At 70.2% G+C, this 228,887-nt stretch carries 212 protein-coding genes, 1 tRNA gene and 1 riboswitch (2 of these 214 running past the window's edge); of the genes, 90 read left to right on the top strand and 123 right to left on the bottom strand.

The features are described from left to right. Positions 1-213 carry the final stretch of a nitroreductase/quinone reductase family protein gene (locus AB0J87_RS06425; RefSeq protein ID WP_363962870.1) on the top strand. 576 nt of this gene lie to the left of the window's left edge, so the window shows 213 of its 789 coding nt (coding positions 577-789); its start codon lies off the left edge, out of view; its stop codon occupies positions 211-213. Here the strand turns inward: AB0J87_RS06425 and AB0J87_RS06420 are convergent. The 7 genes from AB0J87_RS06420 to AB0J87_RS06390 form a co-directional block, all read right to left on the bottom strand. Next, the gene (locus AB0J87_RS06420) at positions 210-788 is read right to left on the bottom strand and encodes an ATP/GTP-binding protein (RefSeq protein WP_185071485.1); all 579 of its coding nucleotides are present in this window, start codon (positions 786-788) and stop codon (positions 210-212) included. The genes AB0J87_RS06425 and AB0J87_RS06420 overlap by 4 nt on opposite strands. After that, positions 769-1,131, bottom strand: a complete 363-nt coding sequence (locus AB0J87_RS06415; RefSeq protein WP_185071484.1) for a DUF742 domain-containing protein — start codon at positions 1,129-1,131, stop codon at positions 769-771. The genes AB0J87_RS06420 and AB0J87_RS06415 overlap by 20 nt, the downstream gene beginning before the upstream one ends. Before the next feature lie 26 nt (positions 1,132-1,157). After that, entirely contained in the window at positions 1,158-1,580 is a 423-nt protein-coding gene (locus AB0J87_RS06410; protein WP_185071483.1) for a roadblock/LC7 domain-containing protein, read from the bottom strand. Positions 1,581-1,601: 21 nt separating this feature from the next. Then, entirely contained in the window at positions 1,602-4,412 is a 2,811-nt protein-coding gene (locus AB0J87_RS06405; RefSeq protein WP_363962869.1) for a nitrate- and nitrite sensing domain-containing protein, read from the bottom strand. 163 nt (positions 4,413-4,575) lie between these two features. Continuing rightward, positions 4,576-6,801: a [protein-PII] uridylyltransferase gene (locus AB0J87_RS06400; protein ID WP_350730202.1), complete on the bottom strand. Its 2,226-nt coding sequence runs from the start codon at positions 6,799-6,801 to the stop codon at positions 4,576-4,578. 97 nt (positions 6,802-6,898) lie between these two features. Then, positions 6,899-7,237 (bottom strand): P-II family nitrogen regulator, encoded by a 339-nt coding sequence (locus AB0J87_RS06395; RefSeq protein WP_185071480.1) that lies wholly within the window; start codon positions 7,235-7,237, stop codon positions 6,899-6,901. Further along, positions 7,234-8,544 carry an ammonium transporter gene (locus AB0J87_RS06390; RefSeq protein WP_363962868.1) on the bottom strand — a complete coding sequence of 437 codons (1,311 nt, stop codon included), beginning with the start codon at positions 8,542-8,544 and terminating at the stop codon, positions 7,234-7,236. Before AB0J87_RS06390 ends, AB0J87_RS06395 begins: the two co-directional genes overlap by 4 nt. Positions 8,545-8,748: 204 nt before the next feature. Here AB0J87_RS06390 and AB0J87_RS06385 point away from each other — a divergent pair, with 204 nt between their 5' ends. Further along, the gene (locus tag AB0J87_RS06385; protein WP_355207167.1) at positions 8,749-9,678 is read left to right on the top strand and encodes an iron-siderophore ABC transporter substrate-binding protein; all 930 of its coding nucleotides are present in this window, start codon (positions 8,749-8,751) and stop codon (positions 9,676-9,678) included. Here the strand turns inward: AB0J87_RS06385 and AB0J87_RS06380 are convergent. Continuing rightward, positions 9,659-10,441, bottom strand: a complete 783-nt coding sequence (locus AB0J87_RS06380) for an MOSC domain-containing protein (RefSeq protein WP_363962867.1) — start codon at positions 10,439-10,441, stop codon at positions 9,659-9,661. The genes AB0J87_RS06385 and AB0J87_RS06380 overlap by 20 nt on opposite strands. Before the next feature lie 9 nt (positions 10,442-10,450). Continuing rightward, positions 10,451-11,254, bottom strand: a complete 804-nt coding sequence (locus AB0J87_RS06375) for an alpha/beta hydrolase (RefSeq protein WP_363962866.1) — start codon at positions 11,252-11,254, stop codon at positions 10,451-10,453. An 82-nt stretch (positions 11,255-11,336) separates the two neighbouring features. Here AB0J87_RS06375 and AB0J87_RS06370 point away from each other — a divergent pair, with 82 nt between their 5' ends. Next, positions 11,337-11,903, top strand: a complete 567-nt coding sequence (locus AB0J87_RS06370; protein WP_350730190.1) for a TetR/AcrR family transcriptional regulator — start codon at positions 11,337-11,339, stop codon at positions 11,901-11,903. A gap of 302 nt (positions 11,904-12,205) precedes the next feature. On the opposite strand, the gene AB0J87_RS06365 is transcribed toward AB0J87_RS06370, so the two are convergent. The 5 genes from AB0J87_RS06365 to AB0J87_RS06345 form a co-directional block, all read right to left on the bottom strand. After that, a complete protein-coding gene (locus AB0J87_RS06365; protein ID WP_192790669.1) occupies positions 12,206-13,147 on the bottom strand; it encodes a sigma-70 family RNA polymerase sigma factor in 942 nt (313 codons plus the stop codon). 106 nt (positions 13,148-13,253) lie between these two features. Continuing rightward, entirely contained in the window at positions 13,254-14,399 is a 1,146-nt protein-coding gene (gene hutI / locus AB0J87_RS06360; RefSeq protein ID WP_363962865.1) for an imidazolonepropionase, read from the bottom strand. Beyond that, on the bottom strand, positions 14,396-15,718 hold the full coding sequence (locus tag AB0J87_RS06355) for a formimidoylglutamate deiminase (protein WP_363962864.1): 1,323 nt from the start codon (positions 15,716-15,718) through the stop codon (positions 14,396-14,398). Before AB0J87_RS06355 ends, hutI begins: the two co-directional genes overlap by 4 nt. Continuing rightward, positions 15,709-16,878 (bottom strand): allantoate amidohydrolase, encoded by a 1,170-nt coding sequence (locus AB0J87_RS06350; protein ID WP_363962863.1) that lies wholly within the window; start codon positions 16,876-16,878, stop codon positions 15,709-15,711. The genes AB0J87_RS06355 and AB0J87_RS06350 overlap by 10 nt, the downstream gene beginning before the upstream one ends. A 26-nt stretch (positions 16,879-16,904) precedes the next feature. Continuing rightward, complete coding sequence (locus AB0J87_RS06345; protein ID WP_363962862.1) at positions 16,905-17,591, bottom strand: SDR family oxidoreductase; 687 nt, start codon at positions 17,589-17,591, stop codon at positions 16,905-16,907. A 56-nt stretch (positions 17,592-17,647) separates the two neighbouring features. Between AB0J87_RS06345 and AB0J87_RS06340 the strand changes: the two genes are divergently transcribed. The 3 genes from AB0J87_RS06340 to AB0J87_RS06330 are packed head-to-tail and all read left to right on the top strand — an operon-like array spanning position 17,648 to position 19,897. Continuing rightward, the gene (locus tag AB0J87_RS06340) at positions 17,648-18,181 is read left to right on the top strand and encodes a PadR family transcriptional regulator (RefSeq protein WP_363962861.1); all 534 of its coding nucleotides are present in this window, start codon (positions 17,648-17,650) and stop codon (positions 18,179-18,181) included. A 16-nt stretch (positions 18,182-18,197) separates the two neighbouring features. Continuing rightward, positions 18,198-19,151, top strand: a complete 954-nt coding sequence (locus AB0J87_RS06335; RefSeq protein ID WP_355207188.1) for an ATP-binding cassette domain-containing protein — start codon at positions 18,198-18,200, stop codon at positions 19,149-19,151. After that, positions 19,148-19,897, top strand: a complete 750-nt coding sequence (locus AB0J87_RS06330; protein WP_363962860.1) for an ABC transporter permease — start codon at positions 19,148-19,150, stop codon at positions 19,895-19,897. Before AB0J87_RS06335 ends, AB0J87_RS06330 begins: the two co-directional genes overlap by 4 nt. Here the strand turns inward: AB0J87_RS06330 and AB0J87_RS06325 are convergent. The 3 genes from AB0J87_RS06325 to AB0J87_RS06315 form a co-directional block, all read right to left on the bottom strand. Continuing rightward, complete coding sequence (locus AB0J87_RS06325; protein WP_363962859.1) at positions 19,877-20,713, bottom strand: MurR/RpiR family transcriptional regulator; 837 nt, start codon at positions 20,711-20,713, stop codon at positions 19,877-19,879. The genes AB0J87_RS06330 and AB0J87_RS06325 overlap by 21 nt on opposite strands. Before the next feature lie 83 nt (positions 20,714-20,796). Continuing rightward, entirely contained in the window at positions 20,797-22,446 is a 1,650-nt protein-coding gene (hutU, locus tag AB0J87_RS06320; protein ID WP_350730174.1) for a urocanate hydratase, read from the bottom strand. A 53-nt stretch (positions 22,447-22,499) separates the two neighbouring features. Beyond that, positions 22,500-24,206 (bottom strand): ABC transporter ATP-binding protein, encoded by a 1,707-nt coding sequence (locus AB0J87_RS06315; RefSeq protein ID WP_363962858.1) that lies wholly within the window; start codon positions 24,204-24,206, stop codon positions 22,500-22,502. 229 nt (positions 24,207-24,435) lie between these two features. Here AB0J87_RS06315 and AB0J87_RS06310 point away from each other — a divergent pair, with 229 nt between their 5' ends. The 5 genes from AB0J87_RS06310 (at position 24,436) to AB0J87_RS06290 (ending at position 30,082) form a co-directional block, all read left to right on the top strand. Continuing rightward, positions 24,436-25,812: a DUF4331 domain-containing protein gene (locus AB0J87_RS06310; RefSeq protein WP_350730171.1), complete on the top strand. Its 1,377-nt coding sequence runs from the start codon at positions 24,436-24,438 to the stop codon at positions 25,810-25,812. A 154-nt stretch (positions 25,813-25,966) separates the two neighbouring features. Beyond that, positions 25,967-27,166 carry a tetratricopeptide repeat protein gene (locus tag AB0J87_RS06305; protein ID WP_363962857.1) on the top strand — a complete coding sequence of 400 codons (1,200 nt, stop codon included), beginning with the start codon at positions 25,967-25,969 and terminating at the stop codon, positions 27,164-27,166. Beyond that, entirely contained in the window at positions 27,163-28,650 is a 1,488-nt protein-coding gene (locus AB0J87_RS06300; protein WP_363962856.1) for a High-affinity nickel-transporter, read from the top strand. The genes AB0J87_RS06305 and AB0J87_RS06300 overlap by 4 nt, the downstream gene beginning before the upstream one ends. A gap of 59 nt (positions 28,651-28,709) precedes the next feature. Continuing rightward, on the top strand, positions 28,710-29,285 hold the full coding sequence (locus AB0J87_RS06295) for a PadR family transcriptional regulator (RefSeq protein ID WP_363962855.1): 576 nt from the start codon (positions 28,710-28,712) through the stop codon (positions 29,283-29,285). Next, on the top strand, positions 29,282-30,082 hold the full coding sequence (locus AB0J87_RS06290) for an SGNH/GDSL hydrolase family protein (RefSeq protein WP_363962854.1): 801 nt from the start codon (positions 29,282-29,284) through the stop codon (positions 30,080-30,082). The genes AB0J87_RS06295 and AB0J87_RS06290 overlap by 4 nt, the downstream gene beginning before the upstream one ends. Before the next feature lie 21 nt (positions 30,083-30,103). Here AB0J87_RS06290 and AB0J87_RS06285 read toward each other — a convergent pair whose 3' ends face one another. Further along, positions 30,104-30,859 (bottom strand): hypothetical protein, encoded by a 756-nt coding sequence (locus tag AB0J87_RS06285; protein WP_355207214.1) that lies wholly within the window; start codon positions 30,857-30,859, stop codon positions 30,104-30,106. Between the two features lie 46 nt (positions 30,860-30,905). Next, positions 30,906-31,610: an FCD domain-containing protein gene (locus tag AB0J87_RS06280; RefSeq protein WP_363962853.1), complete on the bottom strand. Its 705-nt coding sequence runs from the start codon at positions 31,608-31,610 to the stop codon at positions 30,906-30,908. A gap of 124 nt (positions 31,611-31,734) precedes the next feature. Here AB0J87_RS06280 and AB0J87_RS06275 point away from each other — a divergent pair, with 124 nt between their 5' ends. The 4 genes from AB0J87_RS06275 to AB0J87_RS06260 are packed head-to-tail and all read left to right on the top strand — an operon-like array spanning position 31,735 to position 35,949. After that, positions 31,735-33,105 (top strand): glutamine synthetase family protein, encoded by a 1,371-nt coding sequence (locus AB0J87_RS06275; RefSeq protein ID WP_363962852.1) that lies wholly within the window; start codon positions 31,735-31,737, stop codon positions 33,103-33,105. Between the two features lie 9 nt (positions 33,106-33,114). Continuing rightward, the gene (locus tag AB0J87_RS06270) at positions 33,115-34,458 is read left to right on the top strand and encodes an aldehyde dehydrogenase family protein (RefSeq protein ID WP_363962851.1); all 1,344 of its coding nucleotides are present in this window, start codon (positions 33,115-33,117) and stop codon (positions 34,456-34,458) included. A gap of 2 nt (positions 34,459-34,460) precedes the next feature. Continuing rightward, positions 34,461-35,225, top strand: coding sequence for a 3-oxoacyl-ACP reductase (locus tag AB0J87_RS06265; protein ID WP_350730157.1), 765 nt, complete (start codon positions 34,461-34,463; stop codon positions 35,223-35,225). Between the two features lie 34 nt (positions 35,226-35,259). Then, positions 35,260-35,949, top strand: a complete 690-nt coding sequence (locus AB0J87_RS06260) for a gamma-glutamyl-gamma-aminobutyrate hydrolase family protein (protein ID WP_363962850.1) — start codon at positions 35,260-35,262, stop codon at positions 35,947-35,949. Between the two features lie 11 nt (positions 35,950-35,960). Here AB0J87_RS06260 and AB0J87_RS06255 read toward each other — a convergent pair whose 3' ends face one another. Next, entirely contained in the window at positions 35,961-36,791 is an 831-nt protein-coding gene (locus AB0J87_RS06255; protein WP_363962849.1) for a hypothetical protein, read from the bottom strand. A 94-nt stretch (positions 36,792-36,885) separates the two neighbouring features. Next, positions 36,886-36,983, top strand: a riboswitch (glycine riboswitch). A 131-nt stretch (positions 36,984-37,114) separates the two neighbouring features. Here AB0J87_RS06255 and gcvT point away from each other — a divergent pair. Genes gcvT through AB0J87_RS06240 form a run of 3 tightly spaced genes read left to right on the top strand, consistent with a single transcriptional unit; the run spans position 37,115 to position 40,018 of the window. After that, on the top strand, positions 37,115-38,200 hold the full coding sequence (gcvT, locus tag AB0J87_RS06250; protein WP_363962848.1) for a glycine cleavage system aminomethyltransferase GcvT: 1,086 nt from the start codon (positions 37,115-37,117) through the stop codon (positions 38,198-38,200). Continuing rightward, positions 38,197-38,586 (top strand): glycine cleavage system protein GcvH, encoded by a 390-nt coding sequence (gene gcvH / locus AB0J87_RS06245; RefSeq protein WP_363962847.1) that lies wholly within the window; start codon positions 38,197-38,199, stop codon positions 38,584-38,586. Before gcvT ends, gcvH begins: the two co-directional genes overlap by 4 nt. A gap of 55 nt (positions 38,587-38,641) precedes the next feature. Then, positions 38,642-40,018 carry an L-serine ammonia-lyase gene (locus AB0J87_RS06240; protein WP_363962846.1) on the top strand — a complete coding sequence of 459 codons (1,377 nt, stop codon included), beginning with the start codon at positions 38,642-38,644 and terminating at the stop codon, positions 40,016-40,018. Positions 40,019-40,037: 19 nt separating this feature from the next. Here AB0J87_RS06240 and AB0J87_RS06235 read toward each other — a convergent pair whose 3' ends face one another. Together AB0J87_RS06235 and AB0J87_RS06230 are read right to left on the bottom strand one after the other, a co-directional pair. Next, positions 40,038-40,586, bottom strand: a complete 549-nt coding sequence (locus tag AB0J87_RS06235; protein WP_363962845.1) for a hypothetical protein — start codon at positions 40,584-40,586, stop codon at positions 40,038-40,040. A 46-nt stretch (positions 40,587-40,632) separates the two neighbouring features. Further along, positions 40,633-41,232 (bottom strand): DUF6286 domain-containing protein, encoded by a 600-nt coding sequence (locus AB0J87_RS06230; RefSeq protein ID WP_363962844.1) that lies wholly within the window; start codon positions 41,230-41,232, stop codon positions 40,633-40,635. 136 nt (positions 41,233-41,368) lie between these two features. Here AB0J87_RS06230 and AB0J87_RS06225 point away from each other — a divergent pair, with 136 nt between their 5' ends. Then, a complete protein-coding gene (locus AB0J87_RS06225; RefSeq protein ID WP_363962843.1) occupies positions 41,369-42,562 on the top strand; it encodes an amino acid deaminase/aldolase in 1,194 nt (397 codons plus the stop codon). A 25-nt stretch (positions 42,563-42,587) separates the two neighbouring features. Here AB0J87_RS06225 and AB0J87_RS06220 read toward each other — a convergent pair whose 3' ends face one another. Continuing rightward, positions 42,588-42,917: a DUF3618 domain-containing protein gene (locus tag AB0J87_RS06220; protein WP_357742844.1), complete on the bottom strand. Its 330-nt coding sequence runs from the start codon at positions 42,915-42,917 to the stop codon at positions 42,588-42,590. 152 nt (positions 42,918-43,069) lie between these two features. On the opposite strand from AB0J87_RS06220, the gene bcp reads away from it, so the two are divergent. Then, positions 43,070-43,543: a thioredoxin-dependent thiol peroxidase gene (gene bcp, locus AB0J87_RS06215; RefSeq protein WP_355207238.1), complete on the top strand. Its 474-nt coding sequence runs from the start codon at positions 43,070-43,072 to the stop codon at positions 43,541-43,543. A 105-nt stretch (positions 43,544-43,648) separates the two neighbouring features. Next, positions 43,649-43,731: transfer RNA gene (locus AB0J87_RS06210), tRNA-Leu, on the top strand. Between the two features lie 80 nt (positions 43,732-43,811). Here AB0J87_RS06210 and AB0J87_RS06205 read toward each other — a convergent pair. Next, entirely contained in the window at positions 43,812-44,297 is a 486-nt protein-coding gene (locus AB0J87_RS06205) for a hypothetical protein (RefSeq protein WP_363962842.1), read from the bottom strand. Between the two features lie 176 nt (positions 44,298-44,473). Here AB0J87_RS06205 and AB0J87_RS06200 point away from each other — a divergent pair, with 176 nt between their 5' ends. The 4 genes from AB0J87_RS06200 to AB0J87_RS06185 all read left to right on the top strand — a co-directional run bounded on the left by AB0J87_RS06200 (position 44,474) and on the right by AB0J87_RS06185 (position 49,682). Continuing rightward, positions 44,474-45,646, top strand: a complete 1,173-nt coding sequence (locus tag AB0J87_RS06200; protein ID WP_363962841.1) for a histidine kinase — start codon at positions 44,474-44,476, stop codon at positions 45,644-45,646. Positions 45,647-45,659: 13 nt separating this feature from the next. Next, on the top strand, positions 45,660-46,325 hold the full coding sequence (locus AB0J87_RS06195; protein ID WP_363962840.1) for a response regulator transcription factor: 666 nt from the start codon (positions 45,660-45,662) through the stop codon (positions 46,323-46,325). Positions 46,326-46,432: 107 nt separating this feature from the next. After that, the gene (locus tag AB0J87_RS06190; RefSeq protein ID WP_363962839.1) at positions 46,433-47,188 is read left to right on the top strand and encodes an ABC transporter ATP-binding protein; all 756 of its coding nucleotides are present in this window, start codon (positions 46,433-46,435) and stop codon (positions 47,186-47,188) included. 4 nt (positions 47,189-47,192) lie between these two features. Next, positions 47,193-49,682, top strand: coding sequence for an FtsX-like permease family protein (locus AB0J87_RS06185; RefSeq protein WP_363962838.1), 2,490 nt, complete (start codon positions 47,193-47,195; stop codon positions 49,680-49,682). Between the two features lie 160 nt (positions 49,683-49,842). On the opposite strand, the gene AB0J87_RS06180 is transcribed toward AB0J87_RS06185, so the two are convergent. The 5 genes from AB0J87_RS06180 to rph form a co-directional block, all read right to left on the bottom strand. Beyond that, complete coding sequence (locus tag AB0J87_RS06180) at positions 49,843-50,112, bottom strand: hypothetical protein (protein WP_363962837.1); 270 nt, start codon at positions 50,110-50,112, stop codon at positions 49,843-49,845. After that, entirely contained in the window at positions 50,109-50,759 is a 651-nt protein-coding gene (locus AB0J87_RS06175) for a toxin glutamine deamidase domain-containing protein (RefSeq protein WP_363962836.1), read from the bottom strand. Before AB0J87_RS06175 ends, AB0J87_RS06180 begins: the two co-directional genes overlap by 4 nt. Positions 50,760-51,215: 456 nt before the next feature. Next, complete coding sequence (locus AB0J87_RS06170; RefSeq protein ID WP_363962835.1) at positions 51,216-53,036, bottom strand: molybdopterin-dependent oxidoreductase; 1,821 nt, start codon at positions 53,034-53,036, stop codon at positions 51,216-51,218. 46 nt (positions 53,037-53,082) lie between these two features. Continuing rightward, the gene (gene rdgB / locus AB0J87_RS06165) at positions 53,083-53,673 is read right to left on the bottom strand and encodes an RdgB/HAM1 family non-canonical purine NTP pyrophosphatase (protein ID WP_363962834.1); all 591 of its coding nucleotides are present in this window, start codon (positions 53,671-53,673) and stop codon (positions 53,083-53,085) included. Then, a complete protein-coding gene (gene rph / locus AB0J87_RS06160; protein WP_363963111.1) occupies positions 53,670-54,389 on the bottom strand; it encodes a ribonuclease PH in 720 nt (239 codons plus the stop codon). The genes rdgB and rph overlap by 4 nt, the downstream gene beginning before the upstream one ends. Before the next feature lie 53 nt (positions 54,390-54,442). Between rph and AB0J87_RS06155 the strand changes: the two genes are divergently transcribed. Then, positions 54,443-55,696 carry an MFS transporter gene (locus AB0J87_RS06155; RefSeq protein ID WP_363962833.1) on the top strand — a complete coding sequence of 418 codons (1,254 nt, stop codon included), beginning with the start codon at positions 54,443-54,445 and terminating at the stop codon, positions 55,694-55,696. On the opposite strand, the gene AB0J87_RS06150 is transcribed toward AB0J87_RS06155, so the two are convergent. The 3 genes from AB0J87_RS06150 to AB0J87_RS06140 form a co-directional block, all read right to left on the bottom strand. After that, on the bottom strand, positions 55,681-56,433 hold the full coding sequence (locus tag AB0J87_RS06150) for an MBL fold metallo-hydrolase (RefSeq protein WP_363962832.1): 753 nt from the start codon (positions 56,431-56,433) through the stop codon (positions 55,681-55,683). The two genes, AB0J87_RS06155 and AB0J87_RS06150, sit on opposite strands and share 16 nt — an antisense overlap. Then, entirely contained in the window at positions 56,430-57,341 is a 912-nt protein-coding gene (murI, locus tag AB0J87_RS06145; protein WP_363962831.1) for a glutamate racemase, read from the bottom strand. Before murI ends, AB0J87_RS06150 begins: the two co-directional genes overlap by 4 nt. 104 nt (positions 57,342-57,445) lie before the next feature. After that, positions 57,446-58,237 carry a thioesterase family protein gene (locus AB0J87_RS06140; protein WP_363962830.1) on the bottom strand — a complete coding sequence of 264 codons (792 nt, stop codon included), beginning with the start codon at positions 58,235-58,237 and terminating at the stop codon, positions 57,446-57,448. 110 nt (positions 58,238-58,347) lie between these two features. Between AB0J87_RS06140 and AB0J87_RS06135 the strand changes: the two genes are divergently transcribed. Together AB0J87_RS06135 and AB0J87_RS06130 are read left to right on the top strand one after the other, a co-directional pair. Continuing rightward, the gene (locus AB0J87_RS06135) at positions 58,348-58,674 is read left to right on the top strand and encodes a hypothetical protein (RefSeq protein ID WP_350730114.1); all 327 of its coding nucleotides are present in this window, start codon (positions 58,348-58,350) and stop codon (positions 58,672-58,674) included. Positions 58,675-58,852: 178 nt separating this feature from the next. Continuing rightward, on the top strand, positions 58,853-60,679 hold the full coding sequence (locus AB0J87_RS06130) for a hypothetical protein (protein ID WP_363962829.1): 1,827 nt from the start codon (positions 58,853-58,855) through the stop codon (positions 60,677-60,679). Between the two features lie 58 nt (positions 60,680-60,737). On the opposite strand, the gene AB0J87_RS06125 is transcribed toward AB0J87_RS06130, so the two are convergent. The 5 genes from AB0J87_RS06125 to clpS form a co-directional block, all read right to left on the bottom strand. Further along, positions 60,738-61,685 carry a cysteine synthase gene (locus AB0J87_RS06125; protein WP_350730110.1) on the bottom strand — a complete coding sequence of 316 codons (948 nt, stop codon included), beginning with the start codon at positions 61,683-61,685 and terminating at the stop codon, positions 60,738-60,740. A 1-nt stretch (position 61,686) separates the two neighbouring features. Beyond that, positions 61,687-61,959, bottom strand: coding sequence for a MoaD/ThiS family protein (locus AB0J87_RS06120; protein ID WP_185071430.1), 273 nt, complete (start codon positions 61,957-61,959; stop codon positions 61,687-61,689). 207 nt (positions 61,960-62,166) lie between these two features. Then, the gene (locus AB0J87_RS06115) at positions 62,167-62,568 is read right to left on the bottom strand and encodes a M67 family metallopeptidase (protein ID WP_350730109.1); all 402 of its coding nucleotides are present in this window, start codon (positions 62,566-62,568) and stop codon (positions 62,167-62,169) included. Between the two features lie 9 nt (positions 62,569-62,577). Further along, on the bottom strand, positions 62,578-63,102 hold the full coding sequence (locus AB0J87_RS06110) for a DUF2017 domain-containing protein (RefSeq protein ID WP_350730108.1): 525 nt from the start codon (positions 63,100-63,102) through the stop codon (positions 62,578-62,580). A gap of 28 nt (positions 63,103-63,130) precedes the next feature. Then, the gene (gene clpS, locus AB0J87_RS06105) at positions 63,131-63,424 is read right to left on the bottom strand and encodes an ATP-dependent Clp protease adapter ClpS (protein ID WP_185071427.1); all 294 of its coding nucleotides are present in this window, start codon (positions 63,422-63,424) and stop codon (positions 63,131-63,133) included. Positions 63,425-63,464: 40 nt separating this feature from the next. On the opposite strand from clpS, the gene AB0J87_RS06100 reads away from it, so the two are divergent. From AB0J87_RS06100 to AB0J87_RS06090, 3 genes are all read left to right on the top strand, one after another. Then, a complete protein-coding gene (locus tag AB0J87_RS06100) occupies positions 63,465-64,754 on the top strand; it encodes a nicotinate phosphoribosyltransferase (RefSeq protein ID WP_363962828.1) in 1,290 nt (429 codons plus the stop codon). Between the two features lie 61 nt (positions 64,755-64,815). Further along, positions 64,816-65,385 (top strand): nicotinamidase, encoded by a 570-nt coding sequence (locus AB0J87_RS06095; RefSeq protein WP_363962827.1) that lies wholly within the window; start codon positions 64,816-64,818, stop codon positions 65,383-65,385. 133 nt (positions 65,386-65,518) lie between these two features. After that, positions 65,519-66,031 (top strand): hypothetical protein, encoded by a 513-nt coding sequence (locus AB0J87_RS06090; RefSeq protein WP_363962826.1) that lies wholly within the window; start codon positions 65,519-65,521, stop codon positions 66,029-66,031. Here AB0J87_RS06090 and AB0J87_RS06085 read toward each other — a convergent pair whose 3' ends face one another. Together AB0J87_RS06085 and AB0J87_RS06080 are read right to left on the bottom strand one after the other, a co-directional pair. Next, complete coding sequence (locus AB0J87_RS06085; RefSeq protein ID WP_363962825.1) at positions 66,032-66,409, bottom strand: STAS domain-containing protein; 378 nt, start codon at positions 66,407-66,409, stop codon at positions 66,032-66,034. 174 nt (positions 66,410-66,583) lie between these two features. After that, a complete protein-coding gene (locus AB0J87_RS06080; protein ID WP_350730099.1) occupies positions 66,584-66,724 on the bottom strand; it encodes a hypothetical protein in 141 nt (46 codons plus the stop codon). Between the two features lie 478 nt (positions 66,725-67,202). On the opposite strand from AB0J87_RS06080, the gene AB0J87_RS06075 reads away from it, so the two are divergent. The 3 genes from AB0J87_RS06075 (at position 67,203) to AB0J87_RS06065 (ending at position 69,953) form a co-directional block, all read left to right on the top strand. Beyond that, positions 67,203-68,297 (top strand): helix-turn-helix domain-containing protein, encoded by a 1,095-nt coding sequence (locus tag AB0J87_RS06075; RefSeq protein WP_363962824.1) that lies wholly within the window; start codon positions 67,203-67,205, stop codon positions 68,295-68,297. After that, complete coding sequence (locus AB0J87_RS06070; protein WP_350730097.1) at positions 68,287-69,426, top strand: hypothetical protein; 1,140 nt, start codon at positions 68,287-68,289, stop codon at positions 69,424-69,426. Before AB0J87_RS06075 ends, AB0J87_RS06070 begins: the two co-directional genes overlap by 11 nt. A 74-nt stretch (positions 69,427-69,500) precedes the next feature. Beyond that, a complete protein-coding gene (locus AB0J87_RS06065) occupies positions 69,501-69,953 on the top strand; it encodes a GNAT family N-acetyltransferase (RefSeq protein ID WP_350730095.1) in 453 nt (150 codons plus the stop codon). An 8-nt stretch (positions 69,954-69,961) separates the two neighbouring features. Here AB0J87_RS06065 and AB0J87_RS06060 read toward each other — a convergent pair whose 3' ends face one another. The 6 genes from AB0J87_RS06060 to AB0J87_RS06035 all read right to left on the bottom strand — a co-directional run bounded on the left by AB0J87_RS06060 (position 69,962) and on the right by AB0J87_RS06035 (position 77,153). Then, on the bottom strand, positions 69,962-71,713 hold the full coding sequence (locus AB0J87_RS06060) for a DEAD/DEAH box helicase (protein WP_363962823.1): 1,752 nt from the start codon (positions 71,711-71,713) through the stop codon (positions 69,962-69,964). A gap of 124 nt (positions 71,714-71,837) precedes the next feature. Next, positions 71,838-72,752 carry a hypothetical protein gene (locus AB0J87_RS06055; protein ID WP_363962822.1) on the bottom strand — a complete coding sequence of 305 codons (915 nt, stop codon included), beginning with the start codon at positions 72,750-72,752 and terminating at the stop codon, positions 71,838-71,840. Positions 72,753-72,834: 82 nt separating this feature from the next. Then, on the bottom strand, positions 72,835-74,217 hold the full coding sequence (locus tag AB0J87_RS06050; protein ID WP_363962821.1) for an MFS transporter: 1,383 nt from the start codon (positions 74,215-74,217) through the stop codon (positions 72,835-72,837). Between the two features lie 25 nt (positions 74,218-74,242). Further along, positions 74,243-75,115 carry a zinc metalloprotease gene (locus AB0J87_RS06045; RefSeq protein ID WP_363962820.1) on the bottom strand — a complete coding sequence of 291 codons (873 nt, stop codon included), beginning with the start codon at positions 75,113-75,115 and terminating at the stop codon, positions 74,243-74,245. 89 nt (positions 75,116-75,204) lie between these two features. Then, positions 75,205-75,507, bottom strand: coding sequence for a DUF3039 domain-containing protein (locus AB0J87_RS06040; RefSeq protein ID WP_350730087.1), 303 nt, complete (start codon positions 75,505-75,507; stop codon positions 75,205-75,207). 50 nt (positions 75,508-75,557) lie between these two features. Continuing rightward, positions 75,558-77,153 (bottom strand): DHA2 family efflux MFS transporter permease subunit, encoded by a 1,596-nt coding sequence (locus AB0J87_RS06035; protein WP_363962819.1) that lies wholly within the window; start codon positions 77,151-77,153, stop codon positions 75,558-75,560. A 150-nt stretch (positions 77,154-77,303) separates the two neighbouring features. On the opposite strand from AB0J87_RS06035, the gene AB0J87_RS06030 reads away from it, so the two are divergent. After that, complete coding sequence (locus AB0J87_RS06030) at positions 77,304-77,921, top strand: TetR family transcriptional regulator (protein ID WP_363962818.1); 618 nt, start codon at positions 77,304-77,306, stop codon at positions 77,919-77,921. Here AB0J87_RS06030 and AB0J87_RS06025 read toward each other — a convergent pair whose 3' ends face one another. Beyond that, entirely contained in the window at positions 77,922-78,500 is a 579-nt protein-coding gene (locus AB0J87_RS06025) for a YqgE/AlgH family protein (RefSeq protein ID WP_355207305.1), read from the bottom strand. It lies immediately after the preceding gene. Between the two features lie 111 nt (positions 78,501-78,611). Here AB0J87_RS06025 and AB0J87_RS06020 point away from each other — a divergent pair, with 111 nt between their 5' ends. Beyond that, a complete protein-coding gene (locus AB0J87_RS06020) occupies positions 78,612-79,121 on the top strand; it encodes a hypothetical protein (protein WP_363962817.1) in 510 nt (169 codons plus the stop codon). Between the two features lies 1 nt (position 79,122). On the opposite strand, the gene AB0J87_RS06015 is transcribed toward AB0J87_RS06020, so the two are convergent. Beyond that, positions 79,123-79,743, bottom strand: a complete 621-nt coding sequence (locus tag AB0J87_RS06015) for a TetR/AcrR family transcriptional regulator (RefSeq protein ID WP_350730078.1) — start codon at positions 79,741-79,743, stop codon at positions 79,123-79,125. Between the two features lie 159 nt (positions 79,744-79,902). Here AB0J87_RS06015 and AB0J87_RS06010 point away from each other — a divergent pair, with 159 nt between their 5' ends. From AB0J87_RS06010 to AB0J87_RS05995, 4 genes are read left to right on the top strand one after another with little or no spacing between them, the layout of a single operon-like run. Then, positions 79,903-80,655 (top strand): IclR family transcriptional regulator, encoded by a 753-nt coding sequence (locus AB0J87_RS06010; RefSeq protein WP_350730077.1) that lies wholly within the window; start codon positions 79,903-79,905, stop codon positions 80,653-80,655. Between the two features lie 56 nt (positions 80,656-80,711). Then, positions 80,712-82,184 (top strand): glycerol kinase GlpK, encoded by a 1,473-nt coding sequence (gene glpK, locus AB0J87_RS06005; RefSeq protein WP_363962816.1) that lies wholly within the window; start codon positions 80,712-80,714, stop codon positions 82,182-82,184. An 11-nt stretch (positions 82,185-82,195) separates the two neighbouring features. Then, on the top strand, positions 82,196-83,746 hold the full coding sequence (locus tag AB0J87_RS06000; RefSeq protein ID WP_350730073.1) for a glycerol-3-phosphate dehydrogenase/oxidase: 1,551 nt from the start codon (positions 82,196-82,198) through the stop codon (positions 83,744-83,746). Between the two features lie 36 nt (positions 83,747-83,782). Beyond that, complete coding sequence (locus AB0J87_RS05995; protein ID WP_350730072.1) at positions 83,783-84,262, top strand: hypothetical protein; 480 nt, start codon at positions 83,783-83,785, stop codon at positions 84,260-84,262. A gap of 332 nt (positions 84,263-84,594) precedes the next feature. Here the strand turns inward: AB0J87_RS05995 and AB0J87_RS05990 are convergent, their stop codons facing one another. The 4 genes from AB0J87_RS05990 to AB0J87_RS05975 are packed head-to-tail and all read right to left on the bottom strand — an operon-like array spanning position 84,595 to position 88,197. Then, positions 84,595-86,004, bottom strand: coding sequence for an NAD-dependent malic enzyme (locus AB0J87_RS05990; RefSeq protein ID WP_363962815.1), 1,410 nt, complete (start codon positions 86,002-86,004; stop codon positions 84,595-84,597). Positions 86,005-86,059: 55 nt separating this feature from the next. Beyond that, positions 86,060-86,689, bottom strand: a complete 630-nt coding sequence (locus tag AB0J87_RS05985; protein WP_363962814.1) for a cytidylate kinase-like family protein — start codon at positions 86,687-86,689, stop codon at positions 86,060-86,062. Positions 86,690-86,698: 9 nt separating this feature from the next. Further along, on the bottom strand, positions 86,699-87,640 hold the full coding sequence (locus tag AB0J87_RS05980; protein ID WP_363962813.1) for a tetratricopeptide repeat protein: 942 nt from the start codon (positions 87,638-87,640) through the stop codon (positions 86,699-86,701). A gap of 35 nt (positions 87,641-87,675) precedes the next feature. Continuing rightward, complete coding sequence (locus AB0J87_RS05975; protein WP_318787341.1) at positions 87,676-88,197, bottom strand: MarR family transcriptional regulator; 522 nt, start codon at positions 88,195-88,197, stop codon at positions 87,676-87,678. A 230-nt stretch (positions 88,198-88,427) separates the two neighbouring features. Here AB0J87_RS05975 and AB0J87_RS05970 point away from each other — a divergent pair, with 230 nt between their 5' ends. The 3 genes from AB0J87_RS05970 to AB0J87_RS05960 all read left to right on the top strand — a co-directional run bounded on the left by AB0J87_RS05970 (position 88,428) and on the right by AB0J87_RS05960 (position 90,844). Next, complete coding sequence (locus AB0J87_RS05970; protein WP_363962812.1) at positions 88,428-89,786, top strand: hypothetical protein; 1,359 nt, start codon at positions 88,428-88,430, stop codon at positions 89,784-89,786. Positions 89,787-89,860: 74 nt separating this feature from the next. Next, a complete protein-coding gene (locus AB0J87_RS05965) occupies positions 89,861-90,532 on the top strand; it encodes a DUF4230 domain-containing protein (protein WP_363962811.1) in 672 nt (223 codons plus the stop codon). A 159-nt stretch (positions 90,533-90,691) separates the two neighbouring features. Next, a complete protein-coding gene (locus AB0J87_RS05960; protein ID WP_363962810.1) occupies positions 90,692-90,844 on the top strand; it encodes a hypothetical protein in 153 nt (50 codons plus the stop codon). A gap of 161 nt (positions 90,845-91,005) precedes the next feature. Here AB0J87_RS05960 and AB0J87_RS05955 read toward each other — a convergent pair whose 3' ends face one another. The 4 genes from AB0J87_RS05955 to AB0J87_RS05940 all read right to left on the bottom strand — a co-directional run bounded on the left by AB0J87_RS05955 (position 91,006) and on the right by AB0J87_RS05940 (position 93,907). After that, the gene (locus AB0J87_RS05955; RefSeq protein ID WP_363962809.1) at positions 91,006-91,974 is read right to left on the bottom strand and encodes an NAD(P)-dependent alcohol dehydrogenase; all 969 of its coding nucleotides are present in this window, start codon (positions 91,972-91,974) and stop codon (positions 91,006-91,008) included. Positions 91,975-91,976: 2 nt separating this feature from the next. Then, positions 91,977-92,198 carry a helix-turn-helix transcriptional regulator gene (locus tag AB0J87_RS05950; RefSeq protein WP_363962808.1) on the bottom strand — a complete coding sequence of 74 codons (222 nt, stop codon included), beginning with the start codon at positions 92,196-92,198 and terminating at the stop codon, positions 91,977-91,979. Beyond that, the gene (locus AB0J87_RS05945) at positions 92,192-92,620 is read right to left on the bottom strand and encodes a hypothetical protein (protein WP_363962807.1); all 429 of its coding nucleotides are present in this window, start codon (positions 92,618-92,620) and stop codon (positions 92,192-92,194) included. Before AB0J87_RS05945 ends, AB0J87_RS05950 begins: the two co-directional genes overlap by 7 nt. 99 nt (positions 92,621-92,719) lie before the next feature. Further along, on the bottom strand, positions 92,720-93,907 hold the full coding sequence (locus AB0J87_RS05940) for an acetyl-CoA C-acetyltransferase (RefSeq protein WP_363962806.1): 1,188 nt from the start codon (positions 93,905-93,907) through the stop codon (positions 92,720-92,722). 84 nt (positions 93,908-93,991) lie between these two features. Between AB0J87_RS05940 and mce the strand changes: the two genes are divergently transcribed. The 3 genes from mce (at position 93,992) to AB0J87_RS05925 (ending at position 97,174) form a co-directional block, all read left to right on the top strand. After that, entirely contained in the window at positions 93,992-94,414 is a 423-nt protein-coding gene (mce, locus tag AB0J87_RS05935) for a methylmalonyl-CoA epimerase (protein ID WP_319712687.1), read from the top strand. Between the two features lie 206 nt (positions 94,415-94,620). After that, entirely contained in the window at positions 94,621-95,904 is a 1,284-nt protein-coding gene (locus AB0J87_RS05930; RefSeq protein ID WP_363962805.1) for a DivIVA domain-containing protein, read from the top strand. A gap of 121 nt (positions 95,905-96,025) precedes the next feature. Further along, positions 96,026-97,174 carry an AI-2E family transporter gene (locus tag AB0J87_RS05925; RefSeq protein ID WP_363962804.1) on the top strand — a complete coding sequence of 383 codons (1,149 nt, stop codon included), beginning with the start codon at positions 96,026-96,028 and terminating at the stop codon, positions 97,172-97,174. Positions 97,175-97,356: 182 nt separating this feature from the next. On the opposite strand, the gene AB0J87_RS05920 is transcribed toward AB0J87_RS05925, so the two are convergent. The 7 genes from AB0J87_RS05920 to AB0J87_RS05890 all read right to left on the bottom strand — a co-directional run bounded on the left by AB0J87_RS05920 (position 97,357) and on the right by AB0J87_RS05890 (position 111,415). Then, complete coding sequence (locus AB0J87_RS05920) at positions 97,357-98,142, bottom strand: alpha/beta fold hydrolase (RefSeq protein WP_357754800.1); 786 nt, start codon at positions 98,140-98,142, stop codon at positions 97,357-97,359. Positions 98,143-98,303: 161 nt separating this feature from the next. After that, on the bottom strand, positions 98,304-99,062 hold the full coding sequence (locus AB0J87_RS05915) for an SDR family NAD(P)-dependent oxidoreductase (protein WP_363962803.1): 759 nt from the start codon (positions 99,060-99,062) through the stop codon (positions 98,304-98,306). Between the two features lie 108 nt (positions 99,063-99,170). Next, positions 99,171-105,320, bottom strand: a complete 6,150-nt coding sequence (locus AB0J87_RS05910) for an RHS repeat-associated core domain-containing protein (protein ID WP_363962802.1) — start codon at positions 105,318-105,320, stop codon at positions 99,171-99,173. Positions 105,321-105,515: 195 nt separating this feature from the next. Next, entirely contained in the window at positions 105,516-108,728 is a 3,213-nt protein-coding gene (locus AB0J87_RS05905) for a LamG-like jellyroll fold domain-containing protein (protein WP_363962801.1), read from the bottom strand. 235 nt (positions 108,729-108,963) lie between these two features. Continuing rightward, a complete protein-coding gene (locus tag AB0J87_RS05900; protein WP_350730048.1) occupies positions 108,964-109,668 on the bottom strand; it encodes an alpha/beta fold hydrolase in 705 nt (234 codons plus the stop codon). 14 nt (positions 109,669-109,682) lie between these two features. Then, the gene (locus AB0J87_RS05895) at positions 109,683-109,973 is read right to left on the bottom strand and encodes an ATP/GTP-binding protein (RefSeq protein ID WP_319720101.1); all 291 of its coding nucleotides are present in this window, start codon (positions 109,971-109,973) and stop codon (positions 109,683-109,685) included. Then, entirely contained in the window at positions 109,970-111,415 is a 1,446-nt protein-coding gene (locus tag AB0J87_RS05890) for a 3-hydroxybutyryl-CoA dehydrogenase (protein ID WP_363962800.1), read from the bottom strand. The genes AB0J87_RS05895 and AB0J87_RS05890 overlap by 4 nt, the downstream gene beginning before the upstream one ends. A 36-nt stretch (positions 111,416-111,451) precedes the next feature. Between AB0J87_RS05890 and nucS the strand changes: the two genes are divergently transcribed. From nucS to AB0J87_RS05875, 3 genes are all read left to right on the top strand, one after another. Then, a complete protein-coding gene (gene nucS / locus AB0J87_RS05885; RefSeq protein WP_350730045.1) occupies positions 111,452-112,114 on the top strand; it encodes an endonuclease NucS in 663 nt (220 codons plus the stop codon). A gap of 345 nt (positions 112,115-112,459) precedes the next feature. Next, a complete protein-coding gene (locus tag AB0J87_RS05880) occupies positions 112,460-113,932 on the top strand; it encodes an aldehyde dehydrogenase family protein (protein ID WP_363962799.1) in 1,473 nt (490 codons plus the stop codon). A 144-nt stretch (positions 113,933-114,076) separates the two neighbouring features. Beyond that, positions 114,077-114,619, top strand: a complete 543-nt coding sequence (locus AB0J87_RS05875; RefSeq protein ID WP_363962798.1) for a TetR/AcrR family transcriptional regulator — start codon at positions 114,077-114,079, stop codon at positions 114,617-114,619. A gap of 104 nt (positions 114,620-114,723) precedes the next feature. On the opposite strand, the gene AB0J87_RS05870 is transcribed toward AB0J87_RS05875, so the two are convergent. The 4 genes from AB0J87_RS05870 to AB0J87_RS05855 form a co-directional block, all read right to left on the bottom strand. Continuing rightward, entirely contained in the window at positions 114,724-115,041 is a 318-nt protein-coding gene (locus AB0J87_RS05870) for an STAS domain-containing protein (RefSeq protein ID WP_350730039.1), read from the bottom strand. A 77-nt stretch (positions 115,042-115,118) separates the two neighbouring features. Further along, positions 115,119-116,285, bottom strand: coding sequence for a histidine kinase (locus tag AB0J87_RS05865; RefSeq protein WP_363962797.1), 1,167 nt, complete (start codon positions 116,283-116,285; stop codon positions 115,119-115,121). After that, on the bottom strand, positions 116,286-117,395 hold the full coding sequence (locus AB0J87_RS05860) for an ABC transporter permease (RefSeq protein ID WP_363962796.1): 1,110 nt from the start codon (positions 117,393-117,395) through the stop codon (positions 116,286-116,288). Next, positions 117,392-118,288 (bottom strand): ATP-binding cassette domain-containing protein, encoded by an 897-nt coding sequence (locus AB0J87_RS05855; protein WP_363962795.1) that lies wholly within the window; start codon positions 118,286-118,288, stop codon positions 117,392-117,394. The genes AB0J87_RS05860 and AB0J87_RS05855 overlap by 4 nt, the downstream gene beginning before the upstream one ends. A gap of 127 nt (positions 118,289-118,415) precedes the next feature. Here AB0J87_RS05855 and AB0J87_RS05850 point away from each other — a divergent pair, with 127 nt between their 5' ends. Further along, on the top strand, positions 118,416-119,006 hold the full coding sequence (locus AB0J87_RS05850) for a cob(I)yrinic acid a,c-diamide adenosyltransferase (protein ID WP_357727568.1): 591 nt from the start codon (positions 118,416-118,418) through the stop codon (positions 119,004-119,006). 25 nt (positions 119,007-119,031) lie between these two features. Here the strand turns inward: AB0J87_RS05850 and AB0J87_RS05845 are convergent, their stop codons facing one another. The 24 genes from AB0J87_RS05845 to thrC all read right to left on the bottom strand — a co-directional run bounded on the left by AB0J87_RS05845 (position 119,032) and on the right by thrC (position 142,148). Further along, on the bottom strand, positions 119,032-119,409 hold the full coding sequence (locus AB0J87_RS05845; protein ID WP_363962794.1) for a DUF2550 domain-containing protein: 378 nt from the start codon (positions 119,407-119,409) through the stop codon (positions 119,032-119,034). A 24-nt stretch (positions 119,410-119,433) separates the two neighbouring features. After that, positions 119,434-119,835: a F0F1 ATP synthase subunit epsilon gene (locus AB0J87_RS05840; RefSeq protein WP_350730028.1), complete on the bottom strand. Its 402-nt coding sequence runs from the start codon at positions 119,833-119,835 to the stop codon at positions 119,434-119,436. Between the two features lie 101 nt (positions 119,836-119,936). After that, positions 119,937-121,385: a F0F1 ATP synthase subunit beta gene (atpD, locus tag AB0J87_RS05835; RefSeq protein ID WP_319717043.1), complete on the bottom strand. Its 1,449-nt coding sequence runs from the start codon at positions 121,383-121,385 to the stop codon at positions 119,937-119,939. Between the two features lies 1 nt (position 121,386). Then, positions 121,387-122,289, bottom strand: coding sequence for a F0F1 ATP synthase subunit gamma (locus AB0J87_RS05830; RefSeq protein ID WP_350730025.1), 903 nt, complete (start codon positions 122,287-122,289; stop codon positions 121,387-121,389). Between the two features lie 3 nt (positions 122,290-122,292). Continuing rightward, complete coding sequence (atpA, locus tag AB0J87_RS05825) at positions 122,293-123,942, bottom strand: F0F1 ATP synthase subunit alpha (RefSeq protein WP_355191420.1); 1,650 nt, start codon at positions 123,940-123,942, stop codon at positions 122,293-122,295. A gap of 23 nt (positions 123,943-123,965) precedes the next feature. Further along, on the bottom strand, positions 123,966-124,775 hold the full coding sequence (locus tag AB0J87_RS05820) for a F0F1 ATP synthase subunit delta (RefSeq protein WP_363962793.1): 810 nt from the start codon (positions 124,773-124,775) through the stop codon (positions 123,966-123,968). Then, entirely contained in the window at positions 124,775-125,323 is a 549-nt protein-coding gene (locus AB0J87_RS05815) for a F0F1 ATP synthase subunit B (RefSeq protein WP_355191416.1), read from the bottom strand. Before AB0J87_RS05815 ends, AB0J87_RS05820 begins: the two co-directional genes overlap by 1 nt. Positions 125,324-125,357: 34 nt before the next feature. Beyond that, positions 125,358-125,588, bottom strand: a complete 231-nt coding sequence (atpE, locus tag AB0J87_RS05810; protein ID WP_344876161.1) for an ATP synthase F0 subunit C — start codon at positions 125,586-125,588, stop codon at positions 125,358-125,360. Positions 125,589-125,659: 71 nt separating this feature from the next. Then, on the bottom strand, positions 125,660-126,460 hold the full coding sequence (atpB, locus tag AB0J87_RS05805) for a F0F1 ATP synthase subunit A (RefSeq protein ID WP_350730018.1): 801 nt from the start codon (positions 126,458-126,460) through the stop codon (positions 125,660-125,662). 73 nt (positions 126,461-126,533) lie between these two features. Then, positions 126,534-126,749, bottom strand: coding sequence for an AtpZ/AtpI family protein (locus tag AB0J87_RS05800; protein ID WP_350730017.1), 216 nt, complete (start codon positions 126,747-126,749; stop codon positions 126,534-126,536). A 67-nt stretch (positions 126,750-126,816) separates the two neighbouring features. After that, positions 126,817-127,239, bottom strand: a complete 423-nt coding sequence (locus AB0J87_RS05795) for a hypothetical protein (protein ID WP_363962792.1) — start codon at positions 127,237-127,239, stop codon at positions 126,817-126,819. A gap of 130 nt (positions 127,240-127,369) precedes the next feature. Then, positions 127,370-128,650: an MraY family glycosyltransferase gene (locus AB0J87_RS05790; protein ID WP_350730014.1), complete on the bottom strand. Its 1,281-nt coding sequence runs from the start codon at positions 128,648-128,650 to the stop codon at positions 127,370-127,372. Between the two features lie 57 nt (positions 128,651-128,707). Beyond that, entirely contained in the window at positions 128,708-129,973 is a 1,266-nt protein-coding gene (glyA, locus tag AB0J87_RS05785) for a serine hydroxymethyltransferase (protein WP_363962791.1), read from the bottom strand. A gap of 448 nt (positions 129,974-130,421) precedes the next feature. Continuing rightward, positions 130,422-130,796, bottom strand: a complete 375-nt coding sequence (locus AB0J87_RS05780) for a hypothetical protein (RefSeq protein WP_350730010.1) — start codon at positions 130,794-130,796, stop codon at positions 130,422-130,424. Further along, complete coding sequence (locus AB0J87_RS05775; RefSeq protein ID WP_363962790.1) at positions 130,796-132,421, bottom strand: hypothetical protein; 1,626 nt, start codon at positions 132,419-132,421, stop codon at positions 130,796-130,798. The genes AB0J87_RS05780 and AB0J87_RS05775 overlap by 1 nt, the downstream gene beginning before the upstream one ends. Positions 132,422-132,511: 90 nt before the next feature. Beyond that, positions 132,512-133,159 carry an L-threonylcarbamoyladenylate synthase gene (locus tag AB0J87_RS05770; protein WP_355191410.1) on the bottom strand — a complete coding sequence of 216 codons (648 nt, stop codon included), beginning with the start codon at positions 133,157-133,159 and terminating at the stop codon, positions 132,512-132,514. Positions 133,160-133,187: 28 nt separating this feature from the next. Beyond that, a complete protein-coding gene (prmC, locus tag AB0J87_RS05765; protein ID WP_185071361.1) occupies positions 133,188-134,042 on the bottom strand; it encodes a peptide chain release factor N(5)-glutamine methyltransferase in 855 nt (284 codons plus the stop codon). Further along, complete coding sequence (prfA, locus tag AB0J87_RS05760; RefSeq protein ID WP_363962789.1) at positions 134,039-135,091, bottom strand: peptide chain release factor 1; 1,053 nt, start codon at positions 135,089-135,091, stop codon at positions 134,039-134,041. Before prfA ends, prmC begins: the two co-directional genes overlap by 4 nt. A gap of 80 nt (positions 135,092-135,171) precedes the next feature. Beyond that, positions 135,172-135,390 (bottom strand): 50S ribosomal protein L31, encoded by a 219-nt coding sequence (rpmE, locus tag AB0J87_RS05755; RefSeq protein ID WP_106248153.1) that lies wholly within the window; start codon positions 135,388-135,390, stop codon positions 135,172-135,174. Positions 135,391-135,512: 122 nt separating this feature from the next. Next, entirely contained in the window at positions 135,513-136,148 is a 636-nt protein-coding gene (locus tag AB0J87_RS05750) for a response regulator transcription factor (RefSeq protein WP_185071359.1), read from the bottom strand. A gap of 57 nt (positions 136,149-136,205) precedes the next feature. Then, positions 136,206-137,471, bottom strand: a complete 1,266-nt coding sequence (locus AB0J87_RS05745; protein ID WP_363962788.1) for a sensor domain-containing protein — start codon at positions 137,469-137,471, stop codon at positions 136,206-136,208. A gap of 141 nt (positions 137,472-137,612) precedes the next feature. After that, positions 137,613-139,694, bottom strand: coding sequence for a transcription termination factor Rho (gene rho, locus AB0J87_RS05740; RefSeq protein ID WP_363962787.1), 2,082 nt, complete (start codon positions 139,692-139,694; stop codon positions 137,613-137,615). A gap of 456 nt (positions 139,695-140,150) precedes the next feature. Further along, the gene (gene thrB, locus AB0J87_RS05735) at positions 140,151-141,077 is read right to left on the bottom strand and encodes a homoserine kinase (protein WP_363962786.1); all 927 of its coding nucleotides are present in this window, start codon (positions 141,075-141,077) and stop codon (positions 140,151-140,153) included. A 12-nt stretch (positions 141,078-141,089) separates the two neighbouring features. After that, positions 141,090-142,148 carry a threonine synthase gene (gene thrC / locus AB0J87_RS05730; protein ID WP_363962785.1) on the bottom strand — a complete coding sequence of 353 codons (1,059 nt, stop codon included), beginning with the start codon at positions 142,146-142,148 and terminating at the stop codon, positions 141,090-141,092. 158 nt (positions 142,149-142,306) lie between these two features. Here thrC and AB0J87_RS05725 point away from each other — a divergent pair, with 158 nt between their 5' ends. Continuing rightward, the gene (locus AB0J87_RS05725) at positions 142,307-143,815 is read left to right on the top strand and encodes a glycosyltransferase (RefSeq protein ID WP_363962784.1); all 1,509 of its coding nucleotides are present in this window, start codon (positions 142,307-142,309) and stop codon (positions 143,813-143,815) included. A gap of 28 nt (positions 143,816-143,843) precedes the next feature. Here the strand turns inward: AB0J87_RS05725 and AB0J87_RS05720 are convergent, their stop codons facing one another. Then, on the bottom strand, positions 143,844-145,490 hold the full coding sequence (locus tag AB0J87_RS05720) for a glycosyltransferase (RefSeq protein ID WP_363962783.1): 1,647 nt from the start codon (positions 145,488-145,490) through the stop codon (positions 143,844-143,846). Then, complete coding sequence (locus AB0J87_RS05715; RefSeq protein WP_363962782.1) at positions 145,487-146,596, bottom strand: glycosyltransferase; 1,110 nt, start codon at positions 146,594-146,596, stop codon at positions 145,487-145,489. The genes AB0J87_RS05720 and AB0J87_RS05715 overlap by 4 nt, the downstream gene beginning before the upstream one ends. Before the next feature lie 223 nt (positions 146,597-146,819). On the opposite strand from AB0J87_RS05715, the gene AB0J87_RS05710 reads away from it, so the two are divergent. The 4 genes from AB0J87_RS05710 to AB0J87_RS05695 are packed head-to-tail and all read left to right on the top strand — an operon-like array spanning position 146,820 to position 152,453. After that, entirely contained in the window at positions 146,820-147,257 is a 438-nt protein-coding gene (locus tag AB0J87_RS05710) for a hypothetical protein (protein ID WP_363962781.1), read from the top strand. After that, positions 147,254-148,753 (top strand): glycosyltransferase family 2 protein, encoded by a 1,500-nt coding sequence (locus tag AB0J87_RS05705; protein ID WP_363962780.1) that lies wholly within the window; start codon positions 147,254-147,256, stop codon positions 148,751-148,753. Before AB0J87_RS05710 ends, AB0J87_RS05705 begins: the two co-directional genes overlap by 4 nt. Further along, positions 148,750-150,765, top strand: a complete 2,016-nt coding sequence (locus tag AB0J87_RS05700) for a glycosyltransferase (RefSeq protein ID WP_363962779.1) — start codon at positions 148,750-148,752, stop codon at positions 150,763-150,765. The genes AB0J87_RS05705 and AB0J87_RS05700 overlap by 4 nt, the downstream gene beginning before the upstream one ends. Next, positions 150,762-152,453: a glycosyltransferase gene (locus tag AB0J87_RS05695; protein WP_363962778.1), complete on the top strand. Its 1,692-nt coding sequence runs from the start codon at positions 150,762-150,764 to the stop codon at positions 152,451-152,453. The genes AB0J87_RS05700 and AB0J87_RS05695 overlap by 4 nt, the downstream gene beginning before the upstream one ends. Here AB0J87_RS05695 and AB0J87_RS05690 read toward each other — a convergent pair. From AB0J87_RS05690 to AB0J87_RS05675, 4 genes are all read right to left on the bottom strand, one after another. Then, positions 152,450-153,739 carry a homoserine dehydrogenase gene (locus AB0J87_RS05690; RefSeq protein WP_363962777.1) on the bottom strand — a complete coding sequence of 430 codons (1,290 nt, stop codon included), beginning with the start codon at positions 153,737-153,739 and terminating at the stop codon, positions 152,450-152,452. The two genes, AB0J87_RS05695 and AB0J87_RS05690, sit on opposite strands and share 4 nt — an antisense overlap. Next, positions 153,736-155,118: a diaminopimelate decarboxylase gene (lysA, locus tag AB0J87_RS05685; protein WP_350729989.1), complete on the bottom strand. Its 1,383-nt coding sequence runs from the start codon at positions 155,116-155,118 to the stop codon at positions 153,736-153,738. Before lysA ends, AB0J87_RS05690 begins: the two co-directional genes overlap by 4 nt. 124 nt (positions 155,119-155,242) lie before the next feature. Further along, complete coding sequence (locus tag AB0J87_RS05680) at positions 155,243-155,866, bottom strand: anticodon-binding protein (RefSeq protein ID WP_363962776.1); 624 nt, start codon at positions 155,864-155,866, stop codon at positions 155,243-155,245. Positions 155,867-155,889: 23 nt separating this feature from the next. Beyond that, positions 155,890-157,734 (bottom strand): hypothetical protein, encoded by a 1,845-nt coding sequence (locus AB0J87_RS05675; protein WP_363962775.1) that lies wholly within the window; start codon positions 157,732-157,734, stop codon positions 155,890-155,892. Between the two features lie 139 nt (positions 157,735-157,873). Here AB0J87_RS05675 and AB0J87_RS05670 point away from each other — a divergent pair, with 139 nt between their 5' ends. After that, entirely contained in the window at positions 157,874-159,508 is a 1,635-nt protein-coding gene (locus AB0J87_RS05670; protein ID WP_363962774.1) for an asparagine synthetase B family protein, read from the top strand. A gap of 264 nt (positions 159,509-159,772) precedes the next feature. Next, on the top strand, positions 159,773-161,488 hold the full coding sequence (treS, locus tag AB0J87_RS05665; RefSeq protein ID WP_355191382.1) for a maltose alpha-D-glucosyltransferase: 1,716 nt from the start codon (positions 159,773-159,775) through the stop codon (positions 161,486-161,488). Here treS and AB0J87_RS05660 read toward each other — a convergent pair. Genes AB0J87_RS05660 through AB0J87_RS05650 form a run of 3 tightly spaced genes read right to left on the bottom strand, consistent with a single transcriptional unit; the run spans position 161,475 to position 164,970 of the window. Further along, positions 161,475-163,742, bottom strand: a complete 2,268-nt coding sequence (locus AB0J87_RS05660; protein WP_363962773.1) for an FtsX-like permease family protein — start codon at positions 163,740-163,742, stop codon at positions 161,475-161,477. The two genes, treS and AB0J87_RS05660, sit on opposite strands and share 14 nt — an antisense overlap. Next, positions 163,739-164,467: an ABC transporter ATP-binding protein gene (locus AB0J87_RS05655; RefSeq protein ID WP_350729980.1), complete on the bottom strand. Its 729-nt coding sequence runs from the start codon at positions 164,465-164,467 to the stop codon at positions 163,739-163,741. The genes AB0J87_RS05660 and AB0J87_RS05655 overlap by 4 nt, the downstream gene beginning before the upstream one ends. Then, positions 164,464-164,970 (bottom strand): PadR family transcriptional regulator, encoded by a 507-nt coding sequence (locus AB0J87_RS05650; protein WP_350729978.1) that lies wholly within the window; start codon positions 164,968-164,970, stop codon positions 164,464-164,466. The genes AB0J87_RS05655 and AB0J87_RS05650 overlap by 4 nt, the downstream gene beginning before the upstream one ends. A gap of 130 nt (positions 164,971-165,100) precedes the next feature. Between AB0J87_RS05650 and AB0J87_RS05645 the strand changes: the two genes are divergently transcribed. From AB0J87_RS05645 to AB0J87_RS05600, 10 genes are all read left to right on the top strand, one after another. Then, the gene (locus AB0J87_RS05645) at positions 165,101-166,348 is read left to right on the top strand and encodes an ABC transporter substrate-binding protein (RefSeq protein ID WP_355191377.1); all 1,248 of its coding nucleotides are present in this window, start codon (positions 165,101-165,103) and stop codon (positions 166,346-166,348) included. A gap of 7 nt (positions 166,349-166,355) precedes the next feature. Next, entirely contained in the window at positions 166,356-167,690 is a 1,335-nt protein-coding gene (locus AB0J87_RS05640) for an ABC transporter substrate-binding protein (protein ID WP_363962772.1), read from the top strand. Positions 167,691-167,702: 12 nt separating this feature from the next. Next, the gene (locus AB0J87_RS05635) at positions 167,703-169,079 is read left to right on the top strand and encodes an ABC transporter permease subunit (RefSeq protein WP_363962771.1); all 1,377 of its coding nucleotides are present in this window, start codon (positions 167,703-167,705) and stop codon (positions 169,077-169,079) included. Then, positions 169,076-169,975: a carbohydrate ABC transporter permease gene (locus AB0J87_RS05630; protein WP_350729971.1), complete on the top strand. Its 900-nt coding sequence runs from the start codon at positions 169,076-169,078 to the stop codon at positions 169,973-169,975. Before AB0J87_RS05635 ends, AB0J87_RS05630 begins: the two co-directional genes overlap by 4 nt. A gap of 106 nt (positions 169,976-170,081) precedes the next feature. Beyond that, positions 170,082-170,759: a uracil-DNA glycosylase gene (locus AB0J87_RS05625; RefSeq protein ID WP_350729969.1), complete on the top strand. Its 678-nt coding sequence runs from the start codon at positions 170,082-170,084 to the stop codon at positions 170,757-170,759. Between the two features lie 10 nt (positions 170,760-170,769). Continuing rightward, the gene (locus AB0J87_RS05620) at positions 170,770-171,093 is read left to right on the top strand and encodes a hypothetical protein (protein WP_350729967.1); all 324 of its coding nucleotides are present in this window, start codon (positions 170,770-170,772) and stop codon (positions 171,091-171,093) included. A gap of 187 nt (positions 171,094-171,280) precedes the next feature. Beyond that, positions 171,281-171,574 carry an MTH1187 family thiamine-binding protein gene (locus AB0J87_RS05615; protein WP_192790536.1) on the top strand — a complete coding sequence of 98 codons (294 nt, stop codon included), beginning with the start codon at positions 171,281-171,283 and terminating at the stop codon, positions 171,572-171,574. A gap of 43 nt (positions 171,575-171,617) precedes the next feature. Continuing rightward, positions 171,618-172,112 carry a SigE family RNA polymerase sigma factor gene (locus tag AB0J87_RS05610; RefSeq protein WP_350729965.1) on the top strand — a complete coding sequence of 165 codons (495 nt, stop codon included), beginning with the start codon at positions 171,618-171,620 and terminating at the stop codon, positions 172,110-172,112. Further along, positions 172,109-173,203, top strand: a complete 1,095-nt coding sequence (locus tag AB0J87_RS05605; protein ID WP_363962770.1) for a hypothetical protein — start codon at positions 172,109-172,111, stop codon at positions 173,201-173,203. The genes AB0J87_RS05610 and AB0J87_RS05605 overlap by 4 nt, the downstream gene beginning before the upstream one ends. Before the next feature lie 643 nt (positions 173,204-173,846). Further along, entirely contained in the window at positions 173,847-175,442 is a 1,596-nt protein-coding gene (locus AB0J87_RS05600) for an FAD-dependent monooxygenase (protein ID WP_363962769.1), read from the top strand. Between the two features lie 787 nt (positions 175,443-176,229). Here AB0J87_RS05600 and AB0J87_RS05595 read toward each other — a convergent pair. The 3 genes from AB0J87_RS05595 to AB0J87_RS05585 form a co-directional block, all read right to left on the bottom strand. Next, positions 176,230-176,652 carry a hypothetical protein gene (locus AB0J87_RS05595; RefSeq protein WP_363962768.1) on the bottom strand — a complete coding sequence of 141 codons (423 nt, stop codon included), beginning with the start codon at positions 176,650-176,652 and terminating at the stop codon, positions 176,230-176,232. A 5-nt stretch (positions 176,653-176,657) separates the two neighbouring features. Continuing rightward, on the bottom strand, positions 176,658-176,858 hold the full coding sequence (locus tag AB0J87_RS05590) for a hypothetical protein (protein ID WP_363962767.1): 201 nt from the start codon (positions 176,856-176,858) through the stop codon (positions 176,658-176,660). Positions 176,859-177,000: 142 nt separating this feature from the next. Further along, positions 177,001-178,146, bottom strand: a complete 1,146-nt coding sequence (locus tag AB0J87_RS05585) for a hypothetical protein (RefSeq protein ID WP_363962766.1) — start codon at positions 178,144-178,146, stop codon at positions 177,001-177,003. A gap of 1,019 nt (positions 178,147-179,165) precedes the next feature. Between AB0J87_RS05585 and AB0J87_RS05580 the strand changes: the two genes are divergently transcribed. Further along, complete coding sequence (locus tag AB0J87_RS05580; RefSeq protein ID WP_363962765.1) at positions 179,166-180,485, top strand: serine hydrolase; 1,320 nt, start codon at positions 179,166-179,168, stop codon at positions 180,483-180,485. Positions 180,486-180,830: 345 nt separating this feature from the next. Here AB0J87_RS05580 and treZ read toward each other — a convergent pair whose 3' ends face one another. Genes treZ through glgX form a run of 3 tightly spaced genes read right to left on the bottom strand, consistent with a single transcriptional unit; the run spans position 180,831 to position 186,754 of the window. Next, entirely contained in the window at positions 180,831-182,549 is a 1,719-nt protein-coding gene (gene treZ / locus AB0J87_RS05575; RefSeq protein WP_363962764.1) for a malto-oligosyltrehalose trehalohydrolase, read from the bottom strand. Continuing rightward, positions 182,539-184,668, bottom strand: coding sequence for a malto-oligosyltrehalose synthase (gene treY, locus AB0J87_RS05570; protein WP_363962763.1), 2,130 nt, complete (start codon positions 184,666-184,668; stop codon positions 182,539-182,541). The genes treZ and treY overlap by 11 nt, the downstream gene beginning before the upstream one ends. Next, positions 184,661-186,754 (bottom strand): glycogen debranching protein GlgX, encoded by a 2,094-nt coding sequence (gene glgX, locus AB0J87_RS05565; protein ID WP_363962762.1) that lies wholly within the window; start codon positions 186,752-186,754, stop codon positions 184,661-184,663. The genes treY and glgX overlap by 8 nt, the downstream gene beginning before the upstream one ends. A 193-nt stretch (positions 186,755-186,947) precedes the next feature. Between glgX and mscL the strand changes: the two genes are divergently transcribed. Next, on the top strand, positions 186,948-187,367 hold the full coding sequence (gene mscL / locus AB0J87_RS05560; RefSeq protein ID WP_363962761.1) for a large conductance mechanosensitive channel protein MscL: 420 nt from the start codon (positions 186,948-186,950) through the stop codon (positions 187,365-187,367). 75 nt (positions 187,368-187,442) lie between these two features. Then, positions 187,443-188,018, top strand: a complete 576-nt coding sequence (locus AB0J87_RS05555; protein ID WP_363962760.1) for a hypothetical protein — start codon at positions 187,443-187,445, stop codon at positions 188,016-188,018. Here AB0J87_RS05555 and AB0J87_RS05550 read toward each other — a convergent pair. Beyond that, positions 188,015-188,926 carry a threonine/serine dehydratase gene (locus AB0J87_RS05550; protein ID WP_355191355.1) on the bottom strand — a complete coding sequence of 304 codons (912 nt, stop codon included), beginning with the start codon at positions 188,924-188,926 and terminating at the stop codon, positions 188,015-188,017. The genes AB0J87_RS05555 and AB0J87_RS05550 overlap by 4 nt on opposite strands. Before the next feature lie 44 nt (positions 188,927-188,970). Here AB0J87_RS05550 and pip point away from each other — a divergent pair, with 44 nt between their 5' ends. Further along, complete coding sequence (gene pip, locus AB0J87_RS05545; protein ID WP_363962759.1) at positions 188,971-189,936, top strand: prolyl aminopeptidase; 966 nt, start codon at positions 188,971-188,973, stop codon at positions 189,934-189,936. 14 nt (positions 189,937-189,950) lie between these two features. On the opposite strand, the gene AB0J87_RS05540 is transcribed toward pip, so the two are convergent. Together AB0J87_RS05540 and AB0J87_RS05535 are read right to left on the bottom strand one after the other, a co-directional pair. Further along, on the bottom strand, positions 189,951-190,511 hold the full coding sequence (locus tag AB0J87_RS05540; RefSeq protein WP_363962758.1) for a phosphatase PAP2 family protein: 561 nt from the start codon (positions 190,509-190,511) through the stop codon (positions 189,951-189,953). 92 nt (positions 190,512-190,603) lie between these two features. After that, complete coding sequence (locus AB0J87_RS05535) at positions 190,604-190,906, bottom strand: hypothetical protein (RefSeq protein ID WP_363962757.1); 303 nt, start codon at positions 190,904-190,906, stop codon at positions 190,604-190,606. Between the two features lie 78 nt (positions 190,907-190,984). On the opposite strand from AB0J87_RS05535, the gene AB0J87_RS05530 reads away from it, so the two are divergent. Continuing rightward, positions 190,985-191,779, top strand: coding sequence for a universal stress protein (locus AB0J87_RS05530; protein WP_363962756.1), 795 nt, complete (start codon positions 190,985-190,987; stop codon positions 191,777-191,779). A gap of 105 nt (positions 191,780-191,884) precedes the next feature. Here AB0J87_RS05530 and AB0J87_RS05525 read toward each other — a convergent pair whose 3' ends face one another. The 3 genes from AB0J87_RS05525 to AB0J87_RS05515 form a co-directional block, all read right to left on the bottom strand. After that, positions 191,885-193,000, bottom strand: coding sequence for a glycosyltransferase (locus AB0J87_RS05525; RefSeq protein ID WP_363962755.1), 1,116 nt, complete (start codon positions 192,998-193,000; stop codon positions 191,885-191,887). After that, positions 192,997-193,947, bottom strand: a complete 951-nt coding sequence (locus AB0J87_RS05520; RefSeq protein WP_363962754.1) for a glucosyl-3-phosphoglycerate synthase — start codon at positions 193,945-193,947, stop codon at positions 192,997-192,999. The genes AB0J87_RS05525 and AB0J87_RS05520 overlap by 4 nt, the downstream gene beginning before the upstream one ends. A 63-nt stretch (positions 193,948-194,010) precedes the next feature. Next, positions 194,011-194,187, bottom strand: a complete 177-nt coding sequence (locus AB0J87_RS05515) for a hypothetical protein (protein ID WP_355191473.1) — start codon at positions 194,185-194,187, stop codon at positions 194,011-194,013. Between AB0J87_RS05515 and AB0J87_RS05510 the strand changes: the two genes are divergently transcribed. Both AB0J87_RS05510 and AB0J87_RS05505 read left to right on the top strand, forming a co-directional pair. Continuing rightward, the gene (locus tag AB0J87_RS05510) at positions 194,134-195,018 is read left to right on the top strand and encodes a Gfo/Idh/MocA family oxidoreductase (RefSeq protein ID WP_363963109.1); all 885 of its coding nucleotides are present in this window, start codon (positions 194,134-194,136) and stop codon (positions 195,016-195,018) included. The two genes, AB0J87_RS05515 and AB0J87_RS05510, sit on opposite strands and share 54 nt — an antisense overlap. Then, a complete protein-coding gene (locus AB0J87_RS05505; RefSeq protein WP_363962753.1) occupies positions 195,011-196,114 on the top strand; it encodes a zinc-binding alcohol dehydrogenase in 1,104 nt (367 codons plus the stop codon). Before AB0J87_RS05510 ends, AB0J87_RS05505 begins: the two co-directional genes overlap by 8 nt. 1,184 nt (positions 196,115-197,298) lie before the next feature. Here the strand turns inward: AB0J87_RS05505 and AB0J87_RS05500 are convergent. Continuing rightward, entirely contained in the window at positions 197,299-198,084 is a 786-nt protein-coding gene (locus tag AB0J87_RS05500; protein WP_363962752.1) for a sugar phosphate isomerase/epimerase family protein, read from the bottom strand. 2 nt (positions 198,085-198,086) lie between these two features. Next, complete coding sequence (locus AB0J87_RS05495) at positions 198,087-199,115, bottom strand: zinc-binding alcohol dehydrogenase (protein WP_363962751.1); 1,029 nt, start codon at positions 199,113-199,115, stop codon at positions 198,087-198,089. A 378-nt stretch (positions 199,116-199,493) separates the two neighbouring features. Between AB0J87_RS05495 and AB0J87_RS05490 the strand changes: the two genes are divergently transcribed. From AB0J87_RS05490 to AB0J87_RS05475, 4 genes are read left to right on the top strand one after another with little or no spacing between them, the layout of a single operon-like run. Beyond that, positions 199,494-200,861 carry an extracellular solute-binding protein gene (locus AB0J87_RS05490; RefSeq protein ID WP_363962750.1) on the top strand — a complete coding sequence of 456 codons (1,368 nt, stop codon included), beginning with the start codon at positions 199,494-199,496 and terminating at the stop codon, positions 200,859-200,861. Beyond that, positions 200,858-201,766, top strand: coding sequence for a sugar ABC transporter permease (locus AB0J87_RS05485; protein WP_363962749.1), 909 nt, complete (start codon positions 200,858-200,860; stop codon positions 201,764-201,766). Before AB0J87_RS05490 ends, AB0J87_RS05485 begins: the two co-directional genes overlap by 4 nt. Further along, positions 201,753-202,598 (top strand): carbohydrate ABC transporter permease, encoded by an 846-nt coding sequence (locus tag AB0J87_RS05480; RefSeq protein ID WP_350729919.1) that lies wholly within the window; start codon positions 201,753-201,755, stop codon positions 202,596-202,598. The genes AB0J87_RS05485 and AB0J87_RS05480 overlap by 14 nt, the downstream gene beginning before the upstream one ends. 3 nt (positions 202,599-202,601) lie before the next feature. Beyond that, positions 202,602-203,762: an ROK family transcriptional regulator gene (locus tag AB0J87_RS05475; RefSeq protein ID WP_363962748.1), complete on the top strand. Its 1,161-nt coding sequence runs from the start codon at positions 202,602-202,604 to the stop codon at positions 203,760-203,762. Between the two features lies 1 nt (position 203,763). On the opposite strand, the gene AB0J87_RS05470 is transcribed toward AB0J87_RS05475, so the two are convergent. Then, positions 203,764-204,510 (bottom strand): helical backbone metal receptor, encoded by a 747-nt coding sequence (locus AB0J87_RS05470; RefSeq protein WP_363962747.1) that lies wholly within the window; start codon positions 204,508-204,510, stop codon positions 203,764-203,766. A 100-nt stretch (positions 204,511-204,610) separates the two neighbouring features. On the opposite strand from AB0J87_RS05470, the gene AB0J87_RS05465 reads away from it, so the two are divergent. Continuing rightward, positions 204,611-205,414 carry an SAM-dependent methyltransferase gene (locus AB0J87_RS05465; RefSeq protein ID WP_363962746.1) on the top strand — a complete coding sequence of 268 codons (804 nt, stop codon included), beginning with the start codon at positions 204,611-204,613 and terminating at the stop codon, positions 205,412-205,414. 34 nt (positions 205,415-205,448) lie between these two features. On the opposite strand, the gene tpx is transcribed toward AB0J87_RS05465, so the two are convergent. Both tpx and icmF read right to left on the bottom strand, forming a co-directional pair. Next, complete coding sequence (gene tpx, locus AB0J87_RS05460; protein WP_363962745.1) at positions 205,449-205,949, bottom strand: thiol peroxidase; 501 nt, start codon at positions 205,947-205,949, stop codon at positions 205,449-205,451. Between the two features lie 83 nt (positions 205,950-206,032). Then, positions 206,033-209,224, bottom strand: a complete 3,192-nt coding sequence (gene icmF, locus AB0J87_RS05455; RefSeq protein WP_363962744.1) for a fused isobutyryl-CoA mutase/GTPase IcmF — start codon at positions 209,222-209,224, stop codon at positions 206,033-206,035. Positions 209,225-209,349: 125 nt separating this feature from the next. On the opposite strand from icmF, the gene AB0J87_RS05450 reads away from it, so the two are divergent. Further along, a complete protein-coding gene (locus tag AB0J87_RS05450) occupies positions 209,350-210,399 on the top strand; it encodes a glucose 1-dehydrogenase (protein ID WP_363962743.1) in 1,050 nt (349 codons plus the stop codon). A gap of 22 nt (positions 210,400-210,421) precedes the next feature. Here AB0J87_RS05450 and AB0J87_RS05445 read toward each other — a convergent pair whose 3' ends face one another. Together AB0J87_RS05445 and AB0J87_RS05440 are read right to left on the bottom strand one after the other, a co-directional pair. Continuing rightward, on the bottom strand, positions 210,422-211,282 hold the full coding sequence (locus tag AB0J87_RS05445) for a CHAP domain-containing protein (protein WP_363962742.1): 861 nt from the start codon (positions 211,280-211,282) through the stop codon (positions 210,422-210,424). A gap of 181 nt (positions 211,283-211,463) precedes the next feature. Continuing rightward, positions 211,464-212,234: a protein phosphatase 2C domain-containing protein gene (locus tag AB0J87_RS05440; protein WP_363962741.1), complete on the bottom strand. Its 771-nt coding sequence runs from the start codon at positions 212,232-212,234 to the stop codon at positions 211,464-211,466. Positions 212,235-212,310: 76 nt separating this feature from the next. On the opposite strand from AB0J87_RS05440, the gene AB0J87_RS05435 reads away from it, so the two are divergent. The 8 genes from AB0J87_RS05435 (at position 212,311) to AB0J87_RS05400 (ending at position 221,527) form a co-directional block, all read left to right on the top strand. Then, positions 212,311-214,140, top strand: coding sequence for an N-6 DNA methylase (locus tag AB0J87_RS05435; protein WP_363962740.1), 1,830 nt, complete (start codon positions 212,311-212,313; stop codon positions 214,138-214,140). Positions 214,141-214,202: 62 nt separating this feature from the next. Then, on the top strand, positions 214,203-215,093 hold the full coding sequence (locus AB0J87_RS05430) for a serine/threonine-protein kinase (RefSeq protein ID WP_350729905.1): 891 nt from the start codon (positions 214,203-214,205) through the stop codon (positions 215,091-215,093). Between the two features lie 123 nt (positions 215,094-215,216). After that, positions 215,217-216,515, top strand: coding sequence for an extracellular solute-binding protein (locus tag AB0J87_RS05425; RefSeq protein WP_363962739.1), 1,299 nt, complete (start codon positions 215,217-215,219; stop codon positions 216,513-216,515). Further along, a complete protein-coding gene (locus tag AB0J87_RS05420; protein WP_350729901.1) occupies positions 216,512-217,474 on the top strand; it encodes a sugar ABC transporter permease in 963 nt (320 codons plus the stop codon). The genes AB0J87_RS05425 and AB0J87_RS05420 overlap by 4 nt, the downstream gene beginning before the upstream one ends. Next, positions 217,471-218,274: a carbohydrate ABC transporter permease gene (locus AB0J87_RS05415; protein ID WP_350729899.1), complete on the top strand. Its 804-nt coding sequence runs from the start codon at positions 217,471-217,473 to the stop codon at positions 218,272-218,274. The genes AB0J87_RS05420 and AB0J87_RS05415 overlap by 4 nt, the downstream gene beginning before the upstream one ends. Next, complete coding sequence (locus AB0J87_RS05410; RefSeq protein WP_363962738.1) at positions 218,271-219,641, top strand: GH1 family beta-glucosidase; 1,371 nt, start codon at positions 218,271-218,273, stop codon at positions 219,639-219,641. Before AB0J87_RS05415 ends, AB0J87_RS05410 begins: the two co-directional genes overlap by 4 nt. 32 nt (positions 219,642-219,673) lie before the next feature. Continuing rightward, entirely contained in the window at positions 219,674-220,669 is a 996-nt protein-coding gene (locus tag AB0J87_RS05405; protein ID WP_350729896.1) for a LacI family DNA-binding transcriptional regulator, read from the top strand. Next, positions 220,670-221,527 carry a phosphotransferase gene (locus tag AB0J87_RS05400; protein WP_363962737.1) on the top strand — a complete coding sequence of 286 codons (858 nt, stop codon included), beginning with the start codon at positions 220,670-220,672 and terminating at the stop codon, positions 221,525-221,527. Here AB0J87_RS05400 and AB0J87_RS05395 read toward each other — a convergent pair. Then, positions 221,524-222,282 carry an SDR family oxidoreductase gene (locus tag AB0J87_RS05395; RefSeq protein WP_350729892.1) on the bottom strand — a complete coding sequence of 253 codons (759 nt, stop codon included), beginning with the start codon at positions 222,280-222,282 and terminating at the stop codon, positions 221,524-221,526. The genes AB0J87_RS05400 and AB0J87_RS05395 overlap by 4 nt on opposite strands. Before the next feature lie 62 nt (positions 222,283-222,344). Here AB0J87_RS05395 and AB0J87_RS05390 point away from each other — a divergent pair, with 62 nt between their 5' ends. Together AB0J87_RS05390 and AB0J87_RS05385 are read left to right on the top strand one after the other, a co-directional pair. Next, on the top strand, positions 222,345-223,217 hold the full coding sequence (locus tag AB0J87_RS05390; RefSeq protein ID WP_363962736.1) for a LysR substrate-binding domain-containing protein: 873 nt from the start codon (positions 222,345-222,347) through the stop codon (positions 223,215-223,217). An 81-nt stretch (positions 223,218-223,298) separates the two neighbouring features. Further along, positions 223,299-224,738, top strand: coding sequence for a nitrilase-related carbon-nitrogen hydrolase (locus AB0J87_RS05385; RefSeq protein WP_363962735.1), 1,440 nt, complete (start codon positions 223,299-223,301; stop codon positions 224,736-224,738). On the opposite strand, the gene AB0J87_RS05380 is transcribed toward AB0J87_RS05385, so the two are convergent. The 4 genes in view from AB0J87_RS05380 to AB0J87_RS05365 are tightly spaced (at most 5 nt apart) and all read right to left on the bottom strand, a layout consistent with a single transcriptional unit that may run on beyond the window. Beyond that, the gene (locus AB0J87_RS05380; RefSeq protein WP_363962734.1) at positions 224,649-226,163 is read right to left on the bottom strand and encodes a glycoside hydrolase family 13 protein; all 1,515 of its coding nucleotides are present in this window, start codon (positions 226,161-226,163) and stop codon (positions 224,649-224,651) included. The two genes, AB0J87_RS05385 and AB0J87_RS05380, sit on opposite strands and share 90 nt — an antisense overlap. Before the next feature lie 4 nt (positions 226,164-226,167). Next, positions 226,168-227,121, bottom strand: coding sequence for a carbohydrate ABC transporter permease (locus tag AB0J87_RS05375; RefSeq protein WP_363962733.1), 954 nt, complete (start codon positions 227,119-227,121; stop codon positions 226,168-226,170). Next, the gene (locus AB0J87_RS05370) at positions 227,118-227,984 is read right to left on the bottom strand and encodes a sugar ABC transporter permease (protein ID WP_192790492.1); all 867 of its coding nucleotides are present in this window, start codon (positions 227,982-227,984) and stop codon (positions 227,118-227,120) included. Before AB0J87_RS05370 ends, AB0J87_RS05375 begins: the two co-directional genes overlap by 4 nt. A 5-nt stretch (positions 227,985-227,989) precedes the next feature. Further along, positions 227,990-228,887: the 3' portion of an extracellular solute-binding protein gene (locus tag AB0J87_RS05365; protein WP_363962732.1), read on the bottom strand. The gene runs 461 nt beyond the window's last position; only the last 898 of its 1,359 coding nucleotides appear in the window; its start codon lies off the right edge, out of view; its stop codon occupies positions 227,990-227,992.

The following is a 228,887-nucleotide window of genomic DNA, read 5'->3' as shown; positions in this document are numbered from 1 at the left end:
CACCTGGAGAAGCTCTTCCCCGAGCTGAAGGAGCCCCTCGACCGGCTGCGCGCCGAGCACGCGGTGATCGCCGGGCTGGTCGCCGAGCTGCGGGAGGCCCCCGGGCCGGCGACGCTGGAACGCATCGCCGGCGAGATGGAGGCCCACTTCGCCTACGAGGAGGAGCAACTGGTGCCGGTGCTCAACTCGCTGGAGAGCGTCCCCTGGGGTTAGCGCACGGGTGCGGCACGCAGCCGCACGACGTGCTCCACCAGCGAGATCAGCGTCGCCTTGACCGACTCGCGGTTGCGGGCGTCGGTACGCACGATCGGCACGTGCGGCGACAGCGCGAGCGCCTCCCTGACCTCCTGTTCGGCGTGCGGGAACTGCCCGTCCCAGCCGTTGACGCCGATCACGAACGGCAGCTTCGCCTCTTCGAAGTAGTCGATGGCGGGGAAGCTGTCGGCCAGCCGGCGGGTGTCGAGCAGCACGACCGCGCCGATGGCGCCGCGGACGAGGTCGTCCCACATGAACCAGAACCGGTGCTGCCCGGGCGTGCCGAACAGGTAGAGGATCAGGTCGCGGTCGAGCGAGAGGCGGCCGAAGTCCATGGCCACCGTCGTGGTCTGCTTGTTGGGGGTGAGACCGAGGTCGTCGATGCCCGCGGACGCGTCCGTCATCACCGCTTCTGTGGTGAGCGGGAGGATCTCGGACACCGCCCCCACGAACGTCGTCTTACCGACGCCGAACCCACCGGCGACGACGATCTTCGTCGACGTCAGCCCGGGGCTAGAGCCTGCGTAGTCCACTGAGCACCCTTTCGAGCATGTTGAGGTCAGGCTGTCCCTGGCTGAGGCGTGGCTGGTGCAGGCGGACGAGTCCTTCGTCGGACATGTCCGCCACGAGCACCCTGGCCACGCCCAGCGGGACGCGGAGCAGGGCCGAGATCTCGGCGACCGACCGGAACGACCTGCACAACTGCATGATGGCCTCCTGCTCGGGGGTGAGCATGGCCATCTCGTCGTCCGGGATCGACATCGACGAGATCAACGTCTCCATCGCGAGGTGATAGCGCGGCTCGGATCGGCCGCCCGTCACCGCGTAAGGACGGAACAGGGGCTCTTCGTCCCCAGCTCCGTCAACGCCGTACACGGCCCTCTCCCATCAGTTCCATCACATCACCGGGTCCTGGCGGCCTGGAGTTCAGCCCGCAGGGCCGGCGTGAGCGCCTGCCCGGCCCTGTCCACCAACAGCGTCATCTGGTACGCCACCAGGCCCATGTCACAGTCCGGGCCCGCGAGCACCGTCAGCACGGAGCCGTCGCTGATGGCCATGACGATGAGCAGGCCGCGCTGCATCTCGACGACGGTCTGCGTCACAGAGCCGCCCTCGAACACCCTGGACGCTCCCACGGTCAGGCTCAGCAGGCCCGCGGAGACCGCGGCGAGCTGGTCGGCCCGGTCCGGCGGAAAGCCTTCGGAGGCGGCCAGGCACAGGCCATCGGCCGATACGACGACGGCATGCGCGACTCCGGGCGTGTTACGCACGAAGTCGGTGATCAGCCAGTCGAACCTGTTCGCCTCGTGGCTAAGGGTTGTCACGCATCCTCCCCGGCGGGACGCTCACTCACTCTGTTCCTCCTGTCCACGTACTTCCTGGCGGCCCCGTCGCACACCCTGCTGGTAACTGGCCATCCGGCTGCGCATCCGGTCCGCCGAAACGGGCGGCATCGGAGCCGGCCGCTGCGGCTGCTGCGGCTGCGCCTGCTGGTTCGCCGTACCGGGAACCAGATTGGCCTTGGGGGTGCGCTTCGGGAGCCCGGCGGCGGTCATGCCGCCGAGGCTGGGCTCGGCGGCAGCGGCCGCCGCGCGCCAACCGGCGTCGGCCGCCGTTCGCCACGCTTCCTCCCCAGAGGGTACGGCTTGCGAGGGCTTGTCCTCACCATCTCCGGTCACCTGCGGCGCCGCCTCCTCCGGCGGCCTGCGGAACCAGGCGGACTCCACCGCCGCGAAGATCGGCAGGAACTCCTCCTGCTCCGGCTCCATCGGCGACACCTCGACCGAGGGCGTCGGGTCGGGCCGGCGCACGTCGTTCGTGGGGTACGACTGGGGCGGCGGAGGCGTCTGGAACGCGCCATTTCCGGATGGGTAGGAGCCCGTGCTGGGGAGCGACGGGTAGACGTTGGAGTCGAACGAGGATGGCTGCCTGCGGTAGGAGCCGCCGTCGGTGTCGGCGGTGAATCCGTTCACGCCCGCCCTGCCGGGGTCCGAATGGTACGGCCCGCTGTCGAACGAGCGCGGTCCCGGCGGCGTGCTCTCGGAAGTCTGGAAACCGTGCCTGGGAGCGGGTCCGTTGGGACGCCGGCCACCGTCGAAGGAGTCGAAGCTGCCGAACGACTTGAACGTCCCGTTCTGCAGGGGCGGGCCGGCCGGGGTGGGCACCGTACCGCCGCCGAACGCGGGCCGCTGCGGCAGCGGCTGCTGCTGCGTGCCGTCGACGATCAGCGTGGGCGGGAGCAGCACCATCGCGATCAGGCCGGCGCCCTCGCCCCGCCTGAGCTGGACCCGGATGCCGTGACGCAGCGCCAGGCGGCCGACCACGAACAGGCCCATGCGCCGGGAGACCGACACGTCCACGACGGGCGGCTCGGCCAGGCGGCGGTTGGCCTCGGCCAGCTCCTCCTCGGTCATGCTGATGCCGGTGTCGCTCACCGACAGCAGCGCGCCGCCACCCTCGATGAGGCTGCTGGTGACGACGACCTGGGTGTTGCTCGGGGAGAACTGGATGGCGTTCTCGACCAGCTCGGCGACCAGGTGGACCAGGTCGTTCGCGGCGCTGCCGAGCACCGAGGTGGCCCGGTGCACCTTGACCTGGACGCGCTCGTAGCCCTCGACCTCCGACAGCGCGGCGCGTACGACGTCGACCAGCTTGGCCGGCTGGCTACGCCGGCGGGTGGCCTCGTGGCCGGCCAGGACGAGGAGGTTCTCGGAGTTGCGGCGCATGCGGGTGGCCAGGTGGTCGAGCTTGAACAGGTCGGCCAGCCTGGTGCCGTCCTGCTCGCCCTTCTCCAGGCCGTCGATCAGCGAGATCTGCCGCTCGACCAGCGTCTGGGTGCGGCGCGAGAGGTTGACGAACATCGAGCTGATGTTGCTGCGCAGATCGGCCTCCTCGCCCGCCAGCCGCACCGCCTGCTGGTGCACCTGGTCGAAGGCCCTGGCGACCTCGCCGATCTCGTCGTTTCCGTCGACCTCGATCGGCCGTACCTCGCCGACGGACGCGTCACCGCTGGCCCGCAGCCGGTGCACCACGTCGGGGAGCCGGAAGCCGGCCACCTCCAGCGCCTCGGTACGCAACCGGCGCAGCGGGGTGACCATGGAGCGGGCGATCGCCACGGTGAGCAGCAGGACCAGCAGCAGCAGCGCCAGGATCAGGATCCCCGCGACGATCGCGTTGCGGATCTCGGACTCGCGCAGCTCCTTGCTGCGCAGGCTCACCTGGCCGGCCAGCTCCTCCTCGATGCCGTGCAGCACGTCGACGGCCACGGAGTTCTCGTTGAACCACTGCTCGCGGCTGCCGTTGGCGGAGATCAGGTTGTCGCTGATCCGCACGCCCGGCGCCCGGCCGCTGGCCAGCGTGACCGCGCGCGCCTTGGTGAGCTGGACGTTGACGTACTCGGGCTGCGAGGTGAGCGCCTTGGACAGCTGGAGCCCGACCTCGACGCCGGCCTCCGCGCCGACCTGGGAGATGTCGCTCTGCTCGCGGGCGTTGGAGGCGATGAACTGCTCGACCTCCTTGGCATCCACGCGCGCGCTGTCGTAGGAGGCCTGGAGCAGCTGGACGCGCTGCCGGGAGACCTCCTCCTTGGCCGCGGCGAGCGCGCTCAGCGCGCGGAACTGGCCGATGATCTGCGGGTCCTCGGACAGCAGGCTCAGCTCGTCGTGCAGCTTGAGCAGGGTGTCGGTGAGGAAGTCGTACCGGATGGTCTCGGTCTGGCCCTCGGCGCGGATCCTCGGCAGCCGGCCCAGGTCGTACTTCACCTGCTGGGCGGCCTTCACGATGCGGGGGCCGTACGAGTCGTCGATCGTGTCGAGGTCGGCGTTCACGGTCTTGACGAGCGTGTCCACCGCGGCCTTGCGCTGCGCGAGCGGCTGGGCGAGCTTCTTGCGCATGGCACGGTTGGCGCCGATCCAGCCGCCCGTGTCACGCTCCAGCCCGATCGCCTGCAGCAGGTCGCGGATATGGGCCGCCTGCTCCGCCCCGGTCGCCGTGCGGTCGTAGTCGCCGATGCTCTGCACCGATCCGACGACTCGCGCTCCCCCGAGCACGACGCCGGCCATGGTGGGCACCAGGATCAGGGCGGTGAGCCGCCACCGTACGCGCCAGTTTCTCAGGCCCAGGCGTGGCAGTGGCCGCTTTACGCGGTCCCGCTTCACGGCTGGGCCGCTGTCGGAGTTCCCCGTCACTGCTTCCGCTACCCCTCAATCGTCCCGTCCCCGACGGGCCTTCAAGCCGTCCACAAGGTATCCGCAGGTTCTGACTTACCGGGCATTTCGGACACAATCGTTACACATGTGACCGGTAGTCGTGTGCTGTTGGTTATCGCAGTGCGGCCAGGACTTGATCGCGGACTTGTGCCCTCTGCGCGGCATCGCTGAGGGGGCGACCGGCGCGATCCACGACATAGAAGACGTCCACCGCCTCCGCGCCGAGAGTCTCCACGCGAGCGGCCCTCACGTCAAGACCACACTCGCCGAACGCCCGTCCGATACGCCACAGAAGCCCCGGCCTGTCATGGGCCCTGACTTCCACCACGGTGGCGGTCGCGGAGGCGTCGTCGACCAGTGTCACCCGAGGTGGAGCCACAGGTACCCGGGGCGGCCGCATGGCCCGCGCACGGCGGGCCAGCCGCTGCTCGATGTCAAGACGGCCAGCAAGGACGAGACGGAGATCGGACTCCAGCGTCGCGGGGTCGGGCGGGGAGCCGTACTCGGGGATGACGGAGAACTCGATCACCGCGGTGGAGCCCGCGGAGGCGGACGAGGCGGAGCGCACGATGAGCCGGTGCGCGGACAGCACGCCGGCGGCGCTCCAGAGCAGCCCCACCCGGTCGGGGGCGACGACCGTGACGGCTCCGCCGTTGACGCGGACGGCACCGCCGCCGTGCCGGGCGAGCGCGGTCTGGTCGGCCGACAGGGTCGGCGGCTTGGGCGGCGGCGAGCCGGCCAGCACGGACCTGACCCGGCGCACGAGGTCGGCGACGAGCCCGGCCTTCCAGCTGTTCCAGGCGGCCGGCCCGGTCGCGTTGCCGTCGGCGACCGCGAGCGCGGCCAGCAGGTCGAGGACCTCACGGGTGCCGACGGTGGCGGCGACCTTCTCGATCGTGACGGGGTCGTCGAGGTCCCTGCGGGTGGCGGTCTCGGGCAGCAGCAGGTGGTGGCGTACGACGGTGGCGAGGGTGTCGACGTCCTGCGCGGGCAGGCCGATGCGGGTGGCGATGTCGCGGACCACGACCTCGCCGGTCGCCGAGTGGTCTCCCGGCCAGCCCTTGCCGACGTCGTGCAGGAGCGCGCCGATCAGCAGGAGGTCGGGACGGGAGACCTCGCGCGTGTGGCTGGCGGCGTTCGCGGCGGCCTCGATCAGGTGCCGGTCGACCGTGAAGCGGTGGATCGGGTTGCGCTGGGGACGGTGGCGTACGCGTTCCCAGTCAGGAAGCAACTTGACAAGGATGCCCGCCTGGTCGAGCTCCTCCCACACGGGCACGGCGGCGCGGCCCGCGCCGAGGATCGACACCAGCGAGTCGCGTGCCTCCTCCGGCCACGGCACCGGCATGGGAGGCGACTGAGCTGCGAGCACGGACACCGTCGCGGGAGCGAGCGGCAGCCCGGAGTCGGCCGCCGCGGCGGCGGCGCGCAGCACCAGCACAGGGTCCTTGCGCGGGTCGATCCCCCTGGCGAGCACCACCTCGCCGCCGTGCTCGACCACGCCGTCCGCCAGCGGGCGGCGGCCTCGGGGAGCGGGGCCTGACACGAGCCTGTCAACGGTGCGCCAGGTGCCGTCGAAGGCGTGGGAGATGGTACGGCCCGCCTCGGCGAGCCTGCGCATGAGCGCCTCGGCGTCGAGCAGGCCGAGCACCCCCGCCACGGCGTCCTGCTCCTGCAGCACCAGCCGGTCGGTGCCGCGGGCGGTGACGACGTGCAGCGCGTGCCGCACGTCGAGAATGAACTCGTACGCCTCGCGCGCCCTGGGGCCGGGCGCCGAGGCGACCCAGGCGGCCGCCACCGCCTGCATGGCCTGGACGTCGCGGAGGCCGCCGCGCCCATCCTTGAGGTCGGGTTCGAGCAGGAAGGCCAGCTCGCCGCTCACCTGCGCCCGCTTGTCGGCCGCGTCACGCAGCTCGCCGAGGCGGCGCCGGGAGTCGGCCCGCCACTCGGCCAGCACCGCTTCCCTGGCCTTCTTGGTCAGCTCGGCGTCGCCGGCCACGTGCCGGGCCTGGATGAGGCCGAGCACGGCCTTCAGGTCTTTCCTGGCGACGGTCACCGCTTCCTCGACCGTCCGCACGGAGTGGTCGAGGTTGACCGCGGAGTCCCAGACCGGATACCAGATCCGGTCGGCGATCCTGGCCACGTCGGCCCGGCCGTTGTGCAGCAGGACCAGGTCGAGGTCGCTGCCTGGTGCCAGTTCGCCCCTCCCGAGGCTCCCGACGGCGACCAGTGAGACGTGGTCGCCGTCGCTCGCCGTGCGGAAGAGATCCTTGAGCCAGCGGTCGGTGTCCGCGGTCCGCTCCTTGCGGGCCGCGGCGTACGAACGGGCCTCTCCCCTCAATGCTGTGCCCCCTTGCCGAGCCCTTCGCTGGGCTCAGCCCGGACGCCGTCGTCCGGGCGTCGCCGTGGATCCGTCGTTTCGGCCGAGCCCCGCCGGGTCACAGGGCCTCAGGACCCCGCTCTCCCGTGCGAACACGGACGACGGTGTCCACCGGGACGGACCAGACCTTGCCGTCGCCGATCTTGCCGGTGTGCGCCGCCTTGACGATGACGTCGATCACGTCCTCGGTGTCATCCTCTTCGGCGAGGACCTCCAGGCGGACCTTCGGCACCAGGTCGACCTGGTACTCGGCGCCGCGGTAGACCTCGGTGTGGCCGCGCTGGCGGCCGTAGCCGCTCGCCTCGCTGACCGTCATTCCCTTGATGCCGAACTGCTCCAGTGCGGCCTTCACGTCATCGAGCTTGAAGGGCTTGATGATCGCGGTGATGAGCCTCATGCGTCCACCTTCTTAGCTGCCGGGGCGGTGGGCCCGTTGGGGGAGGTCACGCCGGAGGCGTAGACCGTGCCGAGGTCGTACCCCGTCTCGGCGTGCGCGGTGACGTCGATGCCGGTGCGCTCGTCGTCGACGGCGATCCGGAAGCCCATCGTCTTGTCGATGATCTTCCCGAGAACCCAGGTGATGACGAAGGAGTAGCCGCCGACCGCGACCGGGCCGAGCACCTGCAGGCCCAGCTGGCCGAATCCGCCGCCGTAGAACAGGCCCTTGCTCTGCTGGTCGAGGAAGGGGTACGCGGCCAGGAAGCCGAGCGAGACGGCGCCGATGACGCCACCCACCAGGTGCACGCCGACCACGTCGAGGGAGTCGTCGAAGCCGAGCTTGTACTTCAGGCCGACGGCGTAGGCGCAGAGGACACCGGCGAGCAGGCCGATGAGCATCGCGGCCCACGGGTCCACGAAACCACAGGCGGGAGTGATGGCGACCAGGCCGGCGACCGCGCCGGAGGCGACGCCGAGGCTGGTGGCGTGCCCGTCGCGCATCTTCTCCACGACGAGCCAGGCGCCCGCGGCGACCGCGGTGGCGATCTGGGTGTTCATGAACGCCAGGCCGGCCGTGCCGTCGACGGCCAGCTCGGAGCCGGCGTTGAAGCCGAACCAGCCGAACCACAGCAGGCCCGCGCCGAGCAGCACGAACGGGAGGTTGTGCGGCCGCATCGGCTCCTTGCGCCAGCCGGTGCGCTTGCCGAGCACGAGACACAGGGCAAGGCCCGCGGCACCCGCGTTGATGTGGACGACCGTGCCGCCCGCGAAGTCCTCGATGCCCATCGTGTTGAGCCAGCCGGTGCCCCACACCCAGTGGGCGATCGGGAAGTAGACGATCGTCGCCCAGAGGATGGAGAAGAGGATCCACGCCCCGAACTTCGCCCGGTCCGCGATCGCGCCGCTGATCAGCGCGACGGTGATGATGGCGAAGGTCAGCTGGAAGGCGGAGAAGACCAGGCTCGGCATGCCGGTGCCGTCGTCCTTGGTGGCCGTGTCCACCAGGCTCTGCAGGCCGAGTGCGTCGAAGCCGCCGACCACGTTGTTGATCGCCGAGCTCGGGTTGTCGGTGAACGCCAGCGAGTGTCCGAACAGCACCCAGGCGATGGTGACCGTGATGATGGCGCCGAACGACATCATCATCATGTTCAGGACACTCTTGGCCCTGGTCATGCCCCCGTAGAAGAAAGCGAGACCCGGAGTCATCAGCAACACCAGCGCGGTGGCCGCGAGCATCCAGGCTGTGGTGCCGCTATCGATCTTCACGACGCGACCCTCCTTACATGTGACGTGTGGCCACAGCGTGTTCGTCCGGGGTTTCATGACTCGACCAGGCGTGTTTCACATTCGTGAATCTCGCCACACTGGTGTTTCGGACGCGTTTCGGTGTTCTCACTCCTCCCATTTCGGCTCAGCAATATCAGGCGTGAGATACTTAGGTTTGCCTAACCTTCGATCAAGGAATGCCGAATGCGTCTTCGCCTGGCCGTCGCCGCCATGCTCCCCGTCCTCGCCCTCGCCGCCTGCGGCACTTCCACGTCCTCGCAGGAGGCGGGACCGACCCGGACCGTCAAGCACGCCATGGGCGAGACGAAGGTGCCGATGACCCCCAAGCGGGTGGTGGTGCTCGACACGGACAAGCTCGACACGATGGTCTCGCTCGGCCTGGCGCCCGTCGGCGCGGCGCAGGCGTCCCAGAACCAGAAGTGGCCCGCCTACCTCGGCTCGGCCCTGTCGGCCACCAAGGCGGTCGGCACCACCCAGGCCCCCAGCATCGAGGCCATCATGGCGCTCAAGCCGGACCTCATCCTGGGCAGCAAGTTCCGGCAGGAGGCCTTCTACGACAAGCTCAGCAAGATCGCGCCGACCGTGTTCACCGAGAAGGTGGGCATCACCTGGAAGGACAACTTCCTGCTCGACGCCGAGGCGCTGGGCAAGAAGGACCAGGCCCAGCAGCTGCTGTCGGGTTATGAGACGCGGGCCAAGGAGGTGGGCGCGAAGTTCTCGAAGCTGAAGGTGAGCATCGTGCGGTTCATGCCCACCGAGATCCGCATGTACGGGCCCGAGTCCTTCAGCGGCATCGTGGTGGGCGACGCGGGCATCCAGCGGCCCGAGGCGCAGAAGCTGGCCGACCAGGCAGACAAGCGCTTCGGCAAGCTGAGCCAGGAGAACATCGCCCAGGCGGACGCCGACGCGATCTTCTACACCGCGTACGGGGAGGCGGCCGTCAAGTCGCAGACCACGGTGACCGGCGGGCCGCTGTGGAAGAACCTCGGCGCGGTCAAGTCGGACAACGCGCACAACGTGGACGACGAGATCTGGATGACCGGAATCGGCGTCACGGCGGCCGGCAAGATCCTGGACGACCTGGACAAGTACCTCACGCCGCTGGCGTCGTAGGCCGCGTCAGGCGTACCCGGTCGCCTTTCCTGACCCTCCCGGGCCGCACCACTCGCGCGTACACCCCCGCGCAGGGCTGCGGCCCCATGTCGAACACGGGCACCCGGTTGTGCCTGGCCACCGTGCGCAGCGCGTCGGCATCGCGCCCGAGGCTCCCGTGTTCGAGCGTCGGCACCGCGCAGCGCGGGCTGGCCACGATCACCGCCAGCACCACCTCGTCACCGATGCGCAGCTCGCGTCCCACCCAGTCGTTCTCCACGAACCCCTCCGCCTCCGTCCCGATCACCAGATTGGGCCGGTAGCGGAGGGCCTCGACGGTGCCCCGCGGGCCGAGCGCGCCGATCCGCGCGACCGCGGAGGTCGTGATGAGGTGGATCGGGGCGAAGTCGAAGAACGTCCCGGCGGGCGAGGCGCCACCGAGCGTGCCGACGGTGTGGGGGACCTCCGCCTCGATGCCCTCGGCCAGCACCCGTTCCGGCACCGAACGCTCGAACACGGCGCCCTCCGGAGGCACGTCGATCAGCCGCACTTCGCGTCCGAGCAGCGTCGACAGCTCCTCGTCGCCGGGGACCCCGGCGCCCTCGATCGTGAGCAGGCCGCGCCAGAGGCGGGGGTTCTTGGCGCTGGCGATCTTCCCGGTGGCGACGTCGAGCACCGCCCGCGCACGGTCCCCGGCCAGCCCGCGCTCGGTGACCTCGCTCTCGGTCAGCTCCTCCCCCAGCATCGACTTGACGGGGTAGCGCCGCACGGCCTCCAGATACATGGGGCGATCTTACGGCTGCGCCCAGAACCGCCTCAGATGCGGCACCAGCTCATCCGCCCGATCGTCGGGGAAGAACAGCCGCCCGCCCTCGATCTCGACGATCTCCTTGACGCCGGGGATCGTGTCCCGCAGCCACCGGGCCCAGCTCACGTCGAAGAACGCGTCTCCCGTGCCCCAGACCAGGAGCGTCGGCACGGTCAGCACGGTGAGCTGCGGCTCGATGGCGATCATGTCCTTGGCGTCGATGGACGTCAGCAGGCGCTCGAAGGCACGGCCGCCATCGGGCTTGGCGAAGATCGGCCGCAGGTACGCCTCCACCAGCGCCGCCGGGTCGTCGATCCGCTCGTAGCCCTCGCCGTACGCGGTCTGGGCCAGGAGCTCCGGCTGGTCCAGGACGAGCGCGGTGAGCGGGGCCAGCTCGCCCCTGGCGGCCAGGTCGACCGTCGGCTTGAACGCCTCGGGCGGGGTGTTGGTGTGGACGTCGCAGTTGGTGAGGGTGAGCGTACGCAGGCGCTCGCGGTGGCGTACGGCGAAGACCTGGGCCACGGCGCCGCCGGTGTCGTTGGCGACGAGATCCACCTCGGCGAGCCCGAGCCCTTCGCACAGCTCCTCGACGGCCTCGGCCAGCGCCGGGATGGACAGATCGTCACGCGGGGCGCTGCCGCCGTGCAACGGCAGGTCGATGGCCACGCAGCGGCGCTCGTCGCGGAACGCGGCGATGACGTTGCGCCACAGGTACGAGCTGGTGCCGACGCCGTGCACGAACAGGCTGACCGGCCCGTCCCCCACGTCGACGTAGCTGATGTCCTCCATGGGACCCTCCTCGGGCGGATAACAAACCGACTGTCGGTCTACGAAATTACCGACTGACGGTCGGTTTGTCTACAGTGGGTCCATGAACCTCAAGGCGGAACGCGGCGCGGCCACCCGCGACAGGGTCCTGGCGATCGCCACGCGGCTGTTCGCCGACCGGGGCTACGACGACACCTCCATCGAGGTGGTGCTGCAGGAGTCGGGGCTGAGCCGGGGGGCGCTGTACCACCACTACGCCGGCAAGGACGCCCTGTTCGAGGCGGTGCTGGAGGCCACGGAGTCGGCCATCGGCGGCAAGATCCTGGCAGCCGTCCGCGGCATCACCGACCCGGCGGCGGCCCTCCGCGCCGGCGTGCTGGCCTGGATCTCACTCGCCGGGGACCCGGTCATCCAGCGCATCGTCCTCATCGACGCGCCCGCGGTGATGGGCTGGGAACGGTGGCGGGCCATGGAGGAGCGCTACTCGTTCGGGATGCTGAAGGCGGCACTGGGGGCCACGGGGGCGGTGCCGGCCGAGTTCCTGGACCTGCACGCGCACATGCTGCTGGCGGCCGTCAACGAGAGCGCCCTGATGGTGGCCCGCGGCGGCGACCACACCACCGCGGTGGCCGCCGTCGAAGAGTTCCTCCGCCGCATCCTCCAGCACTGAAGTCCAGCGCCTCGGCCAACGCGGGCCGCCCGCCGTCGAAGGCGCCGGGCTCCACCGCACACCGACCCACCGACGCGGCGCAACAAAGCGCGGCGGCACCGCTCCGGCGCACCACGCACCAGGGTCGACGCCCGCGACGACAGTATCCCCGGCCAAGCGTCGTTACGACCGACGTGCCACACCACCACGCCCTCCCGCGCCCGCCATTCCCAGGCGCCGCGTCGGCGGGGCGTGGTACGGCGGGGCCCGGCGCCCACCGCGGCGGGCAACCCGGGCAACCCGCGGGCCCCGGATGGGGCCGGTCAGGCGGCGGCGGTGGCCATTTTGCGAAGGCGGGCCAGGGCGTCGCGTTCGATGCGGCGGGCGCGGTCGCGGCCGATGCCGTAGCGCTCCCCCACCTCCGTGAGCGTGTGCTCGCGCCCGTCCACCAGCCCGTACCGCCACCGCAGCATCTCGCTGGTGTCGCCTTCGAGGCCCGTCAGCCACTGGTCCAGCCGCTCGCGCTCCAGGATGTCGATGGCCTGCTGCTCGGGATCGGCCCACGTCTCGTCGGCGATCATGTCGCCGAGCTCCGTCTCGTCCTCGTCGCCCACCCCGAGCTGGAGCGAGACCGGGTCGGAGGCCCAGCGCCGCAGCTCGCGTACGCGCTCGATCGGCAGGTCGAGGATCTCGGCGAGATCGTCGTCCGTGGGCTCGGCGTCGAACTCGGCCAGCATGTCGCGGCGGACCCGCATCAGCCGCGTCATCTGCTCCCCCGCGTGCGTGGGCAGGCGCACCGGGCGGGCCTGCTCGTGGATGGCACGCCCCACCGACTGCCGGATCCACCACGTCGCGTACGTGGAGAACTTGTATCCCCGCCGGTAGTCGAACTTCTCCACCGCCCTGACCAGCCCCAGGTTCCCCTCCTGCACCAGGTCGATCAGGGGCATCCCCCGCCCCGAATATTTCCGGGCCACCGCCACCACCAGGCGCAGGTTGGCCTGGATGAACTCGTCCTTCGCCCGCTGGCCGGAGATGGCCAGGCGCTCCAGCTCCTCGTCGGCCGCGTCCCCGATGCGCGGCTCCGAGCCCCCACTGTCGAGCAGCTGCTCGGCGAAGAGACCCGCCTCGATCCGCTTGGCGAGCTCAACCTCTTCCTCCGCCGTGAGCAGCGGGACCCGGCCGATTTCGGCCAGATATGTCCCCAGCAGATCGCGCTCAGCGATGTGCTGCTCCTGCGTGCGACTCCCCGTAGGCCTTGCCATCCCCTGGCACCTCGTTCCGCAGCTGCGTTCTATATCCGGCCAACGTGCGGCCAGACGCAAAGATTCCCTAAAGCAGTACGTCGCTGGGATGGTTCTGGATGTCCTCCTAAAGGAGGAGACCGCCGCGAAACACCTGGTGAACGAGGGGGACGCCGGGCCGGTAGGCAAGGTGTACATAGGAGGGGGCATCGAGCACGACGAGGTCCGCACGGGCCCCGGGCCGTAGCCAGCCTACGTCCGTACGGCGCAGCGCGCGCGCCCCGCCGTACGTCGCCGCCCTGATCGCCTCCAGCGGCGTCATCCGCATCTCGCGTACGGCCAGCGCCACGCAGAACGCCATCGACGACGTGAACGACGACCCCGGGTTGCAGTCGGTCGCCAGCGCCACGGTCGCCCCAGCGTCGATCAGCCGCCGGGCGTCCGGGTACGGCGACCGCGTCGAGAACTCCGCCCCCGGCAACAGCGTCGCCACCGTGTCCGACGACGCCAGAGCGTCCACGTCGGCCGGCGTCAGATGGGTGCAGTGGTCGGCCGAGGCGGCGCCCAGCTCGCAGGCGATGCGCACGCCGGGCCCCTCCCCGAGCTGGTTGGCGTGCACCCGCACCCCCAGCCCCGCCTTGAGCCCGGCGCCCAGGATCTCGCGGGTCTGGTCGCCGTCGAAGGCCCCGCGCTCGCAGAACACGTCGACCCACCTGGCGTGCGGGGCGCACGCGTCGAGCATCTCCCCGGCGACCAGCCGCACGTAGGAGTCGGCGTCCATGCCGGCGGGCACGACGTGCGCCCCCAGGAACGTGGTCTCGCCGGTCAGCCCGGCGGCGATCTCCAGCGAGCGCCGCTCGTCCTCGACGGTCAGGCCGTACCCGCTCTTGATCTCGACGGTCGTGGTGCCCTGGGCCAGCATCTCGTCCACCAGCGCACGCGCGTGGGCGGCCAGCTCGGCGTCGCCGGCCTGCCGGGTGGCGGCGACCGTGGTCCTGATGCCGCCCCCGGTGTACGGCTCGCCGGACATGCGGGCCTGGAACTCGGCCGTCCGGTCACCGGCGAAGATCAGGTGGGCGTGGCTGTCCACGAAGCCGGGGATGACGGCGCGGCCCTCGACGTCCACCCGCTCGTCGGCGTCGGGGGCCTCCGCGGCGGGCCCGGCCCAGGCGACCAGGCCGTCCGCCACGACCAGCGCCGCGTCGGGGATCTCCTCGCGCTCGGGGTCGCCGGTGTACAGCGAGCCGATCCCGTCGATCAGCGTCGTGCTCATCTCACCCTCCGTATCGCCTCTGCCAGCAGGGATCCGACGTCGCCGAGCCGGTGCCGCCCGTCCGTGACGACGCGGCGGCCGCCGGAGACCACCGAGTGCACGTCCGCCGCCGTGGCCGCGAACACCACGGCCTCCGGCCCGCCCGCGCCCGCAGTCCGTACGGAGTCGAGCCGTACCGACACCAGGTCGGCCCACGCGCCGGGCACCAGCAGCCCCGCGTCGGGGAAGCCGAGGGAGGCGTGGCCGTTGACGGTCGCGGCGGCGAGCAGGTCGGCGGCGCTCCAGTTGCCGCGCTTGCCGCTGCGCAGCCGCTCGTCCAGCTCGACCCCACGCGCCTCCTCGAACAGGTCGATCACGGCGTGGCTGTCGGAGCCGAGCGTGATCTGCGCGCCCCGGTCGGCCGCCGCCCTGGCCGGGCCGATGCCGTCGGCGAGGTCGCGTTCGGTGGTGGGGCACATGCAGATGTGCGTGCCGGACTGGGCGATCAGCTCGATGTCCACGTCGGTCAGGTGGGTGGCGTGCACGGCGGTCGAACGCGGACCCAGGGCGCCCCGCTCGTGCAGCACCTGGACCGGCGTCGCCGCGTACATCTCCACGCAGGCGGCGTTCTCGGCCGGCTGCTCGGACACGTGCATGTGCAGGGGGCCCGCGTGCCGGTGGGAGAACTCGGCCACGACTGGCATCTGCTCCGGCGGCACCGCGCGCACGGAGTGGATGGCCGCGCCGATCTCCACGTCGGGCTGCCCCTCGTAGGCCGCCGCCAGGTCGTCGGCCCTGACCGCCCAGCGCTCGGCGTCGCCGTCGGTGAAGCGCACCTGCGCGCCGGTGAGCGAGGCGCCGATGCCGCCGGTCAGGTAGCAGGTGTCGAGCAGCGCGATGCGCAGGCCCGCCTCGCGGGCCGCGCGGACCAGCGCGTGGCCCATCTCGTTGGCGTCGTCGTACGGGCGGCCGTCCGGCCCGTGGTGCAGGTAGTGGAACTCACCCACGCAGGTCACCCCGGCCAGCGCCATCTCGGCGTAGACGGCCCTGGCCAGCTGGAGGTAGGAGTCGGGCTCCAGAGCCGCCGCGACCTCGTACATCCGCTCGCGCCAGGTCCAGAAGTCGCCCTTGCCCTCCTGGGCGGTGCCGCGCAGCGCGCGGTGGAAGGCGTGGGAGTGGGCGTTGGCCAGGCCGGGAACGGTGATCCCCGGCAGGCGCTCGGCCGTGCCGGGCGGGCCCTGGCCGACGCTCGCGATCCGTTCGCCCTCGACCTCGATGAGCACGCTCTCCGCGACACCGCCGGGGAGCCAGGCCTGTTCGCACCAGTAGGTCAGCGGCACAGGTCCTCCAGCACGTCCGCGAGTGCGACGACTCCCGCCTCGCAGTCTGCCCGCTCGGCGTGCTCGTCGGGGGAATGGGACACGCCGGTGGGGTTCCTGACGAACAACATCGCGCTCGGGACGCCCGCCGAGGCCAGGATCCCCGCGTCGTGACCCGCCCCCGTCGGCAGGACGGGCACGGGCGTGTCGCCTCCCGCGACCCTGGCCAGGCGGTCCCTGAGCGGCACGTCGAAGTCGACGACCGGCGTCCACGACTCCTCCCGCACCGTGGCCCCCGCCTCCTCGGTCAGCTCGGCGACGAGGGCGCGCACGGCGGCCTCGTCCGCCCCGCGGGCGTCGAGCCAGGCCGAGACCAGGCCGGGGATGGCGTTCGCGTTGCCCGGCGAGACGCGTACCTTGCCGACCGTGGCCACCACGTCGCGGCGCGCCGCGGCCGCGCGGGCGGCCAGCACCATGCGGGCGAACGGCAGCATCGGGTCGTCCCGGTCGGCCAGCCGGGTGGTGCCCGCGTGGTCGGCCCGGCCGTGGAAGTCGAAGCGCCAGCGTCCGTGCGGCCAGATCGCCGCGGCCACGCCCACCGGCCGCCCCTCGTGGACGAGCGCCTGCCCCTGCTCGACGTGGAGCTCCACGAACGTGCCGACCGTCGCGAGAGTCTCGTCGTCCCGCCCCAGCTCGTACGGCGCCCGCCCGGCCTTCGTCATGACGTCGGCCAGCGTGTCGCCGGAGTCGTCCGTGAGCGCGAGGGCCCGCTCGGGCGACAGCACGCCCGTGAGCAGCCTCGACCCCATGCACGGCACCCCGAACCTGGCGCCCTCCTCGTCGGTGAAGCAGGCCACGCCGACCGGCTTGGACGGTGTGGTCCCGCGCTCCCTCAGGAGGTCCAGGGCGGCGAAGGCCGACACGACCCCGAGCGGACCGTCGTACGCGCCGCCCTGCCGTACGGAGTCGAGGTGGCTTCCGGTCACCACGCCGGGGCGGCCGGAAGGGTCGCCCCACCATGCCCAGAGGTTGCCGTTGCGGTCTTCGCGCAGGTCGAGCCCCCGTCGCCCGGCCTCACCCGCGAACCACTCGCGTAGCTCCATGTCAGCGGCCGACCAGGCGTCCCTGACGTAGCCCCCGGTCGCCGGATCCCGTCCTATGTGCGCGAGTGCTTCAAGCATGGCCCCACTGTAGTGAATGGATCCATTCAGTTGACAGGCCCTCCCCTGGGACGGAGGGTCAGCTCGGTGAGGTGGGCGTCGGGGCCCGCGGTGACGGCGGCCAGCACGGCCCGCGCCACGCTCTGCGGCGTCAGGTACTTCTCGGGCTCGAACTCGCCGCCCTCGTAGCTACGCAGCTCGCGCTGCATGTCGGTGGCCGTCCGGCCCGGGTAGACGGTCGTCACCCTCAGCCGCGGCTCCTCCAGCCGCAGCGCGTCGGCGAACGCCTTCAGCGCGAACTTGCTGGCCGCGTAGGCGCCCCACTCGGGGTTGGCCCGCTGCCCCGAACCCGAGTTGACGCAGACCACGTGTCCCCCGGCCCCGCGCAGGGCGGGCAGCAGCAGCCGGGTCAGCTCGGCGACCGCGACGACGTTCACCTCCAGCGTCTCGCGCCACGCGGCGGCGGTCAGGTCGGCGATCCGGCCCATCCGGTTGATCCCGGCGGAGTGCACGAGCACGTCGAGCCGTTCGATCCCGGCGACGTCCGCCTCCGTGACCGCCGTCAGCTCCGCCGGCCAGACCCGCGCGTCGGGCAGCCCGGCCGCCACGGCGGCCAGCGACTCCTCGTCGCGGCCGTTGAGTATCACGTGGTGCGTGGGGCCCAGCGCCTCGGCCACGGCCGCGCCGATCCCGCGCGAAGCGCCTGTGACCAGCGCAGTCGGTCGTTCGTTCATGGAGATCAGTTTATTGATGTTGACGGATGCTCAAATTTGAATACAAACTTGTACTCATGTCTGCTTCGACGCGCATCCTCATCCTCGGCGCTCTGCTCGACGGCCCCATGAACGGCTACGGGGTCCGGCGGCGGCTGGAGGTGATGGGCGCCGACCAATGGGCGAACGTCGCCTTCGGGTCGATCTACCACGGGCTGAGCAAGATGGCCGACGAAGGACTCCTGGCCGTCGTCGAGGCGGGCAAGGGCGGCAAGGTCGTATACGAGCTGACCGAGCACGGCCGCGAAGAGTTCCACCGGATGCTGCTGACCGCCTGGCACGAGATCAAGCCCATCGTCGACCCGTTCCAGGTGGCGCTGACGTTCATGGATCGGCTGGAAAAGCAGGAGATTCTGCAGGCGCTGTATGCGAGGATGCAGCAGCTCAGAATGAGCGTCGAGATCCTTGGACATGCCGTCGGCGCCAAGCAGCGCTACGGCGCTCCCCAGCACATCGACGAGAACCTCCGCCTCAACAGAGCCATGGTCCAGGCCCAGCTCGACTGGGTCGAGAAGGCCATCGAACGGGTTGAGGCCGACGAATTGCCCTAAGGAGCTGAACCCCCCAATGATCATTCAGGCGCAGGGCCTGCGAAAGACGTTCACCACCAGGAGCAGGAAGGGCACGCAGACCGTCGAGGCCGTCCGCGGGGTGGACCTCGAGGTCGCGCAAGGCGAGATCTTCGGCGTGCTCGGCCCCAACGGGGCCGGCAAGACCACCACGATCAGGATGCTCTCCACGCTGATCGCCCCCGACGCGGGCACGGCCACCGTCGCGGGCCACGACCTGCTCAAGGAGCCGAGCGCCGTCCGGCGCAAGCTCGGGTACGTGAGCCAGGCCGGGGGTGTCGAGGACACCACGAGCGCCAGGGCCCAGATCATGATGGCCGCCAAGATCCACGCCATGGCCGACCCGAAGCAGGCCACCGCGGAGGTGCTGGAGCGCTTCGACCTGACCGAGATGGCCGACCGTCCCGGCCGTACCCTGTCGGGCGGGCAGAAGCGGCGCGTGGCCATCGCGATCGGGCTGGTGCACAACCCGCCGCTGCTCTTCCTCGACGAGCCCACCACCGGCCTCGACCCGCAGAACCGCGCCAACCTCTGGGACCGCATCAGGCAGCTGCGTGAGGCCGGAACGAGCGTGCTGCTCAGCACCCACTACCTCGACGAGGCCGACGCGCTGTGCGACCGCCTCATGATCGTCGACCACGGCCTGGTCGTGGCCGAGGGCACCCCCGGGGAGCTCAAGCGGGAGGTCTCCGGCGACGTGATCACGCTCAGGGTGGACGACCCGGAGCGGGCCGCGGACACGCTCAAGCCGTACGCCCGCGAGACCCGCGTCGACGAGGACCTGCTGCGCGTCTACGTCGACGACGGCGAGCACACGCTGCCCGCGCTGCTGCGGGCCCTTGAGGAGCAGGGGCTGGGGCTGAGCTCGATCGCGCTCGACCGCTCCACGCTCGACGACGTCTTCCTGGCCAAGACCGGCCGTTCCCTCCGCGACACCGGAGCCGCCTCATGATCCGCCACACCGTCCTGTTCACCGGCTACGAGCTGAAGAAGTCGTTCAGCAACCCGATCTGGCCGCTGTTCGGCATCATGCAGCCGGTGCTGTACCTGCTCATGTTCGCGCCGCTGCTGAAGTCGCTGACGCCGGGCGGCTCGACGGTGGACGCGCTGCGCATGTTCACGCCGGCGTCGATGATGATGATCGCGGTCTTCGGGGCGCTGTTCTCGGGGTTCGGGCTGATCGCCGACCTGCGCAACGGCTCGCTCGAACGGTACGCCGTCAGCCCCGCCTGGCGCCCGGCCATCGTGCTCGGGCGGGTGGCCAAGGACATGGTCGTGCTGGTGTGCCAGGCAATCCTCGTGCTCGTCGTGGCCATCGCGATGGGCGTGCGCATCGGGGCCGTGGAGCTGCTGCTGGTGCTGCTGCTCATGGCCGCCACCGGGCTGTTCGCCTCGGGGCTGTCCCAGGGGCTGGCGCTGACCGTACGCGACGAGAACGGCATGTCGCAGACGCTCAACCTCTTCATGCTGCCGATCATGCTGCTGGCCGGGCTGTTCATCCCGATCTCGTTCGCGCCCGGCTGGATGCAGACGCTCGCCCCGATCAACCCGCTCTACCACGCGGTCGAGGCGGGGCGGGCGCTGTTCGCCGGGCGGTTGGCGGACCCGTCGATCCCGATCGCGTTCGCGGTGTTCATCGTGCTGGCACTGCTCACCACGATCTGGTCGATGCGCTCGCTACGCAGGATCGCCGGGTAGGAACGTACCGGTCTCGTCGGTCATCCGCTCGTACTCCTCGAGCCTGGCCTGGGTGCGCAGCGGCGCCGCGTCGGCCATGGCCTCGACCAGGGCCATGGCCAGGGCGAGCGGCGCCGCGTGCGAGTCGAACACGAGCCGGTCGCCGACGGGGGCGTCCAGCACGACCTCCGCCGGAAAATCCGACTTATCCGTTATGGCCGCCACCCGCAGCCCCATCTTCTCCGCGTACTCCAGCGCCTGCACGGCCTCCGCCGGATACCTCGGCAGGACCACGGCCACCACCCACTCCGCGCCCGCCCTGCGGGCCGCGTGCAGCCCGTCGACCAGCTCCGACCCGCCGTGCGTGAGCAGCCGCACGTCGGGATGGATGCGGCGGGCGTAGTAGGCGAAGGTGGTGGCCAGCCCGCAGGAGACCCGCAGCCCCACGACGGGCAGCGGCTCGGTGGCGGCCAGCTGCTCGCCGAGCTCCTTGAGCGGGAAGGCCGGCAGCCGCTCCCTGACGATCGCGAGGTTGCGGATCTCACACTCGATGGCCCCGCGCAGCAGGCTCTCCTGCGGCTCCGCCACCGTCGCGCCGCCCAGCACGAGCGGGCGCAGCGCCTGCCGCAGCTCGGGGTATCCGGCGAATCCCAGCACCATCGCGAACCGGGTCACGGACGGCTGGCTCACCCCGGCCCGCTCGGCCAGCTCCACGCTGGACAGGAAGATCGCCTCATCGAGATGCTCGGTGAGGTAATGCGCGATCCTCCGCTGCACGGGCGACAGCCTCCGGCCATCCAGCAGCACGCTCAGCCCACCGTGATATCCGTCCGCCACGCCACCTCCAACGCTTCCCACCCCGCATTCTCATCCCACCACCCTCACGACCCCCACCAGATGGGTGGCGGAAGCGCGGTGGGTCAGGATTCGCGCATCGGGATGCGGACGCCGCGGGCGGCGGCCACGTCGGCGGCCTCCTCATAGCCCGCGTCCACGTGCCGCATGACCCCCGTCCCAGGGTCGTTGGTCAGCACGCGGTTGAGCTTCTCGCCCGCCAGCGCGGTCCCGTCGGCCACCGTCACCTGGCCGGCGTGGATGGACCGCCCGATCCCGACCCCGCCCCCGTGGTGGATGGACACCCAGGCGGCCCCCGAGGCCGTGTTGAGCATGGCGTTCAGCAGGGGCCAGTCAGCGATCGCGTCCGACCCGTCCGCCATGGCCTCCGTCTCGCGATACGGCGAGGCCACGGAGCCGCTGTCGAGGTGGTCGCGCCCGATCACGATGGGCGCCTGCAGCTCGCCCGAGGCCACCATGTCGTTGAAGCGCTCCCCCGCGACGTTCCGCTCGCCGTACCCGAGCCAGCAGATCCGCGCGGGCAGCCCCTGGAAGTGGACCTTCTCCCCGGCCTTCCTGATCCACCGGGCGAGTCCCTCGTTCTCCGGGAAGAGCTCCAGGATGGCCCGGTCGGTCGCGGCGATGTCGGCGGGGTCCCCGCTCAGGGCGGCCCACCGGAACGGGCCCTTGCCCTCGCAGAACAGCGGCCTGATGTACGCGGGCACGAACCCCGGGAAGTCGAAGGCCCGCCCGTAGCCGGCCAGCTGCGCCTCGCCCCGGATGGAGTTGCCGTAGTCGAACACCTCCGCCCCGGCGTCCTTGAACCCGACCATCGCCTCCACGTGTCGCGCCATCGAGGTCCGGGCCCGCTCGGTGAAGCCGGCCGGGTCCTTGTCCCGCTCCGAGGCCATGTCCTCGAAGGCGATCCCCAGAGGCAGGTACATCAGGGGGTCGTGCGCCGAGGTCTGGTCGGTGACGATGTCGATCTCGGCCCCGCGGGCGAGCAGGTCGGGCACGGCCTCCGCGGCGTTCGCGACGACCCCGATGGACAGGGGACGGCGCTCGTCGCGCGCCGCGTACGCCAGCCGCAGCGCCTCGTCCAGCGACGACGCCTCCACGTCGAGGTAGCGGTGCTCGATCCGCCGGGTGACCGAGCGCGGGTCGCAGTCGAGGCAGATCGCCACCCCGCCGTTCATGGTGACGGCCAAGGGCTGGGCTCCGCCCATCCCTCCGAGCCCGGCCGTCAGCGTGATCGTCCCGGCGAGCGACCCGCCGAAGCGCTTGGCCGCCACGGCCGCGAACGTCTCGTACGTCCCCTGCAGGATGCCCTGCGTGCCGATGTAGATCCACGACCCGGCGGTCATCTGCCCGTACATGGTGAGCCCGGCCGCCTCCAGCCGCCGGAACTCCTCCCAGTTGGCCCAGTCGGGCACGAGGTTGGAGTTGGCGATGAGCACGCGGGGCGCCCATTCGTGGGTGCGGAACACGCCCACCGGGCGCCCCGACTGGACCAGGAGGGTCTCGTCGCCCTCGAGCGTCGTCAGCGTCCTGACCATCGCGTCGAACGACGCCCAGTCACGCGCGGCCTTGCCCGAGCCGCCGTAGACGACCAGCTGCTCGGGGTGCTCGGCGACCTCCGGGTCCAGGTTGTTCTGGAGCATGCGGAGCGCCGCCTCCTGCGGCCACCCCTTGGCGGTGATCGTCGTGCCTCGCGGCGCGCGCACGCTGCGGCTCATCGTGACCCTCCTGAATGAAAACATTCACATATGTCACCCGCAGAGTACATGGATTAGCTGACGAGGAACTGGGTGGCCGCCAGCTCCCGGTAGAGCTCGTCCTCCCCGACCAGCGAGTCGTGCGTCCCGATCGCCCGTACGCCACCCCCTTCCATGACCACGATCCGGTCCGCGTTCGTCACGGTGGACAGCCGGTGGGCGATCACCAGCACGGTCGTCTCCGTGGCCACCTCGGCGATGACCTCGCGCAGCCGCAGCTCGTTGACCGCGTCGAGCTGGGAGGTGGCCTCGTCGAGCAGCAGCAGCCGGGGCTTGCGCAGCAGCGCCCTGGCGATGGCGACGCGCTGGCGCTCGCCGCCCGACAGCAGCACGCCGCGGTGCCCGACCGGCGTCTCCAGCCCTTCGGGCAGCCTGTCCACCAGGTCGTCGAGCCTGGTGCGGGCGACGGCCCGGCGCAGCTCGTCCTCGGTGGCGTCCTGGGCGGCGAAGAGCAGGTTCTCCCGGAGGGTGCCGGCCAGCACGGGGGCGTCCTGCTCGACGTACCCGAGGGCGGCCCGCAGCTCGCCCAGCGGCCAGTCGCGGATGTCGCGCCCACCGATGGCGATGAGCCCCTTCTGGTGGTCGTAGAAGCGCTCGATCAGCGCGAACACCGTCGACTTGCCCGCGCCCGACGGCCCCACCAGCGCGGTCAGCCCGCCGGGCGGCACCTCGAAGGTGACCCCGTCGTGCACGGTCGGCCGGTCGTCGCCGTACTTGAAGACCACGTCCCGGAACGTCACCCCGACCGGTTCGGAGGCCCCCGCGACGGCGGCGCCGACCGGCTCCGCGGGCAGGTCCTCGATCTCCTTGATCCGCTTCATCGCGGCCAGCCCCTGCTGGAGCTGGACGCCGCCCTGGACGAGCTGCCCGATCGGCGGCACCAGGTAGAACAGGTACAGCAGGAACGCGATCAGCGACGACACCTCAAGCGTCCCCGACGCGACCCGGGCCCCGCCGACGGCCAGCACCGCGAGGAACGCGATCTGCACCGCCATCCACGTCGCCACTCCCGCGAGCGACGTCCACCCGGCGACCTGCAGCCCCCGGTCGCGGGCGCGCACCGCCGCGTCGCCCACCACCGCGATCTCCCGCTCCTCCGCGCCGCTGGCCTTGACGGTCCGGTACGCCTGCAGCGCCCGGTCCAGCACGGCCCCCATCTCGCCCACGGCCTCCTGGGCATGGGTCTGCGCCCGCTGGATCCTCGGCATGATCAGCGCGACGAGCCCGCCGATCACCACCACCACGAGCAGCGTGACCAGCAGCAGCACGCCGTCCATGGTCGCCATCATGATGATCGCCCCGACCAGCATGAACGTGGCGCTGACGGACTCGACGATCCCGTTGGTCAGCACGGCCCGCAGCAAGGTCGTGTCACCCGTCACCCGCGACAGCAGGTCGCCGGGCTTGAGCCGGTCCACGTCGGCGACCTTGAGCCTCAGCATCCGGTCGACGAGCTTGCGCCGGGCACCGAGCACGATGCCCTCGCCCGTGCGCTCCATCAGATAGCTTCCGGCGGCCGACACGACCGCGCCGATCAGCACCGCCGCGGTCAGCCCCAGCAACGGCCCGGCCATCGAGCCGGTCTCGCCGAACGCGTCCACGACGTATTTGGCCAGCAACGGCATGGCGAGACCCGCCGCCGAGCCGATCAAGCCCAGTAATCCGCCCAGGATCAGGATCTTCCGGTGCGGGCGGACGTGGGAGAGCAACTCCTTGACCACCACATCTCCTTCCACGACATGTCTCGACTTGCTCTAACGAACGGGACCGCGCGATCCGCACCACTTCGACAGGGTCAACCTAGATTGACGACTTAAGTATGTCAACTTTCGTTGACCCTCATTCTTGAGGAGGAGACGACATCCGGAAGCGTCCGGCGGACGAATAGGGCGTCGAGGAACCCGGCCGGAACCTCGCAGTAAACGATCAGCCCTTCCGAAAGGACCGAAAATGGAGCTCCGGATCAACCGGCGCGCTCTAGTCGGACTTGGCCTCGCCGCAGCTGTCGCCGCGTCGTCGTTGGCCGTGCTCCGCACCGACTCCGGCATCGCTTCCTCGCACCGCGAGGCTCCCATGATCGCGGGCGACCCCCAGCACGACAACACGGACGTGTACGCGTTCGTGAGCCCTGACAAGGCCGACACGGTGACCCTGCTGGCCAACTGGATCCCGTTCGAGGAGCCCCACGGCGGCCCGAACTTCTACCCGTTCGCCACCAAGTCCCGCTACAACATAAAGATCGACAACGACGGCGACGCCAGGCCCGACATCACGTACGAGTGGACGTTCCGCAACGAGGACAAGCGCGGCAACACCACGTTCCTGTACAACAACGGCCCCGTCACCTCGCTCGACGACCCGAACCTGCTCTTCCGCCAGCGCTACACGCTCAGGAAGATCACTCCCAGCGGCACCCGGACGCTGGTCGGCGACGGCATCGTCGCGCCGAGCAACGTCGGCCCGGCCTCGATGCCCGACTACGGCACCCTGCGCGCCCAGTCCATCAAGAGCCTGCCCGGCGGCGGCAAGTCGTTCGCCGGCCAGGCGGACGAGGCGTTCTTCCTGGACCTGCGCGTGTTCGACCTGCTCTACGGCGGCAACCTGTCCGAGGTCGGCCAGGACACCACCCGGGGCTACAACGTGAACAGCGTGGCCCTCCAGGTGCCCTCCTCCGAGCTGGCGCTCAAGGGCGACGTCAAGCGCAACCCGGTGATCGGCGTCTGCTCGACCACCGACAAGTTCAACGGCAGCAGGTACGTGCAGGTCTCGCGCCTGTGCAACCCGCTGGTGAACGAGGTCGTCTCGCCCGCCGGGCTCAAGGACGCCTTCAACGCCCTGCCCCCGGAGAAGGACGCCGATGTGGCGCCGCTGGTCAAGCGGGTCATCGACCCCGAGGTGGCCAGGCTGCTGGAGGCCATCTACGGCATCAAGGCCCCCGCGACCCCGCGCAACGACCTGGTCGAGATCTTCCTGACCGGCATCGCCAAGCAGAACGGCCCGATCAAGGCCGACCTCAACTCGCAGGTGCTCAACAAGGACGCGGGCAAGCTGCGCCCCTCCGAGATGCTGCGGCTGAACATGGCGATCCCGCCCGCGAAGGACCCGAACCGCCTCGGCGTGCTGGCCGGCGACCTCCAGGGGTTCCCGAACGGCCGCCGTCTCATCGACGACGTCGTGGACATCGAGCTGCAGGCCGTGGCCGGCGCCGCGGTGACCGGCAAGCTCGTGCCCGGGCTGACGGACAAGGTGGACAGGAACGACAAGCCGATCCTCCAGTCGTTCCCCTACATCCCGCTGCCCGGCAATGTCGCGGTGAACCAGCGCTGACTCCCCGACCGGCCTGCTCCCTCTCCAAGCGGGCCGGTCAGCCCCCGGCGGCAGACCACCCTTCTCCCACCGTCTGCCGCCGACATGAGGCCGGCCGGCCGTGCTCCCCGTCACGGCCGGCCGGCCAACTTCCCAGCACCCTGGAGCCTTGGACATGCGTGCCTTCGTGATATTCGCCGGGCTTGCCCTCATCGGGGCCATGACCTTCACGATCCTCTCGTTCTCGGCGGCGCCCGCGCCGGGGCCGGTGGCGGACAAGCCGTTCACCGAGACGCTGCAGGATCGGCTCAAGCGCCTGCCGGGCGACTACCGCGGCTGGGCCCAGCTCGCCTCCCAGTACGTCGACCAGGCCAGGATCACCGGCGACCCGTCGTACTACACGAAGGCGGAGGGCGCGATCACCACGGCCGCCAAGCTGAGGGCCGAGGACGACGCGGTGCTCACCGGCCAGGCGGCGCTGGCCGCCGGGCGCCACGACTTCGCCGAGGCGGTGCGGCTGGCCGAGCGTGCGATCGACGTCAACCCGTACGGCGCCCCGGCCTACGGCGTGCTGGCCGACGCGCGGACCCAGCTCGGGGACCTGCGCGGGGCTCGGCGGGCCGTGGACGAGATGCTGGGCCTGCGGCCCGGAGTTGCGGCCTTCGCCCGCGCCTCGTACGCGGCCGAGCTGCGCGGTGACAGGGCCGGAGCCCGCAAGTACCTCGAAATGGCGCAGAACGACGCGTGGCAGCCGGCCGACCTCGCCTACGCCCGCTACTACCTGGGCGAGCTGGCCCTCCACTCCGGCGACCTGGCCACGGCGGCCGGCTGGTACGCCAAGGCCCTGCAGGCCTACCCCGGCTACACCCCGGCGCTCGCGGGCCAGGCCAGGACCGCCGCGCTGAGCGGCCGGCTGACCGAGGCGCTCGGCCTCTACCAGAGCGTCGTCGAGCGCCTCCCGCTCCCCCAATACCTGATCGAGCAGGGCGAGACCCGGATCAAGGCGGGCCGGCCCGCCGACTGGACCCTGCTGAAGGCGCAGCGCAAGCTGTTCCAGGCCGCGGGCGTGCGTGACGACCTGACCTGGGCCGAGTTCGAGGCCGACCACGGAGACCCGGCGCTGGCGGTCGAGCACGCCAGGGCCGAGTACGCGCGCAACCCGAACCTCGTCGCCGCCGACGCCCTCGCCTGGGCCCTGTTCAAGGCGGGCAAGCCGGCCGAGGCGCTGCCGTACGCCAAGAAGGCCACGGCGACCGGCTGGCAGAACCCGCTGCTGAAGTACCACCGCGCCAAGATCGAGCAGGCGCTGGGCCGGTCCGTCAAGGTGGACGCCGGCTTCGACCCGACACTGTCCGCACTGGCGAGGTTCTCATGAGAGTCATCCGGCTCGGCCTGCTGTCCGTCGCGATGGGCCTGGTGCTGTCGCTGGGCCTGAGCGTCGTCCTGGTCGCCGCGGCCAAGGCCGCGCCCGTGGCCATGCACCCGCTGGGCAACTTCACCGTCAACCACTACAACGGGCTGCGGATCTCGCCCTCCGACGTGCGCAACCTCGCCGTCGTGGACGCGGCCGAGCTGCCCACGCTGCAGGCCAAGCCGCAGGTGGACGCCTCGTACGCGGCCCGCCGCTGCGGCTCGCTGGCCGCCGCCCAGCGGCTCACGGTGGCGGGCCGGACGGTGCCGTGGCGGGTGGCCGGCGCCGCCTTCGCCTACGCCCCCGGCCAAGGGGGTCTCCAGACCAGCCGGCTGACCTGCCGGCTCGTGGCCGAAGTCCGCGTCTCGGGGGCCGTGGAGTTCGCCGACGGGTTCGAGCAGGACAGGATCGGCTGGCGGGAGATCACGGCGGTGGGCGACGGGGTGCGCCTGGTCCGCTCGTCGGTGCCGTCGGTGAGCGTGAGCAAGGAGCTGCACGCGTACCCCGGGGATCTGCTGGCGAATCCGCTCGACCAGCGCACCGCGACGATGACCGTCGCGCCCGGCGCGGGCCTGCCCGGCCAGGGCGGCTCCGGCGCTCCCGGTGGCACCGTGTCCGGCGGGATCGGCATCGGCGGGCCGATCGGGGACGCGCTGGTCGCCCTGGACCGGACGTTCGCCGGGCTGATCGGCTCCGACTCGCTGACGCTCCCGCTCGGGCTGCTGGCGGTCGGGCTGGCCGTGGTGCTGGGCGCCGGGCACGCGCTGATCCCCGGGCACGGCAAGACCATCATGGCCGCGTACCTGGCCGGACGGCGTGGGCGCCCGCGCGACGCGCTCGTGGTGGGCGCGACGGTGACGGCCACGCACACGGTCGGGGTGCTGGTGGTGGGGCTGTTGCTGAGCGCGTTCACGGCGCTGGCGGGCGAGTCCGTGCTGGCGTGGCTGGGGGTGGCCAGCGGCGCGCTGATCGCCGTCATCGGCTTCCGCCTCCTCCTGAACGCCCGCCGCGGCACCTCCCCGCACGGCCACGGACACGGGCATGGCCACGGCCATGGTCACGATCACGGCCACGGTCACGGCCACGGCCACGGCCACGGGCACGGTCACGACGGCGAGGAGGCGACGAAACGGGCAGGGCTGGTGGGGCTCGGCATCGCGGGCGGGCTCGTCCCCAGCCCGTCGGCCCTCGTCGTGCTCCTCGGCGCCATCGCGCTCGGCCGCACCTGGTTCGGCGTGGCGCTGGTGACCGCGTACGGCATCGGCATGGCCGCCACCCTCACCGCCACCGGCCTCCTGCTGGTCAAGCTGGTGGACCGCCTGGAACAGCACGCCTCGGCGGGCCGCCGCCTGGCCGCCAGGCTCTCGGGCCTGGCCCCGGTGGGCACGGCCGCGATGGTGGTGCTGCTCGGCGCGGGCCTGGCCCTCCGCTCGGTGGCGACCCTCTAGCGTCCGTACATCTACGCCTTTATAGTCATGTCCATGACTACTCATGGACATGACTATTCATGGCTCTGAGGCATGCCATGCTGGCGGCCCTGCTCGGCGGCGAGTACAGCGGCTACCAGCTCACCAAGATCTTCGACGTCGGCGTCTCCAACTTCTGGTACGCCGCCCCTCAGCAGCTCTACGCGGAGCTGACCAAGCTGGAGGCCCACGGGCTGATCGCGGGGCGGGAGGTCGTCCAGACGGGCCGGCCCAACAAGCGGGTGTTCACGGTCACCGAGGCCGGGGCCGCCGAGCTGGCGGCCTTCGCCGCGACCCCACCCAAGCCCCTGCTCATCCGCGACGACCTCGCCGTCAAGGTGCACGCCGTGGACCACGTCGACCCGGGGCCCGTGATCGAGCAGCTCCGGGAGCGGGCGGAGGAGGCCGCGGTCAGGCTCGCCTTCTTCGAGCAGACCCTCCAGCGCATACGCGGTGACCTGGACGAGGAGACGTTCCTGCGCCGGGGCGAGCACGTCGGCCCCTACCTGTCCTGCCTGGCCGGCTGCCGCCTGGAGCGCGAGATGCGCGACTGGTGCCTGGAGACCGCCCGGACCCTGACCGAACGCGCGGCCCACGCGGAGAGGACGACGCCATGACCTACGTGCGTTATGTCGCCATCGGCGACAGCCAGACCGAGGGCCTCGGGGACGGCGACGACGTCACCGGCCACCGCGGCTGGGCCGACCGCCTCGCCGAGCACCTGGCCGCCGCCGACCCGGACCTGCTCTACGCCAACCTCGCGGTCCGCGGCCGCCAGGCGGCCGAGATCCAGGCCGAGCAGCTGCCCGCCGCCCTGGCGCTGCGCCCCGACCTGGTCACGGTCATGGCGGGCATGAACGACATCATCCGCCCCGGCTTCGACGCCGCCATAGTGGCGGGCATCGTGGAGGACATGATCGTCCGGCTGACCGCCGAGGGTGTGCACGTGGTCACCATGACCTTCCCCGACATCGCCAGGATCGCGCCGATGGCCCGCCCGCTCCGGCCCAGGCTGATCGAGTTCAACGCCCGTGTACGTGCCGCCGCCGCCCGCCCGGGGGTCACGCTGCTGGACACGTTCCCGCTCGACTTCACGGACGCCCGGATGTGGAGCGCCGACCGGCTGCACGCGAGCCCGGCCGGGCACACCCGCTTCGCCGCCGCCGTCGCCCACGCCCTGGGCCTGCCCGGCAGCGACGACACGTGGATGGCGCCCCTGACGCCGTTGCCCGCCCCGGGCGCCTGGCGCGCGGCGTCGACGGAGCTGCGCTGGCTGGCCACCTTCGCCGGCCCGTGGATCGGCCGCCGCCTCCGCGGCCGGTCCTCCGGCGACGGCCGCACCGCCAAACGCCCGCTGCTCACCCCGGTGATCGCCGGAGGTCAGTCGGTGTCCGGCACCTCCGGGTCGTCGTAGCCGAGGTCCCCGTCATCCGGCTCAGGTGTGCCGACGGCCGCGCCGCGTGGAAGGGAGATCGTGACGCCCTGAGAGGAACTCCTGGAAGGCGATCTTGGCCCTGATCGCCGGCCGCCGCCACCGTTCCTCCCGGTGGATGGCCTTGGCCATCTTGCGCGGCGAGCGCTGGGCGAAGAACCAGCGGGCCCACGGGGAGCCGGGGCGGGCCAGCCGTAGCGCGCCCACCACCAGCATCGGCGGCACGAACAGGCCGGCCATCCCCGTCCAGATCTTGCCCTTGAGCAGGGTGACGACGGCGAGCGCCAGGTTGGCCACGATGAGCGCGCCGGGGTTGACCAGGGTGCCGTAGTCCCAGGTCAGGGGACGTAGGCCGATGAGGAGCAGGCCGGTGACGGCGATCGCGATGAAGACCGCGTCCACCGAGGTGCGCCCCTCCTCCTCCCAGTACACGTCGTGCAGGTGCAGGATCAGCGCGAACTCGTCCAGCACGAGCGCCGACCCGATGCCGAAGATGGAGGCCGCGACGGCGTAGCCGACCTGCGAGGCGGAGGACACGATGAGCCCGCTGACCCCGCCGACCAGCATCAGCACGACGCCGAACACGATGTGGTGGATGTGCATCTCGCCCACGTTCAGGTTGCGGAACCAGCCGACCTTCGCCCTGATCAGGCGGACGTTGATGCGCGTGGCGATGAACGCCACGATGAGCGTGACGAAATAACAGAACAGCGGCAGCCGTCCTGTGGCGACGATGTTGTGCTCGAACCAGTTCTCCATGACTCTAGAAAGAGATGGTACGAGGGCCCCTGCACCTTCTAGACCGTCAAGCGAGGAAGGCCCGCAAAAGGGCAGCTGTGCCCTCCAGGTGCTCGGTCACCGCCCGGCGGGCCCCGTCCGGGTCCCCGGCCAGGATGGCGTCCACGATCGCCTGGTGCTGGCTCGCGGCATGATCGAGGTTGACCTGGAGCATGGGGATCGCGTTCAGCAGGTCGCTCACCCGCGAGCGGGCGTCCGCGCACGCCGTGGCGAGCAGGGTGGAGCCGGTCAGCTCGGCGATGGACAGGTGGAAGGCCGTGTCGAGGCGGCGGTAGTCCTCGATCGGGGCCTCGTTCAGCTCCGACAGCCGGCGGAGCAGCACCTCCCGCCTGTCCTCCGCGAGGCGGGAGGCGGCCAGCACCTGGGCCGCCCCGCACTCCACCGCCAGGCGGAACGTGAGCGCGTCCGACAGGTCGTCGCTGCCCATCTCCGCCACGACCTGCCGCAACTCGCCCGCGTCCGGTTTGGGGGGAACGTAGGTGACGAAGGCTCCCCCGTAGCGGCCCCTCCGCACGTCGAGGTAGCCCGCCTCCGACAGCGCGCGGATCGCCTCGCGCAGGGTGACCCGGCTGATGCCGAGCCGCACGGCCAGCTCGCGCTCCGGCGGGAGCTTGTCGCCGGGCGGGACCACACCGAGCTTGATGGCCTGGAGCAGCCGTTCCACCGTCTCCTCGAAGGCGTTGCCGGCCCGCACCGGGCGCAACACCGTCATCAAACGCGCCGACTCGTCCAACGTGTCCTCAGGTCTTGACAACGGATCCCGCGTACACATCAATGGTCTAAGACTAGCCCAATCAACGGGAAAGCGCCTCTGACCAGATCGGAGCGGGGATAGCGTGAGCGAGCGATCGAGCACCGGGTTCCTTTCCGTCAGCGAGCTGCGCGACGAGGTGGCGCTCGGGCGCATCGACACCGTGCTCCTCGCGATCGCCGACATGCAGGGCAGGCTGCAGGGCAAGCGGCTGTCCGCCCGCTATTTCCTCGAAGAGGTGCTGCACCACGGCTCCGAGGGGTGCAACTATCTGCTCGCCGTCGACGTGGACATGAACACCGTCGGCGGCTACGCGATGTCGTCCTGGGAGCGGGGCTACGGCGACTTCGTGATGAAGCCGGATCTCGCGACGCTGCGCAGGGTGCCGTGGCACGAGGGGACCGCCATGCTGATGGCCGACCTCGCCTGGGAGGGCGGCGGCGACGTGACCGCCTCGCCCCGGCAGATCCTGCGCAGGCAGCTCGCCCGCCTCGCCGAGCGGGGGCTGGCCGCGTACGTGGGCACCGAGCTGGAGTTCATCGTCTACGAGGACAGCTACGAGGACGCCTGGAAGCGCGGCTACCGGGACATGTCACCGTCCAACCTCTACAACGTGGACTATTCGCTGCTCGGCACCGCCCGCATCGAGCCGCTGCTGCGGCGGATCCGCCAGAACATGGAAGGCTCCGGCCTGTACGTCGAGTCCGCCAAGGGCGAGTGCAACCTGGGCCAGCACGAGATCGCCTTCCGCTACGACGAGGCGCTCAGGACCTGCGACCACCACGTCATCTACAAGAACGGCGCGAAGGAGATCGCCGCCCAGGAGGGCAGGTCGATCACCTTCATGGCCAAGCCCAACCAGCGCGAGGGCAACTCCTGCCACATCCACATCTCGCTGCGCGGCGGCGACGGGGATCCGGTGATGGCGGGCGACGGGCCGTACGGGCTCTCCCCGCTCGGCGCCCGCTTCATCGCCGGGCAGCTCGCCTGCCTGCGCGAGCTCACCCTCCTGTACGCCCCCAACATCAACTCCTACAAGCGCTACGTCCCCGGCAGCTTCGCGCCCACGGCCGTCAAGTGGGGTGTGGACAACCGCACCTGCTCGCTCCGGCTCGTCGGCCACGGCCCGTCGCTGCGCGTGGAGAACCGGGTGCCGGGCGGCGACGTCAACCCCTACCTCGCGGTGTCCGCGCTGATCGCGGCCGGGCTGCACGGCATCGACAACGAGCTGCCGCTGGAGAGCGCGTTCGAGGGCAACGCCTACGACTCCGGCGCCGAGAGCGTGCCCCACACGCTGCGGGACGCGCTGGCGCTGTTCGAGGGGTCGAAACTGGCCCGCGAGACGTTCGGCGAGGACGTGGTCGAGCACTACGCGAACAACGCGCGCGTGGAGCTGGCCGCGTTCGACGCGGCGGTGACGGATTGGGAGCTGTTCCGTGGTTTCGAGCGGATGTGAAAGAAGCACATGAAGATCGTTAATCCGGCGACGGAAGACGTCCTGGCCGACGTCGAACTGGCCGACGCCGCCGAGGTGGACCGGGCGGTGGAGCGTGCCAGGGCCGCGTACGCGACCTGGCGCGAGGTGTCGCCCGGGGACCGGGCGCGGCTGCTGCGCAGGTTCGCCGGCCTGGTGGACGAGCACGGCGAGGAGCTGGCGCGGCTGGAGCTGGCCAACTCCGGGCACCCGATCGGGAACGCCCGGTGGGAGGCCGGCAACGTCCGCGACGTGCTGCACTTCTACGCCGGCGCCCCCGAGCGCAACCACGGCAAGCAGATCCCGGTGCCGGGCGGCGTGGACATCACGTTCCAGGAGCCGCTGGGCGTCGTCGGCGTCATCGTGCCGTGGAACTTCCCCATGGTGATCATGACCTGGGGCGTGGCCCCGGCGCTCGCGGCCGGCAACACGGTGATCGTCAAGCCGGCCGAATGGACCCCGCTGACCGCGCTGAGGCTGGCGGAGCTGGCCCTCGCCGCGGGCCTCCCCGAGGGGGTGCTCCAGGTGCTGCCTGGGGCAGGGGAGGTCGCGGGGGCCCGGCTCGTCGAGCATCCCGGCGTGGCGAAGATCGTGTTCACCGGCTCGACCGAGGTGGGCAAGGAGATCGCCGCCAAGGCGGCCCGGCAGGTCAAGCGGGTCACGCTGGAGCTGGGCGGCAAGTCCGCCAACATCGTCTTCGCCGACGCGGACCTCGACAGGGCCGCGAGGACCGCGCCGTACGCGGTCTTCGACAACTCGGGCCAGGACTGCTGCGCCCGCTCCCGCCTCCTCGTCCAGGCCGAGGTGTACGACGAGTTCATGGAGCGCCTGACGGCGGCCGTGCGGGGCGTCACGGTCGGCGACCCGCTCGACGAGGGCACCGACATGGGCCCGCTGATCAGCGCCGAACACCTCGACCGGGTGCGCGGCTTCGTCCAGGGCACCCCCTACCTGCAGGGATCCTGCCCCGAGGGCAGGGGCTTCTGGTTCCCGCCGACCGTGCTGACGCCGGAGCTCACCGACCCGGCCTTCACCGAGGAGATCTTCGGTCCTGTCATGTCCGTGGTGCGCTTCGAGGACGAGGCGGAGGCCGTACGCATCGCGAACGACACCCCGTACGGCCTGAGCGGCTCCATCTGGACCCGCGACGTCGGGCGGGCGCTACGCGTGGCCAGGGCCGTCGAGTCGGGCGCGCTCTCGGTCAACTCGCACTCGTCGGTCCGCTACTGGACCCCCTTCGGCGGCTTCAAGCAGTCCGGTCTCGGCAGGGAGCTCGGCCCCGACGCCCTGGCGGCGTTCACCGAGACCAAGAACGTCTTCATCTCCTGGGAGTGAAAGTGCAGCGTTTGCAGGATCGGGTGGCCGTCATCACCGGCGCGGGCAGCGGCATCGGGCTGGCCACGGCACGCAGGTTCGCCGAGGAGGGCGCCAAGGTCGTCTGCGTGGACGTCGACGAGGAGGCCGGCGTCAAGGCCGCGAACGAGGTCGGCGGCCTCTTCGTCAAGGCCGACGTCACCGACGAGGACGACGTCGTCAGGATGTTCCGGACCGCCTTCGACACCTACGGCAGCGTGGACATCGCCTTCAACAACGCCGGCATCTCGCCGCCCGACGACGACTCGATCCTGGAGACCGGCATCGACGCCTGGCGCCGGGTCCAGGAGGTGAACCTGACCAGCGTCTACCTCTGCTGCAAGCACGCCATCCCGTACATGCGACGGCAGGGCAAGGGCTCGATCATCAACACCGCGTCGTTCGTGGCCGTCATGGGGTCGGCGACGTCGCAGATCTCGTACACGGCGTCCAAGGGCGGCGTGCTGGCGATGTCGCGCGAGCTGGGCGTGCAGTTCGCCCGGGAGGGCATCAGGGTGAACGCGCTGTGCCCCGGGCCGGTGAACACGCCGCTGCTGCAGGAGCTGTTCGCCAAGGACCCGGAGCGGGCGCAGCGGCGGCTGGTGCACATCCCCGTCGGGCGCTTCGCCGAGGCCTCGGAGATCGCGGCGGCGGTGGCGTTCCTGGCCAGCGACGACGCGTCGTTCATCACGGGTAGTGAGTTCCTGGTGGACGGGGGCATCTCCGGCGCCTACGTCACGCCGCTCTAGCTCTGGTCCGGTCTGGTTTCCCGGGGGTCATATCGTGCAGCGTCCCGTCATCGGCATCACGTCGTACGTGGAGCCGGCGAAGTTCACGGTCTGGGACATGACCGTGGCGCTCCTGCCGTACATGTACGTGGAGCAGGTCGTACGCGCCGGCGGGCAGCCGATCGTGCTGCCGCCGGCCGGCGAACCCGCGCAGGTCGTCGGCCGCCTGGACGGCCTGATCCTGGCCGGTGGCGGGGACGTCGATCCGGCCCGGTACGGGCAGGAGCCTGGGGATCAAACCGGCTATATCCGCAAATTTCGTGATCAGGCGGAGTTTGGGCTGATCGCGGCGGCCCTCGACTCCGGCCTGCCGTACCTCGGCATCTGCCGCGGCCTCCAGGTGCTCAACGTCGCCCTCGGAGGCAGCCTCCACCAGCACCTCCCTGACGTCGTGGGGCACAACGGCCACTCCCCCGCCCCCGGCCGGTTCGGCCCGCTGCCCGTCACGCCCGTCCCCGGCAGCCGCCTGGCCAAGGCGCTGGGCACGGAGCCCGTGACCGTCCCCCACTACCACCACCAGGCCATCGACCGGCTCGCGCCCGGTCTCACGGTCACCGCCACCGCCGGCGACGGCACGATCGAGGCGGTCGAGCTGAACTCGGCCCCCTTCGCCGTGGCCGTGCAGTGGCACCCCGAGGCGGCCGAGGACGGCGCCCTCTTCGAGGCGCTCGTGTCAGCCTGCTGACCTCCCGGGGCTCATTCGACCGGTCCGAGCACACCGTTCAGGGCCACGGCCCCGGCGCCGTGCTTGGCCTCCAGGTCGCGGCGCTGCTCGTCGGTGGCCACCCAGACCTGCGCGTTCACCTGGTTGCCCCGCACGCTGGACGACACCGAGACGAGACCGTCGCCCAGTTCGGACTGGACCTCCCGCTGGATCGCCTCCAGCTCGCTCTGGCTGCGCGCCGCGCCGCTGAGGCACAGCGCGCCGCCCCACACCTCGCGGATCCACGCCTCGCGGCCGGACAGGTCGCCGGTGAACCTCAGGTTGAGCACCAGCCGCCGCGGGTCGTTCGCCTCCGGCGACTCAGCGGGGAGCCCCTTCATGTAGCTCTGGTCGAACCAGGCGCCCGCGAACTCCTCGGCGGTACCGGCCCGCGCCATCGCCTGGTCCAGCGCCTGCTGCGTGGCCTTGGCGGGATCGACCGGCCGCCAGCCGCCCTCCGGCGCCGGGCACGGGCTGGTGAAGTCCTCCTCGTGAGCGGAGGCCGCCTTCCTGGGGGCGCCCGGCGGCTCGGTGAGCGTCAGCCTGGTGCCGTCCCAGGTGCCCACGACGCGGTACTCGCCCCACTTCACGCCGCGCTGCGACTCGTGATCCACCTTGGTCCAGTCCCAGCCGACGACGTCCGGACCGCCGCACTGCGGTGGCGCCGACTCCATGACCATCACGCACAGCTGCGGTCCATGCCCGCCGCCTTCGAGTACCGTCAGGTTCGCCTCGTAACGGGGAGGGGACCCGGCCTCCGATGCGCCGCAGCCCGCGAGGGCCAGGGTGGTCAGCAGGCCGAAAGTCGCCGTTCGCCGATTCATATCCTTTCGACGTCACCACCCCCCGGAGTGGTTCATGAGCGATCAGAACGCGACAACAACCCCATCGCGGCACTAGGCTGACGGGCATCACCGGCGAAACCGTGCGGGAGAGCGCCCTGGCAGCCGGTCAGGGTCCCTGAAGGAGCAAGCCCTCCCCGCAAACCTCTCAAGGCAAAGGACCGCACGGCCTTTGGTGACCTCTGGAAAGCAGGCCCGCGGGCCTCGCCGAAGGTGAAAGTCCGGCAAAACTCGGGCGAAGCTCTCAGGCATCGATGACAGAGGGGGAGGATGCTGGCATCCAATCCTGTCCAGAGGTGCGAGAAATGTCCCGACCAACACCGCTACGAGACGTTCACGAGAGCCTCGGCGCCACGCTCACCGACTTCGCCGGGTGGCTCATGCCGCTCCGGTACGGGAGCGAGTCCGCGGAGCACAACGCCGTTCGCCAGGCGGCCGGGCTGTTCGACCTCTCCCACATGGGCGAAATCTTCCTGACCGGGCCGCAGGCCGGGCAGGCGCTCGACTACGCGCTGGTCGGCCACCTGTCGGCGCTGGCGACCGGGCGGGCCAGATACACGATGATCGTCAACGAGCGGGGCGGGGTGCTCGACGACCTCATCGTCTACCGGCTCGACGACGACGAGTTCATGGTCGTGGCAAACGCCTCGAACTACGAAAAAGTGGCAAAAGAGCTGATTGAGCGGTCGAAGGCGTATGACGTGCTGGTCGAGGACCGGTCGGACCAGTACGCGCTGATCGCCGTACAGGGGCCCCGGTCCCAGGAGATCCTCGCCACGCTCACCGACGCCGACCTCGACGGGCTCAAGTACTACGCGGGCCTGCCCGACCTGGTCGACGGGCGGCAGGCGCTGATCGCCCGCACCGGCTACACCGGCGAGGACGGGTTCGAGCTGTTCGTCGCCAACCAGGACGCGGTGCCGCTCTGGCACGCGCTCATGGCGGCGGGCGAGCCGCACGGCCTCAAGCCCGCCGGCCTGTCCAGCCGCGACACCCTCAGGCTCGAGGCCGGCATGCCGCTCTACGGCAACGAACTGGGCGTCGAGCTGACCCCGTTCGACGCGGGGCTGGGCAGAGTGGTGAAATTCGACAAGCCGGGCGACTTCGTCGGCCGGTCGGCGCTCGAGGCGATCAAGGACGACCCGCCCCGGCGCCGGCTCGTCGGCCTGGTCGCGCGGGGACGCCGGGTGCCGCGCCACGGCTACCCGGTCACCAAAGACGGCGCCGTCGTCGGCGAGGTCACCAGCGGTGCGCCCTCCCAGAGCCTGGGCAGGCCCATCGCGATGGCCTACGTGGACACCGAGGCCGAGTCAGGCCTGGCCGTGGACATCCGGGGCAGCCATGAACCTATGGACCTGGTAGAGCTGCCCTTCTACAGGAGGAACAAGTGAGCAACATCCCTGACGACCTGAGCTACACCAAGGAGCACGAGTGGGTGGCCGGCCTCGACGACGGCCTCACCGTGACCATCGGCGTCACGGCCTTCGCCGCCGAATCTCTTGGTGACGTCGTCTTTGTGCAGCTCCCCGACGTCGGCTCGACCGTCGAGCCGGGCGACTCCGTCGGCGAGGTGGAGTCGACCAAGTCGGTGAACGAGATCTACACTCCCGTCGGGGGTGAGATCGTCGAGGTGAACCAGGCCGTGGTCGACGACCCGAGCCTGGTCAACAGTGACCCGTACGGCGACGGTTGGATGTTCCGGGTGCGCGTCGAGGGCGACGCCGAGGACGTGCTCTCCGCCGAGGAGTACAAGGCACTCACCTCAGGCGATTCCTGACCTTTTTGCCGGGGCCCTGCGACGGGCCCCGGCACCAGCATGAAGGGCGCCATCAATGGCGATCAGCGTCTTCGACCTCTTCAAGATCGGCATCGGCCCGTCGAGCTCCCACACGGGAGGCCCGATGGCGGCCGCGCACAAGTTCGCCCGCGGGCTGCACGACGACGGCCTGCTCTCCCGGGTCGCGCGGGTCGAGGCCATCCTGTACGGCTCGCTCGGCCTGACCGGCAAGGGCCACGGCAGCGACAAGGCGGTCCTGCTCGGCCTGTCCGGCGAGAAGCCCGAGCTCGTCGACGTCGACTCCATCGACGGCCGCCTGGCCGAGATGCGCGAGTCGGGCACGGTCAGGCTGTACGGGACGCACGAGATCCGCTTCGTCGTGGGCGAGCACCTCGTCTTCGAGCGCAAGATCTCGCTGCCCGAGCACCCGAACGGCATGCGCTTCACCGCGTACGACGCCGACGGCGGGCAGCTGAGGGAGAAGGTCTACTTCTCGGTGGGCGGCGGCTTCGTCGTCGACGAGAAGGCCACGGGCGCCGACCGCATCAAGCCGGACGACACCGTCCTGCCCTACCCGTTCACCACGGGCGAGGAGCTGCTCAAGCACTGCTCCAACACGGGCCTGTCGATCTCGGCGCTGATGCTGGAGAACGAGAAGGCGTTCGGCCGCACCGAGGAGGAGATCCGCTCGGGCCTGCTGCGGCTCTGGGCGGTCATGTCGGAGTGCGTGCGCCGGGGCATCTCCAAGGAGGGCGTCCTGCCCGGCGGTCTCAAGGTCAAGCGCCGCGCCAATCAGCTCCACCGCCGCCTGCAGTCGGAGCCGGCGGAGAAGGACCCACTGCAGGCCATGGACTGGGTCGCGCTGTTCGCGCTGGCGGTCAACGAGGAGAACGCCGCCGGGGGCCGCATCGTCACCGCCCCCACCAACGGCGCCGCCGGCATCATCCCGGCCGTCCTGACGTACTACACCCGCTTCGTCCCGCACGCGGACGAGGAGGGCGTGGTCCGCTTCCTGCTGACGGCGGGCGCGATCGGCGTGCTGTTCAAGGAGAACGCCTCGATCTCGGGCGCCGAGGTGGGCTGCCAGGGCGAGGTCGGCTCCGCCTGCTCGATGGCCTCGGCCGGCCTCACGGAGGCCCTCGGCGGCACGCCCGAGCAGGTCGAGAACGCGGCAGAGATCGGCATCGAGCACAACCTGGGCCTGACCTGCGACCCGATCGGCGGCCTGGTCCAGATCCCGTGCATCGAGCGGAACGCGGTGGCCTCCAACAAGGCCATCACGGCCGCCCGGATCGCCCTGCGCGGCGACGGCCGCCACTTCGTGCCGCTGGATCGTGCCATCAAGACGATGCGGGACACCGGGCGGGACATGCTGGACAAGTACAAGGAGACCTCACGCGGCGGCCTGGCCGTCAACGTGATCGAGTGCTGAGCGCACTCTGACGGCCGGGTCAGCGGCGGACGTGCAGGCGGACGACGGTGCTCGCCTCGTCGTCGCTGACCTCGCGGCGGATCCTGCCGACGATGTCGTGGTCCAGTTTGCTCACCACCGCGCCCACGTCCGCGGTGGACGGGCACGTCAGGGTGACGCGCAGGCCGTTCTCGGTGACCCGCACCGCCGACCGGCCCAGCCCTTCCACGCCCTTCAGCCCGACGAAGAGCATCGCGGTGCCCGTGCCGTTGCGAGCGCCGCGGCGGCCCCAGCCGAGGCTGAGCAGGAGCCAGCGGAGCGAGACCAGCGACAGGAGCAGGAAGCTCAGCGCCAGCACCCACAGGGGCCAGGGCTCGTCGGCCAGCACCCGGCGGGCCTGGTTCGGGAGGACCTTGGCGGTGGCGGGCAGGTCGAAGAAGCGGCCGTGGCCGCGGAGCCAGGCGTACACGCCCAGGCCCAGCAGGGTGACGCCCACGATGGCCAGGCCGACGCGGTTGCCCGCGTACTGCCGCATCGCGGCCCCCTTGCCGCGCGGGGCTGTCCGTTGCGCGTCCGTACGTTCGGGCATCAGGCCGCCTCTCCGCGTGGCCGGGGCCTCTCGGTGCGTTCGGGCATCAGGCCCCCTTTCTGCGCAGCCGGACCACGACCTCGCCCGTGCCCAGCGTTCCCACGCCCGCCAGCCGGTCGCCCACCGCCGTGCCGACCTGCCTGAGCATCGTGCCGGAGCTCTCCGTCCCCGTCATGACCGTGACCTCGATGGTGCTCCTGCGCAGCCGTACCCGGGCCCGGTCCACCCCCGGCACCTGCTGGGCGGCCGCGCGGAGCGTGCGGCGCAGGCCCGAGCGGGTGATGCCGATGACGGTCCGCGGGTCGGACGTCTCCACCGGCACCAGCCTCGACTGGCCGGGCACGATCGCCAGCAGCAGCATGAACGTGCCCGCGCCCACCATGCCCGCGGCGGCGGTGGCCAGCTCGGGCCAGGTGGTCCTGCTTGCGAGCTCGACCAGTCTGTTCACGGGGACCCAGCCGAGCCGGTGGCCGAGCAGCCCTGACACGATCTCGGCCGCCGTCGCCCCCAGCCCGGCGGCCAGCGTGAGCGCGACGAGGGCTCCAGGGAGGGTTCGCGCCGGCCTGAGCACCCTGCTCGCCCGGCGCAGCCCGGTGTGCCGCGCGGGGACGGCGGCGCCGGGGACTGTCTGCTGAAGCGTGGTCATCACAACGACACACGTACACGGGTCCCCCGGGGCCGGAACCGCGCCCCCGCCGCCCGTTTGCCCGAACATTACGGGGCGGCCAACAAGGTGAACAACACTCATATTCATTTGCCCGATATGCCGTTACGCTGCCCATATGGACGACCGCCAGCGCTATGACCGCGCCACAGCGGTCCTCGAGCCGCCGTTCGCGATCCTCGATCTGGCGGCCATGCGGGCCAACGCGGCGGACCTCGTACGGCGGGCGGCGGGCAAGCCGATCCGGGTGGCCAGCAAGTCGGTCCGCAGCCGCCCCGTGCTCGAACGCATCCTGGCCATGGACGGCTTCCGCGGCATCATGGCCTTCACGCTCCCCGAGGCGCTGTGGCTGGCCTCCCACGGGTTCACGGACATCCTGGTGGCCTACCCGACGGCCGACCGGCACGCGCTGGCCGAACTGGCCGGGGACGAGAACGCGGCCAGGCACATCACCCTGGCCATCGACTCGACCGCCCACCTGGACTTCACCGAGGCGGCCGTGGCCGGAGTGAGCCCCCGGGCCGAGATCCGGACCTGCATCGACATCGACGCCGGATATATCGCCTTTGGCGGGAAATTTCGGGCTGGGGTGCTCCGCTCGCCGATCCGCGAGCCCGACGAGGCCGCCGACCTGGCCGCCGCCGTCGCCAAGCGCCCCGGGTTCCGGGTGGCCGGGCTGATGGCGTACGAGGCCCAGATCGCCGGGCTCGGCGACGACCCGCCCGCGAACGCCGCCTACACCCGCGCCGTCCGCATCATGCAGGCCCGCTCAGCCAGGGACCTCATCCTCAGACGCGGCCGCATCGTGAACGCCGTCCGCCAGATCACCGACCTGGAGTTCGTCAACGGCGGCGGCACCGGGTCCGTCGAGCGCACCGTACGCGAGAAGGCCATCACGGAGGTGGCGGCCGGATCCGGCTTCTTCCACCCGAGGCTGTTCGACTTCTACCGCCGCTTCACCGGGCACCCGGCCGCGCTCTTCGCATTGCCGGTGGTGCGCCGCCCGAGCGTGGACACCGTGACCGTGCTCGGCGGCGGTTACCTGGCCTCGGGCACGCCGGGCCAGAGCCGCCTGCCGCAGCCGTACCTGCCGGCCGGGCTGCGCTACGCCCGGGACGAGGGGGCGGGCGAGGTGCAGACCCCGCTGCTCGGCCAGGCGGCCCAGGATCTGCGGATCGGGGACCGGGTGTGGTTCAGGCACGCCAAGGCGGGCGAGATGTGCGAGCGCTTCGACGCGCTCCACCTCATCGACGGCGACACGCTGGTGGAGTCGGTGCCCACGTACCGGGGCGAGGGCCGGACCTTCCTCTGACGGCCCCCGGCGAGCCCCCTGCGGGTCAGCGGCGCCGGCGGCGGCGCCAGAGCATGACGGCCGCCCCCACGACCAGCACCGCGCCGATCCCTATCAGCACCGGCGCCAGGTCGGGCCGCTCCTCCTCCCACATCTCATCGGGATGCTCGCCGGCTTCGACCGGCCGCGGCGTCACCCCCAGCGCGTCGCCCACGGACGCCACGAAGTGCGTGGCCCTGCTCTTGACGTCGGACACCGTGCGCTCGGCGACCCGCTTGGGGCTCACCCGGTCGGCTATGGCGTCCACCGTCTGCGCCAACTCCGCGCGTGTCCGCGCGATCCGCCGCTCCAACTCGTCCGGATCGGTGTCAGCCATGGCTCTCCTCTCGGCCTCATGCTTGGCCGCGCCCGCTCCGCGTGCCGTGCGAGCTCCGTCGTTCGTGGTGCTGATCAGTCTGTCAGGTCGGCGCGCCGTACGGCACGGCGGCCAGGCCGGTAGGTTGGCGGGAAGGAACTCAGGAGGGCCCATTGACCGAAACCAAGCTCGCGCCCGGCGACGCCGCGCCCGAGTTCACGCTACCCACCGCCGACGGCGAGGCCGTCTCGCTTGACGCCTACCGCGGCAAGCGGGTGATCCTCTATTTCTACCCTGCTGCGATGACGCCCGGCTGCACCAAGCAGGCCTGCGACTTCCGCGACAACCTCGGCCAGTTGACGGCCGAAGGTTTCGTCGTTCTCGGCGTGTCTAAGGACAAACCGGAAAAACTTGCCAAATTCGCCGAACGTGACGCCCTGACCTTCCCCTTGTTGTCCGACCCCGACCTGACCGTGCATCAGGCCTACGGCGCGTACGGGCCGAAGAAGCTGTACGGCAAGGAGGTCGTGGGGGTCATCCGCTCGACGTTCGTCATCGACGCGGACGGAAAGGTGGAGCAGGCGCTCTACAACGTGAAGGCCACGGGCCACGTGGCCGGGCTCAAGAAGAAGCTCGGCCTGAGCTGACCACCCCGGCGGGCCCTCCCGCAGGGCCCGCGCCCGCCTTCACATACGCTCCTCTTCCTCATTGAGAGCGCTAAACTGTGTCAGGCCCGCATTGGCGGGGGCTGCGCGGGCGTGGCGAAATGGCATACGCGGCAGGTTTAGGTCCTGTTGGTGGTGACACCGTGGGGGTTCGAGTCCCCCCGCCCGCACACCTGTGCACCGGACCGGCCATTTCCCTGAAAACAGTGGCCGATATGCGAATGATTTGCGGGCCTGGCGAAAAGAATGGCTAGCCGCTGCTGGTCGGGACCGGGATCGGGGCCGGGGGGACGTCAGAACGCGGGGCCTTCGGCACCACCCAGCTGCAAAAGACGCGGTCCTTCCCGTTCTCCTCGCAGGCGGAGTCGTCGAGGCGCTCGGGCACCTGGAAACGCCTGGGCATCCGGTCCGGCTCCTGCCAGTACATCCCGTGCACCTCGTCCCGGTGCGCGAATCCGCTGACCACCGCAACGGCGGTGCCGCCCAGCAGGGCGCCGATCACGAGGCCGATGAGTCCGGCGCCGAGGACCTGGGCCTGCTTCTGGCGGAAGAACTCCCGGTAGGAGTCGGGATGCCGCGGCGGGGCGAGAGGCATGGTGAATCCGGGGCCCGGAGGGGCCTCGCCGTACTTCAGCCGGCTCCGCGCCCCGGACTCGTGAAGATCGTCGTCAGGGGTCGGGTCGCGCGGTGCTTCCTCTTCACCGCGCGACCCGGCGTCGCGATCATGATCCGCCATCACGATCTCCCTTTACTCGCCCACTAGAGGGGCGCTCCCAGAGACAAGAATGCCCAAGTCACCGTAAGCCCGGCGTAAGACCCCGGTCTGTTCCCCGCCACGTAAGACCTGGGTCGTAGACGCACTTCCACCTACAGGCGGAACAACGGTCAGACGGCGGTACATATCGTGATGGTGTGTTCGGCAAGGTGCGGGCGTGGTCGAGACGCCACGAGAAGCTGGCGGGCGTCCTCCGGGTCGCCCCGCTCGCCACGCTGTGCGCGATCCTGGCGATCCCGTACGCGACCGTCTCCCCGACCGCGGCCGTCGGCCCGTACCTCGGCGTGGCCGGATATCTGGCCCTCTCGGCGGTGCTGCTGCTGCCGCTGCTCTGGCGCGACCGCCCGGTCGCCTCGTTCGCCGCGATCGCGCTGATCAGCTTCGGGCAGTGGCTGGCGGGCGTCAACCCGCTGCCCGCCAACCTCGCCGTGCTGGTCGCGCTCTGGGCGGTGGCGTACCGGTGCTCGTTCCGCTGGAGCCTGGCCGCGGGCCTGGTGACGGAGCTGGGGGTGTTCCTGGCCCTGGCCAGGTGGGACACGCCCACCTTGGGGATGTTCCTCAGCGCCTCGATCTTCACGGTGACGGTCTGGCTGACCGGCCTGTACGCCAGCACGCGCAGGCGATACCTGGAAGGGCTCGAAGAGCGCGCGGAACGGGCGGAACGCGAGCGCGACCAGCAGGCCAGGATGGCCGCCGCGGCCGAGCGCGCCAGGATCGCCAGGGAGCTGCACGACGTCGTGGCCCACAACGTCAGCGTGATGGTGGTGCAGGCCGACGGCGCGGGCTATGCCCTCGACAGCGATCCCGAGCAGGCCCGCGAGGCCGTCCGGGCCATCTCCAAGACCGGCCGCGCCGCGCTCGCCGAGATGCGCAGGCTGGTCGGCGTCCTGCGCGAGGGCGAGCAGGACGGCACCGACTACACCCCGCAGCCGGGGCTCGGCCAGCTGGAGGACCTGGTACGCGGCTCGGCCGTGCCCGCGCGGCTCCAGGTCGGCGGCGCGCCCGTCGAGCTGCCCGAGGGCCAGCAACTGGCGGTCTACCGCATCGTCCAGGAGGCCCTCACGAACGCGCTCAAGCACGGCGGCCCGGGCGCCCAGGCGCTCGTGGAGATCGACTACAGCGGCCCTGAGCTCGTCGTACGCGTGACCGACGACGGCAGGGGCGCGGCGGCTCCCAGGAGCGCCGACGGTCACGGCCTGATCGGCATGCGCGAGCGGGTCGGCATGTACGGCGGCGCCGTGTCGGCGGAGCCCCTGCGGGGCGGCGGGTTCGAGGTGCTGGCCAGGTTGCCCATGGTCAAGGCGGCATAGAGGAGGTGGCCGGGTGATTCGCGTGATGCTGGTCGACGATCAGGAGTTGCTGCGCGCCGGGTTCAGGATGGTGCTCGCGGCCCAGCCGGACATCGAGGTGGTGGCCGAGGCCGGCGACGGCGCCGCGGCGCTGGAGCGGCTGGAGACCACCGAGGTGGACGTCGTGCTCATGGACGTGCGCATGCCGGTCATGGACGGCGTCGAGGCCACCAGCCGCATCCAGGGGCCGAAGGTGCTGATCCTGACCACGTTCGACCTCGACGAGTACGCGTTCGCCGCGGTCAAGGCGGGCGCGGCCGGGTTCCTGCTGAAGGACGTGCCGCCGGCCGACCTGGTCGAAGCGATCAAGATCGTGCACGCGGGCGACTCGGTGGTGTCGCCGAGCACGTTACGGCGGATGCTGGACAGGTTCGCCGCGCAGCTCCCGACGGACGACCCGGCGGCGACGGCCGACCTGACACCGCGCGAGCGGGAGGTGCTGCTCATGGTGGCCCGCGGCCTGTCCAACATGGAGATCGCCGGCTGCCTGCAGGTGGCGGAGGCGACGGTGAAGACGCACCTGGGGCGGGTGCTGGCCAAGCTGGGGCTGCGGGATCGGGCCCAGGTCGTGGTGTACGCGTACGAGGCCGGGCTGATCGTGCCGTCGCATCGACCCGAAAGTCATCGACCGAAAGTCTGACCGGAGTCATCTGTAGTCCTACACGAAGTCCATCCGCAGGTCCCACAGATCCTGAACTTTCCACTCCTAGCGTGGTTCGCGTTGAAAAACCGCGACAAGGAGTGAAAGTGACGCTCACCGATACCCGGCGCCAGGCCCCGCCCGCGGTGGTGGCCAGAGATCTGACCAAGGTGTACGGCGAAGGCGACGCCCAGGTGCACGCCCTCCGCGCGGTGAACGTGTCCTTCGCCACCGGGGCCTTCACCGCGATCATGGGCCCGTCGGGCTCCGGCAAGTCCACGCTGATGCACTGCCTGGCCGGGCTCGACGCCGCCACCTCGGGCACCGTGCACATCGGCGACGTGGAGCTGACCGGGCTGACCGACCGGCAGCTCACGCTGCTGCGCCGCGAGCGGATCGGGTTCGTCTTCCAGGCCTTCAACCTGCTGCCCACGCTCACCGCCGAGCAGAACATCCGCCTGCCGCTGGACATCGCCGCCCGCCAGGCGGACCAGCAGCTGTTCGACCGGGTGATCGAGACCGTCGGGCTGAAGGACCGGCTCGGACACCGGCCGAGCGAGCTGTCCGGCGGCCAGCAGCAGCGCGTGGCCGTGGCCAGGGCACTGATCAGCAAGCCGCAGGTGATCTTCGCCGACGAGCCCACGGGGAACCTGGACTCCCGCAGCGGGGCAGAGGTCCTGTCCTTCCTGCGCACCTCCGTACGCGAGCTGGGCCAGACCATCGTCATGGTCACGCACGACCCGGTGGCCGCCTCGTACGCCGACCGCGTGGTGTTCCTGCGCGACGGCGAGCTGGTCACCGAGATCGGCTCGCCGACACCGCAGTCCGTGCTGGACACGCTCGTCCAGCTGGAAAGGGCGTGACGAGGTGCTGAAGACGGCACTGGCCGGGCTGCGCGCGCACAGGCTCAGGCTGCTGCTCACCTCGCTGGCGATCACGCTGGGCGTGGGGTTCATCGCGGGCACGTTCGTGCTGAACGACACCGTGCAGGCCGGGTTCGCGCAGCGCGTCACGGCCGACGCGGGCAAGGTGGACGTGGCCGTGCTGCCCAAGCGCCCTGACGCGGTGCTGCCGGAGCGCGTCCTGGAACAGGTGCGCGCCCTGGACGGCGTCACCGAGGCGCAGGGCCTGATCCGTGCCGCCGCGCCCGTGCTCGGCAAGGACGGCAAGACCGTCGGGAACGCCCCCACCACGGCCCTGTCCATCGTCCGGGGGCCGCTCGACCGGACCGACATCGTCTCGGGCACCGGCCCCGGCACCGACGACCAGGCCGCCGTGCTCGACAAGAACACCGCCAAGGCCCAGGGCTTCAAGCCCGGCGACACGCTCACGGTGCTCGACGCCAAGCAGCGCAAGCACCGGTTCAGGCTGGTCGGGCTGCTCGACCCCGGCGTGGACCAGGAGCTCTCCTACACCGGCGCGGTCGGCTTCACCACCGCCACCGCGCAGCGGATGACGGGCGCGGAGGGCTACCGCGAGATCGACGTGGCGGGCCGGGCCCCCGGGCTGAAGCAGGCCGTCGCGGCGGCCGTCGGCGGCGCGTACGTGGTCAAGACCGGCGGCGAGCTGGCCGACGACCTGGCCAGGGCGGCCGGGGTGGAGACCCGCATGTTCACGCTGGGCCTGCTGATGTTCGGCGTCGTGGCGATGATGGTGGCCGCGCTGGTCATCTACAACACCTTCAACATCCTCGTCGCGCAGCGCACCAGGGAGATGGCGCTGCTGCGGTGCATCGGGGCCACGCGCGGGCAGGTGTTCGGCTCGATCGTGCTGGAGTCCACGGTGGTGGGGCTGATCGCCTCCGCGCTCGGCCTGGTCATCGGGTACGGCCTGGCCTCGCTCACGCTGACGGTCCTGGCCTCGTTCGACGCGCCGCTGCCCACGGACGCGGCCGTCACCCTCAGCCCCGCCACGATCGGGATCGGCCTGGCCGTCGGCCTGGCGGTCACGATGTGCGCGGCCCTGCTGCCCGCCAGGTCGGCCACCCGGGTCGCGCCGATCGCGGCGCTGCGGAGCCAGGCCGAGGAGCAGACCTTCCGCGCGAGCCTCGTACGCGGTGTCTTCGCCGCGCTCTTCCTGGTGGCGGGGCTCGGCACGACGGCCGTCGGCGTCTTCGCGCTCACGCCCGGCCAGCAGGTCTCGCTCTTCGTCGTCATGGCCGGGGGCGCGCTGACGTTCCTGGCCGTGCTGATCCTGGGCCCGGTGATGGTCAAGCCGCTGAGCACGCTGGTCGGCTGGATCCCCGGCAGGCTCTTCGGGGTGCCGGGACGGCTCGCGGTGGACAACTCGGGCCGCAACCCCAAGCGGGCCGCGACCACCACGGTCGCGCTGACCATCGGCGTGACGCTCATGACGCTGATCTCGGTGGTCACCGCATCCACCAGGCTGACGTTGACGGCCAAGCTGGACGACCAGTTCCCGATCGACTACATGCTGGCCGGCCAGCAGCGCGAGGCGGTCATCCCCCGGTCCGTGGCCACGGAGCTGCGCGGCAGGCCGGAGCTGGCCTCCGTGGCGCAGGTGCGCGCCACCAAAGCCGAATTCTCGGACCGGCGGCTCGAGGTCGGCACGTTCAGCGGGGCGATCGACCCGTCCGTGGCCGCCGGCTCCATGAAGGGCTTCGGCCCCGGGCAGGCGGCGGTGGCCGACAACGTGGCCACGGAGCGGGGTGTGCGGCTCGGGGACTCGGTCTCGCTGAGGACCAAGGAGGCCGGGGTCGTCTCGCTGAAGGTGGTGGCGCTGCTCGACGGGGCCCAGTCGACGCTGCCGTCGGTCATGGTCGCGGAGGCGGCGTTCGACACGTACTTCGGCGCTCTGCCCGACTCCCGCGTCCTGATCAACATCAAGGACGGCGTGGCGCCCGAGCGGGCCCGCAAGGTGGTGGACGCCGCCGTCGCGGCCTATCCGACCGTGCAGGTGTCCAGCTCGACGGAGGTACGCGGCCAGTTCGACGAGACGCTGGACATGCTGCTCATGATCATCACCGGGCTGCTGGGGCTGGCGATCCTGATCTCGCTCCTGGGCATCGCCAACACGCTCTCCCTGTCGGTCCACGAGCGCACCCGGGAGTCGGCGCTGCTGCGCGCCCTGGGCCTGACCCGGCCGCAGCTGCGCCGGATGCTGTCCGTCGAGGCGCTGGTGCTCGGGCTGATCGGAGCGCTGGTGGGGGTGGTGCTCGGCGGGGTCTTCGGCTGGGCCGCGATCAGGGTGATGGTGGACGGGGCCGTCCTGTCGGTGCCCACCGGGCAGATCGCGCTGTTCGTGCTGCTGTCCGGGGCGGCCGGCGTGCTGGCCGCCGTGCTCCCGGCCCGCCGCGCGGCACGCGCCTCGATCGTCGGCTCGCTCGCCGCCGGCTGACCCTGCGGCCCGCCCGGCCGACCCGGTGGGGCACCCGCTCGGGGGCGCTTGAGCCTCACGTGCGACGGCCGACTCTCGTGCGCGGCGCCCCGCCCCCTCGTGCGCGGCCCCGGCCTCTCGTACGCGGCCTCGGCCTCTCGTGCGCGGGGTTGCGGCTTCCTCAGCGTGGTGTGCGGCCGGGCCAGAGGTCGGCGACCGACTCGGGGTCGAGGAGCGGGCGGGCCACCACCTCACCGGTGGCGCGGTCGATCACGATGCACCCGCCCCCGATCGTCTCCGGCAGCGTGGCCGGGTCGTCGGGTTCGAGGTCGCGTACCCACGCCACATATCCGTCGCGGAACCCATGCACCCCCACCGGCACCGCCTCGTCGGACGCCAGCACGCCGTTGAAGTACTCCTCGGCCAGTGCCCGGGCCTGGTCGAGGTTCATCGCGGCCATCCCTGCCGGTCGAGGATCACGCAGAACACCCCGGTCACCGTCATATAGGCCGGTTCGACGGACATGTGCCCCCTCTGAGCGTCGATCCAGATCACCTCGCCGTCGTAGTTCACCGCGTTCCAGGCGTGGGAGCCGCCTCCGGGCCAGCGCACCACGATGGCGGCAGCGGCCCCGTGCCCGGCGTCGCGCAGCCGCCGCGCGATCATCGGATAGGCGTGTCGCCCCTGCCCCGCGCACTGGAAACGCTGCCCTACCCACCGCTCGATCCTGGCCAGGCTCCCCTCCTCGCCGGTCAGCAGGGGCCGGCCGATCCGGTCGTACTCCGGGAATCTGGGCGCGGCCGTGGCGGGCTCGCCGTGCCAGGTGGACAGCACGGCCAGCGCGCAGTCTGCGGCGTTGGAGGCCCGGAACGGGTCGTCGGCGGGCCCGCCACCGTTGATCAGCCGCACCCACGTGCCGCGCGGGTCGGGGAAGCGATCGCCGGGCCGCAGCGCCTCGGCGAGGTCCTGCTCCACCTGCGGGTCCGGCTGTGCGAGCCCACCCGGCATCCCGTACGGCCTGGAGTCGGCGAGCCTGGACGGCCGGCGCGTCCGGTCGAACCAGTCGCCCTCCTCGGCGTCAAGGAGGTCACCTGGCATATCGGATATGTCAGGCCGCTCGGACCTCTGATCACCGTCGGGCCAGCGATCGTGCCCGGACCGGCGATCGCGGTCGGACCAAGGATCACGATCCCCGGTCCGGTGGTCGCGGTCGGGCTGAGGATCGCGGTCGGATCGGGGATCGGGACCGGTTCGGGGGTCGGCGGGTGCTCCGGGCTCTAAGGTGGCCGGGCCTCCCGAAGAGCGCGCGGGAGCGGTGCCGGTCTCGGCGGCGCGCTCGTAGTCGAGCCACCGCACCCCCTCCGCCACCACAGGGTTGTACTGTCCGTCTGGAAGGACCCACCGGACGCCCGGCTTGCGCTCGCGGAACACGTCCTACCCCCTGTCCTGCTCGACGACCGATCGTAGAGGGGTCGCCGGGGCAGGGAGGGGAAGTCGGCAAGATTCTTCGCCAGAACCATGGGCCGTACCTGCGGAAACAGGGACAAGCGGGACTCAGGTCACCTTCACCGTGATGGTGTGCCAGCCGGTGGCGCCGTCGGGCGGGGGCGGGGCCTCCTGGTCGGTCTGGGTACGCCCGGCGGCGTCGGTCGCCCGTACCTGGATCGTGTGCTCCCCCGCCGTGGCGTCCCAGTCGATCGACCACTGCCGCCAGGTGTCGGGCCCCGGCACCTCGGCCAGCCTCGCCTGCCGCCACTGCCCCCGATCGACCCTGACCTCCACGGCGTCCACCCCGGTGTGCTGCGCCCAGGCCACACCGGCGATCGTGGCTCGCCCGGCCTTCAGGGAATCGCCCGACTTGGGCACGTCGATCCGCGACTGCGTCTTGATGGGCCCCTTGGCCGCCCAGCCGCGCGGCGTCCAGTACCCCTCGTCCTGGTCGAACCTGGTCACCTTGATGTCCACGACCCACTTGGTGGCCGACACGTACCCGTACAGACCGGGCACCACCTGGCGCACGGGGAAGCCGTGGGCCACGGGGAGGGCCTCGCCGTTCATCGCGATCGCGAACAGCGCGTCGCGGCCGTCCATGACCACGTCAACCGGGGTGCCGCAGGTGAAGCCGTCGGCCGAGGTGGACAGGAGCATGTCGGCGCCGGACCGGAGCCCGGCCCGGCGCAGCACCTCGGCCATGCGGACGCCGAGCCAGCGGGCGTTGCCGACGTACTCGCCGCCGACCTCGTTGGAGACGCAGGTGAGCGTGACGTCGGCCTCGGTGAGCGGCATACCGAGAAGCTCCTGGTACGTGAGCTCGACCGGCCGGTCGACCATGCCGTGCATGCGCAGCGTCCAGGAGTTGGGATCCACCTGGGGGACGACCAGCGCCGTGTCGACCCTATAGAAGTCCCGATTATTCGTAATAAATGGAGACAAGCCCCTGATGTGGAGGTCTGCGCCTGCCGGGAGGGGTTTGGCGGGGGTCGCGGGCCTGGGCAGCGCCACCCTCACCCGCGCGGCGTCCACGGCCCGCCGCCCGCCGAGCGCCTGCCCGAGCACGGCGCCGCCGACCGCGACCACAGCCCCACCGGCGGCTCCGGTCAGCAGCCGCCGCCGGTCGAACGTCCACAGGTCCGCCCCGGCCAGCATGACCGCAGGCCGCTCCACGCCGTCACGGGCCTCACCGCTGCCGTCCGCCTCATCGTTGCCGTCCCCCCTGGCACCGGCGGACTCGGTGGCACCGGTGGGCTGGGGAGCGCCGGTGGGCTGGGTGGCGTCAGTGGGCTGGGGGGCGTCAGTGGGCTCGGTGGACTCGGTCGCATTGGCGGGCTCGGTGGCAGCGGCGTTTTCGGGCACACCGGCGGACCCGATCGCGGCGGTGCTGGGGGGCTGGGGGGCGCTGGCGGGTGGGGACGTCGGAAGGGTGAGGGGCTCGCCTGCTGCCCGCCGTACCAGCCATCCCAGCGTCCAGGCGCCGGCCGCCACCCCCACCAAGGTCGGCAGCACGTCCAGGATCCCGGCCTCCGGCCGGGTCAGCACCGCCGCCAGGCCGATCGCCGCGAAAACGGCCAGCCCGGCGAAGCCGTAGGCGAGCCTGCGGACGGCCAGCGTCCCGATGAGAGGCGCGATCACGCCGAGCACCACGATCAGCACGCCCGCGATGAGGACCGTCTTGTCGTTCTCGCCGAACGTCCTGATCGCGAAGTCCTTGACCGGAGCGGGCGTCAGGTCGATCGTCGCGTCGCCCACCGCCACCACGGGCGACGACTTGGCCCCGGCGAACGCGGCCACGAGCTGCGCGATCCCGAGGGCCACGCCCCCGGCCACCAGCCCCATCAGGGCCCGCGCCCAGGCGGGCACCACCGAATTACTCTGCACAGTCCGACGTTACGCCGCCCGGCCCCGAGCGGTTCTTACACGGTGGTTACGAGCTGAGCAGATCGCGCACGACGGGCGCCAGCGCGCGGAAGGCCCGGCCCCGGTGGCTGATCGCGTCCTTCTCCTCCGGCGACAGCTCGGCCGTCGTGCGCTCCTCGCCGTCGGGCACGAAGATCGGGTCGTATCCGAACCCGTTGGACCCCCGGCGGGCGGAGATCAGATGGCCCTGGAGCGCGCCCTCCACCACCCGGGACTCCCCCGAGGGCAGCGCCAGCGCGGCGGCGCAGGCGAAGTGCGCGGTCAGCTTGTCGGCGGGCACGTCGGAGACCTGCGCGAGCAGCAGGTCCAGGTTGGCCTGGTCGTCGCCGTGCCGCCCCGACCAGCGGGCGGAGAAGACGCCCGGCATGCCGCCCAGCACGTCGACGCAGAGCCCCGAGTCGTCGGCCACCGCGGGCAGCCCCGACCCCTGAGCCACGGCGTGCGCCTTGAGCAGCGCGTTTTCCTCGAACGTGACGCCGGTCTCGGCGACGTCGCCGATCGAGGGGAACTCCTCGAGCCCGACGATGTCGAACCCGGACAGGATCCGGCGCAGCTCCGCGATCTTGCCCGCGTTGCGGGTGGCCAGCACGATCTTCATGAGCCCAGGGCTTCCTGCTGGATCAGCGTGAGCTCCTCGCAGCCGGTCGTCGCCAGGTCGAGGAGCTGGTTGAGCGCCGCGCGGTCGAAGGGGGCGCCCTCGGCGGTGCCCTGCACCTCGACGAAGCTGCCCTCGCCGGTCATCACGACGTTCATGTCGGTCTCGGCGGCCACGTCCTCGGTGTAGCAGAGGTCGAGCAGCGGCACCGAGCCGACCACCCCGACGGACACGGCCGCGACCGAGCCGATCAGCGGCTCGCCCGGGCACATCCGGCGCTCGCGCATCCAGGCGATCGCGTCGGCGAGCGCGACGTAGGCACCGGTGATCGCGGCGGTCCTGGTGCCGCCGTCGGCGTCCAGCACGTCACAGTCGAGCAGAATGGAGTTTTCCCCCAACGCCTTGTAATCGACGCAAGCGCGGAGGGAACGCCCGATCAGCCGGGAAATCTCGTGGGTCCGGCCGCCGATTTTGCCGCGGACCGATTCGCGATCGTTGCGAGTATTGGTCGCCCGGGGCAGCATGGCATATTCGGCCGTAACCCACCCCTGGCCGCTGCCCCTTCGCCACCGGGGCACGCTGTCCTGGACCGAGGCCGCGCACAGCACCCGCGTGTTGCCGAATTCGACCAGCACCGATCCCTCGGCGTGAGCGAGCCACTGCCTGGTGATGGTTATGGGACGAAGCTGGTCAGGGTTGCGGCCATCCTGTCGGGACATGCAGATCACCCTATCTCCGCGCCACCACACTCTTGACCAAATGTGTCCGCCACATGGATCCTTACGCAATGACAACGGGGGTGTTGCGTAACCCTGACTTCCTGCGGTTCCTCAGTTCGCACGTTGCCAGTGAACTAGGCGCGAATATCTCCCGTGTTGCGCTTCCACTGGCGGCCGTGCTCGCGCTGAACGCCGGTCCGGTGGAGATCGGCGTCCTGTCAGCACTGCAGACGACGGCCTTCCTGCTGATCGGCCTGCCCGCGGGGGTGTGGGTCGACCGGATGCGCCGGCGGCGCGTGATGCTGGCCTCCGACCTGGCCAGGTTCCTGCTGCTCGCCAGCATCCCGCTGGCCGCGGAGCTGGGGCTGCTGACGATCGGCCTGATGTTCGCCATCGCGCTGCTGGCCGGCGTGGCCCAGGTCTTCAACGACGTGGCGGACCAGACGTACCTGCCGGAGCTGGTCGGCACCGGGCAGCTCACCGACGGCAACTCCAAGCTGGAGATCGTGCGGTCGGGCTCGTTCCTGTCCGGGCCGGCCGTGGGGGGCGCGCTGGTGCAGCTGCTGGGGGCGCCGCGCACGCTGTTCGCCACCGCGCTCGGCGCGCTCGCCTCGGTGGTCTTCCTGGGCACGATCAAGGCCCCCGACAAGCCGCCCGCCGTCACCGAGCGCACCCCGCTGCTGCGCGGCATCCGCGAGGGCCTGTCGTTCCTGTGGCGCGACCGGCTGCTGCGCATGTTAGCCACCTCGACGGTGGCCGGAAACCTGTGCACCAGCGCCGTGCTCGGCCTGTCGGTGCTGTTCCTGGCCCAGGTGGTCAAGCTGCCCCCCAGCACCATCGGCCTGCTGCTCATGTCGGGCGGCATCGGCGGCCTGATCGGCGGCTTCACCGGCTCCTGGCTGTCCAGGCGGTACGGCACCGCCAGGATGACCTGGCTGGCGGTCATCCTGGGCTCGCCCTTCGGCCTGCTGCTGCCGATGACGCAGGCCGACTGGCGGGTGGTGTGCTTCGCGATCACTTCGATCGCGCTCACTTGGAGCGCGACATTGTTGAACGTGGGCCAGGTCACCTACCGCCAGACCGTGACCCCCGAGCATCTGCTCGGCCGGGTCAACGCGTCGGTGAGGTTCATGACCTGGGGCATCATGCCGCTGGGAGCGCTGTTCGGCGGGCTCTTGGCCCAGCAGATCGGGGTGCGCGAGGCCCTGTGGGTGATCATGGGGGCCCGGCTGCTGACCTTCGTGCCGCTGCTGTTCTCCCCGTTGCCCCGCATGCGCGACTTCACCCAGGCTCAGGCCAGGTCGTAGACCGCGCCGCTGCGGGCCAGCTCGATCGGGCCGTCGAAACCGCCTCCCATCGCCTCCTCGAGCACGGTGGCCTGGTCGTTCCACGGGACGAGGTGGGTGAGCACGAGCCGTCCGACGCCGGCCTCGGCCGCGTGCCGGGCGGCCTGGCGGCCGGTCAGGTGCAGGTCGGCGGGCAGGTCCGGGCCCTCCACGAACGACGCCTCGCACAGCAGCAGGTCGGCGCCCGTGGCCAGCTTCACCAGCTCGCTCGACTCGCCGGTGTCGCCGGAGTAGGCCACGCACCGGCCGCCGCCGGTCACGCGGAAGCCGTACGCCTCGACCGGGTGGTTGACCAGCCCGGCGGTCAGCGTGAACGGCCCGATCTCGAACGAGCCCGGCGCCAGCGGCACGAAGTCGAACGCGGTCTCCAGGCCCGGCTCGTCCGGCATCCCGTACGCGGCCGACAGCCGGGAGGGCGCGTCGGCCGGCGCGTAGACGGGCAGGGTGGGGTACGGCGCGCCGGGCCCGTACGTGCGGACCACGTGGTAGGAGCACAGGTCGAGACAGTGGTCGGCATGCAGGTGCGACAGGCAGATCGCGTCCACGTCGTACACGCTGATGTGGCGTTGGAGCGCGCCGAGCGACCCGTTGCCGAGGTCGAGCAGCAGCTTGAACCCGTCCGCCTCGATGAGGTAGCAGGACGCGGGGCTGTCGGGCCCGGGGAAGCTGCCCGAACACCCGACGATGGTCACCTTCATGTGGGCTCCTTCCCGATGCGACGCTCCGCGTCGCTACCCGGCCGCCGGAATCCGGTGTCGTCGCTCGTCAGTCCCGACACCGGCGCGGCCGAGTGGCCGTTAGAGGTAGTACCCCCCACTGGTGCGACTTCGACCACATCGATCTCCGGCCCCAGGAACCGTCGCCCGAGCCGGGCGAAGAGCAGGGAGTCGCCGGTGGCGCGGAAGCGGTGCCGGGGGGTGGCCTCGCCTCCTGCCGCCAGATCGCGGTCATGCAGGATCCGGTAGACGTCCTTGGCCGTCTCCTCGGCGCTGGAGACCAGCGTGACACCGTCGCCGACGACATAGGAGATGGCGCCGGTGAGCAGCGGGTAGTGGGTGCAGCCGAGGATGAGGGTGTCGCACCCGGCGGCCTTGATGGGCTCCAGGTACTCGCCCAGGACCTCGATGAGCTCGTCGCTCATCGTCTCCCCGCGCTCGACGTACTCCACCAGGCGTGGGGCGGCCACGCCGGTGAGCTGCACGTCGGGCGCCGCGGTGAAGGCGTCGTGGTAGGCCATGGACTCGATGGTGGCCCTGGTGGCGATCACGCCGACCCTGCCCGTGCGGGTGGCGCGCACCGCTCGCCTGGTGGCGGGCTGGATCACCTCGACGACCGGCACGTCGTAACGCTCGCGGGCGTCGCGCAGCACCGCGGCGCTGGCGCTGTTGCAGGCGATCACGAGCATCTTCACGCCGTGGTCGACGAGGTGGTCCATCACCTCCAGGGCGTAGGCGCGGACCTCGGCGATGCGTTTCGGCCCGTACGGCTGACGGGCCGTGTCGGCCACGTACGTAATGGACTCATAGGGCAACTGGTCGATGATCGCGCGCGCGACCGTCAGGCCGCCGACCCCGCTGTCGAAGATCCCAATACTCGCGTCCGGCACGCTCTAGAGGGTAGGCGACCTGCACGATCAACTCTGCGTAAGAATGCTCACAGGTACGACACGGCGGCGTGCGGGGGGTGTTGTCTTGGTCACATCCGGGCCGGTCAGCCGCGTCCGACCCGGGCGAGTTGGCGCGACTGGGCCACGAGGCGGCCCGTGGAGTCGCGTACCTCGACCTCCTCGTCGAACCAGCCGTCCGAGACCAGCCGGCCGCTGCCGAGCAGCGTGAGCCAGCCGGGGGCGGGCAGCGCCCGCAGGTGCCAGGTGAGGTCCACGGTCGGCGCCCAGCCCCGCGCGCCCGCCGAGAACACCACCGGCGGCAGCGCGTCCACGGCCAGCGCCAGCACGTACGGGTCCGGGTCCTGCGGCTCGGCCATCCTGAAGTACGCCCGCGACTCCGGCCTGCCGGAGGGCTCGCCCTTCAGCCAGCCGATCGTGGGCGGGTCGAAGAGCAGCTCCATGCGGGCGTTCAGGTTCATGCCCGACTCGGGCTTGGGGTCGGGGAGCCTGGCGCAGTCCTCGATGCCGGGCATGTCATACGCCGATTTTTCGGCATAAATCGGCTCGACCTCGTGCAACGTGGCCGTCGTGATCAGCCCCTCGATGTGCGCCACGTCGTCCTGCACGAGCGTGGCCCTGGCGAACGCGGCCGTCCTGCCCGCCTTGAGCGGCTCGATCCTGATCTGCGCGGGCCCGGCGACCGGCGCCTTCAGGAACTGCGCCGTCGTGCTCACCGGATGCTCGAACGGCGAGGCGTCCACCGCCGCGCGCAGGATCACGGCCATGAGGTAGCCGCCGTTGAGGGGGCCGCCGATGGCGTATCCGGGGTCGAGGCACACGTCGTAGGTGCCCTCGTCGATCCTGATCGCCTGAGTCGCCTCGTCGAACTTGGTCATCCGCGCCCGCCTCAACTCCGGAATTATGTTCTAGCGCCCGCATAGTCTATGGCATCCCCCTATCAGCGTGCCTACCTGCGAAAACATGATTCGGTTGAGAAAGTTCGATCATGGCAAGTGTCACCGAACTCCTCGGCCAGTCCGTTTGGGACTCCGACGGGATATGGGTCGGCCACGTGGTCGACATCCGCGTGATCAAGCACAGGGGCGAGCTCCAGAAGAGCCACACCGTCTACGGGCTCATCGTCTCCAGCCGCCGCGCGCCGCTGCTGCTCGGCCTCACCCGGGAGAACCAGGGCCGCGCGTCCTGGCTCTCCCGCTCGCTGTCCCGCCTGGTCTATGTGGGCTGCACATTCGTGCCGTGGTCGTGCGTGATCGACTACGGAAGTGGCGAGGTCCACATCAATGCGCTCAGAAAGGAACTCAGCAGGGTCTGAATCTCACTTCAGCACATTGCAAGCGCCCGTCTAGCAACATCAGCTAACTTCTCTGTGGTCAAAAGTCCACATTGTGAGTTGAGTGATGTCTGCGAATAATCCCCCCTACGGCCAAGATCCTGACCGGACCACGGCGTACAACTGGAACCAGGGGCAGCAGCCGGAGAACCCCCCGACGATGCCTCAGTCATCGGGACAGCCGTACCCGCCGCAGCAGCCCTACCAGCAGGGGGGCTACGGCCAGCAGGCGTCCTACGGACAGCAGCAGCAGCCGTACAACCCCCAGCAGGGGTACGGGCAGCAGCAGCCGACCTACGACGCCGGCTACGGCCAGCAGGGCTCGTACGGCCAGCAGCAGAACTGGCAGCAGGGCCAGCAGCAGGGCCAGCAGGCCCAGGGCGGCTGGCAACAGCAGCAACCGCAGCAGGGTTGGCAGCAGGAGCAGCAGGGCTGGCAACAGCAGGGCCAGGGCTGGCAGCAGGAACAGCAGCAGCAAGGTTGGCAGAACGACCAGTACGCCCAGGGCGGCTGGCAGCAGCAGGGGCCCGAGGGGTTCGGCCCGGCGCAACCGGCCAAGAAGGGCCGCAAGACCTGGATCATCGCCGCGGCCGCCGCGCTCGCGGTGATCCTGCTCGGCGGCGGCACCGTGTGGGCCATGGGCGCCATCGGCGGCGGCGGTACGCAGCCGAACGAGGTCCTGCCCGCCAACTCGATCGCCTACGCCCGGCTCGACCTGGACCCGGCCGCGAACCAGAAGCTGGCGCTGTTCCAGATCGCCAGGAAGTTCACGGTCACCAAGGACTCCTTCACCGGCGAGGACCCGCGCAAGGCGCTCTTCGACACGATCAACTCCGACTCCGACTCCAAGGTCGACTTCGCCAAGGACGTCGACCCCTGGCTGGGCAGCAGGGTCGGCTTCGCCGCCGTGCCGTCGGGCAAGGAGGAGCCCGACTTCGCGGTGGCCGTCCAGATCAAGGACGAGGCGCAGGCCAAGGCCGGCATCGCCAAGCTGATGAAGGGCGAGAAGTACGGCCTCGCCTTCCGTGACGACTACGCGCTGCTGAGCTCGACCCAGGCGCTGGCCGACAAGTTCGCGAAGTCCGAGGGCAGCCTGGCCGACAACGCCGAGTTCAACGACGACATGGGCGCGGTCGGCGAGCAGGGCGTGCTGTCGTTCTGGGCCGACATGGGCGGGCTCATGGAGGTGGCCAAGAAGGAGGTCCCGGCCGAGCAGGCCGCCCTCGTGGACCAGGTCAAGGACGCCAGGTTCGCCGGCGCGCTGCGCTTCGACAGCGCGTACGTCGAGCTCGCCGGCCTCGTGCGCGGCGCCAAGGGCATGACCCCCGAGGGTGACCTGCCCAAGGCCAACCTGGGCACGCTGCCCGCCACCACGGCGGGTGCGGTGTCGATCTCCGGCCTCGACCAGATGGTCACCAAGCAGTGGGACCAGATCCAGAAGCAGGCCGCGGCGAGCGGCGGCGCCGAGGTCAAGCAGATGCTGGAGCAGGCGCAGAGCCAGCTCGGGATCCAGCTGCCCGGCGACCTGGCCACGATCTTCGGCAAGAACTTCACGCTCGCCGTGGACAGCCAGGGCCTGGGCGGCGACCAGATCAAGGGCGGCGTGCGCATCGTCACCGACCCGGCCAAGGCGCAGGCCATCGTCGACAAGGTCCAGCAGGCGCTGACCTCCCAGGGTCAGGGCGCGCCGCAGATCGCCAAGGTCGCCGGCGACGGCGTCTTCACCGTGGCGACGTCGGACGAGTACGCCAAGCAGCTGGCCGGTGAGGGCACGCTGGGCGACTCGGAGACGTTCCAGACGGCGATCCCCAACGCGGACGACGCCAACTATGCGGTCTTCGTGGACCTGGACAAGGTGGAGAGCCTCTACCTCAAGTCCATGCAGGGCGACGACAAGGCCAACCTCCAGGTGCTGCGGGCCGTCGGAATGAGCGGCACGCAGACCGACACCGAGGCGACGTTCTCGCTGCGGGTCCTGTTCAACTGAGCCGAAAACCGAACAGGCGGCCGGTCCCTCGTGGACCGGCCGCCTGTTTCATGCTGTATCAGGCCCAGAGCTGGCCTTCGAGGCGCTCTTCCGCCTCCTCCAGGGTGCCCTCGTAGGCGCCCGTGGACAGGTATTTCCAGCCGCCGTCGGCCACCACGAACGCGACGTCGGCGCGCTCGCCCGCCTTGACCGCCTTCTTGGCCACGCCCAGCGCCGCGTGCAGCGCCGCGCCGGTCGAGACGCCGGCGAAGATGCCCTCGGAGGCCAGCAGCTCGCGCGTGCGCCGCAGCGCGTCGGCCGAGCCGACGGAGAAGCGGGTGGTCAGCACGGACTCGTCGTAGAGCTCGGGGATGAAGCCCTCGTCCACGTTGCGCAGCCCGTAGACCAGCTCGCCGTAGCGCGGCTCGGCGGCGACGATCTGCACGCCGGGCACCCGCTCGCGCAGGAACCGCCCGACGCCCATCAGCGTGCCCGTCGTGCCGAGCCCGGCCACGAAGTGGGTGACGGTGGGCAGGTCCTCGAGGATCTCCGGGCCGGTGGTCTCGTAGTGCGAGCGCCAGTTGGCCGGGTTTCCGTACTGGTAGAGCATCACCCAGGAGGGATTCTGGGCCGCCAGCTCCTTGGCCACGCGCACGGCCTCGTTGGAGCCGCCCGCCGCGGGCGAGGAGATGATCTCCGCGCCCCACATGCGCAGGAGCTGACGGCGCTCCTCCGAGGTGTTCTCGGGCATCACGCAGATCAGCTTGTAGCCCTTGAGCTTGGCCGACATGGCGAGCGAGATGCCCGTGTTACCGCTGGTGGGCTCGAGGATCGTGCAGCCGGGCGTGAGCCGGCCGTCCTTCTCGGCCTCCTGGATCATCCACAGGGCGGGCCTGTCCTTGATCGACCCGGTCGGGTTGCGGTCTTCGAGCTTGGCCCAGATCCGCACGTCGGCGGAGGGCGACAACCTCGGCAGCCCCACGAGGGGCGTGCGGCCGACCGAGTCGATCAGCGAGTCGAACCGCATGTCACCCGCCGGCGACGGCAGGCAGCACGGTCACCGTGTCGCCGTCGGACAGCGGCGTGCCCAGGCCGCCCAGGAAGCGCACGTCCTCGTCGTTCAGGTAGACGTTGACGAAGCGGCGCAGGCTGCCCGCGTCGACCAGGCGCTCCTTGATGCCGGGGTGGCGCGACTCCAGATTGCTGATCAGCTCTTCGAGGGTGGCGCCCTCGGCGTCGACGGCCTTGGCGCCGCCGGTGTAATTACGCAGGATGGTCGGAATGCGAACCTCGATGGCCATCGCGCTCAGTCTCCTCAGATCAGGTCGTCGTCCCATCGGCAGCAACACCGATGGCTACATGCGGATTCCGCGGGATCTTCCGGTAAGAAACCTGCTCGTCAGGGCTGCCGCCTTAGCGGCAGTGGAGCTGCAGGTTTCTCATCCGACAGTCGTAGACGACGACGGCAGGAGTATGCGCGAAGAGGAAACTCTGCACCGGCCTGACCATCATGGGAGAAACCTTACCTCTTCCTCGGTAATCACTCCGTCGAGGATCCGGTATGAGCGGAACTCCACCTTGTCCTCGTCCCGCGTGGAGACCAGGACGTAGTGGGCGTCCGGCTCGGAGGCATAGGAGACGTCGGTGCGCGACGGGTACGCCTCGGTGGCCGTGTGGGAGTGGTAGATCACGACGGGCTCCTCGTCGCGGTCGTCCATCTCACGCCAGACGCGCAGCTGCTCCATGGAGTCGAAGCGGTAGAAGGTGGGCGAGCGTTCGGCGTTCTCCATCGGGACGAACCGCTCGGGGACACCGTTCCTGCCGGCGATCACCCCGCACGCCTCGTCGGGGTGGTCGGCACGGGCATGGGCGACGATCTTGTCCACCAGTTCCTGCGAGATCGACAGCATGCCCGGAAGCTACCAGAGCGCCCGGACCAGGCTGTCCTGGAGGTAGGTCAGCCAGTCGTAGGTGAGGTAGGCCGGGTAGCGGGGGTCGTCCTCGGACATCACGGCGATCTCGTCGTGGACCTCCTCGGTCACGTCGAGCTTGGTGCCGAGCGTCAGGCGCACGTCGTTGAGCGAGCGCAGCCAGGCCTGGGCCTGCTCGGGCGAGAGCTCCGCGCGGCCCGACCTGGCGGTGTCGAAGACGGTCTGCGCGTCGGCCCGCTTGCCGTCGCGCAGGGTGGCCTCGGTGTAGCGGCGGAACTCCGCCGAATCCTTCTCGTCCTCGTACGCCGACGGGAACAGCCTGGCCAGCACCGGGTCGGTCGGCGCCTCTCCCCCGCCGATGCCCAGCGCCCGCTCCAGCGGGTCGTCGCTGGTCCGCCCCGGCTCCACGATGCCCAGCATCATCGACACGAGCGAGCGCAGGAGCGAGACCTCCGCGGCCTCGAACTCCGCGACGACGACGCCGCCCTTGCCCGACGAAAACCCCGATGTCACGCGTGCCGCCTCACTGACCTCATGTGCCTCACTTGACCGAGTCCGGCTGGACCGTCGCCCACAGGCCGTAGGAGTGGAGAATCTGCACATCGCGTTCCATCTCTTCCCGCGTGCCACTGGACACGACGGCCTTGCCCTTGTGGTGTACGTCCAGCATGAGTTTTTCGGCCTTCTCTCTCGTGTAGCCGAAGACCGATTGGAAGACATAGGTCACGTAGGACATGAGGTTGACCGGGTCGTTCCAGACGATGGTCACCCATGGCAGATCGGGCCGGACGTCCGATGACGGACGCTCAACGGCGATTGGAGCGGTGCTACCCACATCCCCGAGTCTGCCCTATCTGGGCCGTAGTCTTCGAGTCGTGACAATGACCATGAGCACTGCGTTGCTCACAGATCACTATGAGCTGACGATGCTGCAGGCGGCGCTCCGGAGCGGGGCGGCGCACAGGCGCGCCGTTTTCGAGGTGTTCGCCAGACATCTGCCGGGTGGCAGGCGCTACGGGGTTGTCGCCGGGACCGGACGTGTCCTGGACGAGCTAGAACGCTTCCGTTTCAGTGAGGAAGAACTCACCTATTTGCGGAAGAGGCAGGTCGTCGACGACGACACTCTGGCGTTTCTCGCCGATTACCGGTTTTCCGGGAACGTCTACGGCTACCGCGAGGGCGACCTCTACTTCCCCGCCTCCCCGATCATGATCGTGGAGGGGACCTTCGCGGAGGCCGTGCTGCTCGAGACCCTCACCCTGTCGATCCTGAACCACGACTGCGCCATCGCCTCAGCGGCCTCCCGCATGACCAACGCCGCGGGCAAGCGGCCGATCATCGAGATGGGCTCGCGCCGCACGCACGAGGCCGCCGCCGTGGCCGCCGCCCGGGCCGCGTACATCGCCGGTTTCGCCTCCACCTCCAACCTCATGGCCGGGTACGCCTACGGCGTGCCCACGGCCGGCACGGCGGCGCACGCGTTCACGTTGCTGCACGACTCGGAGAAGGACGCGTTCGAGGCCCAGATCGCCTCGCTCGGCCGCAAGACGACGCTGCTGGTGGACACGTACGACGTGGCCGAGGCGGTGCGCACGGCCGTGGAGCTGGCGGGGCCGGAGCTGGGCGCGGTCCGCATCGACTCCGGCGACCTGGCCGCCGCCGCGCAGGAGGTGCGCGAGCAGCTCGACGCGCTCGGGGCCTTCGAGACCCGCATCCTGGTCACCTCCGACCTGGACGAGTACGCCATCGCCGCGCTCGCCGCCGCCCCCGTCGACGGTTACGGCGTCGGCACGTCCCTGGTGACCGGGTCCGGCGTGCCCACGGCGGCCCTGGTGTACAAGCTGGTGGCGAGGGAGACGGCCACGGGCAAGCTGGAGGCCGTGGCCAAGCGCTCGGTGGGCAAGCCGTCGCGCGGGGGCCGCAAGCAGGCGTACCGGCTCCTGGACGACGTGGGCAGCGTGGAGACCGAGCTGATCACCACCGGCGGCCTGGCCCCGGAAGGCGGCATCCCCTTGCTGCACGAGCTGGTGCGCGACGGGCAGGTCGTGGGCAGGGAGCCCCTGCCCGCCGCCCGCGAGCGCCACGCCGCCGCCGTCGCCACCCTCCCCCAGGAGGCCCTGCACCTCGGCAGGGGGTACGCGGCCATCCCCACGGAGTTCGCCTGACCCTCCCCGCGGCAGCGGGGCGGCGGGTCGGACGGCGGGCCCTGTTATTAGAGTGCTGAATATGGGGACCGCATTGATCATCGTCGATGTGCAGAACGACTTCTGCGAGGGCGGCAGCCTGCCCGTGGCCGGCGGCTCGGAGGTGGCGGCGGCGATCACTCGCCACATGGCCGAACACGGCTACGACCACGTGGTGGCGACCCGCGACTACCACATCTCGCCCGGCGACCACTTCGCCGAATCGCCCGACTACGTCTCCAGGTGGCCGGCGCACTGCGTGGCCGGGACCCCGGGAGCCGACTTCCACCCGTCGTTCGACGTGGCGGAGGTGGAGGAGGTGTTCAGCAAGGGCGCCTACGCCGCCGCGTACAGCGGTTTCGAGGGCCTGTCGAGCGACGGGGTCCCGCTGGCCGAGTGGCTCGGGCAGCGCGGGGTGCACGAGGTGGACGTGGTCGGGATCGCCACGGACCACTGCGTGCGCGCGACGGCGCTCGACGCGGTCAAGCACGGGCTGGCCGTGCGGGTGCTGCTGGACCTGACGGCCGGCGTGGCCCCGACGACCACGGAGGTGGCGCTGGCGGAGCTGAAGGACGCGGGCGCCACCCTCCGGGGGGCGCCCGTTCTGGGGTGACCGGGATCACCATTGATCACGAGGCGTATGCGGTAGGCAACGCTGCGTTCATGTGATATTCAAGAGGACGAACCCCCTCCGGAGCCGTAGTAATACGGAGAGTCACAAACTCCTTTTCGCGGGAGGTAGATTCATGCTGGCCATCTCCCTGGGTGCGGCCTGGCTCGTCCTCGGTCCTCTCTGCCTGTGGCTGCTCGTCCGGGGGAGCGCCGGCGAGCGGGTGGCCGCGGTCGTCACGCTGGTGCTGCTGGAAGGCGGGACGATCGCGATGGGCGCCGAAGAGCGGCCCGCCCCCGCCCCTCCGGCGATCGTGGCCAACCTCGTGGCCTCCTGCCAGGAGCGCGTCCCGGTCCCCCATTCGGCGAAGGTGGCCCACGAGATCGTGCTGACCTGGGCGGCGGCGCCGCAGGAGTGCGGGGCGGCCGAGGTCGTGGTCCGGGCCGAGGGGCGCAGACTGCGTCTATGGCTGTACGAGGGGCCCAACGTCGGCAGCCACCCGGCCGCGCTCACGGGCCACCACCAGCGCGTGTTCACGCTGCCGGTGCGCGTCGAGAGCGGCCGGGCCGCGCTGAAGCTTCCCCTGCGGGAGAAGCCGGATTACGTCCTGACCGATGGCCGCACCGGGCGGCGTATCCCCCAGACGTAGTCAGGGCATGGCCACGGCGAGCCGCAGCGCGTCGTCGAGCCGGGCGAAGACCTCGAACGCGTGCCGCAGCCCGGTGATCGACAGCACCCTGGCCATGACCCCCTGAACCCCACCGAGCAGCAGCCGGGTCCCTCTGGACTCGCACCGCTGCATGACGCCGACGAGCTCGTTCATCCCCATGGAGTCGCAGAACGAGAGCTCGCCCAGGTCCAGGATCAGGAAGGGCTTGGGAGGAAGGGCCCAGACGGGTTCGAGGTGCTCGCGCAGCACCTGCAGGACGTTGACGTCGAGCTCGCCCTCGAGCTTGAGGATGACGGCGTTTCGCGAGAGGCCGGAAGTCACGGTCAGCATCGGCTTTCTGGTGACCTCAGACGACATGGGCAAAGTCCTTCTGCGTATCCCGAGACAAGCCAAGAGTGGTTGTTGCCTCTTCCGTCGAGTTTCTAACAGATGAGCGCCGCTCTGTGGCCAAACGCACAGAGTCACCCATCGTCACACGCGACCGGCACGCGCGCAGCGCCGGGGGGCGGAGCGCCGCGCGCGACGGCTCCCTCAGGCTGTCCCGAAGGTGATCACGTAGGCGGCGAGCAGCACGGATAGGACGATCACCAGGACGCCCGTCCCGCTGATCACCATGACGACGTTCGCCCGCTTCACCATCCAGCGGATGGCCGCCGCTGCCAGTGTGATCAAGGTCGTCAGGAGGAAGAGGGTCAAGGCTCTGGTATCGGTTGATGTTGGTATTGCCACCGAGAGGTGGAGGACTAGTGTGGTCATGAAGGTTTTCCCTGGTGCGGAGACGCGCTCTGACAGAAACCTCGCTCGCGGGCACCTCCGCCGATGATTGGGCTCGTCGCGGGGGTGTTCCGCTGTCTTTCTGCTTGGGGATGCCGCTCCTGCCGGGTGTGGCTCATCGGACCCTCGCCACGAACCACCTCCACCCATATTCAGCTAACTTCAGTGAATCTTCTCCAATTAGAGGTTTACCCCGACTGAACCGCCCTATTCGTACACGGCGGTGACAGCTGAATGGTTAGACTGATGGCTCTTGTGCTCACCCGTTTGTGCACGTTGGCTGTTCTGTTAGGCCTTAGCTGCGGATTCTTCATCGATTCCGCCGCCAGGTTGATGTTCACTAGAGATTACTGAAGTTCACACCAATGGGGCTGGCATGAGCGGCGTCAATTCCGCGCTGGCGCGCCGACTGCGCGAGCTGCGCGAAAGCCACTGGCCTGACCGGCGCGTCACCCAGGCACAGCTGCGCGAGGCGTTCCAGGTCAGCGTCGCGCTGATCTCGTCGTGGGAGTCGGCTCATGCGAGCAAGATCCCGCCCTTACACCGGCTGGAGAAGTACGCCGCGTTCTTCGCGACCAAGCGATCGATCTCCAACGGGACGGCACGCGTGCTCCCCGTGTCCGACCTGACGGCGGGCGAGCTCGAGGACCACCGCCACCTGCTCGCCGAGCTGGACCGGCTGCGCCAGGCCGCGCTGAAGTCCCAGGCGTCGGGTGAGAACGCCGAGCCGGCGGCGCGGGACGCGCTCCAGGCCGGCCCCTGGCACTTCCGGGACGGGGAGCCGATCACGGTCATCTGCTCGCAGGTCCCGGAGGAGGACCGGACCAAGATCCCGTACGCGGACCCGTCGAGCCCCGACTACATCGAGCTGTACAAGTACTCCGACCTCGACTCCCTCTTCGAGCTGTGGGGCCATCTCCGGGCCGCGAATCCGCGCAGCCCGGTGAAGCTGGTCTCCACCGAGGATCTGCGTTCCGACGACCTGACGACGCACGTGGTGCTCCTGGGCGGCGTCGACTACAACGCGGTGACCGGGGCGGTGCTCGCGCAAGCAGAACTCCCGGTGCGGCAGGTGCCCGACTGGGAGGGGGAAAAGGGTCCGTATTTCGAGGTCATCGAGGGGGGCGACACGCGCCGGCACTACACCGTCACCGCCGGGTCCGGAGATAATCTGCAACTCCTTGAGGACGTCGGGTTCTTCTACCGCGGCGTCAATCCCGACAATGTCGAGCGCACGTTGACCATTTGCAATGGGATGTACGGCAGAGGCGTCTACGGTGCGGTGCGGGCCCTGACCGACGAGCGATTCCGCGACCGCAACGCCGTCTATCTGCGGGCACGTTTCGGCACCGCCGCGGCCTACAGCATTCTCACGCGCGTCAGGATCAGGGACCGCGTGGTCGTCACTCCTGATTGGACCCTGAACACGTTCCGGCTGCATGAGTGGTCGGAGCCCTCTCGTGGGGACTGAGGTCGGATCGGAGCATCACCACGGCTCCCACCGGGATCTGATCGAGGTCTACCCGCGAGTCGCGAAGTCCGGCCGCGTCGACGCCATCGTCGTGCCGACCATCAGGCATCCGGTCTGGCTGAGCCACGCGATCCGGCTGGCGATCGCCCTGGACTGCCCCCTCGTGACCCTGCACAGCAAGTGGAGCAAACCGGACCTCCTCCTGATGCCGGCCGGCCTGCAGTTCATCTCCGTGGACATCGACAACGTGGCCCGGCTCAACCTGCCGGACTTCGCGACCACGGCCCTGCTGAAGGGCACGCCGTTCGCCCGCGCGACCGACCTCAGCGCCAAGCGGAACACGGGGCTGCTGCTGGCCCGCCTGATGGGCTGGCGGCGCATCGTCTTCCTGGACGACGACATCGAGGTCGGCGGGCACGAGGAGGTCGCGCACGCGGCCGCCCTGCTCGACTCGTACGACGCCGTGGGCATGCACATCGGCGGCTACCCGGACAACTCGGTGGTGTGCCACGCCCACCGGCTGACCGGCGGGCATCAGGAGTCGTTCGTGGGCGGCGGCGCCCTGGCCGTCGAGACGACCCGCGGCCCCTCGTTCTTCCCGAACATCTACAACGAGGACTGGTTCTACCTGCTCGGTGAGAAGTCGGTGCGCCCGCTCGCGGTCACGGGGATGGTCAAGCAGCGCCCGTACGACCCTTTCGACCGCCCCATGCGCGCGCGGGACCAGGAGCTCGGCGACGTGCTGGCCGAGGGCGTCTACTGGCTGCTCGACGGGGGCGGGGGCACGGGCTGGCAGGCCGCCGCCGATCCGGCGTACTGGGTCGGCGCCCTCGCCAGGCGCGGCGACTTCGTCAAGGACGTGCTGCGCCGCGTCAGGGAGCTCCCGCCGGACGCGACGACGAGCCGCCGGGCCATGGAGGAGTCCCTGCTGGCCGCGCTGGGCCGCCTCAACCGCATCACGCCGCAGTTCTGCGTCAACTACCTGGAGGCGTGGGCGGCGGACCGCGACCAGTGGGCCGATCACTTCGCCAGGATCCCGCAACTCGGGCCGAGCGTGGCCGATGCCATGAAATGGCTGGTCAGACCTGGTGCACCACTATTGCGCCAGTGGACCTCATTTGATTCATAAGTGGGCGAACCGGGAATCTGTCGTCCGTGGGGCCACGTGATATCCGTCAGGCCGTCCATACGGACCTCCCTGCGATGGTCGACTCGCTCGGGCAGGAGGGCTACTTCACCGACCGGCTCGCCAGGCAGGACTCCGGTCACGGGGCCCTGCTCGTCGCCTGGGAGCGCGGGGTGGCGGTCGGCGACGTCTACATGTGGCTGGGGCCCGCGGAGGAGCCCGAGCTGCGTACCCACTTACCGGGCGTGGCGCTGCTCACGCACCTGGAGGTCGTGCCCTGGATGCGCAACCGGGGCATCGGCACCGCGCTGCTCTGGGCCGCCGAGGAGCGGCTCCTGGCCGACGGCCACGACCAGGTCGCCCTCGGCGTGGGCCTGGACAACCCCGACGCCCTGAGGTTGTACCAGCGCCGCGGCTACGCCGAATGGCCGCACGGCGAGGTGGCGACCACCGACGTCGTCTACCACCCGAACGGCGGGCTCGAGCTCCGGCCCGAGCTGTGCCGCATCCTCGTCAGAAAGCTCGGCTGAGCGCGCGGCTAGCGGCGCTGGGTGGCCCAGCGGCGGATGGTGTCGATCCGCTCCTGGATCTGCTCCGCCGTCGCCTGCGCGATCGGCGGCCCGCCGCACGAGCGTCGCAGGTCCGAGTGGATGACCCCGTGCGGCTGACCCGTGCGGTGGTTCCAGGCGCCCACCAGGCCGTTGAGCTCGCGCCGCAGGTCCGCGATCTGCTCGTGCGGCGCCAGCGTCTCGCGCGGCTGCTCCTCCTCCTGCTTGCGCCTGGCCGCCTGCTGGTCGGACTGCCGCTTGCGCAGCAGCGTCGCCACCTGGTCGGGCTCCAGCAGCCCGGGCAGGCCCAGGAAGTCCTCTTCCTCCGCCGAGCCGACCGCCGCGCCCGTGCCGAACTCGCCGCCGTCGAACAGCACCCGGTCGAACGTGGCCGACGTCTCCATCGTCTCGAACGGGAGCTCGTCACCCAGGACGTCGGGATTGTCCTTCTGGCGGTTGGCCTGCTCCAGGAGGCTGTCGTCGAGCCCGTCCTCGGGAGGCCGCTTGTTGAGCACGTGGTCGCGCTCGACCTCCATCTCGTTGGCCAGCCCCATGAGCGTGGGCACCGAGGGGAGGAAGACCGAGGCGGTCTCGCCGCGCTTGCGGGCCCGCACGAAGCGGCCCACGGCCTGGGCGAAGAAGAGCGGGGTCGAGGTGGAGGTGGCGTAGACGCCCACGCACAGGCGGGGGATGTCGACGCCCTCCGACACCATGCGCACGGCCACCAGCCAGCGGTCCGGCGAGGCCGCGAACTGCTTGATCTTCTTCGACGCGCCGGGGTCGTCGGAGAGGACCACGGTGGCGCCCTCGCCGGTGATGTTGCGCAGGTGGCGGGCGTAGGCCCGGGCCGTCTCGTGGTCGGTGGCGATGACCAGGCCGCCCGCGTCGGGCACGCCCCTGCGCACCTCGGTGAGCCGCCGGTCGGCGGCCTGCATGACCTGGCGGATCCAGTCGCCCTTCGGGTCGAGCGCGGCCCGCCACGCCTGCGAGAGCTGGTCCTTGGTGAGCGGCGTGCCGAGCGTCGCGGCGATCTCGTCGCCCGCCCGCGTGCGCCACTTCATCTCGCCGGAATAGGCCAGGAAGATGACCGGGCGCACGACGCCGTCGTCGAGCGCGGGGCCGTAGCCGTAGGAGTAGTCGGCGACGCTGCGCTTGAGGCCCTCGGCGTCCTCCTCGTAGCCGACGAACGGGATCGGGTTGTCGTCGGACCTGAACGGCGTGCCGGTGAGCTGGAGGCGGCGCGTGGCGGGCTCGAACGCCTCGCTCACGCCGTCGCCCCACGACTTGGCGTCGCCCGCGTGGTGGATCTCGTCGAAGATCACCAGCGTCTTGCGCGCCTCCGTGCGCGCCCTGTGCAGCGCGGGGTGCATGGCGACCTGCGCGTACGTCACCGCCACCCCGGTGTAGTCGCGCGAGGTCGTGCCCTGGCTGTTCTTGAACTCGGGGTCGATGCCGATGCCGACCCGCGCGGCGGCGTCGGCCCACTGCCGCTTGAGGTGCTCGGTGGGCGTGACGATCGTGATCGACCTGATCACGCCGTTGGCGAGCAGCTCGCTGGCGATGCGCAGGGCGTAGGTCGTCTTGCCCGCGCCCGGGGTCGCCACGGTGAGGAAGTCACGCGGCTCGCGCCTGAAGTAGAGGTCGAACGCCTCCTGCTGCCACGCGCGGAGCTTGGGGGCGGTGCCCCATGCTGCTCGGTCGGGATAGGAAGGCGAAAGGTGGGACGCGGCGAAGGTGCTCACCGCATCACCTCTGGGGTTGGTGTGCTTCGCTCTCTCACAGTGACCCGATAGTAATCGGGCCGACCGACAAGACGTGCCGTGAGTTGAGGATTCTGGCCAAGCTCTTCCCCGCGTGCTATGCGGGTCATTTGATCTTCGTCATGACCGTGTCGAGGGCCTGTCTGCGTGCGGTTTCCTCGGGTTGGAGCAGCCCGAGGAGCATGACCGCGGAGCCCGCGCGAGTGAGAAGCGTCACTCTCAGGAACGCCGGCCGGTTGGCCACATCCTGATATTCCGCCCGCAGCGCCCGGGTGTGTCCTCCGGGGAGCTCCTTGTCCTCGACGACGGTCACCCGGTCTCCTTTGAGCAGCAGCCGGGAGTAGAGCTCCGCCGCCTCCGCCGTGGCCTTCTTGGCGTCCGCCACGGCCCCTGTGACGGGCCTGGCCATGACGAGCCCGCCGCCGCCGTCCCTGGCCACGGAGGTGAAGCCCGTCACGGGCGGCACCGGCGCCTGGCTCCACCCCTGTGGCAGCGCCACCGAAACCTTGGCCAGGGAGTCGCTCAGCTGCCCGCTCTCCGCCGAAGGCGCGGTGATCCGCAGCACCACGACGGTCGCCCCCGCCACCAGGCCCACGCCTGCCAGCAGGGCCACCGACACGACCACCCAGCGCCGCAGCGTCCTCCCGGGCACGCCCGTGCGCCGCCCGGGGTCCGCCGGAGAGCCGTAGAGGCGCGCGGACGGGGGAAGCGACTCCCAGGGCTCGAACTCGCGGTCCAGGCCGTACGAGGCTGTCCTGCGGATCTGCGGGTTCCACGGCTCCTCGGGCCCGAGGTCCAGCGGGTCGGGCTCGCCGCGGACCGGCTCAGGACCGCTGGACCGGGCATGCCGCCGTACCGGCTCCGGGTCGGGGTCCGGCACGGCCTCAAGAGGGCCCGTGCGCCCCCGCCGCGGCTCCTCCTCGTGGGGCGCGCCCCACGCGTACCGCGGAGGAGTACGGCGATGCCTGGGAGCGGGCTGAGGCGGCCAGACCCGGCGGTCGTCCTCGGTGTCATCCTCCATGGCACCTCCCTGACCGCTGTCCTATCACCCCGCGCGGCGATGGTCAGGAGAACCGTGATCGGTGTGACAGGAGGGGCGGAAATCAGCGGGTGCGTCCGGCGAGGAGCGTGGCGCCGAGGGCGACGGCGGCCATGAGGAGCGAGATCACGACGAACCCGGTGGCGATCTCGTCCGGGGCGTGACCGATCAGATTGACCAGCGCGCCCCCGACCCCGATCGCCAGGGCGGACCCGAGCATGTCCGTGACCGACAGGGCGGCGGAGTTCGCCCCCTGCTCGTTCAGAGGGGACTGCCGCAACGCGGTGACGCTGACCGTGGTCATGCCGAACCCCATCCCGAACCCGGCCACGATCCACGCGGGCACCGCGACCCAGCCGGTCACCCCGGGAACGACGCACAGCATGCAGATCAGGATCGAGACGGTGACGCACCCCGCCCCCAGCCGGATCCGCCTGTACGCCTCCCCCTCCCGCCTGCTCTGCAGGAACGACCCCGCGGACCACCCCAGCGCCCCGGTCGTCAGCGCGATCCCCGCGAGCTTGAGGTCGAAGGACTTCACCTCCTGCAGCGCGAGCGGGATGAAGGAGTTCACCCCGAAGAAGGCGGCCGAGAAGAAGCCCCGCATCAGCACGGTCGTGGGCAGCCCGCGCGCGAACCGCAGCGCGTCGGGAGGCAGCAGCCGGTACAGCCCGTAGACCAGGAACGCCAGGCCCGCGACGGCCTCCAGTGCCCCGACCACGGGGCGTCTGTGCAGGAGGTCCACGCCCTGCAGCAGCGCCCCGGCCCCGCCCGCCGTGGCGGTGGCGGCCAGCGTCATCGCGACCGGCCTGGAGCGCGGGCCGGTGGACGGCTCATGAGAGGAGGACGGCATGCGCAGCGCGGGCACGAGCATCACCAGCGCGGGCACGACCAGCGGGATGATCCCGTAGAAGACGTACCGCCAGCCCCACTGCACGGCCACGAACCCGGCCACGGCCGGCCCCACCATGGCGGGCACCACCCAGGCCGCGGAGACGGCCGCGAAGACCTTGGGCCGCAGGGCCTCCGGATAGACCCGCGCGATCATCACGAGCAGCGCCACGATCGAGGCGCCCGCGCCCAGCCCCTGCACGGCCCGCGCCACGAGGAACATCCCCGCCGAGTGCGCCGCCCCGGCCAGCGCCATCCCCGCCACGAACAGCACCACCCCCGACAGGAACGGCAACTGGTAGCCGCGGCGGTCCGACCAGAGGCCCGCCACCACGTTCGCGAAGAGGCTGGCGATGAGGAAGGCGGAGAAACTGATCCCGTACAGGTCGAGGGCGTTCAGCTCGTGGGCCACCGCCGGCATGACGACCCCGACGGACATGCCCTCGAAGGCGACCAGGGTGATGGTCAGCACGATGCCGGCCGTCGCGACGCGGTATTCGGGGCTGAGGATGCGGGTGGATTCGTAGGGAGTGTCGAGTGCCTTTGGACCTGTCACCTACATATCGTAGTTTGCCGGAAATCTAGGCTGCCGGGGTGGTTGCGGTCCGGTACACCGCCCACATCTGGTGCATGCGCTCCGCCTGCCCCGCGGTGAACTCCGACATGCACTTGTCGTGCGCGTAGTCCATGAAGTTGTGCGCCGGGTCCAGGCCGGGGTGCTGCGCGCAGCTGTCCTTGTCCGCCGGGCAGGCCTCGGTCGGCCGGGCCTCCATCGGGGTGTCGGCGATGCCGTCGCCGGGCAGCTCGCAGCCGTTCTCGAACGTGTGGAAGAGGCCCAGCCAGTGCCCGATCTCGTGCACGCCGGTGAAGCCCCGGTTGTAGTTGGTCATCGCGCCGCCGGGCAGGCTGCGCCAGTCGATCACGACGCCGTCCAGCCTGGGCGTCTCGTCATACCAGTACGGGTAGCTGGCGAAGCCCAGCATCTGCTCGCTGAGCTGGGCGATGTAGAGGTTGAGCGTGTCGGCGCCGCCGTGGTGCAGCGCCACCTTCATCGGCCGCTCGTTGCCGACGGGGTCGTTGAACCACAGGGCGTTGTCGGTGACCGAGATGCCGTCCAGGCGGAAGCGCACGCCGGTGTCGACGCCGCCGTAGGTGCCGCCGTACGCGGAGTTGAGCGCGTCGATCTGGGCCCTGACGTCGCCGTCGGTCACCTTGCGCTCACCGCGCGTGATGACGTGCACGCGCGTGGGCACGGTGACCTGGGCGGGCGTCGTCACGCCGGCGAGCCGCTTGCCCAGCTCGACGAGGACCTTGGCCACGTCTTCGGGCTTGGGCGAGCGCGGCCCCGTCCTGCGGGGGACGTGGCCCGCGCAACGCGACGCCTGCGCCGCCTCGGGACGGAGCGGCGGCGTGAACCCGACCGCGAGCAGACATGCCAACGAGACGGCGGTCACGCGCCGGACCATGCAATCCCCCACTACGTATCGAGCCGGTCTGGCTACCGACCGTAGCTTGACCTGGGGAGATTACCGGTCAGCAACACTCACTGCTTGTTGTCGCCGCTGTCGCCGCCACCCGGGGGCAGGCCCTCGTAGATCTCCTTGCACTCCGGGCATACCGGATATTTCTTCGGATCGCGGCTGGGCACCCAGACCTTGCCGCACAGCGCCCGGATGGGCGTGCCCGTGACCATGCTCTCCGTGATCTTGTGCTTGTCCGCGTAGTGGGCGAACCGCTCGTGATCGCCGTCGCCGTGCGACGTCCGGGGCGTGGTCTCCTGCTCTGGGAGGATCTTCGTCGTGCTCACCCCACAGAGTTTATGCCCGACGACGACCAGGTCCCCCATACAGCGATACGGCCCCCGCCGCGTGGCGGGGGCCGTACGTGGAATCAGGCTCAGCCCATGTGGACGGGCGCGCCCTCGGTCTTCCTGCCGGCCTTGACGAACAGCGTCAGTACGGCCGTCAGCACCGCGATGCCGGTGCTGACCAGGAAGGCCACGTGCATGCCGTCCATGAAGGCGTTGTGCACGGCGTCGCCGATCTGCTGCGGCAGGCCGGGCGGGACGGAGCCGAACGCGGCGGCCTTCTCCAGCCCCGTCAGCTGGGCGGGCGGGATGGCCTGGGCCGCCGGGCCGAGGTAGCCGGGCAGCTTGTCGGAGATCTCACCGGCCATCACGGCGCCCAGGATCGCGGTGCCGAGCGCGCCGCCGACCTGCATGGCCGACTGCTGCAAGCCACCCGCGACGCCGGTCAGGTTGACCGGGGCGTTGCCCACGATGATCTCCGTGGCGCCCACGAACACCGGCGACATGCCGAAGGCCAGCAGCAGGAACGGGATGCCGCTCTCGATGAACGACGCGTCGATGCTGAGCTGGGACATGAGGAACATCGAGAACGCGGTGATCAGCAGGCCCGTGGCCATCGTGATCTTCGGCCCCAGCCTGCCGATCGCCATGCCCGCCAGCGGCGAGGCGACGATCATGCCGGCGCTCATCGGCAGCATGCGCAGGCCGGCCTCCAGCGGGGACAGGCCGTGCACGCCCTGGAAGAAGAAGCCGAGGAAGAACATCGCGCCGAACATGGCGAACGCGACCATCATCATCAGCACGGTGCCGATGGAGATCGAGGCGTTCTTGAACAGCGATAGCGGCACCAGCGGCTGGCTCGCCCGGCTCTGCCAGAAGATGAACGCGCCGATCAGCACCACGAACAGGCCCGCGAAGGTCAGCGTCGTGCTGTCGCCCCAGCCCCACTCCGGAGCCTTGATGATCGTCCAGACGAGCGAGAACATCGCGCCGGACAGCAGCAGCACGCCGAGCCAGTCGATCCGCGCCAGCGTCTGCGCGCGGTTGTCCTTGATCAGGATGGTGCCGAGGACGAGGGCGGCGAGGCCGACGGGGGCGTTGATGAAGAAGACCGTCTCCCAGCTCGCGTTCTCGACCAGGAGGCCGCCCACGATCGGGCCGGCGGCGCTGGACAGGCCGATGATCGCACCCCAGGCGCCCATGGCCTGGTTGAGCTTCTCACCCGGGAACGCTCCACGCAGCAGCGCCAGGGCGGCCGGCTGGAGCAGCGCGCCGAACAGGCCCTGCAGCACCCGCAGGGCGATCAGCGCGCCCACCGGGGAGAGGCCGGGAATGATGTCGGCCAGCTCGGCGCTGAGTCCGATGCCCACCGAGGAGATGGCGAACCCCGCCACGCCGATCAGGAAGACCCGCTTGTGCCCGAACAGGTCGCCGAGCTTGCCGGCGGTGATCAGGAAGACCGCCAGCGCCAGCAGGTAACCGCTGGTCACCCACTGCAGGTCGGACAGCGAGGCCTTGAGGTCGGCCTGGATCGACGGGTTGGCGATGCCCACGACCGTGCCGTCGAGCATGACCATGATGACGCCCAAGCTGACCGCCAGCAGCACGAGCCAAGGATTGCCGCCGGCCCCCGTTTTCACCGGGCCGTGCGATGACGGCGCATCCACCGCCTTCGCGTGAGCCATGAAGTCCCCCTAAGTACACGAACCGCCCCATATCAGGGCATAGATCTCGTAAGCCTCAGGTAATCTATGACAGTCGCTGACTAATGACAAACGAGTTTTATTCGTCGTCGTATGACTTATGGCACACTGTGACAGAAAGGTTTCGAGGGAGTGACTGCTGTGGGTCTGCGGGAACGCAAGAAGGAGAAGACGCGCCTGGCGATCCTCGACGCCGCGCTCGACCTGTTCCTCGAACAAGGATACGAGTCGACCACGGTGGAGCAGATCGCGGGGGCCGTCGAAATCTCCCCGCGCACCTTCTTCCGCTACTTCAACAGCAAGGATCACCTGGCGCTGTGGCACCACGACCACGGCGAGGAGATCATGCTCGAGACGCTGGCGTCCCGCCCGGAGGATGAGTCGTCCTTCACCTCGCTCATGCACGCCATGCGCGCGGTCGTCGGCGACCTGGAGGGTTCAACGGGCGAGGACAGGGCGAGGTTCCTGAAGCTGCGGCGGCTCATGGAGGACCACCCGAGGCTGGTGGGCATGTCCGTGGCCAGGGGCGCGGCGACCGAGCGCCGCCTCATCGAGGTGATCGCCGCACGCAGGGGCGTGGACCCCGACGAGGACATGCTCACGCCCTTGATCGTGGCGTTCGCCGCCTGCACCCTGCGCGTCGGCTTCGAGTGCCCGCGCCGCGACAGCGGCCTACCGGAGATCACGCAGCGGATGGCGGAGACCATCGAGCTGGCCGAGCGCTCGCTGCGGCCCGGCTGGGACCGCTAGTCAGTTCATCGTCGGGTCGTCCGGGCAGGTCGCCACGAAGGCCAGCTCGCCGGGCTGCCGCCGCAGCACGTGCCGCCAGAGCGCGCGGGGATCGGCGTGGAAGGTGTCGCCGGCCTCCGAGTCGACCACGTACCAGGCGCCTTCGGCGATCTCGCTCTCCAGCTGGCCCGACGACCAGCCGGCGTACCCCGCGAAGATGCGCATCTGCGCGATCTCCCCCTGCAGGATCTCGGGCGGCGCGTCCAGGTCCACCGTCCCGAGGCTGGAGACGGCCGGGGTACCCGCGTGCAGCCTGCGCCAGCCGAGCGGCTCCTCGCCGCTGGGGACCGCCGCCAGCGCGAGCGCGCTGTCCGTCTGCACGGGCCCGCCCTCGAAGAGCACGGAGGGCCCGGTCACCAGCGGATCCCACACGGGCAGCACCTGGGTCACGGAGATGTCGCTGGGCCGGTTGAGCACCACTCCCAGGGTGCCGCCGTCGTGGTCGTGTTCGAGGATCAGCACGACGCTACGCCGGAAGTTGGGGTCGTCGAGAAGCGGCGTCGCCACCAACAAACCGCCGACGTAGATCGCTTCCGCCATACCTCCATCATGAAGGGTTCCCGAGGCTCGCGCTCCCCCAGTGCGTCGATGTTACTTTTCGTGGTCACTTGGGCACCTTCTGTAGCAAAGATCACTCGTTGGGGGGAGCTCATGCATATCAGGACACGTCTCGTGCTGGCCGCACTACCGGTCTGTGCGGTCCTGTTCCTCCCCCAGAGCGCGCAGGCGTGGCCCTGGCATGAGGATCACGGCGACCCGTTCACGATGACGGTGGACGACGTTCACTGCCGTTCGGGGCGCGCGCACGTCACCCTGCACAACCTGACCCAGGAGGCCGCGCGCTTCGACGTCCAGGCCGACGGGGTCAGCGTGGCCAAGGGGGCCATCCCGGCCCACAAGTCGATCGTCAGGCAGGTGCCGGTGGCCAAGGGCAGCACCGCGGACGTGGAGGCGTACTCGCTGGGTGACCCGCAGCGGGAAACGCTCGTCGACTCCAGCCGCGTCAAGAACGACTGCCCCTGGGGCCACCACCTGGACAACCTGCCCTTCACCGGCCCGCCCGCCGACCTCATGGGGAAGCTGGCGACGGCGGGCGGCCTGATCGTGGTGGGCGGCATCCTGTGGTGGTACGGCTCCATCTGGCCGCGTTCGACCCCGTGAGCTAGGGCTCTTCCACGACGAACGCGCCGGCCCTGGCGGCGGCCAGCGTGCGCGCCACGGACCGTTCCGCGTCCTGCTCGGTCACCGGCTCCCTGGTGACCACCAGCCGGTAGTAGAGCGGGGCGGAGATCGCGCGGATCACCTCCGCGCCGTCGGTGCCCGCGGGCAGCTCGCCCCGCTTGACCGCCAGGTCCACGACGTTGGCCCACTCCGCGATCCTGCGCAGGTAGAAGGCGCGCAGCGCGCCGGCGGCCTGCTCGTCGCTGGTGGCGGCGGCGATCACCGCCTGAAACGTGGCACCGAGCCGCCCGTCGTTGATCGCCCCCAGTACGGACAGCGCGTTGGCCCGCAGGTCGGCCTCGACGCCGCCCGTGTCGGCATGGGGCGTGGACTGGTTGGCCAGCTCGGTCATGAGATCGGTGACCAGGCCCGCCCTGCTCCCCCAGCGCCGGTAGACCGTGGTCTTGCCGACACCCGCCCTGGCCGCCACCTGGTCCATGGTCAGGCCATGGAAGCCGTGCTCGACCAGCTCGTCCTGCGTGGCCTCCATGACGGCCGCGCGCACCCGCGCCGTGCGGCCCCCTGGCCGCACGGTTCCCGCCGAACGGGAAGGTTGGTCCATCTACGCTCCTTGTCGCAACGTTCCATTTTAACGGAACTGTCATCCCATTAAGGATTGACGGCGCATTTCCCCCACCTTCTGGACGCGGCCATGCGAAGATCGGTTCCATCCCTTCGACCGTTCGGCAATACCGAACGAATCTGCGCTATGGTGCGAGCTGTGGGAGAGACGATTCAGTCGGTCGAGCGGGCGGCCGCGATCCTGAGGCTGCTGGCCTCGGGGCCGCGCCAGCTCGGGGTGGCCGAGCTGGCCAGGGCGCTGGGCCTGCCCAAGGGCACGCTGCACGGCATCCTGCGCACGCTGGTCCACGTCGGGTTCGTCGAGCAGGACCCGGCGAGCGGGAAGTACCGGCTCGGCGCCACGCTGCTCCATCTCGGCAGCAGCTATCTCGACGTCAACGAGCTGCGCACCCGCGCCATCAACTGGGCCGACGCCCTCGCGGGGCGCAGCAGGGAGAGCGCCTGGATCGGCACCCTCCACGAGGGCCACGTGCTGGTGATCCACCACGTGTTCCGGCCCGACGACAGCATGCAGACGCTCCAGGTGGGCACATACCTGCCGACCCATGCCAGCGCGCTCGGCAAGGTCCTGCTCGCCCACGACCCGTACGGCGAGCCGCCCGCGCCGCCGCTGCAGCCGTACACGAAGAACACGATCGTCGACCCCGCGGCGCTGGAGAAGGAGCTCGGCCTGGTCAGGACGCGCGGCTGGGCCTCCGAGACGGAGGAACTCACCGAGGGCGAGGTGGCCATCGCCGCGCCCATCAAGGACCCGCGCGGCCTGGTGGTGGGCGCCATCGGCATCCGCGGCGCCGTCGAGCGGCTGGCCCCCGACGGCGCCCTGCACATGGAGTTCGTCTCGTACGTAAGGGACGCCGCCCGCGCGATCACCCGCTCACTTGAACATCCCTAAGACCACGAAATAGCATTCGTTCGGCATTGCCGAACCAGAACCAAGCGAGGAACCCCGTGCCTCGAACTCAATACGTCGCCGCCATCGACCAGGGCACCACCTCCAGCCGCTGCATCGTCTTCGACCAGGCCGGCAACATCATCTCCGTCGCCCAGCGCGAGCACCGCCAGATCTTCCCCAAGCCCGGCTGGGTCGAGCACGACGCGGCCGAGATCTGGCAGGCCGTGCAGGGCGTGCTGGCCGAGGCCGTCAGCGGCGCCGGCATCGAGGACGGCCAGATCGCCGCGCTGGGCATCACCAACCAGCGCGAGACCACCGTGCTGTGGGAGCGGGCCACCGGCCGGCCCGTCTGCCCCGCGATCGTCTGGCAGGACACCCGCACGGACCAGCTGACCCGGGCGCTGGCCGAGCACGAGGGGCTGTTCAAGGAGAAGGCCGGGCTGCCGCTGGCGACGTACTTCTCCGGGCCGAAGATCCGCTGGCTGCTGGACGCCTACGGGCTGCGGGAGCGGGCCGAGCGCGGCGAGGTGCTGTTCGGGACGATGGACAGCTGGCTGCTGTGGAACCTCACCGGCCGCCACGTCACCGACGTGACCAACGCCAGCCGTACGATGCTGATGAACATCCACACGCTGGCCTGGGACGACGAGCTGCTCGACGCGCTGGGCGTGCCCCGCGCGATGCTGCCGGAGATCCGCCCGTCCGCCGAGGTCTATGGCCGCACCGCGGCGGGCGTCCCCGTCGCCTCGGCGCTCGGCGACCAGCAGGCGGCGCTGTTCGGCCAGACGTGCTTCGCGCCCGGCGAGACCAAGAGCACCTACGGCTCCGGCAGCTTCCTGCTGATGAACACCGGCCACGAGCCCGTCGTCTCCAAACACGGCCTGCTGACCACGGTCGGCTACCAGATCGGCGAGGGCCCGGCCACGTACGCGCTGGAGGGCGCGATCGCGGTGACCGGGTCGCTGGTGCAGTGGCTGCGTGACAACCTGGGTCTGATCTCCAGCGCGGCCGAGATCGAGACGCTGGCCAGGACGGTCGACGACAACGGCGGGTGCTACTTCGTACCGGCCTTCTCGGGGCTGTTCGCGCCGCACTGGCGCTCGGACGCGCGCGGCGTGATCGCGGGGCTGACCGGGTTCGTCACCAAGGGGCACATCGCGCGGGCCGTGCTGGAGGCCACGGCGTGGCAGACCCGCGAGGTGGTCGACGCGATGAACGCCGACTCCGGGCTCGACCTGACCACGCTGCGCGCCGACGGCGGCATGACCGCGAACAACCTGCTCATGCAGACCCTCGCCGACGTCCTCGCGGTGCCGGTGATCCGGCCCATGGTGGCCGAGACCACCGCCCTGGGCGCCGCCTACGCCGCCGGGCTGGCGACCGGCTACTGGCCCGACGTCGACAGCCTGCGCGCCAACTGGCACAAAGCCGCCGAGTGGCGCCCGGCCATCGACGAGGCCGCGCGCGAGCACGAATACCGCAACTGGAAGAAGGCCGTGGCCCGGACCCTCGACTGGGTCGAGCAGTAGGGAGTGGGGCAATGACGACGACGACCGCCGCAGACCGCGCGCAGACCCGTGAGGAGCTCTCGCGCACCGCCTACGACCTGCTCGTGATCGGCGGCGGCATCCTCGGCACCTCCGTGACCTGGATGGCCGCGCAGGCCGGGCTGCGGGTGGCGATGGTCGACGCGGGCGACTTCGCCGGCGCGACCTCCAGCGCCTCCTCCAAGCTCGTCCACGGGGGCCTGCGTTACCTGCAGACCGGCAACGTCCGGCTGGTCGCCGAGAACCACCGCGAGCGCCGCGCCCTGGCCGCCGACATCGCGCCGCACCTGGTCAAGCCGCTGACGTTCCTGGTGCCGATCTACAAGGGCGGGCCGCACGGGGCGGCCAAGCTGGGCGCGGGGGTGTTCCTGTATTCGGCGCTGTCGGTGTTCGGCGACGGCATGGGCAAGGTGATCACGCCCCACCAGGCGCTGGCCAAGGTGCCCGCGCTGCGTACCGAGGGGCTGCGGGCGGCCGCCGTCTACGGCGACCACCAGATGAACGACAGCCGCGTCGCTGTCATGACCGTACGGGCCGCCGCGGACGCGGGCGCGGTCGTGCTCAACCACGCCGAGGTCGTCGGGCTGCGCAAGACGGGCGGCACGGTCACGGGGGCCGACCTGCGCGACCGGCTCGACGGGGCCGAGTTCGGGGTCTCCGCCCGGCTCGTCCTGAACGCCACCGGGCCCTGGGTGGACCACCTGCGGCGCATGGAGGACCCGGACGCCGCGCCGAGCATCCGGCTGTCCAAGGGCGCCCACCTGGTGCTGCGCCGCCACGAACCGTGGAAGGCGGCGCTGACCACGCCGATCGACAAGTACCGCGTGTCGTTCGCCATCCCGTGGGAGGACCACCTGCTGCTCGGCACCACGGACGAGGCGTACGAGGGCGATCCGGGCGGGGTGCGCGCCACCGAGGCCGACATCGCGCAGATCCTCGACGAGGCCGGCCACGCCGTACGCGACGCCCAGCTCAGCCGCGAGGACATCACCTACGCCTTCGCCGGGCTGCGCGTCCTGCCCGGCGGCCCCGGGCAGGTGACGGCCGCGAAGCGGGAGACCGTGGTGACCAGGGGGGCAGGCGGCATGCTCTCGGTCGCGGGCGGCAAGTGGACCACCTACCGCCACATCGGCAGGCACGTCCTCGACACGCTCGCCCACCTGCCCGGCCGGCCCCTGGGCGACGACCTGGCCGACATCCTGCCAGCCGTGCCCCTGCCGGGCCTGGCCAGCCCCGACGCGGTGGCGCTGCGGCTGTGGACCGACCGCGACCCGGGCGCGCGCATGGATCCGCTGGTGGCCAGGCACCTGGCCACGCACTACGGGTCGATCGCGTTCGACCTGGCCCGGCTCATCCGCGAGGACCCCGCCCTCGGCGAGCGCATCCACCCGGACGGCCCCGACATCTGGGCCCAGGCCGTCTACGCGCGCGACCGCGAGTGGGCGGCCACGGTGGACGACGTCGTACGCCGCCGCACGACGCTGACGGTACGCGGGCTCGACACGCCTGACGTGCGCGATCGCATCGCCGCCCTGCTCACCTGACCCGGATCTGGGCAGGGGGTAGTCATGTGCACTCCGATGAACGAAGCCCTGCTCAGGCACTTCCGCGACCTGCGTGACGGCGACCACGGAGGGGCCGTCACGCGGGAGGACAAGGAACACGTTTTCGCCACGGCGGCCGAGCTGCTCGACCCGGTGGCACGCAGAGCCCTCGACGAGCTCAACGCCGACCTGCTGCTCGGCACCGGTGAGGTGGTGGCCAGCGGGGTCACCCGGTCGCGCGAGGGCGGGCTCAACGCGATGTGGTCGCTGACGTGGCCGGAACAGCGCGCCACCCACAACCAGCCGATCGCGATCGTCGCCCACTACGGCTGCGACTTCCACCACCCGCATTTGCGGGGCAACACGGTCGGGGACTGGCCGCTGAACGTCTTCGGCCGCGCGGACGCCGAGGCCCAGCTCGACACGCTACGCGCGATCGCCGCCGGCGACGCCCACAACCTCGTCTTCCAGGAGAGCTACCACCTCATCCCAGCCATAACCACCCAACCCGCCTGACACCCCACCTCCCGGTCCCGGGTCCGGCGACCACTTCACGCGCGGCGGTGCGGCGAACAGCCCGTCCGGCGGATCCCGGCGCAACGCGCACGGCGGGACGGGCGCACGGTGGAACCCGGCGCAACGCGGGCGGCGGGACGGGTGCCACGGAGCCGGTCAAAGGATCGCCGTAGCGGCGGCCGGCCACGTGCGGGTCAGCGGCCGTCCCCCTGGAGGCCCTCAGCCACGGGCGGCGGTCGGCGCCGCCCGTGCTCCGCCGTAAAAAATGATGCTTCTCACGCCACGGGCGGCGGTTGGCGCCGCCCGTGCTCCGCCGTAAAGAACGATGCTTGTTATGCCTCGGTGAAGCCGCGCGCCCGGCCACCCGCCGACTCGCGCACCGCGGCGGCGACGGCGCCCGCCACGTCGGGGTGGAAGACGCTGGGGACGATGTAGTTGGGGCCCAGCTCCTCCGGCGTGACGACGGCGGCGAGGGCGCCGGCCGCGGCCAGCAGCATCTCCTGCGTCACCCCGTTGGCCTGCGCGTCCAGCAGCCCCCGGAAGACGCCCGGGAAGGCCAGCACGTTGTTGATCTGGTTGGGGTAGTCGGAGCGCCCCGTGGCCACCACGGCCGCGTGCTCGCGCGCGTCGTCCGGCGACACCTCGGGCTCCGGGTTGGCCAGCGCGAACACCACCGCGTCCTTGGCCATCGTCGCGATGTCGTCGCCCGTCAGGATGCCCGGCGCCGAGACGCCGACGAAGACGTCGGCGTCCTTGACCGCCCCCCGCAGGTCGCCCGAGTAGCCCTCGGCGTTGGTGTGGTCGGCGATCCACTGCAGCGACTCGTCGAGGTCGTCACGCCCGCGGTGGACGGCGCCCAGGTAGTCGCAGACGACCACGTTGCGCGCGCCAGCGGCCAGCAGCAGGCGCAGCACCGCGTTGCCGGCCGCGCCCGCGCCCGCCATGGTGATCTTGACGGTCTCGATGTCCTTGTCGACGACCCGCAGCGCGTTGGTGAGCGCCGCGAGCACGCAGATCGCCGTGCCGTGCTGGTCGTCGTGGAAGACGGGGATGTCGAGCAGCTCGCGCAGCCGCCGCTCCACCTCGAAGCAGCGCGGCGCGCCGATGTCCTCCAGGTTGATCCCGCCGAACCCGGGCGCGATCACCTGCACCGTGCGGACGATCTCGTCGACGTCCTGCGTGTCGAGGCAGATCGGCCAGGCGTCGATGCCCGCGAAGCGTTTGAACAGCGCCGCCTTGCCCTCCATGACCGGCAGCGCGGCCTCGGGGCCGATGTTGCCCAGGCCCAGCACGGCCGAGCCGTCGGTGACGACGGCCACCGTGTTGCGCTTGATGGTCAGGCGCCGGGCGTCCTCCTTGTTGCGCGCGATGGCCATCGACACGCGCGCCACACCCGGGGTGTAGGCCATGGACAGCTCGTCGCGGTTGCGCAGCGGCACCTTGGACTTCATCTCGATCTTGCCGCCGAGATGCATGAGGAACGTGCGGTCGGACACCTTGTGGATGACGACGCCCTCGACCGCCTCGAGCTGGTCGACGATGGCCTGGGCGTGGTCGGTGTCCCTGGCCGCGCAGGTCACGTCGATGCGGAGCTTCTCATGGCCCGCGTTGGTGACGTCGAGGGCTGTGACCACGCCCCCGGCCGACTCTACGGCGTGGGTGAGCTGGCTGACGGCCTTGCCGCCGGCCGGCACCTCGAGACGCACGGTGATGGAGTACGACACACTCGGGACGGTCGCCACGTCAATCGCTCCTTCGGGACTGACCAAGAATTCCCCCATGATAGGGGGCGCCAGGTCAATCCAGCGCCTCGGCCGCTGTGACGATGAGCTCGACGCAGGTGGGAACAGGGATTGTGGTGCTGTCGACGACCAGATGATATTGACAGGAATCCGTCGGATCCGCCCGATAAAAGTGCCGTACGTAGGCCATCCGGGCACGGTCGTTGTCCTCGATGACCCGGCGGGCCTCGCGCTCGCTCATCCCCGACAGCGTGGCCGTCTGCCGGATCCTGCGCTGGATCGGCGCGTCGAGCCGGACGTGGAGCGCGCCCGGGTGCTCGGCCAGCACCACGGCCCCCGCCCGGCCGAGGAACACCCCGCCCTGGCCGCGGGCCATGTCCTTGAGCATGCGTTCGGTACGGCGGACGAACTCCTCCGGCGCGTACGGCATCGCGCCGGGCACGTACATGTCGACGCCGCCGAACGTGACGGTCGGCAACCGCATCGCTCCCGAGAGCAGCCGCCCGAGGCCGTGCTCGGCCCGGTCGTCGTGCGCGAGCGCCTCCTCCAGCGTGCAGCCCAGCTCCTGGGCGACCGCGCTGGGGATGGCGCGGTCGACGAAGGGCACGCCGAGGCGCTCCGCGACGGCCGGGCCGATCTGGCTACCGGCCGTGCCGTATGTCGCGGATATGGTGACGACCCGCATACACCCAGGTTAGAACAGTGCGCTCGCCAAAGCTCTACGTGCTTTCGCCAAAGATGGATCGTCGGCCGGCAACGCGTCGAACAAGCCGAGCAGGTGGCGCCTGGCCTTGTCGCGCTCGTCGCCCGAGGTGCGCTTGACCACGGCGATGATGCGGCTGAACGCCTCGTCGACCGAGCCGGACAGCATCTCCAGGTCAGCGGCGAGCAGCTGCGCCTCGATGTCGGCGGGGTCCTGCAGGCGCCGCTGGACGTCGGCGGGGTCGGCGCTCTCGGTGCGCTTGATGAGGCTCACGCCGGCCAGGCCCATCTTGGCGTCCTCGTTGCCCGGCGCGCGGGCCAGCAGCCGCTCGTACGCCGCCGCGGCCGCGTCGAGGTCGCCGCCGTCGATGGCCTGCTCGGCGGCCACCAGGTCGGGGTCGGCGGGCGGCCCCGCGGGCGCCTCCTGCTCGCCGGGCTCCGCCCCCGCGGGCCGGGCGTCGGGGTTGGCCTGGTAGAACTGCTCGACCGCGCCCATCAGCTCGTCGAGCCAGCGGCGCACCTCCTGCTCGGGCAGCACCTGCTGGAAGCCGGTGACGGCCTGCCCCTGGAAGATGGCCAGCACGGTCGGCACGGCCTGCACGCGCAGCGCCTGGGCGATCTGCGGGCTGGAGTCGACGTTGACCTTGGCCAGCACGGCCCGGCCGCCGAGATCGCCGACGACCTTCTCCAGCACCGGGCTGAGCTGGGCGCTGCCCGGCGCCCGCGGCGACCACAGGTCGAGGACCACGGGCGTGGTCATCGAGCGGTCGATGACCTCGGTCGTGAACGTCTCCTCGGTCACGTCCACGATCGAGGCCGACGCGGCCGCCTGGGGACCCGCCGCCTCCCGCCGGGCCTGCGCCTCGAGGGCCTGCTTGCGCGCGCCCAGGTCAATCGCTCCGTAGAGCGACCCGGGCCTAGAGAAGTCCGCCATGCTCTTCATCTTGCCGCATCACCAGGGCGGCGCAGTCACCCGCCGCCCTCTTGGAAGTCGCCCGCCGCCACCCGGAGGGTGCGCAACTGGGTGAACATCCGGTCGAGTTCGTCCTCGGCGTACATGGTCAGGCCGAACTCGGCGCCCATCAGGTCACGGGTGGCCCGCTCCACGACGTCCCGGCCGGCCTTGGTGATCTCGGCGAGCACGCCGCGCCCGTCCCGCGGGTTGGGCAGCCGGCAGACGAACCCGGACTTCTCCAGCCTGTCCACCGTGTTCGTGACACTGGTGGGGTGGACCATGAGCCGTTCGCCGATCTTCGACAGCGGGAGCGCGCCTGTCTTGCTGAACGTCAGCAGGACCAGCGCCTCGTACCGGGCGAAGGTCAGGTCGTACGGCTTCAGGAGCGAGTCGAGCTGCGACAGCAGGATCTGGTGGGCTCTCATGATCGAGGTCACGGCGGCCATGGCGGAGGAGGGCCCGAAGTGGGCACGCCAGCTCTCCGCGGCCCGGTCGATGGGGTCGAACGGCAGGTTGAGCGGCTTGGGGTGCGACACAGCGCATACGGTAGCGCGCCCCTCGTCCCGGTTCGTCTGGTGACCTGGAGCGACAGGCTTCCCCGCTTGACCAAGAATCCGGACGTCAATCATCACGCTCAGTTATGGTTCTCGTACGTATGGTGACGCAGAAGCCAAGTCCATCGGCCTGTGGGGACAGGCCGGACTCATTCGCTTCGGCCTTGCCGAGGGGCACGGGGGGTGCTTGATGAAGGTCAACGGGGAAAAGGGTGCGTGAGCACGCGGGCATTTCACGAGAGGAGCTGAAGCAGAGCGCGGCCGTCACGGTGGCCGTGCTCCTGGCGATCGGGCTGCTGGCGGCGTGGAATGTCCTGATACCTGGCGTGGACGCGTGGGAGAACATCGTGGCCGCGGTCATCGGCTCGTTGCGGATGACCGGGCCGGTGGCCGCCGCGTTCGCGGCGTGGGTGGCGTTGCGCAAGCGCAGGGCGTTGCGCGGGCGCCCGCTCACGACGTGGCGTGCGCTCAAGGCGCCGCTGGCGATCGTGGTGGTGGTGCTCGGGTCGTTCGGTGCGACGGTGCTGGTGTTGGCGGTCAAGACGGTGCTCACCGACCAGTCGGGGCGGCTGAGCCTGTCCGGCCTGGGCATGGGCATGGCGGGGCTGGCGCTCTACTCGGTGATCGGCTGGGTGGCCGGCTGGGTGGTGCCCAAGGCGTTCACGCCGCCGCTGGCCGGGCTGGCCTGCTATGGACTGTTCTCGTGGCTGGCCGACGACCGGGGCTGGGCGGACAAGCTGGCGCCCGGCACCGGGGAGCCGTACGACCTGTTCCAGGGGTTGAGCGGGGCGCCGTTCTTCGACCAGACGATCTGGCTGCTCGGCATCACGGCGGCGCTGCTGCTCGGCTGGGCGGCGCTGGTGACCAGGCAGGCGCTGGTGCTGGCGTGCGCGCTGCTGTCCGTGCTGGCGGCCGGGATGGGCGTGTCGCGGGTGCTGGCCCAGCCGAAGCCGGCCGCGGCCGTGGACATCGCCTACAGCTGCCAGGACTGGCCGATCACGGTGTGCGTGCACCCGGGGATGCGGGCGGGGCTGACCGAGCTGGGGGCGGCGTTCACGCAGATCGCCTCCCGGCTGGCGGGGACGCCCGCCGCGTTCACGCGGGTGGAGCAGCGGCCGCTGGAGGAGGAGCTGAAGCCCTCGAACGGCCTGGCGCCCGTCCACGTGCCCGACCTGTCCGCGGGGTTCGCGGAGGAGGCGGCGTACGAGTACATCGAGTCCCTGGCCGCCCGCTGCCCCGGCACGGTCGCGGACGGTTACCGGGAGATCGTGATGGCGTGGCTGCGCGGGGAGCCCCTGCCCGGCGGGCCGCTGCCCGAGCACCAGTACGCGGCGTCGTGGTTCTCGTGGCTGAGCGAGCACCAGCGCAGGGAGTGGCTGCGGATGTTCTACAGCGACTTCCAGAACTGCGGGCTGTCGAGCATGTACTTCGGCGGCGGCGGCGCGGCGCGGCCGCAAGTGGCGCCGTCGGCCCGCCCGACGCCGGAGTCGAGCCACGTCTACCCCGTGTACCCGGAGGGCGAAGGCACGCCGAACTCGGCCCCCAGCACGTCCATGGCCGGTCTGAGCTAGGCGGCGGCCGATGGATCGGAAGATGTCACCAAACGGCTGGCAATGATGATCGCCCGACGGGTAGTCATGCACGCATGACGACTTCCCGTACGACGCCGCTCGGGGTGACCACCGCGCGGCGCCGCAGGTGGCGATACGTGGCGGGTTTCCTGGTCCTGGCGGTCCTGCTCGTGGTGGGCGGCCGCCTGGCCTGGACCTGGCTCAACCCGCTCGGCGAACAGGTCATCGACCGCAGTCAGCCGGTGCTCCTGCAGTCCATCAAGGACCTCAGCCGCTTCGAGGCCGCCACAGGGAACTTCCAGGTGGTCGTGGACCTGGAGAAGGACGCCAACTTCCTGCCCGACGCGATCAAGGGCACCCGCACGCTGTTCGTCGGGGCGGGCGGGGTGGACGCGTACGTGGACTTCTCCGGCCTGGCCGGGAACGCCGTGACGGTGTCGGAGGACCGCACCCAGGCGACCGTGCTCCTGCCCCGTGCCCAGCTGGAGAAGCCCAACCTGGACAACAGCCGCTCGTACGTGTACGCGCAGCAGCGCGGGCTGTTCGACCGGGTGCAGGACTTCCTGTCCGGATCGCCAGGGGACCAGCGCGAGCTCTATCTGCTGGCGGAGAAGAAGATCACCGAGGCGGCGGTGGCGAGCGACCTGCGCGCCAGGGCGGACGCCAACACCAAGGCCATGATGACCGGCCTGCTGAAGTCGCTCGGCTTCACGAAGGTCACGGTGAAGTTCACGGACGAGCCCTAAGGACGGCTCACGGGCACCTTAGTCGCCTGGTGCGCCTGCCTAAGTACCTTCCTATCTGGCCTTACGTCCGGAGATAAGGCATCCGCCCGATGTGTCCGGGAGGGCCTTAGGAGGAGTCTTAAGAGTGCAGGGAAGAAGCACGAGCCACAAGGGGCCTCAATGAACGCCGAACTCGAGTACACCGTGATGCAGCACCACGCCTCCGAGCTCCGCCGCGCCGCGGCCGAGCAGCGGCGGGTGCGCGAGGCGCAGAAGAGCCTGCGGCCGGAGCGCCGCAACCGCTCGGTCTTCGCCAAGTTCCTCGCCTCATGACCGTCCACAAGCAGCCCGGCCGCACCCTCCCTCGCGGCCGGGCTGAACAGCCCCCGTAGGGGGCGACGTCAGGGACCCGAATCCTGGTGGGTCCCTGAATCGCGGAGCCCCGGTCCATTCCTGGTCGGACCGGGGCATCGCGCTGTCCGGGCCGGCGGGGCTCAGACGGTGATGACGGCCTTGCCGCGCACCTGTCCCCGTTCCAGGCTGCGGACGGCCTCGGGGACCTCGCTGAGCGGGTACGTCCGGTCGACCACCGGCGTGACCTGGCCGGAGCCGACGAGCTCCGCCACCGCTCGCAGGTCGGCCTCCCGGGGCGCCATGAAGACCACGCGCAGCCGCTGGCGGGCGAACGGGTCCAGCAGCACCGTCCGGAGCTGGCGGTCGGTGCCGGCCAGCCACCGCCCGCCGCGTTCGCCGCCGACGATGACCACCGTTCCGCGGGGCGTGAGAGCGCGGCGCAGGTGGCGCAGCGGGCGGTTGCCCGCCGTGTCGACGATGACGTCGTAGCGGCTCCCCCGGCCGGCGAAGTCCTCGCGGGCGTAGTCGACGACCTCGGCCGCGCCGATCGACCGTACGAGGTCCGCCTTCGCCGCGCTGCACACGCCCGTGACCTCCGCCCCGGACGCCTTGGCGAGCTGCACCGCGTACGTCCCCACTCCCCCGCCCGCGCCGATGACCAGCACCCGCTGCCCCGCCCGCACCCGGGCCTGGTCGCGCAGCGCCTGGAGGGCGGTGATGGCCGAGGTCGGCACGGCCGCCGCGGGCTCGAACGCGAGGTCGCCCGGGATCGGCGCGAGCCGGTCCTCGCGGGCGCACGCGTACTCGGCGAAGGCCCCGCCGCCGCACGTGCCGAACACCCGGTCGCCGGGCCGGAACCGGGTCACGCCCGCGCCGACCTCCTCGACGACCCCCGCGACGTCGGTGCCGGGCCGGCCCTTGGGCTTACGCATCCCGATCGCCGGGCGCATCAGGTACGGGAGGCCGGTCATCATGTGCCAGACGCCCATGTCGAGCCCGGCCGCGCGCACGCGTAACAGCACGTCGGTCTCACCGGGCGATGGCTTCTCGATGTCCCGAAATTTCAAGACATCGGCGGGCCCGTACTCATCCTGAACGATCGCCTTCATGGTCACTCTCCCTCTGGATACTGGAACACGTCATCGAGCGGGACCCCGAAAACCCGCGCGATCTGGAACGCCATCTCCAAGGAGGGCGAGTAGCGGCCCTGCTCGATGGCGATGATGGTCTGCCTGGTCACGCCGACCCATTCGGCCAGCTCCGCCTGCGTCATCTCCCCGCGCGCGAACCGCAGGGCCCGGATCGAGTTCGTGACCTTGGTGGACTTCACCATGACGGCAGGCCCTGGCGGTAGGCGACGATCTTCAGCGCGGACCCCAGCACCGACGAGAGCACGAACGCCAGGTAGATCACGTTCGCGATCCAGAAGTAGCCGACCTCGGCCAGGGCCATCCACAACGCCGCCAGCCCGCCCAGAACGAGGCACCACTGGCCGGCGTATTGGCCGTAGCGCCAGATCTCGCGGTCACGCTGGTCCTTCATCCCGGCGCCTCGGCGGAAGACCGCCGAGAGCGCTATGTCGAGGACGATCGTCGCCGCGATCGCACCCCCGATGCTCCACAGCAGCGTCGCCGCGTAGGGCACCTCCGCGATGGAGGTGCCGCCCGCTCGGCCGAGGATGATCACGACGTACGTGCCGTACGCGCAGACCGAGACCACGGCCATGATCCACGCGCGTCTCTCTTCGGATGCCATGCCTCGAATGTAAAACATCCCGGACTTCGTGTCTAGAATTCTTTACATGGCCGAGCGCGAGAAGGGCCCCGGGGCTCTCCCCGGGGCCCGCGAAGACTCCTACTGCTTGGGGACCGAGATGATCAGTGCGTCACCCTGGCCGCCGCCGCCGCAGAGCCCGGCCGCGCCCAGGCCGCCGCCCCGGCGCTTCAGCTCGTACGCCAGCGTCAGCACGATCCGCGCGCCCGAGGCCCCGATCGGGTGGCCCAGGGCGATGCCGCCCCCGTTGACGTTGACCTTGTCCAGCGGCACGCCCAGCTCCTTGGCGGACTGCAGGACCACGCTGGCGAAGGCCTCGTTGATCTCCACCAGGTCCAGGTCGCCGGCCGTCGCGCCCTGCTTCGACAGCGCGTGCTTGATGGCGTTGGCCGGCTGGGACTGCAGGGACGCGTCCGGGCCCGCGACGTTGCCGTGCCTGCCGATCTCCGCCAGCCACTCCAGGCCCAGCTCCTCGGCCTTCGACTTCGACATGACCACGACGGCGCAGGCCCCGTCGGAGATCTGCGAGGCGGAGCCGGCCGTGATCGTGCCGTCGGCGGCGAAGGCCGGGCGAAGCTTGGCCAGGGTCTCCGGGGTGGTGTCACCGCGTACGCCCTCGTCCTCCTTGACGATCACCGGCTCGCCGCGGCGCTGCGGGATCTCCACCGGGACGATCTCCTCGTCGAAGAGGCCGTTCTTGATGGCGGCGGCGGCCAGCTGGTGGGAGCGGGCCGACAGCGCGTCCTGCTCCTCCCGGCGGATGCCGAGCCGGGCGTTGTAGAGCTCCGTCGACTCGCCCATCGCGCGCTGGTCGAACGCGCAGAACAGGCCGTCGTGGGCCATCGAGTCGACGACCTGCGAACCGCCGTACTTGACGCCCCTGCGCAGGCCGGGCAGGAGGTGGGGGGCGTTGGTCATGGACTCCATGCCGCCGGCCACCACGATGTCGAACTCGCCCGCGCGGATGAGCTGGTCGGCCAGCGCGATGGCGTCCAGGCCCGACAGGCAGACCTTGTTGATGGTGACGGAGGGGACCGTCATGGGGATGCCGGCCTTGACGGCGGCCTGGCGGGAGGGGATCTGGCCGGCGCCGGCCTGCAGGACCTGGCCCATGATGACGTACTCGACGGCCTCCGGCGCGACCCTGGCACGCTCCAGCGCGGCCTTGATCGCGACGCCCCCGAGGTCCACGGCGGCCAGCCCGGACAGGGATCCCAGGAGCTTGCCGATGGGGGTGCGAGCTCCGGCCACGATGACGGAACTGGACATGACGGGGGCCTCCTACGCTCACGTCGGGTTCTTTGACACCATACCCACGAGTAGGCGGACGCTCGCTATGGAGGTGGGCCACATATGTTCATGCGGATCGACCACATCGGAATCGCGTGCAAGGACATCGAAGAGAAGATCGCGTTCTTCTCGGAGACGTTCGAGCTGACCGTGGTCGCCAGGGAGGTCAACGAGGAGCAGGGCGTGAAGGAGGCCATGCTGCGCATCTCCGACGGCGAAGGTGGGGGCTCCTACATTCAGCTTCTGGAGCCTCTCTCTGAGGACTCCCCTGTGGGAAAATTCCTCGCTAAGCGTGGCGAGGGCGTCCATCATGTGGCATTCGGGGTTCCCGATGTCGCCCAGGCGATGGCTAAGATCAACGAGAAGGGTGTGAGGCTCCTGGATGAGCGTCCCAGGCACGGGTCGATGGGCTCCGAGATCGCGTTCCTGCACCCCAAGGACGTGGGAGGAATGCTGACGGAGTTGGTGCAGGCGGCCAAGCCCTAACACCGGACCTGACAAATGTTAAAAAACGTTCATATGTAACTAGTCACGCAGAAAGTTGGACGGGGCTTCGCAGGTGGCACCAGCGGAGTACGCTTGACCTTCCACCGGACATGGAGCCTGCCCTTTGGCACAGGCTCCTGGATCGGATGCCCCGAACCCCCCGTCCGGCCCGTGTAGCCGTCTCGACAACCCAGGATTGAGCCTCCATGCAGTCCGACATCGACGCCCAGCTCAACAATTTCTTCGAGGACGCCCCCGCACGCGAGTTCGACGTGGTGCTCCGCGGTTACGACCGGCATCAGGTCCACGATCATCTGAAGCAGCTAGACGGAGAGCTACGGCAGTCCCGCGAGCAGGTGACGAGCCTGCAGCGCGACCTGTCCGACTCCCAGCGCCAGTTGCAGGAGCAGGAGCGCCCCACCTACTCCGGTCTCGGCGCCCGCATCGAGCAGCTGCTCCGCCTGGCCGAGGAGCAGGCCACGGAGCTCGTCCAGGCCGCCAGGTCCGAGGCCAACGAGATCAAGGCCGCGGCCAAGGTCGAGGCCGCCGACCTGCGGGCCGCCGCCGAGGCCGAGGCAGCCGAGAAGCGCGCCGTGGCCACGCGGGAGAGCGACGAGATGCGCTCCGCCGCCGACCGCGACGCCGAGGAGACCCGCTCGACCGCCCGCCGCGAGGCCGACGAGCTGACCAACACCACCGATCGCGAGGTCGCCAAGCTGCGGGCCACCGCCGACCACGAGGTGGCGGAGAAGCGGGCCGACGCCGAGCGGGAGATCGCCAAGCTCCGCACCACCGCCGAGCGCGAGGTCGCCCAGCTGCGGGCGTCGACCAAGCGCGAGCGCGACGAGGTGCTGACCACCGCCAAGCGGCAGGCCGACGAGATGCGCGCGCAGGCTCAGCGGGTGCTGGAGGAGTCGGAGGCCAAGCGGGCGCAGGACGAGGCGGAGTTCGAGATCCAGCTCGCCTCCCGCCGCGAGGAGGCCGAGCGCCAGGAGGCCGAGCGCCACGCCACCGCCCAGGCCAACACCCAGCGCATGGTCGCTGAGGCCGAGCAGCGCGCGGCCACGGCCGAGTCGCGGGCCACGAAGGCCACCCAGCAGGCCGAGCAGACCCGCCGCGAGGCGGACCTGCACGCCAAGCAGCTTGTCGCCAACGCCCGCAAGAGCTCCGAGACGATAGTCGCCGAGGCCAAGACGAGCGCCGACACGATCGTCACCGAGGCGAAGAACGAGGCCGAGCGCACCCGCACGACCATGCAGCGCCAGGTCGACGAGCTCACCCGCCAGCGCGACAGCATCACCAGCCACCTCGCCCAGCTGCGCCAGCTGCTCGGCGGCGCGGCCCTGCCCGGCATGGAGCCGGAGCCCGCGGTCACGGCGGCCCCGGCCAAGCCCGCACTCGCCGCTCCTGTGGCCGAGGCCCCGGCCACGACGCCCGCGGCGAAGGTCGAGAGCAAGTCCGAGGACGACGCCGAATGGTGGCAGGAGTAACCACCGGCCCACAGGTCGGGACTGCACACGGGGGCTGAAGAGCAGGTTGGAGAGAGCCTGGCGATCCGATGGTCGCTAGGCTCTCTCTTTGCTGTTTACCGACAATCTCGGGAGTGTCGCCTTGTCCGCGGATGTCGATCCCACCGCCCCGGAGCCCACCGAGTCCGCAGAATCCACGACCGCAAAGAGAGCTGCCACGGCCCAGGAGGGCGACGGCGGCCCTCAGCCGTACGGACTGCCCGGGAAGCCGCTCGCCCGCGGCCCCTTCCTGTTCGGGCTGGTCGGCGGGCTGGGGGTGCTGACGGCGATCGCGATCGCCCAGATGGTCGTCGCGTCGCTGAGCACGATCATCCTGGTCGTCGTGGCGATGTTCCTGGCCGTCGGCCTCAACCCGGCCGTCGAGGCCCTCCAGCGTCGCGGCCTGGCCCGGCGGGGCGCGATCTCGATCGTGTTCGCCGGGGTCATCGTGGCGTTCGCGCTGTTCGGCCTGGCCGTGGTGCCGCCGGTGAGCCAGCAGCTGTCGGAGTTCGTGGCGGCGGTGCCCACGTACGTCACCGAGCTCGGCAAGAACCCGACGCTGCACCAGCTCGACTCCGAGTACCAGATCCTGGCGCAGCTCAAGACGTTCGTGACGTCCACGCTGGGGCCGTCGCTGGCCAGCGGCATCATGGGCGCGGGGCTGGTGGTGCTGAACGGCGTCTACACCACGGTGACGCTGCTGGTGCTCATGCTCTACTTCCTCGGCTCGCTGCAGACGATCAAGGACTACCTGCTCAAGCTCGTACCGGCCTCCCGCAGGACCCGGACGAGGGCGATCAGCGAGCAGATCCTCTCCGGCATCGGCGGGTACGTGGCGGGCAACGTGCTCATCTCGGTCATCGCGGGCTTCCTGACCTGGATCTTCCTGTCCATCGCCGGAGTGCAGTACGCGCTCGCGCTCGCCCTGGTCGTGGCGCTGACGGACCTGATCCCGCTGGTGGGCGCCACGATCGGCGCGGTGCTCGTGACCGGCGTCGCGCTGCTGCAGTCGGTGCCCGCGGGGATCGCGTGCGCGGTCTTCTTCGTGATCTATCAGCAGGTCGAGAACTACTTCATCTATCCGAGGGTGATGAAGCGCTCGGTGGACGTGGCGCCGGCGGTGACGGTGATCGCCGCGCTGTTCGGCGGGGCGCTGCTGGGGATCGTCGGAGCGCTGCTGGCCATTCCGGTGGCGGCGGCCATCGCCTTGATCGTCCGGGAGGTGGTCCTGCCGCGCCAGGACCACGTCTGAGGGCCTCCCGGGGAAGGGCCGAGTCCAGTTGCCGACCGCGCCCCCGTCGCCCGTCTCACTCCGGCTGAGCTCCTTCGGGGAGAGGGAGAGCTGAGGTCGTTCAGGTGAGGGAGGGCTGAAGTCCTCGGGCCAGGGATGGGTGCGCGGGCGGGCAGCCGGTGGCCCTTGGCCGCCGGGTGGGGTCAGGGGCGGGGGGTGGCGAGGTCGGTGCGGAGGAATTCGGTGATCGCCGTGTTGAACGCCTCGGGCTGCTCCACCGCGCTCAGATGGCCGGCCTTCGGGATGATCTCCAGTCGCCCGTCGGGCACGGCGCGCGCCATCGCCTCCGCGTCGGCGGGTGGCGAGAGCTCGTCCTCCTCCCCCACCACGACCAGCAGCGGCACCTTCAGCGCGCTCAGCGTGTCGAACGAGTCGGGCCGCGCGGCCATCGCCCGTTGCGCCCAGGCGACCGCCCCCGGCGGCGCGGACTGCACGAGCCCCTTGACGCGCCCGAACACCATGGCCCGCCGCTCCCTCGTGGTCGGCCCGATGAGCGCCGGGAGCACCTCGCTGACCAGCACCTCGCTGCCCTCGGAGAGCACGGCCTGCGCGATGCGCTCCCTGTTGTCCCGCGCCGGGGGCGGGTCGGCGCCGGCCTTGGTGTCGGCCAGGATCACGCCGAGCACCCGGTCGGGGTGCCGGCGGCAGAACGCCATGGTCACGTAGCCGCCCATCGACAGCCCGCCCACCACCGCCCGCTCGATGCCCTCGTCATCGAGCAGCCTGGCGACGTCGTCGGCCATCAGGTCGAGCGACGGCTCGTCGTCGCCCAGGCGGGACCCGCCGAAGCCGCGCAGGTCGGGTGTGATGACCCTGCAGGCCTTGGCCAGTCCCTCGCGCTGGGCCAGCCACATGGCCGACGAGAGCGGGAACGCGTGAAGCAGCACAACCGGGAGCCCGGTTCCGGCCGATCTCGTGTAGAGCTGCACGGACCACACGGTAGCCCGGTTCACGGCCGCAAGCACTCAATGTCGTATGCCTATATCCGCCGAAAACCGAAGACGGCTTCGCTAAAGCTCCCCATAAAGGCGGCATTTCGCCAATGTCGGCTATAAAACTGGCATTGGCCGGCGAATAATCGCGTACACAATTAGATGGCGGTGGCGCCGCCGTCCACGAACAGCACCTGGCCCGTCATGTACGCGGAAGCCGAGCTGGCCAGGAACACGGCCGGCTGGGCCATCTCCGCCACCGTCCCCCAGCGCCGCATGGGCACGGTGGCGACCGTGGCGGCACCGGAGGTCTCGTCCTCCCAGAGGTTCCGGTTGAGGTCGGTGGCCGTCCAGCCGGGGCACAGCGCGTTGACCCGCACCCCCGCCCGCGCCCACTCCACGGCCAGCGTCTTGGTCAGCGCCACCAGCCCGGCCTTGGCGGCGGCGTACGGGGCGAGGAAGGGCGCGCCGAGCGCCGCCACCGACGCCACGTTGATGACCGTGCCGCCACCCCGCTCCAGCAGGTGGGGCGCGACGGTGTGGCAGACGATCATGGCCGAGTCGAGGTTGAGCCGCATCAGCTTGTCCCACCCCGACAGCCGCAGGTCCTTGAACTCGACGAGGAAGTTGGAGCCGCCCGCGTTGTTGACCACGATGTCGAGGTGCCCGAGCCCGTCGATCGCCGCCGCGACGGCCCCCGCGGCGGCGTCGCGGTCGGTGAGATCGGCGGGGATGACGACCGCGCGCCTGCCCAGCGCCTCGACCTCCTTGGCCACCTCGGCCAGGCTCTCGGCCGAGCGGGACACGAGCGCCACGTCGGCCCCCGCCTCGGCGTAGGCGAGCGCGATGCCCTGCCCGATCCCCTTCGACGCTCCCGTGACCAGAGCCTGCTTCCCACTGAGATCGAACGCGCCCACGCTGCCTCCTCGAGTCATTACCGAACAAGATTCTAGTGACAAGACACCCGAAAACGCCACCGGCGCGGAACCCGTGAGGGTCCCGCGCCGGTGTCCGATCAGTAGGGGCTAACCTCCCAAGCCCCAGATGATGATGTCGAGCGCGTCGGCTATTCCGCTCTTGTCGAGATACTGGTTGACCTTGAAGCCGGTTTCGGCGATCGTGCCCGTCCTCGTGTTCTCGGGCTCGATCTTCTCCGGCCGGAAGATCTGCCGTTCACCCTGGCCGGAGCCACCGGGCCGGGCCGCCGGCGGCGGTCCGTCCGGATACATCCGGCCGTCTCGGTAGACGGTGTAGGACTGCGTCGGCTGGGTCGAGCCGTCGTTGCGGTAGATCTGGCTCGGCCGTGGCTGCATCGGCTGCCGGCTGTCCCTGGGCGGCGACTGCCGCTGCTGCGCCCTGTGGCTGGTCGGCCGCTGCGCCGGACGCTGCCGTGCCCGCTGGATCCCGCTGGGGAGCCGGCCGGCCCGCCTGTTACGCGTCCTGGCCGCCGCCGCGGCCCGGCGCTTGGCCGCCTGCTCAGCGGCCTTTCTCCTCGCCTCTCTCTTCGCCGCCGCCGCGGCCCGCCGCTGTGCCCGTGCCGTCGCCGCCTTCCTGGCCCGCTCGGCCGCCCTCTTCTTGGCCTGTTCCTGGAGCTTCTTCCTGGCCGCGGCCGCGGCCTTCTTCCGCGCCGCCTCCAGGGCCCGCTTCTTGGCCTCGGCCGCGGCTCTCCGCCTGGCCTCCGCCAGTGCCCGGCGCCGTGCCGCCGCGAGGGCGGCCCTTCTTGCCGCCGCACGCGCCGCCGCGATGGCGGCCCGCCTGGCGGCGGCCATCGCCAGCCTCCTGGCGATGATCTGCGCCGAGACCCGCACCACGATCGCCGCGACGAACCAGAACAGCTGGCCGTCGGGGTCGCTCATGGTGACGGGGCTGTTGTTGGCGTAGGCGTAGGCGTTGAGCTGCTGCGGGTTCTGCTCCTCCATGACGGGGTCGACCGACAGGAAGCGCCCGTTCTTGGGGTCGTACTCGCGAGCGCCGAGGTGGACGAGCCCGGTCGTGGAATCCTGCGTGCCTCCCACGAATCCGCGCTGCCCCGGCCAGAACGCCGGTGGCGATCCCCGGTTCTCGCCGAACGGCGTCGTCCTCCGTACGGCCAGCTCACCGGTCCCGGCGTTCACCGCCGCCTGAGCGGTGCCCTGGTGGTCGTTGACCAGGAAGTAGACCTGGTTGTCCGGCGTGCGCACCGCGATGGGCTCGCCACCGATGGTGTAGTAGCGAGTCTGCTCGACGGCGTCCTTGGCGAAGTCGAAGCGCAACTCGATGTCGTCGATGTACAGCGTGGAGTCGGTCGGCGTCTTGCGGATCAGCCGGTCGCCCTCCGCGTTGTACACGAAGGACGTCGTCTTGCCCGCCTCCGTCACCGACTCCAGGTTGCCCTCGGCGTCCCAGATCAGGCTCTGGTCGGAGTTGCCGACCTTGCGCCTGGTGGTGTTGCCCGCGGCGTCGTACTCGAAGAGGTCTGACCCGACGGTCTGGAGCGCGTGCGGCTGCTTGGCGCCCGCCGCCGGGTAGGTGGAGGTACGGGTGGTCTCACCCGCGCCGCCCCAGGCGTGCTTGATCTCCTTGGTCCGGTTGCCGGTGGCGTCGTACTCGTAGCTGAGCGCGTACGGGGCCACGCCGCCGATCTTGTCGGACTGCGGGCTACCACTGGCGCAGTCGTCGGTGCCCGTCCACGCCGAGGTCATCCGGCGCAGATGGTCGTACTTGAAGCACTGCGTGTCCTGGCCGCTCGCGCCCTTGTCGGCGATCTTGGTGATGTTGCCGACCGCGTCGTAGCTGTAGTTGAGGTCCAGGTCGGTCGCCGCGGCGCCCTCCCTGTCCACCCGCATCCTGGACATCCTGCGGGTGCCCTCGTCATGGGTGTAGGTGACCCAGGTCTTCTTGCCTCCCGTGCTCAGCTCCTGCTGCAGGGTCTCGCCCAGCTTGGAGTAGCGGGTCGCGGTCACGTACGTGTTCAGGCCGCTGACCTTGGTCGGCTGGCTGAGCTCGTCGTAGGTGTAGACGACCTGCTCCTCCGCCAGGCCGCCCGCGGCCGGGAAGCTGACGGACTGGACCTGGTCGTCGATCGTGTAGCGGGTGTTGAGCTGGTACGAGCCCGCCAGCTTGCCCTCCCGCTCGGGGATGGTGACGGTCTCGCGCAGCGTGCGGTAGTCGGAGTCGATGGCGTTGATCTCGGCCTTGTACGCCTGCCCGCCCGTGTAGCGGATGCTGGCGTTCATGTGGCCCTTGGCCAGCGCGTCGTACTGCCACTCGGCGAGCAGCGGACCGGTCGCGGAGCCGTCGCGCAGCTCCTTCTTGCGGCCCAGCGCGTCGTAGACGTAGTACAACGTCTTGCCGCGCGAGTCGGTCGTGGTGACCAGCTCGTCGGCGTCGTTGTACGTCATCGTGGTGGCCCCCTTGTCGGGGTCCTCCATCTTGATCTCGCGGCCACGCATGTCGTAGTGGTGCTTCCACACGTTGCCCGCCGCGTCGGTCACCGTGGACAGGCGTCCGGCGTGGTCGTAGGTGTACTTGGTGGACTCGTACTCGCCCGTCGGGGTGGCGCCCTTGTACTGGCGCAACTCGATGAGCCGGTCCTCGGCGTCGCCGATGCGGGTCGTGGCGGTGCCTCCGGCCGGGGGCGTGATGTTGACCCGGTCGCCCTGCTGCGTGGTGCTGACCCGGTACTTCTCCTGGCCCTTCGCCTTGAGGATCTGCGCGTTGGCGTCACCGCTGCCGTCGAAGGTCACCACGACCTGGTTGGGCACGTCCACGTCGGCCACGGCGAGCAGGTCGGTGGAGGGCGTCCCGGTGGCGAAGTAGCCGGTGTTCGCCTTGGCCGCCTCGCCGAGCGAGTTGTAGATGGTGTCGGTGATCGTGCGCCCGTCACGCAGCGCCGGGTCCTGCGTCTGCTCGTCGCGGGGCGCGGGCTCCTGGGTCTGGCGCTTGCGCATCAGGCCGTCGTACAGCTCGTGGCTCGCGCTGTAGGTGCCGTCCGCGTTCAGCGTCTTCGTGGTGACGAAGCTGGGACCGTCGGTGCGCATCGAGTAGGCGTACTCGGTGCTGGGCGACTGGTTGGCCGCCTTGCTGCGGTCGGGCTGCCAGACCTTGACCAGGCGGCCGAGCGCGTCGTACTCCATGTCGATGCGGCGGTTGTTCGCGTCGACCTCGGCGTACGGCTCTCCCCAGGCCGGTTCGAGCAGGGTGAGCTCGACGTGGCCCAGCTGGTTGGTCTCCTTGATCTCGGTCGGGGGCGCGCCCGCGGTCGGGGTGTAGGTGGTGGTGGACTTGGTGCCCAGCGCGTCGGTCTCGCTGGTCTCGCGACCGTAGGCGTCGTAGGTGTGGGTGCTCTCGACGATCGTCGCGCCGTCCCCGGAGACGGTGTTCTCGACGGTGGTCACGTCACCCTTGGTCGGCGCCTGGCCGTACGCCTTGTTGTCGTACTGGACCTTCTGGTCGGAGATGACCTCACCGGCGGCCAGCGTGGACACGGCGGTGCCGCAGCCGGCGGCGACCTTCTGGATCCGGCTCGTGTAGTCGAGCATCCAGCTGGTGTCGTTGCGGGCGTAGGTGTAGCGGGTGCACTGGTCGTCATCGGTGGTGGCCAGGTCGCCCTTCTCCTCCACCTGGGTGAGCAGGCCCTTGGTGTCGTACTCGCGCTCCTCGCCGGTACGACGCCACTTGCCTCCCTCCAGCGCGGTGCGGGTGACCATGGACTTGGGCTCGACCACGTACGCGGCCTTGGTGACACCGCTCTGCGTGGACTCGGCGGTCTTGACGGACCAGGGCGCCTCGAGCGTGGCGCTCAGGATGGCCCCGCCGTCGCCGTCGTAGACGACCTCCTCGCGCTCGAAGCCGGCGAACTGGTCGAGGTCGTCGAGCTTGACGCCCTCGGTGTCCGTGACCTGCGCGCTGCGCTTGGAGCCGTCGGCCTGCTTGTCACCGTCCATGCCGCGGAAGTAGCGGAACTCCGTCAGCGTGCGCTTGGTGTCCTGGCCGTCGCCCTGACGCACCCGGACCCGGCCGTAGCCCCGGAACTCCGACCACGTGCGGTGCTCGGGCTTGACCAGGATGTTCTCGGCGTAGCGCCAGGCGGTCCCGTCGAGGTACTCGTAGTCGGTGACGACGTTGGGGGCGCCGCCGACGCGGTCCACCTCCATCGTCTGCGTGACCACGTACTTGTGGAACCAGTCGGTCACCTCGGCCTCGTTCGGCGGTGACCAGCGCTGCGGGAAGCAGCGCCTGGCGTTCTTGTCGGCGGCGGGAACGTCGCCGGGCTTGCAGTCGGCGGCGGAGTAGTTGACGCGCAGCTCACCGCCGGACTCGTTGTTCACGGCCTGCACGCGCCACTTGACCAGCGGAGCGCGGCCCTCGTTGGCGTCCACCCGGTTGGGCAGCTGGACGCCGATGAACGTGACCTTGGGCAGCGTGATCGTGCCGCCCACGTGACCGCTCTGCTGGATCGACGCCAGCCACAGCGCCGGGCTCATGCCGTCGCCCGAGGCGGGGAACTGGTGCGCGAGCGTCCAGGAGTCCACCGGGGTGTACTGGCCCGAGGCGTTGATGATCTGCGTGGTGACCTTGGTCAGGCGCTTGCGCGTGAAGAACGTCGGCGCCAGGCGGTCGGTGCACTTCACGCCGGAGTCACAGATCTGGTCGAACGGGACATCCGGCCAGCTGCTGGCGGTCTCCTTCTTGAGCTGGTCGGCGGCGCAGGTGATGGTGCCGCTGGGCAGGCAGCGCTCGGCCACGTCGAAGACGACGCGGGAGGCGGGAGCCTTGGTGAACAGCTCGTTCTGCAGGTAACCGTAGTCGATGCGGGTGAGGTAGCCCGCGCGGTCGTACACGGTGCCCAGCTCGGGCTTCATGTTACGGCCGTAGTAGTTCTTCTCCTGCGCGTACCAGTACGTGGTGGCGTTGCCGTGGGTGTCCACCGCGTAGTCCAGGTTCCACCGGTACGCCTGCTGGCACCAGGCGTTGGCCGGGGTGCTGTTGTAGCAGGGCTCGCCGCTGTTGTTGCCGAACACCGGCACCGTCTGGACCGACTTCGTCTCCGCCTTGCCGGTGACCCAGCCGGGCAGGCGGTTCAGGCCGAAGGTGTACTGGGTGCCGTCGGCGCCGGTGACCCGCCAGTACTCGCCGTTGTTGTCGCCGTTGGTGGCGCCGGTGAGGTACTCGATGCGGGTGCCGTCGTCGCGCTTGGGCCGCCACTGCTTGCTCGTGGCGTCCTTGACCAGCTCGACGGCCGAGTTGCCGAGCGACAGGGTGACGTTCTCCCCGTCCCAGCACAGGTCGCCGGTCTTCTTGCCGTCGACCATGCAGGACTTGTAGCGGCGCTCGATGTAGCCGCTGGGGTTCAGCTCGAAGCCCTCACCGACCCAGGAGGCCTGGTTGTTGGTGGAGGCGGTGCGACCGTCCACGCTCTGGGAGGAGTAGTCGATCGACAACTCCGGCTCGTCGCCGCCCAGCGCGGGAGGGGTGCGCAGGTCGTAGTCCCAGTTGAAGTCGCCGGTCTGGGGGCCGACGCCCCAGCTCGCCGACGGGGCGAGCGAGGTGGCGGAGTGGTCGCCGGACTGGCCCGAGGCGGCGGCCGTGACCGCGTACAGGCCGGCCGGCTCGAACTCGGCGGTCAGCGTGCCCGCCTTCGGGTCGTTCTCGCTCTTGACCGGCTGGGGGGCGGCGCAGCCGTCCGCCTCGGTCAGGGCGCACTCCTCCAGCTTGACCACGCGGAGCCGGGCGCCGTAGTCGCCGCCGTAGGCGTAGCGGAAGCCGGAGTAGTCGATCTGCAGGCGGGACTTCTTGCCGGACGCGGCCTTGAGGCTCGCTCCCTGGCCGGGCGATACGCGCATCGCGAGGCCGAGCAGCTTGGAGTCGAGGAGCTCGACGCGTACCGGGTCGGAGGTCTCGGCCGTGGCGGCGGCGGCTTTGGCGTCCTTCTGCGGGGCCAGCTTCACGGGGAAGCCGGTCGCCGCCAGGGTGCTCGCCCCGGTGCCGCCCAGCTCCGCCGCCTGAGGTTTGGGCCAGGCGATGCCTGGCGGCGCCTTCCACGCCTGTTTCTCGACGGGATTGGCCATCGGGGGCAGGACCGGGACGCTCTTGCCCTTGATCGGCTTCTCGTTCTCCACCGAGGGAGCCGGCCGGGACGCGGCCTGCGCGGGCATGGCGTACGTGAGGGGGACGACGAGGGCGATGGTGAGCACCGCCGCGAGTCTGCGAGGCCAGGGCGACTCGGGCTTGGGCTTGACGAAACGGTTCCAGTAAGGGTCGGGATTGTCGGGTTCGTCGGGTTCGTGAGGTCGATTCCAGCGGGATTCGGGCAGGTCTAACTCACTCGGCAGGTCCATGAACCTCTCCCAGTCGGGGTGCAGATAGGACTTACTGGGGTGGGTGGATATTTACTGGGCGGCCAGCTGAGCGATCTGCTCGGCGCTCAGCACGCCGTCATACGTGCGGACGTCGTCCACGGCTCCTGGCCAGTAGCCGGTGAAGGCGCCCGCAGTCTTGGTCCGGCCCAGCTGGAGCGGGCCGGTGGCGTTCCACGCGCTCGCGTGGGACGTGATGGTGGTGGTCGAGAGCTGGCCGTTGATGTAGATGCGCAGCTCGCCGGCCAGCGCGTCGTAGACGCCGGCGACGTGGGTCCACTCCAGCGGGTTGGGGATGGCGTCGGAGCGGGTGCGTACGATAGCGGCGGTGTCGGTGTCGGCGGCCCTCATGCCGAGGGTCCACCGCTGCTGTTCCTTGTCGAAGCCGAGCTGGAACCCGGCCGCCCGGCTGCCGGGCTGGGCCACGGCGGCGGTGTCGACGGTGGGCAGGTAGTCGAGCTGGACCCAGGCGGCCACGGTGAAGCTCGACCTGGTGCCGACGGCGGGGCCGGTGGTCTGGGCGTAGCCGTTGACTCCGTCGAGCGCGAGCGCGCCGTCCAGCCAGCCGGACGTCCACGACGCGCCCCCGGCCAGCGTCGCGGCCGTGGAGCGGCCGGAGGACTCCGCGGCGGAGGTGCCCGACTCCTCGTCCAGCTTCCAGTGGCCGACCAGCGTGGCGGCGCTGTTGACCAGGTCGGCGATCTCGTCGGCGAACATGGCCCGGCCGTAGACGCGGACCTCGTCCACGTCGCCCGGCCAGGACTCCGCCGCGGCGCCGTTGACCTTGCCGCGGCCGATGGTGAGCGGCCCGGTGGCGTTCCACGGCTGGGTGAAGGCGACCTCGGACTCCAGCTTGCCGTTGACGTAGAGCGAGATCTGGCCCGCGGCGGAGTCGTAGACGCCGGTCAGGTGGGTCCACTCGTTCAGCCTGGGTGCGGCGGCCGACAGGGCCTTGACCGTCGCGGCGCCGTCGGCGTCGGAGTTCGCGCGGACCAGCGCCCAGCGGTCGTCGGGCTTCGAGTACTGGAGCGTGAAGCCGCCGGTCCTGGCGCCTTCCTGGGTGACGACGGTGGCGGTCGCGGCGTTGCCGGTCAGGCGGGCCCAGGCGGTGACGGTGAAGTTGCGGCCGGTGTCGGCGATCGGGCCGGAGGTCTGCGCGTACGCGTTGGCCAGCTTCAGCCCCATGCCCGTCTTACCGGTCGTCCACGTGGCCCCGTACAGCGTCGCGGGGTGGGCGTTCGCGGCGTCGGCGGCCACGGTGCCCTGGCCTTCGTCCAGTTTCCAGTGGCCGCTGGGCGCGCGGCCGGAGTTGACGTTGAAGACGTAGGTGCGGATCGGGCCGAGCTGGCCCGCGCGGTCCTTGCTGCGTACCGACAGGACGTTGGGGCCGTCGTGGCGCGGGGTGAGCGCGATCGTGGCCGTGCCGTCGGCGGCGGGCGCCACCTCGGACTTCGGCGTGGTGTCCAGCCCGTAGACGTAGGCGGCCACGTCGGTGACACCGTTGGGATCGAACGTGAACGTGCCGGCCAGGCCGACGCCGTCGCTCCAGCCCTCCTCGGCGTACTGGGGCGAGGTCACGACCGGCTCCCTGCCGGGCGCGGTGGCGTCCACGGTGGCCTCACACCAGGGGCTCCAGGCGCTGTTGGCCTTGCCGTCCTCGGCCCGGACGCGCCAGCGGATCAGCGCGCCGTCCGCGTACAGGCTGACCGGGATCGTCGCGTAGTAGGCGGAGCCGGACGAACCCGTCGCGGTGACGTACTCGCCGGTCTTGGTCCCGGCGGCGTTGTACCACTCGAAGCGGCCCTTGACCGAGTTGTCGGTGTCCTTGAGCTTGGCCCACAGCTTGGGGGTGGCCGTGCTGATGACCGGCCGCCCGTCACCGGAGACGCAGGGGCCGCCCGGGTCCGACCAGGCGTCGGCGGCCACCGGGTCGGTCGGGATCGAGTTGTACTCGATGACGGCGACCGGGTTGTTCTTGAACTTCTTCCAGGCGTACAGGTCGGTCTCGCTGGTGGCATAGAGACCGATGGTCATGGTGTTCCACTTCTTGGCGGCGGCGTCGGCGGCCCACGACGTGACGTCGAACTCCACACCGCCGGGCGCGCAGGACCCCGTGCCATAGCCCTTGGCCACGTTCACCGTGGAGAGCAACCTGGTCTTCGCCGGCGGGTTCTTCCAGGTGGTGCTCTTGCTGATCGCGCCGGTCCCCCAGGCCTCCACCTTGCGGGCGCTGCAGGAGTACGACCACGTCTCGTACGTGCGCAGCGTGGCCTTGATGATCTGCTTGCCGTGGATGGTCGCGCCGGTGGCCATCTGGAAGAACGAGCGGTTCGTCTGGGTGGAGCTGATGTGGCCGACGCGGGCGACGTCGCTGGAGTTGAGGTAGTTCGAGTCGGGCCAGTTGCTCCAGACCGCCGTCCACGAGCCGCGGGCGGCCGAGAAGTACGGGTCCAGGTAGACGGGGAACTCGGTCTTCGGGTCCTCCATCATCTTCCGGTCCGGCCTGAGCAGCAGCTTCCTGCCCGACAGCGCCACGCCCATCTTGGCCTGCTTGGCCTCCGGGGAGCGACCCTCCTTGAGCGCCTGCGGGCTCGTGATCCCCTGGGAGTCCCACATCGTCGGGGTGGGCGCGATGAAGATCGTGCCGCCGCCCTCGTCCACGGCCTCCAGGTTGCCCGCCTTGTCCGACTTCAGCGCCAAACCGTTGACGGAGAGGGGGTAGGAGAGCTCGGTCAGGCCCGCCGCGGCGGCCCGGGACTTGACCACCAGGATGTGGGAGAAGCCGTCCACGTCCGCGGTGACCTGGAGGTCCACGCCCGGCATGACCTCAGGGTAGGTGGCGGTGTCGCCGTTCAGCGTGGGCTTGGGCAGGGTGCCCTGCCAGCCCAGCTCCAGGGTCTTGGCGCCGCGCGCCAGGCGGGCCAGCGGGCCGGTGCCGCCGCCGGAGAACGTCAGGCCGGCCGCCGCGGCGACCGGCTCGACCGCGCCGTCCGGGCGCAGGCGGAGGGTGGTGTCCACCGGGACCCAGCCGTCGGCCTTGCGCACGCGGACCGGGCGGACGTACTGCTCCAGGGTGAACGTGCCGTCGGGCTTGGCCCAGACCTGGCGGGTCTCGCTGCGCTGTGTTTCCACCTCGACGGGCTTGCCGGTGCTGCGGGCGAGGGTGAGCGCGGAGTCCTCGGGTGGTTGGACGGTCTGCGGTGGTGCCACTGTCTTCGCCGCGACGGCGGGCACCGGATCAGGCACCGCCAAGATCGTGAAAGCTAACGCCGCCGCAACCAACCCACGAACTGCCCGCATACGTCCTCACCCATGGTGAGCAGGGGTTACGCGCGAGAAGGCATACCCGCCCGGCGTCTCCACGATCTTCGGTTGACGATCGGATTTTCACTCTGACAACACGAGAGGTCTAGAGTTTTGCTCATTCTGCTCAAATTTCCTTCATAAACCTGATTTGTCCGGAAATTTCCGTCATGGCACATCAGACGTCCGTGGGCAGCGGCGACGCGGCCGGGTTGACCCGCTTGACGATCTCGTTCAGCACGATGCGGACGTACGGCTCCCCCACCCACAGGTGCTTGGCCCCGTCCACCCCGATGACCTCCGCCTGCGGCACTCTCGCGAACCTCGCGCGGGCCTCCTCGGGCCGCAGGTAGTCGTCGAACTCGGGCACCAGCACCGTCAGCGGCCGGCCGAACCGCGCCCAGGCGTCCAGGTCGTGGTCGGTGGCCCGGTGCAGCGGGGGCGAGAGCAGGATCGCGCCCTCCACCAGCGGGTCGTGCGCCCACTTCAGCGTCAGCTCCGTGCCGAACGACCAGCCGACCACCCACACCTGGGGCAGGTCGTGGTACTCGGCGTACTCCAGCGCCGCCGCCACGTCGAACCGCTCGCCCTCTCCCCCGTCGAACGTCCCCTCCGAGGTGCCGCGCTCGGAGGACGTGCCCCGGGTGTTGAAGCGCAGCACGGCCAGGTCGGCGAGGGCGGGCAGCCGGTTGGCGGCCTTCTTGTAGACGTGGCTGTCCATGAACCCGCCGTGGGTGGGCAGCGGGTGCAGCGTCACCAGCGTCGCGACGGGGGGACGGTCGAGGGGCAGTGCCAGCTCGCCGACCAGGGTCAGGCCGTCGCCCGTCTCCAGCTCGATCGGCTCGCGCCGGGCGGGCAGCACGGTGGCCGCGCGAATCTCCACTTCGGGGGTTCCCTTCAATAACGGGTGCGGCCGGGGCCGCGGTCGAGTCTCTTGCGCCAGCAGGCGGTGTGCCAGTGACGGCGCTCCTCGTCGCCTCCCGGCCAGTTGGGCCAGGCGACGAGGTGCGACTGGCCGCTGCGGATCTCCTGGTCGCAGCCAGGACATCGGTAGTCCTTGGTCGAGGAGGCACCGGTGAGCATGCGCACCTTCCACTCGCCGTCGGGCCATTCCTCCACTTTGTCCAGCCCGGTCGGGAAGCCGAAGGGACGGGAGGACTCCCTGCGGCGGGCACGGCGTGGGCTCATGGACGCGGGAATCGGCTGACGCCGGCGGTGACGAGCTGGTCGAGCAGAGGGGCGGGCGCGAAGGCGGGCTCGCGGTATTCGGCGTAGAGGGCTCTCAGCCCGTCGCGGACCTTCGCCAGGCCCAGCGACTCCAGCATCTCGAACGGCCCGGCGGGATAGCCGCAGCCCAGGCGCATGGCCGCGTCGATGTCGTCGATCGAGGCGTACCCGGAGTCGTGCATCCGCACGGCGTCGTTGAGGTAGGGGAACAGCAGGGCGTCGACCACGAACCCCGCCCGGTCCTTGCACGGCACCGGCGTCAGCCCGGCGATCTTCACCAGGTCCCTGGCGGCGCTCGCGGCCTCCTCCGAGGTCAGCACCGTGGAGGCGAGCTCGGCCACCTGGTCGCCGGCGAGGTGCACGCCGACCATCCTGGCGGGGTCGGGGAGGCGTACGGCGTGCTCGATCACGGGACGGTCGGCCAGGCGCAGCACGACGTCGGGGTCCTCGGACTCCTTGAACCCGGCCGCCCGCAGCCGCTCCGCCAGCCCGTCGCCGCCGGCCCCGGCCACGCCGAACGTGCCCGGCCTCGACCTCGCCGGCTCCTCCTGCGGCGAGTCGCCGTAGAAGCCCCGGCCCGACTTGCGGCCCAGCAGCCCGGCCGTGACCAGCTCGCGCAGCAGCGGCGCGGGCGCGTGCCGCCGGTCGCGCGTCTCGTCGAACAGCACCTCCATCACCCCGTACGCGGTGTCGAGGCCGATCAGGTCGAGCAGCGTGAACGGCCCCATCGGCAGCCCCACACCCAGCTTCATCGCGGCGTCGATGTCGTCGCGCCCGGCCACGCCCAGCTCCATGAGCACCGCGGCCTGGTTGAGGTAGGGCAGGAGCAGCCGGTTGACCACGAACCCGGCCCGGTCGCCCACCGGCACGGCCGTCTTGCCCAGCCTGCCCGCCAGCGCCGCGACGTCCGCCACGAGGCCGGGCGCGGTCACCACCGTCCCCACGACCTCGACCAGCTTCATCACCGGCGCCGGGTTGAAGAAGTGCATCCCCACGACCTGCCCCGGGCGACCGGTGGCGGCGGCGATGGCGGTGACGGACAGCGAGGAGGAGTTGGTGGCCAGGACGGTCCCGGGCTCGCAGATCCGGTCGAGGTCCTTGAACAGCGCGATCTTGTAGTCGAGGATCTCGGGGATCGCCTCCACCACCAGATCGACGTCCCGCAGGTCCTCGCGCGAGGTGGTCAGCGTGATGCGACCGAGGATCTCGTCGCGCTGCCCGGGGGGCAGCTTTCCCTTGTCGACAGCCTTGCCGGTGGAGCGCTCAAGATGCCCGCGACCCCTGGCCAGCGCCTCGGCGTCGGCCTCGACCCCGATCACGCGCAGGCCGGCCCGCGCGAACACCTCGGCGATCCCGGCTCCCATCGTGCCGAGCCCGACCACTCCCACCCGTTCGAACGCCATGCGTCCAGTTTTCCAGAGCCGCTAAGGTGGGGCGTCATGCGGCTGGTCATCGCGCGATGCAGCGTGGATTACATCGGACGGCTCACGGCGCACCTCCCCATGGCGCCCCGACTCGTGTTGATCAAGGCGGACGGGAGCGTGAGCATTCACGCCGACGACCGCGCCTTCAAGCCGCTCAACTGGATGAACCCGCCGTGCAAGCTCAAGGAGGACGACGGCACCTGGACCGTCACCCACGGCAAGACCGGCGAGAAGCTGGTCCTGACGATGGAGGAGATCCTCCACGACTCCAGCCACGAGCTGGGCGTCGATCCCGGGCTGATCAAGGACGGCGTGGAGGCTCACCTACAGGAGCTGCTCGCCGAGCACATCACGACGCTGGGGGACGGCTACTCGCTGATCCGGCGCGAGTACATGACGGCGATCGGGCCGGTGGACATCCTGTGCCGGGACGCCCTGGGGGCGACCGTGGCGGTGGAGATCAAGCGGCGGGGGGAGATCGACGGCGTCGAGCAGCTCACGCGCTATCTGGAGCTGCTCAACCGCGACCCGCTGCTGGCGCCCGTGCGCGGCGTCTTCGCGGCACAGGAGATCAAGCCGCAGGCGCGCGTGCTCGCCACGGACCGCGGCATCGACTGCGTCACCCTCGACTACGACGGGCTGCGCGGCATCGAGCCGGAAAATCCGACCCTGTTCTAGCGCCGAACTCATCCCCCGGCGCCTTCCGCAAGCACGGCTACACCTGGCTGGAGGACGATCCGCACGACGCGGCTTCCGGGTGTGGCGGCCGGACGAGCCGGACCTGCCCGCGGCCGCCAACGCCGTGCTGCGGGCGCGGGAGCTCATAGGTCGTGAACAGAACCCGCGCAGCCCCCCACGGTTGAAATAAAGGGCTTTGGAATAGCGCCACATATTCACACGAATGGGGCCCGGCCCGCCAATTCCCTGGCGCACGTCCCGCCGCGGCGAGACAGCACTCTGCGCGATCGCCCCGCTGCGGAGAGCTCCCTAGTAAGCGATGGCTTACCGGACTATCGTGAGGTCATGACGACGCTCACGTTCGACTCGCTCAACCCGGCGACCGGTGAGGTCGTCGGCACCCATCCCCGGCAGGGCCCCGACGCCGTACACACGGCCGTGGGCCGCGCGGCCGAGGCGGCGGCCTGGTGGGCCGGGCTCGGCCACGCCGCGCGCAGGCAGCGGCTGCTCGACTACAAGGCCGTCCTCACCCGGCACCTGAGAGAGCTGAGCGGGCTCGTGCACGAGGAGACCGGCAAGCCGGTGGGCGACGCGACGCTGGAGATCGTGCTGGCGATCACCCACCTCGACTGGGCCGCCCGCAACGCCCGCAAGGTGTTGGGCCGCCGCCGGGTGAGCACCGGCATGATCGGCCTCAACCTGGCCGCCACGCTCGAATACCTCCCTCTCGGCGTGGTCGGGGTGATCGGCCCGTGGAACTACCCGGTCTTCACCCCCATGGGCTCCATCGCCTACGCCCTCGCCGCGGGCAACGCCGTGGTGTTCAAGCCCAGCGAGCTCACCCCGGGCATCGGCGTGCGGCTGGCCGAGCTGTTCGCCGAGTCGGTGCCCGAGCATCCGGTGTTCCAGGCCGTGACCGGGCTGGGCGAGACCGGGGCCGGGCTGGCCGCCGATCCGAGGGTCGGGAAGGTGGCGTTCACCGGCTCGACCGCCACCGCCAAGCGGGTCATGGCGGCCTGCGCCGAGAACCTGACGCCCATCGTGGCCGAGTGCGGCGGCAAGGACGCGTTCATCGTGGACGCCGACGCCGACCTCGCCAGGGCCGCCGACGCCTGCCTGTGGGGCGCGATGTCCAACGCCGGCCAGACCTGCGTGGGCGTCGAACGCGTCTACGTCGTCGACGCTGTCTATGAAAGTTTCATGCGCGAGCTGTCCGACCGGGTGACAAAGGTGAGGGCCGGCGAGGACTACGGCCCGATCACGATGCCGGGCCAGGTGGACATCATCCGGCGCCACATCGACGACGCCACCAAGTCCGGAAAAATCGTGACCGGTGGCTCCGACTCCGTCCGCGCTCCCTACGTGGAGCCCGTGATCGTCGAGGACGTGCCGGAGGACTCCCCCGCGGTGCGCGAGGAGACGTTCGGCCCGACGATCACCGTCCGCCGCACCCGCGACGCCCAGGAGGCCCTGGAGCTGGCCAACGCCTCCGCGTACGGCCTGGGCGGGACGGTCTTCTCCGGGAACACGCGCAGGGCGATGGAGCTCGCCCGCAGGATGCGTTCCGGGATGACCGCCATCAATTCGGTCATCTCATTCGCCGGAGTGCCTGCGCTGCCCTTCGGCGGAGTGGGAGACTCGGGGTTCGGACGGATCCACGGGGCCGACGGTCTACGCGAGTTCGCCAGGCCCAAAGCGATCTCCCGCCAGCGCTTCGCGATGCCGGGGATGAACCTGACCTCGTTCACCCGAGGGCCCTCCGAGCTTGAGCGGCTGATCAGGCTCGTGACCTTCTTGCATGGGCGACGTAAAAGATAATCTTCTTACCCTTTCCCAAAACGGATCATCCGTCCATAATTGTGTGCTCTGGGGGCCACGATCATGTTGGACGGGTGGAATGTGAACCGGTCTTACCGGGGAATGTCAGCTGAGCAAAGGCTGGCAGACAGACGGGAGCGGCTGATGACGGCCGCCTACACGCTATACGCGAAGCCGGGGTTCACGGCGACGACCATCGAAAGGCTGTGCTCGGAGGCGCGGATCTCCAACCGCGCCTTCTACGAATGTTTCGGTGGGCGCGAGGAACTCCTCCAGGCGCTGCACGAGCGCTGTGTGGAAGAAAGCCTGGCCGTGGTGGCCAAAGCGGTCCAGGAGGCGCCGAAGACACTTGACGATCGAGTCAAGGCGGGGATTCGCGCCTATATCGAGTTCACCACGGCGGACTGGCGGCGGGCCCGCATCATGCATGTTGAGGTTCGCCGATCAGGAGATGTCCTGACACTGTCACGTCAACGCGCGGTGGACGCGTTCGCGCGGCTGGTCGAGGAGGCGTCGGCCGATTTCCCCCACGCTGCGGGGCTGAATCGGCGGCTGGTGGCACTCGGAGTAATTGGAGCGCTACAAGAGTTACTCATCGAGTGGCTGCACTCGGACGAGCAGCCGCCGATCGACGAACTCGCCGACGTGGCCGTGCACATCTTCATCCGCAGCCTCGGCACACCGTGACCATTCGCCGGCCATTCATAATGGACGGCCCGGAATCACCATTTTGCGGCACACAATAAAAGAGCGGGCAACGGCTGATCGTTGCCCGCTCTCGATATGTCACATCAGGCCACCGCGGCCGCGGGAACCTCCATGTGCAGCACCCGATTCAGCCGGGTCACCGCGAGTATCCGCATGATCCGCGGGGGCACCCCCCGAAGAACGAGGCGGCGCTGCACGCTGAGCGCGCGCCGATGCGAGCCCACCAGCACTCCGAGGCCGGTCGCGTCGATCATCTCCAGCCGGGAGAGATCCAGGATCAGGTCGCCTTCACCGGAATCGAGAGCCTCGTGCAGGCGCTCCCGCACACCGGCCGACGTGCCGGCGTCGAGTCTGGCGCCGATCCGCACCACCTGGGCACTCGGATTGCCCCGGACGCGCATGCCACCTCCTCAATCACACACGGTGTAGTCACCTCCGCACGCGGAGCGTTCAGAGAGGTGAACCCGTGTTCTCTCCCCTACCCACCCAGCGGAAGTGACACGACTGCGTTCAGGAGGAACTCTCCGCTTTCCGTCGGATGGGCACTCAGCTTCCCGCCCACGGCGGCCAGGCGCTCCCCCATGCCCGTCAGCCCGCTCCCGAGGTCGGCGGCCCGCCGCCGCTGCACCCCGTCGTTGCGGACGCTCAGCTCCGCCTCCTGCGCCGTGAAGCGGATCGAGATGTCGCAGAACGTCGCGGTGCTGTGCTTGAGCACGTTGGTCACCGCCTCGCGGACCGCGTACGCGAACACCGGCGCGACTCCGTCGGGCAGCTCCCGGTAGGGCAGGTGCACCTCGCAGCGGACCCCGGCCGCTTCGAGCACGCTTTTCACGCTGTTCAGCTCGGCGGCCAGGTCAAGCTCGCGGTAGCCGCGCACGGCCTGCCGCAGCTCCCTGAGTGCCTTCCTGGTCAGCGCGTTGACCTCGGTCATCTCGGCCCTGGCCGCGTCGGCGTCCACGTCCGACAGCCGTACGGCCAGCTCGGTCTTGACGGCGATGGCGGACAGCTGGTGGCCGACCAGGTCGTGCAGGTCCCTGGCGAAGCGCAACCGCTCCTCGGCCAGCGCCAGCCGCGTGTGCGCCTCGCGGCCCTCGTGAGCCTGTACGGCGAGCGACCAGATCCACATCCACATCCGGTTGGACGGCGGCATGATCGCGCACCAGATGGCGTACATGACCATGTAGATGACCAGCGCCTGACCGATGCTCAGCTCCGAGCCCATGCTGGCCGCCCCGAGCGCCAGGGCCGGCACACCGATCCCGACGCCCGCCGCCCACGTACCGACGGCCAGCAGGTAGACCGTGCGCCTGGGGACCTGGAGCGTGGCCAGGCCCAGCCAGCAGACGAGCACGAAGCCCCAGCCGAACGGCTCGCCCCCGCCCAGCGCCGCCGCGACCACGGCGAAGACCCCCGCCAGCACCACCTCACGGGTGGGGTAACGGCGGTCCAGCGCCGCGCTGATGATGCGCGGGCAGAACCAGGTGAAACAGATCAGGGCGATCACAGCGGGCACGGCCCGCCACCACTGGAGCCTCCCCTCCCCGAAGGCGACCACCGAGGCCATGATGACCAGCAGCCACACCGCGACGAAGTTCGAGAGGAGCACTTTCCAGGTGAGGCGCCGCGCCCGCTTGATCGCGTCCATCTAGCCCGCGCGCAGCACGTCGGCGAGCTTGAGCCGGGCCCCCGTCCGGAGCACGGCGCGCTCGTAGATCTTGGCGCCGAAGCCCAGGACCGCGAGCACGGCCAGCGCCATGGCCCCCATCGACAGCGCGACCTGCCACATCGGCACCTCGGTCGCCGCCATCCGCACCGGCATGATCATGGCGGAGAACGGCGGTATGTACGACAGGACCGTGGCCAGCGTGCCCGTCGGGTCGTTGGTGGCGTAGAAGGCCACGAAGTACGTGACCATGATGAGCATGGTCAGCGGCGTCATCACGCTGCTCACCTCCTCCTGGCGCGAGACCAGCGAGGCGAGGGCGGCCGCCAGCGTGGCGAAGAAGGCGTATCCGAGCACGAACCACACCAGCACGCCCACCACCAGCCCCGGGAGCCCGGGCGGGAAGTCGGAGGCGATCCCGGAGGCCGCGGACGCGGCCAGGCCGACGGCCAGGATCGTCACCAGGTTGATCAGGCCGAGCACGCCCAGCCCGATGATCTTGCCGCCGAGCAGCTGCCACGGCCGGATCGTGGAGAGCAGGATCTCCACGATCCTGCTGCCCTTCTCCTCCACCACACCCATGGCCACCATCATGACCTGACCCATGAGCAGCATGAAGAGCACGAGGACGAGAACCACGGCGATCCCGGCGCGGGCGGACTCGTAGCGGGTGTCGGCGCCCACGGACTCCATCTTCAGCGGCGGGATCGACATGCCCGCGGCGCCCAGCTTCACCTCGCGGTTGACGCTCTGCAGGAGCACGCCGAGCTGGCTGTCGATCTCGCCGTCCGTGAGCACCCGGGTACCGTCGACCAGCACCGCGTCCACGTCCCCGTCGAGCACGGCCTTCTTGGCGGCGGCCTCGTCGGGGAAGCTGCGCCACTCGACCTGCGCGTCCGGCGCGGCGGCCTTCAGCGGGAGCTGCTGGGAGTTGACGGTGCCGAGCGTGTACTCGTCCGGCCCGCCGAGGATCTTGGGTGCGAAGGTCACCGCCGCCACCAGCACGGCCGTGATGAGCAGGCCGATCGCGAACGCCTTGGTCCGCACCTGCGTGGTGATCTCCCGCCGGGCGACCAGCATCAGTCCGTTCACGCCACGGCCTCCTTGAAGATCTCGGTGAGGGTCGGCTGCTCGACCCCGAAGTGCTCGACGTGCCCCGCCTTCATCGCGCGGCGCAGGATCTCCTGGTCGTCGCCGTCCGTGGTGTGCAGGACGTGCCTGTCACCGTTCACGGTGACCGTGCCCGGCAGGCCGTCCGCCCAGCCGGGGGACGGGTCGCGGACGACCACGCGCAGCGTGTCGCCCTCGGCCGCCCGCAGGTCGGACACCGTGCCGGTGGCCACCATGCGGCCGGCCGAGACGATGCCCACCGAGTCGCACAGCCGCTCGACGAGCTCCAGCTGGTGGCTGGAGAAGATCACCGGCACGCCGCCCCGGCAGCGCTCCTGCAGCGCCGTGGCCAGCGCGTCCACCGCGATCGGGTCCAGCCCCGAGAACGGCTCGTCCAGCACCAGCACCTCGGGGTCGTGCACCAGCGCCACCGCGAGCTGCACGCGCTGCTGGTTGCCCAGCGAGAGCGCCTGCACCGCGTCGCCCCTGCGCTCGGTGAGCCCGAGCCGCTCCAGCAGGTCGTCGGTGCCCTGCTTCGCGGCCGGCGCGCTCAGACCGTGCAGACGGCCGAAATACTCGATCTGCTCGGCGACCCGCATCTTCTGGTAAAGCCCCCGCTCCTCCGGCATGTAGCCGAAGCGCCGCCGGTCGTCGTAGCCGAGCGGCCTGCCCTGCCAGCTCACCGAGCCCGAGTCGGCCTGGAGCACGCCCATCACGATGCGCATGGTCGTCGTCTTGCCGGCGCCGTTCGCGCCCACGAAGCCGAACATCTCGCCAGGCCGTACGGTGAAGCTGATGCCGTCCAGTGCGACCTTCCCGCCGGGGGACTCGGGGCCGCCCGCGAAGCGCTTGCGCAGCTCGCTGATCTCGAGCATCAGGTCATCTCCTTCGTCATGGGTAAATCGTGGCTTTGGAGGCGTTCGCCCTGCTAGTCGTGTAAATCACCGGCCCGACATGGATCCCGCGTCCCTTCCGGATGACATTTGTCATTAATCTGAAGCCATGACGCGCGCCGACAAGGACAAACCTGTCGTTCTCTCCCGGATCTACACCCGGGCCGGCGACGACGGCACCACCTCGCTGAGCGACATGAGCCGGGCGTCCAAGACCGATCCGCGGCTGGCCGCCTACGCCGACGTGGAGGAGGCCAACGCCCACCTGGGGCTCGCGCTCTCGTTCCGCACGCTGCCCGCGGACCTCGTCGAGGTGCTCGCCCGCGTCCAGAACGAGCTGTTCGACGTGGGGGCGGACCTGGCCACGCCGGTGGTGGAGAATCCGGAGTTCCCGCCGCTGCGGGTGGAGCAGTCGTACATCGACTGGTTGGAAGAGCAGTGCGACCGGTTCAACGCCGACCTCAAGCCCCTGCGCAGCTTCGTGCTGCCCGGCGGCGACCCCGCGACGGCCGCGCTCCACGTGGCCAGGGTCACCGTCCGCAGGGCCGAGCGGTCGACGTGGGCGGCCCTGCAGGCGCACGACGACATGAACGCGCTGACCGCGAAATACCTCAACCGCCTGTCGGACCTGCTCTTCATCGCCTGCCGGGTCGCCCACGCGGGCGAGGAGATCCTCTGGAAGCCCGGCGGCACCCGCTGAGACGCGCGGCCTGCCCTCGATCGGGCTAGGCGACGTCCAGGTAGGCGCTGGGCGGCGCGGACTCCAGCCACGCGAGGAAGCCCGTCATCGCGTCAGCGCTCATCGCGAGCGAGATCCCGCGGGTGGTGCCGCCGCAGTCGACCGCGAAAAGCCCGCCGTCGATCTCGCGACGGGCGGAAACGACGAGGCCGCGCCTCGCGATAGCGTGGCGCGGCCTCAGTCGCACACCCAGGAGCGGGATCCAGTGGAGCTCCCCGTCGGCGTAGCGGGCTACCCCGCTCTGCCAGCCCCGGTCACCCTCCCGCAGGCGACAGGGCACACTTCCCCTGGAACGGGCCAGCGTGACCCCGCGCAGGACGATGAGGGCGGCAAACAATACGAGAATCAGAACCGTCGTAACCATGCCGCCCCCACAAGCCTGGATCTGTTAAACCTCTTCGCCTGCCGCGCGGAGCCGGGCCCTGGCACGCTTGGCCTCGATCGCCGCGTCGGCGTCTTCCTGGTCGGCCTCGATCGAGGCCTGAGCCCGATCGAGAGCGTCACGGGCAGCCGCGACGTCGACCTCGGAACCGAGCTCGGCCACCTCGGCGAGCACCGACACCTCGTCGTCGGCCACGGAGATGAAACCGCCGTGCACGGCCGCCACGAGGTCGCCTTCGCCCTCCCGCTTCACGCGAAGCACGCCGCCCTCGACGAGGACGCCGAGCACAGGTGCGTGTTGCGGCATAATACCGATCTCGCCGTCCACGGTCTTGGCAATCACCATGTCGGCCTCGCCCGACCAGATCTCACGCTCGGGTGAGACAACCCCTACGCGTAGCTTCGCCACTTGTGTAGGTTCCTTTCCGATCTGGTGGTGGTGCCTCGTTCCTACCCCAAAGCACCACCGTAGGTGCAGCGGGCCGCCGAAGACGACCCGCTGCAGGGCGATTAACTACGCTCGAGTTCCTTGGCCTTGGCCACGGCCTGCTCGATGCCACCGACCATGAAGAACGCCTGCTCGGGCAGGTGGTCGTACTCACCCGCGCACAGACCCTTGAAGGAGGCGATGGTCTCGTCCAGCGGAACGGTCTCGCCCGGCTGGCCGGTGAAGGCCTCGGCCGCGTACATCGGGTGCGACAGGAAGCGCTCGATGCGGCGGGCCCGCTGGACGGTGACCTTGTCCTCCTCGGACAGCTCGTCGATACCGAGGATCGCGATGATGTCCTGGAGCTCGCGGTACTTCTGCAGGATCCGCTTGGTCTCCTGGGCCACCCGGTAGTGCTCCTCGCCCACGATCTGCGGGTCGAGGATCCGGGAGGTGGAGTCGAGCGGGTCCACCGCGGGGTAGATGCCCTTCTCCGAGATCGGCCGCGAGAGAACGGTCTGCGCGTCGAGGTGCGCGAACGCGTTGTGCGGGGCCGGGTCGGTGATGTCGTCCGCGGGCACGTAGATCGCCTGCATGGAGGTGATCGAGTGACCACGCGTCGAGGTGATGCGCTCCTGGAGCACACCCATCTCGTCGGCCAGCGTGGGCTGGTAACCCACGGCGGACGGCATACGGCCGAGGAGCGTGGAGACCTCGGAACCGGCCTGCGTGAAGCGGAAGATGTTGTCGATGAAGAGCAGCACGTCCTGCTTCTGCACGTCGCGGAAGTACTCCGCCATGGTCAGCGCCGACAGGGCGACCCGCAGACGGGTGCCCGGCGGCTCGTCCATCTGACCGAAGACGAGCGCGGTGTCCTTGAGGACGTCCGCCTCCTCCATCTCCAGCCAGAGGTCGTTGCCCTCACGGGTGCGCTCGCCGACACCGGCGAAGCACGAGGTGCCGCCGAAGTTACGGGCGACGCGGCGGATCATCTCCTGGATCAGAACGGTCTTGCCCACGCCGGCGCCGCCGAACAGACCGATCTTCCCACCCTGCACGTACGGGGTGAGCAGGTCGATGACCTTGATGCCCGTGACGAGCAGCTCGGTACGGGACTCGAGCTGGTCGAACGGCGGCGACGGACGGTGGATGCCCCACCGCTCCTCGATCTTGAGCGACGCGGTCGGCACGTCGAGCGTCTCGCCCAGCGCGTTCCACACGTGGCCCTTGACGACGTCGCCGACCGGCACCGAGATCGGGGCGCCGGTGTCCTGCACCGCCTGGCCGCGGACCAGGCCGTCGGTCGGCTGCATCGAGATGGTCCGGACCAGGTTGTCACCCAGGTGCTGGGCGACCTCCAGGGTCAGGGTCTTGGTCTCCTCGCCGAGGGTCACCTCGACCTTGAGCGCGTTATAGATCTCCGGCATCGCCTCGACGGGGAACTCCACGTCGACGACGGCGCCGGTGACACGTGCCACGCGGCCTGTGCCGGCCGCCGCGGCCTCTACAGTTTCAACAGCCTCTGCAGTCATTTCACTCTTTCCCCGCTGCGGCGTCAGCGAGCGCGTTGGCGCCACCGACGATCTCGCTGATTTCCTGGGTGATCTCGGCCTGGCGAGCCTGGTTCATCTGCTGGGTGAGCACCCGCATCAGCTCGTTGGCGTTGTCTGTCGCGGACTTCATCGCGCGCCGCCGCGCGGCCTCCTCGGAGGCCGCGGACTGCAGCAACGCCGTGAAGATGCGCGACTCCACGTAACGTGGCAGGAGCGACTCCAGCACGTCGGCAGCGGTCGGCTCGAACTCGAAGTACGGCGGGATCGCGGTCGTCTCCGTCGCCTCGGTCTCCTCGACCTCCAGCGGCAGAACACGCTTGACCACGACATTCTGGGTCAGCATCGAGACGAACTCGGTCGAGACGATGTGGATCTCGTCGATCCCGTTCTCGTCCTTGAACGAGTCGATCAGCGTCTGCGCGATCCCCTTGGCGTCGGTGTAGGACGGGTTCCTGGAGAAGCCGACCCACTGCCCGCCCATGTCGCGGCCGCGGAAGGAGTGCCAGGTGACACCCTTGCGCCCGGTGACGAACGGGACCACGGTCAGGCCGCGGGTCTCCAGCAGCCCGCGCAGGGCCTCGGCCTCGCGCAGCACGTTGGCGTTGAAGCCGCCGCAGAAACCGCTGTCGCTGGTGACGATGAGGACGCCCGCCTTGGTGGGGTTCTCCTTCGCCACGGTCAGCGGATGGTCGACGCTGGCCGCGTTGCTGACGACGCCGGTGACGGCGCGAGTGATCTCACGCTCGTACGGCAGCGCCGCCTGCATCCGCAGCTGCGCCTTCACGATCCGCGAGGAGGCGATGAGCTCCTGGGCGCGCGTGATCTTCGCGGTCGACTTGACCGAGCTGATCCGCCGCCGCAGCAGCCTTAGCTGGGCACCCATGTCCTACTTCTTCTCCGCCGGACGGACGACCTTCTTGATCTTCTCCTGGCCGACCTCTTCGGCGCCCAGCGGCGCCACCGGCTCGTCCTTGACCAGCAGCTCGCCGGACGAGGTGGTGAAGCTCTTCTTGAAGTCCGTGACAGCGTCCTTCAGAGCGGTCACCGTGTCGTCGGACAGGTCCCTGGTCTCACGGATGGTGTCGAAGATGCCCTTGTGCGAGGCCTGGATGAAGTCCAGGAACTCCGACTCGAAGCGACGGACGTCCTCGATCGGCACGTCGTCCAGCTCGCCCGTGGTGCCCGCCCAGATCGAGGCCACCTCGCGCTCCAGCGAGAACGGGCTGTACTGGGGCTGCTTGAGCAGCTCGACCAGCCGCTGACCGCGCTCCAGCTGAGCCTTGGACGCGGCGTCCAGGTCGGAGGCGAAGGCCGCGAAGGCCTCCAGGTCACGGTACTGCGACAGCGACAGACGCAGCGTACCCGCGACCTTGCGCATGGCCTTGGCCTGCGCGGAGCCGCCGACTCGGGAGACCGAGACGCCGACGTTGATGGCGGGCCGCACACCGGCGTTGAACAGGTCGGTCTCGAGGAAGACCTGGCCGTCGGTGATGGAGATGACGTTGGTCGGGATGAACGCCGAGACGTCGTTGCCCTTGGTCTCGATGACCGGCAGGCCGGTCATGGAGCCGGCACCCATGTCGTCGGAGAGCTTGGCGCAGCGCTCCAGCAGACGGGAGTGGAGGTAGAAGACGTCGCCGGGGAATGCCTCACGGCCCGGCGGGCGGCGCAGCAGCAGGGAGACGGCGCGGTACGCGTCCGCCTGCTTGGTCAGGTCGTCGAAGACGATCAGGACGTGCTTGCCCTGGTACATCCAGTGCTGACCGATCGCCGAGCCGGCGTAGGGCGCGATGTACTTGTAACCAGCGGGGTCGGAGGCGGGAGCGGCGACGATGGTGGTGTACTCCATCGCGCCGGCCTCCTCCAGCCGAGCGCGCACCTGCGCGATGGTCGAGCCCTTCTGGCCGACCGCGACGTAGACGCAGCGGACCTGCTTGGTGGGGTCACCGGAGGCCCAGTTTTCGCGCTGGTTGAGGATGGTGTCGACGGCGATCGCGGTCTTGCCGGTGCCACGGTCACCGATGATCAGCTGGCGCTGACCACGGCCGATCGCGGTCATGGCGTCGATCGCCTTGATGCCGGTCGCCAGCGACTCCTTCACGGGCTGCCGCTGGACGACGGTGGGGGCCTGAAGCTCGAGGGCGCGAACGGCCTCGGCCTCGATGGCGCCCTTGCCGTCGAGCGGGATGCCCAGGGGGTCGACCACGCGGCCGAGGAAGTTGTCGCCGACGGGCACGGACAGGACCTCGCCCGTCCGGCGGACCGTCTGGCCTTCCTCGATCTTGCTGAAGTCGCCCAGGATAACGACACCGATCTCGCGGGTGTCGAGGTTAAGCGCCAGGCCGCGCGTGCCGTCCTCGAACTCGAGCAGTTCGTTCGCCATCGCCGAGGGAAGGCCGGAGACATGGGCAATGCCGTCGCCGGCGTCGACGACGGTCCCGATCTCCTCGCGCGCGGCGCCTTCCGGTTCGTACGCCTGGACGAAGCGCTCAAGCGCGTCCCGGATCTCGTCCGGCCGGATCGTAAGCTCCGCCATCTCTACTCTGTCTCCCTATTCGCCTAGCCGGCCAACCGGCGGCGGACTTCTTCGATTCGTCCCACAATGGTGGTGTCGATGATCTCGTCGCCGATGCGGACCGAGAACCCACCGAGCACTCGCTTGTCCACCTCGACGTTCAGGTGCACGTCACGGCCGTAGGAGGCGCTCAACCACGCCGTGAGGCGCTGCTTCTGCGCCTCGGTCAGCTCGACCGCGCTACGTACCACCGCCACGAGGCGCTGGCGCTGCTGGGCCACGAGCTGGATGAACTCCTCCAGGCCCGACTCCAGGCTACGCCCACGCGGATGCACCGCAACCTGCTTGAGCAGGCGCAGGCTGGTCGGAGCGACCTTCCCGCCGAGCAGGTCGCCGAGCAGCTGCACCTTGCCCGCCTCCGGCGCGGCCTGGTCGGCGAGCGCGCGACGCAGATCGGGGTTGGCGGCGACGATGCGGCCGAAGCGGAAGAGCTCGTCCTCCACGTCGTCGAGCCTGGACTGGCTCTCCGCCTCCGCGGCCGCGGCGACGACGCCGAGCCGCTCGATCGCGTCGGCCAGGTCACCGGCCCGCGACCACCGGACCGAGACCGCGGCCTCGGTCGTGGCGATCGCGGCCTCGCTGACCTTGCCCGCGAGCAGCGCGCGCACGGTGGCCGCCTTCTGCTCGCCGGGCCTGGCCGGGTCGGACAGCGCCCGGCGCAGGCCGTGTTCGCGGTCGAGCAGATCCGCGATCGCGAACAGCTCGTCGGAGAGCGTCCCGAGGTCGGCACTGCCGGCCACCGCGTTGAACCGCTCCTCGACCTCTGCCAGCGACGTCCTGCTCAGACCTCGCATTAGCGCACCGCCTGCGGCGTGGACTCGAGCTCGTCGAGGAACCGGTCGACGATGCGGCTCTGCCGGACCTCGTCCTCGAGGGACTCGCCGACGATGCGGCCGGCCAGATCGGTCGACAGACGGCCGATCTCGGTGCGGAGCTGGGCGAAGGCCGCCTGGCGGTCCGCCTCGATCTGCGCGTGCGCGGCCTCGACGAGGCGGCGGGCCTCGGCCTGCGCCTCCTCGCGGAGCTCGGCCTTGATCTGCGCGGCCTGCTCGCGAGCTTCCTCGCGCAGCCGGGCCGCCTCGTGCCTGGCCTCGGCCAGCTGGTCGCGGTACTGCTGCTGCAGTGCCTGCGCCTCGGCCTGGGCCTCCTCGGCTCTCTTGATGCCACCCTCGATGGCGTCGGCGCGCTCGCCCAGCGTCTTCTGGATACGCGGGACGAGGATCTTGCCGACGACGACGAGGACGACGAGGAACGAGAAGATGCCGACGACGAGCTCGAAAGTGTGCGGGATGAGCGGGTTAGCGCCCTCTTCCGCCGCGAGGAGCGTAGCTGCCTTAGTCATGGTTGCAGCCTTTCGTCAGGGGTTTCTTCTGGCCTTAGATGTTCGCGAAGATGAACGGCGCGACCAGACCGAGCAGGGCGAGGGCCTCGGTGAGAACGAAGCCGAGGAGCATGTTCTGGCGAATCAGGCCGTAAGCCTCGGGCTGACGCGCGATGGCCTGCACGCCCTGACCGAAGATGATGCCGACGCCGATGCCGGGGCCGATGGCGGCGAGACCGTAACCGATGGCGGTGACGTTGCCGGAGACCTCAGCGAGAACGCTCATTGCTGTATTCCTTTACTGGACGGCCGGTGAAGCGGAGTCTCACCGGTCATGGATATTCCGGTACGTGGATCTCAGTGCTCTGCGTGCAGGGAGCCGCCGATGTACATCGAGGCCAGCATCGCGAAGAGGAACGCCTGCAGGAACTGGATGAACATCTCGAAGGCCGTGAAGATGATGGTCATGACCACGCCGATCACGCCCACCCCGGCGCCGAGCGGCGTCAGCTTCTCGAACAGGAACCAGAAGCCGACCATGCTGAAGAACGCCAGCAGCATGTGACCGGCGAACATGTTCGCGAAGAGTCGGACCGCGTGCGTGAACGGCGCGATGATCAGGTTCGACAGGAACTCGATCGGCGAGAGCAGCAGGTAGATCGGCTTGGGCAGTCCCGGCGGGAACATCAGGTTCTTGAAGTAGCCGATCGGGCCCTGGTGCTTCATGCCCAGGTAGACCTTGAGCACGTAGATCGAGCCCGCGAGGACGATCGGGAAGGCGATGTGCGAGGCCACCGGGAACTGGAGAATCGGGATGACGCCCATGATGTTCCAGATGAAGACCAGGAAGAACAGCGTCAGCAGCAGGCCCATCCACCGGTCGGCGTCCTTGCCCAGGAAGGGCCGGGCGACCTGGTCGCGGACGAACATGTAGCCGTACTCGGCGACGTTCTGCACACCCCTCGGGACGATCTTGGGGTTGGCGAAGGCGGCCCAGCAGAAGCCGATCACCAGGACCGCGCTGAGGATGGCGAGGAGAACCGGCTTGGTGAACCAGTCGACCCCGGGAATGATCGGGGTAAAGGAGTTGAACAGCTCGTCAGGCGTTGGGGCCCGGAACTGGTCTTCAGGAGGAGCGAGGACCGTCAGCGCAATCACGCGGCGTTCCCTTCAACGTCGTAGTGTGGATCACAAGGGTTTTCCTCAGCGAAGCGATCTACTGCCGTATGGGCTAGCGACCGAACTTCCGGTATGCCAGGTAGCCACCGAGCACCAGCCCCAGGACGATGCCTATGGGGAAGAACGCGGACATGTCCAACCACCGGTCCAGCAACCAGCCGGCGCCTCCGTAGATAGCCATCCCGGCGATCAAGTAGCTCGGGACTGACCACATGGCATCGGCGAAGTCGCGACCGTCCTTTTCGGGTCGGCGTTCCTGTGCGCTCATCGCGGCCTTGACGATAGCAGGCAAGTAGCGGACTAGTCATATCGGACCCCGCCCGTTTTACCTGCCGTCATGAATCGCCCTTCCCCGGGACCCCGGCTTCGGGGTCGACATAGAGGATCTTGGTCTTCATGAAGGCACGTACTTCGAAACCGGTCCAGACAAGGGTGCAGACCACGACGGTCCAGGCGAACGCCTGGGTGTTCCAGGCCGTGGTGTCGCGGAACGAGACCAGCACCACCATGATGGCGACGACCTTGACGAGGTAGCTGACCATCGCCGCGATCGCCATCATCTGGGGGGAGACCCGAGCGGCATAGGACACCGCTACCACGCTGATGCTGAAGAAAACCCCGACGAGCAAAGTGCCGATCGCGGCGCCCAGCGCTCCCTTGCCGCCAATCGTCAGGAGCGACACAGCCACGGCGACCACCCCAACCGCGAAGGTCGGAATCGCGGCGCTCTTGAGTACGCGCACGTCGTTGGCCTGCATCGGTGCTCCATCAACAAGTTATCAAGCGAGCGTTTGCTACCTCCAGAACCGGTGGGTCTGGAGTCCCTGCTCGTGAAAGATATCACAAGCTCACGGAAGACCGCTTTTACCTGCCGTTTCTAGTTCCCGATCAAGAACGGCTCGGAAAGGCAGGAATGACCGGTTTACCCTCGGCGCTCGCGCGAGCGCCGTCCGAAGGCGGCGCCTGTCTCCTGACCTGGGGGTCCTCGGGCAGGATCGGCGGCATCGGCCCCGTGGGAGGCCCGTCATCGTCGGGGTTGTCGTCGCGTGGCGCCGCGTGCGCCCCGCCCCTGCCCCGCCAGCGCGGCAGGGCCATCAGCACCAGGACGGCCAGGGCGAGCACGATGACCGCGGGGAAGAGCAGGACGGGCACGCCGACCCTGGACATGCCGACGATGCCGAACGAGAACAGGAACGTCCAGGCGTACATGATGAGCACCGAACGCCGGTGCGAGTGGCCGATGTCCATCAGCCGGTGGTGCAGGTGACCGCGGTCGGGCGCGAACGGCGACAGGCCCTGCGACGTGCGCCGCACGACGGCGGTGATCAGGTCGATGAGCGGCAGCACCAGCACCGCCGCGGGGACGAGCAGTGGCAGCAGCACGGGGAACTTGTTCATCTCCACGATGGCCGACGTGTCCACCGGCGTCACCGTGACGATGGAGGATGCGAGCACGAGCCCGATCAGCATGGCGCCCGTGTCGCCCATGAAGATTTTCGCCGGGTGGAAGTTGTGCGGCAGGAAGCCCAGGCAGGCGCCGATGAGGACGGCGGCGATGGCGGCCGTCGCGGTGATGTTGCTGCCGGTGATGTCCTGGCTGATGATGATCGAGTAGGCCCAGGTGGCCATGCCCGCGATGCACACGATCCCGGCGGCCAGGCCGTCGAGCCCGTCGACGAAGTTGACCGCGTTGATGGTCACGACCACGACCAGGATGGTGATGATCGTGCTGAGCGTGTAGTCGAGGCTGGTCGAGCCGCCCCAGCTCTCCGGCAGCGGGATCGAGGTCAGCCGCATGTCGAAGAAGACCAGCACCCCGGCCGCCGCGATCTGGCCGGCGAGCTTGATGAGGGCGTCCATCCCCCACCAGTCGTCGAGGAACCCGGTGAACGTGATGAGCCCGCCCGCGATGATCAGCGCGGGCACCGGATTGGCGCCCGTACCGGCCAGGGCCTCGCCCGAATGGGTCAGCTGACCGGCCAGCAGCAGCCCCACGACCAGGCCGCCGTACATGGCCAGGCCGCCCAGCCTGGGCGTCGGCGTGGTGTGCACGTCGCGATCGCGAATCTCCGGCATGGCGCCGATGCGGATGGCGAAGCGGCGCACCAACGGGACCAGCAGATAGGTCACCGCCGCGGCGATGAGCGCCATGAACAGGTATTCGCGCACGGACCTAGTTTCCCGGATCCTCCGGCCCGCTGGGACCGGAAAACGACACAGACCAGCTTAATATTCGCTGAGATATGGCTGATGGATGGCCAGAAGCGCCGAAACTCTCTCCCGAACCTCCCCAGCGTCGGCCGGATGTCGCACCGCCCGGGTCACCAACGTCCCGACCTCCTTCAATTCCTGGGGCCCCATGCCCTGGGTGGTCACGCACGGCGTGCCGACGCGGATCCCCGACGTGATCGACGGGGGCTCGGGATCGTACGGGATCACGTTCCGGTTGAGCGTGATGCCGGCCGCCGCGCACCTGCGCTCGGCCTCGGCGCCCGACACGTTGAGATCCCGCAGGTCGATCAGCGCCAGATGGGTGTCCGTACCGCCGGACACGGGCCGCATCCCCTGCCCGGCCAGCGCCTCCGTCAGCGCCCGCGCGTTCGCGACCACCTGCCTGGCGTAATCGGCGAACTCCGGGCGCATCGCCTCCGCGAACGCCACCGCCTTGGCGGCCACCACGTGCATCAACGGCCCGCCCTGGATGAACGGGAACACCGCCCGGTCGATCTTCCCGGCCAGCTCCTCCGTGCACAGGATGGCCCCGCCGCGCGGCCCGCGCAGCGCCTTGTGAGTGGTGAATGTCACGACGTCCGCGTACGGCACCGCCGACGGGATCGCGCCGCCGGCCATCAACCCGATCGGGTGCGCCACATCGGCCATCAGCCACGCGCCCACCTCGTCCGCGATGCCGCGGAAGACCGAGAAGTCGATCAGCCTGGGGTACGCCGTGGCGCCGCACACGATGAGCTTCGGCTGATGCCGCAGGGCCAGATCCCGGACCTCGTCATAGTCGATGAGTTCGGTGTCACGCCGCACGCCGTACGACACGACGTCGAACCATCTTCCCGAGAAATTCACCTTGGAGCCGTGGGTGAGATGGCCGCCGTGCGAGAGCGCCATGGCCAGCATGGTGTCGCCGGGTTGCAGGAGCGCGGCGTATGCGGCCAGGTTCGCGGAGGCGCCTGAGTGGGGCTGCACGTTGGCGTGCTCCGCCCCGAACAGCTCGCGCGCCCGCTCGATCGCCAGCCGTTCGGCCCGGTCCACCACCTCGCACCCGCCGTAGTAGCGCCGTCCGGGGTAGCCCTCGGCGTACTTGTTGGTGAGGGTGGAACCGAGTGCCGCGAGGACGGCGGGCGAGGTGAAGTTCTCACTCGCGATCAGCTGGATCCCGCCGCGCACTCGCTCCAGCTCGTCGAGCAGCACCTGTGCGAGCTCCGGGTCCTGCCTCTGCAGCAACCCGAAGTCGGGACCGTAATAGGGTTCCCCACCCATTTCCCCACTGTACGACCTAATGTCCGTTTCTCCCAGACACGCCCCCTCCCCCACTCCTCACCGGCAACCCACCGAGCCGCCCCGCAAGCCGCTTCCGCAGCCCGCTCCCCTAAAGCGGCTCCCTCAGCCCGGCGCCCCAAAAGCTGCTCCCTCAGGCCACGGCCCCAAACCCTTCCTCAGCCCGCGCCCTCAAGCCGCTCCCCCGGCCCGTCCTCCTCTGGAGCGACCCCCTCTATTTCCCTCAAGCCGCACTTTTCCCGGCTGTCCCTCAAGCGGGTTCGCGCCACCGCGCCACAAGCGGCCTTTCCCCTGCCCCCTCAAACGACACCCTGAGCTGCCTCCCCAAAGGGGACACTCGGCCGTTTCCCGCAAAGGACACGGCGGGCCGCTTCCCCCTCAAGGGACCTCCCGGGCACCTCCCTCGAAAGGACCTCAGCCGGGCGGCGGGCTACTGGAACGCATGCGGCGCGTTGGCCGTCGTGGGGATCCACCTGGGCGTGTCCGCCGCCTCGTCGCTGATGGCGGTCAGCACGGAGTGGCGGTAGACGGCCAGCCGGGTGCGCCATTCGCGGATGTCCTGGACATAGCGCTCGCCCACCGGCGCGTCCCACGTCTGAGGACTCTTGGCCAGGCCGTACGCCTTGTCCAGCGCCGTTCTGAGCGTCTCCAGCTGGGGCAGGACGGTGTTCCAGGCCAGGACGAGGCGCTGGTAGTCGGGGTTGAACTCCCAGGCCCTCTGAGGGCTGTCCAGGGCTCCTGAGGGAGAGGCGGGCGGGGTCTCGTCGCGCTCCCTGGGCCTGGGCGCCGGCGGGTCGACGTACATCACGCGCTCCTTTCCGGCGTACCGGGGTCGATGTCGCCGGGCGGGCCGTCGGGCCGGATGTCCCTGGGCGCCCACTCGCCCTTGCCGTACTCGCCGGGCGGAACCTCTACGGAGGGCATCTCGAGGGGCTGGATCTCGCGGTGGTGCTCCACGACCGTCCGCAGGGCTTCCAGGCTGGGTGGGGAGACGTCCACGGAGACGACGTCGCTGCCGTCGTTCGCCCAAACGTTGATGTCGGATGCGGCGGGGGAAGCGGCTTCAGTCCCGTATGCGATCTGCACCTGGACCGAGGGATTGGTCGGCGGGATCGCGACGGGCGCCCCTTGGCCCCGTGTCCCCTGATCACCGTTCGCCGGGCTATCGCCTCTCCCCAGCCCTCCCTGCTCCCCCGCCCCTAGACCACCCTGGCCACCCTGGCCGTAGGTTCCCTGGTCGCCCGTTCCTCGGCCTTGGTCGCCGGTCCCTCGGTCACCCGTCGGCTGATCACCGCCCGTTCGCTGACCCGCGTCACCGCCTGAGGGCTGATCCGGCGTCGTGTCCTTGGCGCCCGGCGTGGTGTCCGTGCCTCCAGGTGTGGTGTCCGTGCCGCCTGAGGTGCAGGCGTCGTTCGCACCTGCGGTGGGAGCGGTGCCGTCCGTGGGGGTGGTGCCGTCACCGAAGGTGTCCGCTAATCCCGGCATGTCCAGTGGCGGAATTTCCCGGTGGTGTCCCACCACCGTCTTCAGCGCGTCCAGGTTGGGCGGATTGGTGTCGACGGAAACCACGTCGCTGCCGTCGTTCGCCCAGGCGTTGACGTTCGCGGCGGTGGTGCTGTCGGCGGAAACCTTCGGCATGTCCGCCGGTTGCACCTTGTCGGCGTTCTCGAGGAGGTCTTCCAACTGCTCGGCCGTGGGCGGGTCGATGGGTATCTGCAGGACCTTTACGCCGTCCACTTCCACGATGTGCGGCTTGGTCGGGTCCTGCTGGTCCTTGGCCGGAGTGTTGACCGCACCGCCGTCCGCCTCGGCGCCGCGGTCGCGCCTGCTGCCCACATCGTCGTCCTTGGGCTGGTCTACGGGCTGATCGCCGGTCTTACCGTCGCCTCCGGTGTCCTGGCCCGTCCCAGTGTCCTGGCCCGTCCCAGTGTCCTTGGCACCATCGCATGTCTTCCCATCGGCATCGGAGTCCGACTTCCCGTCGGCACCGGTCTTGCCGTCCGAATCCGACTTCCCATCGGCACCCGTCTTGCCGTCCGAATCCGACTTCCCATCGGCACCCGTCTTGCCGTCCGAATCCGACTTCGCGTCGTCGTCCTTCGACGGAGGCTCGTCGGCGCGTGGGTTGTCGTACTTGTCCCGATCCCCCCGCACCTGCTTGGGATCGTCGTCCTCAGTAGCCCCCGCCCCCATCCGGGGCGGTTCGACGCGCTTCTCCAGCACCCCGAGCCGGACGTTGACGTCCTTGACCATCCCGTCGACGGCCTCCGCGACCTGCGCCGGGCGGTGGGTGGTCTGGGCCGACAGCCCGGCGCGGTGCATGGCGGCCCTGACCTGGTCCTCGACCGTACGCATCTGCGTGGCCGCGTGTTTCACCTCGGTCAGCAGGTCACGGACCAGCTTGGGATCCATGCCGTCGAACTTGCCCATGGGCCACTCCCGGACGTAATCGCCGCTCCGGGCCTCACCGTAGTGTCGGCCGGAGCGCGATCGCAGCCGGGATAAGCAGACGGTATGGCGTCAGTCGTCGGTGGCGACGTATCCGATGATGCCGCGCAGCTTCTCCACCGGGATCGCCCCGCGCCGCAGCAGCCGGGGCACGGCGGTGGTGAGGTCGATGATGGTGGAGGGTGTGTTGTCGGTGGTCTTGCCGCCGTCGAGATAGACCTCGATCGAGTCGCCGAGCTGCTCCTGGGCCTCCTCCGCCGTGGTGGCGGCGGGGGCGCCGGAGCGGTTGGCGCTGGAGACGGCCATGGGCCCGGTCTCCTTGAGCAGGTCGAGCGCGACCGGGTGGAGCGGCATGCGGACGGCCACCGTCCCCTTGGTCTCCCCCAGGTCCCAGGAAAGGGCCCTGTTGGCCTTGCAGACGAGCGTGAGCGGCCCGGGCCAGAAGGCGTCTATCAGGTCCTGCCCGTACGGCCCGAGGTCGTCTATGAGCGCTGTGGCGGCTCTGACGGTGCCCACGAGCACGGGCGGCGGCATCTCGCGGCCCCGGCCCTTGGCGTCGAGCAGTGCCGTGACCGCCGCCGGCGTGAACGCGTCGGCGCCGATGCCGTAGACGGTGTCGGTCGGCAGCACCACGAGCTCGCCGCGCCGCACGGCGGCCGCGGCCTCCATCACGCCCACGGTCCGCTGCTCCAGGTCGGAGCAGTCAAAGCGTCTGGCCATCGGTCCTGTCACCTCGCTCGCATGGATCCTAGTCCTGGCCCAGCCGGGCCGTGACGAAGCGGTCCCTTCTGGTGAGGTCCTGGCGAAGGCGCACGTCGCGCCAGCCGTTGTCCTCGGGGAACGTCAGATAGACCGCCCTGCCCTGCTGGTCGGCGTGCTCGACGACCACCCAGCCGCCGGGCCGCAGCAGGCGGCGGGCCGTGCGCTCGACCGCGCGCACCTCGCCGAGCCCGTCCTCGCCGGAGCCGTACAGCGCCCTGGTGGGATCGTAGTCGCGCACCTCGGGGTCGCGCGGGATCGCGCCGGGCGGGATGTAGGGCGGGTTGGAGATGACCAGGTCGACCTTGCCGTTGAGCTCGGGCAGCGCCTCGGCCAGGTCTTCGGGGTGCAGGTGGGTACGGCCCTGGCCGAGCTCGGAGATGTTGCGCTTGGCCCACGTGTACGCCCCGGGGTCGACCTCCACGGCGTGGACCTCGGCCAAGGCGACCTCCTGGGCGATCGACAGCGCGATCGCGCCCGAGCCGGTGCCGAGATCGACGACGAGCGGGGCGGTCACGTCCATCGCGCGCAGCGTCTCGATGGCCCAGCCCGCCACCACCTCGGTCTCGGGCCGCGGCACGAACACGCCGGGGCCGACCGACAGCTCGAGGTAGCGGAAATAGGCGTGGCCGGTGATGTGCTGCAGCGGCTCGCGGGCCTCGCGCCTGGCCACGCCCTCCCAGAACAGCGCGTCGAAGTCGGAGTCCTTGACCGTGTGGAGCTCGCTCCTGCGCACGCCGTGGACGAATGCCGCGATCTCCTCAGCGTCGGTGCGCGGTGAGGGAACACCTGCCTCGGCCAGCCGGGCGGTGGCGAGGGCGATCTCGTCCAGCAGAAATGTCATGAGTGTTGTGCGAGCTTCTCCGCCATTTCGGCGTCGATGAGGGCCTGGGTGACGGCGGTGAGCTCACCGTCGAGAACCTGGTCGAGGTTATACGCCTTGAAGCCGACCCGGTGGTCGGAGATCCGGTTTTCCGGGAAGTTGTAGGTGCGTACGCGCTCGGAGCGGTCGACCGTGCGGACCTGCGACTTGCGCTCGGCCTGCGCGGCGGCCTCGGCCTGCTCCTGGGCGATGGCCAGCAGCCGGGCACGCAGGATGCGCAGGGCCGACTCCTTGTTCTGGAGCTGGCTCTTCTCGTTCTGGCACGAGACGACCACGCCGGTGGGCAGGTGGGTGATGCGGACCGCCGAGTCGGTGGTGTTGACGCTCTGGCCGCCGGGGCCGCTGGAGCGGTAGACGTCGATGCGCAGGTCGTTGGGGTCGATCTGGACGTCGACGTCCTCGGCCTCGGGGTAGACGAGCACGCCCGCGGCGCTGGTGTGGATGCGGCCCTGCGACTCGGTGACGGGCACCCGCTGCACGCGGTGGACGCCGCCCTCGTACTTGAGCCTGGACCACACGCCCTCGTCGCCCTTGGCCTTGATGCCGACCGTGACGTCCTTGTAGCCGCCCAGGTCGGAGGGCTGGCTGTCGATGACCTCGGTCTTCCAGCCGAGCCGCTCGGCGTATCTCAGGTACATCCGCAGCAGGTCGCCCGCGAACAGCGCGGACTCCTCGCCGCCCTCGCCCGCCTTGATCTCCATGATGATGTCCTTGTCATCGTTGGGATCGCGCGGGATGAGCAGGTGCCTGAGCTTCTCCTCGAGCTGGGGGATGCGCTCCTCCAGCTCGACCGCCTCGGCCGCGAACGCCTCGTCCTCACCGGCCAGCTCCTTGGCGGCGGTCAGGTCGTCGCGCGTCGAGTCGAGCTCGCGGTACGTCGTGACGATCGGCGTGAGCTGCGAATAACGCCTGCCGAGGGTGCGGGCCTTGTTCTGGTCAGCGTGCACGGCGGGATCGGCGAGCTGCAACTCCAGCTCGGAATACTCCTTGAGCAACTCGTCGAGGTTCACCGTGTGTCCTTAGTCTTGGGGCTTACACCAGCAACGCCGGCCCAGCGCACGCGCGTGCGTCCGGGCCGGCGTCGGTGAAGCTACTTGCCCGTGGCCTTCTTGCCGAAGCGCTTCTCGAAGCGGGCCACCCGGCCGCCGGTGTCGAGGATCTTCTGCTTGCCCGTGTAGAACGGGTGGCAGGCCGAGCACACGTCGGCGTGGATGACGCCGTTCTTGGCGGTGCTACGGGTGGTGAACGTGTTACCGCAGGAGCAGCTCACCTGCGTCACGTTGTAGTCAGGGTGGATGTCGCGCTTCATCGCTGTCCTTTCGGGGTGCGGCCGCCGGGTCGCCTTCACGCACGGCGTGAACCGGAACCGCTAAATGGTCAGCTACCAGTGTGCCAGATCGTCCAACCATCCCAGGCCATCGCGCATTCCCGTCAGCGCCCCAGATAGGTGAGTACGGCCAGCACACGGCGATGATCCTCGGGCGCCGGCCCCAGGGCCAGCTTGGCGAAGATACCGGAAATATGCTTCTCCACCGCGCCTTCCGTGACGACCAGCCGGGCGGCGATGGCGGTGTTGGAGCGGCCCTCGGCCATCAGGGCCAGCACCTCGCGCTCGCGGGGGGACAACGAGTCGAGCGGGGCGCCCCGGCGCTGGCGGCTCAGCAGCTGCACGACGACCTCGGGATCGATGACCGTGCCGCCCGCCGCCACCTGCCGCACCGTCTCCAGGAACTCGGCCACGTCCGCCACCCGCTCCTTCAGCAGGTAGCCGACGGCCCTGCCGATGAGGTCGCCGGCATAGCGCTCCTCGACGTACTGCGACAGGACCAGGATCGGGAAGTCCGGCCTGGCCACGCGCACCTGCAGCGCCGCCCGCAGGCCCTCGTCGGTGTGCGTCGGCGGCATGCGTACGTCGACGATGGCCAGGTCGGGCTCGTGCTCCAGGACCGCGGACACCAGCGCGGGCCCGTCGGAGACGGCCGCGACGGTCTCGATGCCGCCGTCGGCGAGCAGGCGCGCGAGCCCCTCGCGCAGGAGTACGGAGTCCTCGGCGATGACCACGCGCATGGCCACATGACTACAGTGGACAGCGTTCAGCTGTCCACTGCAGGCCGCGGTATGCGCCTACCACTCGCAGGGCAGCTCCGCACGCACGAGAGTGGGCCCGCCCACGGGGCTGTGCAAGACGAGCACGCCGTCGATGGTGGCCGCCCGGTCGGCCAGCCCCGACAGGCCGCCGCCCGGGCAGACGACGGCCCCGCCGATGCCGTCGTCCCAGACGTCCACGACCACGCCTCGATGGTCCCTGAGCACCGTCACCGACGCCTCGGTGGCGCCGGAGTGCTTGGCCATGTTGGTCAGGCTCTCGGCCACGATGAAGTACGCGATGCTCTCGACCGCTGCGGGCGGCCGCTCCCGCAGCTCGACGGAGACGTCCACGCGGATGGGCGCCCGCGCGGCCAGCCCCGACAGCGCCGCGTCCAGGCCGCGGTCGCTCAGGATGGCCGGGTGGATCCCCCTGGCCAGGTTGCGCAGCTCGGCGATGGCGGCCTTGGTGCCCGCGTGGGCCTGCGCGATGAGCATCCTGGCCTCCTCGGGCTCGCTGTCGAACTTCGACTGCGCCCGTCCCAGGTCCACCGCCACCGACAGCAGCCGCTGCTGCGCGCCGTCGTGCAGGTCGCGCTCGATCCGGCGCCGCTCCGCCTCGGCCGCGTCGATCCCCCTGGCCCTGCTGGCTCTCAGCCGCTCCTCCTGGCTGCCGCCGAGCAGCACCGTCGCCAGAGTCCCGTGCAGCCAGGCCATCCCGCGTACGAGGTACACCGCGAGCACGAACACCAGCATCCCGAAGACCATGGCGACGACGGCTCCCGGCCAGCTGTCGATGGTCAGCTCCGTGTAGACGTCCGCCACCGCCCACAGCGCCATCAGGAGGGGCTGGATGATCAGCACCACCGCCGTGAACCACAGCACGACCGACACGGCGGTCTCGACCAGACCGAGCGGGAGCAGCATCAGCAGGTAACCCAGGTCCTGCCAGGTGGCCGCGTCCCCCAGCAGCCAGCGGAGATGCGCGCCCAGCCCGCGTTCGGGCCTGGCCCGGTACGGGTCGGCGATCTTCACGCCGAACGCCACGTACATCAGCCGCCTCTCCAGCATCGCCCCGCCGCGCCACATCAGAACCGTGGCCATCATCAGCGGCACGCCGACCCAGACGACGGTGAGCGTGAGCGACGTGGGCACGGCGACGGACAGCGCGACGAACCAGCCGATCCCGGTCACTCCCGTGATCAGCAGGTACGGCGCCGCCCGCCACGTCATGGGGTCCACCACGACCCCCAGCGGCCCCTTGGCCCCGAACGGCACCCGATCCTTCAACGCGGCTGATCGCATGCCTTCAGCCTGCACGCGCGAGAGGCCGCCGTGAATCCGGATGGCAACCGGCGTAGGGGTAGGGCTACCCCCACCTACCGGGCCGGCGCGCGAAAGGGGCGGCACGGGGCCGAACCCCATGCCGCCCCTCTCAGGGAGCCGCTAGTCGCGGTCGTTGCTCACCGTGGTCTTCTGGACCTGCAGGAGGAACTCCGCGTTGGACTTGGTCTCCTTCATCTTCTCCAGGAGCAGCTCGAGCGCCTGCTGCATGTCGAGCGCGTGCAGCACCCGGCGCAGCTTCCAGACGATCTGGAGCTCGTCCTTGCCCATGAGGATCTCTTCCTTACGCGTGCCGGACGCGTCCACGTCCACCGCGGGGAAGATGCGCTTGTCGGCCAGGGAGCGGTTGAGCTTGAGCTCGGCGTTGCCGGTGCCCTTGAACTCCTCGAAGATGACCTCGTCCATCTTGGACCCGGTCTCGACCAGGGCCGTGGCGAGGATCGTCAGCGAGCCGCCGTTCTCGATGTTGCGGGCGGCGCCGAAGAAGCGCTTGGGCGGGTAGAGCGCCGTGGAGTCGACACCACCCGACAGGATGCGCCCGGACGCCGGGGCCGCCAGGTTGTAGGCGCGGCCGAGGCGGGTGATCGAGTCGAGCAGGACGACCACGTCGTGGCCCAGCTCCACCAGGCGCTTGGCCCGCTCGATGGCGAGCTCGGCGACCGTGGTGTGGTCTTCGGCCGGACGGTCGAAGGTCGAGTGGATGACCTCGCCCTTGACCGACCGCTGCATGTCGGTGACCTCTTCGGGCCGCTCGTCCACGAGCACGACCATCAGGTGGCACTCGGGGTTGTTGCGGGTGATCGCGTTGGCGATGGACTGCAGCACCATCGTCTTACCGGCCTTGGGCGGCGAGACGATGAGGCCGCGCTGGCCCTTGCCGATCGGCGAGACGAGGTCGATGATCCGCGTGGTGAGGATGTTCGGCTCGGTCTCGAGGCGCAGGCGCTCCTGCGGGTAGAGCGGCGTCAGCTTGTTGAAGTCAGGCCGGTTGCGGGCCTGGTCCGGGTCCATGCCGTTGACGGTGTCGAGGCGGACCAGGGCGTTGAACTTCTCGCGCCGCTCGCCGTCGCGGGGCTGCCTGACGGCGCCGGTGATGACGTCGCCCTTGCGCAGGCCGTTGCGGCGGATCTGGGCGAGCGAGACGTAGACGTCGTTGCTGCCCGGCAGGTAGCCGCTGGTCCTGACGAACGCGTAGTTGTCGAGGATGTCGAGGATGCCGGCGATCGGGATGAGCACGTCGTCTTCACCGACGACGGGCTCGCTGCCCTCGAAGCGGTCACGGCCACGGCCGCGGTTGCGCTCCCTGAAGCGGCCCCGGCGACCGCGCCCGCGATCGTCGTCGTCGCTGCCACCGCCGCGCTGGTCGCCGCGCTGGTCGCCGCGCTGGTCGCTCCGGCCCGCGTCGGCGCGCTCGCGCTGCTCGCCGCGGCCACCGTCACGTCCACCGTCACGTCCACCGTCACGGCCGAGGTCACGACCGCTGTCGCGCCCGCCGTCACGGCCGAGGTCACGGCCACTGTCGCGCCCGCCGTCACGGCTGTCACGGCTGTCACGGCTGTCACGGCCGCCGTCGCGGCTGCTCTCGACACGACCGCCCTCACCGCGGTCGCTGCCGGAGCGGTCGCCCCGCTCGCGGCGCTCACCGCGGCTGCGGCGCTCGCGACGGCTCTCGCCGCGCTCGGCGCGCGTGTCGCTCTGACCGCTCTCCACGGCCTGGGCCTGCGGCTCCGCGACCGGCTCGGCCGGCGCGGCGGCCGCGACGGGCTCGGGGGCCACGGCGACGGGCTCCGCCGGCTGCGCGACGGGCTGGGCCGCGGGCTCCTCGGTGGTCTTGGCGCGGGAACGTTCCCTGCGCGTACGGGTGGGCCGCTCAGCGGCCGGGGCGGCGTCAGCCGCGGCGGCGGCGGGCGCCTCGGTGGCCGCGGCGGGAGCCGGAGCCGCCTCGCCGGAGCCGCCACCCTGCTTCTCCTGGATGGCCGCGATCAGCTGGCTCTTCCGCATGCGCCCGGTCCCGCTGATGCCCAGCTCCGCTGCCATCTTCTGCAGCTCGGGCAGCACCTTGGCGGACAGGCCGGTGCCGGAGCGACGCGCACGGGTGGCCTTCGCCGGTGCGCGGGTGGGGGTGTCGCCGGACGCCGGCTCTGCGCCTGATGCGTCGGAGAGGAGTTCGGTGGTGTCGCTCAACTAAAAGGTCCTTCCCAGGGGTCGGGCGCCGGTTTCGTTCTGCCGGGCGTCCCGGAGGTGCTTGCGATCCGGCGGGACAGACCGGGTCGGGGTGCACGCTGTGATCTTCGGCTGTCGCTGTGGACGGCCGCCACTCTTGGGGAGAGGCTCGTCCAAGCCGCCACAGGGCCGTGGCGCGTGGCTGACACCCCCCAGATTGCTGTCGCCAACCAGATGTCGATGTGATCGAACGCGCAGGTCCCCGTCGTCGCCGCCTCGTTTCGAGCCAACCGGGTGTGGGCCAACCGGAGGCAACGGAGTCCGGGGAGACAGCCGCGCTGCTCACGCCTCGCGACGTGAAACATGATGCAGCGATGTGTGGCTGACAAGCACGCACCCACCAAGGGGGCATCTGGTGCGGCTACCAGCCTAACATCACCAGCGCACACGGCTATTCCCTGAAGGTCTAAAGAGGCATCAGCGTGTCTCGGGGAACTGAACGTTCGCACCAACCGGGTCGACGTCCATTTGCTGGATGTGCCAGTCATTACCCACTTCTGGCGCGATCAAATCCTGCGTATCCGATGTCGAAAACGCAAGGACCGTGGGACCCGCTCCCGAAACGACGGCGGGCACGCCCACTGCACGGAGACGTTCTACCAGATTCGCGGTGTCCTGCATCGCAGGCGCGCGGTAATGCTGATGGAGTCGATCTTCGGTGGCGGCGAGCAGCAGCTCGGGCTCCGGTTGCCGGGTCAGCGCCGCGATCAGCAGCGCAGCCCTGCCGGCGTTGAACGATGCGTCCTTGTGGGGCACGTCCTTCGGCAGCAGCCCCCGTGCGGTCTCCGTGGCCAGCCGGGTGACAGGAACGACCACGACCGGGCGGATGCGCTCGTCAGGAGCCAGTTTCACCATATGCGGCGCCCCGGAGTGGTCGTACCAGGCCACGGTCAGTCCGCCGGCCAGACAGGGGGCCACGTTGTCGGGATGGCCCTCGATCTCCGTGGCCAGCGCGAAAACGTCGTCGTCCGAAAATCGCCCGCGCTCAGAAAGTTGTTCGCCCTCAGCCAAAGCGCGGGCCGCCAGGATGCCCGCGCAAAGAGCGGCCGACGAGGATCCCAGCCCGCGCGCGTGCGGAATCCTGTTACGGCAGTGCAGGCGGATCCCGCTGGGTTGCGTGATCCCCATGCGGTCGAAGGTGGCCCGCATCGCCTTGACGACCAGGTGACCTTCTCCGAGATCCAGCTCACCCGCGCCCTCGCCCTCGACGGTGACGCGAACCCCGGCCTCGTCGGTGAGCGCGGCCTCGACGTCGTCGTACAGGCTCAGCGCCAGCCCGAGCGCGTCGAACCCGGGACCCAGGTTCGCCGAGGTGGCGGGCACGCGAATCTCAACGGTCCGCACATGAACTCCCTGTCAGGCGAGGTTGAGCGCCGCCGCGGCGGCGTGGACGTCGATGGGGATGACGACGGGCGCGGGCGCGCCCGAGATCGCCCAGTCGGGGTCCTTCAGCCCGTTGCCGGTGACCGTGCAGACGATGCGCCGGCCCGGGTCGACGAGCCCCTGCGCGTGGGCCTGGAGAAGCCCCGCGACGCTGGCGGCCGAGGCCAGCTCCACGAACACGCCCTCCTCCTGCGCCAGCAGCTTGTACGCCGCCGCGATCTGCCGGTCGGTCACCGCCTGGATGACGCCGTCCGACTCGTCGCGCGCCGCCGTGGCCAGCGACCAGGAGGCCGGGTTGCCGATGCGGATGGCGGTGGCGATCGTGTGCGGATGGGACACGGGAGCGCCCTGGACGATCGGCGCCGCCCCGCTGGCCTGGAAGCCGAACATGCGTGGCCGCTTGGTCGACACCCCGTCGGCCGCGTACTCCTGGTAGCCCATCCAGTACGCCGAGATGTTGCCCGCGTTGCCCACCGGGATGCAGTGGATGTCCGGGGCGTCACCCAGCGTGTCGACGATCTCGAACGCCGCCGTCTTCTGGCCCTGCAGCCGGAACGGGTTGACCGAGTTGACCAGCGCGATCGGGTAGCTGGACGACAGCTTGCGGGTCATCTCGAGACAGTCGTCGAACGACCCCTCGACCTGCAGCAGCGTGGCGCCGTGCACGAGCGCCTGGGCCAGCTTGCCCATGGCGATCTTCCCCCGTGGCACCAGCACGGCGCAGGTCAGCCCGGCGCGTACGGCGTAAGCCGCCGCCGACGCCGAGGTGTTGCCGGTGGAGGCGCAGATGACCGCCTTGGCCCCCTCCTCGACCGCCTTGCTGATGGCCATGGTCATGCCGCGGTCCTTGAAGCTGCCCGTCGGGTTGGCTCCCTCGACCTTCAGGTAGACCTCGCACCCCGTCAGCGCCGACAGACGGTTCGCGGGGACCAGCGGCGTGCCACCCTCGAGCAGCGTGATGACAGGCGTCTTCGGAGTGACAGGAAGACGCTCGCGGTATTCCTCGATGAGGCCACGCCACGACCTGCTCATGATGACTCCCTACCTGCGGTGTTGGGCACAGAGTGTACGGGGTGCGGCAGGCCGCCGCGGATCCGCGTCCACCGGCCGGACACATCCATTGGACAGGGGCACTATTCAGGAAATTCTCAGCATCTCCCGATAAGGTCTCGGGCCAGGGGGTCACCACCATGGACGCGCGTCCTGCTTTGACGCAGAACGACTATTCGCCGATCGCGGCGCCGGAGCTCGGCACCTGGTCACCCGCCCTTTCCGTGAGCGTGGTGATACCCGCTCACGGCGGGCAGGACCGGCTCGACCTGACACTCGCGGCGCTGGCGGCGCAGACGTACCCGGACCATCTCATGGAGGTCCTCGTCGTCGACGACGGCAGCGAGCCTCCCATCCTGCTGCCCGAGATCCGGCCCGCCAACACCCGCGTCGTACGGGTGCGCGACGGCTGGGGCATCTCCAACGCCGTCAACACCGGCGCCAAGGCCGCCGACGGCGAGATCATCCAGCGTCTCGACGCCGACATGGTGGCCTGCCGCGAGCACATCGAGGCCCTGGCCCGCTGGCACCACGTGACGGACTATCTCGTCACGATCGGGATGAAGAAGTTCGTGGACGCGCCGCCGGTCACGCCGCGCCAGGTCTTCAGGGCGGGGCACCTGGGAGAGCTGTTCGACCTGGCCGGGGCCGTGTCCAGCTCCACCGAGGCGACGATCGCCAAGACCGACGGGCTGCGCAAGAGCCGCAACCCGTACCACGTGTGCACGGGGCCGACCTTCGCCCTGCCCCGGGAGGTCTTCCACGCAGTGGGCGGTCTCGACCCGAACGTGGCGCGGGGCGAGGACACCGAGTTCTCCTACCGGCTGGCCATGCACGGCGTGGTGTTCGTCCCTGACATGGACGCGCAGGCCGTGCACCTGGGGCTGCCCGCGCAGCACCGCGACAGGGAACGCGCCGTGCGGGCCGTGGAGCCGTACCTGGCGCACCGGATCCCGCTGCGCAGGGACCTGCGCAAGGACCGGGGGCGGCGGTGGCTGGTGCCGTACGTGGAGATCGTGCTCGACGTCACGGACACCTCCGAGTCGGTGGTGCGGCAGGCGGTGGCGGCGGCGCTGGACGGCAAGCTGCAGGACGTGGTGGTGACGCTGGTGGGGCCGTGGTCGCGGCTGAACTCCGGGCGCCGGTCCGTCCTGTCGGACCCGTGCTTCGAGCTGCGGCTGATGCGTGACCTGTTCGCGCACGACGATCGCATCCGCCTGATCGACGAGGCCGCCCCAACGCCCGCGCCCACGCCGTTCCGCTACCGGGGGCCGGTCGACGTGCCGCTGCACCGGGCGACGCTGGAGCGCATGATCGAGTCGGTGCAGAAGGACCTCACCGGCGTGCTGATCGTCGACCTGCCCGACGGGCGCACGGCCAGGCTGGAGCGCACCTCCGCCCTCGGGCGCGCCGTCCTGCTCGCCAACCCGGGGACCGCCGACGTGGACGACCTCATCGCCACCACCCACGGGGTACGCCACGAGCCGCCGGACCGCTACTGGCCCGTGCCGGCTCCCGCGCGACCCGAACCGGTCACCATCCCCGCCCCGACTTCGGCCGCCGCCCCGGTGACCGTCTCGGTGCCGCCGGAGAACACGCCGGAGAACACGCTGCTGCGCCGCCTCAAGTCCGCCCTCCGCCCCAGCTGACCCCCGGGCACGCGAAGGGGCGGGCGGGTCAGCCGCGCAGGCGTTTGCGCAAGGCGCGTTTCATGGTCGTCGACACCAGGACCCGCAGGCTCTGCTGGGCGCGGCCGGCCGCGGCCAGCTGGCGGCGCAGCGTGCCGACCTCGCGCCGCAGCTCCACGGTCGACTTGCGCCAGCGCCCCGCCTCGTCCCGCCACTTGGCCACCTGCGCCCGCAGCCGCTCCGCCTCCTTGGCCAGCCGGGCCGTCTCGGCCTGCGCCTCCAGGCGCGCCCGGTACGCCCCCCGCCGCCCGAGGATCGCCCCCGGCTCGGTCGTGAAGCCGTACGTCTCCGCCTCCACCCAGGTGACGCCCGACACCGAGTCCACCGCGTCGTCCAGGTCCTCCCCCGGCGTCACCACGATGCGGGCCCGGGCGAAGGCTGACGCGCGTTCCAGGCGGGCCGCGAGGACCCCCTGGGACGACTCGCGGAGCAGCACGTTCACCAGGCCGAGCCCCTCGTCGCGGGCCAGGTCGAGCAGGCGGGCGAGCGAGTCCTCGCCGGGGACCCAGCCGGACGGCAGGCGCAGCACGAAGGGCACGGCGGGGTCGACGGAGTCCGTGGCGGACAGGCGTACCCGGCCTTCGTGGCGATAGTGGCCCTGGACCAGCACCAGGTCGAGGTCGGGATCCTGCAGGGGGGAGCGACGGTCGCGGTCGAGGGTGTCCCAGGGCCCGAGGACGAGCACGGACAGGTCGGGTAACGTGCCGGCGAGCAGCGCGTCCACCGTCGCGCGCACCGAGTCGTAGCCCGCCGTGCCGTCCACCACCACGGTGACGTACGGCACCTTCCACTGCCGCCCGGGATGCCCGCGCAGCCACCGGTAGGCCGGGATGCGGTCGGCCACGAACGCGTGGCTCACCCGGTCGATCGGCTGTTTGCCGCGCATCCGCATGGTGGGCCCGAGGTGGTAGGCGCGGGCCGACGGCTCCGGCACGAAGACGGCGCCCGCCTGGCCGAGCCGGTAACCCATCTCGGTGTCCTGGCCCAGGATCAGCTCGTCGTCCATGGGTCCGGCGGCCTCGATCAGCCGGGCGTTGACCGAGGTCGCGCCCCCTACGTGCAAGCTGAACGGGCGCTGGGGGTTGTCGGTGAGGCCGTCGGTGCGCTCGACGAGATCGACGATCCAGGCGTGCGGCTCCGCGGGTTCGAAGTGCCTCTCCAGGTCGTCGGGGAGCTCGCGGGGCACCTCGGCGTCGGTGAAGCGGATGTAGCCGGTGACGACCAGGTAGGGGGCGGCGTGGTGCCAGCGCATGTGGGCCGCGATCGCGCCCGGGGTGAGCACCACGTCGGAGTCGAGCCAGTGGATCACGTCGCCGGTCGCCTCGGCCAGCCCGGCGTTGCGGGCGCTGGCCCGGCCCGGCTCCGCGCAGACGATCAGGCGCGTCCGCTCCGGGCGGACGGCGGGCAGGCGCAGCGGGGGCGCGCTGCCGTTGTCGACGACGATGACCTCGGTCAGCTCCGCCGGGTACGTCTGCCCGGCCAGCCCGGCGAGCACCAGGTCGAGCTTGTCCTGCCCGCCGTAGGCCGGGATGACCACGCTGACCGTGAGCTCCGGGGTGAGGTCTTCCTGGAGGGGTTCGAGGGTCCGGTAGTCGTTGCCGCGCACCCTGGCCGCACCGGTGACATCGGTGGTCATGCGGCTTCCATCAGCAGGCTCGGGCGGAAGCCGCGCCACTGGTTGGCGGCCACCTTGAGGAAGTGGGCGAGGGGCAGCTGCCAGGTGTGCTCGTCGCCGAGCCCCCGGCGCAGGACATAGCCCAGCCCGTGGGTACGGTAGACACGCGCTCCAGCCTTTTGCGCTGCTTTGAGAAACTCGAGATCAACCGCCCGCGATAGCCTAGGAAATCCCCCAATTTCTTGAAATTTCGCCCGGGAAATCAAGATCGTCCCTCCGGCCACATGATCGGCCCACACCTCGCTCGGATACGCCGCCCCACTCGCGAAAGTCGTCCGCCGCACCGTGGCCCGCAGCGGCTCCAGGTAGAAGAACTCGGCCGTCGTCCCCACCACGTCGGCCCCCGAGTACGCCAGCGCCATGAGCAGATCCCCCAGGTGGCGCGGCCCGTACCAGTCGTCGTCATCCCATTTCACCAGGTAGTCGCCGCGCGCCAGGGCCGCCAACCGGTTGAGCACCTCTCCGAACGGAACGTCCTGAGAGACCTCGATCCATTTCACGGGCAGCGAACACGACTCGACCGCCTCCCGCACCTCCTCGAAGCCCACGCCGTGCAGCCCGAGCAGCACCTCGACCTCGACGTCCCGCTGCCGGCCCATCTGGGCCAGCGCCGTCCCCACCATCCCCGGCCGCTTGCTCGACATCACAATGCTCACCGAAGGGCTCACCGAAGGGCTCACCGAAGGGCTGACCGAGGGCCTGGAGACGCGGTGCCCCAGGCGGCGCAGGCGTACGCTGTGCTCCTCCCGCCGCAGGTCGGCCAGCGAACGCGCGGTCCCGTCGGCCGCGTGGCCGAGCCAGCCGCGGTCGGTGAGCAGCGCGGCGAGGTCGCCGGGCACCCACGGCGCGGCGCGGCCGGCGGTCAGCGGGACCCCGGCGGCGGCCAGCCGCAGCAATCCCTCCAAGGGCACCTCGGCGGCGGGCCACTCGATCTCCAGACCGCGCAGCGGGCGCAGCGCGGGCACATCGGGGCGCTGGCCCTCCACCGCCCAGCCGTCGTGCGTCCAGTGCAGGCGGGCCAGCCCCTTCTCCGGCGTACGAGCGAAGCCACAAGGGGTGATGGACATGGGCCTCCTTGGGACTTGGTCGGCGCCTACCTTACGCCCGTTTTACTCACTGGTAGACGCAGCCTCCACATTCGGCAGGCCCTACGCCGCAGGTGGAGTGGAGGTGATTCTCAGTTTTCCTCCAGGAAGGTGTGGCACGGTAGGTGCCTGTTGTTTATTAAGGTGTCAATAATCCCGTGATGTCCTCGACGCCTCTGATGTTCCAAACGAAAGGTATGCGCGGATGCTCTCGCCCCGCCGACTGGCAGCGACCGCCGCACTCCTCGCAGCTCTCACCGCCGGCGTGCTCGCCCTGCTCCTCCTCGCCGGCCTGATCACTTTCGGCGCGGCAGCGGTCACGGTGGCCTTCCTGGTCACCCTGGCGGCCCTCGCCTTCCTCGTGCTCACCGTGCGCCGCCTCGACGGCAAGGCGCACCGCATCGATCTGCGGATCAAGAAGTACGAGGCCGAGCTGGCGAGGACCACGACCGCACTCAAGAACATCGAGACGAGGCTGGACCTGCTGGTGCAGGCCGTCGAGGACTCCGCCGGACGGCGGGCCGACGACCTCGGCGCCATCCTGGCCTCGCTCGGGGAGGACCGGGTCAACGCCATGGCGCGGGCGCGAGAGGTGGAGGAGCTGCGCGCGGAGGTTCGCGCGCTGGCCAGGGACTCCGTATGACGCGGGTCAGGCACAACGACTACGGGGCGCTGCGGCCGCCGGCGGTGGGGGCGTGGGAGCCCACGCTGCGGGTCTCCGTGGTCATCCCGGCCTACGACTGCGCGGAGGCGCTGGAGCGCACGGTCCCGGCGCTGGCGCGGCAGACGTACCCGGCCGAGCTGGTCGAGGTCGTGGTCGCGGACGACGGCAGCGAGCCGCCGCTGGAGGTGGCGGGCGCGCGGGTCGTACGCGTGGCCGACGGGTGGGGACGCGGCGCGGCCCGGCAGGCCGGGCAGCTCGCGGCCACCGGGGACGTGATCCACTGGCTCGACTCCGACATGCTCCTCGCGGACGACCACATCGAGGCTCATATGCGCTGGCACCACCTGATCGACCACGCGGTGGTGATCGGGGACGTCCGGTTCGTCGAGGAGCCGGGCGAGGAGGGCGTCCAGTCCGAGTACACGAGGAAGACCTTGGAGTCGACCCGGTGGCTCAGGGACGCGGGCGCCAGCGCGTACCTGCTGCACACGGGCGCGTCCACGTCCGTACGGGCCGAGCTGCTGCGCGCGGCGGGCGGCGTGGACACCTCCCTGAACATGGCGGAGGACACCGAGCTCGGATACCGGCTGGCGCAGGCGGGGGCGGTGTTCGTCCCCGACGCGCAGGCCAGGGCCTGGCACGTCGGCGCCTCCACCGTGATGCTGCGGGAGAAGGAGGTGCACCGGCACAACTGGTCCTTCCTGGGCGATCTCATCCCCGATCTGCGCTGGCTGCGCAGCCATCCCCGGCGTCACTGGCGGGTGCCGTACGTCCAGGTCGTCGTGACGGCGACCACCTACGAGCAGACGCGGGCGAGCGTGGACTCGGCCCTCGCGGGCACCCTCGCCGACGCGGCCGTCACCCTCGTCGGCCCCTGGGCCAAGCTGACCGGCGAACGCCGCTCCAGCCTCGACGACCCCCTCCTCGACCTGCGCCTGCTGCACAATCTCTACGCGCACGAGCCCCGGGTCATGTTCGCGGAGAGCGTACCCGCCTCCGCCGCGCCCGCCCCCTTCCTGCTCCGCGTTCCCACCGGGTGGACGCTGGGCGCCGACACGCTTTCCAGGCTGGTGAGCCACGCGGACGGCGACCTGCTCGGCCTGGTCAGCGTCGCGCTGTCGGAGGACGCCTCCGGGGTCGCGGCCGCCCGCCTGGAGCGCACGGCCGCCTTCTCCCGCGCCGCGCTCCACGAGGGCCGGGCCGACGACCTGGTGGACGAGATGTTCGGGTCGGAGTGGGTCAGCGGGGGCGAGTACGGGTTCGCGCCGGCGGAGGAGGCCGAGCCGCTGGCCGGCGAGCCCGCGAAATGGCGGGCGCTGGCCGGGGAGCGGCAGCGGGAGGTCAAGGAGCTGCGGACTGAGGTGGAGCGGCTCGCGGCCGAGGTCGAACGGCTGTCCGCCGACCCGCCCGCCGACGAGGCCGCGGGACGGGGCGGGCTGAGCTCGCTGATCAGGCACCTGCGGAGCGCCGGATGATCCGTCAACTGCTGGCGGAGCTGCCCGGAGCGCGGGTCTTCTTCGCCGGGATCGACGACGTCGCCCCCCTCTACGCCACACCCGCCGGGGTGGGCGCGACCGCCCGCCGGCGCTCCTCGGGAACGTCCTGCGAGGCCCGGCAGGTCGTGGACCTCGATCGGGACCTGCTGGAGCCGCCCCACGAGGCCGAGCAGGTGGGCGAGGTCCTCGTGCTCGCCAGGACACCGGCCGACCTGCGAAGGATCGCGACGCTGCACAAGCTGCTGCCACAGGCCGAGCGGGTGGTCGTGGCCGTGCTCGACACGCCCGCCGCCCACCCCGCGCCGGTCCCCACCCCCACCCCCGCGCACCGGTGGCGGTCCTTGACGGATCTGCGGGTCTACCAGCCCAAAAACCGGGTCTGGGTGGTCGACGCCCGGTTCTCCTCCGTCACGCCCGCGGGCCGTACCGTGACCGCGACGGCGCGGGCGTTCGCGGGCCACCGCCTCGACGTGATCGCGGCCCCGGCGGCGGCGATCGCGGGCGTCGGGGCGGCCGACTGGCGCCCCGGCGACCCCAACGCGACCCCCGCCGAGGTGACAGGCCCGGTGCCCGAACGGGTCGGCGCGCCGGGCAGCGACGTGGTCCTGCGCACCCTCGGCCACCCGTCGATGGAAAGTGCGAGCGCCATTCAGGACGCCGTGGCATCGGCCGATGACGACGCCGAAACCGTGGAGTGGGCAGGGGACCAGACGCCCATCGAGCGGCCGACGTTGCGGGCGGTGACCTGGGAGCACCTCGGACGGCCGGGCATGGCCGACTCCCCGCTGGCCGATCCCGACGTGCTGGGCGAGCCCTCCATGGTCCCGCCCGTGGACGAACGCCTCGTGAACCCCCAGGGTTTCGTCACCACCCCCTCCCGCGGCCTGGCCTCCCTGGTGGAGCGGGACGGCCGGTGGTCGGTGGTGCTGGACGACAAGGTCGTGACGTCGTTCGCCGAGTCCGGCGGGGTCACCGACGCCGACGTGGCCAGGCTCCGGCAGATCCGCGGCGTCGACGTGGACTGGCGGCACGCGCACAGCGGTCCCCTGGCCGCCGTACGGGTGCTGACCGGCCTGGCCGCCGCCGGGGTGCCGCTGCGCGCGCAGGCCGTGCCGCGCTGGGCGGGCGCGCTCGGCGAGGAGATCGTCGAGCTCGTCGAGCACTGCCCGGACCTCTCGGACGACCTCCGGCGCGAGGAGCACAGCATCCGCCTGCGCCGCGCCGCGCTCCGTACGCACGGCGTCGCCGCGAGGTGGGAGCAGCTCGGCGCGCCCGCCCCCGCGCCCCCGCTCACCTCGGTCCTGCTGGCCACGCGCCGCACCGACATGGTGTCGTTCGCGCTCGACCAGGTCGCCCGCCAGCGCGGCGCCGAGCTCGAGGTGATCCTCGCGCTGCACGGCGTCCCGAAGGGCCACCCGGACGTGGCCAAGGCGATCGAGGCGTTCGAGGGCCAGCTGACCGTGTTCGAGGCGGATCGCCAGGACGTGTTCGGCGAGGTGCTGAACCACGCGGCCGCCATGGCCTCGGGTTCGTTCCTGCTGAAGATGGACGACGACGACTGGTACGGCCCCGACTTCCTGTCCGACCTGCTGCTGGCGCACTCGTACTCGGGCGCCCAGGTGGTGGGCACGGTGCCGGAGTTCGTGTACCTGACCTCCATCGACGTCACCGTGCACCGCAGGCAGGTCACCGAGCAGATCACCAGCTTCGTCGCCGGCGGGACGATCCTGGTGGAGCGCTCGGCCTTCCAGGCGGTGGGCGGGTTCCGGCCGTTGCGGCGCTCGGTGGACACCCAGTTCCAGGAGGCCCTGCAGGCGGCCGGGGGCCAGATCTACCGTACGCACGGGCTCGGCTACATCCTGCGCAGGGGCCCGGCGGCCAACCACACCTGGCAGGAGCCGATCGGGACGTTCCTGCAGCGCAACAGACAGCAGTGGCGCGGCTTCCGCCCGAACGCCCTCATGGCCCTGGACGGGAGCCCTCTCCCATGACCGGCGTCCCCCGCATCCGCCGCAACGACTTCGGCGTCCTCGCGCCGCCCGCTCTGGGCGCCTGGGATCCCACGCTCACCGTCACCGTCGTCATCCCGGCCCACGACCGCCAGGAGACGCTGGACCTCACGCTGGCGGCCCTGTCCGCCCAGAGCTACCCCGAGCACCTGCTCGACGTCATCGTGGTGGACGACGGCAGCGCCACCCCGATCCACCTCCCGGAGCTCGTCCCGGCCAGGACCAAGCTGATCTCCAGCCCGCCGGGCGGCTGGGGCCGGGCGTGGGCGGTTCAGGCGGGTCTGGACACGGCGACCGGCGAGGTCGTCCTCGTCCTGGACGCCGACATGGTCCCGCACCGGCGCCACGTGGAGGCCCAGCTGCGCTGGCACCACCTGGCCCCGTACGTGGTGGTGCTGGGCTGGATCGACTTCACCGCCGCGACCGACCTCCCGACGCAGGAGCGGGTACGCCAGGCGCTGGAGTCGGACGAGGAGGGCGAGCTCTTCCCGCTGTCACCGCACCGCCACGACTGGGCCGAGCAGATCATCCAGGACCACGACGGCCTGCGCACCGCCCCCAGCTCCCTGGCCACCCGCATCCACGTGGGGGCCACGGCGTCGTACCCGGCCGAGCTCCTGCGCTCGATCGGCGGTCTGGACACGTCCCTGGTGCTGGCCGAGGACACCGAGCTGGGCTACCGGCTCACCCAGGCGGGCGTGGTGTTCGTCCCGGACCCGGAGTCCCGCGCCTGGCACGTCGGGCTGCCGACGGCGATGCGCGACTTCGCGGCGCTCAAGCGCTACAACGACCCTTTCGTCGCCGACCGGGTCCCCTACCGCCGCTATCTCCGCACGGATCCGGGCCGCCAGTGGCTGGTGCCGTACGTGGACGCGACGGTGCCGGCGGGCCCGTACGAGGACGTGCGGGCGACGGTGGACGGCCTCCTGGCCGGCACGATCCCGGACGTCAGGGTCACCGTCCCCGGCCCCTGGGAGTCCCTGACCGCCGGACGCCGCTCCCCGCTCGCCGACCCGCACCTCGACCTCCGCCTCATCCAGGCCAACTTCGCCGGCGACCCCCGCGTCCACCTGACCAGCCCCCTGGAGGGGACGGCCCCGTTCCGGCTCTCGGTGCCGCCCGGCTGGGTCCCGTCGGAGGACACGGTGGAACGCCTGGTGGACCACATGGAGCAGTACGACCTGGGCGCCCTCTGCCTGGCCCTGGACGAGACGGCGCACGGCGTCACGATGGCCAGGCTGGACCGCACGGCCGCCGAGTCGAGAGCCGCCCTGGTGGCCGCCCCTGACGACGAGTGGGACGACCTGATCGACGCCCTCTTCGGCCTGGAGTGGCTGGACGGGGAGAGCTGGGGATTCAAGCGCCGCCCCGCCGTCTACCCGCCGCGCAAGAGGCCCGTCCCGGAGCTCGACCGGCTCAGCGCCGAGCACGAGAAGAAGATCGCCCTCTACCGCAAGCGCACCGCCGCCCTCCGCGCGGAGCTCGCGCAACTGCGGCGGGAGACGGGCAAGAACGCCAGGGACGCGGCGCGCTGGCGAGAGAAGGCCGAGGCCTGGCGCAGGGAGGCGGTCCGCCTCGCCCGCGCCCAGAACCGCACGGTGCTCAAGCGAGCCGTCCGCAAGGTCCGCGCCCTGGCCTTCCCCGACGACTCCCCCGCGCGCGAAGGCTAGTCGTCGCCCTCCACGCGCATGACGCCGGCGACGGCGCGGACGATGTCCAGCTCGCGCAGCCCCTCCATGGTCGCCGACAGCGCGGCGTCCGTGGCGCGGTGGGTGACGATGACGAGCTGGGCGTCGTCGCCGTGCCCCTCCTGGCGCACCGTCTGGATCGACACGTCGTGCTTGGCGAACAGCTCCGCCACCCGCGCCAGCACGCCCGGCTTGTCGGCCACGTCGAGCGCCACGTGGCAGCGCGTGACCGTGTCGCCCATGGGATGGGCCACCAGGTCCGCGTACGTCGACTCCTCCGGCCCGCGCGTGCCCGCCAGGCGGTTGCGGGCGACGGCCACCAGGTCGCCGAGGACCGCGGAGGCCGTCGGCGCCCCGCCCGCCCCCTTGCCGTAGAACATCAGTTGCCCCGCCGACTCCGCCTCCACGAAGACCGCGTTGTACGCCTCCCGCACCCCGGCCAGCGGATGCGAGCGCGGGATCATCGCGGGGTGCACCCGCACCCCGAACGAGCGGCCGTCGTCGGAGCGGGCGCAGATGGCCAGCAGCTTGATGACGTAGCCCATGGCCTTGGCCGAGGCCACGTCGGTGGCGGTGATCTCGGTGATGCCCTCGCGGTGCACCTCGGCGGCCGTCACGCGGCTGTGGAAGGCGAGCCCGGCCAGGATGGCGGCCTTGGCGGCGGCGTCGAAGCCCTCGACGTCGGCCGTCGGGTCGGCCTCCGCGTAGCCGAGCGTCTGGGCCTCCTCCAGGGCGTCGGTGAAGGACGCGCCCGTGGTGTCCATCTTGTCGAGGATGTAGTTGGTGGTGCCGTTGACGATGCCGAGCACGCGCTTGACGTGGTCGCCCGCCAGCGACTCGCGCAGGGGACGCAGCAGCGGGATGGCGCCGGCCACGCTGGCCTCGAAGTAGAGGTCGCCGTTGCCCTGCCTGGCGGCCTCGTGCAGGGTGCCGCCGTCCTCGGCCAGCAGCGCCTTGTTGGCGGTGACCACGGACTTGCCCTTGGACAGGGCCGCGACGATCAGCGCGCGGGCGGGCTCGATGCCGCCGATGACCTCGATGACGATGTCGACGTCGTCGCGCGTGACCAGCGCCTCGGCGTCGGTGGTGAGCAGCGAGGGGTCCACCTCGACGTCGCGCTTGCGGCCGAGCCGGCGTACGGCGACCCCGGCCAGCTCCAGCGGGGCGCCGATGCGCGCGGCCAGGTCGGCGGCCTGCTCGTGCATGAGCCTGATGACCTGCGAGCCGACGACGCCACAGCCCAGCAGCGCCACTTTCAGCGGTTTCACAGCTGCCCCCTCAACAGGTCGTCCTCGGTCTCGCCCTGCACGATCACGCGCGACTTGCCGCCGGAGACGGCGACCACGGCGGGCTTGGGCAGGTAGTTGTAGTTGCTGGCCAGCGACCGGCAGTAGGCGCCGGTGGCCGCCACCGCGATCAGGTCGCCGGGGGCGAGGTCCGCGGGCAGGTGGAAGTCGCGCACGATGATGTCGCCGCTCTCGCAGTGCTTGCCGACCAGGCGGCTGAGCATGGGCTCGGCGGTGCTCTCGCGGCTGACCAGCGCCGCGGTGTATTCGGCGCCGTAGAGGGCGGTGCGCACGTTGTCGCTCATGCCGCCGTCGATGCTCACGTACGTGCGCAGGCCCTCGACGTCCTTGACGGTGCCGACCGAGTAGAGGGTGATGCCGCCGGGCCCGACGATGGTGCGCCCCGGCTCCACGGTCAGCCTGGGCACGGGCAGGCCCGCGTCCGTGCACACCTTGGTGACGATCTCGCGCAGCCCGTCGGCCAGCTCCTTGATGTCGGGCGCCTCGTCGCCCTCGACGTAGGCGATGCCGTAGCCGCCGCCCAGGTCGAGCTCGGGCAGCACGACGCCGTGCTCTTCCTTGATCTGCACGAGCAGCGCGGTCAGGCGCCTGGCCGCCACCTCGAACCCGGCCGTGTCGACGATCTGGGAGCCGATGTGCGAGTGGAGCCCGACGAGCTCGAGCTGCGGCAGGGCGAGGATCCGGCGTACGGCCTCCGCGGCCGCCCCGGTGTTGAGCGACAGCCCGAACTTCTGGTCGTCGTGCGCCGTCGCGATGAACTCGTGCGTGTGCGCCTCGACCCCGGTGGTCACCCGGATCATCACCTTGGGCCGCTTGCCCAGCTGCTGGGCGAGGTGGCCGAGCCGGGCGATCTCCTCGTACGAGTCGACCACGACGTGGCCGACCCCGACCTCCAGCGCCCTGGTCAGCTCGGAGACGGACTTGTTGTTGCCGTGCATGGTGATGCGCTCGGGCGGGAACCCGACGCTGAGCGCCACCGCCAGCTCGCCGCCGCTGGCCACGTCGAGCCCGAGGCCCTCGTCGTCGAGCCAGCGGACGATCTCCTTGCACAGGAACGCCTTGCCCGCGTAGTGGACCTCGGAGCCGGCGAAGGCCGTGGCGTAGTCGCGCATGCGCGAGCGCACGTCGTCCTCGTCGAGGACGTAGAGCGGCGTGCCGTGCTCGCGAGCCAGCTCGCGCACGTCGACGCCGCCGACAGTGAGCGTGCCATCGGTCCGGGTCGACGTTCGCGGCCAGATCGCTGGGTTGATCCGGTTGAGGTCGGCGGGCGCCAGCGGAGGGCGCTCGTGGGGCAGCATCTCGGCGTGCCGGTCCCCGGCGGGATGGACGAATCGACTCACCTGATCGAGGCTATCGGAACCGCAACTAAGCCATGACCCTCTGCCCACGTATCGAGACGCGATCAAGCCCCAGAAGGGATATTTTTACGATTTTTCGCCGTTTGGCCGAATATTTTGCGACCCGCTACATCCGTTCCGGCCCAGGAAGCACACCAGTCACAGTCTCGGCCAGCCGCACCCGCGCCGTGTGCACCGGCCCCGGCGCCTCGTCGCCGACCGGGACGGCGGGCGCGTGCTCATGCGCGTCGTGATAGGCCAGAGCCAGCCGCACGAGGTACGTCTCCCACCCCGGCTCCCTGCTGACCTTCCGGCCGGGCAGCTCGGCCAGCACCCGCAGCACCCGCCGGTCGTACGGGCCGTCGAGCAGCTCCCCCCTGAACCCCTCCGACGGCACCCCCAGCTCCCGCGCCCACCTGAGCACCGCGCGGGCCCGGGCGTGCCCGTACCGCACCACGAACCCGGGGTTGTCCCAGGTCCGCGGGAAGTCCGGCCACGGGGGCTCCGGGATGTCGAGCGGCTCGACGCCCGCCAGCAGTTCCCCCGGCTCGCCGACGACGATCCGCAGGAACCCGTCCCGCCGGACTTCCACCAGGGACACCCCGTCCAGCTCCCGCGCCCGCCCGGCGAGCGACTCGGCGGGGACCTTCCGGCGCAGCGCCGCGGCGGAGAGGTAGACGGCCTCCCCCTCCCACGTCCCCTCGGGCACCGGCGGCTCCCCCAGCACCTGGGCCAGTTCCGCGGGTGTCATGGTCGAACCCTAGCCCCGGGGGCTCAGATGAGCGCGTGCGGCTCGGCGGAGCCGTACTCGACCAGGTGGGCCGCCCCGAGGAGCCAGCGGTCCTCGTCGCGTACCCGCACGTAGCCGAACCGGTCGGCCGAGAACACCTTGATCCCGTCCGTCCGGCACTGCCGCATGAGCACCTCGTCCCACCCGTCCGTGAGGTCGGCGAAACCGATCTCACGCAGGGTGTTGCGGCGGGCCAGGAGGGTCGCCCCGGCGATCTCGGGGAGGTGGGCGTACTCGGCCTCGGGCTGCTTGAGCAGCGTGGCCTGCGGCTTGCGGAGGTGGGCGTAGAAGGCCGCCTTGCCGACGATGTCGGCGGTGCTGAAGAGGAACGCCCGCCGCAGGTCCGACAGGTAGTGCGGGCCGTAGACGTCGCGCGGGTCCATGACCGCCACCAGGTCGGCCTCGCACAGGTCGATGCCGGCGTCGAGCATCGCGCCCTCGGTCATCGCCGGGTGCGGGCGGCGGTAGACGACCTCCACGTCCGGCAGCACGTCGCGGGCCCGCAGCTCCGACTCCGGCGGCCCGATGACGATGAGCTGGTCGACCCCCGACTGCTTGGCGACCTGCGCCAGCGCGTGCTCCATCAGGTACGGGTCCATGATCGGCAGCAGCACCGAGGTGTTGAGCGTGGCGCGGGCGCTGGGCAGGCCGATCGCGTCGAGGAGCTCGTCGACCCGCTCGGTCATCGTGCCCATCTGGTACGCCCGCCGCAGCGCCACGTGCGCCCGCCGCGTGTCGGCCTCGGTGCCGATGGGCGTGCCGCAGGCGGCGAGCTCGGCCAACCGCCACTGGGGCGTGCCCGGCGGGCAGTCCACCGCGGCCGGCCAGCGGTAGGAGGTCAGCACGTCGGGGTACGTCAGGTGCCCGGGCAGGAGCTGGTCCAGCGTGAGGAGCCGGTCGATGCGCCCGCCGGAGAGCGGCAGCGGGTTGTGCACCCGCGGCTGCACCCCGAACTGCAACCGCGGCCAGGCCACCGTGAGATCGGTCGTGAACCGGTGCTCGAACAGCTCGGCCGCCGCCGCGTACGCGGCCACGTCGCCCCGCGTGTGCCAGAAGACCGTGCGGATGCCGCGCTCGGCGCACCAGGCCAGCAGCGCCTTGAGCCCTTCGCCCGGCTCACCGGTGATCTCCTCGGCCCACGGGCCGTGCTCGACGGACTCGACCACCAGCAGGTGCGGCACCTCCAGCGGGAGCACCCTGGCGAAGTCGCGCGGCGTGAAGCCGGTCGTCTGCCGCCACTCGTACCGCAGCAGCGCCTCGGCGTGCGGGTCAGCGATGACCGCGGCCGTCAGGTGCGGCCTGGTGTTGGGTCCCGTCGGCACCCGGAAGGGCTTGAGCTTGAAGGAGGCGCCCCCGAGCGTCCTGGTCGTGGTGGTGGCCTGGAACGCCGCCCCGGGGCGCTCGTCCTTGGCCTTGGCGGCCGTGGGGGGCTTGCGCTTGGGCGCGATGGGCCGCTTGACGGGCTTGGCCGCGCCCCTGAGCCCCTTGGCCAGCCTGACCGGGTTGCTCTTGCCGCTCTTGATCGCGTCACCGAGGCGGTTCCAGCGGGCGACCTTGATCGAGGACAGCTTCCAGTTGGCCACCTCGGCCTGGAAGCGCTGCTCGGCCAGCTCCCTGCGCAGCTTGTCGGCGGCCGCCTGCTCGACCTCCAGCCGATCCTCGACCTCGCTCAGCCGCTCGGCCAGCGACCTGGCCTCCGCGGCGCTCTGCTCGGCGGCGGCCAGCTTGGCCTCGGCGGCGTCCAGCAGCCTGGCCAGCTCGGCGGCGCGCTCGGCCTGCGCGACGGCATCCCGCAACGCCCGGCGTGTGCTTTCAAGCTCAGTAGTCACCGGGCCTCCTTCGTCGGCCCGGTGACCAAGACGCTGTATCCGATTGTTCCCTCGCTGCGCTCGCTCACGCGACCTCCGCTCCCTCAGCCCGGCAAAGGATACTCTTTTTGCCTGAAGCGTCTCGAAGGGATGAGATCCGGTGCAGTTCAACGTGCGGCCCTACGTCTGCGGCGCTCTCGGCCGGATCGACCCCGCCATACTCGGCAAACTGACCGCGGCGGGCCCGAGACTCCTGCCCGCGCTCCAGTCGGCCGACGCGGCGCTGTTCAGCTCGGCGCCGCTGCCGCCCTACCACCGCCTGGGGCACGCGTACGCGTTCTCCTGGGGCGAGCGCAAGCCGTCCGGCGACGACGACTGGATGACGGTCGCGGAGACGTTCGAGACTCCCGGGCTGATCGGCGACGCCGACAGTGTCACGCTCCACACGGGCGCCCTGGGCCTCGTGGACGTCTACTACGTCCGCCTCGGCGACGCGGTCTACTTCTCGTCGCAGATCCAGCCGCTGCTCAGCCTGGTGCCGGTCGAGATCGACTGGTCGGCGTGGGCGTCGATCCTGCAGGTGACGTTCCCGCTGGGCGAGGCGACGCCGTACGCGGGCGTCAAGCGGCTGCCCGGCTCCAGCGCCCTGGTGTGGCGGCACGGCAGGCTCGCGACCGAGCGCAGGCTGCCGCGCTGGCTGCGTTCGGAGCCGTACGAGCGGTGGATCAGCCCGCGCGAGATCGTCGAGCTGCTCGACGAGGTCTACCAGGACTACGACGGCCGCAAGCTGCTCGTGCCGGTCAGCGGCGGCTACGACTCGCGGCTGCTGGCGAGCGTGGCCAAGGCCCGCGGGATGGACGTCGAGTCCTGGACGACCAGCCCGGACGACGGCACCGACACCGACATCGCGTTCGCCAGGTCGATCACCAGGGAGCTGGGCATCGCCCACCGGGTGATCACCCAGGACGCCGCCGACTACCCGGACGACGTCGTGGAGGTGGCCCGCAGGCTCGAATACCTGACGCCGCACCACGCCTGGTACGCGCCCTTCGCCAAGGAGGTGCACAAGGCGGGCCGGGTCCTGGTCGACGGCCTGGCCGGCGGGCCGCTGCTGAAGAACTTCATGGTCAGCGGGGCCGCGCTGGAGGCCACGACGCAGGCCGAGCGCTCGGCGGCCGTGCTCGGCTCTCTGTCGCTGGGGGCTCCCTCGCAGCCGTTCCTGTCCAAGGCCGCCGCCCAGTGGATGGAGGAGACCGTGCGCGAGCAGTTCCTGGCCGCCACCTCCATGCTCCACGGGCACCGCGCCGAGCTGCCGCTGTCGGTGCTGCACACCAGGACCGTGCGCGGCATCGCGCGCTCCGCGGTGAACCTGGTGGGGCCCGAGGCGTCGTTCGCGGCGCCGTTCATCGACCCGCGCTTCTTCGACGCCGCGTTGTCGGTCGGCGTGGCCCGCAAGGACAAGGGCCGTTTCTACCGCGAAGTGCTCCACGCGGCCAATCCACGGGTGGCCGCACTCCCCTCGACGAATGTGGTCAAGCAGCCGCTCCAAAGGGTGCCGCTGCGTTCGACGGCCGCCCCCGCCCGAAATTATTCGCACCGCATGCTGGAGACTGTGGTGAGAAGCGTGCCGGGACTGCTGTCAGACGAGCTGCACGAGGTGGTCTCAGGCGGTCCCGACGCTCTGACCAGGTTCAACGGCTGGAATGATCGGTTCTGGGTGCGGGGGTTGGTGCTCTTCGGGCTGTGGCTGAGCGACTTCGAGAACGACCTCTCGGACCTCGCGCCACCTTTTTAGTGAACTCTCGGTAACAGGGCGATTACGTACGGATCTCACGGGTATTAACCCTCGTACAGCAGAAGCGGGTTCCGGAAAGCCAACGGGCTGGTAGTGTTCGGCCCGTAAGCGCCGCACAAACGGGCACCAGATCACAAATCCGGTCTCGTTTCAGGGCAGTGGAGTTCGCAGGGATGACGACTCCACGCGGCGCGGTCACCAGATAGTAACGCCGGGGTAACCGGTGACTTCGTCCTGCCCACATCTCTTCCTGTGAGCGACATTATGATCAACGCATCCCCATTGCCGGAGCCGATCTCCGAGGCGTTCGTCTCGGAGGATCCTGCCTGGTACAAGCGGGCGGTGTTCTACGAGATTCTCGTCCGGGGGTTCAAGGACTCCAACGGCGACGGCACCGGCGACCTTCGCGGTCTCATCGAGAAGCTGGGCTACCTCGAGTGGCTCGGCGTGGACTGCCTGTGGTTGCTGCCGCTGTACGAGTCGCCCCTGCGCGACGGCGGATATGACATCTCGGACTACATGAAGATCCTCCCGGACTTTGGGGACCTGGGTGACTTCGTGCAGCTGATCGAGAAGGCTCACGAACGTGGCCTGCGGATCATCACCGACCTCGTGATGAACCACACCAGCGATCGCCACCCCTGGTTCCAGGCGTCCCGGCACGACCCCGAGGGTCCGTACGGCGACTTCTACGTGTGGTCGGACCACCCTGGTGGCTATCCCGACGCGCCGATCATCTTCATCGGCGCCGAGGAGTCCAACTGGACCTACGACCCGGTGCGCAAGCAGTACTACTGGCACCGTTTCTTCCACCACCAGCCGGACCTGAACTATGACAACCCGGCGGTGCAGGAGGCCATGCTGGAGGTCCTGCGGTTCTGGCTGGACCTGGGCATCGACGGTTTCCGGCTGGACGCGGTGCCGTACCTGTTCGAGCGTGAGGGCACCGCGTGCTCGGGCTTGCCGGAGACGCACGCGTACCTGAAGAAGGTCCGGGCCGAGGTGGACCGCCTCTACCCCGACCGGGTGCTGCTGGCCGAGGCCAACGGCTGGCCCGAGGACGTGGTCGAATACTTCGGCGACCCCACCACCGGGGGCGACGAGTGCCACATGGCCTTCCACTTCCCGCTCATGCCGCGCATCTACATGGCGGTCAAGAAGGAGACCCGCGAGCCGATCTCCGAGATCATGTCGCGCACGCCCAAGCTGCCCGACAAGGCGCAGTGGGGCATCTTCCTCCGCAACCACGACGAGCTCACGCTCGAGACGGTGAGCGAGGAAGAGCGCGACTACATGCACAAGGAGTACGCCAAGGACCCGCGCATGCGGGCCTACCTGGGCATCCGCCGGCGTCTGGCCCCGCTGCTCGAGAACGACAGGGACCGGATCGAGCTGTTCACGGCCCTGCTGCTGAGCCTGCCGGGTTCGCCGGTCATGTACTACGGCGACGAGATCGGCATGGGCGACAACATCTGGCTGGAGGACCGCGACTCGGTCCGCACGCCGATGCAGTGGAGCCCCGACCGCAACGCCGGGTTCTCCTCCGCCGACCCCGGACGGCTCTACCTGCCCGCGGTCATGGACCCGATCTACGGCTACCAGGCGGTCAACGTGGAGGCCCAGCAGCGCCATGAGGGCTCGCTGCTCCACTTCACCCGCAAGATGCTGGAGATCCGGCGCAACCACCCGGTGTTCGGCGTGGGGGCGTACACGGAAATGTGGTCGTCGAACCCCTCCGTGCTCACCTTCGTCCGCGAGGACCGCGACGACATCATGCTCTGCGTGAACAACCTGTCGAAGTTCCCGCAGCCGGTCGAGCTGGACCTGCGCAGGTTCGAGGGGATGGTCCCGGTCGAGGCGCGGGGCGGGGTGGAGTTCCCGCCGGTCGGCGAGCTGCCGTACCTGCTGACGCTGCCGGGGCACGGCTTCTACTGGTTCGCGCTGAAGAAGAAGGAAAAGGCCGCTCTCAGCGCGACGTGACCGGCACCTGGGCACGGGCCGCGCGGCGGGCGGGAATGAGCGCCACCGCGAGGGCCGTGCCCACGGCTCCCACGACGGCGACGGCCAGCGTCAGGGCGGAGGGCGCGCGCCCGATGCCCGCGCCGACGCCGCTCGTGTGGCCCTGCAGGTCGATCAGCCCGGTCACCACGGACATGCCCGCCGCGGCGCCCACGCCGACGCCGAGCACGACCAGCAGCCCGGTGCCCGTCACCAGCGTGGCCATGACCTGGCGCGGCGTCAGCCCCATGGCCTTGAGCACGGCCAGGTCGAACGCGTGGTCGCGCAGCCCGAGCGCGCTGGCGGTGAGCAGGTTGGCCAGGCCGATCAGCATCAGCACGGCGATCAGCGCCACGATCACCACCCGGATGATCGACAGCCGGTCCGCCGGGTTGACCGCGGCCTGCACGTCGAGGCTCTCGGCCGACTCCGACAGCAGCCGCCCGCGCACCTCGGCGGGGTCCGCGCCCCTCTTGAGGGCGAGCGCGTAGTACTCCGGCGGCACCGAGTCCTTGGCCGCCAGGCTGTCGAGCCCCACGGAGATCACCTCGCCGTCGAGGTCGGGCTCGACGGTCCTGCCGACGATCCTGACGATCAGCGGCGTGCCGCCCACGGTCAGCCGCACCCGGTCGCCGATCTTGATGCCCAGCAGGTCGAGCAGGCCCTGCCCGGCCACCGCCTCCCCCTGACGGCCGTACATGCGCCCCTCGACCACCGGGAACGGGTACGGCTCCGTCGAGCTGCCGATGGCCCGCACGCGGACCGAACGGGCCATGCCGGGCGCCAGGGCGTCCACGTCGGTGCCCGGATAAACCGTCTCCACGCCCTCGTCCAGCTTGGCGACGCGCTCGGCCTCGGCCGGCTCCGCCTTGCCCGGCCTGACGTACAGGCTCGCGTGCTGGCCGACCTGCTCGGGGTGGTCGGCGAAGTTGTCGAGCGTCGCCCAGACGCCCAGCCCGATGGTGACCATCATCATCGGCACGGCCAGCCCGAACGCCGTCAGGAACGCCGGCACGCGCCTGGTGAAGGCGTCCCTGGTGCCGAGGACGAGGGCGGGCGGGAGGCGTACGAGGAGGGCCAGCCGGGCCAGCCTGGACAGGCGGCCGCGCGGCGGCAGGGCGGGCGCGTCGGGGATCGGCGGCGTGCGGCCGCCGCGCCACGCGGGCAGCCCCACGGCGGCCAGCACCACCAGGGCCGTGCCCGCGACGATGGCCAGCACGGGGATCGGCGCCACGGACGTCGCGCCGAGCATCGCCGCCATCACGCCCCAGCCCACCACGGCACCGATCGCGACGCCGAGCAGGCCCAGCGCGCCGTGCTCGGCCAGGAGCAGCAGCGCGAGCTGGCCCCTGGTGAAGCCCATCGACTTGAGCGTGGCCAGGTCGCGGAGCTGGGCCAGCACCCGGCCGCCGGCCGCGTTGGCCAGGGCGAGCGCGGCGGCCACCAGCCCGACCACGCCGAACAGGGCCAGCAGCGTGCCCAGCAGCCGGTTGTCCAGCTCCATGGCGGCCCTGACCTCGCGCCAGGTGTAGACCCGCTGGAGCTTGTCCTCCAGCATGACGACCACGCGCTGCGAGACGACCTGCGTGGCGTCGGGGTCGGCCAGGCGCAGCCCGGTCACCCACTCGCTGCGGCCCAGCATGGGCTCGATGCGGTCGAGCATGACGGGCAGGACGTAGGCCAGGCCGGGCGTCCACTGGGGGTAGAAGCCCTGCTCGGCGGAGTCGGCGATGCCGCGTACGTACAGGGTGTGGCGCTTGCCGCTGAGCGCGATGATCGTGAAGGGCGCGCCGATCCTGAGCCGCAGCGAGGTCGCGAACGAGCGCTCGACGACCACGCCGTCGGGCTGGGAGGGATCCAGCCACCTGCCCTCGGCCACCAGCGGGTGCGCCACCTGCGGCGGCGCGGCGGGCATCGCGCGCAGCGCCGCGGGCTCCTTCTTGCCCTCCTGTGCCACGGTCACGGGCGCCGAGCGGTACGGGCCCGCGATCTGCGTCACGCCGTCGATGCCGCTCAGGTCAGCCTGGGGGCTGTCGTCGGTGTAGAGCCAGACGTGGGCGCCGTCGGTCTGGGCGAACAGGCTGCGCCACGGGTTGGTGCCCTCCTCGAGCAGGGTCGCCGCGGTGATCAGCGCGGCCACGATCCCGGCCACGGTCAGCACCGTCAGCACCGCCTGGCCCTTCCGGGCCCGCAGGTCGGCCTTGATCCACCGGCTCCCCGCCAAAGACGCACTCATCTGAGGTCGATCACCTCGCCGGCCGTGCGCGTGCGGCGGCGCGCGATGCGGCCGTCGTCCACGATCTCCCCGTCGAACAGCGACACCAGCCGGTCGGCCAGGCTCGCCACGCGCGCGTCGTGGGTGACCATCACGATCGTCTGGCCCTCCTTGTGGACGTCGCTGAGCAGGCGGAGCACGTCGCGGGTGTTGCGGCTGTCGAGGTTGCCGGTGGGCTCGTCGGCCAGCAGCACGCTGGGCTGGTTGGCCAGCGCCCTGGCCAGCGCGACCCGCTGCTGCTCGCCTCCGGAGAGCTGGGCGGGCGAGGCGTCGGCGCGGTCGGTGAGGTTGAGCGCGCCGAGCAGGCTCTCCCTGCGCTCGCGGGCCACCTTCGGCGAGGCCCCGGCCAGCAGCGCGGGCAGCTCGACGTTGTCGCCCACGGTCATGTTGGCGACGAGGTTGAAGAACTGGAAGACGAACCCGACCTTCTTGCGCCGCAGCAGCGCCCAGGCGCTCTCCGAGAGCGTGTCGACGCGCTTGCCGTCGAGCCAGATCTCGCCGCTCGTCCTGGTGTCGAGCCCGCCCAGCATGTGGACGAGCGTGGACTTCCCGGAGCCGGACGGACCCATGATCGCGACGAACTCACCCGGCTCGACCTGCAGGTCCACGCCGCGTACGGCAGGCACGGGCACTGCGCCATCCTGGTAGATTTTGACCAGATTGACCGTTTTCACAACCGCGCTCATGCCAGATCCTCCTGGCAACGCTCCAGCCAGTCAAGGTCCGCCTGCAGGTGGAGCATGGCGCCCTCGATGAGGAGGATGGCCACCCGGTCGGTCGGCGCAGTGCGGGCCAGGAGGTCGTTGAGATCGCCCATGAGCGACAGGTAGTGGCGGCGCTGACGACTGATCAGCGCCATCCGGTCGGCGATGCCGGTGAGCGGGGCCAGCACGAGCTTCATGAAGAACTCGTCGCGCACCCTGGGGCCCTCGGTGGGCTCGTCCACCCAGAGCGTGAGCACGTCCCGGCCCTTGGCGGTGAGGTAGTAGACCTTCTTGTTGGGCCGGTTGGACTGCTCCACGTCCACCGCCCGGACGAGGCCGTCCTTCTCCAGCCTGCCGAGCGTGACGTAGATCTGGCCGATGTTGGGGGACGGATAGGCGCTGCCGAACGTCTGCTCCAGCGCCTGTTTGAGCTCGTACCCATGGGCCGGCTCCTTAGCCAGGAGCGCCAGCAGGTGAAGCCGCACCGCCCCACCTCCCCGCCGTGTTACGAACGCGTTACGTATCTAGCCGTTGACCTACAGATTACATGTGTGCATAACATGAATGCATCTACCTAACACGTATGTAAATCACTCTGAACGTGGAGGAAACAGAGTGCGCTCGCTCACGCTCTCCCTGGTCGTCCTCCTGGCGGCGGCCGGCTGCGCGCCCGCGAGCAATGAGGGCGGCGGCGAAACGGGCACGGGCGGCACAGGCCCCATCACGTTCGCCACCGGTCGCGACACCACGGCGTACCTGCAACCCTTGCTGGACCGCTGGAACCAGGCCCACCCGGCCGAGAAGGTGACGCTGCTGGAGCTGCCCGAGGCCGCCGACGAGCAGCGCGCTCAGATGGTGGCCAACCTCCAGGCCAAGAGCAGCCGGTACGACGTACTGGGGCTCGACGTGGTGTGGACTGCCGAGTTCGCGGAGAACGGCTGGATCATCCCCCTGGAGCGCGGGTTGTTCCCGCTCGACAGGTTCCTGCCGCCCGTCGTGGAAACGGCGGTCTACAAGAACAAGCTCTGGGCCGTCCCGTACACGAGCAACGCAGGGTTGCTCTACTACCGGACCGACCTGGTCAAGAAGCCGCCACGGACGTGGGCCGAGCTTCGCGACCAATCCCGACAAATAATGAAAAAGAACGATATTGGAGGCTATGCCGGGCAGTTCCTGGCGTATGAAGGGCTCACCGTCAACTTCTCCGAGGCGCTGCAGTCCGCCGGCGGGCAGATCGTCAGCAAGGACGGCACCGAGGTGACCCTCGATCCGGCCAAAACGCGCATCGCACTCGACTTCCTGCTCCAGGGCCTGCGCGAGGGCTGGATCCCCAAGGAGTCACTGAGCTACAAGGAGGAGGAGACGCGCCTGGCCTTCCAGGAGGGCCGGCTCGCCTTCGCCCGCAACTGGCCGCACGGCTACGGCCCGGCCAGGGCGAAACTGGGCGACAAGCTGGGGGTGACCCGGCTGCCGGGGCTCAACGGCCCCGGGTCCAGCACGCTGGGCGGCGCCAACCTCGCCATCAGCGCGTACTCCAAGCATCAGCACACGGCGCAGGAGTTCATCCGCTACTTCACCAGCCTGGAGAACGAGCGCCGCGTCCTCACCGAGGGCTCCTTCCCGCCCGTGTGGACCGAGCTCTACGACGACCCCGCCCTGATCAAGCGCTTCCCCTACCTGCCCGTGCTCAAGGAGAGCATCCTCGCCGCCAAGGCACGGCCGGTGAGCGCCAACTACAACCAGCTGAGCCTGGTGATCGCCAGTTCGGTCGCCAAGGCGCTCGGCAACCCCTCCACCGAGTCCGCGGATGACGCCGCGGTCTCCATGAAGTCCGAAATCGAAGAGATCATCAGAACCCAGTGAGGCAGCCATGCGAAACGCCAGAGCAGCAGCAATCCTGGCCGGGCTCGCGGTAGCCGTCGCCGCCTGCGGCAACGCCCCGACGACCACCTCGCCGTCCACCGACGCTTCCGGCTCCGCGTCGGCCCCCGCCGCCGGCGCCAAACCGCTGCAGGGCGTGAAGCTCGAGGTCGCCGCCAAGTGGACCGGCGACGAGCAGAAGAACTTCCAGCAGGTGCTCAAGGCCTTCACCGAGAAGACCGGGGCGGAGGTCACGTACGCCTCCACCGGTGAGGACACCGGCGCCTACCTCGGCCCGCGCATCCAGGGCAAGAACCCGCCGGACGTCGCGATCCTGCCGCAGCCGGGCCTGGTGCAGCAGTACGCCGACCAGAGCGCGCTCATCCCGCTGACCGACGACGTCGTCAAGGAGGTGGACACCAACTACACCCCGTACTGGAAGGAGCTCGGCTCCGCCAGCGGCAAGGTGTACGGCGTGCTCATCAAGGCGGCGCACAAGTCGCTGGTCTGGTACCGGGCGCAGGCGTACGACGACGCGGGCGTGCAGCCGGCCACCACCTGGGACGAGCTGGTCAAGAACGCGCAGACCATCGCCGACTCCGGCACCGCGCCGTTCTCGTTCTGCGGTGCGTCCGGCTGGACGCTGACCGACCTCTTCGAGAACGTCTACCTGTCCACCGCCGGGCCGGAGAACTACGACAAGCTCTCCAAGCACGAGATCCCGTGGACGGACCCGACCGTGACCACCGCGCTGGAGAAGATCGCGCAGATCGCGGGCAAGAAGGAGTTCGTGGTCGACGGCAACGCCGGCGCCCTGCAGACCGACTTCCCCGGCTGCGTGACCAAGGTCTACGGCGACAAGAAGGCCGCCATGGTGATCGAGGCCGACTTCGTGGCCGTCTCCGCGGCGCAGTCGAAGGCCAAGGTGGGCGAGGAGGCCAAGTACTTCCCGTTCCCCAAGGCCGGTGACACGGCCCCCGTCGTCCTGGGCGGCGACGTCGCGGTCGCGATGAAGGACTCCCCCGGCGCGATGGCGCTGCTGCAGTTCCTGGCCTCCAAGGAGGGTGGCGAGATCTGGGCCAAGCTGCCCGGCTACCTGTCGCCCAACAAGAACGTCTCCCCCGACAACTACCCCGACGAGCTGACCAAGCAGCTCGGCCAGACGATCGTCTCGGCCGGCGACGCCGTTCGCTACGACATGTCCGACCTGGCGCCGAGCGCGTTCGGCGCCACCGACGGCAAGGGCGAGTGGAAGGCGCTGCAGGACTTCCTGCGCAACCCGAGCGACATCAAGGGCACTCAGACCACACTGGAAGCCGAGGCCAAGAAGGCCTGGAAGAAGTAAAGAGGTAAGGCCGTGACCGAACGGTTGGACGGCCCGCAGGTCTCGTCCGCGGACACCGCGGACGAGCCCTCCACCGGACCGGCTGAAACCCCCCGTACGCAACGACGCCTCGGCCCCTCGCCGGCGGTCGCCATCGCCTTCCTCCTCCCGGCGGCGGTGCTGCTGGGCATCTGGGTGGTCTACCCGATCGTCTACTCCATCTTCCGGAGCCTGTTCGACTCGGCGGGCACCGGATTCGTGGGGCTGGGCAACTACGCCACGATCTTCACCGACTCCGGCATGCTCACCACGATCCGCAACAACCTCATCTGGGTTGTCATCGCGCCGATCGTGGTGACCACGCTGGGCCTGATCTTCGCGGTCCTGACCGAGCGGATCAGGTGGTCGACGGCGTTCAAACTGATCGTGTTCATGCCCATGGCGGTCTCCCTGATGGCGGCGGGCGTGATCTTCCGCTTCGTCTACGAGCAGGACCCCGCCAAGGGCGTGGCCAACGCCGTGCTCACCACCGTGCACGACACGTTCTCCTCCTCGCAGGGCTACCCGGAGGCGCGCCCGCGCGAGGGCGAGCAGTCGCCGGTCGCCGCCGACGGCGGCGCGGTCGTCACCAAGCAGCCCGCCCAGGCGGGTCAGCCGGTGCTGATCCCGATCGTGGGCGTCAAGCCGAACGCCCTGCCGAGCAACGCCCAGGCCGCCAAGGCCCCCGCGGCCGGCGACGGCCTCTCGGGGACCGTGTGGTTCGACTTCACGCCGGGAGGCGGCGGCAAGAACGGCGAGGTGGACGCCTCGGAGAAGGGCCTGCCGGGCATGACCGTCGAGGCGGTGCAGAACGGCAAGGTCGCCGCGACCGCCACGACGGCCGACGACGGCTCGTTCCGCTTCCAGGGCCTGTCCGCCGGCTCCTATGTCGTACGACTCCCGCAGTCGAACTTCCAGGCCGCCTACAAAGGCCTGAGCTGGCTCGGCCCGACACTCATCACCCCGGCGATCATCGGCGCGTTCGTGTGGGTGTGGGCCGGTTTCGCCATGGTGCTGATCGCGGCGGGGCTCGCGGCGATCCCGCGTGACGCGCTGGAGGCGGCCCGCATCGACGGCGCCTCGGAGTGGCAGGTGTTCCGCAAGATCACCGTGCCGCTGCTGTCGCCGGTGCTGCTCGTCGTCTTCGTGACGATGATCATCAATACGCTGAAGGTGTTCGACCTTGTCTTCATCATCGCCCCGGCCTCGGTCCAGCCTCAGGCGAACGTGGTCGCGCTGGAGATGTGGCGCGTGGCGTTCGGCGGCGGGAACAACCAGGGTCTGGGCAGCGCGCTGGCCGTCTTCCTGCTCGTTCTGGTCCTCCCCTTCATGATCATGAACATTCGCCGGTTCAGGAGGGACGAATCATGACGACAGCCACGGCTACCGCCCCTTCGGGGCTGGAGACGGGCGCGCCGCGCAGGAGCGTGGTGAGCAAGATCGTGGACCGGATCGGCGGCGGCGCCGTCCAGGTGATCATGATCCTGCTGGGCCTGTTCTGGCTGGTGCCGACGCTGGGCCTGCTCGTCGTCTCGATGCGCACGACGGACGTCAACACCTCCGAGGGCTGGTGGACGATCTTCACCAAGCCTGCCGAGCTGACCCTCGCGAACTACAAGGACCTGCTGGCCAGCGGCTTCACCGCGTCCTTCTGGAACACCGTGCTGATCACGGTGCCGACGACGGTCCTGGTGATCGGCATCGCGGCCATGGCCGCCTACGCGTTCGCGTGGATGGAGTTCCCCGGGCGTGACGGGGCGTTCCTCGTCGTGGTCGGATTGCTGATCGTGCCCATCCAGATCGCGCTGATCCCCGTCGCGTCCTTCTACGGAGGCATCGGGATCTTCGGCTCGATCCCGGGCGTGGTGCTGTTCCACACGGCGTTCGGCCTGCCGTTCGCCATCTTCCTGCTGCGCAACTTCTTCGTCGGCATCCCGTCCTCGCTGCTGGAGGCGGCGCGGATGGACGGGGCGCCGGAGTGGAAGATCTTCGTGTCGGTGGTGTTCCCGCTGGGCAAGCCCGCCATCGCCTCGCTGGGCATCTTCCAGTTCCTGTGGGTGTGGAACGACATGCTCATCGCGCTGGTCTTCGCCAACACCGACAACCAGCCGATGACCAAGGCCCTGCAGTCCCAGATGCGGCAGTTCGGATCGAACGTGGACATCCTCTCGTCCGGTGCGTTCCTGTCGCTGCTCATCCCGCTGGTCCTGTTCTTCGCCTTCCAGCGGTACTTCGTCCAGGGCATGATGGCCGGTTCCGTGAAGTGATCAAGGCGCCCGCGCGGTCCGCGCGGGCGCCTTGTGATCATTCTGGTACGGCTGGACCCGACGTTTCGGCAGCAAGCCGCACCAGACCTAGATAAGCTCATCGGCCATGGCCGGTCGTCCACTGAACGAAGTCGTCGAAGCCGGATGGGCCAGTGCGCTTGAGCCCGTCTCCGAGCAGATCTCCCTGATGGGCGAATTCCTGCGCAAGGAAATCGCCGATGGCAGGCAGTACCTGCCCGCGGGCACGCACGTGCTGCGTGCCTTCAACCAGCCCTTCGACGACGTCAAGGTGCTGATCGTGGGTCAGGACCCCTATCCCACGCCCGGTCACCCGGTCGGGCTGTCGTTCTCGGTGGCGCCCGAGGTGCGGCCGCTGCCCGGCAGCCTGGTCAACATCTACAAGGAGATGGAGACCGACCTCGGCCTCCCCCGCCCCGCCAACGGCGACCTGACGCCGTGGGCCGAGCAGGGCGTCCTGCTCCTCAACAGGGTCCTCACCGTGATGCCCGGCAAGCCCGCCTCCCACCGGGGCAAGGGCTGGGAGCAGGTCACCGAGCAGGCCATCCACGCCCTCGTGGCACGCAACAAGCCGATGGTGGCCATCCTCTGGGGCCGCGACGCCCGCAACCTGGCCCCGATGCTCGGCAATGTGCCCCGCATCGAGTCCGCCCACCCCTCCCCCCTCTCCGCGCGCAGCGGCTTCTTCGGCTCGCGTCCCTTCAGCCGGGCCAATGAGCTGCTGGAACAGCAAGGCGCGGCACCTGTCGAGTGGAAGCTGCCCTAGAGTCGTCGCCATGAGTGATGAACCGAAGTTCCTGCGTCTCACGGTCGAGCTGACCGTCGAGGTGCTTGACGTGGACGCTTTGCAGGCGGCGGCGCTGGCCGAGATCCGGCACCCGGACGCCGACCTCACCGCCGAGGAGCGCACCGAGCAGGCCGAGCTGGTCAGCTCCGATGAGACGGGCGCCTCGGCGCTGCAGTGGCTCATCGAGCCGGACCACGTGCTCCAGCTTGTCGACCACATCAACGAGATCGAGCCGCGCGAGGCCGTCCTCGGGGTGGAGCCCTCCGAGGGGCCCAGCGAGGACGAGGACGAAGAGGAGCACGACCACGTGTGACGCGTGGGTGAAGTACGGCGGTGGCCACGACGTTCTGGGAGGCGTCGTGGCTTTTCGCTTCTCTCTGGCGGCTCGTCGATACCTGACGGCTCGTCGATACCTGGCGGGTGGTTGAGACCTGGCGGCTGTCGAGACTCGACGGCTCGTTAAGATCGGTACCCTCCGGCCCGCCGCAAGGAGGCACGCAGTGATCGTCGCATTCTCCATCACCCCGCTGGGCGTCGGCGAAGGAGTCGCCGAGCCCGTCGCCCGCGCCGTCAAGGTGGTCCGCGACAGCGGCCTGCCCAACCGTACGGACGCCATGTTCACCACGATCGAGGGCGAGTGGGACGAGGTCATGGACGTGGTGAAGCGCGCGGTGGACGCGGTGGCGGAGGTCGCGCCCCGGGTCAGCCTGGTACTCAAGGCCGATCTCCGGCAGGGAGTCACCGACGGGATGACCAGCAAGCTCGAGTCCCTGGAACGCCACCTCTCCGAATAGCCAATTTTCCAACCTTGGGCCCTTCGGCGAAGTTGTTTTATGCATGGACCGTTACGAGGGGTTCCACGAGTTCGTACGAACCCGCCAGCAATCGCTGATGCGGACGGCGTACCTGCTCACCGGGAACGCCCACCTCGCCGAGGACCTGTTGCAGACGGTCCTCACGCGCGTCGCCTCCCACTGGGCCAAGCTCGCCAAGGGTGGCAACCCCGAGGCGTACGCGCGCAAAGCCCTGGTGAACCAGACCATCTCCTGGCGCAAGCGCAAGCGGATCGAGCTCTCTGAGGCCGAACTGCCGGAGTTCGCGGCGTCCGGGCAGCCGCACGACGAGGCGACCGTACGCCGGATCGCCCTGCTCCACGCACTGGCGCGGCTCACGCCGAAGCAGCGGGCGCTGATCGTGCTGCGCTTCTACGAAGATCGCACCGAACACGAGACCGCGCAGCTCTTGGGCGTCTCGGTCGGCACCGTCAAGAGCCAGACCCACTACGCGCTGTCGAAACTGCGCGCGCTCGTCCCCCAGGAGGTGTACCGGTGAACCCGCTGCGCGAAGACCTGCACGCGCTGGCCGAACAGGCGCCCGCCGTCGATCTGGCGGCCCAGGCGGTGCGAGGCGCCCGCCGTCGGCGCGCCACCCGCCTGGCCGTGGCCATCGCCGCGGCGACCTGCCTCATCGCGGGCGGCGGCACCGTGCTCCTCCAACAGCTACGCCCCGAGCCCCCGGTCATGCTCACCCCGCCGGAGACGACGGTCTCCCCGCTGCCCCCGGAAGGCGTCGGGCCGATCGAACAGGCGTACCGGCCGGAATGCCGCACCACCACGTGCGCGAAGAACGCCTGGCGGCTCGTGACCCGCGACGGCGACACCTACGAACTGACCGCGGCACCGGAGACCGGCCCCCTGGCGGTCACGGCGGACGGCCGCCGGCTGGCCTACTACAGCTCGAAGCAGCGCACGATCGTGGTGCGCGACCTGGCGAGCGGCAAGACCTGGAAGTCCCCGCTGAAGCAGCCCGCGGAGGACTTCTCGCGCTCGGCCGAACACACCCTGCGGCTGTCGCCCAGCGGGCTGCGGTTCATCGTGTCGAGCTGGGGCGGGCGGCGAGAGCCCAACAAGCTGGTGGACGTGGAGCGGGGCACGGTGTCCGACCTCCCGCGCGGCTGGTGGCCGGTGAGCGTGTCGGACGGATCCGGCCCCGTCGTGCTCGCCAAGCCGTACGAGAACTCCAGCCAGGTGCGGGTGCTCGGCCACGACCCGATCACCATCCCGGACTTCACGTACGACTACAGCGCCCTCGCCCCCGACGGCCGCACCCTCACCCGACTGGGCCAGACCTACGACCCGAACCGCCGCCCGATGCTGCAGCTGGACGGCTCGGTCGTCGTCTTCGACCCGGTGCGGGGCGGCCGCGAAACCCGAGTCCCGATCTCCGGCATCCCGGAAGGGCTCCAGCCGTCAGGACTCGGCGGCTGGCTGAACTCCACCGAGGTGACCGTGGTCGCCACCCCCGAGTCACCACGCGGACCCAAGCCGATGGTCTACGCCATGGACGTACGAAGCGGCAAAACCCGAGAACTCTTCACCCTACGCAACTACGGAAAAACCCTGGTCCCAGGCCTGGTCCACTAACACCAACCCCCCACACCCACCCGTCAACCCACGGACCCGCCCACCCCATGCGCGGGTCCACCCACCCCACAACATCGACACTTACCAAGCACACTCGCCCCACACACCCCCAGGCTAGCCGCGCACACCCACAAGCCCTGGGGCGCCAGCCGGTCCGCACACCCACAAGCCCCAGGGCACCAGCCGGTCCGCGCACATCCACAAGCCAGCACCGGCCTAACCGCACATCCCGCCCTACCCCCTGCCAGCCGCGCACCCACACCCACAAACCCCGGCGCCGGCCGCGTCCGCACCCCCACCACCCACGACCCCCCGCTCCGCGCCTCTCCCAGCCGCGCACACCCACACCCACAAGGCCCCCGATGCCGACCGCTCACACCCACAAGTAGCCCTCGGCGCCGGCCGGGCCACGCACACCCCACAGCCACAACCCCCTCCGGCGCCGCCCAGGCCGTGCGCATCCCGCACGCCGCTCCCCCTCGCACCCCGGTATCCCCGCACCCGCAGTTCACATCCCCACCCCCAACCCAATCCCCGCTCCCCAACCCCCCACAACGCGATATGTCTTGACCGCCTACCCTGACGCGACATATCGTGTCCTCGACCATAGACGCGATACTACGCGTTCCGGAGGTGGACAAGCATGGAACAAGAGCGGGTGCCCGTCCTGGTGGTGGGCGGTGGGTACGCAGGCCTGAGCACGGCAACACTCCTGGCCTGGCGCGACGTACCCGTCATGTTGGTGGAGAAGCACCCAAGCACCTCGATCCAACCCAAGGCGTTCGGTGTCGGCCCGCGAGCCATCGAGCTGCTGCGCCCCGTCCCCGGCATCGAGCAGGAGCTCCGCGAGACCTGGGCAGGCATCGGGGACAACATGCGCATAGCGATCGCCAAGAGCCTGGCCGACCCGAACCCCCACATGCTCATCAACGATGAGCAGGAGGAGATGGCCTTCCTGGCCGACATCACCCCGGCGGCGCAGGTGGGGGCGCCCCAGGCCGCGATCGAGCAGCTGCTGCGGTACACGGCAGAGGAGCTGGGCGCCGACCTGCGCTTCTCGACCGAGCTGGTCTCACTGGAACAGGACGAGGACGGCGTGACCGCGCTGATCCGCGATGCCGACGGCGACCGCCTCGTCCGGGCCGACTACGTGGTCGCCGCGGACGGCTACCGGAGCCCGCTCCGCCGCCTCCTGAACGTCCCCACCTCAGGCAAGGGCGAGCTGGGCCGGATGTGCTCGATCATGTTCGACGCGGACCTGAGCGGGCTGGTACGCGAGCGCGAGGTCACGCTCTGGTACCTGCAGAACGACCTCTTCACCGGCGTGATCGTGACCGGCACCGGCGTCGGGGCGCACGTGCTGGGCGTCAACTACTCCGACGGTCAGAGCGAAGCCGACTTCACCGAGGAGCGCTGCAGAGAGCTGGTACGCATCGCAGCCGACCAACCTGAACTGGACGTCCAGTTACTGGACAAGACGTCGTTCACTCTCGGGCACGTGGTGGCCGACACGTACCGCGCCGGCCGGGTGTTCTTCGCCGGGGACGCGGCCCACACCATGCCGCCGACCGGCGGGCAGGGCGGCAGCACCGCGCTCCAGGACGGCTGCGACCTCGCCTGGCGGCTCTGGCTCGTCGTCACAGGCCAGGCCGGGCCCGACTTCCTCGACACGTACGACGCCGAACGCCGCCCGATCGGCACGCTGACGGCCGACGCCCAGCTCGCCAACCTCGGCGTACGCATGCCTCCAACCGCCCGCGTCGGCTACCCGGAGCCCATCGAGGACTTCATGAGCGTCATCATCGGCTACCGCTACCACTCCACAGCCATCCTGGACGAACCCGGCGACGACGGCTCCATCCTGGAGGACCCACGCGTACCCACCGGCCGTCCGGGCAGCCGCGCCCCACACGTGGTGCTCGACTGGGAAGGCCAGCGCATCTCGACCATCGACCTCTTCGGCTCGGGCTTCGTACTGCTGGCCGACAGACAGGGCGGCCAGGCCTGGATGGACGCCGGACGTCTGGTCAAGGAGCGCCTCGGCGTCCAGCTCACGCGCTTGGTGGTGGACGAGGAACTGAAGGACGTGGAGGGACACTTCCGGAAGCGGTACGGCGTCAGCGGGGGCGGCGCCGTCCTGGTCCGACCGGACGGCTACGTAGCCTGGCGCTCCCCCGGCCCCGTCCCAAACCCGGCAGCCACCCTCGACCAGATCATGACCCAACTCCTCAGCCGCTAGCAGCCATCCCCCAACCACTCAGAGCAGATCCCAACCCATCCCCCAACCACCCCAAACCAGATTTCCGAGCCATCCCCCGGCCACCCCAAACCAGATCCCAACCCCCTAACCACCTCGAACCAGACCCGAACCATCCCACCCGACCACTTCAAACCAGGTCCCGAGCCATACCACCCAACCACTTCGAACCGCCGCGACCGGGCCCCGCCCAGACTTCCGCGCCCCGCGGCATGAACCCGACCAGCTCGAACCAGGTCCCGAGCCATCCCACCCGACGCCCTCGGGCCAGGTCCCGAGCCATCCCGCCCGACCCACGTCGAACAGGTCCCGGGCCATACACCGACCGCTGGCCCCACGGCCGCCCCACCCCTGCTCCACGGGCAGCCGTAACCCACCGAAGCAGCACCTTCCGGAGAACCGGCCCCCATGAGCACGCACATGCACCACTGAGCGCGACTTCCTAAATGCCGGATTGTCGGCCCCTTCTGCCAGTCCCCCCTGGCAGGGCCCTCTGCCGGGGCCTCTCCCAGTGCCGGAGCCCTCCGCCAAGCCCTTCTGCCCAACCTGCCTGCCGTAGCCCTGCTGGGCCCCTCTCCTGGGGATGGCTGGAGGCCGATGGATGGGGACCGTTGGCCAATGCCCGTCGATGGCCGTTGCCCGTTGCCTGTGGCCGTTGGCTGGTGGCTGGTGGCGAGTGCTTTCGATCACTGCACTGGCCCAACTCACTCAGTGGGCCTTAGCTGCTGGTCCAACCGATCTCGAACGGGAAAGACCACGCAGGACCGGCTCAGCCGAGCAGCAACTCCTCTCGGCGAGCCCGCAACCTGTCACGCAGCCGCGCCAGTTCCCGGCAACGGTCCTCGAGCTGCTCCGCGACATGCCGGAGACCACTCATCCCCCGAATGCCGTCTTCCGCCATCAGGCCGAGTGCCTCCACCTGCCGGACGAACTCACCCACCGTCCCCCGGCCGTGCAGGGCCGCGAGACCGGCCGCACGGGCCCGTTCCCGAGCAGGCAGCTCCACATCCAGCTCGGCGAGCAACCGCCCGATCTCCAGCAGCTCGGCACCTCGGGGATCGGCCGATGCGGCCACTCGCTGCTCTTCACGTGCCAGCAACTCCTCGTAGAGCTCCCGCGCCGGACCCACCTCGGCCAGGTCCCGTTCCACCTCCGCGAGCGCTGACGTGTACGCGCCCAGCCTCGTTTCCACGACGGCTACCTGCTCTTGATCACCCCGACCGCATCCAGCTCCCGCCGGGCCTTTCTCACGAGGGCGACGACCGCCGTGTGGCGCTCGCTCAGCCCCTCCCAGCGACGCACCCGCTGACGCGCCGTACGCAGATCTTCATCGATCATCTCAAAGGGGATCACGTCACTTGGACGGTCGAATGTCTCGATTCGGTTCAGGACGAGCATGCACTTTTATTAACAAATCCGGTCAGAACAGGCGTCGCTCCTGTCCTTCCTTGCTCTCTCCTGCACGTGAGTGCGTAAGAGGAGGGTGTCCGTCGACGCCGTAGCCGGGTCGCGCCTGGGTCGCTGGGGCCCAGAGGCGGGCTCAGGCTGCTGCACGTTCGACCTCCGCGCGTGGGGGATGAGCGGAAGTCGGAGTCGGTGCCATGGCCAGGATTGGGGCTGGCCTCGGCTCCGTGAGCGGAGCTTGCGGGACGGCTCGAGTTGGTTCGAGAGGGTGTTGCGGGGTCGGGGGTGTTGGAGCGAATGGGGCTGGGAGTGAGGGGGTGGGTGGGGTTGAGGGGTGGCAGTTGATCAAGGCGAGTGAGGGGTGGGCGGGCTTTTGGGTGGCGCATAGCCAGTCGTTCAGGGAGCCGGGGAAGCCGGACGGTGGGCCGACCTTCAGGCAGGTGATCTGGCCGGCGCCTGGTGGTGGGCCGATCTTGAGGCGGCGGATGGTGCCTGTGCGGCCCAGTTCGCCCTGGTCCGCGTCGTAGGGCGTCAGCTGGACGCCGAAAGGGAGGCCGCCGTCCGGCTGGTCTGTGGGGCTTATCTGGAGGAAGTCGTCGATTTTGCGGTCGGTGGCCTCCGGGTGAGTGGCTACGTAGGCCAGGTGGTCTGTGATGAGGCGGTGGGCCACCGTGCGGAGGAGGTTGGTCGCGCACAGGTTGTGGGCGCAGGCGGCGCCGTCGAGGGTGATCTCGGGGAGGGCGAAGCGGCGCAGGCCTCGGGATGTGACGCGCAGGCAGTCGCACACGCCCATGTCGGACGGATCCCAGGGTGGACAGGTCGCCGCGTCGTGGACCTGGATGTCCCAGGACAGCCAGTCGTCGGTGAGGCGGAAGTCCGGGGGCTCGCCTGCGCATCTTCCGCAGGTGAGGATGTTGGTACCTGTCAGCGGGTCGATCAGGAGGCCGTCGCACTCCCTCGCCAGGGCCCGGGCCGTCGCCCTCGCCGTCTGAATGCTGGTCGGAAGCTTGTGCGGGGGTGCGGTCGTGGACACCACCACGTGTTGACCAGTGCGGCGTAGGCGGCGTCTTTCCTCGCTTGTGAGGTTGGTCGCGGTTGGTTTCCAAGGAGTCTGGTGGTGCGTCACCGTCAAGGAGCCGTTGCCTGCTGCGGTGATCGCGGCTCTTCTGTACGGGCCGGCTATGCGCCAGGGCACGAAGGAGTCGACGTCGAACGGCAGGCGCTCCGTGGCCACGATGAAGAGGGAGGTCAGCGTGGCGGGCAACGGCAGGATGATCTTCATGGTGAATGTACTCCGGGTTGTCTGTCTCTGGCTCCGCACGAACCGTGGTGTTGAGGTGTTGGTGGTTTGAGGGTGTTGGTGGGTTGGGGTGTTGAGGGTCGTCGCGGCGTTTGGGGTCGCGGCGTGGCGCTGTTGGTGGTGTCGCGGTATGGAAGCCGCGATGTTGGGGGTGCGATGTTGAGGGCTTGCGATGGTGGGGGTGCGGGGGCGCCGGGTTGCCCGGCGTGTTTGGGGTTGTGTAGTGGTGTTGGTGGGGGTAGCGGTGTTGGGGGTGTCCGGGACGTATCCGGGCCTCGGGCGGGTTGGGGTCTCGGGCGTGATGCGGGTGTCTGGCGTGTTGGGGTGTCGGGCCGGTTGGGGTGTCGGGCCGGTTGGGGTGTCGGGCCGGTTGGGGTGTCGGGCCGGTTGAGGTGTCGGGCCGGTTGAGGTGTCGGGCCGGTTGAGGTGTCGGGCCGGTTGAGGTGTCGGGCCGGTTAAGGTGTCCGGCCGGTTGGGGGCCTTTGGCGGCTTGGGGGTGTATGGCCGGTTGGGGATGTCCGGCCGGTTGGAGATGTCTCGCGAGTTGGGGGTGTCCGGCGTGTTGGGGGTGTCAGCGGGTGTTTTTTGGGGTCGGGGTTGGTGGGGCACTCAGGATCATCGGTTATCGCGGAGGGCTTGGGCGGGGTGGAACGGGGTTCTGTGGATAAGGCCTGGGGCTGTGCTCGCCCTTGTGGATGACGGTCCGCTCCGGCAGTTGTGGGTGGCCGGTCACCAGGCTCGTAGTCTGCATCGGTGGGCGTGAACGTGCCGGAAGAGTCGGCCGTGCGCTTGGCGCGCCGGAGGATGGCGCTGCTCGTCAACGCTCAGGCGAAGTAGTTTTGCGCCGCGCCGGCTCGCTCGCTGGCTAGAGTGGCGCGGTGAACCTCTCAAGATCCAGAAATCGAAGTCGAGGTATCGCCGGGCTCGCCGCCGCAGCCGTACTGCTGGGTGGTTTGGTCGCGCCGCCTCCGGCTGCCGCAGCAGAGGACGGCTCCGCGAGCGTGCTCGCGCATCACTTACGCCGGGCTCTCGACCAGTCGCAGTTCGAGCAGGTCCTGGACACCAATCCGCCGACCGGCGCGGCCGAGTTGAACGCGCTGCGGCAGGACAGCGTCGACAAGGAGGCCAGGAAGCCGCCGAAGAAGGCTGACCTGCTCGCGGCTGTCGCGGCGGCCGAGCCGATCTCGCAGCAGCCGCAGATCGACCTGACCGTCATCGAGCTGAACCGGGCGGGCCGCCCCGTCTCCTCGGGCACCGTGCTGATGAGCCCGCAGTATCCGGACGGGAAGGTCGTGCCGGTCGACCGCAATCTGCACACCACCGACGTCCGCTGGCGCCAGTGGGACGACGCCGGCTGGTACGCCAATCACGGCCAGGGCACCATCGACGTGGTGCCGGGCCGCGAGAACGCCTCCATCGACTTCATGAGCCCGTACCCCGCGTCGGTGCTGAAGCTGATGGTGGCCTTCGGGGTGCTGCGCCTCGTGGACCAGGGGCAGATCTCGCTCGACGACACCTACAACTACGAGCCGATCGCGCCGATCAGCTCGCTGTGCGGGCCGGGTAGCAGCAACACGATCCGCGGCTACCTGGACGCCGCGCTCACCTGGTCGTCCAACAACGCTGCTTGCGCCATGGTCAAACTGCTGCACGACCGCGCAGCCATCGACGGCCTCAACCAGACCTTCCAGGACCTGGGCCTGGAGACCCTGCAACTGAAGAACACCAACCCGAACACCGGCGGACGCTGGGGCAACCCCGTCACCATGAGCTCGCTCGACACGGCCAAGCTGCTGATGCTGGTCAACGGCGGCCTGGGCACCCTGTGGACGGCTCCCAACGGCACCGGCGTCACCGCCGCCGTCCTCAGCGACGCCTCCCGCGAGTTCTTCAAGAGCAAGCTCGGCGACCAGGGCATGAACCTCGCCCTGTCGACCACCAACTGGTGTGGCGCCACCTACCCCGCCCCGGGCATCCCGCAGCTCACGCCCTCGCGTTGGATCGGCGCCGACGGCACCGTGACCATCCCCGGCCAGGGCATCGCGTACGGCCGCGACGTACGGCCGTGCAACGACGCGGCCGAGGTGACGTACGCCCACAAGAACGGCTGGGTGAACAACTCCGGCGCTGACGCGGGCATCGTGAAGGCCCTGCCCGGCAAGGGAGGCCGCACCTACGTCGTCACCATGTTCTCCAACCTCGGTTACCAGTACGTGGACTCCAACCGCCCGCCGACGGGCGCCGAGAACGTCTGGTTCACCGAGAAGCTCGCCAAGCTGGGCAAGATCATCGACGACTACGAGAAGCGGCGCTATCCCTAGCGCATGAGATCTTGGCCGAGTGGGGCCTGCCCAGCCCGGGGCAGGCCCCAGCGCTGAGCAGGCCCCAGCGCTGAGCAGGCCCCAGCGCTGAGCAGGCCCCAGTGCTAGACAGGCCCCAGTGCTAGACAGGCCCCAGCGCCAGACAGGCCCCCGTTGCGCAGGCTCGCGCTGGGTAGCCCGCGCTGGGCGGGTGCGGGGCAGGTGCGCGGAGAGCGTGAGAAATAGTGCAGGGCGGTCTCGGGGTGGGGCCGGTGGGGGTGCTACGGATACCGGTCGGCGTCACCGCGTGATCGGGCAGCGCCGGAGAACCCGTCTGACGCCCTGCGCCCCCACCACGAATGGCTGTCAGTGAGCCGAGTGGGGTTTGCAGATGGCCATGGATTGGGCGGGAAGGCGCAGGAAGCGGCCGTCCGCCATGACGGGGTCGTCCGAGGCCAGCAGCACCGTTCCAGAGGGCACCGGCACCCTGGCCGACTCCTGGGCGAAGTTCACCGCCACCGCCAGCGCCCCCCGCCACATCACCAGCCACTTCCCCAGCGGATCCACCTCCACCCTGACCCGGTCCATGCGCGGGTCGGACAGCTCGGGCAGGGCCTTGCGCAGGGCGATCAGGTCGCGGTACCAGCACAGCAGCGACCAGTGCTCCTCCTCCTTCACCTCGCTCCAGTCCAGTTTCGAGCGCAGGAACGTGTCCTCGTCCGACGGGTCGGGCGCGTCCCAGACGTACCCGAACCCCTCGAACTCCCGCTCCCGGCGCGCCGCCTCGCTCTCCCGCAGCGCGGTCTCCAGGTGATCGGAGAAGAACAGGAACGGCGTGCGCGCCCCCCATTCCTCTCCCATGAAGAGCATGGGGGTGAACGGCGAGGTCAGCAGCAGGCCCGCGCCCAGCTTGAGCGCGGGGACGGGCAGGCGGTCGCCGCCGGGGCGGTTGCCGATCTGGTCGTGGTTCTGGAGGCAGGCGACCAGCCGGTGGCCGGGTACGCCCGTGAAGGGACGGCCGTGGGAGCGGCCGCGGAAGGAGGAGTAGGTGCCGTCGTGGAGCAGTCCCGAGGTCAGCACCTTGGCCAGCGCCGACAGGGAGGCGAAGTCGGCGTAGTAGCCGTGGGACTCCCCGCTCACCGCGCAGTGCAGGGCGTGGTGGATGTCGTCGCACCACTGGGCGGTCATGCCCAGGCCGCCGGCGTCGAGCGAGCGCACCATGCGCGGGTCGTTCAGGTCGGACTCGGCGATCAGGGACAGCGGGCGGCCGAGCGAGCAGGCCAGCGCGTCCACCTCCCCCGACAGCTCCGCCAGCAGGTGCTCGGCGCGGCGGTCGTGCAGCGCGTGTACGGCGTCCAGCCGCAGCCCGTCGATGTGGTAGTCGCGCAGCCACTGCACCGCGTTGCCGATGAAGTACCGCCGCACCTCGTCGGAGCCCGGCCCGTCCAAATTGACCGCATCGCCCCAATAACTGCCCTTAAATCCGGAAAAATAAGGGGCGAAGGGGTGCAGGAAGTTCCCCGACGGGCCGAGATGGTTGTAGACGACGTCCAGGATGACCCCGATCCCCGCCTGATGGCACGCGTCCACGAACGACTTGAGCCCGTCAGGCCCCCCGTACGTCTCGTTGACGGCGTACAGATCCACCCCGTCATAGCCCCAGTTCCGTCCCCCGGGCACGGGCGCGACCGGCATGACCTCGACGAAGTCGACCGACAGCTCCACCAGGTGCGGCAGCTTCTCGATGGCCGCCGAGAACGTCCCCTCCGACGTGAACGTCCCCACGTGCAGCTCGTAGATCACCGCTCCCCGCAGGTCGCGACCCTTCCACTCGTGGTCGGACCACGTGAAGCGAGCGTGCTCGTACACGGCGCTCTGCCCGAAGACCCCCTCCGGCTGCCGGCGCGACCGCGGATCCGGGTACGGCCCTTCGCCGTCCACCTGGTACGCGTACCGCGTGCCGTGCGAGGCCCCCGCCACCTCGACCGACCACCAGCCCCCTTCCCCACGCGACATCGCGTGAGGTCCGCCCGCGGCGAACAGTTCGACAGCCGTGGCCTTCGGTGCCCAGACCTCAAAGATCATGTCGCTCCAGCAGTGAGACCGGATACTGACCGAGCAGGTGCGCGAGCGGGATCCGCCCCGTGTAGAGGCCGCCGGTGAGCAGGTCGCGCCAGGTCCCGCCGGGCAGCGTCAGGGACGTGGTGCCCCATCCGCACCGGGCCAGACGCGCGGGAAGCCGGGTGGCGACCGCGACGGCCTGCGGCCGCTCCCCGCGGGCGAAGGCGATCACGTGCGACGCCGCCGGCCCCTCCGCCCACAGCGGCCGGTACGGCGCCGCTCCCCCGAGACGGCGGCGCAGCCGCAGCGCCTGCGCCGTCACCAGCAGCTTGGCCGCGTCCCACGCAGTCTCGGGTTTGCGGGGGTACGTCACCGGCCGCCGGTTGTCCGGGTCGACCAGTGAGAAGTCGGTCGTCTCGTTGCCCTGGTACACATCGGGCACCCCGGGCATCATGAGCTGCACGAGCTTGGCCCCGAGCGAGTTGGACATGGCGTAGGGCTCGATCCGCGCGGTGAACTCACCGACGGGCTGCCGCACCGCCGCAGCCGCAAACTCCCGCAACCCGCGCTCATAGGACGGATCCGGATTTATCCAGGAAATGGCGGTCTTGGCCTCCCGCGCCGCCTTGAGCAGGTAATCCGTGAACCGCTCGACCGAGATCGGCCAGGCCGCCATGAGGTTCTGCCAGCCCAGATAGTCCAGATGGGGGTCGAAGCGCACCGAGGCCGACCACGACGCCACCGCCGCGGCCCACTCCTCGGGCAGCTCCGACAACACCGACAGCCGCGCCCGCACGTCCTCCGACCGCTTCGTGTCGTGCGTGGACAGCGTGGTCATCGTGTACGGCCGCAGCTCGGCACAGAAGTCGTGGAAGTCCTCCACCGCCACCCCGAACGCGTCCGGCTCCCCGCCCACCTCGTTGAGGCACGCCAGCGGATACCACCGGTAGAGCGCCGTGTCCTCCACACCCTTGGCCATGACGGGCCCGCACGCCTGCTGGAACCGTACGACCGCCTCGTCCGGGCCGTACAGGACCTCGCGGGCCAGCGGCAGCACGGCGGGCGAGCACGCCTCGGCGGCCAGCTCGACGATCTCGACGGACTCGGGCGGCGGCGGCTCGCCGGGCACCACGTACGCGCGATAGACCGGCATCGCGGCGAGCAGCTCGCGCACGGCGGCGGGGTCCTGCGCGGCGGCCCTGGCCAGGCGCGCGACCTCGGCGCCGAAGAACAGGTCGATCACCTCCCGCTTGGCCTGCGCCATCACGGGCCGGTACTCGGAAGGTTGCCCGGTTATCTCGGCAAAAAGCTGGACGAGTGGGGCTTTGCCGTCGGGATCGACGAAGAGCCCGTTCACCCGGTTGAGCACGTCGTAGCCGCTGGTGCCGTCGCAGGCCCAGTCGCCCGGCAGCCGCTCGGGCCCGATGAGGATCTTCTCGACCACGGTCCAGGTCTCGCCCACCCTGGCGCGCAGCCGTTCCAGGTAGCCCCGCGGGTCGGCCAGCCCGTCGGGGTGGTCGACCCGCAACCCGTCCACCAGCCCCTCGTCGAGCAGCCAGAAGATCACCTCGTGCGTGGCGAACAGCACCGACGGATCCTCCACCCGCAGGCCGATTAAGGAGGACACGTCGAAGAAGCGCCGGTAGCCGGGCCCCTCGCGCCAGTCGACCAGCCGGTAGTGGCCGGGATAGGGGTAGGTGTGCCCGTGGTAACGCACCACGTCGCCGTGCACGTACGGCTCCGTGTCGTCGCCGAGCACGGGCAGCGCGACCTTCCCGTCCTGCCAGTCGATGTCGAACCAGCTCGCGTACGGCGAGGCGGGCCCGTCCTTCAGCACGGACCAGAACTGCGCGTTGACCGTGTTCATGTGGTTGGGCACGATGTCCACCACGACGCCCAGGTCATGGGCGGCGAGCTGCTGCGCCATCTCCCTGAACCCCGTCGCCCCGCCGAACTCCTCCCTGATCCTGGAGTGGTCGGTGACGTCGTAGCCGTGCCGCGACTCCGGCGTGGACTGCAGGATCGGCGAGAGGTAGACGTGGCTCACGCCGAGGTCGCGCAGGTAGCCGGCGATCTCGGCCACCTGGGCGAAGCCGAAGTCGGGGGTCAGCTGCACCCGGTAGGTGGAGGCCGGCCTAGACACGGCGCAACACCCGCACACTGCGTCCGGGCACCTCGATGGCCTCCCCGCCGCGGCACATCGGCGCGTCGAGCATGATCGGCATGGCGGTGTCGATCTCCGTGTGCCACATTTCGCCGTAGTCCTTGGGGATCGTGAACTTGATCATGTCGTAGTGCGCGTTGAACAGCAGCAGGAACGAGTCATCCCTGATCGGGCGGCCCCTCCGGTCGGGCTCGGTGATGGCGTCGCCGTTGAGGAACACGGCCAGCGACTTCGCGTATCCGACGTTCCAGTCGCCGTCCGTCATCTCCTCCCCGGACGGCGTGAGCCAGGCGATGTCGTTGAGCCCGCGTACCGGCTTGCCGTAGAAGAAGCGCCTGCGGCGGAAGACCGGATGCCGCTTGCGCAGTGCGGCCAGGCTCTGCGTGAACTCCAGCAGCAGCCAGTTCTCCCGCACGTCGGACCAGTCGACCCAGGTCAGCTCGTTGTCCTGGCAGTAGCCGTTGTTGTTGCCCTTCTGCGTGCGGCCGAGCTCGTCGCCGTGGGAGAGCATCGGCACGCCCTGCGACAGGAAGAGCGTGGTCAGGAAGTTGCGTTTCTGCTGCTCGCGCAGCGCCTCGACGGGGTCGTCCGCCGGACCCTCCTCGCCGCAGTTCCAGGACCGGTTGTCGTCGGTGCCGTCGCGGTTGCCCTCCTTGTTGGCCTCGTTGTGCTTGCCGTTGTACGAGACGAGGTCCTGCAGGGTGAAGCCGTCGTGGCAGGTGACGAAGTTGATCGAGGCCGCGGGACGGCGGCTGTCGTCCTGGTAGAGGTCGCTCGACCCGGTGAACCTGGACCCGAACTCGGGCAGCGTGGCCGGCTGCCCGCGCCACAGGTCGCGGATCGTGTCGCGGTAGCGGCCGTTCCACTCCGTCCACCGCGACGGGAAGTTCCCGACCTGGTAGCCGCCCGGCCCCACGTCCCACGGCTCGGCGATCAGCTTGACCTGCGACAGCACCGGGTCCTGCTGCACCAGGTCGAAGAACGAGCTCAGCCGGTCGACCTCGTGCAGCTCCCGGGCCAGCGTCGAGGCGAGGTCGAAGCGGAACCCGTCGACGTGCATCTCGATGACCCAGTAGCGGAGCGAGTCCATGATCATCTGCAGGACGTGCGGCGAGCGCATGAGCAGGCTGTTGCCCGTGCCCGTGGTGTCCACGTAGTAGCGCGGGTCGTTGTCGACCAGCCGGTAGTAGTCGGGGTTGCCGATCCCCTTGAGCCCCAGCGTGGGACCGAGGTGGTTGCCCTCGCCGGTGTGGTTGTAGACCACGTCGAGGATGACCTCGATGCCCGCCTCGTGCAGCGCCCTGACCATGGCCTTGAACTCCAGCACCTGCCCGCCGCGCTGCCCCTGGCTGGAGTAGCGGTTGTGGGGCGCGAAGAACCCGATCGAGTTGTAGCCCCAGTAGTTGGACAGGCCGCGCTGCTCCAGGATGTGGTCGGTCACGAACTGGTGCACCGGCATGAGCTCCAGCGCCGTGACGCCGAGCTTGGTGAGGTGGTCGAGGATCTCCGGGTGGCCGAGCGCCGCGTACGTGCCGCGCAGGTGCTTGGGGATCTTGGGGTGGCTGACCGTCAGCCCCCGCACGTGGGCCTCGTAGATCACGGTGTCGTGGTACGGCGTCGCGGGCGGCCGGTCGTGCCCCCACCCGAAGAACGGGTTGATCACGATGGACCGCGGCACGTACGGGGCCGAGTCGGCGTCGTTGCGCGTGTCGGGCTGGCCGAACCGGTAGCCGTAGACCGCCTCGTTCCAGGCCACGCCGCCCTCGATGGCCATGGCGTACGGGTCGAGCAGCAGCTTGGCCGGGTTGCAGCGCAGCCCGCGCGCCGGGTCGTACGGGCCGTGGACGCGGTAGCCGTAGCGCTGGCCCGGCCCGATCCCCGGCAGGTAACCGTGCCAGATGAACCCGTCGACCTCGGTCAGCGGCACCCGCGACTCGACGTTGTCCTCGTCGAACAGGCACAGCTCGACGGCGTCCGCGACCTCGGTGTAGAGCGAGAAGTTCGTGCCCGCGCCGTCGTAGGTCGCCCCGAGCGGATAGGGGTCTCCCGGCCAGATCTCGATCATCGAGGCTCCCTTGCGGTCTCTCCCCATGTTCCGTTCCCCCGCTCACCCGGACAAGCCGCTTTGTTCCTTCCCATCCTCACCGGGTCGTTATGCCAGTTGAACGAGGTGAGCCGTCCCCGACGGCGCGGTATCAGAGGCGGCCCACGCTCGAAGCATGGTTTGCCGGCGCCGATCCCGGCAACGTGGTGGTGCCATGGGCGGCTTCAAGAGCTTCTTACTTCGCGGCAACATCGTCGAACTGGCCGTGGCGGTGATCGTCGGCGCCACCTTCAGCGGCCTGGTGCAGGCACTCGTCTCCGACCTGATCACTCCGCTGATCGGCGCCGTCACCGGCGGCAGGCAGCCGAACTTCGCCGACTACTCCTTCACCGTCAACGGCAGCCGGTTCAAGTACGGCGACTTCCTCAACCACCTCGTCACCTTCCTGATGGTCTCCGCGGTCGTGTACTGGCTGATCGTGGCCCCGATGACCCGGCTGATCAGCCTGCTCGACCGGAACAAGGACGCCACCACCAAGCAGTGCCCCGAATGCCTCAGCGACATCCCCGCCGAGGCCCGGCGATGCGCCGCCTGCACGGTCGAGCTGGTGCCGGATTCGGAGAAGCCCGCCTAACTTTGTCCGGCACGGCTTTCCGGTACATGGGTGCCGTGTCGCGCGAGTACGGTGCTTGTCCGTCAAGATGGACCGATGAGCGTTGAGTTGATGGTGTGGGACGAGCCGGTGCCCATCAGCAGGGACCAGGCCCGTGCCACCTATCTGGCGGTCAAGCGGGACTCCCCTGTGACCGGGGAGGCACCCGACGTCGCCAAGGAGATGCCCGGGGAGGTCACGATCTACGCGGGCCATGTGCTGGTGACGATGGACCTGGACACGATGGACGAGATGTCCGCGCAGGTGTTCACGATCGCGCGGGCGCACGGGCTGGTCTGCTACGACCCTCAACGCGACCTGGTGCACAACGTGGCGCCCCTGGGGGTCTACGAGGGCATGCAGCTCCACACGGGCGACGGCATGCTCGTCCACGACCCGGACCTCGGCCTGATCCACGACGTCCTCGCCACGCTGACGGCGCAGAACCCGTTCGTGGCCCTGGTCAACTTCGGGCGGCACTTCCTGCAGGTGTCACCCGGCTACGAGCTGGAGTACAAGGAGGGCACGCTCATCCGGACCATGGTGCCCGAGCTGGCGGAGGTGCAGGCCGCCTTCAACGAGTACGCCACGGGCGACCGCTCGTTCCTGACGCGCCACGAGTGGGCCTCCTAGATCACCTGCCTGAACAGCTCGGGATCCACGTTCCCCCCGGACAGCACGACCACCGTGCGCCCGGTCGCGACCCGGCCGGACAGCAGCGCCGCCGTGGTGACCGCCCCGCTCGGCTCGGCCACCAGCCGGGCCGAGCGCGCCAGGTGCCCCATGGCGGCCTTGATCTCGTCCTCCGACACGGTGACGATCTCGTCGACCCGGCGGCTGATGTGCGCGAAGGTCAGCTCGGACAGCGCCGTACGCAGCCCGTCGGCGACGGTCCGGAACGTCCTGGCCGTCCCCCACTCCACGGGGTGGCCGGCGGCCAGGCTCTCGGCGGCGTCGGCGGCCAGCTCCGGCTCGACCCCGATCACCCGGACGTCGGGCCGCAGCGCCTTGACGGCCGTGCCGACCCCGGACGCGAGCCCTCCGCCGCCCACCGGCACCAGCACCACCTCGACGTCGGGCAGATCCTCGACGATCTCCAGCCCGACGGTGCCCTGCCCCGCGATCACCGCCCGGTGGTCGTAGGGCGGCACCAGCGTCAGCCCCCGCTCCGCCGCCAGCTTCTCGGCCACGACCTCCCGCTGCTCGGGCGGCACGACGACGACCTCGGCGCCCCACCCTTCGATGGCCGCCGTCTTCACCCGGGGCGTCCCCTCGGGCACGACGACCACGCACGGCACCCCGAACTCCCTGGCCGCGAAGGCGAGGGCCTGCCCGTGGTTGCCGGACGAGTGCGTGACCACACCGTCGGGCCGCAGCGAGGCCACGGCGTTGTACGCGCCCCTGAGCTTGAACGCCCCGACGGGCTGCAGGCTCTCGGGCTTCACCCACGCCTCGCCCATCCGCACGAGCGGCGTCCGCACCGCCACTCCCTTGATCCGCCCGGCCGCCGTCCGAATGTCGTCGATCGTCACCAGCTCCATGCGATCACCCTACGGGCCGCCGGGATGAGGCAGGATCGGAGACTATGAGAACGCTGTACCCGCCCATCGAACCCTACGAGTCTGGCCTGCTCGACGTGGGAGACGGCAACCAGATCTACTGGGAGGTCTGCGGCAATCCCGAGGGAAAGCCCGCTGTCATGCTGCACGGCGGCCCCGGCGGCGGGTGCTCTGCCAAGCACCGGCGCCAGTGGGACCCGGAGCGCTACCGGATCGTCCTGTTCGACCAGCGCAACTGCGGCCGCAGCCTGCCCCACGCCAGCGACCCCGCCACCGACCTCGCCGCCAACACCACCTGGCACCTCGTGGCCGACATGGAGAGGCTGCGCGAGCACCTCGGCATCGACAGGTGGCAGGTCTTCGGCGGCTCGTGGGGCAGCGCGCTGGCCCTGGCGTACGCGCAGCGCCACCCCGACCGCACGACCGAGCTGATCCTGCGGGGGATCTTCACGCTGCGGCCCCACGAGCTGCACTGGTTCTACCAGGACGGCGCCTCCTACCTGTTCCCCGACCGGTGGGAGTCGTTCCTCGCGCCCATCCCCGCCGAGGAGCACGGCGATCTCATGGCCGCCTTCCGCAGGCGGCTCGAAGGGCAGGACGGGGAGGCCAGGCTGGCGGCGGCCAAGGCGTGGGCGCAGTGGGAGGCGGGCGCGATCACGCTGCTGCCCGACCCCGAGCTCGTCGCGTCGTTCGGCGAGGACAAGCTGGCCGTCTGCTTCGCCCGCATCGAGAACCACTACTTCCACCACAGCGGCTGGTTCGAGCCCGAGCAGCTCATCAGGGACGTCGACAAGATCCGGCACATCCCCGCCGTGATCGTGCAGGGCCGTTACGACGCCTGCACGCCCGCGGCCACCGCCTGGGACCTGCACAAGGCCTGGCCCGAGGCCGACTTCCACATGATCCACGACGCCGGGCACGCCTTCAGCGAGCCGGGCATCCTGGACCGGCTCATTGAGGCGACAGACCGCTGGGGTGGATCCGCAGCGTAGCGAGGACATCCACCTCAGCCCGCCGAGCGGGGCTCGGCCAGTGAACGCCGCGCAAGTCGTACCGCAGGTGTGACGGCCCCCACCGACAGCAGTGCGAACAGCGGCGCCAGCGCCAGGCCGAGCAGGAACCCCGCGGCCACGTCGTGCGGATAGTGCACGCCCACGAAGACGCGGGAGAAGGCCATGACCGCGGCCAGCGGCAGCACCACCCACGCGAGCGCCCGCCAGGCGAGCACGAGGGTGGCGGCGGCCCCGGCCGCGATCACCGAGTGGTTGCTGGGGAAGGACCAGTCGCCCGAGGGCGGGCAGGCGGAGATCGTCGTGACCCCGCCCCGGCACGGCCGGTCCTCCCTGATGACGGTCTTGACGACCTCGCTCACGACGTACGCGAACACCACGCCGGCCGGACCCGCGATCACCAGTGCCAGGTCGCGGGCCGGAGCCCGCCACGCCCGGAACGCGGCCGCCGCGTACAGCGCCACGAACAGGAATAACCCGGCATCCGTCCCGACTTCGGCGAGGGTGTGCAGCCACCCGGGCGTGGTCAGGGCGAAGTCGACGATGTCGCGGTACACGTGTGTCCAATCCGTGAATGGGCAATGGACACGACCTTACGAACTCCCGCGGTCAAACGCCTCGACCATAAGGCCGAAAGTCGGGAAATGTCCTAAGAAAGAAGTTTGCGCGCGAGGGCGGCGTGCTGCATCTCCAGCTCGGCCCTGGTGATGAGCCCCCGGTCGAACGCCTCGGAGGTGGCGTCCCGCTCGGCGACGTAGTAGGCGGCCATGATCTCGCTGCGGAGCGGCGTGAACCCGCGCTCGACACAGGCGGAGAATATGGTCACTTTCTGCTCCACGGTGTCCGCGGCCACCGTGCAGGCCAGATCCCGCTCTTTGAGCTGTTGAACCGCTTCACGGAGAGTGACCGGACCATGGGTCCCGTTGAAACTCATGTCGAGGGTGATCTTCACTTCTTTGCCCTTCCGATGGTTTACAACGTTCCGATCAAGGCCGCGTATTCCCAGCTCAGAGCGGGTAGGAGGGCTCTCGTGATCGGAGAGCACGTGATCGTCGGCTACACGAACGACCCGGGCGGGCGCGACGCCCTGGCCCTGGCCGGCGCGATCACCCGGGTCACCGGCGGCGAGCTCACGGTCGCCACGATCTACCCGCCGGGCAGCCCGGGGCTGGCGGTGGAGGCGCAGGCCAACCTGGCGCACGCGGCGGAGGAGCTCGGCCCGATCCCCGCCGGCTACCTCACGTACGAGAGCAGGGGAACAGGACGCGGGCTGTCGGTGCTGGCCAGCCGCATCAGGGCCGACCTGATCGTGGTCGGCTCGGCCGACGGCGGCCAGCACGGCCGCATCACCATCGGCGCCACCTCCAACCACCTGCTCCACCTGTCGTCCGAGGCGGTCATGCTGGTGCCCGCCCGGTACGTCCCGGTCGACGGGCCCGAGCGCCTGACGCTGGCGTACGTGCACCGGCCGCAGTGCGACGAGGCGGTGGAACGGATGGCGCAGGCGGCGCTGCGGCTGGGCATCCCGCTCCGGCTGATCACCCTCGACCTGCGCACGGAGGATCCGGGCAAGCTCAGGGACGACCTCGCGCTGGCCGTGCGGCTGGCCTGGGAGACCACCGGCATCGAGGCGGAGTCGGAGGTGGCCGAGGGCCACGACGTGACCGCCGCGCTGGCGGACGTGGAGTGGCTGCCGGGCGAGCTGCTGATCTGCGCGGCCAGCGAGGACGCGCAGCCGCACCGGGTGTTCCTGGGCGAGCTGGCCATGAAGGCGCTGCGGGCCTCGCCCTGCCCGGTCATCGTGCTCCCCCGCGGCTTCGCCTGACACCGCGCCTGAAACCGCGCCTGAAACCGCGACTGACACCGGCGCGCGGAGGCGCCCGAGCCGGCTCCCCGACCGGCTCGGGCGCCTCTTCAGCGCGGCACGAGGTCAGCGGGCCGTGGCGGCCTCGTACAGCTCCAGGTAGCGCTCCGCCATGACGGACGGCGAGAACCGGCGGCGGGCCTCTCTGCGGCACTCCTCCGGGTCGATCTCGTCCACCCGCAGCACCCACTCCGCCAGCTCCGCCTCGGAGTCGGCCAGGAAGCCGGTGCGGCCGTGGTCGATGATCTCGGGCAGGCAGCCGCGGCGCAGCCCGACCGGCGGCACCCCGAGCGCGAGCGCCTCGACGACGGCCGTGCCGCCGGGCTCGTCCCACTGGATGGGGAAGAGCGCGGCCCTGGCCTTCGCGTAGAGCTGGTCCCTGGCCTCGCCGCCCACGGCGCCGACCCACCTGACCAGCTCCCCGTCGAGGTACCGGGCCACCTGGTCGAGGTGGTAGCGGACGTCGGGATGGCTGTGCAGGGGGTGGTACGGGTTCTGGACCACGTCGTCCAGCTCGGCGGGGGTGTTGCGGCCGCTGACCGGCCCCGCCAGGATCAGCGGGAGCCCCAGCTTCTGGCAGATCCTGGCCGCCACGTGCTGGCCCTTGAGCCCGCAGATCCGGCCCATGACCAGCATGTACTCGCCCCGGTCGACCCGCAGGTCGCGGTCGGCGAGCGGGCTGGCCAGGTAGACGGCCCCGAGGGAGGCCGCCCGCAGGGCGTCGGGGGCGCGGGCGAGCTGCGACTCCGAGACGCCGTTGACCGCGATCGACGGCGGGAACGCGCCGTAGAACGCGGGATGCTTGCGCAGGTCCCAGTGCAGGGTGTGCAGGACGGGAGGCCCGCCGAACGCCGACAGGACCGCCGGCCCGACCACCTCGACGTGGTCGTGGACGAGGTCGATGTCGCCGCGGGCGCGCAGCTCGGCCGCCACCCTGGCCTGGTGGGCGTGCGCGATGCCCATGACCTGGTTGTATGGCTTCTGCAACTCGGTGAACTGGCCGTCGTCGTACACGCTGATCAGCTCGTCCACCTCGAGCGTGCTGGACCCGACGGAGGCCAGGACGACCTCCACGCCGCGCTCGCGCAGCGCGGGCACCAGCGTGGCCACGACGTTCTCGATCCCGCCGTAGCCGGGGGGCGGGACCGCGAGCCACGGCCCCGCGTTGACCAGGACTTTCATGCCACATCCTCCTCTTGTACGAGGGAGGCGAGCGGAGGTCGCTCCGCCACGGCCACGTCCACCAGGTCCGCCCCGTCGATCCCGAACTGCAGCATCGTGTGCGCGGGGCGCTGAGCCGCCAGTACGCGCCCCTGGCGCTCCAGGCGGGACCAGGCGGTGAGCATGATCTGCCCGGCCATCCGGCCGAGCGCGCTCATCGACTGGTGCGTGTGCGTACGGCTGCCCAGGTCCACCTGGGCCATCGCGTCCAGGCCGACGAGCTGGAGCAGGTCGACGAGGAGGCCGAACTCCACCCCGTACTCGGTGACGAAGGGCACCTGCTCCAGGACCTCGCGCCTGGCCGCGTACTCTCCGCCGAGCGGCTGGGCGAACCCGGCCAGCTCCGGCCAGAACATATTGATCAAGGGTCGGGCGACCAGCTCGGTCACCCGGCCACCCGCGGCGCGGCGAACCACGCCGTCCTCGCCCGTGAACGGACGTTCGTAGGTCGCCTTGACGAAGCTGATGTCACTGTCCACCAGCAGCGGCCCCACCAGGCCGGACACGAAGTGGGCGCCGAAGTTGAGCAGATCGGCGTCCACGAACACGACGATGTCGCCCCTTGAGGCGGCCAGCCCCTTCCACAGCGCCTCCCCCTTGCCCGTCAAGGGCGGCAGGTGGGAGAGCACCTGGTTCTGCGCCACCACGCGGGCGCCCGCCTCGCGGGCGCGTTCGGCGGTGGCGTCGATCGAGTTGGAGTCGACGACGAGGATCTCGTCGACGAGCGGAACCCGTTCGACGAGGTCGCGGCGGATCACACGGACGATGTCACCCACTGTGCGCTCTTCGTCACGAGCGGGCAGGATGACACTTACCGTGGTGGATCCCTTGGCCAGCATCAGGGCGTCGACCGGCCACTCGGCTGCCGTGCTCGAGTGCGGACCGTACCATTCCTGGATTCTGGCCAAGGCACGCAGGTTTCTCTCCATGCAGTAAGCCCCGATCTCACGAGGTCACGACTTCTGCCCGATCTATGCGCCTTTGAACCTCTTTGTTTGATGGCGATCAGATGTGGCATATGCCGGAATGTGTCCCCAATGACCCGCGTCGGCATCATCGGTGCCGGAAATGTCGCCGCTCGCCACGCAGATGTACTGTCCGGCTTCCCAGATGTCTCGATCGCGGGAATCGCCGACATTGATCTCCACAGGGCCGAGGCTTTGGCCTCCCAGCACGGCGCCCCCGCCTATGGTGACCATGCCGACCTACTCAGCGCCGGCGGTCTCGATGCTGTTTACGTCTGTGTGCCTCCTTTCGCGCACGGCACCCCCGAACATGATGTTCTGGCGTGTAATCTACCGTTTTTTGTGGAAAAACCCCTTTCGCTCGACCTCCAAACCGCAGAAAACATCGCGTCCGAAATCGAACGGAGATCGCTGCCGACCGCGGTCGGCCATCACTGGCGTTATCTCGACATCATCGAACACGCCCGTGACCTGCTCGCGGAGCGCCCCGTACGGCTCGCCCTGGGCCACTGGCTGGACAAGGTGCCGCCGGTCGCCTGGTGGCTGAATCCGAACATGTCCGGCGGCCAGATCGTCGAGCAGGCCGTCCACGTGCTCGACCTCGCCCGGGTCCTGGTGGGCGAGGTGTCGATGGTGCACGCCGTCCCCGCCGCCAACCACAGCGACGGCGAGGTGGACCGGGCCACGGCGGCGGTCCTGCGCTTCGCCGACGGCGCGGCCGGGCTGCTGGCCACCTCCTGCCTGCTCACCCAGAAGCACCGGGTGGGGCTGGAGGTGTGCGCCGACGGCCTCGCGCTGGAGCTCAGCGAGACGCGGCTGCTGGTGGACGGCCGGCGGGTGATCGAGGACGACGGCCAGGCGAAGACGCGCGTGGACCGGGAGTTCATCAACGCGGTGCAGGGTAAGGACGCCGACGTACGCGTACCGTACGGGGAGGCGCTGCGGACGCACCGCCTGGCGCTGGCCCTCGCACAGTCCGCGGCGGAACGGAGGCCGGTGGTGCTGGATGGGTAATGTGCTCAGTATTGAGGCGCCGGGCGAGGTTCGCCTGGTCGAGGAGAAGTTGCCGGGCATTCCCGAGGGTGGGTTCATGCTGGCCACCACCCACAGCGGGGTCTCGGCCGGGACCGAGCTGACCTACGTCAAGGGCACCAACCCGTACCTGTCCTCGACCTGGGACCCGGCGCTCGGGCTTTTCGCCGACGGCACGCCGTCGATCGCCTACCCGGTGCGCGGCATCGGCTACATGCAGGTCGGCCTGGTGGTCGAGACGCGTACACGGGCCGTGAGCGAGGGTGCGCTGGTCGCGATGTGTTACGGACATCGCACGGCGTACGTGGCGGACCCGATGGCCGACCGGTTCGTGGAGCTGCCGGACGACCTCGACCCCATGCTCGGCGTCTACGTCGCCCACATGGGCCCGATCTGCGCCAACGGCCTCCTGCACGCCGCGCACGACCTGCACGGCCCGGCCGTGCAGCGGCTCGGTGACGGCGTGCGCGGGCGGCGGGTCGCGGTCGTGGGAGCGGGCGTGGTGGGGCTGCTGACGGCGTGCTTCGCGATGGCCTGCGACGCGGCCGAGGTCGTGGTCGTGGACGAGACCCCGGCCAGGCTGGCGATCGCCGCGGCGCTCGGCGCGAACGTCCTTGCCACCGACGAGGATCCCGCCGTGGACCTGAAGCGCCGCTGGCGGCACGGCCGCGACGACCGGGGCGCCGACGTGGTGTTCCAGTGCCGCGGCCAGACCAGGGCGCTGGCCCTCGGGCTCAGGATGCTCCGCCCCCAGGGCACGCTGGTGGACCTCGCCTTCTACACCCAGGGCGCGCAGGAGGTGCGGCTGGGCGAGGAGTTCCACCACAACGGGCTGACGCTGCGCTGCGCCCAGATCGGCCGGGTGCCGCGCGGCCTGGCGCACTCCTGGGACAGGGAGCGGCTCTCGCACGAGACGATCGCCCTGCTCAGGCGGTACGGAGGGCGGCTACGCGAGCACGTGATCACCGATGTCGTCGGGTTCGCCGAGGCCCCCCAGTTCCTGTCCGACCTCGCGGCCAGACGCCGGCAGACCGTCCAGGCCGTGCTCAGCGACCACGTCGAGGAGGAGGGCGGCTGACCAGCTGAAGTCGTGGCTGCCGTGGCCGTGCAGGCTGAAGGGGTCGAAGTACTCGCGGAAGCCCGATCGCGCGACCGCGTTGACCATCCCTTCGGCGACCAGGGCGCCGAGGTCGGGGCGGCGGTCCTTGAGCCCCTGCCAGACGAGCCAGGTGAGGTTGACCCAGCTCGGGCCGCGCCAGTAGCGGGCCGGGTCGAACTCGAGCGCCGCGGGAGAGTAGCTGGGCAGCGCCCCGTCCTTGAAAGCGAACCGGTCGAGCGTGGTGCCGATCAGCGCCTCGGCGACCTCGTCCGGCAGGTGCGGGAGCATGAGCGGGGTCAGCCCGGCGGTGCTGGCGGAGTGGAGCGGCCGGCCCGTGCGCACGTCGCGGGCCTGGAAGAGGCCGCCGTCGAAGAGGTGCTCGACCATGGCTTCGGTGATGGCGGCCGCCTCGCGCTCGTGCGGCTCGGGGTCGAGGCCGCACTCCTCCGCGATCAGGGCCAGGGTCGACTCGGCGACGCCGTACGCGGCGTTGAACAGGGGGCACTCGACCTGGAACTCCCCCGGACTGCGGTAGGCGGAGTCGCGGTAGGCGCGGGCGAGCGAGACGTAACGCTCGTAGTCGCGGTCGGTGGGCCGCTCGTCGGCGCTGACCGTGGCGAGGTCCCGGCGGACGAAGCCCACGGTGTCGGGCCGTACGGCCCGCAGCGGCAGGTCCCAGGCCGGACTGTTGTCCATGCCCGACTCCCAGGGGTGCACGATCGAGATCAGCCCCTCAGGGGAGCGCCTGGCCGCGCGCAGGAACTCCTGCTGGGCCACGAGCCGGGGGTAGATCCGGCGCAGGAACGCCGGGTCGGGCTCGGCCAGGTGCGTCTTCCACGCGGCCAGCGCGTGGACCGGCGGCTGGACGATGCCGGAGGTCGCAGAGCCCGACGGTGCGTGCGCCTGCCAGAACTCGGGCCCGGGGAAGTAGGCCCCTTCGGGCACCGCGGGGTTGAACACGATGTGCGGCACCCTGCCGTCGCGCCACTGCGCGCCGAACAGGGAGAGCAGCTCGATCCTGGCCCTTCGCGGCGACCACTGCGCGTTGCCGATCGCGATGAAGGCGGAGTCCCAGCTCCACTGGTGCGGGTACAGGCGCCGGGAGGGGACCGTGTAGCTGCCGTCCCAGTTGGTCACCAGGACGCGCACGGCATCGCGAAGGATCATAGGTATTTCCTGACGAAGGCCGCGGTCTGGGGGAGGACGATCTCGGGTTCGCCCCGCAGGCGGCATTCCAGGGCGAGGTAGCCGTCGTAGCCGACGGCGTCGAGCGTGCCCAGCTGCGCGCCCCAGTCGATGTGACCGGTGCCCGGCTGGTTGCGGTTGGACTCGCTGATCTGCATGTGCGCGAGGTAGGGGGCGGCCTCGACCAGCGAGCGGCAGGGGTCGTCCTCCTCGATGTTCATGTGGTACGTGTCGCCGACGATCCTGATCGAGTCCATCGAGCAGTAGGAGACGGCCTCGGCCAGGGTGTTGACCATGTGGTTCTCGTACCGGTTGAGGGGTTCGAGCATGATCAGCACGCCGTTGCGCTGCGCGTGCTCGCCCAGGACGCCCAGCGCCTCGGTCAGCACCTCGCGGTCCTCCTCCGCGCTGCGCGGCGGCTCGAACGGCGGCAGCCGGAGCGAGAACTGCCCCCAGGAGGCGGGCGTCATGACGCCGATGCCGCCCAGCTCGGCGATCACCGTGAGCTGCGACCTGAGCTGCTGGATGGCGTCCTTGCGCTTGGCCGGGTCGAAGTCGCCGATGAAGTGCGGCATGTCCACGCACACCGTCGGCATGACCACGCCGTCGGCCCGCGCCCGCTTGAGCTCCGTCAGGCGGCCCGCGAAGTGGAAATCGCCCTTGCCGCGCAGCTCGATGGCGTCGAACCCGGCATCGAGCGCGAACGCGAACTTCTCCTGCAGCGTGCGGCCGGGCAGAAGCTGCTCCTGTACGGCGAGCTTCACTGTCACTCCTCGAAGGTGAAGACGAGCTGGAGCACCTCGGACTGGTGCTTGTCGATCAGGTCGAAGGCCTCCTCGGCCCTCTCGACGGGGACCACGTGGCTGATCAGGTCGCCGACCTCAATCTGGCCCTCGTGCACGAGCGCCATGAACGTGCGCTGCAGCCGCTCGACGTCCCACCGGTGCGCCAGCCACGAGGCCACGCCGCCGATCTGGGAGGACACGAGCTGGACCTGGTTGTGGTGGAACTCCTCGCCCAGCCGCAGCCCGACGCCGTCGCCCTGGTAGAAGCCGGCGGCCACGACCCTGCCGCCCTTGCGCACGGTCCTGATGGCCTCGTGCAGGCCCTGGTGGGTGCCGCTCAGCTCGATGACGGTGTCGGCGCCCTCGACGCGCTTGCGCATGAACTCGGCCACCGACCCGGAGCGCACGTCGAACACCTCGGCCGCGCCGAACCTCCTGGCCAGCTCCAGCCGGTCGGGGATGGCGTCGGCCGCGACCACCCGGGCGCCGCTCAGCACGGCCAGGCGGGTGGCGAGCAGCCCGATGACGCCCTGCCCGAAGATCGCGATCTGGTCGCCGAGGTGTACGTCGGAGGCGTGCACCGCGTTGAGCGCGATGGCCCCGACCCGGGCGAACACGCCGGTCAGCGGATCGGCGCCGGGCGGCATCACGTGCCCCACCAGCTTCTCCGCCGGCACGACGGCCTCCGCGCGGTGGCCCCAGATGCCCCACACGATGCTGCCCACCGGCGGGTCGGCGACGTCGGGCGCGGCCTCGACGACCTCGCCGACCTCCTGGTAGCCCCAGCCGGTCAGCGGGTACGCGTGCGTCTGGCCATCGACGAAGAGGCGGCGCTCGGTGTCCCAATGACGGTTGAGATATGGATTTGTGCCGCGATAGGCGGTGAGCTCCGTGCCTGCCGAAACGCCGGAGTAGATCGTACGGACTCGTACGGATCCCGGCGCCAGGGCGGCTGGCGATTCCAGGCTGACGCGGACACGGCCTGGCTGCTCGAACGTGATGACGCGCATTCTCCACACTTACGCTTAATGATCAAACAAAAGTCAAAGCTTTAGCACTTGTTTGCATACGATAGTTGCGCTCGAAACACTCTTAAGTCTACGACTTCCGCCGGGGGCGGCTGGTGAAATTGGGGTTTCTGCCAGCGTGTCTTCCGGAAAGTGACCTTACCGACATCGCCTGCCAGGCCGCACACCTGGGCTTTCTAGCTAGTGCGGTGACCTCCGGATGACCGAAATGCCCCAAAAGTAGATCTTTTGCGACAAAGATCCAGTTATGGCCGTGTAGGCACGGAGTGGGTACAGACCGGTCTCGTTATCGACTACCGAACGTTGCCGAGGTCATGGCGAGGGTAAGGGCGGCATATCCCCGAATCGGAGGAGCGTGCCATGCCGAAGAAGGTAACCGCCGTCCTCTCCGTCGCGCTGCTGGCCGCCGCCTCGCTGGCGGCGTGCGGCGACGGTGGCGAGTCGTCCGCCGGCAACCAGATCACCGTCTGGACCGAAGAGAACCTCAACGACCGGATGGCCGTACAGAACCAGATCGCCGCCGACTTCACCAAGAGGACCGGGATCCAGGTCAAGCTGGTCGCCATGGCCGAGGACCAGTTCAGCCAGGCCGTGACGGCCGCCGCCGCGGCCGGCGACCTGCCGGACGTGATCGGCGCGCTGCCGCTGGCGGCGGTGCGCGAGCTGGAGGCCAACGACCTGCTCGACACCGAGACCCCCGGCAAGGTCGTCGACCAGCTCGGCCGGGACTCCTTCTCGCCGCGGGCCCTGGAGCTCGACAGCTCGGGCGGGAAGCTGCTCGCGGTGCCGAGCGACGGGTGGGCGCAGCTGATCCTCTACCGCAAGGACCTGTTCGACAAGGCCGGGCTGCAGCCGCCCGACACGTACGAGCGGCTGGAGGCGGCGGCCGCCAAGCTCAACACGGGAGGGGTCGCGGGCATCACGCTGGCGATCGCGCCGAAGGACTCGTTCACCGCGCAGAGCTTCGAGCACGTCGCGCTCGCGAACGGGTGCCAGCTCGTCGACAATTCCGGAAATGTCACCCTTGACTCGCCGCAGTGCGTGAAGGCGTTCGCGTTCTACGGCAAGCTCGCCAAGGACTACTCGGTCAAGGGCAAGCAGGACGTCGACTCCACCCGGGCCACCTACTTCTCCGGCAAGGCGGCCATGACGATCTGGTCGTCGTTCATCCTCGACGAGCTGGCCGGGCTCCGTAAGGACGCGCTGCCGAGCTGCCGGGAGTGCCGCGCCGACCCCGAGTGGCTGGCCAAGAACACCGGCGTGGTCACGGCGCTGAAGGGGCCCGACGGGAGCGCGCCCGCACAGTACGGCGAGATCGTCTCCTGGGCGGTCACCCGTGACGCCGCCAAGGACCCCGCGGCGAAGTTCGTCGCCTACATGATGAACGAGGGCTACGAGCGCTGGATCGGCATGGCGCCCGAGGGCAAGTTCCCGACCCGCAAGGGCTTCGAGGACAAGTGGAACAAGCTGCCCGCCGGGGTCGACTCCAAGAAGCCGCTGGCCGGCATCTACCCCGCCGACGTGCTGGACGCCCTGCGCAAGAGCCCGGACACGTTCGCCCGCTGGGGGATCCCGCAGGGGCAGGGCAAGCTGGTCGGCGCCACCATGGGCGAGTTGCCCGTGCCCAAGGCGCTCAGCGCGGTCGTGGACGGCTCTCAGACCCCGCAGGCCGCCGCCGCCCAGGCCAAGACCGACGTGGAGACGATCAAGCGCGGGATCCGCCAGTGACCCGCACCTTGCGGCAGCAGGAAGGGCGGGCCGGGCTGGCGCTCATCTCGCCGACGCTCGTCATCACGCTGGTCGTGGTGGTGCTGCCACTGCTGTGGGCGATCATGCTGGCGTTCCAGGACGCCCGGCTGATCAACATCCGCCGGGCCGGCGTCTTCGGCCACTACACGCTGGAGAACTTCTCGTACGTGGTCTCCGAGCCCGGCTTCTGGTCGTCCCTGGTCAACACGCTCGTCTACACCGTCGCGGGCACCGCGCTGTCGATCGCGATCGGGCTGGTGGCGGCGCTGGCGCTGCGCGACAGGTTCAGGGGGCGGACCCTGGTCAGGGCCTCCATCCTGATCCCGTACGTGGCGCCGGTCGTGGCCGTGGCGTTCCTGTGGGAGACGATGCTCAACCCCCAGTACGGCATCGTCAACACCTGGCTCCACGAGCCGATCGCGTTCCTCACCCAGGCCAGGGGCGAGCTCCTGGGCGTGCGGGTGCCGGTGGCGCTGTTCACGGTGATCGCGTTCGAGGCGTGGCGGTACTTCCCGTTCGCGTTCCTGTTCATCCTGGCCAGGCTGCAGGCGCTGCCCGCGGAGCTGGACGAGGCCGCGGTCGTGGACGGGGCCACGCCGACCCAGCGGTTCCGATACGTGATCATGCCGCAGCTCTGGCGGATCATCGCGCTGCTGTCGGTGCTGCGGTTCGTGTTCACGTTCACCAAGTTCGACGACGTCTACCTGCTGACCGGCGGCGGAGCCGGGACCGAGGTGGTCAGCGTGCGGGTCTACAACTTCCTGACCGCCCGCGACGACATCGGCGCCTCGGCCGCGCAGGCGATCGTGCTGGCGGTCTTCCTGGTCGTGTTCCTGGCCGTCTACCTGCGGTTCTTCGGCGGGGGTGAAGGTGAGCAGAGATAGGTTCGAGCGGGTCCTCTTCAGGGTGCTGAAACCGCTGGTCATCGCGGTGCTCTTCCTGATGACCGCGTTCCCGTTCCTCTACATGGTGATGCTGTCCGTACGCGACATCCAGGAGCTGATCCTGGAGCCGGGCTCGCTCTGGCCGCGCGGCTTCACCCTGGACACGTATGTGGACGTGCTGACCCGGCAGGGCTTCCTGAGCTTCCTGAGGAACAGCGCGATCGTCGCGCTCGCCTCGGTGGCGGTCACGCTGCTGATCTCGATCCCGGGCGCGTACGCGGTCGCGCGGCTGCGCTTCTTCGGGCGGCGGCAGGTGCACTTCCTCTTCCTGGCGGTGTACCTGTTTCCGGCGATCGTGCTGGCCATCCCCCTGTTCGTGCTCTTCACGATGCTGGGGCTGCGCGGATCGCTTTTCGGACTGATCCTCGTGTATATCGCGCAAACCGTGCCCGTCACGGTATACATGCTCCGCAACTACTTCGAGACCGTGCCACAAAGCGTGGAGGAAGCGGCCGCGATCGACGGGTGCACGAGGCTTTCGACCATCTGGCGCGTGGTGCTGCCGCTGTCCAAGCCCGCGCTGATGGCGACTGGTCTCTACGCGTTCATGATCGCGTGGAACGAGTTCCTGTTCGCCCTGCTCTTCCTCGTGGAGAAGCGGGAGAGCTGGACGGTGTCCCTGGGCCTCTCGCAGCTGGCGGGGAGCATAGAGATCCCCACGACGGTCCTGATGGCAGGTTCGGTGGTGCTCACGCTGCCCATCGTGATCGTGTTCTTCGCCAGTGAGCGGCTGCTGACGGAGGGCCTCACGGCAGGAGCAGAGAAGGGATAGACCATGCTGACGGCAGGGCAGATCCTCCAGCTCATCCGCCATGGCACCTGCCGTACGCGCAAGGAACTGATCGAGTACACCGGCCTGTCCCGGTCGACGATCACCGACCGGGTCGACCGGCTCATCGACGCCGGATACATCCACGAGTCCGGCGTCGCGGCCTCCGGGGGCGGGCGACCGCCCTCGGTGCTCGACGTGGACGCCGGCCGGCGTCTGATGCTGGTGGCCGACCTGGGCGCCTCCCACGCCGGCGTGGCGCTCACCGACCTGGCCGCCAACACCCTGACCGAGGAGCGCACCGAGATGCGCATCGAGCTCGGCCCGGAGGCGGTCCTGTCGTGGGTGCGGGAGGCGTTCCAGCGGCTGCTCGACCGGGCCGGGCGGCCGGCGAGCGACGTGTGCGGCATCGGGCTCGACCTGCCCGGCTCCGTGGACCACACCACCGGCCGGATGATCAGGTCGTTCCTGATGCCCGGGTGGGACGGCTATCCGGTGGGCGAGGCGATCGGCGAGACCTACGACGTGCCCGTCCTGGTCGAGAACGACGCCAACGCGATGGCGCTGGGCGAGTGGTGGTCGTCGTGGCGCGACACGGACTCGCTCATCCTCATCAAGGTGTCGACCGGGATCGGCACCGGGATCGTGATCGACGGGCAGATCTACCGGGGCGTCGAGGAGGCCGCCGGGAACATCGGGCACGTGCGGCTGAACGAGCACGACGACCGGGTCTGCACGTGCGGCTCGCGCGGCTGCGTGGCCTCGCTGGCCAGCGGCCACGCCCTGGCCACCGACCTGGGCCAGGGCTCCAGCCGCGACGTCGTACGCCTCGTGCAGGCGGGCGATCCGGCGGCCATCGCCCGCACCCAGGAGGCGGGCCGCACGCTGGGCCTCGTGCTGGCCACCGCGGTCAGCCTGCTCAATCCGGGCGTGCTGGTGCTGGCCGGGGACATGGCGGAGACCAGGGAGCACTATCTGACGGGGATCAGGGAGGTCGTCTACCGGCACAGCCTGCCGTACACGACCAGGCACCTGGAGATCGTGCCCACCTCGCTGGAGGACCGGGCCGGGATCGTGGGGATGGCGGTGATCGTCATGGAGCACGTGCTCTCCGCCGCCTCCGTGGACGCCGCCCTGGGTGTCACCGGACGCCTACGGGTGCGCTGAGTCAGCCGAGGGCGCTCCGCAGCGGGGCGGGCGCCTCCACGAGCGAGGGGCCGTACCAGGTGAGCAGCCGCCCGCTGACCAGCGCGCAGGCGAGCCCGGGGAAGCACTCGGGCCCGTCCGTCTCCGAGAACGCGTACGGCTCGTCCGGCAGCACCACCAGGCCGGGCCGCCGCTCGACCAGCTCGGGCAGCGGGATCTTGGGGTAACGCTCCTCGTGACCGGCGTAGAGATTGTCCACGCCGAGGCGCCTGAGCACGTCCCCGGTGAACGTGTCGCGCCCCACCACCATCCACGGCCGCCGCCAGATCGGGACGACGGCCGTGCGCCGCGCCCCTTCCGCGGGCGCGCGCCACGCCTGCTCCGCCGCGTCCAGCCACCCGGGACGGCCGGTACGGCACGCCTCCCGGAACATGCGCTCCAGCGACACGAAAGCCTGATCCAGCGTCTCGATCTTCGTCACCCAGACCGCGATGCCCGATGCGCGCAGAGCCTCGATGTCGGGCGCGCGGTTCTCCTCGGCGTTGGCGAGGACCACGTCGGGCCGGAGCCTCCTGATCGCGTCGAGGTCGGGGTTCTTGGTGCCCCTGACCCTGGTCACGTCCAGGTCGGCCGGGTGCGAGCACCAGTCGGTCGCCCCGACCAGCGCCTCCGGCACGGTCGCCGCCACCGACTCGGTCAGCGACGGCACCAGGGACACGATCCGCCGCACGGTGCCGGGAATCTTCACGGGTACGCCGGTGTCGTCCACAACATCAGCCTAGATCCGACGGGTATTCGGCAGTGAATGTCGGTATAGATCCGTAGAATCCAGGTCGAAGATCGTTAACTCTTGATCGGGGGAATGACGGTTGGAACGAGAGTCGCCAGCCTTCGATCCGCACACTCCCAACGTCGCCCGGCTCTACGACTACCTCCTGGGTGGCAAGGACCACTTCCCTGCCGATCGGGCGGCGGCGGAGAAGCTGCTCGAGGCGGCTCCGGAGTTACGGGCGGCGGTCCGGGCGAATCGCGCGTTCCTGGGGCGCGCCGTTCGGTACCTCGCCGAGTCCGGCATCACGCAGTTCCTGGACATCGGCACAGGACTGCCCGGCCAGGACAACGTGCACGAGGTCGCCAGGAAGATCACCCCGGGGGCCAGGGTGGTCTACGTGGACCGGGATCCGGTGGTGCTGGTGCACGCCAGGGCGCTGCTGGCCGGGCAGGGTGACACGACGGCGGTGGAGGGTGACCTGCGCAAGCCCGAGGGCATCCTGCGCAATCCCGAGGTGATGGCGGCGATCGACTTCAGCCGCCCGGTCGGCGTGCTGCTGACGGCGACCATGCACTACATCGCCGACTCCGACCACCCTCGGGAGATCGTGGCGAGCCTGCGTGACGCCATGGCCCCCGGCAGCTGTCTGGTCATGTCCCACTGCACCGGCGACGCCCGGGCCGCGGCCGTGGAGGCGATCACCGAGGTCTACCGGGGCACCAACGCTCCGCTCACGTTCAGGAGCCGGGCGCGGATCGCGGCGCTGTTCGAGGGGTTCGAGCTGGTCGACCCGGGTCTCGTGTGGCTGCCGGAGTGGCGTCCCGACCAGGCCGACATGATCGACTTCGTCGACGGGCCCGAGTCGTCGCTGATCCTGTGCGGCGTGGCCAGGAGGAACTGAGATCGGGGGTCCACGACGTGGACCCCCGGCTCACTTACTTGAGCGCCGTCAGCGCGGCGTCGTAGTCGGGCTCCTGGGTGATCTCCGGCACCAGCTCGGAGTAGACCACCTGGTTGTCACCGTCGAGCACGACCACCGCGCGCGCGGCCAGCCCCGCCAGCGGCCCCGACTCCTGCGCCACGCCGTAGTCGGTCAGGAACTCACGGCCCCGCATGAGCGAGAGCGTGACCACGTTGTCGAGCCCCTCGGCGCCGCAGAACCGCTTCTGGGCGAAGGGCAGGTCGGCGGAGATGCAGAGCACGGCCACCTCGGGGTGCTCGGCGGCCACCTCGTTGAAGCGCCGCACCGAGGCCGCGCAGACGCCGGTGTCGAGGCTCGGGAAGATGTTGAGCACCTTGGTCTTCTGGCCGTACTCCTCCAGCGAGTGCTCGGCCAGGTCGCCGCCCACCAGCTTGAACGCGGGCGCGCTGACGCCGGGCTTCGGGAAGGTGCCGCCCACGGTGACGGGCGTGCCCTTGAAAGTGACGTCGGACATGAAAGCCTCCTGGATAGCGATGTTCCCCGACCAGTGATCCTATCCGCGCGGCTCCCGAGCCCCCTCATCACCCACGCACGTGGTCAGACGTTGCGGCGGTACTGGCCGCCCGCCTCGAACAGCGCCTCCGTGATCTGGCCGAGCGAGCAGACGCGGGCCGCGTCCATCAGCACCTCGAACGCGTTCGCGTCCGACATCGCCACCTCGCGCAGCCGGGCGAGCTGCGCCGGGGCCTCCGAGCGGTTGCGCTCGTGGAAGGCACGCAGCCGGTCGAGCTGCGAGCGCTTCTCGTCCTCGGTGCCCCTGGCCAGCTCCAGCTTGTGCGCCGGCGGCTCGTCCGTGCCGTTGCGGAACGTGTTCACCCCGACGATCGGCAGCGAGCCGTCGTGCTTGCGCATCTCGTACAGCATGGACTCGTCCTGGATCTTGCCGCGCTGGTAGCCGGTCTCCATCGCGCCCAGCACGCCGCCCCGGTCGGACAGCCGCTCGAACTCGGCGAGCACGGCCTCCTCCACCAGGTCCGTCAGCTCCTCGACGATGAACGAGCCCTGCAGCGGGTTCTCGTTCCTGGCCAGGCCCCACTCGCGGTTGATGATGAGCTGGATGGCCATGGCCCTGCGCACCGAGTCGGCCGACGGGGTGGTCACGGCCTCGTCGAAGGCGTTGGTGTGCAGGCTGTTGCAGTTGTCGTAGACGGCGATCAGGGCCTGGAGGGTGGTGCGGATGTCGTTGAAGTTCATCTCCTGGGCGTGCAGCGACCGGCCCGAGGTCTGGATGTGGTACTTCAGCTTCTGCGACCGGTCCCCGGCGCCGTAGCGCTCCCGCATGGCCACCGCCCAGATGCGGCGGGCCACCCGGCCGAGCACGCTGTACTCGGGGTCCATGCCGTTGGAGAAGAAGAACGACAGGTTCGGGGCGAAGTCGTCGATCTTCATGCCCCTGGCCAGGTACGCCTCCACGTACGTGAAGCCGTTGGCCAGCGTGAAGGCGAGCTGGCTGATCGGGTTGGCCCCGGCCTCGGCGATGTGGTAGCCGGAGATCGAGACCGAGTAGAAGTTGCGCACGCCGTTCTTGATGAACCACTCCTGGATGTCGGCCATCATCCGCAGCGAGAACTCGGTGGAGAAGATGCAGGTGTTCTGGCCCTGGTCCTCCTTGAGGATGTCGGCCTGCACGGTGCCCCTGACCGTGGCCAGCGTACGGGCGCGCAGGCCGGCGGCCTCCTCGGCCGACGGCGGGCGTCCCTGCTCGGCCTGGAAGCGGTCGAGGGCCTGGTCGACGGCGGTGTTGAGGTAGTAGGCCAGGATCGTGGGCGCGGGGCCGTTGATCGTCATGGACACGGACGTGTTCGGCGCCGCGAGGTCGAACCCGTCGTAGAGCACCTTCATGTCGTCCAGCGTCGCGATCGAGACACCCGAGGTGCCGACCTTGCCGTAGATGTCGGGCCGCAGGTCCGGGTCGTGGCCGTAGAGGGTCACCGAGTCGAACGCCGTGGACAGCCGGGTCGCGGGCTGGCCCTCGGACAGCAGCTTGAAGCGCCTGTTGGTGCGGAACGGGTCGCCCTCACCGGCGAACATCCTGGTCGGGTCCTCGTCGTCGCGCTTGAACGGGAACACGCCGGCGGTGAAGGGGAACGAGCCGGGGAGGTTCTCGCCGCGCAGGAACCTCAGCAGGTCACCGTGGTCGCTGTAGCGCGGCAGGGCCACGCGCGGGATCCGGTTGCCGGACAGGGTCTCGCGCCAGAGCGGGGTGTGGATCTCGCGGTCGCGCACCTTCACCACCAGCTCGTCGGCGGTGTAGCGCTCCTTGACAACGGGCCAGGTGGCCAGCAGGGCCCGGCTCTCCTCGCTCAGCTCCCGCTCCGCCTGCGCCTCCAGCTCCTCCAGACGGGAGTCCTCCAGGAGGGAGCGCACGGCGGCCAGTTGCTGGCGGCGGCGGGCGACCTCGGCCTGCGCGAGCGTCTCGGCGTGGTACGAGCGCACGGTCTCGGCGATGTCGGCCAGGTAGCGGACCCGGGCCGGCGGCACGATGGCGGCCGACGCCTGCGAGGTGCGCCCGGACACCTTCGGCAGCAGCCCCGGCCCCGGCTCGCCCAGCAGGAGGGGCTTGAGGTGCTGGTAGAGGGCCGTGACCCCGGCGTCGTTGTAGCGGGCCGCGATGGTGCCGAAGACCGGCATGTCCTCCGGCCGGACGCCGAACGCCTCGCGGTTGCGTACGAGCTGGCGGCGCACGTCGCGCAGGGCGTCCTCCGCGCCGCGCCGCTCGTACTTGTTGATCACCACGGCCTCGGCGAAGTCCAGCATGTCGATCTTCTCGAGCTGGGAGGCCGCCCCGAACTCGGGCGTCATCACATAAATCGGCACGTCCACGTGGGGGACGATCCCGGCGTCGCCCTGGCCGATGCCGGGCGTCTCCACGATCACCAGGTCGTGGCCCGCGGCCCGGCAGGCGGTGATCACCTCGTCGAGGCAGGCGGGCACCTCGTTGGCGGCGCCCCTGGTGGCCAGGGAGCGGAAGTAGGTCTGGGGGCTCAGGCTGTTCATCCTGATGCGGTCGCCGAGCAGCGCGCCGCCGCCGCGACGGCGGGTGGGGTCGATGGCGATGACCGCGATGCGCAGCTTGTCGTCGTTGTCCACGCGGAACCTGCGGACCAGCTCGTCGGTGAGCGAGGACTTGCCGGAGCCGCCCGTACCGGTGATGCCGAGCACGGGGACGCGCTTGTCCGTCGCGGCGGCCTTCAGGCCCTCGACCAGTCCCTCAGGGGCGCGGCCCGACTCGATGAGCGTGATCGCGCGGGCCAGCGCCGCCTGGTCGCCCGAGACCACGGCCTCGACCGACGGGGCGCCGTCCAGCTCGACGTCGCATTCCTCGATGAGCTGGTTGATCATCCCGGGCAGCCCGTACCGCTGGCCGTCCTCGGGCGAGAAGATGCGGGTGACGCCGCGCGAGTGCAGCAGCTCGATCTCCTCGGGGACGATCACTCCCCCGCCGCCGCCGTACACCTTGACGTGCCCGGCCCCGCGCTCGCGCAGCAGCTCCACGAGGTAGGTGAAGAACTCCACGTGGCCGCCCTGGTACGAGCTGATCGCCACGCCCTGGACGTCCTCCTGGAGGGCGGCCGTGACGATCTCGTCCACCGAGCGGTTGTGCCCGAGATGGATGACCTCGGCCCCCTGTGACTGGAGGATGCGCCGCATGATGTTGATCGCCGCGTCATGGCCGTCGAACAAGGCCGCGGCGGTCACGAAACGGACTGGGTGTACCGGGACGTGCACGCCTGTTCACTCCTTCGTGAGGGCTTCCCTTCCGAAGATACTAGGACGTCCTACTAATAGACACTAGGACGTCCTACTATTTCCTTCCGCCATCCGGGTAGGGGGCCCGAGGGGGGTGACGTCGCATGCGCGCACTGACGTTCGCACCGGGCAAGAAGGGGACGCTCGCCGTCGAGCAGGTCCCCGATCCCGCACCGGAGAAGGGTGAACTGCTGGTCCAGGGGCTGGCGCTGGGGGTCTGCGGGACGGACAGGGAGTTGATCACCGCCGATTACGGCTGGCCGCCGCCCGGCAAGGAGCGCATGGTGCTCGGGCACGAATCGCTGGGCCGGGTGCTGGAGGTGCCCGAAGGGTCCGCGTACTCGCCCGGCGACCTGGTGGTCGGGGTGGTCCGGCGGCCCGACCCCGTGCCGTGCGGGGCCTGCCAGCGGGGCGAGTTCGACATGTGCCGCAACGGCGAGTACACCGAGCGGGGCATCAAGCAGATCGACGGCTACGCCTCCGAACGCTGGACGGTCGAGGCCGGCTACGCCGTGCGCCTGGATCCGTCGCTGGAGAGCGTCGGCATGCTGGTCGAGCCCGCGTCGGTGGTCGCCAAGGCGTGGGAGCAGATCGAGCGGATCGGGTCGCGGGCCTGGTTCGAGCCCCAGACGCTGCTGGTCACGGGGGCCGGGCCCGTCGGGCTGCTGGCGGCGCTGATGGGGCGGCAGCGGGGGCTGGAGGTGCACGTGCTCGACCGCTCGGCCCCCGGGCTCAAGTCGCGGCTCGTGGAGGATCTGGACGGGACCTACCATTCCGGCTCGTCGCTGAAGGAGCTCACCACGTTCAGGCCCGACATCATCATCGAGTGCACGGGGGCCGGGACGCTCGTCATCGACGCCATGGTCGGCACGGCCGCCGCGGGGATCGTCTGCCTGGCCGGGCTCTCGCCGGGAGGGCGTGAGCACCGGGTGGACGCGGGGCTCATCAACCGGGACATCGTCCTGGAGAACGACGTGGTCTTCGGCTCCGTGAACGCGAACCTGCGGCACTACAGGGACGCCGCCGACGCGCTGGCCAAGGCCGACACCGGGTGGCTCGAACGGCTGATCACGCGGCGGGTCCCGCTGTCGCGCGCCCTGGACGCCTTCGAGCGCGACCACGACGTCAAAGTGGTCATCGACCTCACGTCCTAGCCCTTTCGCGCTGGAACGCGGGCTAGTCGGGCTCGTAGGGCTTGCGTCTCGTCGAGGTCGAGTGCCTGGTGGCCGCGGAGGCCGTGACGCGCGTCCTGGGCGGGCGGGCGGCCGGCGCCGGGGCGGGACGGGGCTTGGCCTGCACGTGCTCCGCGGGCTTGGCAGGGGCGGGCTTGGCAGGGACCGTCACCCGTTCGCGAGCGGGAGCGCCGTCCCGAGCCGGAGCCGCTTCACGCTCGGTGGTTGGTGCGTTCCAGGGCAGGGCGAGGCGGCGGTGGGTGCCGCGGCGGCGGCCGGTGATGCGGAGGGACAGGACGACGGTCATGAGCACCATCGCGGTCAGCAGCGCGGGCGGCGTGCCCAGGACGTCCAAGGGCGATCCCCGCCCGGTCTCCACGCGCGGCGCCGGCACGAAGGGCCGCTCGGTCGAGCGGATCTCCCCGAGTTTGTCGGCACTGGCCTTGACCAGGCGCGGAATTCCGTAGCCGACGACCTTGTCCGTCTCCCGCGTCTTGCGCTTGAGCCAGATCCGGTCCACGTTCGCCTCGATCGTGTGGATCTTCTTGCCGCTGACTTTCTCCACGATCCCCACGTGGTCGATGCCCTTGTAGCTTTTGCCGCCCTTCCAGTCGAAGAAGACGAGCGCACCCGGCTCGGGCTTCTGCGTCCATGCCCCCTGTTTCATGAACCAGGCGGCATGGGAGGGCGTCCAGGCGAACTCGCCCACATATTGGCTGAGGTCGGCCTTGTCCGCGGCCCAGGCGATGAACATGTCGCACCAGGGCCCGTTGCGGTACTGGGTGTCTTGGACGCGATCCGCATACCAGTGGCCGAACTTGGTGAACTGGCCGTTCTTCTCCTTGTAACCGAGTTCCTGCCGCACCGTCTTCAGCAGCTCGTCCGCGATCGGGTCCAGGGTGACTCCTCCCAGAAAACCGATAAATCACGATGGACTGTAGTAGCGCCATCGGGAAATTGCGCGAATCACTCGGAAAGTGTCGTGCTATTAACCAATATTTCGGTTTTGTGACTGGTGAGGCAGGTGAGACTGGTGACCACTCTCGTTAGGCGCCGGCCCCCACGCGATAGACGGCCGCCTCGCCCGAACCCGGCGCGACCACGTCGGCCACGATCACGGTCACGTTGTCCGGCGAGCCGCCCTCGTTGGCCAGATCGATCAACCGCTGGACGGCCGCGCCCGGGTCTGCCACCGTGGTCAGGACCTCGTGCAGAACCTCGGGACCGAGTACGGTCGTGAGGCCGTCGGAGCAGAGGAGGTAGCGGTCATCAGGCTCGGCTTCGCGCAGCGCCATGTCAGGCTCCGCCCTGCCCTCGCTGCCCAGCACCCGCAGCACCATCGAACGCCGGGGATGCACGGCGGCCTGGTCCTCGGTTATCCGTCCTTCGTCCACCATCGACTGCACAAGTGTGTGATCCTTGGTCATCTGGTAGAGCGCACCATCGCGAAGCAGATATCCGCGGGAGTCACCGAGATGAGCCAGGGCGAACCGGTAGCCGTCCCACAGCATGGCGGTCACCGTGGTCCCCATCCCCCTGCGCGCGGGGTCGATGTCGGCCAGCTCGACCAGCCTGCGTGCCGCCTCGTGCACGGCGCCCTCCAGGGCCGCCTCGAGGTCCGAGCCCGTCTCGGGAAGCGTGGCATCCAGCTCGCGCATGACGGCGATCGCCGCCGAGCTCGCCAGCTCGCCGGCCGCGTGTCCACCCATCCCGTCGGCCACCACGAGCAGCCGGCCACTCGCATAGCCGGAATCCTCGTTCTGCTCCCTGCGGCGGCCCACGTCTGATCCGGCGGCATAGCGGATGTTGTGCTTCATACCCAGCAGTAAATCATTGGTTGAAAGACTTCACAAGCAGATGCGCTGAAGACTCTTGTGAACTACTCTGGGCACCATGAGCCACGACCCGACCGTCAACGCCGGGGACATCGCCCGGCTCGCCGGTGTCGGGCGTGCCGCGGTGAGCAACTGGCGCCGTCGCCACGACGACTTCCCCGATCCCATCGGCGGCACGGCCAACCAGCCGCTCTTCTCGCTCCGGCAGGTCGAGTCCTGGCTACGTCGCTATGGGAAGTCCTACCAGGTCTCGCTGGGAGATCGGGTGTGGCAACGCCTGAAAGCCGCGGGCGATTTGCGCCTGGGCGAGCTGGTGGCCCAGGCCGGCGCCCTGCTGACCCGCCCGGACACCCCGGGTGAGCCGAGTCCCGAATCGCCCGTGAAGGGCGGGTTGGAGCCGGAGCTGGCGGAGCTCTTGCTGGAGCTGGCCGAGCAGCTCGGCGCGCTGACCGCGTACGAGTTCCTCTGTGAGCGCTATCTCGAGGCGCACTCGCGGCAGCTCTCCGTGACCCGCGAGGACGTGGCGGGGCTCATGGTCAGCCTGGTACGGCCAAGCGGCTCGACGATCCTCGACCCGGCCTGCGGCGTCGGCACGCTGCTCCTCGCCCCCACCCACGACCAGCACGCCCAGGCGGAGCCGGGGGCGGCCAGGATGCTCGGGCAAGAGCTCAGCGAGACCTCGGCGGCCATCACCGCCTCCCGGCTCCGGCTGCGCGGCATCGAGGCCGAGGTCGTGGCCGGCGACTCGATGCGCGACGACGGGTTCGCCGGCGAGCGGGCCGACGCCGTGGTGTGCGACCCGCCGTTCAACGAGCGGGCCTGGGGCTACGAGGAGCTGACCGGCGACCCGCGCTGGGAGTACGGCCTGCCGCCGCGCGGCGAGCCGGAGCTGGCCTGGGTGCAGCACTGCCTCACCCACGTCAAGCCGCGCGGCCTGGTCGCCATCCTCATGCCCCCGGCCGCCGCCAGCCGCAAGGCGGGCCGCCGCATCCGGGCCAACCTGCTGCGCGCGGGCGCCCTGCGGGCCGTCATCGCGCTGCCGGGGTCGGACCTCTGGCTGCTGCGCCGGCCGGCGGCGGGCGAGCGGCCGCCGTCCGAGGTGCTGATCCTCGACGCCACGGCCGACCTGGCGAGCGTCGAGCCGGCCTGGGAGGCGTACCTGGAGGACCGTTCCGACCAGACCGTACGCATCATCGACCTGCTGGCCGACGAGGTCGACATGACCCCGGCCCGCCACCAGCGGCGCGACGACGTCGGCAAGGCGTACGCCGAGGCCCGCGACCGCTTCATGGCCGCCGCCTCGGCCCCGCCCGACCTGAAGGTCCTGGAGCAGCCGCTCGACCAGCCCGCGACCACGCTGGGCGACCTGATCAAGGAAGGTCTGGTGGCCACGTCGCAGGCTCCGCCCAAGATGGCCGCGGACGGCGGCGAGGTGCCCGTGCTGACCTCCGACGACGTGCTCAACGGCACGCCGCCGTCCGGCTCCACCACCATGCAGCAGGGCCTGATCGCGATCCGCCCGGGTGACGTCGTGGCCTCCTACTCCAGCGTGCGCGTGATGGCCGACGGCGGCGCGGTGCTGGGGCCCCATCTGACGCTCTACCGGGTGGACGCGCGCCGGCTCGACCCCGACTTCCTGGCGGGCTTCCTACGGGCCGCCGGCGGCCGGGCGACCACCGGCTCCAGCAGGTTCGACGTGCGCCGCACCCGGCTGCCGCGCCTGTCGCTGAAGGAGCAGAAGGCGTACGGCGACGCCTTCCGGCAGCTCGCCGTGCTCGAAGACGCCATCCGCGAGACCTCGACGCTGGGGCAGGCGCTGATCAGGCTGGGCCTCGACGGCCTCGCGGACGGCCACCTGCATCCCCCGGTCCATGGCCTCAACCCGTGAGCCGACGGCACTCCGTCGCGTGACGGTGTAGTTTTTTCCCGGAAGGCTGCGGGGAGGGGCGAATGGTCATCGGCGACCGCTATGTGCTCGACGACCTCCCTCTCGGGCAAGGCGGCATGGGTGCCGTCTACGCGGGCCACGACCGCCACCTGGACCGCCGGGTGGCGGTGAAGCTGCTCAGGCTGCCCAGCGGGCACGATCACGAACTGGAGCGCAGGTTCATCCGCGAGGCCCGCATCCTGGCCCGGCTCGAGCATCCGGGCGCGCCGGTGCTCTACGACTTCGGCACCCACGAGCAGCGGCTCTACCAGGTGATGCAGTTCATCGAGGGCGTCACGGTGGCCGACGTGGTCAGCGAGCACGGCCCGCTGCCCGTCTGCTGGGCCGCCGCGATCGCGGCCCAGGCGTGTGCCGTGCTGTCGGCGGCCCACGCCCTGGCGATCTGCCACCGCGACCTCAAGCCCACGAACCTCATGCTCTGCCCCGACGGCAGCGTGAAGGTGCTCGACTTCGGGCTGGCCATGCTCCGGGACGCCGAGGTCACCACGTTCACGAGGATCGGGCAGATCCTGGGCACGCCGGCGTACATGGCTCCCGAGCAGATCAAGCACGGCGTCGCCGAGCCGCGCAGCGACCTCTACTCGCTCGGCTGCGTGCTGCACGAGATGCTGACCGGGCAGCAGCTGTTCACCGGGCCCACCGATTACATGGTCTTCGAGAAGCAGGTCAAGGAGCGCCCGCCGGCCATCCCCGGGCTGCCCCCCGAGCTGGACGCGCTGCTGTCGCAACTGCTGGAGAAGCTGCCGGACGACCGGCCCGCCGACGCGAACGAGCTGTACGAGCGGCTCGACCCGTTCGCCGTCGAGCTGCCTGTGCTGCCCGGCTTCCTCACCGAGGCCCCGAGCCCCGGCCGCATGTACGCCCGCATGGCCGGCCGCGCGCTCAACGCGTGAACGCGCTCTCTCGCTAAGCCGGATCGTTATTTAGCCTCCGTTGACAGGCCGGTGTTATCGCCGCGAATCTCTTGAGAGAGCGCTCTCTCACATACCTCGCAAGCACCGACCAAGGAGGGTTCCATGACCCCTCGCGTCCGGCGATTCGCCATGCCCTTGATCACCGCGTCCCTGCTCGCCCTGGCGACGGCCTGCGGTGGCGGAGGCGGCGGCGGGAGCACCGCCACGGAGAGCGCCAAGCCGGGAGAGAAGATCAAGCTCACCGTCGGCCTCTTCGGCGACTTCGGCTTCAAACCGCTCTACGAGGAGTACAAGAAGACCCACCCCGACATCGAGATCGTCGAGAACGTCACGCAGTTCAACGACCACCACAGCAACCTCGTCAAGCGGCTGGCCACGAACGCCGGCACGGGCGACATCGAGGCGGTCGAGGTCGGCTACATCAGCACGTTCACCGCCCAGCCGGGCAAGTTCGTCGATCTCAAGCAGTACGGGCTGGACAAGCGGCAGCCCGACTACCTCGACTGGAAGTGGCAGCAGGGCCTGAGCAAGGACGGCACGCAGGTGCTCGGCCTCGGCACCGACGTGGGCGGCCTGGCCATGTGCTACCGCAAGGACCTGTTCAAGAAGGCCGGGCTGCCGACCGACCGGACCGAGGTGGCCGCCCTCTGGCCGACGTGGGAGCAGTACATCGCGACCGGCAAGAAGTTCGGCGCGGCGAACGTGGCGGGCGCCAAGTTCGTGGACTCCCCCGGCGAGATCTTCCGCGCGATGGTCAACCAGGCGCCCACCGGCCTGTACGACGCCCAGGACAACATCATCGTGGCCTCGAACCCCGACGTGAAGAAGGCCTGGGACCTGTCCAACCAGCTCACCCAGGAGGGCCTGACCGCCAAGCTGGCGGCCTTCACGCCGCCGTGGAACACCGGCTTCGCCAAGGGCTCGTTCGCCACGATCATCTGCCCGGCCTGGATGACCGGCTTCATCCAGGAGCAGGCCAAGGACTCGGCCGGCAAGTGGGACATCGCGACCGTGCCCGGCGGCTCCGGCAACAGCGGCGGCTCCCACCTCATGGTGCCCAAGCAGAGCAAGCACCCGAAGGAGGCGGCCGAGCTGATCGACTTCCTGACCTCCAAGGACAACCAGGCCAAGGTGTTCAAGGAGGAGGGGACGTTCCCGTCGATCCCGGCCCTCTACGACGACCCGTCGATCCAGAACTTCACCAAGCCGTTCTTCGGCGACGCCCCCATCGGCAAGATCTACTCCGACGCCGCCAAGGCGCTCAAGCCGCAGCACCTCGGCCCCAAGGAGGCCGACGTGCGCACGGCCGTCGGCAACGGCCTCGGCCGCGTGGAGCAGGGCAAGCAGTCGCCCGACGAGGCGTGGGCCCAGGTGCTCGAGGACGTCAAGAAGATCAAATGAGCTCCCTTCCCCTCGCGGTCTCGCGACGGCGTAGGCGCAGCGTGCGGCACACCCTCGACCTGAGGGTGTCGCCGTACGCCTACGTGGCGCCGTTCTTCCTGCTCTTCTGCGCCTTCGGGCTGTTCCCGCTGGTCTACACGGCCTGGGTGAGCCTGCACGAGTGGTCGCTGCTGTCGGAGACCCAGACGTTCATCGGGCTGGACAACTACTCGACGCTGCTCAGTGACGGGTACTTCTGGAACGCCACGTTCAACACCCTGTCCATCGGCGTGCTCTCGACCGTGCCGCAGCTCATGCTGGCCATCTGGCTGGCACACCTGCTCAACCGGCGGCTGCGGTTCCAGACGCTGTTCCGGGTCGCGCTGCTGCTGCCGAACGTCACGAGCGTGGTGGCCGTCGTGGTCATCTTCAGCCAGCTCTTCGGCCGGGACTTCGGGCTGATCAACTGGGTGCTCTCGTGGTTCGGCGTCGGCAGCATCGACTGGGCGGCCGGCACCGCGACCTCGCACCTCGCGCTCTCCGTGATGATCATGTGGCGTTGGACCGGCTACAACGCGCTGATCTTCCTGGCCGCCATGCAGGCCGTGCCGCGCGAGCTGTACGAGGCCGCCACCATCGACGGCGCCAGCGGCTTCACCCAGCTCCGCAGGATCACGATCCCGATGATCAGGCCGACGATCGTCTTCGTGGTCATCGTCTCGACGATCGGCGCCATGCAGATCATCGCTGAGCCCCTGCTCTTCGGGCAGAGCAGCGGCGGCGGGGGCGGCATCGCCACCGGCGGGCCCGACCGGCAGTTCCAGACCCTGGCGCTGTTCGTCTACGAGCAGGGCTTCGCGAACTCGACGTTCGACTTCGGCTACGCCTCGGCCGCGTCCTGGCTGATGTTCCTGGCCGTGGTGATCGTCGCGCTGGTCAACTTCCTGATCACCCGCCGGGTGAGAGGGGGCCTGATATGAGGCTGCGTTATCTCACCCTGACCGCGGTGGCCTTCTTCTCGGCCTTCCCGCTCTACTACAGCGTCGTGGTGGCCTCCCGGCACAACTCGGCGCTGGGCCAGGTGCCGCCGCCGCTGATCCCCGGCGGCAACTTCTTCGCCAACGTCTCCCGGGTCTTCGACACCGTCCCCTTCGGGCTCGCGCTGCTCAACTCCGTCATCGTGGCGGGGTCGATCTCGATCGCGGTGATGTTCTTCTCGACGCTGGCCGGGTTCGCCTTCGCCAAGCTGAAGTTCAGGGGCAGGAACGTCATGCTCGTGATCACCGTGGCCACCATGATGGTCCCGGCGCAGCTCGGCATCATCCCGCTCTACATGCTCATGGTGAAGCTGGAGTGGACCGGCACCACCTACGCGCTGATCGTCCCGGCGCTGGTCAACGCGTTCGGCGTGTTCTTCATGACCCAGTACCTGTCGCGAGCCCTGCCCACCGAGCTGCTGGAGGCGGGCCGGGTGGACGGGTGCTCGACGTGGGGACTGTTCTGGCACGTCGTGCTGCCCGCCGCCCGTCCGGCGGCGGCGGTGCTCGGCATGCTGACGTTCATGTCGGCCTGGAACGACTACTTCTGGCCGCTGGTCGTGCTCAACCCGGACAACCCGACGGTCCAGGTCGCGCTGTCCACGCTGGCCAGCGGGTACGTCAACGACTACGTGCTCGGGCTGGCCGGGACGGCGATCGGCACGCTCCCGCTCGTGGCCGTCTTCGCCCTGTTCGGCAGGCAAATCATCGGTGGAATCATGCAAGGAGCTGTTAAGGGATGATCTTTCCCGAGGAGTTCGTCTGGGGTGCCGCGACGGCCTCGTACCAGATCGAGGGGGCGGTCAAGGAGGACGGTCGGGGCCAGTCGATCTGGGACACCTTCTCCCACACCCCCGGGAACGTGGCGGACGGCGACACCGGCGACGTGGCCTGCGACCACTACCACCGCTACCGCGAGGACGTCGGGCTGATGCGCGAGCTGCGGCTGGGGGCCTACCGGTTCTCGGTCGCGTGGCCGCGTGTCCAGCCGGACGGCGCGGGTCCGGTCAACCCGCGCGGGCTGGCGTTCTATGACCGGCTCGTGGACGAGCTACTCGCCGCCGAAATTTCGCCTTATGTCACGCTTTATCACTGGGATCTTCCCCAAGCCCTCGAAGACCGTGGTGGGTGGACAAATCGCGATACGGCGTACCGGTTCGCCGACTACGCCCAGGCCGTCCACGACCGGCTCGGCGACCGGGTGGGCGACTGGACCACGATCAACGAGCCATGGGTGTCGGCCTTCCTCGGCTACGGCAACGGCGTGCACGCGCCGGGCCGCCGCGACCCGGCCGACGCCCTGCGCTCGGCGCACCACCTGCTGCTCGGCCACGGGCTGGCCGCGCGGCGGCTGCGCGACTCCGGCGCGCGCAGCCTCATGCTGGTGGTCAACTCCTCCCCGGTGCTCACCCCCGCCCAGGTCAACGACCCTTCGGCGGTGGCCGGCGAGGCGGACGCGGCCGTCGCGGACCGCGTCCACGCGCTGCTGACCAGGCAGTTCCTCGACCCAGCGGTGCACGGCACGTACCCGCCGGAGGTCCTGGAGGCGGTGGCGCGCAACGGCGGGACGGAGCACATCCTGGACGGCGACCTCGCGCTGATCAACGCGCCGATCGACCTGGTCGGCGTCAACTACTACAACCCGTGCGTGGTCGAGTCGGGCCCGGGGCTGCCGGCCGACGCGGCGTGGCCGGGCTCGGAGGACGTCAGGTTCGCGGCGGCGGACGCGCCCACGACCGCGATGGGCTGGCCGATCGTGCCGGACGGCCTGTCCCGGCTCCTCGTACGGCTCTCGCAGGACTATCCGCAGGTCGGCCTCATGGTCACGGAGAACGGCGCGGCCTTCGACGACGTCGTGGCGGACGGCCGGGTGCACGACGACGAGCGGGTGGCGTACCTGGAAGGCCACCTGCGCGAGGTGCACCGGGCCATCGGGGCGGGCGCGGACCTGCGCGGATATCTGGTCTGGTCGCTGCTCGACAACTTCGAGTGGGCCGAGGGCTACCGGCGCCGGTTCGGCATCGTGCACGTCGACTACGCGACCCAGGCCAGGATCCTCAAGGACAGCGCTCTCTGGTACAGAGACGTCATCACCAGGAACGGCCTGTAGATTTTTTCCGTGCTCTCCCACTTGGTGCAGTCATGAGACGCCCGACCCTCGAGGCGGTCGCCGCCCGGGCGGGGGTCTCCCGCGCCACCGCCTCCCGGGTCGTCAACGGCCAGACGACGGTGGCGCCCCATATCCGCGACGCCGTGCAGCGCGCGATCGACGAGCTGGGCTACGTGCCCAACTCGGCCGCGCGCAGCCTGGTCACCCAGCGCACCGACTCGATCGCCCTGGTCGTCAGCGAGCCGGGCACCCGGGTCTTCTCCGAGGACCCGATGTTCTCCACGGCGATCAGGTCGGCGTCCGTGGCGCTCGAAGCGGTGAACAAGCAGGTCGTGCTCATGCTGGCCTCCTCCGCCAAGAGCCACGCCCGGGTGGAGCGTTACATCGCGGGCGGGCACGTCGACGGGGTCATGCTGATCTCCATGCACGGCGCCGACCCGCTGCCGGCCGCGCTGTCGCGCCTGCGCGTCCCCGTGGTCTCCTACGGGCGGCCCGCCGTTCCCGTGGACATCCCGTACGTCGACAACGACAACGTCGGCGGAGCGGAGATCGGGGTCCGGCACCTGGTGGAGACGGGACGGCGCAGGATCGCCACGATCGCCGGCCCGCAGGACATGATCGGCGGCCAGGACCGCCTGGCCGGCTACCGCAACGTGCTGCGCGACTCCGACCTCAGGTCGATCGTGGCGATCGGCGACTTCACCCGGGAGTCGGGCGCGGTCGCGATGCGGCAGCTCCTGCGCGACGACCCCGACCTGGACGCCGTCTTCGTGGCCAACGACCTGATGGCCGTCGGCGCCCTGCAGTCACTCCGCCAGTCCGGGCGCCGGGTGCCCGACGACGTGGCCGTGGTGGGCTTCGACGACATCGAGGCGGCGAAATACACCGAACCGCCGCTGACGACGCTCAGGCACCCGGTGGCCGAGCAGGCGGCGGCCATGGTCGGGCTCCTGCTCGGGCTGTTCGAGGGCGGACCGGCCGAGCCGGTGATCATGCCCACGGAGCTGGTGATCAGGGAGTCCGCCTAGATGATCCCCGCCGTGGCCGCCGCCGTCTCCCTGGCCGAGGAGCACGGCATCCGGGTGGCGGATCCGGTGGTCCTCAACGACTCGTTCAACCTCCGGGTCCACCTGCACCCGGCCCCGATCGTGGCGCGGGTGCCGACGGTGACCGCGCTGGGGCGGGCGCGGCCCGCCGACGCGTTGCGGCGGGAGCTGGACGTCGTGTCCTACCTGCACGGGCAGGGCGTGCCGGTCGTGCCGCCGAGCGACCTGCTGCCTGCCGGGCCGCATCTGCGTGACGGGGTCGCGGTCTCCTTCTGGAAGCACGTCGAGCACGACCCCGGCCATCGGATGGGCCCGGAGACGGCCGGGCGGGGGCTCGCCGAGCTGCACGAGGCGCTGCGGGGCTTTCCCGGCGAGCTGCCCTATCTCGGGCCGGTGCTCGACGAGCCGCTGCGGCTGCTGGAGCTGCTCGACGGGGAGGTCCCGCCCGGCGTGCTGGCCCGGCTGCGGGACGCGCACGCGGGCCTGGCCGAACGGCTGGCGGGCCGCACGGCGCAGGCCGTCCACGGCGACGCGCATCCCGGCAACCTCCTCGCCACCCCCGCCGGGCTGCTCTGGAACGACTTCGAGGAGAGCATGGCCGCGCCCGTCGAGTGGGACCTGGCCTGCCTGCTGCGCACGCAGCGGCTCGACGGCCGGGCGGCCGTCCGGGCCTATGGGCACGATCCCGACGATCCCGAGCTGCGGGAGTTCCTGGCGGCGCGGGCGCTGCAGGGGACGCTGTGGATGCTCCTCAGAGGGCTGCGGCTGCCCGCAGGGGCCGCCGACGCCCGCGCGACGCTGGAGGCGTGGCTCCGGGACCCCAGCGGCGCCACCCGCTAGACCGGGATCACGCCGCCGCGCGGGCCGAGGAAGTAGCCGCCGGTGACGTCCAGGACGTGACCGGTGATCCACCGGGACTCCTCGCTCGCGAGCAGCGCCACGGCGTCCGCGATGTCCTGCGGGCGGCCGATGCGGCCCAGCGCGGTCACCTCGGTGACCGCGCGCTCGGCGGTGCCGTCGTCCGCGCGGAGCCAGGCGTTCATGTCCGTCTCCGTGACTCCCGGGGAGACGGTGTTCACGGTGATGTTCCGGTCGCCGAGGAGGGGCGCCAGGCTGAAGCCCAGCGTGTCCAGTGCTCCCTTGGTCATCGAGTAGACGAGGTCCGGGAGGGCGATGCGGACGACGGCCGAGGAGATGTTGATGATCCGGCCGCCGTCGTTGAGGAGCGGGAGGGCCCGTTCGATGATGAAGTACGGCGCCCGTACGTTCACCGCGAAGACCCGGTCGAACTGCTCCTCGCTCACCGTGCCCAGCACCCCGGCGAGGATGGCGGCGTTGTTGACCAGGATGTCCAGCCGCTCCCCCCGGATGCCCTCGAACAACGCGTCCACGCCGTCCTCGAACGCCGCCTTAACCGCGTACGCCTGCCCGCCCGCGCCCTCGATCGCGGCCACCGTCTCCTTGGCCAGGTCGTCGTTGCTGGCGTAGTGGACGATCACCCGGGCCCCGTCGGCGGCCAGGCGCTCGGCGATGGCCCGCCCGATCCCGCGCGAAGCTCCGGTTACCAATGCCGTCTTTCCCGACAAATCTCTCATGCGCTCCATCGTGGGTCTCGGCTCCCTCACCCGTCCAAGACCGGCTGTTATAGCTTTTTGCTATGGATGCCCATATTCGGGATCTCAGGTATTTCGTGGCGGTCGCCGAAGAGCTGAGCTTCACCCGGGCGGCGGCCGAGCGGCTCTTCATCTCGCAGCCCTCGCTGAGCAGGCAGATCAGGCAGCTGGAACTGTCGATGCGGGCCAAGCTGTTCGAGCGCGACCGCCGTACCGTGGCGTTGACGGCGGCGGGGGCGGCGCTGCTGCCCGAGGCCAGGCGGATCATCGAGCAGTGGGAGGGCGCGCAGCGGGCGGTGGTGGCGGCGCGCGAGGAGCGGACGCTGGTCGTCGGGTTCCAGACGCGGATCGGGCGCGGGCTCGTGCCGTCCATCTCCTCCGCGCTGCCCGGCTGGGACCTGCGCTTCCGGCAGGTGCCGTGGAGCGACCCCACCGTGGGGCTGGGCGACGGCCAGGTCGACGTGGCCGTCGCGTGGCTGCCCATGCCGGGCCACGACTACGACTGGACGGTGGTCAGCACGGAGGAGCGCTGGGTGGCGCTGCCCGCCGCCCATCCGCTGGCCGCCCGCCCCGAGGTCACGCTCGCCGACCTGGCCGGGGAGGCGTTCGTGGCGATGCCGGTCTCCGCCGGGCCCATGCGGGCCTTCTGGCTGGCCGACGACCAACGATCGGCGCCCGCCGTGGTGGGGGCGGAGGCGGAGACGGCCGAGGAGGCGCTCGAACTGGTCGCGTCGGGGCGGGCCGTGGTGCTGGTCTCGGCCGGGAACGCCGAGCTCTACCGGCGCGACGACGTGGTCAGCAGGCCCGTGGCGGGGCTGCCGCCGAGCAGGCTGGCCGTCGTCTGGCGGCGTGACGACCGGCGGCAGGCCGTACGGACGCTGGTGGACGTGTTCGTCACGTGCATGTGCGTCACCTGATCGTCATTTGTTGACACCGTATACCTTGCTGTTTACGGTGTATACATGGTGCTCAGAGCAGCCGCTCCGCTTTTATCCGCGGTGCTTTTCTATTTCGGTACGGGTTTCGCGCCGATCCCCGCGCTGACCTGGCTCGCGCCGCTGCCGATGCTGCTCCTGGCGTCACGGGCGAGCGGCAGGGCGACGTTCACCCTCGCGTTCCTGGCCTTCCTGGCGGGAATGACGAACCAGCTCGACTTCTTCCTGCGCACCCCGTCGGTGCCGCGGCCCATCGGGATCGGCATCATCGTCGGCTGCTCGCTGCTGTTCGGGCTGGTGGTCTGGCTCTTCAGGGCGCTCGCCCGGCGCGGGCTGACCATGCTCGCCGCCACCGCGCCGCCCGCCGTGTGGGTGGCGTTCATGTACCTGACCGTGCTGGCCAACCCGACGGGCATCATCTGGCCGCTTGCCACGTCCGTGGCCGACGTGCCCGTGGTGACCCAGATCGCCTCGGTGACCGGCGCCTGGGGCGTGGAGTACGTGGTGCTGCTGGCGCCGACCACGTTGGCGGCGATGCTGTGGCCGGGGGTGGCCGCGGCGGCGTGGCTGCGTACCGGCGTGCTCGGGGCGGCGGCGTGCCTGCTCGTGCTCGTCTTCGGGGCCGTGCGGCTGGCCGGCGCGGACTCGACCGCCTGGCGGCAGGTGGCGGTGCTGTCGGCCACCCGCTACCAGTGGGCGCCCGACGCGGCGAGCCCGGCGGGCAAGGCCCTGGTCGGCGAGTACGTCAAGGAGATCGCCGAGCTACCCTCGGGGACCAGCACGGTGGTGCTCCCCGAGGGCACGCTGGGCACGGACGAGGCGAGCCTGGGCCCGGCGCTCGCGCCGCTGCGCGAGATCGCCCGCGATCGGAACATCGACGTGGTGATCGGGGTCGTCCACACGACCCCGGAGATCAAGTACAACTACTCGGTGGACCTCCCGGCAGGCGGACTCGCGCCGGTCTACTACACGAAGTGGCACTTCGCGCCCGGGGAGCCGTTCCGGCGCGGGGACCAGCTCGTCTTCGCGCGTGACCACGTCGGGCTGGCCAACTGCATGGACCTCAACTTCCCCGCGCCGATCCGCGACTACGCCCGCGCCGGGGCGCGGCTGATGGCGGTGCCGGCCGCCGACGAGTTCGGCAACGGCTGGCAGCACAGCCGGATGGGACTGCTGCGCGGCGTGGAGACCGGACTCTCGGTGGCCTGGGCGGCGCAGTGGGGCACGCCGATGATCTCGGACCCCTGGGGCCGGGTGCTGGCCGAGCGGGACACCGAGGGCACGCGGCAGCCGTTCGTCACGGCCTTCGCCGACGTGCCCTCGGGCCCGGGCCCCACCGTGTACGCCCGGTTCGGCGACTGGTTCGCGTGGCTGTGCCTCGCGCTGGCCGCCGCCGGGCTGGTGGCGCTGCGGTCAGTCCCCCGTGAGCCAGGCCGTGGTGTCGGCGGGCAGGGCGCCGTCCTCCAGGGCGCCGCTGGCCAGGAGGAGCCGGCCCGCGGGTAGCGGCACCGGGTCGGAGCCCAGGTTGGTGACGCTCGTCAGGCCCGAGTCCCTGGTGAAGGCCAGGACCTCGCCGCCCGTCGGGAGCCAGGTCAACGTGCCGTCCCCCAGCAGGTCGCGGCGCAGGCCCAGGGCCGTCCGGTAGAGGTTGTGCATCGAGCCCAGGTCCGTGCGCTGGGCCTCGGCGGTCAGCTTGCGCCAGCCCTCCGGCTGCGGCAGCCACGGCGTGCCCGCGCCGAACCCGAACGGGGGCTCCTCGCCCGACCACGGCAGGGGGATGCGGCAGCCGTCCCGGCCCGGGTTCGTGCCGCCCGATCTGGCGTACATCGGGTCCTGGCGGAGCTCGTCCGCGAGATCCTCGACCTCGGGGAGGCCCAGCTCCTCGCCCTGGTAGACGTACACGGAGCCGGGGAGCGCCATGGCCAGCAGGGCCGCCGCCCTGGCCCGCCGGTAGCCCAGCTCCAGGTCGGAGGGGGTGCCGTGGAGGCGGCCCCCGTGCGCGAACGTGGTGTCGGCGCGGCCGTACCGGGTGACCGTGCGCGTCACGTCGTGGTTCGACAGCACCCACGTCGGCGGGGCGCCGATGGGGGTGTGGGTGGCGAGGGTCAGGTCGATGACCCTGCGCAGCTCGGCCGGGTCCCACGGGCAGGACAGGAAGTCGAAGTTGAAGGCCGTGTGGAGCTCGTCGGGCCGCAGGTAGCGTGCGAAACGCTCCTGGTCGGGGAGCCAGACCTCCCCGATCAGGATGCGCTCGCCGTACTCGTCGGCCACCTCGCGCCACCGACGGTAGACGTCGTGGACCTCGTCGAGGTCTTCGTACTTCGTGTCCGACTTGATCAGCAGGGCGGCGGAGTCGATGCGCACGCCGTCCACGCCGCGGTCGAACCAGAACCGCAGCACGTCCTCGAACTCCTGGTGGACCTCGGGATTGGTCCAGTTGAAGTCCGGCTGCTCCGGGGCGAACAGGTGCAGGTACCACTGGCCGTCGGGGACCTGGGTCCATGCCGCGCCGCCGAAGATGGACTGCCAGTCGTTCAGCGGCTCGTCGGCGAACCAGAAGCGGTCCCGCGCCGCGGGGTTCTCCAGCGCCTCCTTGAACCAGGCGCTCTCCGTGGAGCTGTGGTTCGGCACCACGTCGATGATGACCTTGATGTCGAGCTCGTGCGCCTCCTCGATGAACCGCTCGGCCTCGGACAGCGTGCCGAAGACCGGCTCGATGTCGCGATAGTCGGCCACGTCGTAGCCCCCGTCGGCCATCGGCGACGGGTACCACGGGTTCAGCCAGATGGCGTCGATCCCGAGATCCTTCAGGTACGGCAGGCGGGAGCGCAGGCCGGCCAGATCGCCGATCCCGTCACCGTTCCCGTCGGCGAAACTACGCAGGTAGACCTGGTAGATCGCGGCCCCCCGCCACCACGTTTGCGACATGCGCTTATCCCTTGATGCTTCCGGCGGTGAGCCCCGCCATGATGTGTCGTTGGAAGACGAAGAAGACGATGATCATGGGGATACTGGCGATGACCAGGCCGCCCATGATCTGGTTCTGGGTCACCGCGCCCGCCGTCTGCGACAGGCCCACGCTGATCGTCATCTTCTCGCTGTCGGTCATGACCAGCAGCGGCAGGACGAAGTCCTTGAACGCGGTGACGATCGTGAAGATGGAGACCACGCCCAGGATCGGCCTGGAGACCGGCAGCACGACCGACCACAGCACCCGCAGCGGGCCCGCGCCGTCGATCTGCGCCGCCTCGATCAGCTCCCGCGGGATCGAGTCGAAGAACCGCTTGAGCAGGAAGATGTTGAAGCCGTTCGCCGCCGCCGGGAACCACAGGCCCCAGGCGTTGTTGAGCAACCCCAGGTCCACGATCGTGACGTAGAGCGGGATGAGGATGACCATGGGCGGGATCATCAGCGTGGCCAGCATCGCGCCGAGGATCACGGTGCCGAACATCGGGCGCAGCTTCGACAGCGCGTACGCCGCCGTGACGTCCACCGCCATGGAGAACAGCCACGCGCCCAGCGAGTAGTACGCGGTGTTCGCCAGCAGCGTGCCGATGTCGAACAGATCCCAGGCCTCGAAGAACGCCTCCAGCGACGGGTCGGCCGGGACGAGCGACGGCGGCATCTGGGCGATCTCCTCCGGCGTCTTCATGGCGCCGGTGATCATCCAGTAGAGCGGGAAGACGAAGGCCAGCGTGAAGACCACGATGACGGCGATCAGCACCAGCCAGTAGATCCGCCGGCCCCACCTGCTGTTGAGCTGGTGCGGCGAGACGATCGTGCGGAACTGCACCTGGATCGGCTTCGGCGACTTCCGCCGGCGCTTCGGCCTCGCGCCGCCGGGCGGCTCGGACACCGGGGCCCGCCTGTGTTCGGTCGCCGTCATGCCCTGTCCTCACGGGTCGTCCTGAGCTGGAAGGCCGCGAAGACGAGGAGCGCGAGCATGAGCAGCATGCCGAGCGCGCCCGCCTGGCCGTAGTTCATCTGCGAGAACGCGAACTGGTACATCAGGTACGCGACGCTCACGGTCGCGTTCTCCGGGCCGCCGCCGGTCAGCATGTACGGCTCGATGAACACCTGCATGGTCGCCACGATCTGCAGCATCAACATGAGCAGCAGGATCAGCCGGGTCTGCGGGATCGTGACGTGCCTGATCCGCTTGAGGATCCCGGCCCCGTCGAGCTCGGCGGCCTCGTACAGCTCGGGCGGGATGTTCTGCAGCGCCGCCAGGTAGATCAGCGTCGCGCTGCCCATGTTCATCCAGGTCGAGACGAGGACCAGGGAGATCAGGGCGGTCGACGACGAGTCCAGCCAGGCCAGCGGCGGCAGGTGGAAGAAGTCCAGGACCTGGTTGAACAGCCCGGGCCCCGGATCGTAGAACCACCTGAACAGCAGCACCGCCACGATCGGCGGCAGCATGACCGGCAGGTAGACCACGAACCGCAGGTAGGCCCGGGCGTGGCGCAGCTCGTTGAGGACGAGCGCGACGACGAACGGCACGGCATAGCCGCACAGCAGCGCGAGCAGCGTGAACTCCACGGTGTTCAGCCAGGCCTCGCCGAAGGCCGGGTCCTGGACCGCCGCCTTGAAGTTGTCCAGCCCCACCCAGGTGGGCGGGTTGATCAGGTCGGTCTTCTGGAAGCTCAGAATGAACTCCCTGACCATCGGATACCAGGCGAACACCGTGAAACAGATCAGGGCCGCGCAGAGGAACCCGTAGGCCGTCAGGTTGCGCCGCAAGATTCCCATCAAGGTCAGCCCTTGGCCGCCAGCATGGAGTTCGCCTTGGTCTCGGCGTCCGTCAGGAGCTGGTCGACGCCGGCGTCCTTACGGCTCAGCACGCCCGACATGACCACGTCGAGGATGGCGTACAGCTCCTGCGCGTGCACCGGCTCGGCCTTCGGCGGGATCGTCGCGGCGGCCTGCACGTACGGCGCGTAGTTCGTGACCGGCAGCGAGGCGTTCTTCTCGCGGTCGGCCTGGATGGCCTTGCCCGTCGCCGAGTCGCCGTAGACGGCGTTGTCGGGCACGCCGACCGGGTTGCCGATGGCCTTACCGCGGGCGAAGTCGAAGCGGCCCTTGCCGGCGGTGTTGTAGCGGAAGTCGACCCACTCCAGGCCCGCCTTGGCCTCCTCGGGGGTGGCCTTCGGGTTGATCATGAAGGCTTCGCCGCCGCTCAGCGATGCCTTGGCCTCGGGGAAACCGGTGATGCCGTAGTCGGCGACGTTGCCCTTGAACTTGGTGACCACGTCGGTGACCACGTCGGGCGCGCCCAGCATCATGCCGACCTTGCCGCTGCCCATGGCCATCATGAGCGACTCCCAGCCGACCAGGAGCTTGTTGCCCATGCTGTTGTCGACCCAGCGCATGTCGTGCAGGTTCTGCAGCACGGCCTTGCCCTCGGGCGAGTTGAACGCGGCCTTCTTGTTGTCGGGGGTCAGGATGCTGCCGCCGCGGCCGTAGATGGCCTGGGTGAAGTGCCAGCCGCCGGTGTTGCCGCCGGAGTACTCGCCGTAGCCGACGTAGCCGGCGCCGAGCGCGCCGATCTTCTTGGCCGCCTCGCGGACCTCGGCCCACGTCTTGGGCGGGGTGTCGGGATCGAGTCCGGCCTTGGTGAACAGGGCGCGGTTGTAGACCAGGCCGACGCCATAG

Origin of the sequence: Nonomuraea sp. NPDC049625, assembly GCF_040675285.1 — a bacterium.
Taxonomy (GTDB): domain Bacteria; phylum Actinomycetota; class Actinomycetes; order Streptosporangiales; family Streptosporangiaceae; genus Nonomuraea; species Nonomuraea angiospora_A.
Note: the sequence above shows the minus strand (reverse complement) of the source record. Positions and strands in the feature narration are given on the sequence as shown.

Coding starts and splice junctions, on each gene's coding strand:
- AB0J87_RS06395 (WP_185071480.1), bottom strand. CDS start 7,237: ATGAGGCTCATCACCGCGATCATCAAGCCCTTCAAGCTCGATGACGTG.
- AB0J87_RS06385 (WP_355207167.1), top strand. CDS start 8,749: ATGCGTCTTCGCCTGGCCGTCGCCGCCATGCTCCCCGTCCTCGCCCTC.
- AB0J87_RS06380 (WP_363962867.1), bottom strand. CDS start 10,441: ATGTATCTGGAGGCCGTGCGGCGCTACCCCGTCAAGTCGATGCTGGGG.
- AB0J87_RS06375 (WP_363962866.1), bottom strand. CDS start 11,254: ATGGAGGACATCAGCTACGTCGACGTGGGGGACGGGCCGGTCAGCCTG.
- AB0J87_RS06370 (WP_350730190.1), top strand. CDS start 11,337: ATGAACCTCAAGGCGGAACGCGGCGCGGCCACCCGCGACAGGGTCCTG.
- AB0J87_RS06365 (WP_192790669.1), bottom strand. CDS start 13,147: ATGGCAAGGCCTACGGGGAGTCGCACGCAGGAGCAGCACATCGCTGAG.
- hutI (WP_363962865.1), bottom strand. CDS start 14,399: ATGAGCACGACGCTGATCGACGGGATCGGCTCGCTGTACACCGGCGAC.
- AB0J87_RS06350 (WP_363962863.1), bottom strand. CDS start 16,878: ATGCTTGAAGCACTCGCGCACATAGGACGGGATCCGGCGACCGGGGGC.
- AB0J87_RS06345 (WP_363962862.1), bottom strand. CDS start 17,591: ATGAACGAACGACCGACTGCGCTGGTCACAGGCGCTTCGCGCGGGATC.
- AB0J87_RS06340 (WP_363962861.1), top strand. CDS start 17,648: ATGTCTGCTTCGACGCGCATCCTCATCCTCGGCGCTCTGCTCGACGGC.
- AB0J87_RS06335 (WP_355207188.1), top strand. CDS start 18,198: ATGATCATTCAGGCGCAGGGCCTGCGAAAGACGTTCACCACCAGGAGC.
- AB0J87_RS06330 (WP_363962860.1), top strand. CDS start 19,148: ATGATCCGCCACACCGTCCTGTTCACCGGCTACGAGCTGAAGAAGTCG.
- hutU (WP_350730174.1), bottom strand. CDS start 22,446: ATGAGCCGCAGCGTGCGCGCGCCGCGAGGCACGACGATCACCGCCAAG.
- AB0J87_RS06310 (WP_350730171.1), top strand. CDS start 24,436: ATGGAGCTCCGGATCAACCGGCGCGCTCTAGTCGGACTTGGCCTCGCC.
- AB0J87_RS06305 (WP_363962857.1), top strand. CDS start 25,967: ATGCGTGCCTTCGTGATATTCGCCGGGCTTGCCCTCATCGGGGCCATG.
- AB0J87_RS06300 (WP_363962856.1), top strand. CDS start 27,163: ATGAGAGTCATCCGGCTCGGCCTGCTGTCCGTCGCGATGGGCCTGGTG.
- AB0J87_RS06295 (WP_363962855.1), top strand. CDS start 28,710: ATGGCTCTGAGGCATGCCATGCTGGCGGCCCTGCTCGGCGGCGAGTAC.
- AB0J87_RS06290 (WP_363962854.1), top strand. CDS start 29,282: ATGACCTACGTGCGTTATGTCGCCATCGGCGACAGCCAGACCGAGGGC.
- AB0J87_RS06285 (WP_355207214.1), bottom strand. CDS start 30,859: ATGGAGAACTGGTTCGAGCACAACATCGTCGCCACAGGACGGCTGCCG.
- AB0J87_RS06280 (WP_363962853.1), bottom strand. CDS start 31,610: ATGACGGTGTTGCGCCCGGTGCGGGCCGGCAACGCCTTCGAGGAGACG.
- AB0J87_RS06270 (WP_363962851.1), top strand. CDS start 33,115: ATGAAGATCGTTAATCCGGCGACGGAAGACGTCCTGGCCGACGTCGAA.
- AB0J87_RS06255 (WP_363962849.1), bottom strand. CDS start 36,791: ATGAATCGGCGAACGGCGACTTTCGGCCTGCTGACCACCCTGGCCCTC.
- gcvT (WP_363962848.1), top strand. CDS start 37,115: ATGTCCCGACCAACACCGCTACGAGACGTTCACGAGAGCCTCGGCGCC.
- AB0J87_RS06240 (WP_363962846.1), top strand. CDS start 38,642: ATGGCGATCAGCGTCTTCGACCTCTTCAAGATCGGCATCGGCCCGTCG.
- AB0J87_RS06235 (WP_363962845.1), bottom strand. CDS start 40,586: ATGCCCGAACGTACGGACGCGCAACGGACAGCCCCGCGCGGCAAGGGG.
- AB0J87_RS06230 (WP_363962844.1), bottom strand. CDS start 41,232: ATGACCACGCTTCAGCAGACAGTCCCCGGCGCCGCCGTCCCCGCGCGG.
- AB0J87_RS06225 (WP_363962843.1), top strand. CDS start 41,369: ATGGACGACCGCCAGCGCTATGACCGCGCCACAGCGGTCCTCGAGCCG.
- AB0J87_RS06220 (WP_357742844.1), bottom strand. CDS start 42,917: ATGGCTGACACCGATCCGGACGAGTTGGAGCGGCGGATCGCGCGGACA.
- AB0J87_RS06205 (WP_363962842.1), bottom strand. CDS start 44,297: ATGGCGGATCATGATCGCGACGCCGGGTCGCGCGGTGAAGAGGAAGCA.
- AB0J87_RS06180 (WP_363962837.1), bottom strand. CDS start 50,112: ATGAACCTCGACCAGGCCCGGGCACTGGCCGAGGAGTACTTCAACGGC.
- AB0J87_RS06175 (WP_363962836.1), bottom strand. CDS start 50,759: ATGCCAGGTGACCTCCTTGACGCCGAGGAGGGCGACTGGTTCGACCGG.
- rdgB (WP_363962834.1), bottom strand. CDS start 53,673: ATGAAGATCGTGCTGGCCACCCGCAACGCGGGCAAGATCGCGGAGCTG.
- rph (WP_363963111.1), bottom strand. CDS start 54,389: ATGTCCCGACAGGATGGCCGCAACCCTGACCAGCTTCGTCCCATAACC.
- AB0J87_RS06155 (WP_363962833.1), top strand. CDS start 54,443: ATGGATCCTTACGCAATGACAACGGGGGTGTTGCGTAACCCTGACTTC.
- AB0J87_RS06150 (WP_363962832.1), bottom strand. CDS start 56,433: ATGAAGGTGACCATCGTCGGGTGTTCGGGCAGCTTCCCCGGGCCCGAC.
- AB0J87_RS06140 (WP_363962830.1), bottom strand. CDS start 58,237: ATGACCAAGTTCGACGAGGCGACTCAGGCGATCAGGATCGACGAGGGC.
- AB0J87_RS06135 (WP_350730114.1), top strand. CDS start 58,348: ATGGCAAGTGTCACCGAACTCCTCGGCCAGTCCGTTTGGGACTCCGAC.
- AB0J87_RS06130 (WP_363962829.1), top strand. CDS start 58,853: ATGCCTCAGTCATCGGGACAGCCGTACCCGCCGCAGCAGCCCTACCAG.
- AB0J87_RS06125 (WP_350730110.1), bottom strand. CDS start 61,685: ATGCGGTTCGACTCGCTGATCGACTCGGTCGGCCGCACGCCCCTCGTG.
- AB0J87_RS06120 (WP_185071430.1), bottom strand. CDS start 61,959: ATGGCCATCGAGGTTCGCATTCCGACCATCCTGCGTAATTACACCGGC.
- AB0J87_RS06115 (WP_350730109.1), bottom strand. CDS start 62,568: ATGCTGTCGATCTCGCAGGAACTGGTGGACAAGATCGTCGCCCATGCC.
- AB0J87_RS06095 (WP_363962827.1), top strand. CDS start 64,816: ATGGGGACCGCATTGATCATCGTCGATGTGCAGAACGACTTCTGCGAG.
- AB0J87_RS06090 (WP_363962826.1), top strand. CDS start 65,519: ATGCTGGCCATCTCCCTGGGTGCGGCCTGGCTCGTCCTCGGTCCTCTC.
- AB0J87_RS06085 (WP_363962825.1), bottom strand. CDS start 66,409: ATGTCGTCTGAGGTCACCAGAAAGCCGATGCTGACCGTGACTTCCGGC.
- AB0J87_RS06075 (WP_363962824.1), top strand. CDS start 67,203: ATGAGCGGCGTCAATTCCGCGCTGGCGCGCCGACTGCGCGAGCTGCGC.
- AB0J87_RS06065 (WP_350730095.1), top strand. CDS start 69,501: ATGGTCGACTCGCTCGGGCAGGAGGGCTACTTCACCGACCGGCTCGCC.
- AB0J87_RS06055 (WP_363962822.1), bottom strand. CDS start 72,752: ATGGAGGATGACACCGAGGACGACCGCCGGGTCTGGCCGCCTCAGCCC.
- AB0J87_RS06040 (WP_350730087.1), bottom strand. CDS start 75,507: ATGGGGGACCTGGTCGTCGTCGGGCATAAACTCTGTGGGGTGAGCACG.
- AB0J87_RS06035 (WP_363962819.1), bottom strand. CDS start 77,153: ATGGCTCACGCGAAGGCGGTGGATGCGCCGTCATCGCACGGCCCGGTG.
- AB0J87_RS06025 (WP_355207305.1), bottom strand. CDS start 78,500: ATGGCGGAAGCGATCTACGTCGGCGGTTTGTTGGTGGCGACGCCGCTT.
- AB0J87_RS06020 (WP_363962817.1), top strand. CDS start 78,612: ATGCATATCAGGACACGTCTCGTGCTGGCCGCACTACCGGTCTGTGCG.
- AB0J87_RS06015 (WP_350730078.1), bottom strand. CDS start 79,743: ATGGACCAACCTTCCCGTTCGGCGGGAACCGTGCGGCCAGGGGGCCGC.
- AB0J87_RS06000 (WP_350730073.1), top strand. CDS start 82,196: ATGACGACGACGACCGCCGCAGACCGCGCGCAGACCCGTGAGGAGCTC.
- AB0J87_RS05995 (WP_350730072.1), top strand. CDS start 83,783: ATGAACGAAGCCCTGCTCAGGCACTTCCGCGACCTGCGTGACGGCGAC.
- AB0J87_RS05985 (WP_363962814.1), bottom strand. CDS start 86,689: ATGCGGGTCGTCACCATATCCGCGACATACGGCACGGCCGGTAGCCAG.
- AB0J87_RS05980 (WP_363962813.1), bottom strand. CDS start 87,640: ATGGCGGACTTCTCTAGGCCCGGGTCGCTCTACGGAGCGATTGACCTG.
- AB0J87_RS05965 (WP_363962811.1), top strand. CDS start 89,861: ATGACGACTTCCCGTACGACGCCGCTCGGGGTGACCACCGCGCGGCGC.
- AB0J87_RS05960 (WP_363962810.1), top strand. CDS start 90,692: ATGAACGCCGAACTCGAGTACACCGTGATGCAGCACCACGCCTCCGAG.
- AB0J87_RS05955 (WP_363962809.1), bottom strand. CDS start 91,974: ATGAAGGCGATCGTTCAGGATGAGTACGGGCCCGCCGATGTCTTGAAA.
- AB0J87_RS05950 (WP_363962808.1), bottom strand. CDS start 92,198: ATGGTGAAGTCCACCAAGGTCACGAACTCGATCCGGGCCCTGCGGTTC.
- AB0J87_RS05945 (WP_363962807.1), bottom strand. CDS start 92,620: ATGGCATCCGAAGAGAGACGCGCGTGGATCATGGCCGTGGTCTCGGTC.
- AB0J87_RS05940 (WP_363962806.1), bottom strand. CDS start 93,907: ATGTCCAGTTCCGTCATCGTGGCCGGAGCTCGCACCCCCATCGGCAAG.
- mce (WP_319712687.1), top strand. CDS start 93,992: ATGTTCATGCGGATCGACCACATCGGAATCGCGTGCAAGGACATCGAA.
- AB0J87_RS05930 (WP_363962805.1), top strand. CDS start 94,621: ATGCAGTCCGACATCGACGCCCAGCTCAACAATTTCTTCGAGGACGCC.
- AB0J87_RS05895 (WP_319720101.1), bottom strand. CDS start 109,973: ATGAGCCCACGCCGTGCCCGCCGCAGGGAGTCCTCCCGTCCCTTCGGC.
- AB0J87_RS05890 (WP_363962800.1), bottom strand. CDS start 111,415: ATGGCGTTCGAACGGGTGGGAGTGGTCGGGCTCGGCACGATGGGAGCC.
- nucS (WP_350730045.1), top strand. CDS start 111,452: ATGCGGCTGGTCATCGCGCGATGCAGCGTGGATTACATCGGACGGCTC.
- AB0J87_RS05880 (WP_363962799.1), top strand. CDS start 112,460: ATGACGACGCTCACGTTCGACTCGCTCAACCCGGCGACCGGTGAGGTC.
- AB0J87_RS05875 (WP_363962798.1), top strand. CDS start 114,077: ATGACGGCCGCCTACACGCTATACGCGAAGCCGGGGTTCACGGCGACG.
- AB0J87_RS05870 (WP_350730039.1), bottom strand. CDS start 115,041: ATGCGCGTCCGGGGCAATCCGAGTGCCCAGGTGGTGCGGATCGGCGCC.
- AB0J87_RS05865 (WP_363962797.1), bottom strand. CDS start 116,285: ATGGACGCGATCAAGCGGGCGCGGCGCCTCACCTGGAAAGTGCTCCTC.
- AB0J87_RS05855 (WP_363962795.1), bottom strand. CDS start 118,288: ATGCTCGAGATCAGCGAGCTGCGCAAGCGCTTCGCGGGCGGCCCCGAG.
- AB0J87_RS05850 (WP_357727568.1), top strand. CDS start 118,416: ATGACGCGCGCCGACAAGGACAAACCTGTCGTTCTCTCCCGGATCTAC.
- AB0J87_RS05845 (WP_363962794.1), bottom strand. CDS start 119,409: ATGGTTACGACGGTTCTGATTCTCGTATTGTTTGCCGCCCTCATCGTC.
- atpD (WP_319717043.1), bottom strand. CDS start 121,385: ATGACTGCAGAGGCTGTTGAAACTGTAGAGGCCGCGGCGGCCGGCACA.
- AB0J87_RS05830 (WP_350730025.1), bottom strand. CDS start 122,289: ATGGGTGCCCAGCTAAGGCTGCTGCGGCGGCGGATCAGCTCGGTCAAG.
- atpA (WP_355191420.1), bottom strand. CDS start 123,942: ATGGCGGAGCTTACGATCCGGCCGGACGAGATCCGGGACGCGCTTGAG.
- AB0J87_RS05820 (WP_363962793.1), bottom strand. CDS start 124,775: ATGCGAGGTCTGAGCAGGACGTCGCTGGCAGAGGTCGAGGAGCGGTTC.
- AB0J87_RS05815 (WP_355191416.1), bottom strand. CDS start 125,323: ATGACTAAGGCAGCTACGCTCCTCGCGGCGGAAGAGGGCGCTAACCCG.
- atpE (WP_344876161.1), bottom strand. CDS start 125,588: ATGAGCGTTCTCGCTGAGGTCTCCGGCAACGTCACCGCCATCGGTTAC.
- AB0J87_RS05800 (WP_350730017.1), bottom strand. CDS start 126,749: ATGAGCGCACAGGAACGCCGACCCGAAAAGGACGGTCGCGACTTCGCC.
- AB0J87_RS05795 (WP_363962792.1), bottom strand. CDS start 127,239: ATGCAGGCCAACGACGTGCGCGTACTCAAGAGCGCCGCGATTCCGACC.
- glyA (WP_363962791.1), bottom strand. CDS start 129,973: ATGGGTGGGGAACCCTATTACGGTCCCGACTTCGGGTTGCTGCAGAGG.
- AB0J87_RS05780 (WP_350730010.1), bottom strand. CDS start 130,796: ATGTACGTCGACCCGCCGGCGCCCAGGCCCAGGGAGCGCGACGAGACC.
- AB0J87_RS05775 (WP_363962790.1), bottom strand. CDS start 132,421: ATGGGCAAGTTCGACGGCATGGATCCCAAGCTGGTCCGTGACCTGCTG.
- AB0J87_RS05770 (WP_355191410.1), bottom strand. CDS start 133,159: ATGGCCAGACGCTTTGACTGCTCCGACCTGGAGCAGCGGACCGTGGGC.
- prmC (WP_185071361.1), bottom strand. CDS start 134,042: ATGACATTTCTGCTGGACGAGATCGCCCTCGCCACCGCCCGGCTGGCC.
- rpmE (WP_106248153.1), bottom strand. CDS start 135,390: ATGAAGCGCGACATCCACCCTGACTACAACGTGACGCAGGTGAGCTGC.
- AB0J87_RS05750 (WP_185071359.1), bottom strand. CDS start 136,148: ATGCGCGTGGTCATCGCCGAGGACTCCGTACTCCTGCGCGAGGGGCTC.
- AB0J87_RS05745 (WP_363962788.1), bottom strand. CDS start 137,471: ATGCGATCAGCCGCGTTGAAGGATCGGGTGCCGTTCGGGGCCAAGGGG.
- thrC (WP_363962785.1), bottom strand. CDS start 142,148: ATGAGCAGGTCGTGGCGTGGCCTCATCGAGGAATACCGCGAGCGTCTT.
- AB0J87_RS05725 (WP_363962784.1), top strand. CDS start 142,307: ATGGACGCGCGTCCTGCTTTGACGCAGAACGACTATTCGCCGATCGCG.
- AB0J87_RS05720 (WP_363962783.1), bottom strand. CDS start 145,490: ATGACCACCGATGTCACCGGTGCGGCCAGGGTGCGCGGCAACGACTAC.
- AB0J87_RS05715 (WP_363962782.1), bottom strand. CDS start 146,596: ATGTCCATCACCCCTTGTGGCTTCGCTCGTACGCCGGAGAAGGGGCTG.
- AB0J87_RS05710 (WP_363962781.1), top strand. CDS start 146,820: ATGCTCTCGCCCCGCCGACTGGCAGCGACCGCCGCACTCCTCGCAGCT.
- AB0J87_RS05705 (WP_363962780.1), top strand. CDS start 147,254: ATGACGCGGGTCAGGCACAACGACTACGGGGCGCTGCGGCCGCCGGCG.
- AB0J87_RS05700 (WP_363962779.1), top strand. CDS start 148,750: ATGATCCGTCAACTGCTGGCGGAGCTGCCCGGAGCGCGGGTCTTCTTC.
- AB0J87_RS05695 (WP_363962778.1), top strand. CDS start 150,762: ATGACCGGCGTCCCCCGCATCCGCCGCAACGACTTCGGCGTCCTCGCG.
- AB0J87_RS05680 (WP_363962776.1), bottom strand. CDS start 155,866: ATGACACCCGCGGAACTGGCCCAGGTGCTGGGGGAGCCGCCGGTGCCC.
- treS (WP_355191382.1), top strand. CDS start 159,773: ATGATCAACGCATCCCCATTGCCGGAGCCGATCTCCGAGGCGTTCGTC.
- AB0J87_RS05660 (WP_363962773.1), bottom strand. CDS start 163,742: ATGAGTGCGTCTTTGGCGGGGAGCCGGTGGATCAAGGCCGACCTGCGG.
- AB0J87_RS05655 (WP_350729980.1), bottom strand. CDS start 164,467: ATGAGCGCGGTTGTGAAAACGGTCAATCTGGTCAAAATCTACCAGGAT.
- AB0J87_RS05640 (WP_363962772.1), top strand. CDS start 166,356: ATGCGAAACGCCAGAGCAGCAGCAATCCTGGCCGGGCTCGCGGTAGCC.
- AB0J87_RS05630 (WP_350729971.1), top strand. CDS start 169,076: ATGACGACAGCCACGGCTACCGCCCCTTCGGGGCTGGAGACGGGCGCG.
- AB0J87_RS05625 (WP_350729969.1), top strand. CDS start 170,082: ATGGCCGGTCGTCCACTGAACGAAGTCGTCGAAGCCGGATGGGCCAGT.
- AB0J87_RS05620 (WP_350729967.1), top strand. CDS start 170,770: ATGAGTGATGAACCGAAGTTCCTGCGTCTCACGGTCGAGCTGACCGTC.
- AB0J87_RS05610 (WP_350729965.1), top strand. CDS start 171,618: ATGGACCGTTACGAGGGGTTCCACGAGTTCGTACGAACCCGCCAGCAA.
- AB0J87_RS05600 (WP_363962769.1), top strand. CDS start 173,847: ATGGAACAAGAGCGGGTGCCCGTCCTGGTGGTGGGCGGTGGGTACGCA.
- AB0J87_RS05590 (WP_363962767.1), bottom strand. CDS start 176,858: ATGCTCGTCCTGAACCGAATCGAGACATTCGACCGTCCAAGTGACGTG.
- AB0J87_RS05585 (WP_363962766.1), bottom strand. CDS start 178,146: ATGAAGATCATCCTGCCGTTGCCCGCCACGCTGACCTCCCTCTTCATC.
- treZ (WP_363962764.1), bottom strand. CDS start 182,549: ATGATCTTTGAGGTCTGGGCACCGAAGGCCACGGCTGTCGAACTGTTC.
- glgX (WP_363962762.1), bottom strand. CDS start 186,754: ATGATCGAGATCTGGCCGGGAGACCCCTATCCGCTCGGGGCGACCTAC.
- mscL (WP_363962761.1), top strand. CDS start 186,948: ATGGGCGGCTTCAAGAGCTTCTTACTTCGCGGCAACATCGTCGAACTG.
- AB0J87_RS05555 (WP_363962760.1), top strand. CDS start 187,443: ATGAGCGTTGAGTTGATGGTGTGGGACGAGCCGGTGCCCATCAGCAGG.
- AB0J87_RS05550 (WP_355191355.1), bottom strand. CDS start 188,926: ATGGAGCTGGTGACGATCGACGACATTCGGACGGCGGCCGGGCGGATC.
- pip (WP_363962759.1), top strand. CDS start 188,971: ATGAGAACGCTGTACCCGCCCATCGAACCCTACGAGTCTGGCCTGCTC.
- AB0J87_RS05525 (WP_363962755.1), bottom strand. CDS start 193,000: ATGAAAGTCCTGGTCAACGCGGGGCCGTGGCTCGCGGTCCCGCCCCCC.
- AB0J87_RS05505 (WP_363962753.1), top strand. CDS start 195,011: ATGGGTAATGTGCTCAGTATTGAGGCGCCGGGCGAGGTTCGCCTGGTC.
- AB0J87_RS05495 (WP_363962751.1), bottom strand. CDS start 199,115: ATGCGCGTCATCACGTTCGAGCAGCCAGGCCGTGTCCGCGTCAGCCTG.
- AB0J87_RS05490 (WP_363962750.1), top strand. CDS start 199,494: ATGCCGAAGAAGGTAACCGCCGTCCTCTCCGTCGCGCTGCTGGCCGCC.
- AB0J87_RS05475 (WP_363962748.1), top strand. CDS start 202,602: ATGCTGACGGCAGGGCAGATCCTCCAGCTCATCCGCCATGGCACCTGC.
- tpx (WP_363962745.1), bottom strand. CDS start 205,949: ATGTCCGACGTCACTTTCAAGGGCACGCCCGTCACCGTGGGCGGCACC.
- AB0J87_RS05450 (WP_363962743.1), top strand. CDS start 209,350: ATGCGCGCACTGACGTTCGCACCGGGCAAGAAGGGGACGCTCGCCGTC.
- AB0J87_RS05440 (WP_363962741.1), bottom strand. CDS start 212,234: ATGAAGCACAACATCCGCTATGCCGCCGGATCAGACGTGGGCCGCCGC.
- AB0J87_RS05435 (WP_363962740.1), top strand. CDS start 212,311: ATGAGCCACGACCCGACCGTCAACGCCGGGGACATCGCCCGGCTCGCC.
- AB0J87_RS05430 (WP_350729905.1), top strand. CDS start 214,203: ATGGTCATCGGCGACCGCTATGTGCTCGACGACCTCCCTCTCGGGCAA.
- AB0J87_RS05425 (WP_363962739.1), top strand. CDS start 215,217: ATGACCCCTCGCGTCCGGCGATTCGCCATGCCCTTGATCACCGCGTCC.
- AB0J87_RS05420 (WP_350729901.1), top strand. CDS start 216,512: ATGAGCTCCCTTCCCCTCGCGGTCTCGCGACGGCGTAGGCGCAGCGTG.
- AB0J87_RS05415 (WP_350729899.1), top strand. CDS start 217,471: ATGAGGCTGCGTTATCTCACCCTGACCGCGGTGGCCTTCTTCTCGGCC.
- AB0J87_RS05410 (WP_363962738.1), top strand. CDS start 218,271: ATGATCTTTCCCGAGGAGTTCGTCTGGGGTGCCGCGACGGCCTCGTAC.
- AB0J87_RS05405 (WP_350729896.1), top strand. CDS start 219,674: ATGAGACGCCCGACCCTCGAGGCGGTCGCCGCCCGGGCGGGGGTCTCC.
- AB0J87_RS05400 (WP_363962737.1), top strand. CDS start 220,670: ATGATCCCCGCCGTGGCCGCCGCCGTCTCCCTGGCCGAGGAGCACGGC.
- AB0J87_RS05395 (WP_350729892.1), bottom strand. CDS start 222,282: ATGAGAGATTTGTCGGGAAAGACGGCATTGGTAACCGGAGCTTCGCGC.
- AB0J87_RS05390 (WP_363962736.1), top strand. CDS start 222,345: ATGGATGCCCATATTCGGGATCTCAGGTATTTCGTGGCGGTCGCCGAA.
- AB0J87_RS05380 (WP_363962734.1), bottom strand. CDS start 226,163: ATGTCGCAAACGTGGTGGCGGGGGGCCGCGATCTACCAGGTCTACCTG.
- AB0J87_RS05375 (WP_363962733.1), bottom strand. CDS start 227,121: ATGACGGCGACCGAACACAGGCGGGCCCCGGTGTCCGAGCCGCCCGGC.
- AB0J87_RS05370 (WP_192790492.1), bottom strand. CDS start 227,984: ATGGGAATCTTGCGGCGCAACCTGACGGCCTACGGGTTCCTCTGCGCG.